The sequence below is a fragment of the Paenibacillus sp. O199 genome (genome assembly GCF_001636635.1).
Lineage (GTDB): Bacteria > Bacillota > Bacilli > Paenibacillales > Paenibacillaceae > Paenibacillus > Paenibacillus marchantiae.
Genome location: NZ_LGRP01000011.1, coordinates 1 through 175,698 on the forward strand (window position 1 = coordinate 1; position 175,698 = coordinate 175,698).

The 175,698-nt window shown below is 45.3% G+C and carries 148 protein-coding genes; 42 read left to right on the forward strand and 106 right to left on the reverse strand.

Annotated features, from left to right (window positions below; genetic code table 11):
* The 6 genes from A6049_RS17610 to A6049_RS17635 all read right to left on the reverse strand — a co-directional run.
* The coding region (locus A6049_RS17610) for an amino acid ABC transporter ATP-binding protein (protein ID WP_145921937.1) at positions 1–477 on the reverse strand (477 nt) is incomplete at its 3' end.
* Between the two features lie 62 nt (positions 478–539).
* Positions 540–1,199, reverse strand: a complete 660-nt coding sequence (locus A6049_RS17615) for an amino acid ABC transporter permease (RefSeq protein WP_063565931.1) — start codon at positions 1,197–1,199, stop codon at positions 540–542.
* A gap of 109 nt (positions 1,200–1,308) precedes the next feature.
* The gene (locus tag A6049_RS17620; RefSeq protein ID WP_063565932.1) at positions 1,309–2,079 is read right to left on the reverse strand and encodes an amino acid ABC transporter substrate-binding protein; all 771 of its coding nucleotides are present in this window, start codon (positions 2,077–2,079) and stop codon (positions 1,309–1,311) included.
* A 103-nt stretch (positions 2,080–2,182) separates the two neighbouring features.
* A complete protein-coding gene (locus A6049_RS17625; protein ID WP_063565933.1) occupies positions 2,183–2,767 on the reverse strand; it encodes a DUF4825 domain-containing protein in 585 nt (194 codons plus the stop codon).
* Positions 2,764–3,456 carry a permease prefix domain 1-containing protein gene (locus tag A6049_RS17630; protein WP_063565934.1) on the reverse strand — a complete coding sequence of 231 codons (693 nt, stop codon included), beginning with the start codon at positions 3,454–3,456 and terminating at the stop codon, positions 2,764–2,766. The genes A6049_RS17625 and A6049_RS17630 overlap by 4 nt, the downstream gene beginning before the upstream one ends.
* A complete protein-coding gene (locus A6049_RS17635) occupies positions 3,453–3,812 on the reverse strand; it encodes a PadR family transcriptional regulator (protein ID WP_063565935.1) in 360 nt (119 codons plus the stop codon). The genes A6049_RS17630 and A6049_RS17635 overlap by 4 nt, the downstream gene beginning before the upstream one ends.
* Positions 3,813–3,958: 146 nt before the next feature.
* Between A6049_RS17635 and A6049_RS17640 the strand changes: the two genes are divergently transcribed.
* Positions 3,959–4,546, forward strand: a complete 588-nt coding sequence (locus A6049_RS17640) for a hypothetical protein (protein WP_143021550.1) — start codon at positions 3,959–3,961, stop codon at positions 4,544–4,546.
* 48 nt (positions 4,547–4,594) lie between these two features.
* On the opposite strand, the gene melA is transcribed toward A6049_RS17640, so the two are convergent.
* Together melA and A6049_RS17650 are read right to left on the reverse strand one after the other, a co-directional pair.
* A complete protein-coding gene (melA, locus tag A6049_RS17645; protein WP_063565937.1) occupies positions 4,595–6,100 on the reverse strand; it encodes an alpha-glucosidase/alpha-galactosidase in 1,506 nt (501 codons plus the stop codon).
* A 232-nt stretch (positions 6,101–6,332) separates the two neighbouring features.
* The gene (locus tag A6049_RS17650; protein WP_063566056.1) at positions 6,333–7,292 is read right to left on the reverse strand and encodes an AraC family transcriptional regulator; all 960 of its coding nucleotides are present in this window, start codon (positions 7,290–7,292) and stop codon (positions 6,333–6,335) included.
* Positions 7,293–7,523: 231 nt separating this feature from the next.
* On the opposite strand from A6049_RS17650, the gene A6049_RS17655 reads away from it, so the two are divergent.
* The gene (locus A6049_RS17655; RefSeq protein ID WP_063565938.1) at positions 7,524–8,126 is read left to right on the forward strand and encodes a histidine phosphatase family protein; all 603 of its coding nucleotides are present in this window, start codon (positions 7,524–7,526) and stop codon (positions 8,124–8,126) included.
* Positions 8,127–8,377: 251 nt separating this feature from the next.
* On the opposite strand, the gene A6049_RS17660 is transcribed toward A6049_RS17655, so the two are convergent.
* From A6049_RS17660 to A6049_RS17695, 8 genes are all read right to left on the reverse strand, one after another.
* Positions 8,378–10,720, reverse strand: coding sequence for a rhamnogalacturonan lyase (locus tag A6049_RS17660; RefSeq protein WP_063566057.1), 2,343 nt, complete (start codon positions 10,718–10,720; stop codon positions 8,378–8,380).
* A 633-nt stretch (positions 10,721–11,353) separates the two neighbouring features.
* Entirely contained in the window at positions 11,354–13,786 is a 2,433-nt protein-coding gene (locus A6049_RS17665; protein WP_063565939.1) for a glycoside hydrolase family 6 protein, read from the reverse strand.
* A 550-nt stretch (positions 13,787–14,336) separates the two neighbouring features.
* Complete coding sequence (locus A6049_RS17670; RefSeq protein ID WP_161490609.1) at positions 14,337–15,428, reverse strand: efflux RND transporter periplasmic adaptor subunit; 1,092 nt, start codon at positions 15,426–15,428, stop codon at positions 14,337–14,339.
* A gap of 93 nt (positions 15,429–15,521) precedes the next feature.
* Positions 15,522–16,886: an ABC transporter permease gene (locus tag A6049_RS17675; protein WP_063565940.1), complete on the reverse strand. Its 1,365-nt coding sequence runs from the start codon at positions 16,884–16,886 to the stop codon at positions 15,522–15,524.
* The gene (locus A6049_RS17680; protein ID WP_063565941.1) at positions 16,883–17,587 is read right to left on the reverse strand and encodes an ABC transporter ATP-binding protein; all 705 of its coding nucleotides are present in this window, start codon (positions 17,585–17,587) and stop codon (positions 16,883–16,885) included. The genes A6049_RS17675 and A6049_RS17680 overlap by 4 nt, the downstream gene beginning before the upstream one ends.
* 234 nt (positions 17,588–17,821) lie before the next feature.
* Positions 17,822–18,979 (reverse strand): hypothetical protein, encoded by a 1,158-nt coding sequence (locus A6049_RS17685; RefSeq protein WP_063565942.1) that lies wholly within the window; start codon positions 18,977–18,979, stop codon positions 17,822–17,824.
* Complete coding sequence (locus tag A6049_RS17690; RefSeq protein WP_063565943.1) at positions 18,976–20,439, reverse strand: sensor histidine kinase; 1,464 nt, start codon at positions 20,437–20,439, stop codon at positions 18,976–18,978. The genes A6049_RS17685 and A6049_RS17690 overlap by 4 nt, the downstream gene beginning before the upstream one ends.
* Complete coding sequence (locus A6049_RS17695; RefSeq protein WP_024628875.1) at positions 20,436–21,149, reverse strand: response regulator transcription factor; 714 nt, start codon at positions 21,147–21,149, stop codon at positions 20,436–20,438. The genes A6049_RS17690 and A6049_RS17695 overlap by 4 nt, the downstream gene beginning before the upstream one ends.
* Positions 21,150–21,355: 206 nt before the next feature.
* On the opposite strand from A6049_RS17695, the gene A6049_RS17700 reads away from it, so the two are divergent.
* Both A6049_RS17700 and A6049_RS17705 read left to right on the forward strand, forming a co-directional pair.
* A complete protein-coding gene (locus A6049_RS17700) occupies positions 21,356–21,832 on the forward strand; it encodes an RNA polymerase sigma factor (RefSeq protein ID WP_063565944.1) in 477 nt (158 codons plus the stop codon).
* Between the two features lie 206 nt (positions 21,833–22,038).
* Positions 22,039–24,849 (forward strand): chitinase N-terminal domain-containing protein, encoded by a 2,811-nt coding sequence (locus tag A6049_RS17705; protein WP_481853018.1) that lies wholly within the window; start codon positions 22,039–22,041, stop codon positions 24,847–24,849.
* 93 nt (positions 24,850–24,942) lie between these two features.
* Here A6049_RS17705 and A6049_RS17710 read toward each other — a convergent pair whose 3' ends face one another.
* From A6049_RS17710 to A6049_RS17730, 5 genes are all read right to left on the reverse strand, one after another.
* Positions 24,943–25,356: a hypothetical protein gene (locus tag A6049_RS17710; protein ID WP_063565945.1), complete on the reverse strand. Its 414-nt coding sequence runs from the start codon at positions 25,354–25,356 to the stop codon at positions 24,943–24,945.
* 233 nt (positions 25,357–25,589) lie between these two features.
* Positions 25,590–26,396 (reverse strand): phosphonate ABC transporter, permease protein PhnE, encoded by an 807-nt coding sequence (gene phnE / locus A6049_RS17715; RefSeq protein WP_063565946.1) that lies wholly within the window; start codon positions 26,394–26,396, stop codon positions 25,590–25,592.
* On the reverse strand, positions 26,393–27,256 hold the full coding sequence (phnE, locus tag A6049_RS17720; RefSeq protein WP_090807798.1) for a phosphonate ABC transporter, permease protein PhnE: 864 nt from the start codon (positions 27,254–27,256) through the stop codon (positions 26,393–26,395). Before phnE (A6049_RS17720) ends, phnE (A6049_RS17715) begins: the two co-directional genes overlap by 4 nt.
* Positions 27,253–28,053 (reverse strand): phosphonate ABC transporter ATP-binding protein, encoded by an 801-nt coding sequence (phnC, locus tag A6049_RS17725; protein WP_063565947.1) that lies wholly within the window; start codon positions 28,051–28,053, stop codon positions 27,253–27,255. The genes phnE (A6049_RS17720) and phnC overlap by 4 nt, the downstream gene beginning before the upstream one ends.
* Before the next feature lie 181 nt (positions 28,054–28,234).
* Positions 28,235–29,185, reverse strand: a complete 951-nt coding sequence (locus A6049_RS17730) for a phosphate/phosphite/phosphonate ABC transporter substrate-binding protein (protein WP_400347545.1) — start codon at positions 29,183–29,185, stop codon at positions 28,235–28,237.
* A gap of 284 nt (positions 29,186–29,469) precedes the next feature.
* On the opposite strand from A6049_RS17730, the gene A6049_RS17735 reads away from it, so the two are divergent.
* A complete protein-coding gene (locus A6049_RS17735; RefSeq protein WP_063565949.1) occupies positions 29,470–31,116 on the forward strand; it encodes a bifunctional metallophosphatase/5'-nucleotidase in 1,647 nt (548 codons plus the stop codon).
* Positions 31,117–31,487: 371 nt separating this feature from the next.
* On the opposite strand, the gene A6049_RS17740 is transcribed toward A6049_RS17735, so the two are convergent.
* The 3 genes from A6049_RS17740 to A6049_RS17750 all read right to left on the reverse strand — a co-directional run bounded on the left by A6049_RS17740 (position 31,488) and on the right by A6049_RS17750 (position 34,095).
* The gene (locus A6049_RS17740; RefSeq protein WP_063565950.1) at positions 31,488–32,498 is read right to left on the reverse strand and encodes a Gfo/Idh/MocA family protein; all 1,011 of its coding nucleotides are present in this window, start codon (positions 32,496–32,498) and stop codon (positions 31,488–31,490) included.
* A gap of 62 nt (positions 32,499–32,560) precedes the next feature.
* Entirely contained in the window at positions 32,561–33,403 is an 843-nt protein-coding gene (locus A6049_RS17745; RefSeq protein ID WP_063565951.1) for a sugar phosphate isomerase/epimerase family protein, read from the reverse strand.
* A gap of 50 nt (positions 33,404–33,453) precedes the next feature.
* A complete protein-coding gene (locus tag A6049_RS17750; RefSeq protein ID WP_063565952.1) occupies positions 33,454–34,095 on the reverse strand; it encodes a carbohydrate-binding family 9-like protein in 642 nt (213 codons plus the stop codon).
* 187 nt (positions 34,096–34,282) lie between these two features.
* Between A6049_RS17750 and A6049_RS17755 the strand changes: the two genes are divergently transcribed.
* On the forward strand, positions 34,283–35,188 hold the full coding sequence (locus A6049_RS17755) for a helix-turn-helix transcriptional regulator (RefSeq protein WP_063565953.1): 906 nt from the start codon (positions 34,283–34,285) through the stop codon (positions 35,186–35,188).
* A 242-nt stretch (positions 35,189–35,430) separates the two neighbouring features.
* Positions 35,431–35,847, forward strand: a complete 417-nt coding sequence (gene arr, locus A6049_RS17760; RefSeq protein ID WP_063565954.1) for an NAD(+)--rifampin ADP-ribosyltransferase — start codon at positions 35,431–35,433, stop codon at positions 35,845–35,847.
* A 59-nt stretch (positions 35,848–35,906) separates the two neighbouring features.
* On the opposite strand, the gene A6049_RS17765 is transcribed toward arr, so the two are convergent.
* From A6049_RS17765 to A6049_RS17785, 5 genes are all read right to left on the reverse strand, one after another.
* Entirely contained in the window at positions 35,907–36,935 is a 1,029-nt protein-coding gene (locus A6049_RS17765; RefSeq protein ID WP_063565955.1) for a LacI family DNA-binding transcriptional regulator, read from the reverse strand.
* Positions 36,936–37,188: 253 nt separating this feature from the next.
* Complete coding sequence (locus A6049_RS17770) at positions 37,189–38,532, reverse strand: ABC transporter substrate-binding protein (RefSeq protein ID WP_063565956.1); 1,344 nt, start codon at positions 38,530–38,532, stop codon at positions 37,189–37,191.
* 70 nt (positions 38,533–38,602) lie between these two features.
* Positions 38,603–39,436 (reverse strand): carbohydrate ABC transporter permease, encoded by an 834-nt coding sequence (locus A6049_RS17775; protein ID WP_053784043.1) that lies wholly within the window; start codon positions 39,434–39,436, stop codon positions 38,603–38,605.
* 12 nt (positions 39,437–39,448) lie between these two features.
* A complete protein-coding gene (locus tag A6049_RS17780; protein ID WP_063565957.1) occupies positions 39,449–40,339 on the reverse strand; it encodes a carbohydrate ABC transporter permease in 891 nt (296 codons plus the stop codon).
* Between the two features lie 11 nt (positions 40,340–40,350).
* Positions 40,351–41,451, reverse strand: a complete 1,101-nt coding sequence (locus A6049_RS17785; protein ID WP_063565958.1) for a Gfo/Idh/MocA family protein — start codon at positions 41,449–41,451, stop codon at positions 40,351–40,353.
* 643 nt (positions 41,452–42,094) lie between these two features.
* Between A6049_RS17785 and A6049_RS17790 the strand changes: the two genes are divergently transcribed.
* Entirely contained in the window at positions 42,095–44,086 is a 1,992-nt protein-coding gene (locus A6049_RS17790; protein WP_063565959.1) for a DUF4832 domain-containing protein, read from the forward strand.
* Between the two features lie 132 nt (positions 44,087–44,218).
* Here A6049_RS17790 and A6049_RS17795 read toward each other — a convergent pair whose 3' ends face one another.
* From A6049_RS17795 to A6049_RS17815, 5 genes are all read right to left on the reverse strand, one after another.
* The gene (locus A6049_RS17795; RefSeq protein ID WP_063565960.1) at positions 44,219–46,060 is read right to left on the reverse strand and encodes an ABC transporter ATP-binding protein; all 1,842 of its coding nucleotides are present in this window, start codon (positions 46,058–46,060) and stop codon (positions 44,219–44,221) included.
* A complete protein-coding gene (locus A6049_RS17800) occupies positions 46,041–47,804 on the reverse strand; it encodes an ABC transporter ATP-binding protein (RefSeq protein WP_063565961.1) in 1,764 nt (587 codons plus the stop codon). The genes A6049_RS17795 and A6049_RS17800 overlap by 20 nt, the downstream gene beginning before the upstream one ends.
* Before the next feature lie 305 nt (positions 47,805–48,109).
* Positions 48,110–49,009 (reverse strand): hypothetical protein, encoded by a 900-nt coding sequence (locus A6049_RS17805; protein WP_063565962.1) that lies wholly within the window; start codon positions 49,007–49,009, stop codon positions 48,110–48,112.
* 344 nt (positions 49,010–49,353) lie between these two features.
* Entirely contained in the window at positions 49,354–50,088 is a 735-nt protein-coding gene (locus tag A6049_RS17810) for a nuclease-related domain-containing protein (protein WP_063565963.1), read from the reverse strand.
* A 247-nt stretch (positions 50,089–50,335) separates the two neighbouring features.
* Positions 50,336–51,229, reverse strand: coding sequence for an NAD(P)-dependent oxidoreductase (locus tag A6049_RS17815; protein ID WP_063565964.1), 894 nt, complete (start codon positions 51,227–51,229; stop codon positions 50,336–50,338).
* A 196-nt stretch (positions 51,230–51,425) separates the two neighbouring features.
* Between A6049_RS17815 and A6049_RS17820 the strand changes: the two genes are divergently transcribed.
* Genes A6049_RS17820 through A6049_RS17830 form a run of 3 tightly spaced genes read left to right on the forward strand, consistent with a single transcriptional unit; the run spans position 51,426 to position 55,184 of the window.
* Positions 51,426–52,562, forward strand: a complete 1,137-nt coding sequence (locus A6049_RS17820; RefSeq protein ID WP_063565965.1) for a GerAB/ArcD/ProY family transporter — start codon at positions 51,426–51,428, stop codon at positions 52,560–52,562.
* Positions 52,519–54,024 carry a spore germination protein gene (locus tag A6049_RS17825; RefSeq protein ID WP_095206145.1) on the forward strand — a complete coding sequence of 502 codons (1,506 nt, stop codon included), beginning with the start codon at positions 52,519–52,521 and terminating at the stop codon, positions 54,022–54,024. Before A6049_RS17820 ends, A6049_RS17825 begins: the two co-directional genes overlap by 44 nt.
* Complete coding sequence (locus A6049_RS17830) at positions 54,021–55,184, forward strand: Ger(x)C family spore germination protein (protein ID WP_063565966.1); 1,164 nt, start codon at positions 54,021–54,023, stop codon at positions 55,182–55,184. Before A6049_RS17825 ends, A6049_RS17830 begins: the two co-directional genes overlap by 4 nt.
* A 683-nt stretch (positions 55,185–55,867) precedes the next feature.
* Here A6049_RS17830 and A6049_RS17840 read toward each other — a convergent pair.
* A complete protein-coding gene (locus A6049_RS17840; RefSeq protein WP_063565968.1) occupies positions 55,868–56,239 on the reverse strand; it encodes a hypothetical protein in 372 nt (123 codons plus the stop codon).
* Between the two features lie 29 nt (positions 56,240–56,268).
* Entirely contained in the window at positions 56,269–56,421 is a 153-nt protein-coding gene (locus A6049_RS17845) for a hypothetical protein (protein WP_205412027.1), read from the reverse strand.
* 91 nt (positions 56,422–56,512) lie between these two features.
* Here A6049_RS17845 and A6049_RS17850 point away from each other — a divergent pair, with 91 nt between their 5' ends.
* Both A6049_RS17850 and A6049_RS17855 read left to right on the forward strand, forming a co-directional pair.
* Positions 56,513–56,857 (forward strand): hypothetical protein, encoded by a 345-nt coding sequence (locus A6049_RS17850; RefSeq protein WP_063565969.1) that lies wholly within the window; start codon positions 56,513–56,515, stop codon positions 56,855–56,857.
* Positions 56,858–57,094: 237 nt separating this feature from the next.
* Positions 57,095–57,625, forward strand: a complete 531-nt coding sequence (locus A6049_RS17855) for a hypothetical protein (protein WP_063565970.1) — start codon at positions 57,095–57,097, stop codon at positions 57,623–57,625.
* 107 nt (positions 57,626–57,732) lie between these two features.
* On the opposite strand, the gene A6049_RS17860 is transcribed toward A6049_RS17855, so the two are convergent.
* Both A6049_RS17860 and A6049_RS17865 read right to left on the reverse strand, forming a co-directional pair.
* On the reverse strand, positions 57,733–58,029 hold the full coding sequence (locus tag A6049_RS17860) for a WXG100 family type VII secretion target (protein ID WP_063565971.1): 297 nt from the start codon (positions 58,027–58,029) through the stop codon (positions 57,733–57,735).
* A 40-nt stretch (positions 58,030–58,069) separates the two neighbouring features.
* Positions 58,070–59,425, reverse strand: coding sequence for a Tle-like phospholipase domain-containing protein (locus A6049_RS17865; protein ID WP_161490610.1), 1,356 nt, complete (start codon positions 59,423–59,425; stop codon positions 58,070–58,072).
* A gap of 160 nt (positions 59,426–59,585) precedes the next feature.
* On the opposite strand from A6049_RS17865, the gene A6049_RS17870 reads away from it, so the two are divergent.
* The gene (locus A6049_RS17870; protein ID WP_090807756.1) at positions 59,586–59,834 is read left to right on the forward strand and encodes a hypothetical protein; all 249 of its coding nucleotides are present in this window, start codon (positions 59,586–59,588) and stop codon (positions 59,832–59,834) included.
* Positions 59,835–60,247: 413 nt separating this feature from the next.
* Here A6049_RS17870 and A6049_RS17875 read toward each other — a convergent pair whose 3' ends face one another.
* From A6049_RS17875 to A6049_RS17895, 5 genes are all read right to left on the reverse strand, one after another.
* The gene (locus tag A6049_RS17875; protein ID WP_063565973.1) at positions 60,248–60,529 is read right to left on the reverse strand and encodes a hypothetical protein; all 282 of its coding nucleotides are present in this window, start codon (positions 60,527–60,529) and stop codon (positions 60,248–60,250) included.
* Positions 60,530–60,825: 296 nt separating this feature from the next.
* Complete coding sequence (locus A6049_RS17880; protein WP_063565974.1) at positions 60,826–62,124, reverse strand: galactokinase; 1,299 nt, start codon at positions 62,122–62,124, stop codon at positions 60,826–60,828.
* Positions 62,125–62,287: 163 nt separating this feature from the next.
* A complete protein-coding gene (locus A6049_RS17885) occupies positions 62,288–63,055 on the reverse strand; it encodes a hypothetical protein (RefSeq protein ID WP_240321481.1) in 768 nt (255 codons plus the stop codon).
* A gap of 25 nt (positions 63,056–63,080) precedes the next feature.
* Positions 63,081–63,251 carry a hypothetical protein gene (locus A6049_RS33310; RefSeq protein WP_161490611.1) on the reverse strand — a complete coding sequence of 57 codons (171 nt, stop codon included), beginning with the start codon at positions 63,249–63,251 and terminating at the stop codon, positions 63,081–63,083.
* 113 nt (positions 63,252–63,364) lie between these two features.
* On the reverse strand, positions 63,365–63,820 hold the full coding sequence (locus A6049_RS17895; protein WP_063565976.1) for a hypothetical protein: 456 nt from the start codon (positions 63,818–63,820) through the stop codon (positions 63,365–63,367).
* A 135-nt stretch (positions 63,821–63,955) separates the two neighbouring features.
* On the opposite strand from A6049_RS17895, the gene A6049_RS17900 reads away from it, so the two are divergent.
* The 4 genes from A6049_RS17900 to A6049_RS17915 all read left to right on the forward strand — a co-directional run bounded on the left by A6049_RS17900 (position 63,956) and on the right by A6049_RS17915 (position 67,031).
* Complete coding sequence (locus tag A6049_RS17900) at positions 63,956–64,420, forward strand: hypothetical protein (protein ID WP_063565977.1); 465 nt, start codon at positions 63,956–63,958, stop codon at positions 64,418–64,420.
* A gap of 202 nt (positions 64,421–64,622) precedes the next feature.
* Positions 64,623–65,549, forward strand: coding sequence for a DUF2268 domain-containing putative Zn-dependent protease (locus tag A6049_RS17905; protein WP_063565978.1), 927 nt, complete (start codon positions 64,623–64,625; stop codon positions 65,547–65,549).
* Positions 65,524–66,291 (forward strand): MerR family transcriptional regulator, encoded by a 768-nt coding sequence (locus tag A6049_RS17910; RefSeq protein ID WP_063565979.1) that lies wholly within the window; start codon positions 65,524–65,526, stop codon positions 66,289–66,291. The genes A6049_RS17905 and A6049_RS17910 overlap by 26 nt, the downstream gene beginning before the upstream one ends.
* Before the next feature lie 68 nt (positions 66,292–66,359).
* Positions 66,360–67,031: a metal-dependent hydrolase gene (locus A6049_RS17915; RefSeq protein ID WP_063565980.1), complete on the forward strand. Its 672-nt coding sequence runs from the start codon at positions 66,360–66,362 to the stop codon at positions 67,029–67,031.
* Between the two features lie 65 nt (positions 67,032–67,096).
* On the opposite strand, the gene A6049_RS17920 is transcribed toward A6049_RS17915, so the two are convergent.
* From A6049_RS17920 to A6049_RS17940, 5 genes are all read right to left on the reverse strand, one after another.
* Positions 67,097–67,423, reverse strand: coding sequence for a nucleoside triphosphate pyrophosphohydrolase (locus tag A6049_RS17920; RefSeq protein ID WP_063565981.1), 327 nt, complete (start codon positions 67,421–67,423; stop codon positions 67,097–67,099).
* 382 nt (positions 67,424–67,805) lie between these two features.
* Entirely contained in the window at positions 67,806–69,095 is a 1,290-nt protein-coding gene (locus A6049_RS17925) for a restriction endonuclease subunit S (protein ID WP_063565982.1), read from the reverse strand.
* Entirely contained in the window at positions 69,085–70,728 is a 1,644-nt protein-coding gene (locus tag A6049_RS17930; protein WP_063565983.1) for an HsdM family class I SAM-dependent methyltransferase, read from the reverse strand. Before A6049_RS17930 ends, A6049_RS17925 begins: the two co-directional genes overlap by 11 nt.
* Positions 70,728–73,772 carry a DEAD/DEAH box helicase family protein gene (locus tag A6049_RS17935; RefSeq protein WP_063565984.1) on the reverse strand — a complete coding sequence of 1,015 codons (3,045 nt, stop codon included), beginning with the start codon at positions 73,770–73,772 and terminating at the stop codon, positions 70,728–70,730. Before A6049_RS17935 ends, A6049_RS17930 begins: the two co-directional genes overlap by 1 nt.
* A gap of 709 nt (positions 73,773–74,481) precedes the next feature.
* Positions 74,482–75,003: a hypothetical protein gene (locus A6049_RS17940; protein ID WP_063565985.1), complete on the reverse strand. Its 522-nt coding sequence runs from the start codon at positions 75,001–75,003 to the stop codon at positions 74,482–74,484.
* A 144-nt stretch (positions 75,004–75,147) separates the two neighbouring features.
* Between A6049_RS17940 and A6049_RS17945 the strand changes: the two genes are divergently transcribed.
* Positions 75,148–75,507, forward strand: a complete 360-nt coding sequence (locus A6049_RS17945; protein WP_063565986.1) for a helix-turn-helix domain-containing protein — start codon at positions 75,148–75,150, stop codon at positions 75,505–75,507.
* 59 nt (positions 75,508–75,566) lie between these two features.
* On the opposite strand, the gene A6049_RS17950 is transcribed toward A6049_RS17945, so the two are convergent.
* From A6049_RS17950 to A6049_RS18015, 13 genes are all read right to left on the reverse strand, one after another.
* Positions 75,567–76,301: a restriction endonuclease gene (locus tag A6049_RS17950; RefSeq protein WP_063565987.1), complete on the reverse strand. Its 735-nt coding sequence runs from the start codon at positions 76,299–76,301 to the stop codon at positions 75,567–75,569.
* A gap of 11 nt (positions 76,302–76,312) precedes the next feature.
* Positions 76,313–76,774 (reverse strand): hypothetical protein, encoded by a 462-nt coding sequence (locus A6049_RS17955; protein WP_063565988.1) that lies wholly within the window; start codon positions 76,772–76,774, stop codon positions 76,313–76,315.
* Positions 76,775–76,793: 19 nt separating this feature from the next.
* Positions 76,794–79,361 (reverse strand): hypothetical protein, encoded by a 2,568-nt coding sequence (locus A6049_RS17960; protein WP_063565989.1) that lies wholly within the window; start codon positions 79,359–79,361, stop codon positions 76,794–76,796.
* Between the two features lie 161 nt (positions 79,362–79,522).
* Positions 79,523–82,660 (reverse strand): DUF3427 domain-containing protein, encoded by a 3,138-nt coding sequence (locus A6049_RS17965; RefSeq protein WP_063565990.1) that lies wholly within the window; start codon positions 82,658–82,660, stop codon positions 79,523–79,525.
* A 198-nt stretch (positions 82,661–82,858) separates the two neighbouring features.
* Complete coding sequence (locus tag A6049_RS17970) at positions 82,859–83,458, reverse strand: hypothetical protein (protein ID WP_063565991.1); 600 nt, start codon at positions 83,456–83,458, stop codon at positions 82,859–82,861.
* A 123-nt stretch (positions 83,459–83,581) separates the two neighbouring features.
* The gene (locus A6049_RS17975; RefSeq protein ID WP_063565992.1) at positions 83,582–84,055 is read right to left on the reverse strand and encodes a hypothetical protein; all 474 of its coding nucleotides are present in this window, start codon (positions 84,053–84,055) and stop codon (positions 83,582–83,584) included.
* 65 nt (positions 84,056–84,120) lie between these two features.
* Positions 84,121–84,417: a hypothetical protein gene (locus A6049_RS17980; RefSeq protein WP_063565993.1), complete on the reverse strand. Its 297-nt coding sequence runs from the start codon at positions 84,415–84,417 to the stop codon at positions 84,121–84,123.
* Positions 84,396–84,602, reverse strand: a complete 207-nt coding sequence (locus A6049_RS33315) for a hypothetical protein (protein ID WP_063565994.1) — start codon at positions 84,600–84,602, stop codon at positions 84,396–84,398. The genes A6049_RS17980 and A6049_RS33315 overlap by 22 nt, the downstream gene beginning before the upstream one ends.
* Positions 84,603–84,697: 95 nt before the next feature.
* Entirely contained in the window at positions 84,698–84,850 is a 153-nt protein-coding gene (locus tag A6049_RS34130; protein WP_240321482.1) for a hypothetical protein, read from the reverse strand.
* Positions 84,851–85,324: 474 nt separating this feature from the next.
* Positions 85,325–85,765, reverse strand: coding sequence for a hypothetical protein (locus tag A6049_RS18000; RefSeq protein WP_063566064.1), 441 nt, complete (start codon positions 85,763–85,765; stop codon positions 85,325–85,327).
* A 49-nt stretch (positions 85,766–85,814) separates the two neighbouring features.
* Entirely contained in the window at positions 85,815–86,096 is a 282-nt protein-coding gene (locus A6049_RS18005; RefSeq protein ID WP_063565996.1) for an EndoU domain-containing protein, read from the reverse strand.
* 490 nt (positions 86,097–86,586) lie between these two features.
* Positions 86,587–86,832, reverse strand: coding sequence for a hypothetical protein (locus A6049_RS18010; protein ID WP_063565997.1), 246 nt, complete (start codon positions 86,830–86,832; stop codon positions 86,587–86,589).
* Positions 86,833–86,850: 18 nt separating this feature from the next.
* Positions 86,851–87,990, reverse strand: coding sequence for a WXG100 family type VII secretion target (locus A6049_RS18015; RefSeq protein WP_063565998.1), 1,140 nt, complete (start codon positions 87,988–87,990; stop codon positions 86,851–86,853).
* A 224-nt stretch (positions 87,991–88,214) separates the two neighbouring features.
* Here A6049_RS18015 and A6049_RS34420 point away from each other — a divergent pair, with 224 nt between their 5' ends.
* Both A6049_RS34420 and A6049_RS18020 read left to right on the forward strand, forming a co-directional pair.
* Positions 88,215–88,349, forward strand: a complete 135-nt coding sequence (locus A6049_RS34420; RefSeq protein ID WP_256716861.1) for a hypothetical protein — start codon at positions 88,215–88,217, stop codon at positions 88,347–88,349.
* Positions 88,350–88,408: 59 nt separating this feature from the next.
* Entirely contained in the window at positions 88,409–88,795 is a 387-nt protein-coding gene (locus A6049_RS18020; RefSeq protein WP_063565999.1) for a VOC family protein, read from the forward strand.
* Between the two features lie 127 nt (positions 88,796–88,922).
* Here A6049_RS18020 and A6049_RS18025 read toward each other — a convergent pair whose 3' ends face one another.
* Positions 88,923–89,393, reverse strand: a complete 471-nt coding sequence (locus tag A6049_RS18025) for a DUF4362 domain-containing protein (protein WP_063566000.1) — start codon at positions 89,391–89,393, stop codon at positions 88,923–88,925.
* Positions 89,394–89,592: 199 nt separating this feature from the next.
* On the opposite strand from A6049_RS18025, the gene A6049_RS18030 reads away from it, so the two are divergent.
* On the forward strand, positions 89,593–91,161 hold the full coding sequence (locus A6049_RS18030; RefSeq protein WP_063566001.1) for a stalk domain-containing protein: 1,569 nt from the start codon (positions 89,593–89,595) through the stop codon (positions 91,159–91,161).
* Between the two features lie 122 nt (positions 91,162–91,283).
* Here the strand turns inward: A6049_RS18030 and A6049_RS18035 are convergent, their stop codons facing one another.
* Positions 91,284–94,763 (reverse strand): glycoside hydrolase family 2 TIM barrel-domain containing protein, encoded by a 3,480-nt coding sequence (locus A6049_RS18035; RefSeq protein ID WP_063566002.1) that lies wholly within the window; start codon positions 94,761–94,763, stop codon positions 91,284–91,286.
* A gap of 344 nt (positions 94,764–95,107) precedes the next feature.
* On the opposite strand from A6049_RS18035, the gene A6049_RS18040 reads away from it, so the two are divergent.
* Complete coding sequence (locus A6049_RS18040; RefSeq protein ID WP_063566003.1) at positions 95,108–96,505, forward strand: hypothetical protein; 1,398 nt, start codon at positions 95,108–95,110, stop codon at positions 96,503–96,505.
* Between the two features lie 15 nt (positions 96,506–96,520).
* Entirely contained in the window at positions 96,521–97,066 is a 546-nt protein-coding gene (locus A6049_RS18045) for a TIR domain-containing protein (protein WP_063566004.1), read from the forward strand.
* Positions 97,067–97,099: 33 nt separating this feature from the next.
* On the opposite strand, the gene A6049_RS18050 is transcribed toward A6049_RS18045, so the two are convergent.
* From A6049_RS18050 to A6049_RS34425, 3 genes are all read right to left on the reverse strand, one after another.
* The gene (locus tag A6049_RS18050; RefSeq protein WP_063566005.1) at positions 97,100–98,965 is read right to left on the reverse strand and encodes an SLOG domain-containing protein; all 1,866 of its coding nucleotides are present in this window, start codon (positions 98,963–98,965) and stop codon (positions 97,100–97,102) included.
* Between the two features lie 36 nt (positions 98,966–99,001).
* Positions 99,002–100,012: a restriction endonuclease gene (locus A6049_RS18055; RefSeq protein ID WP_063566006.1), complete on the reverse strand. Its 1,011-nt coding sequence runs from the start codon at positions 100,010–100,012 to the stop codon at positions 99,002–99,004.
* Between the two features lie 290 nt (positions 100,013–100,302).
* Positions 100,303–102,387 (reverse strand): pectate lyase family protein, encoded by a 2,085-nt coding sequence (locus A6049_RS34425; RefSeq protein WP_063566007.1) that lies wholly within the window; start codon positions 102,385–102,387, stop codon positions 100,303–100,305.
* A gap of 386 nt (positions 102,388–102,773) precedes the next feature.
* On the opposite strand from A6049_RS34425, the gene A6049_RS18065 reads away from it, so the two are divergent.
* Entirely contained in the window at positions 102,774–103,352 is a 579-nt protein-coding gene (locus A6049_RS18065) for a hypothetical protein (protein WP_063566008.1), read from the forward strand.
* Positions 103,353–103,607: 255 nt separating this feature from the next.
* Positions 103,608–105,377 (forward strand): glycoside hydrolase family 13 protein, encoded by a 1,770-nt coding sequence (locus A6049_RS18070; protein WP_063566009.1) that lies wholly within the window; start codon positions 103,608–103,610, stop codon positions 105,375–105,377.
* 193 nt (positions 105,378–105,570) lie between these two features.
* Here the strand turns inward: A6049_RS18070 and A6049_RS18075 are convergent, their stop codons facing one another.
* Genes A6049_RS18075 through A6049_RS18085 form a run of 3 tightly spaced genes read right to left on the reverse strand, consistent with a single transcriptional unit; the run spans position 105,571 to position 109,777 of the window.
* Positions 105,571–106,983 carry an ANL family adenylate-forming protein gene (locus tag A6049_RS18075; RefSeq protein WP_095206146.1) on the reverse strand — a complete coding sequence of 471 codons (1,413 nt, stop codon included), beginning with the start codon at positions 106,981–106,983 and terminating at the stop codon, positions 105,571–105,573.
* Entirely contained in the window at positions 106,980–108,401 is a 1,422-nt protein-coding gene (locus tag A6049_RS18080) for a cysteine peptidase family C39 domain-containing protein (protein ID WP_063566010.1), read from the reverse strand. The genes A6049_RS18075 and A6049_RS18080 overlap by 4 nt, the downstream gene beginning before the upstream one ends.
* 2 nt (positions 108,402–108,403) lie before the next feature.
* Positions 108,404–109,777, reverse strand: coding sequence for an alpha/beta hydrolase (locus A6049_RS18085; RefSeq protein WP_063566011.1), 1,374 nt, complete (start codon positions 109,775–109,777; stop codon positions 108,404–108,406).
* Positions 109,778–110,452: 675 nt separating this feature from the next.
* Here A6049_RS18085 and A6049_RS18090 point away from each other — a divergent pair.
* Positions 110,453–112,612 (forward strand): alpha-amylase family glycosyl hydrolase, encoded by a 2,160-nt coding sequence (locus A6049_RS18090; RefSeq protein WP_063566012.1) that lies wholly within the window; start codon positions 110,453–110,455, stop codon positions 112,610–112,612.
* Between the two features lie 99 nt (positions 112,613–112,711).
* Here A6049_RS18090 and A6049_RS18095 read toward each other — a convergent pair whose 3' ends face one another.
* The 4 genes from A6049_RS18095 to A6049_RS18110 form a co-directional block, all read right to left on the reverse strand.
* Positions 112,712–113,998: an MFS transporter gene (locus A6049_RS18095; protein ID WP_063566013.1), complete on the reverse strand. Its 1,287-nt coding sequence runs from the start codon at positions 113,996–113,998 to the stop codon at positions 112,712–112,714.
* Positions 113,999–114,157: 159 nt separating this feature from the next.
* Positions 114,158–114,994, reverse strand: a complete 837-nt coding sequence (locus A6049_RS18100; RefSeq protein WP_024628944.1) for a sugar ABC transporter permease — start codon at positions 114,992–114,994, stop codon at positions 114,158–114,160.
* Complete coding sequence (locus A6049_RS18105) at positions 114,991–116,346, reverse strand: carbohydrate ABC transporter permease (RefSeq protein ID WP_063566014.1); 1,356 nt, start codon at positions 116,344–116,346, stop codon at positions 114,991–114,993. Before A6049_RS18105 ends, A6049_RS18100 begins: the two co-directional genes overlap by 4 nt.
* Positions 116,347–116,440: 94 nt before the next feature.
* Positions 116,441–117,727 carry a sugar ABC transporter substrate-binding protein gene (locus tag A6049_RS18110; RefSeq protein ID WP_063566015.1) on the reverse strand — a complete coding sequence of 429 codons (1,287 nt, stop codon included), beginning with the start codon at positions 117,725–117,727 and terminating at the stop codon, positions 116,441–116,443.
* Positions 117,728–118,184: 457 nt separating this feature from the next.
* On the opposite strand from A6049_RS18110, the gene A6049_RS18115 reads away from it, so the two are divergent.
* Complete coding sequence (locus tag A6049_RS18115; RefSeq protein WP_063566016.1) at positions 118,185–119,213, forward strand: LacI family DNA-binding transcriptional regulator; 1,029 nt, start codon at positions 118,185–118,187, stop codon at positions 119,211–119,213.
* Positions 119,214–119,337: 124 nt separating this feature from the next.
* Here A6049_RS18115 and A6049_RS18120 read toward each other — a convergent pair whose 3' ends face one another.
* Positions 119,338–120,096 (reverse strand): SDR family oxidoreductase, encoded by a 759-nt coding sequence (locus tag A6049_RS18120; protein WP_063566017.1) that lies wholly within the window; start codon positions 120,094–120,096, stop codon positions 119,338–119,340.
* Positions 120,097–120,286: 190 nt separating this feature from the next.
* Between A6049_RS18120 and A6049_RS18125 the strand changes: the two genes are divergently transcribed.
* The 3 genes from A6049_RS18125 (at position 120,287) to A6049_RS18135 (ending at position 122,913) form a co-directional block, all read left to right on the forward strand.
* The gene (locus A6049_RS18125) at positions 120,287–120,895 is read left to right on the forward strand and encodes a TetR/AcrR family transcriptional regulator (protein ID WP_063566018.1); all 609 of its coding nucleotides are present in this window, start codon (positions 120,287–120,289) and stop codon (positions 120,893–120,895) included.
* A gap of 164 nt (positions 120,896–121,059) precedes the next feature.
* The gene (locus tag A6049_RS18130; RefSeq protein ID WP_231952700.1) at positions 121,060–122,103 is read left to right on the forward strand and encodes a cupin domain-containing protein; all 1,044 of its coding nucleotides are present in this window, start codon (positions 121,060–121,062) and stop codon (positions 122,101–122,103) included.
* Between the two features lie 102 nt (positions 122,104–122,205).
* Positions 122,206–122,913 carry a YoaK family protein gene (locus A6049_RS18135; protein ID WP_205412028.1) on the forward strand — a complete coding sequence of 236 codons (708 nt, stop codon included), beginning with the start codon at positions 122,206–122,208 and terminating at the stop codon, positions 122,911–122,913.
* Positions 122,914–123,021: 108 nt separating this feature from the next.
* Here A6049_RS18135 and A6049_RS18140 read toward each other — a convergent pair whose 3' ends face one another.
* The 5 genes from A6049_RS18140 to A6049_RS18160 all read right to left on the reverse strand — a co-directional run bounded on the left by A6049_RS18140 (position 123,022) and on the right by A6049_RS18160 (position 130,006).
* Positions 123,022–124,161 (reverse strand): toxic anion resistance protein, encoded by a 1,140-nt coding sequence (locus A6049_RS18140; protein WP_063566020.1) that lies wholly within the window; start codon positions 124,159–124,161, stop codon positions 123,022–123,024.
* A gap of 81 nt (positions 124,162–124,242) precedes the next feature.
* Complete coding sequence (locus A6049_RS18145; RefSeq protein WP_063566021.1) at positions 124,243–125,931, reverse strand: vWA domain-containing protein; 1,689 nt, start codon at positions 125,929–125,931, stop codon at positions 124,243–124,245.
* Between the two features lie 12 nt (positions 125,932–125,943).
* Positions 125,944–126,675 carry a hypothetical protein gene (locus tag A6049_RS18150; RefSeq protein WP_063566066.1) on the reverse strand — a complete coding sequence of 244 codons (732 nt, stop codon included), beginning with the start codon at positions 126,673–126,675 and terminating at the stop codon, positions 125,944–125,946.
* A gap of 360 nt (positions 126,676–127,035) precedes the next feature.
* Positions 127,036–127,602, reverse strand: a complete 567-nt coding sequence (locus A6049_RS18155) for a Uma2 family endonuclease (protein ID WP_063566022.1) — start codon at positions 127,600–127,602, stop codon at positions 127,036–127,038.
* Positions 127,603–127,684: 82 nt separating this feature from the next.
* Entirely contained in the window at positions 127,685–130,006 is a 2,322-nt protein-coding gene (locus A6049_RS18160; RefSeq protein WP_063566023.1) for a glycoside hydrolase family 127 protein, read from the reverse strand.
* Between the two features lie 194 nt (positions 130,007–130,200).
* Between A6049_RS18160 and A6049_RS18165 the strand changes: the two genes are divergently transcribed.
* Together A6049_RS18165 and A6049_RS18170 are read left to right on the forward strand one after the other, a co-directional pair.
* The gene (locus A6049_RS18165; protein ID WP_143038109.1) at positions 130,201–130,968 is read left to right on the forward strand and encodes an AraC family transcriptional regulator; all 768 of its coding nucleotides are present in this window, start codon (positions 130,201–130,203) and stop codon (positions 130,966–130,968) included.
* A 167-nt stretch (positions 130,969–131,135) separates the two neighbouring features.
* Positions 131,136–131,645 (forward strand): GNAT family N-acetyltransferase, encoded by a 510-nt coding sequence (locus A6049_RS18170; RefSeq protein WP_063566024.1) that lies wholly within the window; start codon positions 131,136–131,138, stop codon positions 131,643–131,645.
* A 191-nt stretch (positions 131,646–131,836) separates the two neighbouring features.
* On the opposite strand, the gene A6049_RS18175 is transcribed toward A6049_RS18170, so the two are convergent.
* The 5 genes from A6049_RS18175 to A6049_RS18195 all read right to left on the reverse strand — a co-directional run bounded on the left by A6049_RS18175 (position 131,837) and on the right by A6049_RS18195 (position 137,805).
* Positions 131,837–133,591: a methyl-accepting chemotaxis protein gene (locus A6049_RS18175; RefSeq protein WP_063566025.1), complete on the reverse strand. Its 1,755-nt coding sequence runs from the start codon at positions 133,589–133,591 to the stop codon at positions 131,837–131,839.
* Between the two features lie 279 nt (positions 133,592–133,870).
* The gene (locus A6049_RS18180; RefSeq protein WP_063566026.1) at positions 133,871–134,131 is read right to left on the reverse strand and encodes a hypothetical protein; all 261 of its coding nucleotides are present in this window, start codon (positions 134,129–134,131) and stop codon (positions 133,871–133,873) included.
* Positions 134,131–135,348 carry a WXG100 family type VII secretion target gene (locus tag A6049_RS34145; protein ID WP_063566027.1) on the reverse strand — a complete coding sequence of 406 codons (1,218 nt, stop codon included), beginning with the start codon at positions 135,346–135,348 and terminating at the stop codon, positions 134,131–134,133. The genes A6049_RS18180 and A6049_RS34145 overlap by 1 nt, the downstream gene beginning before the upstream one ends.
* A 290-nt stretch (positions 135,349–135,638) precedes the next feature.
* Complete coding sequence (locus tag A6049_RS18190; RefSeq protein WP_145921938.1) at positions 135,639–136,991, reverse strand: amino acid permease; 1,353 nt, start codon at positions 136,989–136,991, stop codon at positions 135,639–135,641.
* A 358-nt stretch (positions 136,992–137,349) separates the two neighbouring features.
* Positions 137,350–137,805, reverse strand: coding sequence for a GNAT family N-acetyltransferase (locus A6049_RS18195; protein WP_063566028.1), 456 nt, complete (start codon positions 137,803–137,805; stop codon positions 137,350–137,352).
* A gap of 256 nt (positions 137,806–138,061) precedes the next feature.
* On the opposite strand from A6049_RS18195, the gene A6049_RS18200 reads away from it, so the two are divergent.
* Both A6049_RS18200 and A6049_RS18205 read left to right on the forward strand, forming a co-directional pair.
* Positions 138,062–138,637 (forward strand): GNAT family N-acetyltransferase, encoded by a 576-nt coding sequence (locus tag A6049_RS18200; protein ID WP_082935215.1) that lies wholly within the window; start codon positions 138,062–138,064, stop codon positions 138,635–138,637.
* Positions 138,638–138,639: 2 nt separating this feature from the next.
* Positions 138,640–138,981, forward strand: coding sequence for a DUF1801 domain-containing protein (locus tag A6049_RS18205; RefSeq protein ID WP_063566069.1), 342 nt, complete (start codon positions 138,640–138,642; stop codon positions 138,979–138,981).
* Positions 138,982–139,188: 207 nt separating this feature from the next.
* Here the strand turns inward: A6049_RS18205 and A6049_RS18210 are convergent, their stop codons facing one another.
* The 4 genes from A6049_RS18210 to A6049_RS18225 form a co-directional block, all read right to left on the reverse strand.
* Positions 139,189–140,493 carry a hypothetical protein gene (locus A6049_RS18210; protein WP_063566029.1) on the reverse strand — a complete coding sequence of 435 codons (1,305 nt, stop codon included), beginning with the start codon at positions 140,491–140,493 and terminating at the stop codon, positions 139,189–139,191.
* A 76-nt stretch (positions 140,494–140,569) separates the two neighbouring features.
* Positions 140,570–141,748 (reverse strand): alanyl-tRNA editing protein, encoded by a 1,179-nt coding sequence (locus tag A6049_RS18215; protein WP_063566030.1) that lies wholly within the window; start codon positions 141,746–141,748, stop codon positions 140,570–140,572.
* Between the two features lie 450 nt (positions 141,749–142,198).
* Positions 142,199–143,968 carry a dihydroxyacetone kinase subunit DhaK gene (gene dhaK, locus A6049_RS18220; RefSeq protein ID WP_063566031.1) on the reverse strand — a complete coding sequence of 590 codons (1,770 nt, stop codon included), beginning with the start codon at positions 143,966–143,968 and terminating at the stop codon, positions 142,199–142,201.
* Positions 143,969–145,111, reverse strand: coding sequence for a glycerol dehydrogenase (locus tag A6049_RS18225; protein WP_063566032.1), 1,143 nt, complete (start codon positions 145,109–145,111; stop codon positions 143,969–143,971).
* Between the two features lie 370 nt (positions 145,112–145,481).
* Here A6049_RS18225 and A6049_RS18230 point away from each other — a divergent pair, with 370 nt between their 5' ends.
* Together A6049_RS18230 and A6049_RS18235 are read left to right on the forward strand one after the other, a co-directional pair.
* Entirely contained in the window at positions 145,482–146,513 is a 1,032-nt protein-coding gene (locus tag A6049_RS18230; RefSeq protein WP_063566033.1) for a PocR ligand-binding domain-containing protein, read from the forward strand.
* A gap of 140 nt (positions 146,514–146,653) precedes the next feature.
* Complete coding sequence (locus A6049_RS18235) at positions 146,654–147,643, forward strand: aldo/keto reductase family protein (RefSeq protein ID WP_063566034.1); 990 nt, start codon at positions 146,654–146,656, stop codon at positions 147,641–147,643.
* Positions 147,644–147,695: 52 nt separating this feature from the next.
* On the opposite strand, the gene A6049_RS18240 is transcribed toward A6049_RS18235, so the two are convergent.
* From A6049_RS18240 to A6049_RS18255, 4 genes are all read right to left on the reverse strand, one after another.
* Positions 147,696–148,586, reverse strand: a complete 891-nt coding sequence (locus A6049_RS18240; protein ID WP_063566035.1) for a LysR substrate-binding domain-containing protein — start codon at positions 148,584–148,586, stop codon at positions 147,696–147,698.
* Positions 148,587–148,618: 32 nt separating this feature from the next.
* Positions 148,619–149,089: an SMI1/KNR4 family protein gene (locus tag A6049_RS18245; RefSeq protein ID WP_063566036.1), complete on the reverse strand. Its 471-nt coding sequence runs from the start codon at positions 149,087–149,089 to the stop codon at positions 148,619–148,621.
* Between the two features lie 200 nt (positions 149,090–149,289).
* The gene (locus A6049_RS18250; protein WP_063566037.1) at positions 149,290–150,390 is read right to left on the reverse strand and encodes a threonine aldolase family protein; all 1,101 of its coding nucleotides are present in this window, start codon (positions 150,388–150,390) and stop codon (positions 149,290–149,292) included.
* Between the two features lie 6 nt (positions 150,391–150,396).
* A complete protein-coding gene (locus tag A6049_RS18255; RefSeq protein WP_063566038.1) occupies positions 150,397–151,272 on the reverse strand; it encodes a LysR family transcriptional regulator in 876 nt (291 codons plus the stop codon).
* 137 nt (positions 151,273–151,409) lie between these two features.
* On the opposite strand from A6049_RS18255, the gene A6049_RS18260 reads away from it, so the two are divergent.
* The 3 genes from A6049_RS18260 (at position 151,410) to A6049_RS18270 (ending at position 153,905) form a co-directional block, all read left to right on the forward strand.
* Entirely contained in the window at positions 151,410–152,399 is a 990-nt protein-coding gene (locus A6049_RS18260) for a quinone oxidoreductase family protein (RefSeq protein WP_063566039.1), read from the forward strand.
* A 394-nt stretch (positions 152,400–152,793) separates the two neighbouring features.
* Entirely contained in the window at positions 152,794–153,012 is a 219-nt protein-coding gene (locus tag A6049_RS18265; RefSeq protein WP_162842447.1) for a hypothetical protein, read from the forward strand.
* A 104-nt stretch (positions 153,013–153,116) separates the two neighbouring features.
* Positions 153,117–153,905 carry a formate/nitrite transporter family protein gene (locus A6049_RS18270; RefSeq protein ID WP_053784134.1) on the forward strand — a complete coding sequence of 263 codons (789 nt, stop codon included), beginning with the start codon at positions 153,117–153,119 and terminating at the stop codon, positions 153,903–153,905.
* Between the two features lie 203 nt (positions 153,906–154,108).
* On the opposite strand, the gene A6049_RS18275 is transcribed toward A6049_RS18270, so the two are convergent.
* The 5 genes from A6049_RS18275 to fabF all read right to left on the reverse strand — a co-directional run bounded on the left by A6049_RS18275 (position 154,109) and on the right by fabF (position 162,893).
* Positions 154,109–155,095 carry a WXG100 family type VII secretion target gene (locus A6049_RS18275; protein WP_063566041.1) on the reverse strand — a complete coding sequence of 329 codons (987 nt, stop codon included), beginning with the start codon at positions 155,093–155,095 and terminating at the stop codon, positions 154,109–154,111.
* 51 nt (positions 155,096–155,146) lie between these two features.
* Positions 155,147–155,605 carry an acetyltransferase gene (locus A6049_RS18280; RefSeq protein ID WP_063566042.1) on the reverse strand — a complete coding sequence of 153 codons (459 nt, stop codon included), beginning with the start codon at positions 155,603–155,605 and terminating at the stop codon, positions 155,147–155,149.
* 313 nt (positions 155,606–155,918) lie between these two features.
* Positions 155,919–160,904: a DUF4132 domain-containing protein gene (locus A6049_RS18285; RefSeq protein ID WP_063566043.1), complete on the reverse strand. Its 4,986-nt coding sequence runs from the start codon at positions 160,902–160,904 to the stop codon at positions 155,919–155,921.
* A 23-nt stretch (positions 160,905–160,927) separates the two neighbouring features.
* Positions 160,928–161,347, reverse strand: coding sequence for a hypothetical protein (locus A6049_RS18290; protein WP_063566044.1), 420 nt, complete (start codon positions 161,345–161,347; stop codon positions 160,928–160,930).
* A 307-nt stretch (positions 161,348–161,654) separates the two neighbouring features.
* Entirely contained in the window at positions 161,655–162,893 is a 1,239-nt protein-coding gene (gene fabF, locus A6049_RS18295) for a beta-ketoacyl-ACP synthase II (RefSeq protein WP_063566045.1), read from the reverse strand.
* A 142-nt stretch (positions 162,894–163,035) separates the two neighbouring features.
* Between fabF and A6049_RS18300 the strand changes: the two genes are divergently transcribed.
* Positions 163,036–163,899 carry a helix-turn-helix transcriptional regulator gene (locus tag A6049_RS18300; protein ID WP_063566046.1) on the forward strand — a complete coding sequence of 288 codons (864 nt, stop codon included), beginning with the start codon at positions 163,036–163,038 and terminating at the stop codon, positions 163,897–163,899.
* Between the two features lie 125 nt (positions 163,900–164,024).
* Here A6049_RS18300 and A6049_RS18305 read toward each other — a convergent pair whose 3' ends face one another.
* From A6049_RS18305 to A6049_RS18345, 9 genes are all read right to left on the reverse strand, one after another.
* On the reverse strand, positions 164,025–164,864 hold the full coding sequence (locus tag A6049_RS18305) for a MetQ/NlpA family ABC transporter substrate-binding protein (protein ID WP_063566047.1): 840 nt from the start codon (positions 164,862–164,864) through the stop codon (positions 164,025–164,027).
* A gap of 76 nt (positions 164,865–164,940) precedes the next feature.
* Complete coding sequence (locus tag A6049_RS18310; protein ID WP_079694970.1) at positions 164,941–165,612, reverse strand: methionine ABC transporter permease; 672 nt, start codon at positions 165,610–165,612, stop codon at positions 164,941–164,943.
* Positions 165,599–166,417, reverse strand: a complete 819-nt coding sequence (locus A6049_RS18315) for a methionine ABC transporter ATP-binding protein (RefSeq protein ID WP_063566048.1) — start codon at positions 166,415–166,417, stop codon at positions 165,599–165,601. Before A6049_RS18315 ends, A6049_RS18310 begins: the two co-directional genes overlap by 14 nt.
* Positions 166,418–166,548: 131 nt before the next feature.
* Positions 166,549–168,831, reverse strand: a complete 2,283-nt coding sequence (locus tag A6049_RS18320) for an outer membrane protein assembly factor BamB family protein (RefSeq protein ID WP_063566049.1) — start codon at positions 168,829–168,831, stop codon at positions 166,549–166,551.
* Between the two features lie 109 nt (positions 168,832–168,940).
* Entirely contained in the window at positions 168,941–169,735 is a 795-nt protein-coding gene (locus A6049_RS18325) for an energy-coupling factor transporter transmembrane component T family protein (protein ID WP_063566050.1), read from the reverse strand.
* Positions 169,710–171,218 (reverse strand): ABC transporter ATP-binding protein, encoded by a 1,509-nt coding sequence (locus A6049_RS18330; protein WP_063566051.1) that lies wholly within the window; start codon positions 171,216–171,218, stop codon positions 169,710–169,712. The genes A6049_RS18325 and A6049_RS18330 overlap by 26 nt, the downstream gene beginning before the upstream one ends.
* Positions 171,219–171,812 carry an ECF transporter S component gene (locus A6049_RS18335; RefSeq protein ID WP_063566052.1) on the reverse strand — a complete coding sequence of 198 codons (594 nt, stop codon included), beginning with the start codon at positions 171,810–171,812 and terminating at the stop codon, positions 171,219–171,221. It abuts the gene before it with no gap.
* 672 nt (positions 171,813–172,484) lie between these two features.
* Positions 172,485–173,153: a pectate lyase gene (locus tag A6049_RS18340; RefSeq protein ID WP_063566053.1), complete on the reverse strand. Its 669-nt coding sequence runs from the start codon at positions 173,151–173,153 to the stop codon at positions 172,485–172,487.
* Positions 173,154–173,518: 365 nt separating this feature from the next.
* Positions 173,519–174,394: a radical SAM/SPASM domain-containing protein gene (locus A6049_RS18345; protein ID WP_063566054.1), complete on the reverse strand. Its 876-nt coding sequence runs from the start codon at positions 174,392–174,394 to the stop codon at positions 173,519–173,521.
* Between the two features lie 295 nt (positions 174,395–174,689).
* Between A6049_RS18345 and A6049_RS18350 the strand changes: the two genes are divergently transcribed.
* Positions 174,690–175,698 (forward strand): iron-containing alcohol dehydrogenase family protein (locus tag A6049_RS18350; protein ID WP_063566055.1); only part of this gene is annotated, 1,009 nt, incomplete at its 3' end.

Genomic DNA, 175,698 nt, shown 5'->3' on the forward strand with positions numbered 1-175,698 from the left:
TAGTGCGCGGGCAATCGCTACGCGCTGTTTCTGTCCACCGGACAGGTTGGCGGGATACGCATCCGCCTTGTCGGAGAGCCCTACTTTACCGAGCAACTCCAGACTTCGCTGCCGGATGATCGCTGAGCTTTCTTTTTTCAACGTCTTCGGTGCCAGTTCCAGATTCGCCTGTACCGTCAGATGCGGAAACAGGTTGAAATGCTGAAAGACCATGCCCATGCGATCCGTAATCTTCCGAATATCCGCGGCACCTGCATACGATCCGTTCTCAGCCAGCGCCTGGCCTTGGATACGAATGGTGCCACCCGAAATATCCTCAAGATGAATCAGGCTGCGCAGCATCGTACTTTTACCCGAACCCGAAGGCCCGATTACGGCAATGACCTCACCCGGCTCCACGTTGAACGTTACCTGCTTCAGCACATCAAGTGTGCCGAATGATTTTCTTAATTGATTCACTTCTATAATATGTGTCATATGCAGACAGTCCTTTAATTGATGAGATTGGATAACTTCATAAACTTCTGTTCCGTTCGTTTTTACTCAAATGTATAACGTTTCTCCAGTGCCTTGAAGAACAAGGTGAGTACCATGGTCAGCAACAAATAAATAATACCTGCAACCAGGAACGGCGTCAGACGGAAATCCCGGTTTACTGCGGCCTGTGCATAATGGAGCAACTCGGGTACGGCAACTGCATACAGCAACGCCGTATCTTTAATTAACGTAATGGACTCGTTCGCCGTCGCAGGCAGTACAACCCGGATCATCTGCGGGATGATGACTTTCGTCATCGTCTGCCATTTGCTTAGGCCCAGTACCTGTGCGGCTTCATGTTGTCCTTTATCAATCGAGAGCAATCCACCTCTGAAAATCTCGGCAAAATAGGCACCATAATTCAAAATAAAAGCTAGTGCTGCCGCCGTGAAACGGTCAAATACAAGATACTCCCCTACGCCTGGAAGCAGCGGCAGACCGAAGCAAAAGAACAACAGCTGAAGCATCAGCGGCGTTCCTCGCATCACATATACGTACGTATGAGCGATCCATGCCAACGGCTTGAATCGGCTTTTCATCAATAAGGTTACTCCAAATCCAAGTGGTACAGACACTATAATAGCCAGCAAAAATAAAAAGATCGTGGTCTGTGCCCCTTCAAGCATGGGCTTCATGATGCCCAATAAATACTCCCAGCTCATCGCAATCGGCTCCTCTAATCTGTTAACCCCGCATTCCGCAGGAGACTTGCTCCTTTTTGGAATCCGGGGTCATGTTGTTTACTACATATGTCAGGCAAGTGGCCTAATCCTATTTCAAAACTTCATCTTCACCAAACCATTTGGTGGAAATCTCGGCTGCTGTGCCATCGGCATTCAGCTCATCCAACGCTTTTTGCAGCTGATTCAGCAGTTCTTCATTGCCTTTTTTCACACCAATGCCGTATTGTTCCGGAGCAAGGGATTCATCCAGCAGTTTGAACGTTCCCTCTTCCTTGGACATGTAATATCTCGCGACCACTTCGTCGATGATGACAGCATCCAAACGTTTCGTCTTGAGATCGGTAAGGGCCAGTACGTTGTCCGGGAATTCGGAAGCATTCACTTTATCCTTCAGAGGACTTGCCGCGAGTGCATCTGCCGCAGAGGACAAGGCCTGCAATCCTACATTTTTGCCATCCAGTTCATCCAGCTTCGTAATCGGTGAGTCCGCGAGTGTGACTGCAACCTGGCTGTTCTCCAGATACGGCTTCGTGAACAGCACTTTATCTTTCCGCTCATCCGTAATCGTGTACCCGTTCCAGATCAGGTCGATTCGGCCGCTGTTCAGCTCCGATTCTTTGGAAGACCAATCAATGGGCTGAAACGTAATTTCTTTACCCATTTTCTCCGCTGCCGCTCTTGCATAGTCAATATCAAAACCAACAATTTCATTCTTGTCATCCCGGAAGCCCATTGGAGCAAATTTATCATCTATCCCCACAATAATGGCATGTTCATCTTTGCTTCCCGAGCTGGAACATCCCGCAACAACAATCATGCATATGCTGATCAATAATAGAAATATCGCTTGTTTTCTCATCTCTCTAACCCCTCCATGTCTATAACCAAACCCAAACGCTTTAGTTCGTTACCACGTTATCAGAGTCTTATAATAACATAGCATAGGAGAAGAGTCGAGCCTCTTACCTTTTCCTTATCTTTGAACCAGCTGAATTGTCAACAATTTGTGAAAAAGCTTCGTTCACTTGCGCGGGCTCCACTAGCTTCTTACGCACCAATGTATCCCACTCCTCAGGTTCCTGAAGGGTTTTCAGTTCCGTTCCGGCCCATTGCTGGGCGGCTTCACGGCTCAAAGTATATTGAACATCCTCAAATGAATAAAGCACATGCTCCAAATTATCAATCCATACAAAATTGGCAGCAGCATTATATACAAGTATTCGTTCCAACTCTTCGGACTTCATCTCGCTGGTATTCATCCTGTAATTGATCTGAGCCGTAAATGTCTCTGGAACCAACTGATACCCATTCAATTGGCCGTTTAGAGGCAAGGCTTGATTCAAATGGCTGAGATTAGAGAAGTCTCCCATATAAGCACTGCGATATTTCGCTAATGTCGCAAAATCATGGACCAAAGGGTCTTGCTGCTCTGCTTCATACTGCGACTGCTTCGCCTCTATTCTCGGATTAACGACGCCCTCAACCACAATAACACCAAAGATACCGAGCATGACCAATGCAATAATCCATTTATTCTTTCCCGTCATATGACATCACCTACCTCATACTTGCCCACGATCCGATACGCCCTTTGCACAATCAAAGGAATAATAATACTTAATAAAGGTATGGCAAAAGCAATTGCGATTACCGTAAATTGATAGGGTCCCTCTACCTGAATCGGTCGACTATACCAGATGTTGCTTCCAAATCGCAGCGCCGCCTGTGTACCCCATAACACAACGATGAGCCCTGCCCATAACCACCACACTCTGCGCGTCCATTGTAAGAACACAGGTGTACGAATAACGGCAGTGTCCTCTGGATCAGTCGAAGTATTTTTATTTTTCATCATGTAAAATACATACGCTCCACCAACAATCACACTCATGATCATAAGCAAATTGTTAATGTTTGCGCCCTGAACCATGACTCTCATTGGAATGGTAATGATCCAGGCCATAAGACTATAGATCAAGGCAGACTGCAACACTGCAGTCCAATAAGGAACGCGATGCACCCTGCGATGATCACTCATGATCTGCTCCATGCCAGCCACATGTTGAATGGCTGTCTGAAAAGCCTGCTCCTCGTCCATACCCTGCTCCATATAATCTTCAATTCGTGCAGCGAGATTACTGTGAATCTCTTCTTTTAACTCCTGATTGGCCAATGTATCCTGTGCATGAATGAATAGATGATCCACATGGCGGGTAATACGAGCTTCCAATGTCATATCCCTTCAACTCCCTTTTCCCCGGAAATAATCATGCAGTCAATCAATGTTTTGGCTGCGTTCCAAGCGTGAACTTGCTGGGTATAAGCTTCCTGCCCCTGCGTTGTAATTCGGTAATATTTGCGTCGTCCTCCCTGGCTCTCTTCCCCCCAGTAGGATTCCACATATCCGCTCTTCTCCAGCCTTTTCAGACTGGAATAGAGTGTCGGTTCCTTTAATTCAAACCGGTCTCCACTCTTGCGATAAATTTCCTTAATAATGCTATAGCCGTAGTTATCCTTCGGTATAAGTACACTCAGAATAATGGGGTCAATGTTGCCTCGAATGAGGTCACTGTTAATCGCTTGTTCATCCATCTGCCAGATTCACCGACTTTCTTCAATCCTGGGTATACTATAAGACATATTACTATGTTTGTAAAGGTAATATGTATCGCATGGTACATATGCGTCGCAATGAGCAACATTCTTCTCTTTTTCTTCGTCTGGAAGATATTAGGGGGGTGGCTAAAATAAATTTTCTCATTACTATAAGAACATTGGCTTCACTCGTGTTCCTTACAACTTTGCTGATATTATCCGGCTGTAATCCTACTCCAAGTAACGGCACAAACGAACCTCCCTCTCTCCCATCGCCAGATACAAAGGAAGCTGAATTGGGTTCACTAGAGGAGAACGCTAAGGAATCTGGACCCAACTTACCCCAGGAACTGCCTACGCCAACTATCCAGAGCGAAAGCGGCATCTCTATTCCAGCTGTACAGGGCAGTTATTGCTGGGGGGGTATGTGTGCTGACTATGCAGGTGATGTGGAATTGCTGGAAGGTAAAGTACCTGTCTCGGTGTTGGTGGGCGAGAACATATCTATTAACTTGAGTACGGATGTACCGCCTAACGAATTCACTCTGGTTGAATATGTGAACGGGGAGGCACGTCCCATCTCTTTCCGAGAAGGATCATTCCAGTTTGCACAGGAAAAAGGTACTCATTATTATGGAGCCTTTATCGGCTGGTCTTCCCCAAAAAATTCGCAGGTTTCCTTGGGTGATACCTCTTTTGCCTTTGTAATCCGTGGTGTCGAAAAAAAATAGAACCAAACAAGGCCCCTCCAATTTTGGAGAAGCCCTACTCATTTTTATCTATTGTTGCACTTTCTCCCGATCTTTCCCTTTATCCGATTCACCCGCATTTTTGTTGGCGGCATCGCGATCCTGCTGCATCTCCTCAACGGTTTTCACTTTGAGACGTGCAGCACCTTCATATTCCTTCGTAGGAATCAGGTTGCCTGCAGCAAGTCTTGCTTCTGCCGCAGCAATGGCCTCACCATATTGAGGCAACCATTCGGCTTGAGCGACCAGCATCTCGTCAACCATTTGCCAGATTTCTTTTGGATTACATACCGCACCTACGAGTGGGTCCATCATGAACGCTTGACGCAATAGTTTGTCGTCACCATGTACCGCAGCTTCCACCGCAAGTCGTTGTACGGAAATGCTCACATTACACACGGCAGCCGGGCCGAGTGGCAGGTCGCCTACATGTGGCATCGAAATACCATTACGATCCACATATCCCGGTGCTTCGATGATCGCATCATCAGGCAGGTTGGAGATCACACCGTTATTGACGGTATTGAAGTGTCCGCGGTATACGCGTCCCGTTTCCAGCCCTTCTATAATGTAGGAACCATGTTCTCCGCCTCGTTTTTCCGGGGCGAATTGCATTGGCTCATCCTTCATCCAGTTCGGGAAATCAGTCTCAAACCAATTTCTTCCCTCTGTACATACACGCAGGTACCCGCCCGTCTCGCCGTTAATCCAGCTGTCCAGATCAATCCAGTCCTTGATCTCTTCCGGACGTTTGCGGTACCAAGGCACATATTCGCTAAGGTGACCATTCGATTCCGTACTGTAATAACCAAATCGGCGCAGCATATCAATCCGCACTTTCTCGGTACGGCTATACTCTGGATGTTTCTCGAAAGCTTCGAGCAAATCACCCGTAAGGTCTTTACCTTCATGGGAAGCCTTGACGTACCAGGTCTGATGATTAATTCCGGCACATACGATATCCACTTCATTCATTTTCAGTCCAAACGCTTCCGCAATCTGGTGATGCCCATGCTGTACCCCGTGACATAATCCAATCGTGCGAACACCGCCATACTTGTTGCAGGCCCATGTCAGCATAGCCATCGGGTTGGAATAATTGAGGAGCAGCACATCCGGTGTGCTTTGTTCACGAATATCTTTACAGATGTCGAGCATTTCGGCAATTCCACGCTGTCCGTACATAATCCCACCTGCACACAATGTATCGCCGACACATTGATCTACCCCATATTTGAGCGGAATATCTACATCGGTTGCAAAAGCTTCCAACCCTCCCACACGGATTGTACACAGTACATACTTCGCATCCTTGAGCGCTTCTCTCCGGTCTGTTGTCGGCTGAATCTGAATATTCAGTCCATTCTCGCGAATATCGCGCTGACACAGCTCGGTAACCATGTCCAGATTGTGCTGATTGATATCACAGAACGCAATCTCAATATTGTTGAATTCCGGTACCGCGAGCAAATCCCGCAGCAACCCCCGCGTAAATCCGATACTGCCTGCCCCGATAAATGCCACTTTAAACGACATGCACAGTTCCTCCCGTAATCCGAAACGATTGGCTTCGGTTAATGACTTCATTCAGTAACACTTGCAATTGAATTGAAGTTGCCTGATGAAATCATTGTAACAACGGTACATAAGGAAGCGTTATCAAAATCATGACCAGTTCACGAAGTAGCTGTCAAAAATCCTCACTTTTGTGTCCGAAGATCATTCTGCCTATCCTGCTCAGATAAAAACAGAGTACCTATTCCCCCTATTATTCCAGTGGATAATGACTGACATGTCGCTCCATCGAGGAACGGAATTCAACCGGAGTTCGGCCTGTATATTTCTTGAACAACATATGAAAATACTGTCTGCTCCCCACGCCAACGTAATCGGAAATTTCGGAGATTGGAATATCGGTCTGTTGCAGCAGCATCTTCGCCTTTTCCATTCGGAGCATCGTGAGGTAATCGGTAGGCGTGCGCTGCGTGTGCTGGCGAAAAATACGGTGCAAATAGCCTGGATGCAGATTCACTGCTGCTGCGATATCCTTCATTTGAATATTACGATCCATATTGTGATGCATGAATTCAATCGTACGTTTCACGTACAGCTCCGTCTGATCCAACGCACTTCGGTTGAATTCCCCGCGCAGTCTTGCGACCCGAACCAGCAGTTGGATAAACAACGTGCGTACCAGCGTACCTTGCTCAGGCGACTTCAGATCACGGGATTCGCGATGATGCGAGCGTTCCTCCGGCGGAATAATCCGCATAGGTGCAGAAGATCGACCCTGCTCCATCAGTCCACGCTGATCCAGCTCCAGCACTAGGCTTTTCATTATGTGGTACACCTCTTCCGGGTCAGGCAAAACCACATAAGGCGTGGCTTGTACTAGAAAAGCATGGACTTCCTCCTCTTCCAGTGCGAGCTGGCGAATGGAAGGCTGGCCTGGCTGCGATCTGGAAACTCCAAATTCCACATTGAGCATACGGCACGGGACGCCATCCTCTACCAGCAGACGGTGTGGAACCCCCGCGTCCAGCAGAATGAACTGCCCTTTTTTCAATACTGCCTGTTCCGAGCTGCCATCCGGCATCTGTACATCGACCCGGCACATTCCCGAAATAATGTACATGATCTCCGTGGAATCATGATCGTGATAGGACATCTGGTAGTTGTCCCATTGCTTGTAATAATACGCGTAGAAACGCGGTCCATAATCCTCCATGCGCAGTTTCTCCTGAAACAGACTGCCTGTCCAATGTTTTGCTTCCAATGCCTGCACCTCCGTTGCTGCAACGATCCTCACTTTTCTCCATTGTAGCAAGTCTCGGCGATGTATTTCACCATGTAATTGAAAAATCATTGCGATTATAAATTAGATAAACATATAATTAGTTATAAATCTAATCAATTTTATTTTATCTAATCTAATCTATAACGAGGAGGTAGTGAGGCTATGAAAACTACATTTTTTCTGGTGAGGCATGCATTAAAAGAAAAGCGCATCGGTGATGTTCCCATCACATCCGAGGGAGTTGTACAAGCTAAGTCGACAGCACATCATTTGGCTAACGTACCTGTCACCAAAATCATTACAAGCCCACTTCAAAGAGCGATCAACACTGCGGCACATATTGCTCTCCAAACAAACATTACAGTGACTGAAAACTCGCGTCTGCGGGAACGCGCCAACTGGGGTGACCTGCCTGAACAAACCTTTGAGGAATTCATCGCGATGTGGGACCGATGCACAAATGATCCAGACTATCTCCCACCCGTAGGTGATTCCTCTAAGCAAGCAGGCGAACGTTTGGCCTTTTTCCTAACGGAATTGACGAGTGTAGAGCCACCAGACAGCTATATCGTTCTCGTTACTCATGGAGGGTTAATTACAGATTTTCTCGTAAACACATTCCCAGAGCATGAACTTAACGTCTGGCATCCTGATTTTATCGCGATGCAAAGTCAACTGATTCCCGAATGCTCCATCACCACATTGATTCATGAAAACGGGAAGTATACTATTCAAGATTTTGCATCCGTAACACATTTGAAATGATGATGCCGTCTGTTGTTTCGGTTTGACCATATCAAAAAAACTCCGGGTAACCTCCCGTACGCCTAAACGCACCGAGGTTACTCCAGAGCCTCTTAATACAACAGTAAACACTTTTTATAACAAAATAATACTGTTGGAAACACTTGGATTTAGGTTTTCCAAATACGTTCAACAGTATCAACATACTGGTATTACGTCCTCAAACCCCAACCATCATATGATCATCTGAGGATTGGGACACTTCTCAAATCTCACTTTTCACCCTTACCCGACTTGGGCGTGTGGAACTTCGGCAGCGTAACCTTCGACCAGTCGATATCCGATGCCATGTAGAAGGATGGGTAGGACGGCTGATTGTATCCACTGTTCTGTCCAGCAATGCCGACACGATACATCGCATCGTGCATCAGCGTGTACAGTTTACGGTCAGTCTTCTCGGTGCTCAGGTAGATGCGGATCGCCGAGCTGTCCTCGGTTCTCACCAGCATCTCTTCCCGCCAGTCCCCGAAGATATCCGCTACGAGAGATGGCGTACCCTTGGTATAATTGTTGGTCAACGTGCCGTTCGCGGTCAGCAGCGTGCCCCGATTCCAATCCTTAATCGTAGGCGTGACATTAATGGCACCATCCACGATTTGAGTTGTCATATCAGCGGCCCAGCGAATATTCATATTGGTACCAGGGGCTTTATCGGTTATTTTCTCACCGCTGGCTGTCCACAATCCCACAGCCCATGTCTCCAATCCACGACGAGTCGGGTCCACATCACCGATCATGCCACGTCCGGTATCTTTGCCCGTGTACCCGCCATAGATCACTTCCCCAGTCTTCGCATCCCGCAGGGAATATCCGTATGGTGCCCAAGGGCCACCCTCATGCACCATGAAGATCTCCAGCCCCGGACGATCCGGATCAATATCCGCTACATGAAGCGCATCCCCATGCCCCAGACGTGCAATCGTTCCCGGAGCAGCACTCTCCGCTGGCATCAGGTCCTTGGAGCTGTACAACACACTGCCATCATGATCAATCGTGGCCGAGCCGTACACAATCTCCTGTTTACCGTCTCCATCCACATCAGCGACACTGAAATAGTGCGCGCCTTGCGTTGTAATTGAGCCATACACCGGATCTGTACCGTCCACTCCATGCGGACCGTCATTGAACGGGTTCTTCATTGGCGTCCAGCCACTGTCCACTTTCCATTCACGCTTGAGCTTTTTGCCATCCCAGTTGTAGGCGACCATGGTCGAACGTGTGTAGTACCCGCGTGCAAAGATCGCAGACGGTTTCTTTCCATCTAGATATGCCACGCCTGCCAGGAAACGATCTACCCGGTTCGCTGGTTCAATACGCGCCATTGCGTAATCGCCCCACATCAACCCATCGTCCTGCCGTCCCGGCTCATAAGGAATGGTCTCCAGCTCTTTGCCCGACTCTCCTTCGAACACCGTTACATACTCAGGTCCATCGACGATAAAACCTTCGAACTTGCGCAGCTCATTCTTGTCACTGCGGCTTGGTGCATACACATCAATGAAGTAATCGGCCAAGCTCTCAGCATCCTTCTGAGACAATGGATAACTATACTTTTTCTCAATCCCAAAAGCTTCCTCCAACGTAGCAGGCCAGTTGCCCTTCACAACCTCTTCATGTTTATGCCAGTTTTTGAACATATCCACGACATGATCATAGTAGCCATCTGCACTTAAACGGTAATCATCTTCGTTGGAGTATCCTGCCTTGCTATCCTGCTTCGGAAGGGTGATGTATTTCTCGGAAGTGACCTTTCCTTTTTTGTTATATTGGATGATCTTGGTTCCCGGTGCAGTCTTGAACATCATCTCAGCCTTGCCATCCCCGTCAAAATCATAAACGAGCATCTGTGTATAATGAGCACCCGAACGGATGTTAACCCCGAGATCGATCCGGTACAACAATTGTCCGTCCAGCGTGTAACAATCCACGTACGTTTTACCGGTGTAGCCTTTTTGCGAGACATCCTTGGAGTTAGAAGGGTCCCATTTTACAAAAAACTCATACTGACCGTCCCCGTCCACATCGCCCACACTCATGTCATTCGCAGAATACGAGTAGGCTTCTCCCACTGGCGTCACACCATCGGCCGGTTTTTGCAAAGGAATATCGACGTAGCCGTTCGCCCAAGGTTTGACGGATGCACTGTGTTTACTCTCCTTGCCCTTCTTGCTTACCGCTGCCAATTCATAACGGGACGACGATTTGCCTGCGGCATCAACATAGTTGGTGCTGTCGGTGACCGTAGCAATCTTCTTGCCATCACGATATACGTTGAAATCCGTGCCTGTCAGACCTTTATCGCTATACCCTGTGGCCTCGTCACCAAGCAACCTCCAACTGAGAAAAACACCCTCGGAAGTAGACGCCGCAACCAGACCGCGATCAAGATACTCAAGCTGAATGTCTTTCAAAGAACTCCCCCCCTTATGTGACTGCACGCTGGCCTCTGCCGCGCTGTTCTCACTGGAAGCTGCTGCTCCGCTCGCACCTGCTGTTCCCGCAACGAGCAAAGCAACGCTTAGTGCCGAAGACAGCATTTTGGCTGCAAGTGGCATACGCACCTTCCTGCGATTGGAGTACATACCTGAAACCGATCCTTTATGTATCGGCGCTAATGTTTTGGATTTCATCGACCTTCACTCTCCTTGAGACAGAATGGGTGATGCTTATGGCTGTGCTTGGATCGTTGCGACATCCGTCAATCCATACAGACGTTCATATCCTTCAAATTTTACTGAATGCGCTTACAAAAATATAAATGAATAGCTCTCCTGAACAGACTTCTTTGACTCCGTCCCCCTTCCATTCCCTCTCCATTAGAGCAGCTTCATCCTGCCCATCGGGTATTATTATAGACATCCCACCTGCTGTGACATAGGCAAATATCCGTCCAAAACGATCAATATTCAGTGTTGTTCAGGTCTCTAACGATACGAGCACACCTTATTCAGAAGATTAACGGGCTATAGAAAGTCTAACGAACTCCAGTAACGTTATCTGGTAAAAACCATCGAAACAGAGTGAACACAGGGTGAAAACCTGGTAATAACGTGTATACGATTCGTTAAAACACTGCACCAGCTCCATTACACGAAATAAGACGCACTCCATTCGTTAAAATTGAAAAAAGGGACGTTCCCCAGTCATGTTCATGACTGGGAAACGCCCCTGTTTTGTATTCGCTCCTTTTAAGGCTCAATGCCCCAGACCAGGGTACCGCCTTTGTAGAGGGTCACCTTGTTCCAGTCCTGATAGGATGTTTTGGTTGGATCGTAGGAATAATCATTGGTTTCATCTAAGTTGCTCCAGTCCGTTTTGTACATGCGGAGCTGGATATCCCCCGACTGTCCACCTGCCTGGATCGCACCTGCTCCAGAAGTGAAGCTCAGCTCCACATAGGAATCGGTGAACGTGCGCTGGATGTTGGCTCCGCCAACTTGAGCGTAATCGACAGCAGAGTCCATCGCTGCGGTACCTTCTTTGGAGAAGTAATAACGGATTTTCAGATCACTCAGATTTACAGCCGTGTTACCTACGTTTTTGATGTTGAAATACGGTTTAATTTGGTTATCTGCCGCGTTGGTATCTCCCGCACGATATTGCAGAACCAGGTCACTGGTCGGAACAACTACACTTTGCGGTGTTGCGGAAGCTGCGGCAGAATTGACACTTTCCCCGGCAGCGTTCACGGCACTAACCACATAATGATAGGTCGTTCCATTGGTCAGACCCGTATTGGTGTAGGATGTGCCGATCACATTGGCAGCAACCGTAGTGAATGGACCCGATGCACTCAACGCCCGTTTCACGTTATAACCTGTCGCTCCTGCCGAAGCCGCCCAGGTCAAGCTGATTTGAGCATTGCCTGCCGTAGCTGTCAGCGCTGTTGGTGTAGCAGGGGCAGTCACACCTGCTACTGGTACCGCACTTTTTACAGCCGAATTCACACTCTCACCCGCAGCATTCACGGCACTAACCACATAATAGTAGGTTGTACCATTGATCAGACCTGTGTTGGCATACGATGTGCCTGTCACGCCCGCAGCAACCGTAGTGAATGGACCCGACGCACTCAACGCCCGTTTCACGTTATAACTAGTCGCACCTGTAGAGGCTGTCCAGCTCAGGGAAACCTGTGCGTTGCCTGCTGTCGCAGACAGTGTTGCCGGAGCTGCTGGAGCTGTCGTTCCACCCCCTCCACCATTGCTGGCTGGAAGAACAGGGAATGAGTTTTGCACCAGCATGACGAATTGGTCATGGAACCAGTGACCCGACACTGGTGCGTTAGGCAGTGCACCCGTCAATACACCATCACGAGTTGTAAAGGTTGGATCACACATCCGGTCGAAGCCTTTTCCTTCGTTGTTCGGAATTTCCGAGCTGGAGCCATCAGACTCCCCTGGAGGTTTGACCCATACATAGGCATCCAGATGGGCTGGTCCTGGTGCTGCTTTAGGTGCTTCACCTATGCCTGCTCCACTGTTATTACACCAGTTCCCCCGGTGATCGCGCTTATCCACACGCCCGGAGTTCACGTACGTGTTAATATCACTGCCTGTGGCAGACGTTGGACGATTCACCCCGCCCCATCCATTACGGCTGGTATCAATGAGGAAGCCCGTGCTGGCCGGCCAGCCTGCTTGTACAAATCCGCTATACAGTGCCGCAGTGAAATCGGTTTCGTCAAAGTAAGGGTTCCACTCATAAAACTTGGAAGACTTGATCGGTTGTCCGCCAATATTCAGATCCGGATTAGGCAGATTCGGTTCATTCAGCGGTGTGCTGTTCGCTGTGTTCGTAATGAAGCCATCGGCGCTATTCAGACCTGCTGCTGTTCCTTGGACAACACTGGTATACAGCGAAATTGCACCTGTACGGTTGTTATCCCAACCAAGCCAGCCGGAGTGACCAATATCCAGGTAGTTGTACACATTCGGAATGGCATGCAGCTTTTCCAAGGCGTATTTCACACCAGCTTCATAGATGCCTGTTGAACTCGCCTGGGCACAAGCTGGTGTACTGAGATTGGTTACCAGATTGGGCAGACTGTCCGGCTCAATGATAGCGATGATGCGAATGTCCTGATACTTGGGCTTTGCAAAAATATCGGCAATTACATTGATATAATCATTTTTATAAGTCTGCAGTGCCGCCTGTGTTAGTGGAAGTTCACCATTGGATGCAAGGGCATGACAATCCCGCCCAGGTAAGTTGTAGATAACGAATGAAGCGGTAATTGGAGTACCTGACTTCTTTTGTGCCAAGGCGGCATCCAGATGCTGCTCCACACTTTTGCGTCCGGCATTGTCTGTTCCACCATTAATGGCAGCAATACGGTCGATCCAGACTGCCGTTGGATAGGATTTCACCGTTTCCATCTTGGCTTTTAACGCTGCATCACTGGTGAGAGCAATGGACGTATCCACGAGAGCGGAATAATCCTGGTTTAAATACGACGTAGCTCCGACAAACGGATTATCCACATGCGCTTCAGCCGCCTGACTCACTCCTGGAGCCATGCCCGGGAAAATGCCCGCCGCGAGCAGCGTTGCTGCCAGCATTTGTTTTACACTTCTGCGAAGCACCTTTCCGCCTTTCGATAAGGTTTTCGATTTAGTCATTAGGGTTCCACCTTTCCTGTACTTGGATTGGGTATATACTCATGTCTGATCCTCTGTGTCGGCAAGATGCTATGCACGGTAGAGAACGTATGGATGAGCTGTAGGGACTTCACCTCCATGAATGTAGTTCAATTGGGACAAGCCAGGTCAACAACAATAAGGTGTGAAACAAGAAACAGAAATGGTGTCTTACACTGAGGTTAAGGGACAAAGCAAGGGGGATAACATCTGTAGGTGTGTGCGGGTGATTTTTGGTGAACGGCTTTCAAGGCATTGCTCTGACTTAATTAAAGTAAGCGCTTACTTTTAGAGGTTTTAAAAAAAGGCTTACCCTCGATACAAACCTCACATCGCGTGTCCACCTCCTTATGAATCGATTATACTCCATGTAAATATTACTGTAAATTGAATTTATTAAATTTTATTATATTTAATTCCATAAATCAGGCAGGAATTCTGAGATGTGCCTCCCCAAGCCATAAAAAAGGCTCATCACGGGCTTTTCTCCCGTGATGAGCTAATTGACATAGCATATTCTCATGCTCTTTTTTTATGGAAGCACAACAATATCTCCTGGTTTCAAGCCGTTCAATACTTCAGTCTTGTCATCTGTCTCGATGCCTGTTTGAATCGTCTGCTGTACATATTGCCCGTTGCCCTGATCCAGCATCACATATGCCGTATCCTGATCTCGCATGACCGCCAGCGTGGGAACGACCGTCGCTTTCTCCTTGCGCAGCGTTTCAATCTTGCCCTCCAGACTTAATCCACCGATCAGCTTGGCGTTTGGCTTCAAATCAATGACAATATCGAATTGGGAAGGCTGTTTCAGATCTGTTTCCGTTCCCTTTTTGGCAAACTTGGAGATTTTGATGACCTTTCCGGTTAACGGAACCTCCTTGTTTCCCGTCATATGTACACTTACAGGCATGCCTGTTTGGATTTTGAATAGCTCCTGCTCGCTAATGGCCGCCACAAATTGTAATTTGCCTGTGTCCACAATGGTACCCACATACTGACCTTCGCTCACCATACGTGTCTTGGTCTCCGTATCGTTCATCAGAAACACACCGGATACCGGCGCGTACACGGTGGATAAACCCATGACCGCTTTCTTGGCCTGAACCTCCTGCTCCTTCACAGCGATGGATTCCTTGTTCATTTCGTTGGTCAGTCGTTTTGTTTCCCGCTCGGCGAAGGCTTTCTTCCGTTCTTCTTCAGTAACCCCCAATTGCTCGGGACCCTCTCCCTGAGTAAGACCAATCTCATTCAATTGAGCTTCCAGCCTCGATTTCTCAATATCGGTCTCCAACTGCTGCACTTCCGTCTGCAATGCTTTCGAATCAAGCGAGAACATGACGGCTCCCTTGTGAATGGGCTCCCCATTCTCCACATTCCACTGCTTTATCTTCGAGGCAAAAGGAGCGTACACATCCGTCTGTTTGGCATAAGCCGACTTGCCTTTGACCTGAATTTCCTGCGTGATCGTCTCCTGTGTGACTCCAAATGTAATGGGCTGCGGAGCCTCGATGGGCGCTTCGGGTACCGGTTTATATTGCTGGTACAGAAAATATCCAGCGCCTGCGAGCAGTCCGATCATGATGATTCTCTTTATCCATTTGCCTATTGCCGAATTCTTCATTGCCGTATGTCCCTTCATTGAATCTGTCTGTTGATTCTGTCTGTTAAATCCTTAAATCCCTAAACTGTGCTTTCCTGTATCTCTGCTTTATATTTATGCCGATTTAATTACCTGCAACGCATTTGTACGCGAGGCGCTAATCGCCGGATAGATTCCCGAGAGTACTCCGGTCAACACCGCAAACGCTATACCAGCAGGCAGGGCCGACGTCTCAATAACCACTTGGAGAGGTGTGCTTGCCTCCATCGAGATTTGTCCTTGGAGTAGTCCATTTACTCCCTGAATGGCTCCGTAAGCGATGAAGACACCAACAATGCCGCCCAACACTCCAAGTACAGCAGCTTCAGTAATGAACATCTGCCTGATCTGCCACAGATTGGCTCCCAGCACCTTCATGACGCCAATCTGTTTGCGGCGCTGATGCGTGGACATGATCATCGCTACAATAATAGACAGCGAAGCCAGCAGCATGACGAATATCCCAATGCCCATAGCGGCCTTCTGGTACATGCCAAGCTGTTCCTTCATCGCCTGCTCCTGATACAGATTGCTGTCTGTCATCAGCGTCAGCTTCTGAATCTGCTCCTGCACCTGTGCCACATACTTCTTGTCCTCTACCTTCACGAGCGCCGAGTTCAACCGTCCTGCTGCCGCGGCCTGTGCCTGACTGCTCTGGAACTGTTCAGCGAGCATCCGGGCGGTTTCGAGGGAAACATAGACCTTTTTGTCATACATGGCATTGTTCTCACTCATGCCGCCAGGCACCTTCAGTACACCCGTCACTCGCAAAGGGGAGCTTGTTTTGGCTTTGGACAAATCATTCATGTCCTGATATTTCAGGTTAAACTGTGCCTGAAACAGCTCGGTTTGGGTAGACATCAACGCCATGTATTGCTGTAGAAACTCGTCATTAAACGAATCCTCCATGAGCTTGTTGTTCAGTTCGCGGATCACCTCGGCGTCCACAAGTCCGAAGGTTGCACCGTAATTCACAATAGCGGCTCCGCTGATCCCCGATGCCCCGCCTTTGTCAAAACGGTAGCCGAAACGGCTCAATGATCCAAGCTCTGTACCGATAACTTCCACATTGGAGCTTTTGCCATCCAATGTAGCCATCTCCAGCATATCCAGCTTCAGCATCGGAGCAACGGCGACGACATGCGGAAGGCTGGAAATAATATCGATTTTCCGAGCCGTCAGCGCTCCTCGTTCGAAGGTGGACGTCTGCCCATTGCTTCCGCCCGAACCGATTCCCTCATTGGGGGATACTGTAATCTCATCCATTTTGTAATTCTCGTTTAACGTTTTCTCACCATAGACCTGTACCGACTGCCCCACGCTTAACGCGATAATCATGGCCGCACAGCCGATGGACAGGCCAATCATGCACAGAAGAGTAACCACCTTTCTGCGCACAATCTGTCCCCATGACATTCGCAACACATCCAGAACTCTCACAACCGCTCTCCTTGCTCTACTGCCTTGGACTGGCCGCTCTCCACCAAGCATCCGTCCTGCAATGTAATGACAACCTGCATCTGCTCCGCCACTTCAGCCTCATGCGTGACAATAACGAATGTTGTATGCATCTCCCGATTCAGCTGTTGCAAAATGGAAATAATCTCTTCCTCCGTTCGGGTATCCAGGTTCCCGGTAGGCTCGTCCGCGAATATGACGGACGGCTCCGTAATCAGTGAACGCGCAATGCTGACGCGCTGCTGCTGCCCTCCTGATAGCTGGGAAGGGAATAATTCGGACTTGCCGACAAGGCCAACCTGTTCTAGCAGGTGCATCGCCTTTTGCTTACGCCGTGATGGGCGAATGCCCTGAAACACGAGCGGCAGCTCCACATTTTCCCGAATTGTCAGGTTCGCAAGCAGCTCATACGCCTGAAAAATAAAGCCAATATGTGTCCGGCGGAATTCCGCCAGTCGGTTCTCACTCATACGCACAATATCCTGATCTGCAATAAGGATCTTGCCTGTGTCCGGCTTCATCAGACCTGCCATCAGATGCAATAACGTCGATTTGCCTGAACCGGAGCTTCCCAGCAGTGCAACCATCTCACCCTTACCCACGGATATGTTAATGTCCTGCAATACGGGAACAATCCCTTGTGCATTGCGGAACGTGTGTGATACCTGTTCAACTCGCAGCATGAATCCGGCTTCCTCTCATCGATGTAATAGAGGTAATTATAGCCATCAGATGTATCGGTCCAATCTGGACTTGTATCCAATTTGTAAAATCAGCCTTTAGCTGCATTGGATTGAAAGGCCTTCTTTGGATTTATGCAACATGTTCAAATCACAAAAAGACCCTATGGGTTCAGTCCTTAACATAGCGACTTCATTCCATAGGGCCTAATTTCTGAGCATTCCATATTCACATCTTTACCAAGCTCGGAAGCTAAACCGATATAACTCGCTTTTTTCCATAGAGCTCCCGACAACAAAGAGATTGCTGTCATTCCATTTCAACTTGATAAAGTAATCAATATTCCGGTAGATAACCGTATCGGACCCCAGCTTCCGGTCATTCAGATAGGCAATGTGCACCTCATTCTTCTGTCCTTCGAGTGTCAAAAAATAGGCAATGCGGGACTCCTCCTCATCCAGATCGAAGCTCCAGATGGGCCCTTTGACCAGCAGCTCAAACTTCTTGGTATCCGCTCGATATCTGTACAATCCCTGTTCGTTGTTGATCATGCCCTGAATCAGCATGTCCCCATTCTTCAAAACCTTAAACTGCTGTATATCCTGGGCAGGGGTGTATGCAGTGATATCATTTTTGTCGTTCAGAGAGAAGCTATAGACCGCGTAATTTTCTTTCAGTTTAACCAGCACATACACCCGTGATAAATCCCGGCTAATCTCATATGAATCCAGCATAATCAGGGTATCATCCGGACTGGAAATATTGCTCGTCTGTGCAACCTTGGCAACTAACTCATCATAACTGTACAATTCATGTTTCTTTCCTGTCTTTAGCTCCACCATGTTGAACACCAGGTCATCATATCCGATGTAGGATTCATTACCTACAAAGACGCGTGAATAGGAGTTGTCATTCTTCAGCTTGAGATGTTCTCCTGTTTTCAAATCATATTCATAGGTTGTCTTCTGCGCCTGAGTCGATCGGTACTGTGAATAAATCAGCTTGCTCTGATCCGGACTCAAAGTAATCCCATACTCTGTATTCGTGGCGATGTCCTTCAAGAGATTATCATCCATATGCAGCTGCGACAGCTTGATCCCGGTATAGGAACGATCCGGCCGATTCAATATGACCGTGTTGGGATCTGCTACCTCAAAATCATAAATGGCAAAGTCATTGGGCAGCTTGGTAGCCGACTCAATCTGAATGGTGTTGCTTGGCGGTGGTGCGAGGCGGCTGTTGAACTGTTTATCCGGCAGAATGACGGTTCTGGGCTTCCCATGTCCAATGCTGAACAGGCTACCAATGCCAAAGATACCTCCGACAAATACAATCAGCAAACCGGATAACATAAGCATATCGCGATATCTGCTCCAAAATCCTCGTTTCTTCATACGTCCGATTCTCCAGGCAGACTGATATTCACCTGTGTTCCCTTGTTTAATATACTCTTCATCTCCACCGTTCCCCCATGCTGCTCCACCGTGTTTTTCACAATTGACAAGCCCAGCCCAGCGCTTCCCTTCTCTGTCCTGTTCATCCCGTTATCCCTGTAAAAGGGTTCAAATACATGCTTCAACGCTTCCTCCGGAATGCCTTCTCCTTCATCACGAATCAGTATGGCTACCGAATTCCCCAGCCGAAACGATTGGACCTGAATGATGGAATTCACATTCCCGTATTTGACCGAGTTATCCAGCACATTCAAAAAAACTTCCTTGAGCTTATTCCAGTCCCCCTGGACATACAGCAATTCTTCCAGCTCATAGCGAATGCCAATATTGTACTTGCCCGCCTTGATGGACATGTCTTCGCAGGCTTCCCGAATAATATTCGATACATTCACCCGCTCAAAACGGAAGGTCTGAATCGGTGTGGACGATACGGTCACTTCAAGGATATCCGCAACCATGACGTTGAGGCGTTGGCTCTCGTTGATAATATATTTCAACCCTTTGTCGAAGAACACTTGATCCGTAAATCCATTATCCCGTAGAATCTGGGCATACCCCAGTATCGTGGTCAGTGGTGTCTTTAATTCATGCGTCACATTGTCAAAAAAAACCTTGTTGCGTGCTTGTAAATGCTTGACCTCATCCCGTTCTCTCTCAATCACGTCAATCTGCTCCTTTACCCGAGCAATCATGACGGTAAAGCTGGAAGCCAGCTCTCCAATCTCATCCTTCGTTGAGATGTGGATGTCTGCATTCAGGCTGCCTTGTGCAACTTCGGCTGAACGTTTTGTCAGCACACGAATCGGCTTCGTAATCTGGCGTGAAATAAAGACAGATCCAATGAAAACAAACACAAAAATGACGGCTGCAAAGCCCTTGATGGTGTTCTGAAATCGCAGATGCCGTTTGAACAGATCCGTATAATCCCTTTCCAGCTGGATAATGCCAAGGATGCTCCCCTCCGACAGCACAGGAAAGGACAGATTCCCTGTTACTCTGCCTTTGGCCACCACGGTTGTATAGGCGATCTTTGATTTCATGGCAGCCTGTAGATCAGAGGTTTGAGCAGCAGCCAGCTTCGCCTCCGCACCCACGTTGCTAAACGGAGTGCCATCAGACCGATAGACTATGACCTTGCCGCCTACTGCGGAGCCGATCTGTTCTGCGAGGTCCCGATTCCCTGTTCCCAGGGAGTCCTCACTAATCCGTTTATTATGAATCAGGAAGTATTGATTGAGCGCGATATCCAGATTTTTTTTGGATTGCACCATGTCCTCCTGCACTTCCCTGTACATGTTCTCCTCACCCACTTTATTCGAAATAATGAGCAAGGCCGAAAAACCAATAAATACGATGACCGAGAAAAGAACGACCATTTTGAACTGGATCGTCCACTTCATGTATGCACCTGAATATTCAGTTTGTAACCCACGCCAAAGACCGTCTCAATAAGTGAAATCCCCTGCTCCCCGCTATCCAGCTTCTTGCGGATACGCTGAATATGAATGTCTACCGTCCGGGTATCTCCGGGAAAATCAAATCCCCACACTTTATCCAGCAACTCGGACCTTGTATGTACTTTGCGGTGATGGTTGACCAAATATAAGAGCAGATCATACTCCTTATTGGTCAGTCCGGCGCGTTCCCCATCTTTCCAGACTTCACGCTCATCCTTGCGGATCTCAATGTGTCTACCAAGCCGTACCACTTCATAGGACTGATTCTCCAGCGTCTCGCTGATTAGATCAATCCGGCGGAAAATGGCCCGAATGCGCACAACTACCTCACGAATGTCGAATGGCTTGGTAATATAATCGTCCGCCCCCAGCTCCATGCCGAGCACCTTGTCCAGCATATCGGACTTCGCCGTAATCATAATTACGGGAATCTTCGAATTCACGGAAAGTTGTCTGCATACATCGAACCCGCTCATGTCCGGCAGCATCAGGTCGAGCAGGATCAAGTCTGGTCTGGACTCCCTGAGCAGATCCAAGCCCTCTCTGCCTGTTGCTGCTTCAGTCATCTCAAATCCTTCCTTACGCAACGAATAGGATAGGATGTCGCGAATGGACTCTTCGTCTTCAATAATCAAAATCTGTTTCGGTCTCATGATGAATCTTAATCTCCCTGCTCTATGAATTTCATCTGCCTTATATTCTGTATCTCTGCTCTTGGATTGAACAGAGGTTCACCGGAAATGTTACAACTCGGATACAAGTCTGGCGTCTTTGGAAACATCATCCCGATATACTTGGAACACAGAGAACAAACCAGACCGGACAAAGCCAGATCGGTATCCAAAGGGGAAAACATCACGTGAACAAAACAACCATTCATGATGCTTATGTAAACTATAAATCAGAAGTGACACGGTATCTATCTCAGATCGTCAAAAATCAACAGGATGCAGAGGATCTCACGCAGGAGTGTTTCATTCGAATGATGAATGTATCGGCAGACATTCCGGAAGAACGACTTCTCTACTACCTCAAAAGAATTGCCCGTAACCTCGCCATGGATACATTCCGCAAGCGGACCCGTACACTGAAGCGGGACAGTAAGTTGGAGATGCAGACGTATCACTGTGATACATCCGAATTGGAGATCTCTGAAGGTGTTAACGACCTTGTTTCGATCATTAACAATACAGAGCATCGCAAAATTCTTGAATTACGCGTGATTCACGGGTACAGCATCAAAGAAACCGCCCAGCTCGTTAACCGTAGTGAAGGCATGATCAAATCCTCGGTATTCCATGCTGTCAATCGGATTCGGGCCAAAGTCATCTCATAAGAGATGGCTTTTTTTCATGAGCAGAAATGACGTGAAATCAACATCTGATGTTAGAAAGTATCAAAATTTGTTAGATGGAGCATGACAAAGGACTCATTTTTACAAAAGTCGAGTTCGTTTTTACAAATTGTTATGACTATGTGAGATTTTGGTGTGTTAGAATATGGACGAACTCATGTTTCAACTAATATTTGGGAGGGATTTGGTTGGGTAAATTGACACGTATGCGAGGAGTATGGGTAAAATCACTCCTGGCATTGTCCATGGCATTGCCGCTTCAGATTGGATTGTGGAATGGAGATGCATCGGTTCAGGCCGAATGGGCAACAGACCCTGCACCGTTCATTCAGGCAAAGGTTGTTAACGGAAATGCAGGCAAGAAAGTATTGTTCGACAATACTCATGCACAGACAGCTGGAGCAGCTGACTGGGTCATTGACGGAGGCTTCTCAGACTTCGGCAATGCACTCGCGAATGATGGATATTATGTAAAGGAACTGCGCAAGACGACTCCTTTTACCTATGACGATCTGAAAGAATATAACGTGTTTGTCATTGCTGAACCCAATGTTCCCTTCAAAACGACAGAACAGGCAGCCTTGAAAGAGTATGTAGAAAAAGGCGGCAGCATCTTCTTCATTGGAGATCACTACAATGCTGACCGTAACAAAAACCGCTGGGACGGTTCTGAAGCGATTAACGGCTATCGTCGTGGCGCATTCGAAGATCCAGCCAAAGGCATGAGCACAGAGGAGCGTAACTCTGAGGCTATGCAAAATGTAACTAGCAGCGACTGGCTGTCCGATAATTTCGGCGTACGCTTCCGTTACAACGCATTAGGCGATATTAATGCTACTAACATTGTGCCTGCTGGACAGGCATTTGGCATTACAGAAGGTGTATCTGCGGTAGCCATGCACGCAGGGTCCACTCTTGCGATCACCGATCCAACAAAGGCTAAAGGTATTGTATACCTGCCGAAAACGAATGACGCTTGGCCGAACGCTGTTGACCAGGGCGTATACAATGGCGGTGGAGTTGAGGAAGGTCCTTACGTAGCCGTTTCCAAGCTGGGTGCAGGTAAAGCAGCATTTATCGGCGATTCCTCTCCGGTTGAAGATGCTTCACCGAAGTATCTTCGCGAAGAGACTGGCGCTCGCAAAACAACGTATGACGGCTTCAAAGAAGTTGATGACGGCAAATTGCTGGTCAATACCGTTAACTGGCTTGCTAATCAAGAAAATTACACTAGCTTGACTCAAGTGAACGGACTTCAACTGGATAATGCAACAGCATTGCTTCCGTTCGAACAACCTGCTGCTTCCACAGAACCACAGGCTGAACCTTGGGCTGCACCAGCTGCAGGATACAAGTGGTATGATCGTTCCACGTTCAAAGCAGGTTCTTATGGTGGACCAGCTTCAAGCGCGAACGCTTCCTACAGCATCGTGAAGCAGGAAACCCTGCCTAATGCGGAGGATTTCCAGATCCGTGTGGTTGTAGAGAACATGCCTGCTAACACAACCGTTTCCGGTTACAGTGCAGGAATTTACCTGACTGGCGGAACACAGGTCGCCATGATTCAGAATGAAGGTGGTACATGGCCGACTTCGTACGGTTATAGCTCCAACTTTAGCGTAACTTCCGACAGCAAAGGTCGCGCAATCAAAGACCTGAATGTCCGCATTAAATCAGGTACAACGGGCGCTGCCAGCTTGCGTCTGCGTCTGAACGGCAGCAACCTGATCACGACTGCAGTTACCGTCGGCAATGTTCCGGCTGAGCAGCTTCCGGAAGAAGAAGGACCAATCCCGGCAACGATCAGCATTGCTGATGCACGCACCAAAGCAGCTGGTTCAACGGTTACAGTTGAGGGTGTAGTTACTACAGAGCCAGGTGCTTTTGGTGGACAATCCTTCTATCTTCAAGACACCACAGGTGGCCTTTATGTTTTCCAAAGTACTGCCGGCTTCCACGCTGGAGATGTGGTTAAAGTAACCGCAGCAACGGCGCTATACAACAGTGAATTTGAGCTTACGGATATCGTAGCGATCGAGAAAACGGGTACAGCCTCCATCCCTGCTGCCATTGAAGTGCCAGCAGTTACGGCTGCAAACCAGGGTCAACTCGTTCAATTGAAAGAAGTAACTGTTCAGAACATCATCAGTGCAACACCGGTAGGTTCGTTTGAATTCGATGCAGTTGCAGCGGACGGAACAAGCACGCATGTACGTGTGGATACACGCACAGGTGTAACGCAAACGACCTTCCCTTATGCAGCAGGCGATAAAATCAGCGTGACAGGTGTTGCCGCTATTTTCAAAGATGTATTTCAACTGAAGCCTAGAAGCTTGAACGATTTCGTAGCCGTTGAAGAAGGCGGCGAAGAAGGACCTTCGACTCCAGCTGTTGGCGCACCAGGTAAGCCGGCGCTTACATCCAACAATGGTTACAGCAACGGTCTCTCTGAAGGGTCTTATACCGTTACTATGAACCTCTGGTGGGGTGACAATGGCACGAGCTATAAGCTGTATGAAGATGGCGTGCTGATTGACACACAAAAGCTGACAGACGCTACACCAGCGGCGCAATCGGCCCAAACAACGATCAATGGTAAAGCTAACGGTACTTATACCTACGTAGCTGAGCTGTCGAACTCCAAGGGTACAACTCGCAGTGAAGTACTCACGGTGCAAGTTGCGAATGCTGCCCCTGGCAAAGCAGTTCTCTCCCAAGACAATTGGGATGGGGACGGCAACTACAAAGTGACGATGAATCTGTGGTGGGGAACAAACGCATCAGAATACCGTCTCTATGAGAATGGTCAACTGATCGATACCAAAGCACTGAACGCAGTAACACCTAATGCACAAAGCGCTGTGACAGATGTATCCGGTCACGCGAATGGAACGTACACGTATCGTGCTGAGCTGATCAATGCAGCGGGTGTGACAAGCACTGAAACGATTACGGTACAAGTAACGAAATCCGCTGTATCTTTGCCAGCAGCAAGCTAAGTCTCAATAAGGAATGCCTAACGTTTAACCAAGCATTGAAAAACCGAAGCAAGTTTGCCGGGACTCCAGGCACTCGCTTCGGTTTTTTTTCGGTTATTTTTCTGATAAGATCAGTTTCTCTTCAAAATTGTTACCATTCATATCTGTCCACTCAATGACAATAGTTTGGTCTTCATTCCTACTAACCATTGAACCTTTTGTACTCGTTATAGGGAACTCTATAGATTTCGAAGTTAAATCGCTCTCCTTTCTAATTATTCTTCCTTCATTAATGTTAATTTTATATTCTTTAATATCTTCCAAATTATCTTTTTTATAAAATATAGTATATTCTCCATTTTCCGCTCTTTCATTTGTTACTGTCGTATCTAGCTCGCCTCTCCAATGTTCACTCTCTCCCATGAGATTAATTCTTGTTTGCATTTTGGAACAACCAGTGAGAGACATGGCGACTATTAAAATAAGTATAGAAATAGACACCCATAATACATTATTGTTTTTTCTCACAATTTACCTCAATTACTAAATTTATAACTATACAGTATCATAGTATGAGTCTACTTCTAAAACAGTAATTTCATATAGGGCTCAACATTTTGCTGATATTAACTTCCTATAAAATACAAAAAGCAGCACCTGCTATTGCATGGGCTGCTCTTCCGATAGATCAATAATGGATCGAAACTTATCCATCATGTTCTTTATTTTATTCGTCTTTAGCAAACTTTACCTTTACTTCTCTATACCAGCTTCTTGCGAATGTAGCCAGAGATCAGATCAATGATCGTGATCATTACGATAATACCCAGCAAGATAATCCCTACTCGCGGCCAGTTCCGAGTACTGAGTGCAAAGATCAGCGGTGTACCGATCCCTCCTGCCCCGATAACCCCCAGAATGGTTGCGGAACGCACATTAATCTCGAACCTATACAACGTGTAGTTAAGGAATCCAGGCAAAACCTGTGGCAGTACAGCAAACCACAGCTGCTGCATGCGAGTCGCCCCAGAAGCGAGCAACGCTTCAGAAGGACCATAATCAATATTTTCCACTTCATCAGCGAACAGTTTACCAAGCATCCCGATGGAATGCAGCCCAAGGGCGAGTACACCCGCGAAGGAACCCGGACCCACCGCCTTGATGAACAGCAAAGCCATAATAATCTCCGGGAACGTACGGATAAAGCTGAGCACCATTTTGCCCGTACCCGATACAGGACGGAAGCTGCTCATATTTCGGGCAGACCAGAACGCAAACGGGATACACAGTACAGCGGAAATGACGGTACCCAGCACCGAGATCGCCAGTGTATCCAGCAATCCTCGCAGCAAATCTTCACCCTCAGGCAGATAAACAAAGTCCCAATCCGGGGAGAAAATCCCGGCGACAATTGCCTTCATGATCTGACCAGCCGTTTCCTTCAAACCGGTAAACGGTACACCGGCAAGTGCCCAAGCGTACACAAGTATAAGCAAGATTACAATGACCCAGCGAAGCGGGTTCTTCCGTGGTTTGCGCCGGATTACGCTTGTTTCATTTTTCATCATAACAATTTCTCCCGCAGCTTAGTACTTACATAATCAATGATCAGAACAATGACAAGGGTAAACAGAATGATTACACTCGTTTTGTCATATTCCAGGAATCCAAGTGTTGCTTCATAATACAGTCCGATGCCCCCAGCTCCAACCAATCCGAGAATCGCAGCGGCACGTACATTAATCTCAAAGGCATACAGTACATAGGAAGTAAACTGGGCGGCCAGTTGTGGCACCACGCCATAAACAATCAGTTGAATCCGGTTCATGCCGACAGCCGTCATCGCTTCGAGCGGTCCCTGATCAATCGTTTCCAGCGTTTCGTAGGTCAGCTTGGAAATCAGTCCCACCGAGAAGACGGCGAGTGCCAATATACCAGGAATCGGTCCCAGTCCAAACACAGCAACGAACAGTGCCGCAAGTAGCAGGTCAGGCACGGTACGGATCAGGTTCAGCACAAAGCGGGCTGGATAATAGATCCAACGGCTAGGCATTAAGTTGCCTGCACAGATAATCGAGACCGGAATTGCGATGATCGCACCAATCGTTGTACCGATCAGAGCCATACGGATCGTCTCCAGCATGCCCTGAATGATGTTGTCAAAGTAAGTCCACCGCGGCGGGAACATCTCACGCAGCAGATCCAGCATGTTGGGTAAACCTTCAAACAGCTCACTGAAGCTGGCATCGGTCTGTCTGGCACTTGCCCACAAAAGCAACAGAATGATCACTAGCGTGAGCAGATGTTTGGTACGCCCTGGTGGTTTGGGACGGTGGACAGCCGAGCCTGAACCTGTTCCAGGACGCTTTCCCTTTCCTGATTCGTTCTGCAATGATCCATCTATCGATACGTTTACGGGTTGCTTCATACCAGAACTTCTCCCCGCTGTTCCTGTACAGCCTGTTTATCCAGCAGCTCGTCTGCCAGAATAGGTCTGCCATAAATTTCTGCAAAACGCTCATCCGTTGCTTCGGATACCGGACCATCAAACACCACTTCGCCAGCACGCAATCCAACAATACGGGTCGCATACTCTCTGGCTAGGTCGATAAAGTGAAGGTTCACGATCGTTGTAATGCCAAGATCCTGGTTGATGCGTTTCAGATCATCCATTACCTGCTTCGTTGTTAGTGGATCGAGTGAAGCGACAGGCTCGTCTGCCAGAATGATTTTGGCTTCCTGTGCAAGTACTCGCGCTATGGCCACACGTTGCTGTTGCCCACCGGACAGCTGATCAGCACGGGAATAGGCTTTTTCTGCGATATTTACCCGTTCCAGTGCTCCAAATGCGAGTTCTGTATCTTCTTTGGGAAAACGGCCCAGAATGGTACGCATCGTGGAATGATATCCCACGCGTCCAGCAAGCACGTTACGAAGCACACTGGAACGTTTCACAAGATTGAAGCTCTGGAAGATCATACCGATATCCCGGCGAATCATGCGAAGTGACTTGCCATGAGCTTTCGTGATCGACTTGCCATTGATCAAAATCTCACCGTCACTGATATCATGAAGTCGGTTAATGGAACGCAGAAGCGTCGATTTTCCCGCACCAGACAAACCAACTACGGCAATGAATTCCCCTTGTTTAAATTTCAGATTAATATTATTCAGGCCCTTGGTGCCGTTAGCATATGTTTTCGTTACGTTGTGAAGCTCAATCATGGCTGTAATCCTTCTTTCATTAATATGGTATTTCGCAGGGTCACGCTGTAATGGGACAAGCCAGCGCAGCGTGTATCACGCTGAACTGGCCTGCCCGCTGAACCGATGAAGTTATCCAATGAAAAGATAATCAATGCAATACAATGCGATCAATCCATTACGATATTTCTTGAACAGAGAACTACTCGGTTTTTACTTTCTCCCCGTACTCACGAACGATATCAAACTTGCTGTCATCAGACTCTACATAACCTTCGTGTGTGTAGATTTCTTTGATAATTTCGTGACCTTGTGGATCTTTACCGATGTCGATGAATGCTTGTTTGATCTTCGCTGTCCAATCTGCATTCATGTCTGTACGTACTGTGATGGTATCGTTAGGAATCGGCTCAGTGAACGCCAGTACACGCGTATCTTCAAATACAGTCGGGTAGTCTTTCACTACAGTGTTACGAGCATCCTGGAAAATCGCTGCGGCATCAACGTCGCCGTTCAGCACTGCCAGCACACCTTGGTCATGGCCTTTAACCGTGATTGCCTGTACATCTTTCAAAGGATTAATGCCTCTGTCGAGCAACAGGGCTGCCGGCCATACATAACCTGCAGAAGAAGTTACGTTCTGGTAAGCGATTTTTTTGCCTTTCAGATCCTCAACGGATTGGATCGGCGAGTCTTTTTTCACAATAATCATGGATTTATACGAATCTGCCAGTTCCTCAGTTGGAGCGCCAGTCTCATCATTTACACCAAAACGTTGTGCCTGAAGAATAACTTCAGCTGCGCCTTTTTCTTTGGCAAGTACATAAGCCGTCGGAGGCAGGAAACCTACGTCCACTTTATTGGAAGCCATTGCTTCAATAATTGTGTTGTAGTCTGTGGATACGCTGACCTTCACCGGGATACCCAATTTGTCACCCAGCAGCTTCTCGAGCGGTTTTGCTTTGGCTTCGAGTGTATCTGCATTTTGTGATGGAACGAATTGTACAGTCAGCTCAGTCGGCACATAACCTTCAGCGGCTTTGTCTGTCTCTGCCGTGTCAGTACTGGATGAATTCGAGCTCGTATCAGCCCCGTTAGCCGAACCTGTTGTACTACTGTTAGACCCACAAGCACTTAGAAACAGAACCAAAATCAACAATGGTAAAAATAAAGCAGACTTCTTCAAGCGAACACCCTCCAAAGAGTTTCTATTTTTCATTACTTGTCTACTATAGTCGTCAATTATTTGCGCGATGTGAAACGAAATTTGGAGTTTTGTAAAGTTTCCTGTCAGGCTGTCAGAGCGGCTTTGATCTGTTAGAATAGCCTCATTACGGTTGATAATCCAAGTAGAAATGGTGATTCCCTTGTACTCTGCCGCTAGAATGACCTGTGATTTGATATGTTTAAACTTATATATTTAGAGGAGATTGTAAAATGACATCCATAACAACTACGGCAAACTTCGACATCATGGTAACCAGTGACCTTCATGGGGCCATTCGTCCCATACATTACAACACCAATGCCTATCGTCCAGCCGGACTTGCTTTGCTTGCTTCGCTGATCCGGCGTGAACGGGATCGTTCACCCGAACTGCTGCTCGTGGATAACGGTGATCTGTTGCAAGGCTCTCCTTTGGCCTCATATGCTGCTTCCTTTGTTTCGAATCACGAAGTGCATCCCTTCATTAATGTTCTGAATGAACTGGGCTATGATGCTGCCGTAATGGGCAACCATGAATTCAACTACGGCCAGGACTTGCTGCGTAAAGCAATTGAAGATTCCCATTTCCCTTGGCTATCCGCAAATATTGTTAATGAAGGAAAGCCTGACGAAGAGGTACTACACACTGCACCTACTGGAGCAGCCATTCCCGCTTTCGGTCCTCCCTATCTGATCAAAACCTTGTCTTCAGGCGTTAAAATTGCTTTGCTGGGCGCAACGACGCACTATATTCCGAATTGGGAGCATCCGAAAAACATAGAAGGTTTACAGTTCCTTGATGCTATGGAGACTATTCGTGCATGGGTTGGCTATATTCGTGAACATGAACAGCCGGATGTGCTCGTGGTCAGTTATCATGGTGGTTTTGAGAGTGATCTGGAGACAGGCGAACCTGCTGAGCGGTTAACCGGGGAAAATCAGGCGTACGCGATCTGCCGTGACATTGAAGGGATTGACGTTCTGCTTACCGGACATCAACACCGTCAGCTTACCGCTGAAATACATGGTGTGACCGTGGTTCAGCCTGGATTTAGTGGGAACGGTGTAGGTCATGTATCCACCCAGTTGGACCGGTTATCGAATGGAAAGTGGCAGATTGCCGGAAAACAGGCTCGCTTGTTGCTCTTGGATGAAAATAGTGATGTACAGCCCGATGCGGCTGTTATGAAACTGACGGATGAGTTGGAAGCAAAAGCACAGGCATGGCTGGACCAGCCGATTGGCGAGGTGGCCGGAGACTTATCCATCACCGATCCTGCCGCATTGCGGCTTGCGGCGCATCCCTTTATTGCTTTTGTACATCAGGTGCAGATGGAAGCAACGGGAGCACAAATATCGAATACCGCATTACTCAGTGAAGAGGCCCGCGGTTTCGGTTCCCTCATTAACGTTCGGGATGTGCTGTCTAACTTTATCTATCCTAATACACTGACGGTGCTGGAGCTTCGTGGTCAGGACATTCGGGATGCATTAGAACAAACGGCGCGTTACTTTGAAGTGGAGACATCAGGCGAAGTTGTCGTTAATCCTGCTTACATGCAGCCGAAACCACAGCATTATAATTACGACATGTGGGCGGGCGTCGAATATGAGCTGGATATCTCCAAACCTGTGGGAAGTCGTGTGGTGAAGCTGGAACGTGAGGGCATACCTGTTGCTATGGACGCGACGTACTCTGTAGTGATGAACAGTTATCGCGCAGCAGGTGGCGGTGATTATGCGATGTATCCAGGCAAAAAGGTACTTCATGAAGGCGCCACGGATATGGCGGCACTGGTGGAGGATTATATTCGCAGACATCAACCACTAACAGTGGAGCAGGCGAATAACTGGCGGGTTGTTGGTCGTACTGAGTAATTACTCTAATTGAAAGAGTAAAATCATTACCACAAGATCATAAAATTAATTTTCTCATCGTACGCCTCCCAAATTATGTATAATTATAGTTAATCAACAGAAATTCGGGAGGTGTACGAATGAGCTTTATATGGTCTGCAACTATAATTCAATTCGTTTTTATTATAGGCATTATATCTCTAGTTTACTTTTTGATTACTATGAATAATAAGATCAAGAGAATTAATAGTAGACTTGCCGAAATTGAACGCGCAATGAATAACGAAAGTTTAAAAGAATATAAATAAATTCATAAATCCTCTCTTTTCAAAGACCGTACTACTTCAGAAATGCAAAGAGCAGAACCTGCATCACAGGTTCTGCTCTTTCTATTATAATGAAACCAATGCCCCCCGCTCATCCGCCGAGCGCATCTCCGCTTCAATTAACTCAAGTGTACCTGTTGCACTTTCCGGTGTACATACAGATACAGGCGTACCTGCTTGAACAGATTGGATAAAATATTTGAGTTGGTGGTAATATCCCGAGTCGGGTGACAGCTCAGCGACGAAACCGGGAGCATCGTTCGGATTTACTTTCAGCTCACCATTCTCAAAGACCAGATTGCCCTGCTCCAAATTAACGCGATAGGTCATCGAGAAACCGTAGTCTCCCCCCAGCGTCCAGTCAGCTTGGGCATTCAGTACTTTTCCGTCAGGGTATACATAATTGGTCGACACGGTATCATAGCCGCTTCCCGGAATGACGTTGCGAGCCAGCGTGGATACTTGATCCGGTTTGCCAAACACCCAGTGAATAATATCCGCATCATGGATGTGCATATCTAATATGCAGCCACCGCTTTTCTCCCCATCCAAAAACCACTCTTGAGGCAAACCTGAACCCCTGAAGAAATAACCTGCGTTGACCGCTCCATAACGCCCGTCTTCTACTACGGATTTCAGATACGCATAGGCTGGCCAGAAGCGTAAACATTGACCAATCATCAGTGTTTTCCCGGTCGCTTTGGCCGTCTGTGCCATCTTCCAGCCTTCCGCCGAATGGCGTGCAACCGGCTTCTCACACAGCACATGGATGCCTTTCTCCAGCAAGGAACAAGTTAGTTCAGCATGCAGTGGCGTAGGCAGCGTAATATCAATGATATCCAGTTCTTCTTGCTCCAGCATCGCGTCGATGTTGTCGTACAAACGATAAGGTGTGAGATCATATACCTCTTGCTCTGTCGCCATATTGCCGGCTGCTTTACCGTTCTTCAGTTCCTCTATTCTCAGATCGCAGATGGCTACCAATTCCACGGGTTCCCCTTCTGAGGCAAGGCGTACATAGTTATCAAAATGCATACGTCCCATAAACCCAAATCCGATCAATCCCACTTTCAACATGTTTTTACCTCCCACAAAAAATAGATTATATATCGTATAAACGTTGTTATCTGTACTTACTCCTAAGAACGTCCAAGAATGGCATCCATCGCTTTGGATGTATTGAATATGATCTGCTTCGAATGATGAGTGTATGGCGGAATCATCTCGGCAGTCACGTAGTTGTCGTAACCAATGGCCTGTAATGCCTGCATCACCGCCGGATAATTCACATCTCCAGCCAGCAGATCCACAAATCCATGAAGCCCTCCCGCTTGACGCCGGTAATCCTTGAAGTGCACTTTCTTGATACGGTGACCAAGAATGCGAACCCACTGCTCTGGGTAACCATTCTGCACCACATTGCCCACATCGAAATACGAACCTATATAATCTGAGCTAAAAGAATCAATAAAGGTACGCAGCTCTAGCGGTGACACCAAGAATTTGTTCCATACGTTCTCAATACCAATCGATACTCCGGCACTTTTCGCATACGGCAGCAGATGCGCAAGGGCTTCTTGCGCTCGTTCGTAAGCAACTTCATAATCCGTTACTTCGCTGTCTGGAATAAAGTCCACACCCACCGCACCTGGAATGACCAGAATGGTATCCACACCAAATGCCGCGGCAAGCTCCAGCTGTTTTTTACACACATCCAGTGCTTTCGTACGGATCTCTGGACGAGCGCTCGTCATCGGGTAATCCCAGTACAATCCGGTTGCAAGTCCCGCGATTCCGAGTTCGGCCTCTTCGAGACGTCCCTGAATATCACGAACCTCCTGATCTGTGGCAGACAGACTCAGCTCGCCTTCTCCATTAAGCGAAAGTTCAATCCCCTCAAAGCCAGCTTGCTTCGCCGTCTGAATACAATCCGCAATAGAGGCATCTCCTGGAAACGACCATATGTTAATCCCTTTTTCCATCCGAATACCCTCCTTCAAAATATGAATACCTGTTCTTCAGCATCGCATCGCTATCCTAATTGAAAATGACCAAATCGGGCAGGCAAATGAAAGTTTACAGCCCCCGTGGGCTGCCATGCCTGATACTCCCGATCTCCCTGCATATTCTCATCAATGCGGTAAACATTGACCCTCCAGCATACGCCTTTAGTCAGGGGCGACTTGAAGTTACTCGCTGGAATATGGATCAAATACACCCGATGGCCCTGACGATCCACTTCTACAGCCGTTTGCAACCCCTCCAGCTGCCAGGTTACATCTGCCTTCAATTCGGAACCTTCGCTGTTATTGTGAATGAGTGCATCAAATATTACGTTGTGCGGACTGACCTCCAGTTCGATATAATTCCTGCCATCGCCCTGTTCATCGATGAACAGTTCAACCACATCCTGCTCATACAATGGCTGATCCCTTTCCGTGAAATCAGATACAACGTGATCATCCTGGCATATAAAGCGAATATGCAAATATTCGGGACTCCAGCCAAAACGGACTTCTGTGGATTGATGAGGTGGCCTGCCTGTTACCGTGTCCACCAGCTCCACTGGAACACATCGTTCCCAATCCGCAGTCGAGGGGAATCCACTCTGTGCAACTGACCTGAGTGATTCGCAGCAATAACTCGTGCTCCGTTCCACAGGGAGAGAGCGCATCTGAATCCTCTCCTTTTTTAGCTTAATCCGTGATGTTGTCTCTCTCGTAAGAACATGTGATAATACATATATTATAAATATTTTACGTAATCATTTATTTAGGAGATAAAGAGATTATTTGCACAATTCCGTTCAGTTTTAATTAAATCTGTTTGTGCCAATCTCATTGAAAAAGGAGATGGAATTTATGTCTCTCCAGCAAGCGGTATATCCTCTGCAACGAACCGTCACTTACAAGGACTGGTCTCCAAACGTGCATTATGCTCAGTTCCAGAGCCTTCCTCCCGGCAAGCTGGCAAAGCGGCGTTTGTATGATTTTGAACTTCTGTACGTCTCTCAAGGTGAAGCTGCAACTTATATGAAGGATAAACACCATATTTTGAAGGCAGGTCAGCTAATCTTGCTATCTGCCGGTGTCTATCATCAGAATGAGGTGGTTTCCAGCCCGGAAGCACGTTTCATTGGCATTCATTTTGATTTCTTCAACGAATTGACCATTCAGACCGAGGCAGATATGGTTGTTAACGAAGAGACTGTTCTGCACCACAAATTCGCAGTGGAGGCGTGCGCAGAGGGCATGACGCCGCTATCTATTAACCCGGTGTATACCCCTTCTCCAGCTGCCGTGCAGCTTATGGAGCAATTGGTACATGAATTTACGATGCGCCCACCGGGATATGAACTGGTGTGCAAAGCCTTGATGCTGCAAATATTGACCCATCTGCTGCGTTCATCATGGCGAAGTTCGTCACGCCATGATTCGGTACACGGAGATAAGCTGCTCGAAATCATGAAACGTATAGAGGCCGCCCCTTCCGACCCGTGGACCAATTCGAGTATCGCCAAACAATTGAACCTGAGTGTGGATCACATGGCCAAATTGTTCAAACAGGTTGCGGGCATGCCTCCCAACGAATATATTCAATCCATACGCCTAAGCCAGGCACGCAAACTGCTGCGGGAAACGGATTATTCCATTGAGGCTGTGGGTGTGCAAAGCGGTTACCCAGATATTCATTATTTCAGCCGCATGTTCCGCAAATATGAAGGCATTTCACCCAGGGAATACCGGAAGTTGTCCAAAATGTTATAAAAAAAGAGCAGCCTGCAAAATTTCCAGTCTGCTCCATGCTTTTTGAAATAACGTTAAGACATCTGGTTCATTTCCCCATGTCAAACCATAACCTTTAATTCAGCCTATATAGGTAATTTCCGCTCAATATCATTCTCTCTACTTATATTGTACCGTTATTTATATGTTTTTTATAGACTGTTTTTTTGGCGATTCCTACACTATACTGCTTAATACAAATCTAAAAAAAGAGGTGCATCAGTATGGATGACCAAAAAAATGTCTTAGATAATGGACCCTTTTTTCATGGTACTAAAGCAGAACTGAACATTGGAGATTTATTAGAACCGCAATACTTATCCAATTACCAAGATAAAAAATCTAACCATATTTACTTTACGGGAACATTAAATGCTGCCAAGTGGGGTGCTGAATTAGCCAAAACGAATGCCAAAGAAAGAATCTACATTGTAGAACCATTAGGAGATTTTGAAAATGATCCTAACTTGACTGATAAAAAATTTCCCGGCAACCCAACACGCTCATACAGATCTAAATCACCTCTAAAAATAGTAGCTGAATTAGCTTTATGGGAGAGACACTCCGATGAAGAGATAAATCATATGCTTACATCTTTAAAAAAATTAAGTGAAGAAGGGAAAAATGTGATCTACGATTAATTTTCAACCAAAAAGTTCCCTCCGCCCAAAACTGGACAAGGGAACTCTTTGGTTGAAAGCTACTCTATTTTGCCATTGGAAGACTGGCGGAATATGCAGCGGTACGGGACGATCATTTTGACAGCCACTTCATATGGATGATCCAGATAATCGAGCAGCTGTTTAACCGCGAACATACCCATCTCCAGCTTGGGTACATGAATGGTCGACAACGGGGGAGAGGTGAATTCGGATATTTCAATATTATCTACCCCAAAAAAGGCGATATCCTCCGGAATGCGGAGCCCTTGTTCGGTTGCAGCACGCATGGCCGCAATTGCCATCATATCACTGGCTGCAAAGATGGCTGTAGGTCTGTTCGCATTGTTGGTAAATGCCTGCTTGGTCAATTCATAACTCAGAGAAACATCCCATTTCACATCGATCACCCAATCATGATCAATAGGTAATCCCGCATCCGTCATGGCACGCCGGTAACCAAGAAATCGTTTTTCCTCCAGAAAATCATTCTTGAATTCTGCTCCGCCAATGTAAGCAATGATCCGATGACCTTGGGCAATCAGATGATTCGTTGCCTCCCTCGCAGCCTCTTCACGATCATAACCGACGACCGGAATGTCGGGGTCCGTAATATCCACACCCACAACAGTCCTTACATTGGTCTTAAGCCAGCGATAGGCTTCCGGATCAATCCGTTCCACCACAATCATGCCATCAATCTGATGTTCCTTCACCAGAGACTGCAACTGAACAATATCCCCATCGTTTTCGATGCTATACACAAATTCCAGGCGCATGCCTGCTTCAGCAAGCTGCTTCTCAATCCCTTCCATAATGACTGAAAAATAAGGACTGTTGTATTTATTTTGGGGAATAGCCACCACACAGCCGATCGCATATGCCGTTTTGGGCTGGACCTTCTTCTTCTTGGCCGGACGCTGTGAACGATAGCCCAGTTCCTCAGCGGTGTCCCATATTTTTTTGCGGGTTTCATCGCTGACTGATCGATTGACATCGTTCTTCATCACACGTGAAACGGTAGAGATCGATACACCAACGCGGTCTGCAATATCCTTCAATTTTGCCATGTGAAGTCCCCCACCTTTCCTCAACCTATGTATTTAAACCCCATTCGTATTGGGGCAATTTCATCTCTGCAAACACAAATTTGCGGCAAATATAATTCTATATTTCTACTGGACAGAAGTCAATGAAATGGTGCACAGGCACAGTCTTTTATAAAATAATAGCGGCAGTCAGGGAGCTTGCTGTCCCCCATAACTGCCGCGATTTTAATTCTTTTTAAGAAAACGTATGAAGCATTGCCACCTCTTTATCTGCTTATTGCATCTTGGAGGCCAAATCCTTAAGCGCTGCGTTCAGATCACCATCTCCGGCAAGTGGAAGTTTGAGTGATTGCTCACCATACGTCCAGACCAGATCGGTTTTCTTGGTTGTAAAGGGAGATACAATGCCATACTGCTGCGCATCCAGGAAGATTTTATTATCTTCACCTACAGTGGCAATATAAGCATCCGCTGCGGCCTTGTTCGCGGGAATCGAGTATCCCTGCTTCGCCAGTTCTGTCTGTCCTTCCGGACCTGCTAGCCAAGCCAACAGCTTGTAAGCTGCCTCTTCATACTTTGTATTGGAGCTGATGGCAAGACCTGCTGGCTGAACAACGGTTTGGTTGGTTTTGAATTTCGGCAGATAGGAGATACCGTAATCCACGCCCGCCTCCTGGTAGTTGGTTGTATTCCAGCTGCCACCCGGATTCATCGCTACTTTGGATGTAGTGATCGCAAGATTCACCTGTCCACCTAAACCTTCAATCTGTGCAGGTGTGGTGTTAATCTTTTTGTTTTTGGTCATATCGATAAAATAGTTTAGCACTTCCATCGCTTCAGGTGTCTCAAGCGCAAGGGAACCATCGTCATTCACCAGCTTCGCTCCGTTGGACCACAGCTCTGGCTCCAGAAACCAATCCATCGTTGATCCCGGTGAAATGGACAAGCCCCACTGCACAATGTTTCCGGCATCAAAACCCGCTTCGTCTGCGCTTTTCCCGTTCTTATCCAGCGTCAGCTTGGTTGCAATGTCGGTAATTTCATCCCAAGTTGGCTCAAGCGATGGAACGGGAGCTTTATGAGGGTTCGTGGCTTCATTCTCAAAGATCGCTTTGTTGTAATACCATACGATGACGTTGGCATCGATAGGCAAGGATACTTGTTTGCCCTGATATTGGTGAAGACCGAGCAGACTTTTGTCCACATTGTTCAGATCAAACTGATTTTCCGCGAGCAAGCCGTCCAATTCCTTGAAAATGCCCAGCTCGGCGTATTTCTCCACGTATGCATAACTCGTTTTGAACACGTCCGGAAGTGTGCCCCCTGCTGCATTCGCTGTCAGTCCGTCCCAGTAGCTGCCCCAATCCTTGCCTTCGAGTTTGACCTTAATATCGGTATTGGCCTTCATGAACTGATCCAACAGTTCCTGTGTACGATGAAGCTCTTCTGCCGTCCCCCACTGGGAGTATGTGATTGTTACAGGTTCACTCTGGCTGCCGCCGGAACCAGAAGAGTCGGCGTTTTCGGACGATCCCCCGTTTCCACATCCACTGATCACCACCATTGTAGCAAGTACAAGTGCCCAAACATTGAATAGCCGTTTACTCTTCGCTCTCATATACACAGCTCCCCTTTAAGTCATATCAATAAGTCCTGTTCACCTGAAAACCGGAAAGCAGGCAGCCACTCTACCCTTTGGTGCCCGTAAGCACCACCCCCTCGACGATATAACGTTGTGCAAACAGATACAGCAGACCGATAGGTACAATACTGATAAATGCACCCGCAGCGAGCGCCGGTAAATCCTGGCTCGTCTGACCAATCAGCAGCTGCAAGCCCACACTCAGCGTGAACATTTCTGGGTTTTTGATATACAGGAACGGCCCCAGAAAATCGAGCCAAGAGTTCACAAAGGCAAAAATAATGGTCGTCATAATAATCGGTTTGGACAGCGGCATAATGACTCGTGCATATACCGTCCAGCGATTGCCGCCGTCCAGATATGTAGCCTCGTCCAGCTCCTGGGGAATGGTCATGAAAAACTGTCGGAACAGGAAGATATAATAGGCGCCTCCGAGCCAGGCTGGCACAATGAGAGGCAACCAGGTATCAATCCAGTTCAGTTTGGAAAAAAGAACGTACGAGGGAATCATCATAATGGATGGAGGGATCATTAAGGTAACAAGTACAACCGGGAACAGAATATTCCGATACTTGGTTGCAAAACGGGAGAAACCATAAGCGACAAGTGAACTGGACACCACCGCTCCCGCCGCAACAAAAAAGGAAATGATAAATGAGTTCTGAATCCACTGCCACATCATCGGCTGCACAGCGAACAACCGTTCAAAGGCTTCCAGACTGAATGTGTCTGGCAGGATGGTTGGAGGTACCTTGTAGGTTTCCGCTTTGGTTTTCAGCATGGTCGAGAGCATCCATACAAGAGGCCCTGCGAACAGCATTAATGCTACAATCAGCATGGTATATTGGGACGCTTTTACCGCTATTTTTCGGCTGTTCATGTAACTCTCCTCCTATCGTTCTCCCTCGTAATACACAAAGCGGTTTGATACTTTCATCAGGATCAGGGTGACAAGCGAGATCACGGCGAACAGGAAAATCGACTGCGTCATCGCCATGCTGAATTTCAGATCGGTAAAGGCCGACTTGTAAATATTGTAGACAAACGTATAAGCAGAGTAGTTCGGACCACCCTTAGATAGCAGCAGCGCTTCCGTAAACATCTGAAAGTTATACATCGTCTGAATAATGATGACAAACAGGATGGAAGGACTGATCATCGGCAGTGTAATCTGGAAAAATCGGCGAATCCCGCTTGCACCGTCAATGGCAGCAGCTTCATACAAATGTCTGGGTACATTTTTCAGTGCAGCCAGGAAGATCAGAACCCCACTGCCCGAGATCCAGACTTGAAGCATGATGATGACCGGCTTGATCGTATGCTCCCCGCCAATCCAGTCCACTTTGCCTATACCCAGCGCGCCAAGTCCGGCGTTCAGGATGCCGAATTCGGAGTTGAACACCAGCCGCCAGATAATAACTGTTGCCACAATGGGCACTAGGGTCGGTAAATAGAAGAAAGTGCGGAACAAGGCAATACCTTTGACATTGAAATTAAGCAGCATCGCCAGAGCCAGCATACCTGCCGTTACGATCGGAACACCGAATACAACGAAATACATCGTGTTCATCAAGCTTTTCAAGAAGATGGGATCATCCATCATGTGCGTAAAATTATCAATGCCGACAAAGTTGAAGTTGGTCGCTCCCGGAAGTCTCGCATCCGTAAAGGCGTAGAAAACCGAAGTCCCAAAAGGAAATAGGAAAAAGGTGATAAATCCGATAATCCAAGGCAAAATGAAGAGAAAAAACAGCAGTGTGTCATATTTCCTCAACCTGTTCATGATGACACCCCTCAGCCTGAAATTTCTTCTAAATAGACGTACCGTTCTTCCAAAATGGATTTCTCTGCCGCCAGGGCAATAAGCAACGCGTTACGACCAACCTGCGCACTAGCAAAAGGCTTTCTGCCTTCCTTTACACATTTCAGAAAATCAATGCGTTGGGTCTGTCCACCCGTGTGTCCACCCATAATGGAATCCGAGGTCACATCAATCTCCAGATGGTCCTTCGTCCAGTCCTGCCCGCCAACGATGTCAATCGTCTTGTCATTACGGGCAACCATCTGGCCACCGTTCTCTCCGATCAGGCCAATCTCAAGCCCTTCTCCCATCAGATTGCGCGGTTTCAAATACATGCACAAGCCCAGATTGGCCTTACTACCGTTATCATAATCAATGGTGATAAATGCATGGTCGACGATGGAGGTATCCGAAATTTCTTTCGTCGGATAGTGACTGTATGAATTCTGAATCCGATTGGGCTCTCCTTGCTTCATGACATGCTGGCCTCCAGAGGCAAACACGCGGACAGGCTTCGCCTGGATCATCCAGTTGAAAATATCGAAGTGATGACAATCCTTCTCTACAATCGCTCCCCCAGACTTGGTCTTGTCATAGAACCAATCCGCAGGCGGGAACGGGTCACGGAATTCCTTGCACCACATCAATTTCACGTCACCAAGACGTCCGTTCTCCAATTCCTTCTCCATTCGGCGATACAGATTCGAATATCGATAAACCAATCCGATCTGCAATACCCGTCCCGAGGCTTCCGCCGCTTCTATAATGGCATCACAGTCCTCAATGGTATGGGCAACCGGTTTCTCCAGAAATACATGCTTACCAGCTTCCAGAAAAGCGACTGCCACTTCGCGATGCAAATAGTTCGGAACACTGATAACCACCGCATCCAAATCTTCCTTAGCAAGCAGTTCACGATAATCGCTAACTATGGTGGGGTTGCTATTCTTGAGTTCAGCCAGCGTACGTGCCACATTGGCTTCATTCATATCACAGATATAACGAACCTCACTCTCCTCGAGCAAATCAAAACCAATGCAATGATGTGACCCCATGTCTCCTACACCGATAAAAGCCATTTTTATCTTCCCCATGCTTACACTCTCCGTTGCTCGTAAATTTGCGGCAAATGCCATGAAGCCAATTCGATGTTAATAAATCTAACAGGACTGTGACTATGTAACGATAGTAAAATAGTTTTTATTCCTTGTCAATTGATTTTGGCTAAATTTTAAATAATTTTGCGGCAACATATTTGCGCTGTATTTTATATACTACTAAACAGTATAACTCTTTATTCATCATAAATTAAGCGTTTACATTTTTGTTGTATTATCATATACTTTAATTTGAATTCATTTTTATTTGCGGCAAATATTTTATTCCAGTTATGAATACTCATGTTCAAAATTCAATGAAACACGCCTATTCTCAATAGAAAACACAATAAATCCTGGAAAAATATCTATTGAATCTCCTGTATTCATCCCCTATAATGCAATTTAGACACGGAATCCAAGAACCAAAAACACATTTTATATTTGCCGCAAACCAAATTCACACCTTTTTAGTTGTTTATTCCCCGATTACTACCATGACTCTTACATAAAACGTTACTATTCCGCTACTTCATGTGGATCAGAAAGGAGTTGAGCTCTCCTAACTCTCCTCTCATAACGAAATTCGGGGTGGGCAGAACGAGTCATCATTCAAAATCCATTATTCAGGAGGTATACCATGACAAGATTATTTGATAGAAGCAAGCGGAGCTTTGGATTGTTTTTGGCTTTTGTCCTCATGATTACCCTGCTATTGCCTGCAGCAGCCTTACCCAAAGCCTCTGCTGCAACCATCACCATTGATGGCAATGTCAGCGACTGGAGCAGCGTTAGTGCTCTCACCACCAATAGCGGCACTGCCCAGACGCTCAAAGTAACCAATGATGGAACTAACCTCTATCTGCTTATTCAAGGCTCAGGCCTGAGTACAACGATGGGCAACTTCTGGATCAACACCGATAACAATACTTCAACCGGTTACCAGGCTGCGGGCTGGGGAGTTACAGGTGTGGAGTGGCTGCTTGAAAATACGGGTTTATATCGCTATGGCGGCAGCGGAACCGACTGGGTCTGGAACTTCAACAGCACGTTGACCCGCTCCCAATTCTACCGCAGCTCCACCGTCATTGAGATCGCTATTCCTCTCGCCACTCTGCAAATCAGTGCAGGCAGCACAGTGCGAATCGGGTATATCGACAACAGCTCGGATACATCGAGATTGCCCGCGTCTGGACAAACACTGCCAGCTTACCTTCTGACCTCGGCTGGATCAGGTGGTGGTACGGGGAACAATACCGTGGTGAATCCCGTAGAACTGGACAGCCCACTCAACAATCCATTCAAAGGCTGGGCGCCTTCGGCCAAGAGTACAACTTATGCACAGCCACACAGGCTCGTATATGCAGGAGTGACTTGGAAGGAGCTTGAGTCCACCAAAGGCACATTTGATTTTAGTGCGATTGAAGCCGCCAACAATTTTGCCTACTGGAAAAGTAAAGGCGTCAAAGTGGTGTTCCGCTTCATTCTGGACAGCCCGACAGGACAGGCTCACAGAGATATTCCCGACTGGCTCTACAATGACATGATTGCCCGCGGAGAATCACCTGGAACCGTATATAACGATACAACCGGAGGCATGGGTACTGGGAACAACATGGGCTTCTCTCCCAACTACAACTCCACCTATCTGCAAGAAAGGCACAAATTAGCCATCGAAGCCATTGCGGCAAGATACAACACCAATGATCGTCCGGTCGCCTTTGTCCAGATCGGTTCCCTCGGGCACTGGGGCGAGTTCCATACATGGCCTTATGTCGGACCAAATGGTGAAACCAATTACACAGGCGCTTTCCCTACCAATGACATCTCGAACAAATACGTTCAGCATTATATTGATGCCTTTGCTGGCAAAGAGGACAAAATGCAGGTTCTGATCCGGCGCAGTATCGCCCTCGCCAAAACCAATAATAAAGGCATGGTCATGGGCATGTTCAACGATGTGTTTGGACATAAAGACAGCTTCGATGCGGATTGGGGCTGGTACACAGGCACCCAGAATGGCTATTGGGATGACATTGGTCAACAGCAGCCTGCACATGCGAACTTCTGGGAGACACGTATCTCAGGCGGCGAATTTTACGGGGGAGCTTCCGGCATGCTTGCAGCATTAACTACCGGTAGCGGATTTACGGAAACGTTGCGTCAAACGGAGCTAAGTAAACCAAGCTGGCTGGGACCAAATTCCCCTGCCTCGCTTCCTCTGAATCATGCCTTACAGGCCAATATCGATGCACTCAAGAAACGAATGGGTTACCACTTTGTAGTGAAGGAGATTTCGCATCCATCCACCATTAGCGGAAGCACGTTTACAACAATGATTAAGGTGGAGAATAAAGGCGTACAGCACTTCCCGTTTGCCTGGCCGGTTGAAATTCAACTGCGCAGCGGCAATACCGTGGTCGCTAAGAAAACAACAACCGTTAATCTGACTACGTGGAAAACGGGTACCTTCACCCTGACCGATTCCATTCCGGTCTCCGGTCTTGCTGCCGGAACCTATGATATCGCGATTGCGATCATTGACCCGGAAACGAATAAACCTGGTGTAGACTTTGCCAATACAAATAAATTGACCGACGGCTCGTTCAAACTAAGCAGTGTAACGAAGTAATCTCAAATTACTTCGACTAGTTAAAATGCAAAGAGCAGGAATGGGGGCACTATGCTCTCATTCCTGCTCTTTTTCGAGTGAATCATCATTGCCAACTTACCGAACAACCGTCATTATGATTTTCTCCAATAACTATTGCGCCTTATTCCGCAGCTGACTGTAATACAGTTCGCTGTAGAAGCCACCTTGTTCCAGCAATGCGTCATGCGAACCCTGCTCCAGGAGCTGACCATCCTTCAGTACAAGAATACGATCGGCTTGGCGGATCGTGTTCAGTCTGTGAGCGATAACAAAGCTGGTGCGGCCTTGCATCAGGCGCTGCAACCCTTCCTGGATCTTGATCTCCGTGACGGTATCGATACTGCTGGTCGCCTCGTCCAATACAAGGATGGACGGATCGGCCAGAATTGCCCGGGCAATCGCAAGCAGCTGCTTCTGTCCCTGACTGATGCCACTTCCGTCGGCCTGAAGCACTTTGTCGTATCCGTCCTTCATCCGTATGATGAACGAATGGGCATTCGCCAGCCTTGAAGCAGCTTCCACCTCTTCGTCAGTCGCATCCAGTCGGCCGAAACGGATATTTTCCCGGATCGTACCCTGGAACAGGAATGAATCTTGAAGAACAAATGCCATATGCGAGCGCAAATTCTCGCGCCGAATGGTCGTAATGTCACGTCCATCCACCGTTAGTGTACCGGATGTAGGATCATAGAAGCGGGATAACAGCTGAATCAATGTTGTTTTCCCTGCCCCGGTCGGACCTACAAGAGCAATCATCTCGCCCGGCTTCGCTTCAAAGTTAATTTCATGCAAAATATTGCGTCCTTCATCGTATCCAAAGGATACCTTGTCGAAGCGAACGGCTCCCTCCACCTTTTCGAGAGATACTGCTGCGCCTTCATCCTTCGCTTCCTCATCCTCATCCAGCACCTCGAACACACGCTCTGCCCCGGCAATCGCAGATAGCAACGTATTCCACTGGTTCGCCAGATCGTTGAGCGGCCGGGTAAACTGACGGGCATATTCTACGAAGATGATAATTACGCCGACGGTAACGGAACCTTGGATCGCCAAGATCCCGCCAATGCCTGCAACAATCGCAAAGCTCAGGTTGTTCAGGCCATTCATCAGCTTTGGAATAAAACCGGAGATGGTCTGCGCCCAGAAACCGGACAACCGAATCTTCGTATTTCGTTCCTCAAACCCGCGAATGACCCGCTCCTCCTGAGAGAACGCCTTGATAATCTTCTGTCCAGACAATGTTTCCTCAATGTACCCATTGAGTTCGCCGAGATTACGCTGACGTTGTTTGAACAAGGGCCCGGTTCTGCGCGTAATCCAGCGCATGCCAATAGCCATCAGCGGTACCACGATAAATGTAAGCAAGGTCAGCAGCGGACTTAACCAAAGCATTACGCCAAACGTTCCAATCAGTGTTAACACACTGGAGAAAATCTGGATCGCTGAGCTGTTCAGCGTACCGCTGACATTCTCAATGTCGTTGGTAACCCGGCTCATGATCTCCCCCTGCTGACGCTTGCCGAAGAATGGAATCGGCAGTTTGTGCAGATGGGAGAACAGATCATACCGCATGCGGAATACGGTCTCCTGTGCAATTTCAATCATCCAGATATTTTGAAGCCATGACGACAAGGAGAAGAGAACATAGACTGCCAACAGGCCCAATAAAAATGTCGTCCAGCTGGAACTCGTTGCTTCTCCATCAATGAATTTATCCACAGCTACACCGACCATATAAGGTCCAAGCAAAGCGAGCGCGGAACTGGCAAATACCATCAACAGCACCATCGTCAGCTTGACCTTGCGACGGGCCAGATACGCCCAGATCCGGCCTAACGTACCGGACCAGTTCTTCGCCCGTACCTTCGGCTTACGACCTCCACCTGCCTTCAGCGTCTCGGGATCAATCGGCGGTGGGGGCTGACGGAAAGGTTCAATGAATGCTTTGAACATGTGGTGTACCCTCCCCGTATTGTGATTCATAGATTCGGCGATACAGTTCGGATGAATCCATCAGATCCTCATGTTTCCCCTGTCCAATCAGACGCCCATCGTCCAACAACAGAATCAGATCGGCAGAGGTGGTTGAACTGATCTTCTGCGTGATAATAAACGTAGTACACGATAACTCTTCCAGTGCACCCAGCAGCCTTGCTTCCGTGGCTACATCAAGAGCACTTGTACTGTCATCCAGAATCAAGATGCTTGGACGACGAATCAATGCACGAGCAATCGAGAGCCGCTGCTTCTGTCCACCTGACAGATTAACTCCCCGCTGACCTAGCTGTGTATCGTAGCCATTCGGCAGCTTCTCAATGGTCTCGTGAATCTGGGCACGCCGCGCTGCTTCCTTAATCTCTTCGAGCGTTGCGTCCTCCCGGCCCCAGGCAATGTTATCGCGTACTGATCCGGTAAAGAGGACCACTTCCTGCGGCACATAACCGATAGCTCCGCGCAATGTGGAAATGTCCAACCGTTCTGCATCGTTACCATCTATACGAACCTCGCCTTGATCTTCGGTATAAAGCCTTGGAATGAGCTGTACCAGTGAGGATTTACCAGAGCCTGTCGCTCCCATGATGGCGATACGCTCGCCTCGTTTGGCTGAGAACGTAATGTCTTCCAGCACGGTAATTTCACTGCCTGGATAGCTGAATCCTACACCCTGAAAATCAACTGCACCCTGGATAACAGGATTCCCTTTCATAGCTTGTGCAGAACGATCTGTATTCAATGTTTGTGCTGATTCCGAAACTTCCTCCGTGTCAAAAACTTCGTTAAGCCGCTGTGCCGAAGCACTCGCTCTGGAGAAGGTAACCAGAATCCAGGACAGTGCAGACATGGCGCCAATGGTGCGAAGCAGATAGTTAATAACTGCGACGACTTCACCCACGGTTGCACTTCCGGTAGTGATGTCACGTCGTCCAAACCATAGTACGGCGATGATACAACCATTCATCATGAGCAGCATGAATGGCATCGTCGTCTCCGTCAAGCGCAGCGCGGAGATCGTGCCCTTCATCAGCTTGCCGCTATATCCGGCAAAGCGTTCAATCTCGTGGCCCATCCGGACGAAGACACGGATTAGCCGAATGCCTGTCAGATTTTCCTGGATGACTCCGTTGACGGCATCCAGTCTGCGCTGCACATTGCGGAACAGCAGCGCTGCCTTTTTGATCATCCAGATGACAAACACGAGCAGCACAGGCACCATCACAACGAGCAGCAGACCCAGCTTCGGATTCACCACAACCGCCATAATCATGCTCCCAATCACCACCAGCGGCACACGTGTCATGAATCGCAGACTCATAAACACCGTATCCTGCACCTGTGTAACGTCCCCGGTCAATCGGGTAATCAGGGATGATGTGGCAAAACGGTTAAACACCGCATAAGAGAACGCTTGCACTTTATCATACAGCTTCTCCCGCAGATCGTAACCGAAGCCGAGACTCGCATGTGACGCAAAAAAAGAACTCGCAATACCCGCGACAAACGCCACGACGGCACTGCCCACAAGCACCCCACCCCATAGCCAAACCACTGACAGATCTCCTTGCTGGATACCGTTATCAATGATCTTCGAGATCAAATAGGGTTGAGCCAATTCAACCGTCAATTCAATCAGCATCATGACCAGTGCTGCGATGGCGGCGACTCGATACTTCTTCAAGTAGTACAACAGCTTGATCATAACCATTCCTCCGGCCCAGAGCGTAATCTTCGTGATGATTAGGTATGTTCACGCAGCCAGCTCCATTAGTCTCTTTTCATAACTCTATGTAAAATTTCACGTATCCAATACGCTTATTATATCGCATTTTGAACCTTCAAATCGCTAATATCTTCTTTCCTTCTGATTATTAACCTGAAATAGGCGGTGAGAGAACATGCATCTGCAACAAAAAAACCTGGGCAGACTGCCCAGGTGCGATGATTTTGTTTTCGATTGAAATGTTCCAGTTACAGCAAACTTACTCTTACAACGACAGATCACATTTATTTGCCGTACGTCTGTTCCAAACGTTCTTCTTCATTGGTGGACAGCAAAATGTTCAGCAGCCCCATCACGTTATTCGCTTCTGTTCTGGCTTCCGTATACTTCTCGGCAAATGCAGCTTCGTCCTGTTCCGGATCTATTGCAGCCAGTTTGGCCCACGACTCGCGGGCTTTATCGTAAAGTTTCGTTAAAGTGATGTCATACGTATGCTGCGCGACAGGTGCCATGGAGTCAAACTCCGCTGCATTCTTGAAAAATTCCATCGAGTCCGTAAAGGACTGACTGGTGTAATCCTTGTTCTTCATGGCATCCTCCGTGAGTAACAGCGCCTGACGAGAGATAAACAATGTCTTCACCATGGCACGCTCCAGATTGGTTGCTTCTTCCCATGACACATAGGACACTTCCGGTGCCTGAACGATTGTGAAAAAAGGAAAGGCATCATCGATCAAACGCTGTGAATCGGAATGGATCGGAATACCTGTGTTCATATTCACTACCGCATCACTATAGTTGGCGATATTAATATTTTTAGTGCCTTCTTCACTTACCCTGCGCACCGGATGATCATTAAGCGGCACACGGATATAGCCAAGCTTGTCCGCATACTTCTGCTTCAATTCCTCCAGTGTAGAGTCCACTCCAATCTTGCCTTCTTCAGATGAAGCCCCTGTTGTATCGGAAGTTGAGGAGGTGTCCGCAGAGTCTTCTGCATTCGTATCTGCAGCCGACGAGTCAGCCGTCGATGTGTCCGAGCTATTGGTCGCTGTTGCTACTGTACCAGCATCCTGGAATGGCTCCTTCGTTGTTGCTTCCTTCGCCCCACCGCCACATGCGGTCAGAACGGCAACCAAGCTGAAAATGGCCGTAAACATTTTGATTCTATGATTCCATCTCATATCGTATAATCTTCCCCTTATCTTCTGTATGTACCTGTATTACATCCACCTCTACTTCAATCCATGAACAGTTCACTCCATAAATATCCTTTCGGATAACATAGATAGATCACTATGAAATCTGGTCTTTATTTTATCATAAGTTAAATACTGGGTGTATAAGACAATGTGCCTGCATGCTCATGCTCATGCTACATTTCTGCCTGTCCTATTCTCACTTACGGAGAGAACAAAAAAACACGGTCATCCATGAAGGACAACCGTGTTGATAAGTCTGACTGGCTATGTTGCATTATTCGTTTCAATTCATCGCGCATGGATGTTGCCACAGATTCAGATTCCTCTTATTTAATGCCTTTCGCCTTCTCCATATGATCAGCCCGAATCTGGGGATCCGTGGAATTGACTGCGGACAGCATGTTGTAGATCGCCTGAATATCCTGTTCTTTATACAACGTTTCGGGGACTTCGGTCTCAAGCCTTTCCGTTTTGCGCAGAATGGTCTCCACCAATTCATGATCATAGATAATCAGTTCATCCGAATTGACATATCTCACAGCGGGATCAACACTGATCCGGCAGCGATTGGTGAAGGTCACCATGGAGACGAGACGAACCCTTTTATAATCGCCGAGGTGTGCCTGAATGGCCTCCACATGCCCTCGGTGCTGCATCAATGGGTTGTACATCTTGATTCGGCTGCTGCTGACTGTCCAGTTGGCCTCTCTTCGACCACCACGAATCTCACCCGTCGTCAGGTTTCGTGTCTCAATCACGAAGATACCCCGCGGACCGATGACGACATGATCAATCGATGAGTAACCCGAGCGGGACTTGGTATTGGCAACAAGCAAGTCGTTCAGCACTTTGTATTCACCCGGAAGAGCATGCAGCTGCTGGGCAGTGCTTGGTTCCTCTGGCTGACGGGTCCAATCTCCATCTGATTTCGTTTTTTTGCGTCTACTGCGTACCATACGCGTGGGAATGGGAGCCGTTGACGGTAAAGATGAAGCGGAAGCTGTGATCTGGTTCGCGAGCTCTGGCTGTGACTTGAACAGAGACAGGATTTTTTTGAACATGGGCAAGCTCCGTTCTATGTAGTGTGGGTTTCGCACATCCATTATGTATACTTCTATTACTTATGTCGGATAAAGAGGGGCAAAAATAAAGGGAAGAGGACCAAAAATCCATTGTTCAACTAAAGTATATACCAATATTTAACCAATACTGTGACTTTAGACGCATACGGGAAGGAGAATTTTTATAAAAACAGCGCATTCCTTTCTATTGAAGAAAAAGAACACGCTGTTGTCTTGTTTGTTAGGATTAAGCCTGTAAATAATATGTGTAAAGCACCTGTGTACCCTTCTCATCCAGACCGTTGCTGGATATTTCCTGATACAAGGATTCAGCCAAGGCCAGCCCTGGCGTCTTCATACCCATGGCTTTGGCAGATTCGAGAGCGATACCCATGTCTTTGATAAAATGTTTCACATAGAATCCAGGCTCATAATCGCCTGCGATCATGCGCGGACCGAGATTGCTAAGTGACCAGCTTCCGGCTGCACCGGTAGCGATGCTCTTCAGCACATTCTCCGCGTCCAGACCGGATGTCTTGGCATAAGCGAGTGCCTCGCAAACACCCATCATGCCTGAAGCAATGGCGATCTGGTTGCACATTTTGGTATGCTGTCCTGCTCCGGCCTTGCCTTGCAGCACAATATTGGTGCCCATTTGCTCGAACAACGGACGAACCACTTCAAAGGCCTCCGTACTACCACCTACCATAATGGACAGTTTGGCATCCCGTGCTCCGATATCCCCACCGGAAACCGGTGCATCCAATGTATGCAGTCCATTAGCCTCCGCGGCTTCATAGATCCGTTCAGCCAGCAGTGGACTGGATGTGGTCATGTCAATCAGGTACGAGCCCAGTTTGGCGTTTGCCACGAGACCATCCTCACCAAGATAAATCTCCTCGACATCCTTCGGATACCCCACCATCGTGATGATGACATCACACTCGGCTGCCAGTTTGCCTGGTGTGTCATGCCATACGGCACCTTCCTTCACCAACGCTTCCGCTTTGGCGGCCGTGCGCGTATAGACATGCAGCGGATAGCCTGCCTGCTGGATATGCCCTGCCATGCTTTTGCCCATAACGCCTGTACCGATAAAGCCAACTTTCGTCTCTCCAGGTGCCTTCGTTGTATTTGTCATCGTAGGTTTCCTCCTATTTCTCTATACTTCGCTTGGAGCTTGTCTTCTAAACTTGCTATATCTGTATGTTAATGCTTTCTGTCTCTTCCGTCTATCTTGTTTCGTCTTCTATTGTTCAAAAAAATAAAATAGGAATCGAAAATCCATTTCCTGTACAACCTAACGGAAACTTCCTTGAACGGAAAGGAGGATTCCCATGAGCCGTGAAAAGGGAGAAATCACGATATGGCTGTCCTTTTCCATCATTTTGTTAAGTGCAGGCCTCGTGTGCCATGTTCTGTCCATTCCAGCAATTCTGGATTATGCAGGCAGAGATGGCTGGCTATCGGTAGTCGCTGCTGCTCCCTTCTTTTTGTTATTTCTATGTATGATGTTCGTTATTATCCGACGGGTACGCGGACAGCGCTTAACTGACTGGATCACGCGGGAATTTGGCGCAATTCCTTCATGGATATTCCGTATTACTGCCTCACTCATGCTGCTTGCACTCGGCTCACATACCTTATATGAAACAACGAACTGGACGGTATCTACCTATCTTCAATTCACCCCACCCTATGTGCTCGCAGGCGTGGGTGCTCTGGTTGCTGCCTGGGCGGCTGCCAAAGGTATTCGTTCCATTGCCATGACTTCAAGTCTGCTACTTCCATTCGTGATCCTGCTTGGATATTTCGTGATGTCAGCCAACATGAAATACAAGGACTATGGTCAGTTGTTTCCCATCATGGAATACGGTGCCGGTCCTGTCCTGAGGGGCATGATCTATTCGCTTGCCGGACTGATGGAAATCTGGATATTGATGCTGTTCCAACACGATATCAAAAGTAAAATTCGCTGGTGGCATCTTCTGCTGCTCGGGTTATTCATGCTCAGTATGGCGATTGGTCCAACGCTGGGAGCCATCGTTGAGTTCGGTCCGGAGGAAGCTGCGAAACAACGAAATAGCCCCTATGAGCAATGGAAGCTGGTGAATATAGGGAAATTGCTCCAGCACGTGGACTTCTTGTCCATCTATCAATGGCTAAGTGGTTCATTTGCCAGAGTGGCGATCTCCATCTATCTTATTGTGGACCTGCTCGATTTTCGCAGACCTAAGAAAAGGTACGTTGCCGTTCTAATTGTCACCTTCATCATGTGCGCCATAGCTGTACAGTGGTGGAGAATTGATTACATTGACTATTATGTAAACCATATTCAATTTCCCGTGATGCTCGCCTATGTATCCACGGTAACAGTCCTGTTGACCCTCGCCGCATTCATACACAAAAAAGATAAGGAGGCTCCCGCTCATGCCGCTCACAACCACACCAAAGAAGAACCCCCATCTGGCTGAACCATTCCGAATCAATGAGCATAATCTGACGACGTTTTTTGCAGGTTCAGACGATGTGATCATCAGCAGCCATATGATTGGGGAGTCTCCGCAGCAGATTGTCATTGTGTATTGCAGCGGTATGGTCGACAGCAAATCCATCTATGATATTATTCTTCCCGAATTGACGCGAACGTACGAGAGCACTCACTTTGTTCGTGCATCGGATATCGAGAAGTCCATTACTCTGCAATGGACAAGTATAGACATACAGAACAACCCACTGGGAAAGGAACTCATGTCCCTGCGGGTGTTTGAGGGACATATGCTCATCTGCATTCCTTCTATCCAGAAGATGTGGAGCATGGATATATCCAACATACCTACACGATCGCCGGATGAATCCACTACAGAAGTATCGATCCGCGGGTCACGAGATGGCTTTATCGAACGTCTGTCAGTCAATATTGCCTTAGTTCGTACACGCCTGCGTACAGCTGAATTAGCCTGTAACATTGAATTAATCGGTTCTCGCTCCGTGACCAAAGTCGCCCTGATGTATATTAAGGACATTGCCAATCCCGAACTGATTGATGATGTCAAGAATCAGCTGCGCAAAATCGACATCGAGCGCATTATGACCGCTAATGAACTGGAGGAATTATTGTCCCCTTCCAAAGTCACATTGTTTCCGGTAACCCATTACACGGGCAGACCTGATTTTGCGGCGGAATGTCTGCTGAACGGACGTTTTGTCATTATCGTGGATGGTAATCCCAGTGTCATCATCGGACCCGTTAATTTGTTTCTGCTTCTCAAATCACCCGAGGATGCCAGCTTCCCGTTTCTTCCGGTGAATGTGGGCCGCATGCTGCGTTTTATCGGGCTATTAATAACCGTATTCTTGCCTGGTTTCTATATTGCGCTGACTTCTTTTCACATGGACCAGCTACCCTTTCCGCTTGTAGCTACGATCTCAGTTGGGCGCATGGGTCTTCCTATGGAGTCTGGTGTGGAAATGTTTCTCATTATGCTTCTGATGGAGCTGTTCCGGGAAGCAGGTGTAAGGCTTCCCAGCGCCATTGGTCAGACGCTGACTGTTGTTGGCGGATTGATTATTGGGGATTCGGCCATACGTGCAGGCATGGTTTCCCCGCTCATGATTGTTGTCATTGCCGTAACCGTAGTGGCCGGCGCAACGATTGTGAATCAGGTCATGACCAGTTCTGTTCTGATTCTGCGTTTTTTCTGTTTTGTATTGGGGGCATCCCTTGGCATATACGGGTTCATTCTGTCCATTATCCTGTTCCTGATCTATCTTACCGATCTGAAATCGTTCGGTATTCCTTATCTGACCCCGCTCAGTCCGCTTAATTTCAAACAGGCGCTGGCCTCCTTGTTCAAACTTCCGAAAGGATGGATGAAACGTAGACCTGTCTATCTGGAAACGCAGGAGCCACGTAAAGAAGGGAATGAGCGATGAAGCGGCTTATACAACGATGGTTGCTAGGGCTGCTAAGTCTCTCTCTTTGTTTCGTGACCAGCGGGTGCTGGAGTGCATATGAGATCCAACAGGTGGATTATGCCAAAGCGATCGGGATTGATTACAAAGACGGTTTGTACCATATGTATGTTCAGAGCATGGACTTTACCAGTGTAGCCAAAAGCGAAAGTTCAACCAAAACTGCGGAAGCTCCACCTGTATGGGTTGGACATGCGTCGGGGAAAACATTGAATCTGGCGGTAAACGAACTGTTCCGAAGTTCCCAGCTGCATATGGCCTGGGGCCATGTGACGGCCATTGTCATGGCCGAAAGTATCCTGACAAGCAAGCATATTAAGGAAGTGTTTGACATGCTTGGACGTTTCCCGGAATCACGTTACACAACCTGGGTATACGGCACTCGCGATCCACTGGAAAATATTCTGAGTGCCACGTCCATATACAATTTGTCGCCGCTGGATAGCATTCTGCATAACCCTCTTCCCTCGTTCCTGGAAGAATCGCTGTTTCCTCCAGTGCTCAGTTTCAAACTCATTGCCACCCATAACAATGCGTCCACGACAACTTATCTGCCTTGCATCACCTTGAACAAGGAGCACTGGTCGCAGAACAAAAAGAATTATGAGCTGTTTATGATTGACGGTGCTTTTTTTGAAAGAACCGGGGATGACTTTGAATATTTGCCCCATAGCAAGCTTCCTGGATTTCACTGGTTACTTAAGGATATGCGGCGTGCGCCATTGATCATTGAAAACGAAGGAACCATCTATGGCGCGCTCAGCGTTGGTTTGCCCAACGTCAAAATTGTACCCGTCATTCGTGGGAATGAGGTTCATTTCAACATCGATGCCAAATACCTGACCGCCTTGTATGAATATCTCACCCCTGTTTCCTATGACGAGATGGTCCGATTCAGCGAGAAGACATTGCGGGAGCAAATCTTGCAAACGTATCGTGAAGGTCTGAAACGTGGGGTCGATGTCTATGGACTTCAGGAGAAGGTTTATCGCAAAAATCCAAGCCTATGGCGCAAGCTGTCCAACAACGGCTCAAAGATGATCCTGACGGAAGATTCCATCCATAAGTTAGACATTCATATTACCATTCCATATACGGGTAAATTCCGTAGGAAGGTGTAGCCACAGAAAATCCCCTACCGTATGAAACGGATAAGGGGATTTTTTGGTTGATGCTGCAATTATTTTGTGTAGGGGTTGAAACGTTTCATAACATTCGTCAGATCATCTAATCTTCGTTGTCCAGGGATGTATGCAAATGCAACCTTTCTTTTCTTTAAAAGCTAAATTTTAATCCTAAATATTCAACTACGATCCATGAAACAGGCCAAAGTAATGGAACATGAACGACCCAGTAAGGGGCTTTATATCGCCCGTTCTCGTAACTAATCCCACAATAAAAAATCGCGAATAATACACCCAAAGGATAGGTGAAAAGAATTTTACCCATTAGATCACGGGAAGTATCATATGTGTGTGGATACGGTGCCGATAAGGACATACCAAGTCCAAAAAGAGCCATAGGCCAAATGAACAAAGTAACTCCATACAAAATCAAAAATAATAATAAATAATTGTATAACTTCTCATTCTTCCTCTTGCTCATATGCCCTCCTGATTGCCTAAACGTAATCGCCCAACGTGAATAACCTTATCAGAAGATTTTACAGGATGGATATGGAAATATAAATAGTTTATTCCTTGCTGATTAATAAAAAGACCTCCAACCATTCAGGTTAAGAGGTCATTAGTGATTCTAATTTATCGTAATCTTCACCAGGCAACGACAACGACCGTCTATCAGACTATTTTCCATTCTGCCTATAGTACTCCATTATTCGCATACGTGTGGTCAAAATCAGGGTCTGTGGCAGTAGCACCACAAATATAAAAAGCGGCACGATCATCACCAGATGAGCGGCAAAATTCTCTGCGCCAAACGATGGTTTGGGAAGCTCAATGAAGTACCACCAGCACGGGATGGCAACAAACCAGGTCAGTCCGGTAGAGATGAATAAATCCTTCACCCCACTCCACAGAAAGCAGAACAATGCGACAAATACAATTGGAACAGCCCAGGAATCCAATATTGGTCCCCAGCTCTGGAAGACAAAGATAATGGCAGGATATAAAAGATTAATGGTCCAGCGCCAGATCGGATTGTGGTAGATAAACATAATACCTCCTTGCTCGGCAAGTAAACTGATTAATAAGGAGACGGCGCTTTACGCCGATCTTCGCGGTCTGCCTCTTCCATCTTTCTTATATATCGTTTTAATTGCTCTTTGTGTTCTTCTAACTCTGCTAATTTGGATGTAGTCCCTTCAAGAAAAGTCGACATTTTTGCAGACAACTTCACTGCAGACTCTCCCTTCCAATCTTGCAGCCTTCCATAATATGCACTAAAGTGTCTTTAGAGTTTATTTCCATAAAAGGAGAATTAATGCCCTATGAAAATAAAACCTGTAGCTCTGATCTTACTTATTTTTTTATTTTTATTAGGAGGATGTTCAAGTATGTCTACCTCAGATAAGCAAAATATTTTAGAAACAGCTACACCAATAAGTGTTCAGTACATAAAGAAGTACTACAATGCGGACTTTATTGTAACAAGTCATGATATTGACGACCCTTCCATCCATTCACGCCTATACCTTTACGGTCATGTTCCAGGACATGAGGATGAACGTATTACCGTTTCCTATAATTATGATACAAAGGAGGTTCTCAGTGTAGAAGGACCAGGCTGGTTTATAGATAGCCGAAATCCGAAAAAGGAAGTACCTTCTTCCTGAGAAAAATCTGCAAAGAAATACACCGATATATTTACACTTCGTTATATAAGATTGGGAGAAAACCTCCCAATCTTTTTTTTCAATCTCAATGAGCTAAATATATGGAGTGCTTATAAGACGTTCTTACCAGTCTGATCAGAGATATGCTTATTTCTGGGAAAGAAATGAAGAATATAAGCATGATTATGGATATTATAGCTCATACTACCTTCAGGAAATTATTGAAGGAGTGACAACATGAGGTTAAAAAGCATTATCGCCGTTGGAACGGTGTTAACTTGCTCGACTCTGTTATGGGGATGTGGCAATGCCAATATGAACCATGCTTCGGAGCAGAAGGAGACCGTTCAAACCGAGAGCTGGAACGATCCCAAACGACTGGAGGCTTCCCACCTGGAAGCGTTGGAACGGATGGAAAAGGATCATATTCATCGTATGGTTTCGCTGAATGCGAGCATGGATGAAGACAAAGTAATGACCACCCTTGAACGATCCACCCAGAAGCTGGAGGAAATGAGACCGCTCGCTGAAATGCTGCAACATGAGGGCCATCCAACGCTGTTACAACGAATTCAGGAGATGGCTGGAGATATTCAAGGCTCGAAGGAAGTGGTTGCTGAGATGAAAAAACTGCCTCAGGACGGTAAAATTAAGATCCAGTCTGAAAATTCCGATTCCTTGCACCACATCAGCAGTTTTCGCGATTACCACCAGTACATGCAAGAAAAGATTCAGACTTTAAACAAGGCTAAGTCTGCCACACATTAATCTGTATCGGCTACTCGGATAGCATTGCTCCACTGTATAAAAAAACAAAGCATAATAGTTAGGTGGGAAGGTTCATTCCTATCTAACTATTTTCTTGTAAAGAGGTATTACTGTACCCTGCTGCGATCCCTGCGATCTTCTCTGTCCGCTTCCTCCATTTTACGAATATATCGCATCAGTTCTTCTTTATGAGCTTCGAGTTCATTCAGCTTTGCAGATGCCCCATCCATAAATGACTGCATCTTATGTGTCAGCTCTGTTGCAGATGTACCGATCCAGTCTTGCTTCAATCGGCCATGAATGGAGCGCATTTTCTGTTCCTGCTGCATGAGCCGTTGCTGCAACTGCTCACATTGCTGAACAGCCCTTCTTAAATCAGACAAGGATACGGATATTCTGCCCATTTCTCATTTCCTCCTGTTAGTCCTTCTATGTAGAAATGCATTAGTGTTGGTCTGCGATTACAAAATCTTCTCTTTTACGTTCAATATATTCCGCAATTTCGCTGATGGATTCCTGATACCAACGATTGATTGCTTGTAACGTTGCTGTTGCGTTATAGGCGATGGGTGTAAAGGACTGACTTTCGCTGGTAGATATATGTGTCTGAAACATCTGAATCGAAGCCTGGGCATCATTCGAGAAGCCACTTAAACTTAGCCTCATCTCCCTAGCAGCCTGCGCTAACTCTTCCGGTGTTAATTGAATCTTGCCCCCGCCTTTACCACTAACAATTCCTGTAGCTGCTGCGATCAACGGAGGAACAATACCTGCCATCAAATTGGAGAAGGTGGCTAATGCCTCCTGATGGGCCATCCACCTAGGAGAAATATCAATGGTTTCACCAGTGTTCCGGTCTATTAGTGGTCCTTTTAGATTTCCATTCTCATCAAACTCATATTGATCCATGGAATGATACCCTTTGCCTTCGTCCTTCGAGAATGAATCAAAAAATCTTATAATATCACCAACATGAAGCTTGTCCAGATCCACACCTATTCTTACGTCATGAACTAACATGGGCGAGCCTGCACCCAGAGGCTGAAAAGGAACCTTTAACTGAAACTGAAATTTCCAATTCTGATACATCGCATTAGCGGTGTCAAAGTCCTGACCCTTATACACGGTACTTCCTACGTGCCTGTCATATTCACTTATTCCCCCAGCCCCTACAGAATCATTGGGATGAACCACGTTAACCATTTTGTTATCAAAATGACCCTCATTCACCTTGGACAAACTGACATCATCCAGGAGATTCGTTACACTAGGAGCACTATACGTCATCCCAGACACATCCTGACGAGCAGCTACATATTGAGCTAAACCGCCACCCAGGGAATGACCCGTCAATGAAATGTCTGAATCAGGGTACGCCTCCTTCACCGCCTCATACAATTCCTCAGCTTGGTGAAACTGATTATTTTCCCAATCCATGTTATCCTTCATAAGCTTGAAGGGACTATTTTTAAATATATTATGACGTTCTGGATCGGTTATCGCATCTTCAAGCCTTCTGGTTCTGCCACCTACGACATCGAAGGCATCTGTCTCAATATCAGCTGCTTTTCCAATAATACCTTCAGGTTCAGTACCTCTATAACCGATGATAACTTGATTTGTTTTGGGATTCTCAAGAACTATAGCATCAAATCCTGAATACGCACTATGCAGACTTGCACCCTTTGGTTCAACCGTTCTCCAATCCTTGTACTCATCCTTGTCCAAAATATCACTACGACCTGCAGGAACATCCGTATATGCAAGCTCAGATATTTTTAAATATAATTCGTCAGTCATGTATTTATCCATCCTATTCACCCTTTCTTCTAGTTAACGGAAGTTGTATAATGCACATTATCAAACGACAACATTAGGAATATGAGGTGATTACTTGAAAAAATCAGGATTACTTTTTATATTAATGATCTGCGCCATATCATTCACTTTAGGAGGATGTATGTCAAACGAGAAAAAAGAGATTATTCAAAAAGCTCAGGTAGCAAGCCAAGCCTATTTTAAAGAAAAGTATGGAATTGATGTTGAATTCACAGACCATAAGTTTATTCCCGCTGATTTATCCCATACCGTTTCTTTAACTGGATATGTGAAAGGAAACAAAGATCAGGAAATATTCACTATGGTCGATTATGATACCTATGAAGTCAAGACGGGTTCAGTGCCAGATGAAATCAAGCCTCTTCAATAAATGAATTCTACTTAACTCAAACAAACATATACGATTTTATTATCTGAGAGCCTTGTAGATATACTCGGCTCTTTAATTATGTAATAAGGAACCACTTCACTAGATTCCATCCTCTTTTTCCAAAAGAAGTAGAATCATTATAGTGCATCTTCGGCGTGACGTGTACATAAAAACTGAAAAATGAGTACAAAGTCTTTATCCTTTTGGGTAGTAGACAGTAGGTACATTCAAGTACTTAGGAAGTTGTTACCAGTAATAAGCTCACACTTTTGCGTGTATACGTGAGGAAATAAATCTAGCTTTATCCTAATAAAGTTAGTAGGCAGTAACTGTCCACATAATTTCTAGATATGCCACTGCCCTCACTTTAACATGCTATTCATTCAAAGGTATTTACCCTAATCAATCATGATTCATTCCACCCACAAGGATACCCATATAAAAATGCTGAACAATGCAACTGGCATAAGCGCCCCAGTGGCTAACATGATCCAAAGTGTTACTGGCCTTACATTCTGGAAGTATTGATCAAACCAGTGAAATCGATCTTTCCGCCATTTGGCAAACTTGAGTTGCCTGATCATACGCTTCAACATTTTCTGCCGCTGCTTTCCTTCTTCCACTTCTTCCAGCGTACGTCGCAACTCGTCATACAAACGCGCCTCTTCCTGCTCAGCCAGTGTGGTTGTCGTCATTCTGCATCCCCTCCTTTACCTAATTAACACGGAAACGCGTCCAAAGTTTGGAATTATATAGAGAACTGAACTTAAGATTGCTCACGTTCCTCAATCATCTTCGCCAACTCCTGATCTGAAGTTTTTAATAACGGACCGTTCCCTCAAAAAAAAGTCCGGAGCGAGCTATCTCTCCTAATGTAGACAGCAAAAAGCGATCCTCTTCCATGACCAGTGTCAAGTTGGAGAACCGCTATAATGTACTGTTTAATACTACCTATACAGGTTAAACATCGCAGTGTGTTACACCGACAAGATTAACCCACGTTTTCGATTAATGTGTTCAAACAAACCGCACCCTGCGCACGTACATTAACCACAATAATTGGCGTATCCAACATGCCGTGCATCCAGGACATATAATCCTCAACCTTTTCGTTGGGAAGAATCGTCAGAATGACCCCTGCAAATCCACCGCCGTGTATACGGCAAGCGCCATCCCCCAGCTTTTGCAGATAATTTTCAGTTAACGCCAGTGCGATACCAATCTCCTGTTCCTTCACCGAGCCGCTCTGGTATACATTCTGGAGCCACTTCCAGGAAGAATTCCCGGATGCCGTAATCAGATTCAGGAAATCAGCAAAACGCCCATCCCGTAAGGCCTGTACCTGACCGTCCACCCGATTGTTTTCCTCCAAGAAATGCAGCGCACGCAGTACCGCACGATCCCCCGCTGCTTCACGTACCTGTTTGAGATTGGCATACATCGCCTCGGCCGTAATTTCTCGGACATACTCGCTGCCCAGCGCTTTAGCAACCGCTCTCATCTCATAAGGAACTGCAGCATAGTCCTCAGTCAGATCCGCGTGATTCCCACCTGTGTTTACAATGACCAATGAGTAGCCGTTTTGTTGGAAATCCCATTGTACAGGCTCAATTACAGGCTCGGCCGGATTCTCAAAATCAATCGCAATCAGCCCACCGTAGGCACAAGCCATCTGATCCAGCAGACCGGATGGTTTATTCCAATAGTTGTTCTCCGCATACTGACCAATCTTGGACATAACCACCACATCCAGTGATCCATCATTGTAGAAATGATTCAGAATCGTACAAATCAGCATCTCGAACGATGCCGACGAGCTCAGCCCGGACGCCGAGAACACGTTACTGGAGATGTACGCCTGGAAGCCGCCCACTTTGTATCCGAACTGCCCAAATCCCGCAGCCATACCACGGATCAACGCCGTAGTGCCGTCGTCCTCAGCCTTCGGTGCCAAATCTGTGAGATCGATTACATATTTCTGTTCATAGCCTTCTGAATAAAAGGTAATTACCGAATCCGTCGTTGGCGCAGCCACCGCTATCGTATCCAGCGTAATACTTCCCGCGAGCACCTTGCCATGATTATGATCCGTGTGGTTGCCACCAATTTCGCTACGTCCAGCCGCGCTGAACAATTTGCTGCCCTCTTGTACGCCAAAATACTGTTCGAATGATTCATTGAGCTTTGTATAACGTGCTGTCTGTTCTTCTAGTTGCTGCTGACCATACATTTGGGCAAGCAGCGCTTGGCCTGAAGTGGACTGGATCAGTTCCAGTGGTTGTGTAGTCATTGATAATCCTCCTATGGATATGCAGCATTTATTTTTTTGACGTAGATGATGAACAATATGGGAAACGACTCATGCCCGTTTACTCTCCCATTATCTCAGCTTCATTTCGGAAAAGGTAGGGTAGAATTGAAAGTTTGTAAGCGTTTTTTGAAGACATTTTATCTTATTTAACAGGTTTAACTTCAATCTGATCAACAATAAATTCATTGTCGGCTTTATCGAAGGTATACGTGATATTGAAGTCACACACATATGTAGGAGATATACCAATAGAGCCTGGAAGACTTAATTTAATTTTGTGATTATACAATGTATAAATAACTACACCGCCGAAAGAAAGCTCATCTTGATGGTAGTCTGGTGCTGGATCAAAATCATAATTGAAGTTACCTACTTGCCCTTGTGAATTCACTGTAATCGCTAATGTACCATCATCATTTTTAGATATACGCGATTCAATATGCTCAGCAACAATATCCTCATAACGCTGTACTTTAATTTCAGATAAGTTATCGGAGTTAACGACATGAATTTCATAGTTATCCAAGCCTGTCCCTCGACCAGTCTGAATGATTATTACAGCCTCTTCCTTACCATCACCGGTAAGATCGGTATAAAATAACTGCGGCTCCGTTCCCGAATGTTGAGAAATGCTCCAATCAAAATCTTTTGCGCGCCCATTTATATCTAGAGTTACTCTTTCAATTGCATCTTTCGTTTCTTTAATTGCATAAAGTTTTACTTGTTCATCCTTAGAAGATCCGATTAATTTCAATTTTGAATTTGTTTCTTGTTTCGGCTTCTTAGTTACCTGCATGATGGGAGACACAACCCGTTCCTGCTGTATAGAAACTAACGAATCTGATTGGCATCCTCCAAAAAGAACTGCACTCAACAATATCAATGAAGCTATTTCTTTTTTCAAATCCATGCCCCTCTCATCTAAATAGCTAAAATTAATCCAATGAATTTAACCGAATGGTTACCTTCCTCGTTTCACGATCATTGGAATCAAACCAGTCTTTAAGTACGTTATATTCACTTGTTTCTAATGCTGCTGTTTCAATCGTGAAATGGTTATTGTCTATCCATTCATAAGAGATGATGGGCCAAGTCGGTTTCAACATGAATGCTTCTTCCAAATCAGTTGATGCATATGGGATGATTTCTAATTTTTTGAGATCCACGGCAACAAGGATTTGTCTCTTAACCAGACCGCCTTCATCATAAGCATATCGAATTAACACCTGCTGATAGTCAGAGGAAGTTTATAATCTTGTAAAATGCCCTCAGGCATCGGCAAGCTATGGGTCTCTCTACCATCAATTTTCACCAAAAGGGTAGAGCAGGCTTTGGTTCCACAGCCATACTTCAGCATCGAATATGTTTCCGAAGAAGGCACCTCCAATACCTCCAATTGTGTACGATCTATTTCAGTTTGGAAGTCCTGTTCGTTCATCAGGTAGCGCTTATACTCTGGGACGTCGTTAAGAGGTAATTGTAGGGTTGCTTCTTCATTCATGATTTCAATGATATTGGGTAATGAAGATGCCTTGTTATACAAGCCTGAAGAGTTGGTATCGTTATCATTTTCCACCTGATATGCGGAAGGTTCTAACCCAGAAAACCATATCATAATTACCGCTGAAGTAACGAGTACTATAACTAGTAGCAAAAAGAACATTTTCTTTTTCATAGCACTCCTCCTTCGTGCATGGTTTCGATCCAGAACCAAATGGATTATACTACAAAGATATCCATTTTTGGTGTCAGATCGGTTTCAATGTTATTTTCATGAGATAACCCACTATTCAGGTTAAGAGGTGAATCTATGAACGTTATTTTAAACAAAGAACCAGATAAACGTCGTATAAACGTAGCGATGCTTATGTATCTCGTACTAATGATTTTATTTTATGGCATTTATGTTTCCTTGGAATCGGATCGGATAGCTCAATCACAACAGTGGACTTCCGGTGGTTCCATAAGCGACCAAGCGATCGAGTCAATGAGTCAGCTGGGAAAAGGGACGTCTATCACTGAATCGCTGTTCCTCGTTCTCTTCACACTGGTGATGATCACGATGATTACCCGGTACCGAAGAAATGTAGAAAGATTACTCCCTTTTGCCTTATGGAATGTCGCTTTGTTTGTTGGGGTTGGCGCGGTCAGTTTGGTTGGTTCACAGGTCACGTCAATGTCCGTTGGCAACCTGGCACAACCTATCTTCGTACCTGCATTTCTATTGGTAGCGTTGTTCATATATGTGGTTTGGGGATTAATGAAACGTGGATAATAACGTGTGTGAGGCGATTATAAACGTTCAAAAACTTTGGTTGTTTTCTCCATAGATATCTGGATTGCAGCCAAAGTTTTTTACATCTTATCTCAGAATCGGATCGATTAATGCACTTAAACGTATCGCAACTTCCTCCTTGACTGTTACGTAAGGTCATACTTGATAATGGGCTCAAGTTCACCTAAAGGAGAGATTAATGATGAAGATTACCGCGTTACGCTCAGATAAAATCTATAAAGAGATCATCAAGGCTGCACCTGATGACAAATTGGAGTTATACCGCGAGCGAATGATGAGTCCATTCATGAACAAATGGAACATTCAACAGATTCCGTTTCGCTCTCATGAGCCTCACGGCTTCGACGTGATCATGATGAATAACTTTATGAATATCGCTCCCGCAGATATCACACCTGAGATTAAAGAATCGTTAGCAGCGATCTCGTCTGAAGCATTTTGGCAACAGTGTCATGAAGCTGTTTGTACGAGTCTATCTACGTTTACAGATCATGGAATTGAACTATCGGTCTCCGAATATCTATATACGATTTTATTAGGCGATAAGAACAGCCCTTCACTCACCATGAACGAAGGCATCAGCGGAGATGGTGGAATTCCGGGTTATATTATTGCGAATCTGATCCCCAATAGATATACTCTACCTCGTATCCAATCCGTGTTAGCCCATGAATGCAATCATAATGTGAGGTATCAATATATCCAGTGGAATCCACAGATTACGCTTGGGGAAATGGTTGTTAGCGAGGGGTTGGCCGAGAGCTTTGCGACATCCCTGTATGGAGAAGAGTTGCTAGGCCCCTGGGTAGCCAAAACGGATATGGAGACTTTGAATAAAGTTATCAAACCAAAATTAAAAGACCAACTGCATGTCACCGGTTTTGACCAGATTAATCCCTATCTATACGGCGATGAACTTTCCATCATGCAAAACTTCACGCCCGTAGGTATGCCCTATGCGGCTGGCTATGCCTGCGGTTATCACCTAATCCAATATTATCTGAACAAAACAGGTACACCGATTACCGAAGCAACCATCACTCCGGCAAGTGTCATCCTTGCTGAAACAAAGGACTTTTGGAATGAAGACACCCTATTTCACCGTTAAAGATATCATTCAGATTACCGGCATCACCAAACGCGCATTACATTATTACGATAAAACGGATCTATTGAAACCGAGTAAAGTCGAGGACAATGGCTATCGGTATTACGATCAAGAGGCACTGGGGAATCTGCAGATGATTCTATTGTTTAAAGAAATGAATTTCTCATTAAAAGACATTGCAGCCATGATGCAACTCTCCAAAGAAGAACAGAAAGATATCCTAAAAAAGCACCGCAGCACACTCTTTCAACGCAAACAAAAGCTCGAAACCATCATCGATCAGTTGGACGAGTATGTGGATGGGACGATTATCTCTCATCTTCATCTGTTTGACGACTCTTCCATTCTGTCCATTCAAGAACAATATGAATCCGAGGCGAAGTTTGTATATGGAGACACCGAGAAATATCAGGAATTTGAAGCCAATGTGAACCAACTGTCTGCGGAAGAGCAAGAAAAAGCCTACCAGCAGTTCTCGGTCAACATGGAGCAGGTATTTCGGGAGTTGGCGAAGCACCAGGATCTGTCCCCTGCTTCTGGTGAGGTGCAAGTGTTAGTGGGAGAATGGAAGAGTTGTCTGGAGCAGTTTATGAGTTGTGATGCTGAGATTTTGAGATGTATTGCGGAGACCTATACGACGGATCGTCGCTATGCGGGTTATTTTGATCAATTTGGCGATGAGGGGTTTTTGAGGTTTTTGTATCAAGCGATTATGGTTTATGTGGAGGGTGGGGAAAAGTGATTTTGTGTGAAGTGAGAAAACATCACTAAAAGAATTAAATGTATGAACTAGGCTCAGGAGGTAACTTGATGCAAATGTTTCTTCATATGGCTATACACTTGATTACAGGCGGAACGATTCTATTACTTTTTCTAAATAAGCGGTTATTTCTTACTAAAGACTATATAATTACTATTGTTTTGGGTTGTATTATTGCTATCACTCCTGACATCACTAAGTACTTTGGTGATATATTGTTACATTCTCTTGCTATGGTTCCCTTAATTGGAGCTGCATATGGCTGGATCATCTATAAAACCTTAAACGTTCGATTCTTCTGGGCATGGATAAGTACGATGGCCACATTATTCATCGGGCATCTTCTTATAGACCTTCTTGGTAATGGAATTAATTTGTTCTATCCTTTTACGAACCAAGAACAGAATTTCGCGATCTTGGGATCAAATAATGAACTCATCATTTCTGCTTTGTTAACCATCGCCACTACAATCACATTAATTTATAAAAAGGTTAAACCCATTGCAATAGTTTCAATAGTACTAGCGGCTTCATTTGTTGTAGGCTTAGGAATTTCTAATGCAATAATAAGTTACTCTTTGCAACAACGTTACTCCTTCAATGATCCACAATATATTATTGTTTATCCAGATAACACCCCATATCACTGGAACTATTATGTAAGAATTGATGAATTCACTATTATTTCCGGCAAGGGAATTTATTTCACAGTGACAAAATAATCCCGGACGCATGATGCATCCGGGTGATCAATTCATCGGTAAAGTTATCTGTAATGAGTTTAACGTTAAGCTTCGTCGACATCGATCAGATACACCCGTTCCTGGAATCCACCGCGCGCCTCGGCTTTGTCCGCCCGAAGCTTATCCAGCTGGGCCGCATTCGCATCATGAACCTCCGCCAGCGCCCGGATGACCTCCAGCATGTCGGCTAGTTCTTCCAAAGCTTCCTGATCACTCGCTGCATTTACGTACTCACCCGATTCTTCTTGCAACTTCGTTCTTAACTCTTGCTTATACTCCTCCGGGTCCAGAATACGTGTGCGGCATTCCTTACCACTGGATGTGATAATATGCGGAATCTTGTCCCGCACCAATTTGTTATATGTAGGCATGTGGTATAACATCCTTTCTGCTGTTAAATCCTTTGAGCCTCGATCTAAAATTTCCCTTTTGCTATTATACAAATTGCTATGGGGAGGGGAGGGTTGATTTTGTAAAAGTGACTGAGAAAATAAGCGGATTATTGTATCTACTATGTATTAATGAACTTAAGAGAAACATTAATTTTTCATAACGGAAGTACCTTCTCTTCATCAAAAAAAGCCACACTAACAATAAAAGCAAAGTTCTCAATGCTTTATTTGCTGTGCAGCTGTGTTACTTCGACTTCATTATTTGTATACTTGTTAACTTTTGAAAAAATTCACTAGGTGTACCGTCTTTCAAAAAATGGCATAGGTACTTCGCCTTCCTCACAGATATTTTCGGATTTTTTTATTTCACGGTAATTTGCCCGTTCATCAGCATAGGTAATAGCCAGTCACGAAGTTTTACGAGTTCTTGGTTTTCATTAGCACATAATTCTATTTTGTTTCTAAAAGGAGATACAAGTTCTTCAAATTTTGTTAAGATCCATCGTTTGTTATCAGGCGGCAGTGTAACACAGAGTTCTTTGATTCCACGTACATTAAGACTTCCAAAGAACGAGCCTGAATCAGTATTTGTTTTTATTTGTGCCGCCACATCACTACCATTAATAAAGTAATTCAAAAATAAGGGCGGGATTTTTCGTGGACGTATTGCGGTCATATTTCTGCCTATTCCTGCCTTTAGGTTCGCAGGAATGCGAGCAACTGAACCTACACGCCCAGCATTGGTGATAACTAAATCCCCTTCACTGACTTCGATGCGAGATGTCCATAATTTGTACTTTTCTTTGGAAACATAATACTTGTTGCTTAAATCAATAAGCCCATGTTCAACAAGATTTTCTAACTGTAACAAATAGTATTGATCTGCTTCAAACTCTAGTGGGGGTTTCGCCGAATGTAAACAATCGATTACTTCACAATGCTCTGGTAAGTGGCTAATTTCCCACCCTACCGGTATTTTCCTTTTCAGCTTCTCCTTCCAGACCATTTCTCCACCTGAAGAACGATATGGTTTACCTTTTTCATCTGGAAAATCGAACTGTACAAACCAATAATCATAAATAGTCTTAGACATTTCTTCCAATTCAGCAATTATGCGGTTGTTAAGTTCGATTTTACTATCTATAGACCTTAATAGATTTACAGCTTTCTTTTGCACATCTTTATCTGGAATAAAAACTTTAACATCATAAATACGTTCTGGTGAAGTGTGTTTAACTTTTGTTCCAGAAGCTGTGTCTCGTATTTGTTTTCTCACAGAATAGGTCATAAATAAGTAGTATACATACAACTTATCTACAATATTCTCGTCACAAGTAATGAGTCCTATTCGCTGATTGTGAAGATAATTACCACTCTCAGGAATGAGAGCTGTGCTACCAAGCAAGCCTTCCGCTTGCTCAGTCATGGCTACTATAAGGTCACCCGCAGAGCACAAATATTCATTTGGAAAATTAGAGGTGAAATATTTTTCCTTACCTAAAGATTTCTTAAAGCTCCCTTTCTCAAAAAAATTGCCTGGCGTTAAAATAACATACTTCCCACTTGAAGCGAAAAATTCACCTGAAAATGGGAACCCGTGCTTAACAGCTAAAAATTCACCCATCTTATACTGTTTTAATTTAGTATTCATACTTAACCCGCCCTAGTTGCTCCTTTATCTCCTCTTTCAACTCCTGCTCATCAGAAAACAAAGTTTCAAGTCTCGACTTGAAACTTTCCATCTTATTCTCAAATTCTTTCTGCGTTATTTCCACGTAATCTATTTTCACATCAAAATACTGACCTGCTGAAAAGGAAAACTTCTTCTCTTCAATATCCTTATATTCCACCGCTACACAGAAATTCTCTTTACCCTTAGCTGAGTTAAAGGTATCAATGATTTTACTGATTTCATCCGCACTTAAAACAGTCTTTTGGTTTTTTCCATCTTCTTTTATTTTTGTTCCCATTTTGGAAGCATCCATCAAAACAACCTTGCCCTCTTTGTTCTCACGGTCCATAAATAGGATAGATACATTTGTACCTGTTGTTGCAAATATATTAGAAGGCATGGATATTACACCACGCAACATTTTTTCCTTCACAAGTTTTTCACGAATTTTCTTTTGTATGCCCGACCCAGCAGTTAAAAATCCTGTTGGTACAACAACTGCTGCTTTACCCTTATTTTTATCCAACGAATAGATGATATGCTGTAGAAACATAAGATAAATTGCCATTCCACTTTTGTTCTTATTAGGAATATTAGGCACTCCGGCAAAAAAGCGTTTAAGATACTTTTCCCCTGCAAATGTATCCCGGTTCTCAGAAAAATCGGTATTGAAAGGTGGATTAGAGACAATATAATCAAACGTCATTAGGCCATCTTTTCTCTCGTTCAAATGCCTTGGATTAAGCAGAGTATCCTCATGTACCACATTAGGTAAGGAGTGAACAAGATTATTAAGAATCAAGTTTAACCTTAGAAATTCATTGGATTTTTGGGATATATCCTGAGTGTAAATAGCACAGTTGTCTTCTCCAATTTCATGAGCTAGTGCCAATACCAGTGTTCCTGATCCTGCTGCCGGGTCATAAACTGTTATGTTCCTAGTCTCTTTTAGAACCATGATCTTGGCTATAATGCTTGCAATAGAATACGGTGTATAATATTCTGCGTACTTGCCAAAATCCTTATTATAGTCCTTAATAAGATACTCAAAAATTGTGGCAAAGAAATCATATTTCTGATCAAAAACACTATCAAAGCTACAATCCACAAGCTTATCAATCAAAGCACGGCAGAAGCTGTCTTTCTTTTCCTGTTCGATAACAAACTGCGATAATGCGTCAAACAGACGTATTTTGGATTGGCCACCAGTCTGCACTGAAAATATATCTATGTTAAAATTTGCTATATCAATGAGAGTTTCATCAAACAATGTATGAAAATCATTTTGATTCTTTCTGTTGAATAAATAAGAGATATAATGCTCCTTTTTCAGTTTTGCCGTACCCCCGCCAAAATCCATAAGCATTAATTCATAATCTTCATCTGACATCTCGTTCATAGCAGCTTCTGCTTCTACGGTTGTCATCATTGATAACCGTGGAACAACCTGTCTTGCTTCATAGATAAACTTATCATTGAGAAATTTATACAGAAAAACTTCTGTAATAATTTTATACTCACTACTTGCATTCCCAAGACCGAAGTTTGTACAAATAGCCTTGAGGTCATCGATCATTTTTTTGGTTTGTGTTGATATATCTGATACCTGCATTAGCTTGCCCAGTTCCTCTCGGTGAAGTATTCATTTAATATGCAGCTTCCAACATATTTAATCAGTGAAGCATTAAAAGATACGCCGTGTGCACTAAATTCTTGTTTTATTAATGGGAACAAATCTTGCCTGAAATAAGGTTCATTGTTTAACAGCCTCTCATTGGCAAGGATACGTTCATCTATTTGATGTTTAAGTGAGAGCAACATTTTGTGTAGAACAATATCAGATGCAAGAGGAGGTGATGTTTCTTTTAATCTTTTATGTGTCCTCATAAATTTTGGGTCATTTTTATACTTTGCAGTAAGCATCTGATCTGCTAGATTTTTCTGTGCTGCTACCTTTCGGACACGGTCGAATTCAGCTATATTTCCCGTCATTTCTTCAGCACTAAGTTCTTCTATGTGCTTTTTACTCAGCAGTCTTTGGAGTTCCTTCAACAACGTAACATACTCCGGGTCTTTAGGATCAAGATTACGCTGCATTTCACGACGTGTACGTTCAAGAGTATCTTTAAATTTATCTGCAATTACAAGTTCATTTTCTGAGATCTTTTTGAACTGAAAGTCAATCTCGTCCAATGCCACATTCAGAATGGCACTCATATCTTCCGCATTTTGATAATTCTGCTTGAGATTAATCATATTTATACGGTTGTTTACCTCATTATAGAGGGAACTGATATTATATAATTCAAATTTGTCAGAAAGCTCCTCATAATCAAACAGTTTGGCTATATTATATAGTTCCTTATATAGTTCTAATGTATAACGAATATCAATCAGAACCGCCTTGTCATCGAGAGCAGATATCTGCTGTGAAAAAACTTCTGCATTTGATGTATCAAAAAGAAATAATTTATCTGCAATCATCTGTAAATCCATCTGAATCTCTTCTTGAGATTTAAATATATTATCATACTGTTTGAACTCATCGCCGAGTTCTGCCTGTAATTCATCAAAGTATGCCTTGTTGGTCTTATCAAATTCTGCACGTATATCTGCAAAATCTACCACATACCCATAGCGAAAATTCTGATATGGACGATTGACACGGGTCAGTGCCTGCAACAAAGAATGGTCTTTAATAACACGTCCAAGGTACAACTTTTTCAAACGTGGTGCGTCAAAGCCCGTTAGAAGCATATTGTATACAATAAGAAAATTAATTTTCCCTTTTTTAAAATCGTTGCGATATTGTTTACGCGTATCTTTATCATCCTCATCATGAAGAATAAGTGCTGATGTAAATATAGAATTCTTCATCTCTTCAAATACAGCTCTTGCCTGCTCAGATGAGTCACAAATAATCATACCACCAATTGTATCATCGTTATACGAAATTTTACTCATGGTGAAATCTGTAACTATATATTCCACAAGGGCAGATACATACTTCGGATGAGCATATAAATTTTCCTTTGAAATTGAACCTTTTATAGTTTCAATTTCATCTAATGCTAGCTGCAATTTCTTCCTGTATGTTGTAGCTACACCCTCTCGAATTAGTCTTAGAGTATATCGGTCTGCGATGGAACGGTTATAATAGTATTTATGGATGTACGCACCAAAGACATCTTTTGAATCGTAACTCTTTCCTTTAATTGGCATACCTATTTCATCATAAATTGTACCTATTAACGGAGTGCCTGTAAGAGCGATCATAACAGAATCGCGATCTGAAGCAATTAAATTAGTTAGAAAAGAGCCTGTTGGTTTATAACTTCTGTGTGCTTCATCAAGGAAGTAAATTCTTTGAACATTCACATTGTAATGTGATGCTTCTGCTATTGATTCCTTCGAAAACTTTTGTATATTTAGTACCGTTATGGTATCTAGACCTTTATTGTTCTTTGTTCCTATTGTACTGATATTTTTGATAAAATTCGCTTTGGAATCAACTTCTTCTACAAAAAGTCCTCTAGCACGAAATTCATCTGCTGCTTGAGCAAGCAAATCAAGTCTGTCAACTACAAAATAAAACTTAGCTATGATACCCTTACTTTGATAATAATCTTTTATATATCGGACATTATAATAAGCCAGTGCAGTTTTACCACTCCCTTGGGTATGCCAAATGATACCATTCTTCACACCGGAATTCAGCTTTTCTTCAATTGCCATGGTTGCAAAAATCTGTGGATATCGCATCAAATGTTTCTCAAGTGTTGTTATGCCTGCTTCATTTGTTTTTTCCACATAGGCTACGGCATATTTTAATATCATCGAAATTCGCACATGTGAAAACAGAGACGTAATAATTCTATTAGTTGGTGAAACAAAGGAAAGGTTAGTTGCATATTCCGGCGTATGCTTGATTGATATGAGATTTGTATCCTTAAGTATGAAGGTTTCCTTCATAGAATCTATGGGTTTAATTTTTTTAAAGATATCCTCATCTTCTTCTCTAAAATGACTAAAAAACAGCCTTTTATAGCTACTTGCGGCATAAAACGCGCCTTCTAAAGGTACTTCCTCATTATCGTCATATTCGCTGTTATTGGAAAAAACCATGAGTTGAGTGATATTTACAAAGCGTTTGAACTTTTTATTTCTGAAGCGATTGTTAATACGAGTGTATTCTGCTTGAATACCATTCTTATTATTTGGTTTCTTAACTTCGACAAAAGCTAGAGGCATTCCATTTATTAATACAGTTATATCGGGGCGAAATTCCTCGCTTCCATTTTTGTATGTAAGCTCTGTTACTATTTGATAGGTATTGCCTATACCATTAGCTGAGTCAAAATCCACCAGTTTTAATCCATTATATCCGGAAAGAAGCATAGAATAGAACCCTCTGCCAAGATCGTCATTAGATAGAGAGATTTTTATATCCTCAATAATCTTGTTTACATCCGAAACAGAAAGAGTGGTTCCATTAATCCGATTAAGTGCATCACAAAAAGTATCAACAAAAATATTGGTATCTACATCAATCTTACCGATATAGTTCTTAAGAGATATATAATCATATCCAAGCCGAGTAAAATGAACTAAAGCAGGAATTTTCACGCGCGAGTCTTCATTATGTAGATTTCCCATTCACATTGCTCCTTTCGCTCGATGGTAACATATTACTAAGATATCATCTACGTCGCAGGAAAGACACAACATATTTCCTCAGTATTCCTAATAAGTATTTTTAATTCGGCTTGTTTCATCATTTTCAGTATTACTATAAAATCCCTAAAAGGCGGCCTAATGATATCCTCAACAATTATTCGACATCTGCCGTACAAGATGGGCTAATTAAGTAGTATTGGTTGAAACAACTCACTTCATAAACGAGATTATTCTTATTATAAGAAATATCATGTTTCACGGAGAGCTTTTCCGTCACCATCAGATTCAATTCCATACCACTGGTGAGCGCAGAGTTGCATAGGCTGACGAGCAGACATATGCCACTGTGAAGCCTGTAAGATAAGCCTTCGAATGAAACTACTTGCTCGATGTGCCTGGACACATGCAAAAATTGCCTGGTGTCACTTTAATTGTACTCTTAACATTCTCCGCGATTTGAAATAGGATTTTACCATGTTAGCAAAAGCTTGATGTACACACACCCTTCCAATCTCCTACTTTTTCCTTTATCAAAATAACTATATTCCTATCAACGTACTCCCCAGGTCCCATATGCTGTGGAAAGAACCTCCCGATCGAAAGGTTCGCAGCGCCTAAAGGGAATGAGATCATTTCCCTATACGGCTCGGTTCCATATCCGTATTCGTCATACTTTTGACAATTAGGATCAAAGTAACTTGCGGGACTCATTCATCAAACGTGCGGATAACTCGTCCAATATCTCTTCCGTTCGTTGAATAAGCTTTTCGATGTTTTTCAGTTTTAGTGGCTGATCATATGGACAATCCTCTAAAGATGACATATGCTGCATCGTCCCGATAAACAAGGCAATATCCAATCCGGGTTCAGTGTCCGTATGCACTAGAGGCAAGATTTCGTTCATGGTGAGTTCCTTGGGTGGGTGCGTTGAATGATACTTATGGATATAAAGCGCCTTAATCATTGAAGCTAGAGCCAAATCGCAAAGAATAAGGCAGACTTTGAACTGATTGTGACTACACATGATAGCAGCAAGTTTGATGTGATACTGAGCATGTTGGTGATAGTCCATAATTGTAGTCTGTAACTTATGGTAAGCAAGCGTGTACCTGCACTGAGGTTGTATGGAGATATCGCGGTCTTGCGAACTTGAGGTAAAGTCTACTGGTTGATTACAATGCGCTTCGGTAATGGACCAGTTTCTTGTCATTGTCATCCCTCCAAAGAGTTAATACCAGTATTATACAGCAAATTAAATACTCAAAGATATAATTTTCTAATATTATAATACCCAAATGGTCGTGTTTAACCCCTAAAATCTTGTCTACACTTTTACATATAGGGGGTGCATAGTGTGGAAGATAGAAAAATTCTAAAACTAGTCGGTGCTCGAATTAAAGTTTTAAGGAAAGATAAAGGACTATCACAGGAGGCACTTGGAGAAAAAGGTGGATTCCATTTTACATACATTGGACAAGTTGAACGCGGAGAGAAAAACGTTTCATTAATTAATCTTGGTAAAATTGCAGAGGCGTTGGATGTAAACGTTTCTCAACTTTTTGCTTATGTGAATGATGAAATTGAATTGACCGACACGGATATTATGATTCAAGAAATAGTGGACATGTTGAGAGATGCATCTTTAGATAATATTCAATTATCCAGGAACATTCTAAAAGAGATACTAAAGAGTTACGGAACAAATCAAAAATAAGGCAAAGCAACTGTTTAACTAGTTGCTTTGCCTTTGTTTTTTTCGTCATTTTTAATTACTCAGATAGCTTTCGTTTTTCTACAAGTAGGGTAGCTGCTACATCCCCAAAATTCCGCCCCAGCTTTATTCTTACGTTTAACCATTGCAGCACCACAACTGCACTTGATATTAGATACAGTTTTAGATAAAGATTGCTCTTTCTTGGTCGTAGTAGTTTTTACTTTTCTATTGATAGGCTTCCATTTCCCCCAACTGCGTAGCTTACTGTCTACTAAACCACCATGCCAATAATCCACTTTGAATTGATCAGCTTCTTTTCTTGCTGGACCCGTAAGATCAGATGTCGTCACGATCAGAGACAAAATACAGTCATGATTCCTTTTCGCACCTACCAGCTCACGAACAGTCATTACCTGCACCTTATTATGATCAGCATAGCATTTTGCCTGAACCGCGGTTTTTTCGCCATGCTTATCAGTGATAACCAAATCTACTCCACCATCCCTACCTCCAACGCCAACTTCTTTTACCGTGTAGCCATTGTCTCTAAAATAAAGTGTCAATAGTCGCTCGAACTCTGCTCCCGTCATTTTATCTAATGGTAAAGTTAGAATTATTTCGTCAGATCTGCATGTAGAAAAGGGACGATTAAATCCAGTACTCGCAGATTTCTTAATAGCTGGATTCTTAGTTCTTTTAGATCTTCTAGTTTTTTTCTTTTTAGAAGGTTGTAATAACCCAGCAATAACTGCTAGACAGAATATTCCTACAATAAAAAATATTATTGAATTCATGTATGTTGCTTCTACTCCTTCTGAAGTAACTGTAGTGAATCACCTATCACAAATTCTATTCCATAATCTAACCATAGAGCTGTGCATGTTTTTTCGTTTTGCTGTATCCTTTGATACATCAAATTGTCTTTAATTTCATTTCTGAATCTCTCATGTCCAAGTTTTTTTAAACGCTCCAGCCTGACTGGTAAATTCTTTAATTCCTTGAAGTTCTCAAATAATATTATAGGTATGAAATCATTATAATTAGTAATGCTTATATTTGTAATATTACCACTATTATTCTCTAAAATAATTATATTTGCATCATGAAATACATAACTATAATAAGTATCATATTTAAAGATTTCAAACTCAGGGTTATATAAACTTAAAATATTTCTCTTTAGATCATTCATAAAAATATCAACATAAGAGCTGACTGCACTATTTTCAACTGTATTTAATGATTCGGAGTAACCCCTATTAAACATAAGCTCCTCCCTCGCAATCTTAGATATCTAAAATTTCCTCTCTTACTAGATCCGTTGACAAAACATTAATTTCAGCCTGTTCTCTTTTTAATATTTTATTAAAACTTTTGTTTATATCATCAACCGTTAACTGACAACCGTCAGAAGTAAACAGTTTAAACAGATTCTTTTTAAAAACATTAGGTGAATCACGTATTACTTCAAAATTTTCTAAATACAGATTATACATGTGCACAAGCGTTTCTGAATCTAAAAAGATAGGTCTTGTGTCATAGTCATTACCTAGCATTTTATAAAAATGCTCTTGCATAGTGCTAAAATTATTTTCGTCAAATCTATTAGAAATAAAAATATGAGCTGATAGCTGATTTCTTCTACTAAAACGATTAACAAAACTGTTTCTATTTAAATCTACAACATAATCTAGCGCTTTTCTTTGCTCATCCTTCCCTAAATCGTAGCCCTTCTCTTTTTTAGTTAGTTTACAATCGTAGGAGAAAACATAACTTTCAACATCAGTATTATTACCATCGGTTCTCGTCCAGGACATTGCAAAAATCCCTTCCGGAACCGCCTTTCCACTCATCTCTTTTCCCCATTTTTCACAATTTGAGAACATATCTTTAAGGATAGCAAATACATCATCTTCAAACTCTTTATCCTTATATTTTTTGTCGATATCAACTGTTCCTGCTGTCTTCATAATAGATTCAAGGGCTTTATTTGCAGCATCAGATAGAAAAGTCTTTGTTCTACGATCTAACAAATCATGAATTTTATCAACTAAAAAAGAGAACTCACGTTCCTGTTTTATATATATATTACCAAATGTTACTGGATAAATGCAATTAGTATTATAATTTTCGATATTTTTTTCTTGTTCCCCTATAAAAATAATAATAGTAGGAGTAAGCATTTTTTCGATTCTACGAATGACCCGACTAGGTAAACTATTTTCTGCAACAATCACTTGGAGCTTCTTATTACTCGTTTGATTAGAAAGGTTTATAAACTTATATTTTTCGTCATAAAGACTGAGTTCGCTATCTTGAAGTACACTCCAATCAGTTAAAGATTTCAAAGTCCTCTTTATATAACTGTAGACCTCTTTCTTATTGACAGAATAGTTCTCTAACATTTTTTCTCTCAAGGCAGTGCCACATTCCTCAGGACATTCTGTTGGGATACTACTCGATTGTTCAAAAACCTCTTTATACCCGCAAGTCCCACATGAAATCTCTCTTCTGTTGACTGAATTTAAAATATTTTCATCTATGAGATGTCTGTATAACTGTTTGGTTTCATCCGTATAAAAATCATCTGTACTGATCTTACTCATGATCAAATCCACTTTATCTACTTTTCCATCGTCAAATTTCTCATTAGAGATTACCGTGTTAAGTGGAAAGCCAAATCTATATTTAAATTCTGAATCGATTGACAATTTTGTATGATTAGCAATTCCGCTATCATCCATTAAAAAAATGATATTCCCATCATCTTTCATTACGGTTCTAATTGTTCTATTAACGTCACCATACGTTAGATGCAGAGAAGAAATGTCTTTCAAGCTCTCCATCTCAATTATTCCTTTTTCATAAGCATGCTGTACAGAAGGCCATATTTCGATATTTTTTAAACCTAACGTCAAATTAGGAGAATTCTTTAATTGACTCCCTCGAAAACTTATTTTATGAATCTTTATGATAGAATCAACATCAGAAACAGGAGTACCGTGAATTATCGCTGCCTTAATCTTCTCAGGGCTATACTCAGTAAATAATTCGTTGGAAACTAATGTGAGTTTGCAATCAAATGCATCTGACACATACTCTTTTATTGCTTCCTTTTCCAACTTAGTACTTGATTTAACCTGAATAGTCCCATCTGAAATATTAATTGTAAATAGAACTGGTGCCACTTCTTTGTTCCGAATAGCTTCCTCAAAATCTGGTCTTGGTGCATCATTTATTTGCCTATACAGAACTACTAACAAATTTTCATTTCGTAGCGTTGCGTAAGAATGCACCTTGTAATTATTTTTGCGACCAGTTTTCTTATACAATGAATCAACTAATTTATCTTTCCCCTCTCTAGGTACCTTGAGAGCTTGCTCCATTGTTATCTTTCCACTCATCGTAAATTGTTCATCTGATCCTTTGTTGTCCCATAAATGCCATGCTAAAACTTCAATAAGATTAGTCTGACTCTCATTAAAAAGATGAATAACTTGAGAAATTGTATGAATGAATTTAGTTTCCGACTTATGAAACCTATCATCATAAAAGTTTCTTAATGTTTTCTTTTTTCTCAACTGAAAATCTCGGCATAATAATATTTGCAACTTCTGTTCTTTAGTAATAGATTTAAAAGAATCTTGAATTTCACCCTTTCCATTTAAATCATTATCTATTTTGAAAAGCGTACCAAGCTCAATTAAAGCCTCTAAACTTAATGTGCTCAGAATCACTAATAATTCGTTATCTAATCTGGCATCAGTCAGCTCATTAAAAGCATCAAATTTGACTCCAATCTCACGCCAAAATTTTGAATCAGTCTTATCTATATACTCCCTATTTAAAGTCATAAGGTCACTCCTTCTAAAATAAGTAGTTCAAATTGATTATTTTACATTATAAAAATAGGCTTATAGAATCATTATCCAATAAAAAACCACTTAATTCCACAATTAAATACATAATTAAACAAATAAACCTGCTTTACATAGCAGGTCCAATGATTTCATACTCAAACAATACACTTATTCGCCACCGTCACCATCTTCGCAGGCATCTCTTCCCTTAACCGCCAAACAAAACTCATCGGTTTGTTCCCCTCATTACTCACATAGTCCGCTTCGCCCAGAAAGACAAATGGAGACGTATAGCCATGCTCCTCCTTATACTCCCGCACGAACAGTACGATCCGGTTGCCCGTCTCCCGATGATGGATATACCGCTGCGCGGTAGCCGTATGCTCCGACACCCGGCTCTGTGTCTGCCAGTGGAATAGAAGCTCGTTAATTGCATAGTCCTCATACAGCGTAGATGGTGAGAAGTCTTTGTCCGATTTGTTCAGTGTAATGAAGAAAATATCCGTCTGTTCGTCTGCAAAATACTTAACCCCTTCACGGAAGGTGGGTGAATGCTGGGCATTCCAGTAACCGAAGGCGGCCAGCACTTGGTCGATGGAGTACATACAGTGGATATCCAGTGGACAAGTGTACGGGAACGAATTACTTTTATCCACAAATCGCAGATGAGCCAAATTATATTTAAAAATATCCACAAGCTCTGCTCGGAATGCCTCACAAGACAGCACACGCTGCACCCCCTCTTTGATGCTGCTCAACCCTAATTTCTCAGGTGCAGCCCGATGGAAGGTGTAGTAGAACATGATCAACATGCGCCGTTCATCAGTGGTAGTCGCTTCTTTACCTTTATCAATATAGTCGATCAGGAAAGTCAGCCAGCATCGAGAATTAATCGTCAGCACGGACGGCAGTCTGCGGATGTACTCCTCGTGTTCATCTTCAATGGGTTCAGTTAATCCAGCTTCGGCTAACATACCGCGGAAATACCTTCTCCCCGTACGTCCACCATAGAATTCATAGAGTGTCATCCCGTGATGCTCTACAAAATGAGCCAAGGTCAGCGGCAGTCCGGTGTCTTGCTGGAACGTTTGCAGCTTCTGGATCAACGCTCTGCGATTACGACTCATCTGCTTGAGGTTGCGCATGATGTATTCCTTCGCTTGCTTTTCCAACTGAATGAACGTGCCGCGAGGCAGGTTCGAAAAGCCGTTCTCGACGTAGTACGAGATGGAATGTTTGGTGGCGCCGATCAGGGCGCGGAATTTATCTTGGAACCTGTACTCCTGGTGCGCTTGCCCAATGAAGTCGAGCACGGTCAGGCACTCTTTGCCCTCCGCCATCCGCAGTCCACGTCCCAACTGTTGCAAGAATACGGTCAGACTCTCGGTAGGACGCAGGAACAGGATGGTGTTCACCTCAGGGATATCCACGCCCTCATTGTACAGATCAACGACAAAGATCATGCGCAGTTCCCCGTTCACCAGCTGTCCTTTCGCAGAATGACGTTCCTGTTCGCTCGACCCGCCATGCAGGGCTATGGATGGAATGCCGACTTCGTTAAATATTTTTGCCATATACATCGCATGATCCACCCCAACACAGAACCCAAGCCCCTTCACATCGTCCAGATCAGTTACGTATTTGTTCAGACTTTGGATGATCTGGTTGGCACGGATTTTGTTATGGGTATAGAGCTTCTCCAGTTCGTTCAGGTCATAGCCTTTACGCGACCACTTCACCTGAGATAGATCGACAGTATCGGTAACGCCAAAATATTGAAAAGGACTCAGCAGCTTCCGGTCAATTGCATCGGTTAGACGGATCTCGGCGGCAATCGTATGATCGAAGTAGGCGGTAATGTCTTTGCCATCCATCCGTTCCGGCGTTGCAGTGAGTCCTAGCAAAATCTTAGGTTCATAATGGGATAACAGCTTCTGGTACGAAGGAGCAGCGGCATGGTGGAATTCATCCACAATGATGTAATCGTAATAATCAGGGCTGGTGATCTCCGTCAGCTTCATAGCGTTAAGGCTCTGTATGCTGACAAACAAGTGATCCAGCGCCTCTGCTCGGTGATTCCCGACATGCAGCTCGCCAAAATTCATATTCTTCAGGATATACCGGAACGTGTCACGGCTTTGCTTTAAGATTTCTTCCCGATGGGCGACAAAAAGCAACTTGGCTCCCGCATGGCTCGCACGGAATCTCTTATAGTCGAAGGCAGAGATGACCGTTTTGCCAACGCCTGTGGCGGCAACGATCAGGTTGCGGGTTCGTCCATACAGCGTACGCTCGGCGTCCAGCTGCTCCAGCACTTCTTTCTGATAATCATAAGGCTGGATGTCGAGGTGAAAGTAGTTGGACTGATCTTTTTTACGATTCAGAGCCGCCTTCAGCTGTGCCTCATGTCCTTCATCCTCAGCCATATACCGCGTAAATTCGCGGTCATTCCAGTAACTCTCGAAGGTCGCTTCAATCTTGCGCAGCACATCGAGTGAATCCTTCTCCGTCACCTTGAGGTTCCACTCCATACCACTGGTCAGCGCCGGGTTGGACAGGTTAGAGGAGCCGACATAGGCTGTCGTGAATCCAGTATCACGGTGGAAAATGTACGTTTTGGCGTGCAGCCGAGTCACTTTGGTATCATAGGAAATCTGGATTTCGGTGTTAGATAATTTGCTAAGTTCGGTAATAGCCTTGAGGTCGGTTGCCTCCATATAGGTGGTTGTGATGATCCGCAGCTTCCCGCCGCCAGCTGTAAATTGCTGAAGCTGTTCCAGAAGCAGGCGAAGCCCGCTGAATTTGATAAATGATACCAGCCAATCGATCCGATCGGCGGTCACGATCTCCTTTTGCAGCTCCAGTAACATACTCGGTTCGGACTTCGCGCCTGTGAATAATGAACTTTGGGAGATTGGCGTATCAGGACGAACGATTTTGCTATCCCGAACCGCTCGAATGCTGTTCAGCTTGGAGTACACATGGGTCAGCACTTCCCCCTGCTCATCCAGTTGTAATTCGTTGTATTCTTCTTCCCCCAGTGTGCCTTTCAGGGTAGCAATAATCTCATTACACGTTCGAATCTGCGCCAACACTGCTGTCTTATCTTCTGTCTGTTCCCGTACAATCTTGAGCGCTCGCCGGGTCACGGCCGCCAAATATGTAGCCAGCAGCTTACGTGCTTCCTCTGCATCCAGCTTCTCGGTCCCAATGTTATACACAGCCGGGTCCAGCGCCGAAATCTCCTGTCTGGTGATGGTGTTGATAAGCTGTTCATATATGCCTTGTTTCATGAATGTACCTCGTGTGGGTGTAGGATGGTTGTGGATAGTTCTCTATGTATATCGTTAGCTAAATAATTGGTGTAACTAAGTATTCCTTCTACTATATTATCGTCCAGCATGGGGAAAATTCCATTAGTTGTTTTGATACAAAAAAGGAGTTCTCCCTATGACAGGAGCGCCCCTTTTTGAATATCATCGTATTATGCCTTACAAACCATCTGAATACATCAACTTATCAATGTCTAAGTTATTTGTTCGATCTGAGTACAAGATGCGCAAACGTGGTTGTCCTTGGTATCGATCTAGATAAAGTGCAACTTCTGTTCTCTTATTATTGATTACCCACCGTGATTTAAACATAATGTTCCCCATACTAAGGTCCAATGCGTCATTGTTCGTTAGACTAGACTCTGCACCAATGATGTATTTATCAGTCGAATTGGTAGGTTTACCGTATTTGTCTTCCAAGGCATCTTTGATGCCATAGTATGTGTTCATTTTATCTCCAGAAGTCGAAAGCGAGTTACCCTTCACTTCGTAGATAGTACGAACCAGTTTGTTCTTGTAGAACAAGTAAGATAACTCTGCAGATGTTGAGGAGACCGACGAACTGTATGTAAGGTATGAAAAATGGTTAACACTTCCTGAATCAATCAGTTTGTCCTTTTCTAGTTTCTTGATTTGTTTAGTGTTCATGCCCCACTTTACATTGCGAAAGTCTGCTTTCGAAGCAGCAGATGCGGAAAGTGGTAAGATCGCGATCGCTACCATGAACAAAGCAATGACCATTAGAGAAATTTTCCTCATACGTCAACTCCTTATCGTATTTTTTATAATCATACCACGGAATTATTTGTTTGGATAAAACAGCAAATAGCACCTCTACTTACGATCTGGTAGAAGTGCCTGAATCTTATTTATGTGTTTCACTCAAATATTGTTTGGACCTATATAACACCAATCATTGTTGTAGGATGCCTTTATCTGTTTCATATCTTCCAGATTGTAAAACCAATCTTCTTCAATCCATACTCTTGCATCGGGGAATTCGTTCAGAAAAGCAAAAAGGAATTTAAATAATAAATCCTCATTATCATCAAAGTCATCAGAAACTACTGCTTTAAAATATTTATTTTGCGTATCATCCCAGTCATAAGTAACGGTTTGAAATTCATAAGGTTCATCAAATACACTAAAGCTAAGCGTCCTTGCGTAATTTCCCTTGAAAGTTGTGTCGCTTATATATAGTCGAGTGTATTTTAATGTACCTTCGCTATTGTAAGTTTCTTCATCATTATCAAATAAAAGTTTCTCTTTTATACATATATTATTTATAGTACTCAATAAATCACTTGCTGACGTGCTTTCTCCACGTTTAAATAATACAAAAGATGACATTCCCATTATTTCAATACTCCTCGACTATGTCTAATATCTAGTAAAACCTCGTTATTTTCAAATGTATAAAACTAGACAATCTTTTCACTGCACCAGTTCGGATCATACGGCATCTGACTTAATTTTAAAATATCATCAGCTGTGTAATACCACTCGGCATCATCAAACCATAAATAATCCTCGCCATTATCTTTAAAATACTCTACAAGAAATCTAAAGATAAACTTGTACTCATGATTTATATTTTCAATATCAAAAGCCCAGAAATAATTTTCGCTTTGAGTAAGCCAAGTGAAACTATCAATTGAGTCTTCCTCTACTTGATTAACATTAAATGTGAAGTACTTTAAGTTGTCCTTATTATCCATGTTTTTAAAAGTAAATTCATCAACTTCTGATAGTGTCCCTTCGCAGATATGAAGAGATCATCACGGTATTTATCTTTTATTAAAATACAAAACATGTTCGCTTTTTGCGCTGCTTTCTTAAAATCCTCAATGGCTTTTTCAGGAACATAATTTTCTATCTTTTTTAGGAAAATGACAGAACTCATCTCAAACAGCCCACTTTCAATTCTTCTCGATTAGATTTCCCGCTCTCATAATCCGTCTCCGAAGTTGATTTTGCAACTCCTAAAATTTAGATCCTCTACCCTATAAAAACAATTACGTCCTGTCTTTGAAATGCAAGTGGCAACTTTTCTCGAAGTCCCTCTATTCTTTCGACTATTTTATCCCTTTGCTCACCTTTTAAATTCTTTATAGCCCAATCCTTTACCAGAAGTAGTTCCTCAATAATCATCGGCACATCTTCCCCTTCTATATCAACACCAGTTGAGAAGAGATCTATCCATTTTAAATCTAATACTTCAACTGCGGGTGACCAGCAATCCTTAAAAAAAGTTTCTGTTGCAACTGGAACAAAAAACTCTTTTCAAAATCATTTTGTGGTTCATGTATCACAGCACTAATAGACATTCCTTAATTCCCTCCGAAATTTGCGAATTATCCCAGGCCTAACGTCCACAATTTTGCCCACTGTCATAGCATATGTAAGACTGGTTACACTATTGTAAGTTTCTTCATCCTTATCAAAGAAAAGTTTCTCTTTTCTACATATGTTCCGAGCAGCACTCGATAAAAGATAAGTCGTCATGCTCTTTCCAAGTCTAAATAGTATAAAAGATGATATCCCCATGAATTAAATCTCCCAATAATAAGATGATACAACTTTTCACTGCTTGTCGGCCATGATCAGGGATGAGCTTTATATCAGCTATTGTATAGATTCATTTTCTATACTCTCAACTTCTAACATCTTTTGTTCAACCCATTGTGTAACCATTTCTGCCTCCTTTAAAGCAATCACTCCCTTTTTACTTTTAAATTTGTAAGTTTCGTAAGCCCATAGTAATATTATTTTTACGAATTCAACTGTCTCTAACTTACAAATCGGTTCAATTTCATCTTCTTCCTCATCACAAAATGGATCTTCAATTATTGTGTAATCTTTATGTGATATGACGCTGGATGCATTTCCTCCATGTCTATATTCGGGGATTCCCCCCCTTAATAAATCAAAATAATTCTCAATATCTTTTCTCAAATCTTCAAATCTCCAAGGTATATCAGATCCTAAAGGATCACTTATCATAGTGGCGAACTCAAGTGATTTTTCCTCGTCAAAATCCATTACAACCATATTAAATTCATCCATGTATTTCAATTTATAATTATATTTTATCTTCACTAATGTACCCTCCAATTCAGTATATTGGGTATGCTGAGATTATCTTATCATTTCTCAAAATAAGCTCTATTTCCATACCTGTGCTTGTTTTCCCTATATATTTATTGTTTTTTATATTTACTTTACTATTAAAAGCTTCATTTACTGAATCAATTACCTGTTGTGGTGTCCATTCCTTTGGAAAAAATGTTGATTTGGGTCCTTTTGGTACTCCATTAATTTCAACATTGGCTTGATAGACACCAAACTCATTAGGTGTATCAACTTTCCCGACAATTTTGCCGTTACTATCTGGCATCCCGGACCACACGAATACTGTTCAACTTGGAATACACATTGGTCAGTACTTCCCCCTGCTCATCCAGTTGCAATTCGTTGTACTCTTCTTCCCCAAGCGTGCCTTTCAGAGTAGCAATAATCTCATTACACGTTCGAATCTGCTCTAATCTGGGTTCAGCGCCGAAATCTCCTGTCTGGTGATAGTGTTAATAAGCTGTTCATATATGCCTTGGTTCATGAATATACCTCGCGAGAGTTAGGATGGTTGTGGATATGTAAGTGATATCATTTTATATGCATTAGTTGTTTGTATATAAAAAAAGAGCGCTCTTTATTGCCTATGAATGGCAGGACACTCCTCTTTTCTATAAAAAAGGCTTATTCCTCCTTCGAAAAAGTTGGAATAAGCTTTTAAATTTCTCTAATCAAAAAGTTTGGATTTTTTAGAGTACACGATTGTTGGTAAATTGTAAAAACATGCTGTTTGAAGTGTAAATGAACTTAGACCCTTAAGAGGCGTAGGATGTTCTATCTGGGAAAATACCATCATTCTCTTTTAAGATTCTAATTAATTTTGAAGCTGCGCGTAAGAAATAGAAATTTGTGGTTGAACCCGGAACCTTTTCGATTTCTTCACATTCCCCATCCGACTTACTTAACTTAATTTTCCCTAATGAATTTTCATCCGGGCCAAATTTATATACTACAAAATCCCTTGTCTCTTCTTCTTTAACTAACAGAACATAAGTAGCCAATGTTCTACCTCCCTAATATTATTCATATACGCTATCTGACCAATTATAATGTTTTTGTGATTCAGAGTGTGCTTTTTCGTAGGTTACTCCATATTTTTTTATATAATTGGATTCAAATAATTCATGATTGAGTAATAAGATGTCATTTTTATTATAGCTTCCTTTCATTAATCGCTCCCAAGCTAAAGCCTGCTGATAATTCGGGTCAAAAGACTTGATTTCTCCACTATCAAATTTATGCTTTTCGAAAAATAAATGATCCTTAATTTGTTGAATATCAGATTCCTTCCACCCTGTATTTCTAGCAATATCGCTTGTATCATTTTTCAGTTTTTTGAATGCCCCATACATATCAAATGCTAAATCCTCCTGCCTCATAAACTCAGAGACTGAAGAAGGCTCTTTTACTTTTGAAACCTCAGCATTATCAATTCTATCTCCATTAGCGTTATGTGTAGGACTTGGAGTTCCATTAGTATGCAGCTTACCCCCACCCGATCCGCCCAGATCGCTATGCTTATTCTCCACCGAACGAAGCGCCTTGCCAACAAATGCATAGGCCAACACCTGACCCATCACAGAACCACTATAGTACCCGGCCCCACTCTCATCCACCTGTTTCTTCTGCTCATCCACAAATTGACCTACATCAGACCTGGCTGTTCCGTTTCCCCAGGCTGCATCCCAAGCAAACTTAATACCTCGCCCAACATCGACCACTCTGCCCAAGGTCATAGCATAAGCCACACTGGTCACCGTACCGAATGGATCGTAGAAAAGCGCCTCTGCTGTCTGTCCAATTCCAGTTACGGTCTCTCCAACTGACTTGTCGAGCAACCCAACACCGAAATTTCGTTTCAGTTCTTCAGGTATATATAGAGCAACCTCACCCGAACCATCGGCTGTTCTGAAATTCTTCGCTATAAAAATAAATTCGTTCTGAATTTTATCTAAAAGACCCAGTGTAGCAGGAAAAACTTCTTTCACCTGCATAAAATCCCAGAAGAACCGCTCTCCAGTGACACCAGACCATTCGGACTGCAACAGGTAAATTGATTTTTCAAGTTCCCGTACCATTCGCTCCAGTTCCAGCTTCTTTTGCTGAACTAATCGGGCTTTTTCCTCTAATACATCGGGATGTACCTGAATACGCTGCATCTATCTTCACCGCCAACCTGACCGTAGTAGTTATACCTAAATTTTAACAAGTTAGAAAGTAGATTGGAATCAAACGGAGGATTCATTTTCACATAGTCTAACTGGAAGTTGGTAAAGATCCTTAGGCAGATATATTGCGCATTCGTGCATGTTCGATCAATTGGTTAATATATAGGTTATATACCCATTGTGCTAGAATATATTTTTCCGAAAGGAGCTATAAATTGAACAAAAAGAGTATCATCGTCGCCGTGATCATCGGTCTAATCTTGCTCGCTCTCCCCTTCATATTCTACTTTTCCACTAAAATATCCGAAGGCTCGGCGTTGCCTAAACCGATTACCCACACCAATCTCTAAGGTATAATACTAATATCGTCTCACAGGAGCTAATATTCCATTTCAAAGGAGGCTTATCCATGGAAATAGAACGACTTGATCATCTCGTGTTAACCGTGGAAAATCTGGAAGCAACGATTGCATTTTATACGAATGTTTTAGGTATGCAGGTAGTCGAATTCGGCCAAGGCCGAAAAGCATTACAGTTTGGACAGCAAAAAATCAATCTGCATGAACGTGGCAAAGAGTTTGAACCCAAAGCCCATATCCCCACACCGGGTTCAGCAGATCTTTGTTTTTTGGTCAGCACACCGTTGGAGGAAGTCATTGCACATTTAACACACCAGAACATCAAAATAGAAGAAGGACCAGTAAAGCGGACAGGTGCACTGGGGCCAATCTGTTCGGTGTATATACGTGATCCTGACGGTAATCTGATCGAACTATCCAATGCTTTGTATGCATAAACCATCAGCTCTCGCTCTCCATATGGCAGCAAAAAGATCCTGAAAAGCCTCGGCTTCGCAGGATCTTTTTTGGTTAACATCATGAATAATTACTTAGCTCAACTATTTACGGTTAATATCGCTCTCATCACTTGGGAATCGAAAAGGTACTGCCTTCCTTCTCACAACCGGTTAACACGTAAAAAACACGTCCCTGCTCACTCTTCATCGTACCGATCTCTTTGCAGATGTTGGTCGTAACCCCCTGTTTGGAGCCATAGGCATCCCTTGAGTTATCATAAGTCGATTGAATGGAGTTACCATCGTATATCAACTCATAGATGATGGCCCTACCTTCGATGGTAAACATCGTCACACGAACCTGATCCTGCTGTTTGTTCCTCACATTCTTCACAAATGTTTTCCACTTATCCTTGTTCCGCATGCCTTCGAGAAGCACAACGACATCCCCGCTTTGCTCCGCTTGCTCAGGATTATGGGGCTCAATAATTTCTGGAAATGAATTCAAAACCACTGGAGAATCCACTGTTGGATCATTTGCCTCACAGGCTGTTAACATCATTAACGCTAACAAAAGCGTGAGCAGTACTCTTTTCATCCAATCCCCTCATGAATTAAGACGCTAAATTCTCTGTACATGTTACCTATGTGCTGTTAGAAATAACGTAAACACACTCAGCACGGATCTTCAATATAAAGGATTTTTTATCATTTGTATGTAACTCCAACCCACCATAAAGTGTTTATATAGCAATGCATCATTTACGTCCATCTCATCTGAAAAAGAGGCGATACACATGCGTTCGATTAACCCATTCGATGACATAGCAAAAGAAAAACGACGTCCCACTTCACGCTTGAATCATAGACCTAATAGTAAAAGTAAATCGTCCCGACGATTCGCCATTGCAATGGCTGCCGCATTAGTTGCATCAAGCTTGTTGATGGAGCTGACAGCTGAGCCAACTACTCATGCAGCCCCTAACGTACAGCATTCCGCCAGTAACACTTTTGTTCAATCGAATGCAGCAAACACAGAGAAGAAACTTCACTATACCGCTGTAGAAGGAGCTTATTATTACACAGTCGCCTTGAGAAGTGATGGTTCGGTCTGGACCTGGGGCCGCAATCTGTTGGGAGAGCTGGGTGTGAGCGAGAACATTCGATATCGTCATACATTTAGTCCCATCCGCGTACCGGAACTATCTAATGTAATAGCTATTTCAGCCGCCGGTGGTGGAATCAACGCAGCCGTTCAGGCAGATGGAACGGTCTGGGAGTGGGGTGCTGGCAAACTACCAAGCAAAGTCGAAAGCATCAACTTTGCGAAGGATGTGGTCACAGGTTTTTTCACTGTCGCCCTTCTCCAGAACGGGACAGTCTGGTCATGGCAGCGCCCTACCGCTCAAGGAAGCGATTCTGATCTCGTACGTAAACCGCATGCAATTAGCGGACTGAAAGATGTCATCCAGGTTGGTTCCGCAGGTCTGCACGGTTATGCTTTGAAGAAAGATGGCTCCGTATGGACGTGGAACGAGCCCGAAGAACCCGATAAAGTCCTGTCCAAACCTACCAAGATAAAAGGTCTGACCAACATATCTTCGATCACTAGAACAGATACGTCCCTGCTTGCACTGGATAAGAACGGGAAAGTCTGGGGTGTGGACGAGACAGGGAAAGCATTCGCCTTTCATTACAACTTCAAGGTGAAGAAGATGGATGGAAATACGCAATATATGTTATTACTTACGACATCCGGTGAGGTGTACAGCTACGGAAGGAGCGTGAACGGTAAAGAAGGAAAAGTAAACCATTTATCCGGTATTACCGATATTTCAGCAGGATATTACCATAGTCTTGCCTTATCCTCGGATGGAACCGTCTGGGGCTGGGGAAGTGATAAATACGAGGAAGCGGGTGCACCTGCAACGTCATCTGGAGGAATGGTCTACAAACCCGTTCAAGCCAAGATTGGCACAGATGTATATCTGAACGGTGAGCTGTTCCAGTCAATGTATGCCGCTGTTGAAACGCCTAAGACCGTGCAACTGCCCATCAAAGCCATCGCAACAGCACTTGGAGCAAAATTTGAGATTCATCAGGTGGAAGGTAGCCCGAACCACTATACGTTGAATTATGACAATCGGACAATCACAATCCGACCTAACGAGACAAAGTATGTTATAACCTCCGCCGATTCCTCTGGGGAGCGAGTCGTGCAGATACCTGAACCCATAAATAACTACTCGGGAGCAACTACAGTTCCTTTTGAGGTATTGCGTGGTTTGGGATTGAACGTGTCCTGGGATTCAGAGAAAGTGATGCTGACCATTGACGATGCTGATAAGAAAGATTCAGGAAGCTAAACGAATCGTTTAACATACAAAAAAATCCTCTTCAGGTAAACGTCTTGTTCTTAACAAATACCGTTTACTTGAAGTGGATTGATATAAATCATCTCTATCCCTGAACTACTATATCTGGCGTCCTATTTCTCGAACCGGAACCAGCCAAAGTCAAACTGACTACCCGGCAAGAAAATAAAGGTTACCTTTTGCACACCTTTAACCTGCTCAAGCTCAAACACTCGCTCCTCATATCCATCGGACTGTGTGAATTCGACCAGCTGATTGCTCTGTCCGTCCTCACCTGCAAAGCGGATATGAATCGTGTTTTTATCGATTGTTGAACGTCCATAGATCACAAGCTTGGACGTGCCTTCTGCCGTGAAGTCCATATTTTCAAACTCCAACGACACATTGTTTCCGATCCCCTCAACATGATCACCCTCGATCTTGAACGTATCCCCGTAGAGATGATCGCATGATGCAGCCGTATTCTGTTCAAATGCCCTGCTTTGGCGCTCGAATGAGAAGCCTTTGATATGAATCTTCTGCTTCAGTACAAAACAGATCGACGTAATCCCGCTCAGCCGCTTGGACAGATGATACGTCTCTTCCTGATACACATTCCATCTGGATTCTTTGTCATATACCACATCTGCCAGCAGTGTGCTTCCCTCTTCATCCGGCATACCTTCCCAGATCTGAATGAAGTACTCTTCACTGGACAACGCAAAGATTGGAATCGTAATGGTATCGGAGCCGTACGGCCCGAAGTCGATATTGCGGAAGCCCACATGCGTCTCCCCGTCCCGGCTTGTCGCTACCCCTCGTTCATTGCCGTTACCGACATCCCCTTTGGTGTAATCGTACAGCCCGCCAGTAATAAAGCCGTATGGATCTTTGTAAGCCGTACCCAGACCTGTTGCTTTGAACTCCAGTTGAGAAATCAGTTTCGTTTTATCGGTACCGTTACTGCTCGTCGCACGAAGACGGAATTCCCCATCGCCCAGAGCGGATACGATGACTTCCAGACCGTTGGCTTCGACCTTGGCAATGTTGGATTCGATACCTGCGTCGTTCACAACTGCCCACTCAATATCCCGATAGGATGTGTTCTCCGGATACAGCTTGGCGCTCACCGTCATCTGCTTTTTCGATGGATCGAATAGCTGTCCACCTTCGCTGATAATCTCGATTTTCCGCAAAGGAATCTCCTGCGCGCGTCCCGTCAGAACCGGACGTTCCGTATTACTCAAGAGTACGGTTTGCTTCTGACCTGCAGCGGCCCCGAAATCACCTAAGGTACGATCTCCTGCGCCTGCAACAGCTCGTGATTCGAACTCGGCAGCTGCACTTTCCAATCCTTCCGAGGTCACCTCGATCCGTACCGTTCCCGATTCGTTCGTTGCCCCGATGATTGCCATCAGCTTGCCGCTGAACAGCCTTCTGCTGAGACCTTTGTATGGATCATAGTCCGTGCTATCTCCATTATCCAGACCCAATAGACGACCTGCACCTGTCACTTGGACCTGCACACGGTTGTTTGCATTTTGCACGGGATTACCAGCTTCATCTTCCACTTGAATTTCCACGAAAATAAGATCCGTACCGTCCGCTTGCAGCTGCTCCCGATCGGCTTGCAGACGAATCTTCTTCGCATCTGTATAGGATCTTTGCACATCCGTTGCAATAACGTTGCCGTGTTCATCATAAGCGATGGCTTTGAGCTCGCCTTCTTCATATGGCACTTTCCACCAGCCTGCCAACTGGGTTCCCTTTGCATGGTCGATATCATACGTGCCGAATGTCTTGCCATTCAGCTGCAATTCAATCTTCGGCGCATTACTGCACACGCGTACATCGATCAGCTGACCAGGACTGAAATCCCAGTAAGGGAACAGGTGAACCATCGGACTTTTCTTGTAATCCGTCCAGGCTGCTTGGTAGATATAGTAGGAATCTTTCGGGAACGTTGCTGTATCCAGCTGTCCAAAATACGAATTCTTCGTATGATACGGTGTCGGCTCTCCAATATAATCGAATCCCGTCCACAGGAACTGCCCCAAGGAATACGGCGTATCTCGTTCCGCCAAAATGCAATATTCTGCTGACTTTGCGCCCCAGCTTGTTGTACTGTTACCCAAAGCCGAACACTGCTCATCATCATCTGCCAGTATGGATTGCTCGAACGGGAAGTGATAGATCCCACGGCTCTGCACCACAGACGACGTTTCACTACCATAGATAATCCAGTCCGGATGTTCTTCGTGATGTTTGTCGTAGTATTTTTCCGCGTAGTTATAACCTGCGAGCTTCACGATGTCTGCACATTTTTGTGCGTTTTCCCATGGCATGTAGTTCGAACCAATGGTCACGCCTGCATTCCCTTTTGGATCAAATTCCAATACATAATCCATCAGCATGCGGGTTACTTCCTGCCCCCGCTCATCCGCATGAGTGTCGTAAATCTCGTTACCGATACTCCACATAATCAGACTTGCATGGTTACGGTCACGCTTCACCCAGCTCTTCACATCAGTATGTGCCCATTCCGGGAAAAATCTCGCATAGTCGTAAGGGGTCTTGGCTCTCTCCCACATATCGAACGCTTCCGAAACGATCAGCATACCCATCTCATCCGCAAGTTCCATGAACTCTTTGGCAGGCATGTTATGAGCGGTCCGGATAGCGTTAACGCCCATTTCCTTCAACAGCACAAATCTTCTGCGCAGCGCCGTTAGGTTAAAAGCAGCCCCCAGCGCCCCAAGATCATGGTGTTCACACACGCCGTTCAGCTTCATCTTGACCCCATTCAGGTGGAATCCTTCGTTTGCATCCAACTTGATATCCCTGAAACCAATCCGCTGTGTGGCGGTCTCGATCGTCTCATAGCCCTGCTCACCTGTAGCTACTTGCAGTTCCGTTACCAGATCATACAGATTCGGTTCATCCGGGCTCCATAACTTCGGAAGATCGACCGTCAGCTGTTGGCTGTTCGATTGTATCTCTCCATGTCCGGTGTCTTTACCCGCTGTAGCTATAACGTCCGCTTTGCTGGATACGATCTGATTACCCTGATACCAAATCGTGTGCACAAGTTGTGCGTTCTGATTGAGACTCAGCTCCGTATCCACCTCAACCTGCCAGCCTTCTGGCTGCTGCTGAATCGAAACATAGGTACCGTCTGTGACGATATGATTCCGATCTCTCGTTTTGAGCCACACATTGCGGTAAATTCCGGCCCCGGAATACCATCTGCTGTTGGGACTCTGATGCACAACTTTGACTACAATTTCGTTGTCACCTTCCACCAAAGCACTCGTGATCTCATGCTCAAAAGCCGAATAACCGTACTTCCATTCTCCAACAAGCTGACCGTTCACATATACGGAAGAATCCATATACACCCCGTCAAAGCAAAGCAGAAGCTGCTGCTCATCCTTCGTATATGGGAATGTCTTGCGATACCATCCGATGCTGTCCTCATACAGTTCAAGCGTATTATAGATCAGCCAATCATGAGGAAGCTCAACCGGTTCAAACGTTAACCCCGCAGGCTCCGTAACCTCCAGCTTACTTTTCGCAAATTGCCATCCATCCGTAAAAATCTTTTTCTGATTCATCTCAGCTCTCACTTTCTGTGTGTATTATGATTGCGGTTACAAACAAAAACAGACCATTCCCGAAAACCTTTTCGAAAATAACTTGGTGAGACAATAACACTTCACCCAATTATACCATCTGACCGCCTCTGTACATCACTTCTCAGAGAATTTATATCGAATATTATCTCGCAATTTTTGCTGGAATTTATTATTTAGGTGTCATTAATCTTAAAATAATAAGATCAAATTATATAAAAAACAGTTCTTCTATCTCATAACAAATTGACAATATATTACTTTTGTATCATTATTATAATAGTTCTTTTATCACAAAATAGTTTATTGGAGGTATCAATGTTTACATGGAAGAAAAAGGACTGACACGATATTTATGTGCAGCAGCAGAATTAGACAGAAAGTTTAGGAAGGAGTTATTGAATCAAATTGTTTATAACAATTATAAATTTACTCCGCCTTGTTTTGGAGTAGATTTAACAAAGATCGCCTCTCATAGTTTGCAGGCAAGATCCAGAGATTTAATTTACGACGGAATACTCTCGGTATCTATCCTATGGTGCTTTCTATCATCTATTGAGCGCTTCGGACTATTTGGGATTTTTTACGGAATTATATCTATGTTATTTTGGCCATTATTTTTTTCGTATTCTCTTCAAGTATTTCAAAGGATTTACTCCATGTGGCTGGTAAAAAACAAATTTTCCAAAGATAATTTCAATAATGAAAATGCAAGTTATTCCAATCTAAGTCCTTCCTTGTTAAAACGAATACAAGAACTGGAACAAGTCAAGGAAAGTAACGTTATATATTACGCAGATTACTCTCCTTTTGTTGGATCAGGCAACCGTATTTCTGGCTGGTCCTTCTCAGCTGAAACAAAACTTAGAGATACTGATGGGGATGAATACATCCATTTAAAAAGCACAGATTTATACACATACATAGATAGTAAAATGACAGACTTAAACCTATCATCAATGAAACTACACAATGGACTTTATGTTGATGGAAGTAGAATCCGTAATGACAAACGTTTTTTGGAGAACGAAATGAGTTCACCAAAAAATAAAGTAGATGCTATCCATTTACAGGATTTTGAGGCCATGCAGGATGACCATATTCGTTTTTATAAGTCTGTACAAGTTGCAGGCTGGGAGAGCAATTTTATATTTACAACTTTTTATAGAATTAGTTGTTCAGAGCAAAATCTTTATTTAGAAGTCCAAAATTATCTTCTAAATCCACTAAAAAAAGATTTTTACGAAATCGATAAACAAAACAAACAGATACCAGTTACTTTCATTTTCCAATCCTTGTTTAAATCAATTATCCCTGCTTTCATTTCTTTAGTTAAATCACCTGCTAATATAGTTACGTGGCTGATAAATTTGTATATCTCTTCAAAATCTAAAGATGTGAAAAACCAAATTAAAGAAAATCAGCTTTTCAATTATGGCGCTGAAAAGAGTATAAGGGAAATGGCATCTGCGAATGACTTACAAAACTTCTTTCAAAAGTCTGATGTTGAAATGTATCGTAAAAAGATTGAACAGCGTTTATTTCAAAGTATTATTCAGTACTTAGATGAAGTTAATGTAGATACAAGTGAATTTAAAGCTCGCCAAGAAACTATTATAAACAATGGTGTTATGATGACGGGTGGCACGATGAATGCACATAATGTGGCCGGTAAAATGGGGAAAATCAATCACATTTTCAAAGAAGCAGTAAGTAGTAGTTAGAGGAGGAACACTAAAATGAAAAATAATAGTGGTGTCGTTATTTCAGGCGGGAAAGTCCATGCAACTAATATAGCTGGAACTATATCAAAAATTGAAAACTTTTCATCTCCGCATCAACAGTCTAATAATCTGTCTGACCATTTTCAATTTGATATTGGATTATCTTTTGCTGGTGAAGATAGATCATTTGTAGAGATGCTCTTTAAATTATTAGAGAAAGCTGATATTAAAGTTTTCTATGATCTGGACCAGTCTAGTCAACTTATTGGAAAAAACTTATATTCACATTTAGCTGAAGTCTATTTCAACAAATCTCGCTATTGTGTTATTGTAATCTCGGAATATTATATGAAAAAGAAATGGACTCTTCACGAATTTCAAAGCATACAGGTACGCAACTTTTTAAAACAGGACAACAGTATCATTCCAATTATATTGGATGATACTGTTGTCCCTGGTATTACAGACAGCATTGCATACTTAGATGCAAGGGCCCTGAGCCCAAAACAAATTGCAGACCAATTAGAACAGAGATTGAAAGAAACTACAACATCAATATAAAAATAGTAGAAAACATCCTTTAAGGGTGTTTTTTTACTTTATTTTCAAATGATTTATTATCATCTTAGTAAGCACACGAAAATCTAAACTAACAAGTAATTTCTCATTTTCCGCATTAGATAGCTCGTTGTTACTTCTATTCCAATCTGTTTTTTTATATTCTGAAGCTATTTGGGAACCTCTCCCTCCCACTGAACCGATAAGAAATACTGGTAAATTTACTTCTTGGGCGATACTAATTTCCTCATCTATACCTGGCTCCGGATTATTCTTCGTAGTTTTCCCGCCCAATACAATCATCCCTACAGCTTTTGAATCTGTTATCATCTCTTTCCTCATTCTAGATAAACTTGTGTTTTGGTCATTTTCAGCCTCTATAATATGAAGGGTAGATTGTTTACTGAATTCCTCTTCCATTTGTTTAGAGACAAACCATCTTGATTGATATAGTTTAACCATAGTTTTAGGATCCGCAATTCTCTGTCTCTCTGCAATACTAAAAATAATATGTCTAAACGTAGGATGTCCTCCAAAAATAATCCCGATTCCATTACTCAGTAATGTTTGAACAATTGCATGGAGCGCTGTTAGCAAATGTTGTTGATATTCCGGCTCGCAATCAGGGAAGGCACCTGAGATCACCATGAATTTATTCATGTTTTCTCTAGTCCCTATTGTATTGCAACTTTCAATATAATTTAAAAACTCATCGAAAGAATCCACAAAACTATCCTCATTTTCAAGCACTGTTGCTGTTTCGTATCCTAATATCGGAGCCACTAGTAAGGAGGAATCATAAAAAGCACCTATTGCAGGGTCCTCGGTTGTTTTTATAAGTTGTTTAATGTTCTCTATGTCTCTAGTCTCAGGTCTTCTTCCATACAACTGAACAAGATGCGTTATCGGTTTTTGAACATATCTAGATGCCATTCTAGGTATTCGGATACGCATAAACATATTTCTACGATCAATCTCTTCTATATGTATATTATTTATTTTAGCAATTGACTTAAGTTCATTGTAATGATCAAATACTGTTATAGCATGATCACGAGACAAACTAAAAGCTCTATGGATAAATGCTTCAATTTCTTCTGGAGTGAACTCACCATTTAAAGGATCCATTTGTTCATACACAAAATGAGGAGTATCATACGGTAAGATATCAAAATTCCCTCTGTTCAATTCACTACCAACACGAATCCAAACAATTGGAATATTTATGGATAACGCAATCTTAATTTCTTTCTGAATCCAACAAGACTCCGACGCATCAGGTGTATCGATAAAAATTACCGCATCCGATTCAAGTAAACGTTTTTCAATGACTTCTTGTGCATTCTCTCCAACACTTATATCAATAAGATCTCGAAAACTTTCAACCTCTGCTCCCTTCTTCAATTGTTGACAGATCCTCGCAGCAATGTTTTCTCCATCTTTTCTTCGGTGACTTATAAATAAAGCCATTCGCTCTTTAGTTAGTGTAGGTTGTAGTTTGGTAATGATTTTTCTTGCTAATGATAGGGCCAACGTCGGTATATTATCTTCTGTTAATGAACGATTTCTGAGATTCTCAAGGAAATCAAATGCCTGTTTTTTTTCGAAAATATAGGGAGGGTAACGTGTTTCTTTAGAAGTAGCTATAGATATAACCTGACACTTTACTTCCAATGCTTCTTTGAAAAAGTTTTCTACCTGCTTATCATAAATTCTATCCTGATTGTTAAAGAAAACGATTGCATCTTCCGGGTACAATTTAGTAGAAGATAGAGAACTCACTGTTTTTATAGGGGCAGTATTAATATGTTCTGTTAACTCTTTCAGGCATTCTTTGAATAGAATACTATCTTGCAAATGTTGACCTGTAGTAATCGTGGGATGTAAAAAAAATACTGTCATATTCTTTTCTCCTTGATAGTTAATAAAGTATTGGATTTATAGCGGCCAATAAATCTTCTTAAGCGGCAAAAGTGACTTAGCTTCTGAATCAAAAGCATCGTAGTGTTGATTAATCAATTCCACCAACAAATCAGCATCTACCAAAGTTACAGGAATATTAGAACGTTCTGCCTCGTACTTCGCCTCGCGAGTGAAGCCACCAGTTGATACATAGACCCCTTGGTCTCCAGGTCTCATGCCCCCAACAAAACTCCGAACTTCATTGGAACCCATTGAACCTTTTCTATGTTTTACTTCCACCATTATTCGAGGCTGTTGTAGTCCTAAACCGTCTGGAGATGCAATAATATCCCTCCCCCGATCAGGACCTTTTGGAGAGATTCTTGTTTTGTAACCCATCCCTCTGAGTATTCCTGCCACAAGACTCTGCATTTCTTCCCAGTCTAAATCGTTAAATTTATCTTTTATAAACTCATGGGCTTTTTCAATGACGTCATCTTTTATCGTATCTAGTTCTGCTTGTTCTTTATCTGTATCTTCGTCTGTATGTTGAAAAGTAATATTATCTTCTTTCTGATTTGAGACTTGTTTTAATTCATTGATTGTTTCGACTTGAAGTGCAAAAAGTGTCATTATTGAACCTAAGGAATTTCGCGTATTCGCAGATAAAACATCCCGATGAACGTTGCTCTGCCATAAAACTTGACGACAATGATACTTGTCTGAAATGATTCCTTCGCTAAATTTATATTCTGAGACAATGACACCAATAAGATATTCCCTTTTTTCAGGATTATAAGTGACTACATGATCATCCTCCCGCATCTCATGGGCGAATCTGTATAACTGCCCTGCAGTAATATTTATTTTCCCATCCTTATAATCAGGATACTCATTACGCAGTTGTGATTTTATGTCATTTAGATTCTTTGACTGTTTCAAAGATCCCACTTTATTCCATCCAATAGCAATCATTTGTTTAGTTTTAAACTCATCAAACAAATATGCACTCTCACCGGCTCTAATAAACCAGCTCTTTTTGCTCATGTAGATCCCCCCAAAAAATAGTATTTCTCCTAATGAGAGATTTCGACAAATATTTGAAGTTCCCTGCATGTAATATACTTTATTAAGTTTGAACAATTTGTTCCGGATTTTCACAAAAATTAAGTATATTAGATGCCTCTTTATTTATTATAATAACGAGCCTATTCCTAGAGATGCAGCAATAAAACAAATCATTTCTGATCAAGAAAGTATTAGAAAAGAACTGCCTCATCCGTAGAAAAATCTACTTCAAGGCAGCCCCTGGTCTGTTACTATTTTAATTGGTGAACTTAATTATAACTCGTTGCCAGCCACTGGGCTGGAGTCCAAGACAGTTGTCCTGCCCCTGCGCCGGGTGTAGACTTCAGTCTAGCCTGAAGTCCGGCAGGATCTTCTGCCATGTAGCTGTATGGCAGCGCAGTTAATCCATTCCAGGAGAACGGCTTCAAGGATGCCGGTACTGGTGAAAGTGGACTTTTGGCATCGTCGCTGTTGCCTCTAAAGATGCTTCCATCCAGTGAATAGATCGTATCTATCGCTGCAATCTTCCCCGTGTAATTACTTTTCGACTCATCGGCCTGGTTATTGCGCAGCGGATATTGCACGCCAATGATGACCGAATTCTCTAACAGCACCGCACCACTTTCCGTAGAAATTGCACCATTGCTGGTAATCCCAAAATGATACCCTTTGGCCGAGATGGCTTTAGACATACTGGACGTGATGTTTTTCTTCAAATCCCAGGTAGAGGCATTGTCCATGACGATATTGTATGCATGCACATTCCCTCCACGCAGGCGTGGCATACGATCCTGGATATCCTTGTAGTAATTGTGGTGTAGGGTGACTTCCAGATCAGCATTGTCACTTGCGAACTCAGTAGCACCAATTAGATGTCCCTTCTTCTGGCTCGCCGCCACTGCGATGATTTGCTCCTTACTCATACCGACAGCATTGCTTCTCAGATAGGCATACATCGGGTAGGCCGATTTATTGGCTTCCAGTGCATTGATCTGCTGGGTGACCCAGCTATTAGGGCCTTGATCGTCCCCTACAAAGGATGACCAGGAAATAGTGACGCCTGTACTGCCCTTTTTCACATCAACAAGTCCATCGTATGCTTTGTGGAATGTGGCATGATCAATCCAGACGTTGCTGCTATTCTCAACGGTAATGTAGTCCCAATCGTTTTTATCATAATTGCCCTTGGTAGCCTCATCCCACTCCCAAAGTTCATCGAATGCCAGGTTGCGAATAATTACGTTGTTGCTCCGTTTGAACGTGAACGCTGCATGCTTGATTGTTGCTCCATTAGCCGAGAAAATGGTCAGGCCATCGAAGTTATCAATGCTCACTCTGCTAACCCCTGTCTTCATCAGAACAGGATGTGTCAGCGCATTATTATGTGCGCTAAAAGGAGCAGCCTGAGCTGCCGCAGGAAGCTCGTTCCATCCCAGATCCAGATCATTCATGATCTCAATTACTTTGGTTTTGGAGCCTTTCTTCAAGGCCAGAGCCAGATCACTGGCGGTATATACCCGCATATAACGTAAATCAGTATCCGAGATGATACCACCACCGGTCGTATTCGCTGCGGCAAAACCAGTCAAATTATACGCAGCCCATTCTGTTGTCTGATCTGGCTCCGTAGGTTCAGTTCCAGGATCGGTCGGTGGTGTTTCTGTTGACGGATCGCTTGGTGTACCCGTGGATGGTTCCGTTGTTGGATCGGTCGGTGGTGTGACTGGTGTTGGATCTCCGATATTCGAGATATTCACATTATCGTACATGACAAGAGACTTCAAGGTCACCAACCCTGCACTCCCCTTGGTCATGTCGGTATCTGTAGCAGACAGCTCCAGTACACCATTCACGTACATGTTAATGGATGAACCGTTCATTTCAAGTTTGACGTTATACCATCTATCCACATCCAGCTTATAATCGGATTTTGTGGCGAGCGTTGTGGTAGAACCATTCACTTTTTTCCGAATTTCAAGTTTCCCGCCACTGCTGTTGTACAAGGACGCTGCATAATAATTGTTGGCATCCGCATATCGGCCTGCTACATACGTGCGAGTCGATCCGTTGAAATCGACGACTTTCACATCCGCTGCAATGGCATAGTTACTCCACTCCGCATCTCCCGCCGAACTTCTGCCCTCGCTCTTGCCCGATTGATAATATACTGCGTTTCCCTGATCCTGAACGACAGACCAACTGCCACTCGTGGACGTCCATTGGGCATCCCCATTCTCAAAGGAATCCTGCGTCCATCCACCCGCTTGAACGGGATGAATTAGCCCAAGCGAGAGCACAAGACTTATGCTTAACGCCAGGATTATCATTTTGGTAAATCGTTTGTTTCTACTCATGAATTATTCCTCCAATATGTATGAATCAACTCCAATGCTATTTATCGGGCGTACCGTTATAAACGGAAATAGGTTTAAAGTATTAATAAATAAACCCAAAATTCATTATGATTTTTCATATATATCCTTTCTGAAAATATTCTGAAAGAACCAGATGCCTCATTTTTCCCGAACAAATGTACACGTTTAAACATCGAGATATCTCTTTATACCTACTTAATCACCCCCGTCATTACAGCTTTCTATGATGGTGTACCAATATGAAAATGCATGAAACAATATAAAACAACCAATTTACTGTCAATCGATTCCTGTAATTTCTTGCCGCGCTATGTTAGATTATCCATTGGAATAATATCACATATATAGATAGGGGAAATTAGAACGTGAAGAAATCATGGGTACTATCCATCATTATGAGTTTTGTTTTGCTTGGCGGGGTATTTGCACCTGCAGGGTCCTATGCCGCTGCTGCGGATGACTCAACTACTACATATTCGGAAGACGCATACTCCGAAGTTGACACAACAGAAGAAGAGCCGGAACTTACAGCCGACGAAGCAGATTTCTTGAACTACATGGATCAACTGGATAGCGCATCCGTATATGAGGAGAAAGCTTTCGATGCTTTGGGCGGGGGATTTTACATTACATCTTCCAATCGCAAGTCCGTTTTCCTCAAATTGACCAACACAGCGATTCCTAACTACACCAAATATGTATCCAAGCTGAAATTGATTAAACCACAAAATACGGAGCTGCAAAAAATTCATGCCAACTTGATCAAAGGAAGCTATACTCAGTTGGAAGGATTCCAACTCGCGAAAAAAGCGGTCTCCAAAACAACGGTAAACAGCGCTGTCCTGAAACAAGCCAACGCCAAAATTGATACTGGCAAGAAAAATATCGAGAAGTTCCAAAAAGAATTGTCTGCCTATGCCAATAAACTCGGGTATGAGTTTTAAAAAATAGTACCTAAATTTAAACGGTGAATTCAAGTCACCTTTACCTCATATATGAAGCGAAAAGCACCCTGCGTTTCGAATTCGATATATTGAGATTCCAGGAAAAAAAAGTGTTTTCTTTTTCCAATTTAGTTCGTATAATAGCACTATAATCAAAAGGCTATGCTGCCGAAAGGTACAACCTCGTGAACATTGGGGTTGTGCCTTTTTTGCGTTTATAGCCATATGATCCATCCCAGATAAGGAGTGAATGCTATGTTATTTGAAGCTATTTATCATCGTCCCAAAATGAATTGGTCCTACGTATATGACCGTTCCACCATGCACCTGAGGCTCCGTTCCAAGCGGGGCGACCTGGATGCTGTTATCGCCATCATCGGGGATAAATATGCATGGGATCGTACGGTTCTCCACCTTCCGATGCGAATCTTTGCCCGTGATGCCCTGTTCGATTATTGGGAAGTGGAAGCGCAACCACCCTACCGCAGATTACGCTACGGCTTCCAACTGATCGAGGGAGAGAAATCGGTCTGGATGACGGAACGGGGATTCGAACAGGCTCTGCCTGATCATCCGTTGGAATTTTTCGATTTTCCATTTATGAATCCGGTGGATTTCTTCGAGGCACCTGCTTGGGTTAAGGATGCTGTATTCTATCAGATCTTCCCTGAACGTTTTGCCAATGGTGATCCGTCGATCAGTCCAAAGAATGCTGAACCCTGGGGCGGTGAACCGACGCCTGTCAATTTTTTCGGAGGTGACTTGCAAGGTGTTCTGGACCACCTCGATCATCTGAGCGCACTTGGCATTAACGCCATTTATTTCTGCCCGGTGTTCCAGGCTACAACCAACCATAAGTACAATACCGCAGACTATATGAGGGTCGATCCGCACTTTGGCACCAATGAGAAATTGAAGGAACTTGTGGATGCATGCCATGAACGCGGCATACGGGTAGTTCTGGACGCAGTGTTTAACCATTCAGGCAGAGAGTTCCTTCCATTCGCGGATGTGCTTGAAAAAGGGGCTGCTTCCCGTTATGCGGACTGGTTCCATGTCAGAGAATGGCCGGCACGTATCGAAGAAGGTATCCCCACATATGATACCTTTGCCTTTGAACCCCTTATGCCTAAACTGAACACGGAGCATCCCGAGGTTAAGGAATATTTGCTGGAGGTGGCCCGTTACTGGATTCAGGATATGGGTATCGACGGTTGGAGACTGGATGTTGCCAATGAGGTAGACCATCAATTCTGGCGTGAATTCCGGCAAACGGTCAAATCACTTAACCCGGATGCCTATCTTCTCGGCGAAATCTGGCATGATTCCATTATGTGGCTGCAGGGGGATCAATTTGATGCAGTCATGAACTACCCTTTCACGAATTCAGTCATGGATTACGCTGTGCTTGGCAAGCTGGACGGCCTCGGATTTGCCAACGAGGTTGGCAAACTGCTTGCTGCTTATTCACAGCCTGTAACCGAAGCAGCTTTCAACCTGCTCGGCAGTCATGACACGCCAAGACTGCTCACCCTATGTGAAGGGGATGTACGCAAGATGAAGCTAGCTGTCATTCTGCTGCTTACGTACCCAGGTGCTCCTTGTATTTACTATGGTGACGAGGTAGGGCTGGATGGTGGCTATGATCCAGGTTGTCGCAAATGTATGGAGTGGGACGAACAGAAGCAGAACAAGGATCTGCTCGATTTCTTCACCCAAGCCATTGCCCTGCGTAAACAACACGCTGCATTGCGCAGTGCGGACATCACCATGATTTACGCGGAAGCCGGAGACCCGTGCATTGCCATTGGACGCAAGGATCAGGAGACCGGGGAACAATTCGTGCTTGTCCTGAATGCAAGTGAAGAAACGCGCAGTATGGAGTTGCCAATACACCAAGGAACTTGGCGTAATGTATTCTCAGCCACAGCAAGGGAAACTCAGCAGAACAAGCTGAAGCTGGACTTGGAAGCGTACGGTTTCTCCCTGTTGCAGTTGGATGTCAAATCACACGTTAAGGCATAACAATTACATTAATGAACAGCCCTTCTCGATGCTATCCCAGATCATTCGCAAGAATACTGTGTATGTTTAACTCTCAAAGTGAAAAAAGGGGAACCATCGGTGCGTCATGCATCCGAAGGTTCCCCTCTCCTATTACACTCATGATGTCCCCTGCTGCATTGGCATTCATGAGTCACTTTATTCATTCGTTCAATCAGTATTGTGTCCCTTCCATATCCTCCTCCAGGCTTGCCGCAACCTCATCCCGAACGGAGAGAATTTGACCGGAATTTCTTATTTTCTTCATTCTTGGACTTGTTAATGTCTCCTGAGTAATCACAATCTTTTGTGGAATTTTGTACTGGGGCAGCTTGTCTCGGCAAAAATCCCACATTTGTCTGCGCAGTTCCGTAAGAGGCTGCTCACCTGTAAGTCTGACCGTGGCCTTTACCATCTGTCCCATGATCCCACTTGACTCGCCACTCACGACTGCTGTTTCAATGAATTCCATTTGTTCCAGAATACTCTCCACTTCCGCAGGATAAACCTTACGTCCGCCTACATTAATGATCTCGGAGCGGCGACCCAAAATGCGAATGTAACCATCCTCCATCTCCGCTTCATCTCCGGTCTGGAGCCAACCATCTTCCGTGAACGGAGAAGGGGCGTTCAGATACCCGATCATGGCCGTTTTTGTTTGGATCTCAAGCAACCCGTCCACAATCCGATAACGGACTTCTCCGTCACGAACCGTAAATAGCAATGAACCGGAATTTTTGGAGCGTGTCGGCAGAATACCAAGCTCCGACATACCATAAGCCTGCACCGTACGTACATTCGGAAATTGTCTATTCCATGCGGTAAGCAGCGCCTCTGGCATAACCTCTGAACCATAGGAGACCACTTCGAGACTGGATAGATCGAACTCCTGATAGACCCCACTAAGGAGCAGCAAATTCATGAACGTTGGTGAGACTGGCAAGGCCTGAACACGGTACTTTTCAATGGCTTTGCATACTTCCAGGGGGGAGCGATCCGGTATGACGCATAAACAGCCTCCGCTAGACAGGGATTGCAGCATCGTATTCAATCCGCCAATGTGATCAAACATCATGAACGGAATGGTACAGAGCGGCCGAACTTGCCGCCTGAACCCGTGCAACAGACGATCCGCGCTGTGAACAGCGGCTTTGCTTTGCCCTGTCGATCCGGATGAGAAGATTACCAGACCTGCGTTCTTTTCCTGACTCAGCCTATCCAAAATCGGGGACCGAGAGCCTTGCACGGAGCAACGTCTGGCTATAGCTTCCCCTTCCCCAACACTCATGCGCCATTCTGCCTGAGCGAGCGCTGTATACTCATTCCTTTTAGCCTCGACCAAGTGTCGATCCATCGGAACCACAATACAATTCCGCTCCAGTAGAGCGATCAATGCCGCTGCCGCATAAGGAGAATAATCCTCTTCAAGCGCAACGGTTGTCCCTTCAATCCCTTCTCTGGAAATCCACTGGCTAAAGGTGTGAACCTGATCCAATAACCAGTTATAACTATACTGCTCGTCCTTCCATATCAACGCAGGGAGATGGTCATACGCGGCGAACCGTTCCAGAAGAAAAGTGATATTCATCCCTCATCATCCTTTGGGCAAGGTTTCAATTGCGCCTCCAGATATTCAACCAGTGATTCCACCGTTCGATAAGGACTTTCTGGCATGGAAGCTGCCGCCATTTCCGCGAGGGTTATCCCTACACCGAACGCATCTTCAACACTTTGCTCGACAACGGCAAGTAAAGTTACAAGTTCAAGGGAGTCCAGTCTTCCCCGACTTCCATATAGGGGCGCCTGCAAGCCATGCTCTAGAGGAATGGGCGCGTTATGGTACCGATTAAGCTCATCGCAGCTGTCCAGCACAATCCGCTCAATGACTTCCCGATGTGAAGGCGTAGGCGCGGGATTTTCCACAGTCGATGGGATCTGTCTGAAGCGATCGGCATGCTGATGGGTCGTCATTAGCGCTTCGTACCAGCGTAATTCGTCCGCCGCCAATTGTTCGATAATATTCGTTAACTGCTCCCGCCATTCAGGGCTTCGTTTCATTCTGGCGATCTGCAACAGCTTATGCGCCTGTTCCCATCGGGCAATCATTGCACCGAATTCTGCAACATATTGATCATGAGGAGAATCGAGCCATTGGGCGGCCTCTTCCAGCAAATCGCGGAAAAAGTAGCGGCTCCAGCGCATGTCGAACAGGAACGCGGAGATAGCTTTCTCCTGTTCCCGATCCACCTCGGCATCCGGGTGCAATCTTTGTAACAATTGTGATGTGACAGCCTGTCCAAAATAATAGCTTCGATTGCCCTCCCAGATCGTTCTGCCCGCGATGAATTCATGGGCCTGTGTCGCCAGCGCAGAGCGCAGCATGTTCCGATAGCCTGCGGAGTCGAGTGTTTCCACAGCACGGATCTCCATCGTGCCATATGTTCGTAATGTTTCTTTGCGCCGGGCTATTTCGAGCTCGGAGATATTTTTGTTTCCTTTCCAGAACTCTTGGAAATCAGGTGATGACACAGCTCCCATGTATTTGGAGGGAACGGGGTCATAGACATAGAACTGCTCCTCATCCATTCCGTACACAGCCAGCCAATGATCGACCAGATGCAGGCGTGAGTCTTGTTTAACGAGTTTATGAATATACTCGGGATTTCGATAATCATCCCCATAAGGCAAGCAGTAACTTGTGCCTGTAACGACCAAAGGCCCCTCATTTTCAAGCCGTTCCCGAATATATGCCTTTCCTTGTTCGAAGCTGTCAAACTCCCGTTCTCCAAACACTTCCCACATCGGCTCCTCATAATCCAGCTTATGAAAGTAAGGCTTAATTAGGCCACGATCTGAACAGGAAGTCAGACTATATAAGCGGCTGGAAGCTAACAGACCGAGACTGCTTATCGAGCCCTGACGCTGAAGGATTTCGTGAATCAAAGGAAAATTACAGGGATAATAATACGGAATATCCATCGTTGGTTGGAACGGTTGACTAATCATGGCTACCTCCTATTCCCGGCTTTGGCAGCCGTGCTGCCCCAAGACTGGATTTTGTAATGAAGAGACAGATTAGCATGGGCACGAAACACCCGATTGGGCAGTGCCTTGCCATCTGCATCGGTTTCAAACTGCCGGAAGCCTCGCGTGAACCTGAACCGAAATCCGCTGTCACGTGGAACATCGAAACAGCCTTCATAATGACCACCTCCGGTTTGCAGAAGCTTCATGCCCATGCCTCCGTAGATCGAGTCATCATACATGTCCTGGAAGGGTACCTCGGCACTCATGCAGACAGTCACGTGACCCGATAATTCTTCCACAACCGTGTACATGCGTGATGCCGACAACTCTCCCACCGTCAGGCTAACCACTGCATGACCTATCTTGACAGGAAACAGTTCCCCATTGGGTCGAACCTCAAGAACATCAGGGTGATCGGACCTATAATCCCCTTCAAGCACACTCATGGTGAACCCGCTGTCGTAATGAAGCAGCGCATTGATGTACCCGCTCATGCCGCCCTTCAATCCAATAACGTCCCTTCCCATCAGCTCCAGAGAGACTGGATTGCCGATTCGGCCAAACATGTACAGAAGCGGAAGGTGAACCCGCTCTCCCCAATCCGCTTCCTGATGACCTGCATCCTGCTGTTCCAGAAATGCGATATCCTTGCCAGGCTTATATCCCAGTTCGAACATCTGATGGACGACATTCCTTACCTGGGAAGGCAGAAACAATCCTTCTGCGTCCCCAATATCCATCCACATTTGAATGGGAGCACTGCCCTCAGGCATGAAGTACATATCCTCTTCCTGTAACCTGCTCTCCGACGTTTCATCCAGCTGCACATCCACGAAAAAGGGAGAGAGCATGATCAGTTTGCCAAAAATATCAGGATGACGTGTTCCTATATGGAAGGTGCTGAGTGCCGCTGCGGAAGAACCAAGCAGTCCCGTATTGTCCTTGTCTGGAAGTGTGCGGTAATGCTCGTCAATGAATGGTTTCAGTTCATGAATGATAAAGTGTTCATAATCCAGGCCTGAGCAGCCCACACTCACCGCTTCTCTTGCAGGCGCAATGAAATGATAGAATTCATTGTGTGTAACTGGACGAACATGGGCAATTCCGACAATGATCAGCCCATCCATCAAGCCTTGATCAATCAGTTGGTCTGCCGCCTGATCTACGTGCCACGTTTCATTTCCCGCAGTCGAAGAGCCGAAGGCCCTCTGACCCGCATGCATGTATAACACCGGATAGCGTTGATCCACATGCTCCTTATAGCCTGGTGGCAAATAGACAAAAATCTTTCTTGTGTTGTCCAGCCTGGATGCCTTGAAACCTTCCACACATTCGATGACAGAATGAGTGTTCACTGATCCATCAACCGCCTCTCCTATAGATTTCCCTTTTAAACTACCGGGATTTACTTGTTAGTCCTGCTTCGTTCTTCCCTTGGCTACATCGACAAACAACCCCGTCTCTGAAGAGACGGGGTTGTTTTAAAACACCGAAATGTTCTAAAATGCATAGCCCTTATATTGGTGGGTCTGCGAATAGTTTAAATCTGTTGAGCCTGATTTGTAAATATAGAAATAGAAAAAAAATGCTCAGGAAAAAGTTATTGACAACCAAACCATTATTTAATTATCATAACGTTGTGATTATAACTAGAGGGCCATGCTTTTAAACCCAATCGGTTTAGGACAACCCCGGTAACTCCAGCAGGAGGTGCCGGGGTTGTTGGCGTTCATAAAGGGGGGATAACGTTAAGAATAACCTACCAACGTCCAATGTTGAAAGCGCTTTTCTAATCAAAAAAAGAGACCACAAATCTATATAAATTGAACTACACATTTGCACGAGAACGGAGAGGACAGAAATAACCTGAAGAAGTGAAACGTTCGCCTTTATCCCCGGATTTCCCCCTTTGAAAAGGGCATCAAAAAAATCTGGGGATAACAGCGATCGGAAGGTTGTTCCGTCATCGGAGTGGTAAGTGTAAATATTCTTTAGTTCAATCTATATAATAAACGAAGGGTGGATTACCAATGTTCAAATGGACCAAGCGAATCATCCTCAGTACCACGCTGAGCTTCAGCTTGCTGGCCGGAAGTGCACTGCCATTATTCCCGGCGGCCTCCGTATTTGCAGATGCTGATACGGCTGTAACCAACAAGCAGAACTTCAGCACCGATGTTATTTATCAAGTATTTACCGACCGTTTTCTGGACGGAAATCCCTCCAACAACCCTACTGGGGCTGCCTATGACGCCTCCTGTTCTAACCTGAAGCTCTATTGCGGGGGCGACTGGCAAGGACTGATCAACAAGATTAATGACAACTACTTTTCCGATCTGGGTATTACGGCACTCTGGATTTCCCAGCCTGTGGAGAACATATACTCACTGATTAACTATTCCGGTGTCAACAATACGGCTTATCACGGCTATTGGGCACGTGACTTCAAGAAGACCAATCCTGCTTTCGGTACGATGACCGATTTTCAGAACCTGATCAATACGGCACATGCCAAAGGCATTAAAGTCATCATTGATTTTGCTCCTAACCATACCTCTCCTGCCATGGAAACCGACACCTCGTTCGCAGAGAATGGAAAGTTATACAATAACGGCACTCTGCTTGGTGGCTACACCAATGATACGAACAAATTATTCCACCACAATGGCGGCTCCGACTTCTCCACACTGGAGAACGGTATCTACAAAAATCTCTATGATCTCGCTGACCTGAACCACAATAACAGCACCATTGACACCTACTTCAAGGATGCGATCAAGCTCTGGCTGGATATGGGTATTGACGGAATCCGGGTGGATGCGGTGAAGCATATGCCGATGGGATGGCAAAAAAACTGGATGTCCTCCATCTATGGCTACAAACCGGTATTCACGTTTGGTGAATGGTTCCTGGGTTCATCTGCATCCGATGCGGACAATACCAACTTCGCCAACCAATCCGGTATGAGTCTGCTCGACTTCCGTTTCAACAATGAAGTACGTAACGTGTTCCGTGATAACACATCCACGATGGTTGCCCTGGATTCCATGATCACCAGCACAGCCGCTGATTATGCCCAGGTGAATGACCAAGTGACCTTCATTGATAACCATGACATGGATCGCTTCAAAACAAGTGCTGTCAATAACCGTCGCTTGGAACAAGCTCTTGCATTTACACTTACCTCGCGGGGCGTACCAGCCATCTATTATGGCACTGAGCAGTATTTGACAGGTAACGGCGACCCTAACAACCGTGCCAAAATGCCTTCGTTCTCCAAAACAACAACTGCTTTTAACGTCATCAGCAAGCTGGCTCCATTGCGCAAAACCAATCCAGCCATCGCCTATGGAACAACTCAGCAGCGCTGGATTAACAACGATGTGTATGTGTATGAACGTAAATTCGGCAACAACGTGGCTGTCGTAGCGGTTAACCGTAATCTTTCGACGTCCACATCCATCAGTGGTCTGACCACTTCACTCCCTTCGGGTACATACAACGATGTTCTTGCAGGTGCATTAAGCGGTAATAACATTACCTCTACAGGAGGTAACGTCGCTAACTTCACTTTGGCAGCAGGAGCTACAGCGGTCTGGCAGTATACAGCCAATACCACTACACCAACTATCGGGCATGTGGGCCCTGTAATGGGTAAAGCGGGTAATACTGTTACCATTGATGGTCGTGGATTTGGTACTACCAAAGGCACTGTCTATTTCGGTACAACCGCTGTTACCGGTTCAGCCATCACATCATGGGAAGATACTCAGATCAAAGTGACCATCCCTGCTGTTGCCGCCGGCAACTATGCAGTTAAAGTCGCAGCGAGCGGAGTCAACAGCAACACTTATAACAATTTCACGATTCTTAGTGGCAACCAGGTTTCCGTCCGTTTTGTCATCAACAATGCATCTACTACACTCGGTCAGAATCTCTATCTGACAGGCAATGTTGCGGAGCTGGGGAACTGGTCTACAGGCCCTCTCGCCATTGGTCCGGTCTTCAATCAGGTCATCTATTCTTATCCAACCTGGTATTATGACGTCAGCGTGCCTGCCGGAACGAATCTGGAATTCAAGTTTTTCAAAAAGAACGGCTCAACGATTACGTGGGAAAATGGCAATAATCATACCTTCACCACACCAACCAGTGGAACCGCAACCGTTACAGTGGACTGGCAGCCTTAATTCCTTCACCGTCCTATCATTCAACCCGGAGTCAGACGCGACAAGCGCCTGCTTCCGGGTTCTTTGATTAGGCTCGTCCTTATCTATGGCATGCATTTACTATCGATAGTTCCGAATGGATTTTAATCCTGCTGCCGCAATAATTCCTACCACCAACAGCAATGCTCCGAGGCTCTCCAGCACGGTTTGAGCACCCCACTGATCAGCCAAAACGGAAACCACCGTTAATCCCAGGATCGGGGCTGTACTTGTTATGGTTCCGAGCACCCCGTAGATTCTACCCTGCAGCTCATCGGGAACCTCGGCACGCATCATGATCTGGGTTAACATCGTACAGCACGCAAACATGGCTCCCCCGGCAATGATCAGCGGCAAGGCCACCAAAGGAGAAGATATATTGGCTAACAGCATATACAGTGGGCCGAGAACCAGCAGACCGATGAACACCCATCGTCCCCTTCGTTTCAACCGATTGCCTGAGGCAATCAGAATTCCGGAACCCAACATGTACCCCAGTGGAATACATGTCTCAATCAGTCCGAACTGGACAGGATTCGCCTGCCATACTTTGACGGCCATGACTTGAACAAGCATGATGGCTGACATGAAGAAGAGAATCAGCAGCGGATTAAGAATAACGATTGAACGAATCAGGGGATGTGCGAAGATGTAGGAAAATGAACCGCCCCACTCCATTACGAACGATCCTCTATGCATGGAAGAGCGTTGGACATCCGGAAAACGCCCAGCCAACATCACACATATCGCAGACAGCAGAAAGGTCGCACCTGTAATCATAATAGCCGTAAATCCTCCAAATGCAGAAACTGCAATGCCCGCTGCGGCCAGTCCGCTGATCCGGGCAATATTATCGACCAGATGGATGGTTCCTGTAGCTTGTTGCAGATGCTCCCTCCCCACCAGACTGGTTACCGAAGCATGAAATGCTGGCGCCTGAAACAGACTGGAAAACATCGAAAGGGAAAGCATGAGCAGTACGATTGGAAAAGGAGCGTGCAGCACAAACAGACTCACCGCGATGATAAACGCCATAGCCCCACGAAACAAATCCGACGACAGCATCAATGTTCTGCGATCCAGTCTGTCGGCAAACGTACCTGCGAATGATCCGAACAGAAAACTGACGACCATGTTACATACTTGTACAGCTGCCATGCTCTTCGCACTTCCTGTGGTCTGCAACACCCACAGACTGATGGCAATGCCGTTGAAACAATCACCAAATACGGAGATGCCATAGCCACACAAAATTCTGCGATAAGCAACATTACGCCAAAGCGCCCTATTGGCCATTTTCTGACTCTCCGCAGCAGTAAGAGCCCCGTTCGGTCCCAATTCCGGTTCTGGGGACTGTAGCGTTCCCATCGATCTTTTCCTCCTCTTGTCATTCGGATCTCAAACAGCAGGCAGGCGCTTCCGGAGCAGTTCCAGCGATGAATGGAACCTCTCAGAAGCGCCTGATTGGTGGCCTGGATATGTTCTACAGGCTGTCTATGCGATTTGGGTGTTTATCCTCTTATCCTTTTATCCTTTGGAGGCGCCAGAGGTCAGCCCCTGCACCAGGAAGCGTTGCAAGAATACAAACAACAACGTAATCGGAATAGCGATCAGTACCGCCCCGGCAGCAAACATCGTAAAGTTACTGTCCTGATAACGACTAACCAGATCCCACATGCCAACCGCAAGTGTCCAGTTCTCTTTTGTCCGAAGTACCAGCCGGGCAAAGATAAAGTCCATCCATGCACCAGTGAAGCTGGTTAAGGCTACATAGGTCAGCATCGGCCGGGACAACGGCAGAATGATGCTGGTGAACACACGCAGATGACTGGCACCATCAATTCGTGCTGCTTCATCCAAACTGCGCGGGATGGTATCAAAGAACCCTTTGACAATAAATCCACCCAGCACGGCCCCAGACGAATAGACCAGAATCAACGCGGCATGAGTGTCCAGCAATTTGATCTGAAGCAAAATAATATAAATGGCAATCATGCTCATGAAGCTCGGGAACATCCCGAGGATCAGCATGGTGGATAGAATGGTCTTGCGACCGCGAAACCGGAACCGGGATAAGGCATACATGCCTAAAGTGACCATGAGCGTTGAGAAAATCATGGTGAAAAAGGCGATCTTCAACGTGTTCAGATACCATGTTCCATACATGAACGACGGGTTATTAAACAGTTCCCCATAATGTGCCAGCGTGAACGCTTCAGGCCACAGACGTTCACTGAACAGAGCCGCACCTGGACGCAGTGACGAGAGAAATATCCACAAGACGGGATACACCGATACGATGGCAATGATGACCAGCAGCACATAGCTGATCGTCAGACGCATGGGATTGTTGCGCTTTTTCATTGAATCATGTCCTCCTCCTTGAACGATTTGGAACGACGGAAATTCCAGATGGAGAACGACGCAATAATCAGGAAAATAATGATACCGACCGCCGAAGCCATATTGAACTTGTTGTTATCCAACGTCAGTTTGTACAACCAGGTCACGAGAAGATCGGTTGATCCCGCATACTGATAATCCCCACGCAGCGGATTACCGTTCGTCAACAGGAAGATGACATTGAAGTTGTTGAAATTCCCGGCAAATTGCATAATGAGCACCGGTGTCGTAGCGAACATGATAAAAGGAAGCGTAATGATGCGGAACTTCTGAAAGCCAGACGCACCGTCTACCTCAGCCGCTTCATACAAATCCCGTGGAATCGCTGTTAGCACGCCCAGTATGAGCACCATGCTGACCGGGATTCCGATCCACATGTTTACAATGACGACTGTAACTTTTGCCCAGAATGGATCGGTTAACCATGGCAACCCCTCAAGGCCAAAAGCCTTCATATACGTATTAATGGGACCAAACTGTCCGTTGAACAGGTTACGCATCAGAAGCAGTGAGATAATCTGCGGAATGGCATACGGAAGAATGAAGATCGTCCGCCACAGCTTTTTGAAACGAATACCCTTCTGCTCGATGAGAAGTGCAACCAGCACCCCACCAAAATACGTAGTCACCGTTGCCAGAATGGCCCAGATCACGGTCCATGTTAATACTCCAAAGAAGGTATGGCTCCACGATTTAAGCTGAATTAGATCCGTAAAAGTCTTGAAACCGACCCAGTCCACCAGCTTGGCGGGCGGAATATGATCCGGTGCCGAGTAATTGGTGAAGGCCAGGGTAATCGTAAATAAAATCGGCATAATGGTGAAAAACAGGATTCCGAGCGCAGGGATGGATAGGAAAAGATACGGAAATTGTTTATCGAGCAGATATCTCAGGGAAGCAGAAGCTCCAGTGGCCTGCTTGCCTTCCTCTCTTAATTTTCCCGTGATGTACGCATCCCGAATATTGAAAATATATAGAAGAAGAAAAACGAAAAATACCAAAAGTACTATGATTCCGTTGAGCAGCAAAAAGATGGAGTGGTCGCCCTGTTGCAGCACCGTTGATCCATTGACCTTGACGAAACGCTGCGTTTGCTCGCCCAGCGTCCATACTCCCCATACAGCCTGATTCAAACGGGGAATCAGATAAGCGAGTCCTACTCCCTCTAGGATCAGAAAACAAATTCCCTTAATCCATTGACGGTTATACAACTGTCCAAGTCCTTGCAGGACAAGGGACAACACAGCCGCTGTCATGCGATGCTGTCTTTCTCGATTCGGTTTAACAGTGACTGGAACATGCTGTTGTTTCATTCATTCCTACTCCTTCCCGGCAAGCGAAGTTACCGATCAGTTATAGCAGAGTGCAGAGGACATGTTGACTTCCTCTGCACCTGCTCTTTCTTTTTTATTGGACAGTTGCAAGGCTCTCCTTGACTTGTTTGACTGCGTTATCCAGAGAGGTTTTCACATCCTTGCCTCCATCCCATATGTCGGTAATTGCTGCACTGATGGGACCCCATACGCTATCCATGGCAGGAAGCGAAGGCATTGGGGTAGAGTTGTTGAATTGCTCAAGGAATGCCTTCGTGATTTCATCCCCTTGAATTTTCGGATCTGCCGCCACGTCTTTATTGGCTGGGAGAGTGCCGTTCATCTCAAAGTTGACCATCTGGGATTCGGCACTGGAGAGATAAGCTGCAAACAACTTGGCAGCATTCGGATAGGTTGTAAATGCATTGACGTAATAGGCCTTGACTCCAGAGAAGGAGGTCATCGGTTTGCCTTCAATCGCCGGAAGTGGCGCAACACCGAAGTCAATGCCAGCATTGCGATAATCGGCGATGGACCAAGGTCCGTTAATATCCATGGCCAGTTTCCCGCTTGAGAAGAGACCTTTCTTGATGTCATAGTTCACATCGCCCATCTTCACAGGCAGTACTTCCGATTTCAGCGTTTGCAAGAACTGACCGCCCTTGATGGCTCCCTCATTGTTGAGGCCAATATCCTCGCTGTTCATGCCTTCATCACCGAAGATATATCCGCCCTGGGAAGCCAGATAAGCAAAGTTGTAATAGAACTGCTGTAGCTCCCACATCAGAGTGTACTTATTGTTTTTGGTGTCATTAAAGGTTTTGGCAAAGCTGATAATGTCATCAAATGATTTCGGTGCTTCGGGATAAAGCTTTTTGTTGTAGAACAACGCATAGGTTTCTACGCTGTAGGGATAGCCGTATAAGATGTCTTTGAAGGTTACGGCTTTAACCGCATTGTCACTAGTGGATTGTGTAGTCTGTTGCTCAAAAATATCGTTCGGCAAAATCAGTCCAGCTTCTGAAGCGCTACCAATCTTGTCATGTGGGAAAACGACCACATCCGCAGCCAATCCCGCGGGTCCGTCCGTAGTGAGCTTGGTCACTTGATCCGTCGGCGGCAATTCCTCGATTTTTACAGAAACGCCGTATTTCTCTTCAAATTTCTTCGCCCGTTCTTCGATAAAGCTGCGCTGATTTTTATCCTCCCATATGACAAGGCTTGCGCCCTCTTCTGGCTGAATATTTTCCGCGGTTACTGTGGTTTCTCCAGTCTCACCGCTGTCTGTTGTGGTTGGCGCAGCGCCTCCACCTCCGCTTGAACACGCGGTAAGTGTGAGTGCCATGAATCCTGCAAGTGCTGCTTGCTGCCATTTTCTCATTGAATTTCCCCCTTTTCGTAGTCATGATCGATGCTGTACTCGCGCTTTTCACCCGTTTTTCTGTGTACTGTTCCTGTATTCCGAAGTTCGGCTTATATCCGTTTGAACGTAATACAAACGTTTGCTCATATTAACCTCAGATGGGTACAATCCTTATGTAATCGGGATGAATTTTCTAGGAAGTATGTTGATTCAAGTCATGTAAGCGCTATAATAACAATCACATCATACAATAGCGAACTTTATTTGCACAAACGTTTGCACAAGTCATTTTCGTCCATTTTCCTTCACTTTTATGGCTTATGTTCCTGTAATTTCCGATTTGCTTGATCTCCCGCCGTCTTCCTTTGTTTTGCTTTCCCCTCTTCACCATGATGCAGTTAGCAATTGATTTATCGAAGTCTTTGAATTAACATAGGAGACATGTTGAAATGCTTGTACAGAAGGGATTTTTCACATGATTACAATCAAAGATATTGCCAAATTGGCGGGTGTATCCCCTTCTACGGTCTCACGGGTTATTTCCAACCATCCCAGAATCAGTTCGGAAACGTCACTCAAAGTGAAGCAAATCATGAAAGAAATGAATTATCATCCAAATATGATGGCCAAAAGCCTTGTTTCCAAAACGACTCAAACCCTGGGTATCATGCTGCCCCGACCTGCTGAAGAGCTGTTTCAGAACTACTTTTTCGGAGAATTGCTTCGGGGAATCATTACGCATGCCACCCGCATGAATTATGAACTTCTTCTCTCCACCGAAACGTCTTCCAGCGATGAGTTGAATGCTATATCCCGCCTGGTACATGGGCGACGCGTGGATGGTATTTTGCTGCTTGGCTCCAAAAGGGAAGATCCGATTATTTCGTTTTTGGAGGCGGAAAAGTTTCCTTTTGTGCTGATTGGCCGCAGTGAAACGCATCCCGATGCACCGATGGTGGACAATAACAATGTACAGACAGCATTCGATGCAACCACACATCTGATTGCCCAAGGGCATAAACGAGTGGGATTTGTTAGCGGACCACCAGATTTGACGTTGTCTCATGATCGCCTGCTCGGATACAAAAATGCGCTTGAAAAAGCCGGTCTTAATGCTAACAATGACTGGATCGTGGAAGGAGAATTCCTACAGGAAAGCGGCTTCCGGGCGATGTCCCTGTTCATGTCGCTACCCGACAGACCAACCGCCCTCGTTGTCATCGACGACAATGTTGCCTTTGGCGTGCTTCGTGCTCTGGCCGAGCTGGGATATAACGTTCCTGAAGATATAAGTGTTGTGAGCTTTAACAATATTGCTTTATCGGAACTTGCTTCGCCGCCGCTTAGTTCCATTGATATCGGAACTTATCAGCTGGGCTATACTGCGGTTCAGGTATTGTTAAAAATTCTAAACGGTGAACACCTGCCTCAGAATCCAGTGATTATTCCGCACCGCTTGATTGTTCGGGATTCTTCCCTATTTACGTTATCCGGGAACGCGTAGACATGTTTGTGCAAACGTTTGTCCTATTGCCTAATGCTCCACATTCTCGCCTATTACGGACATGCAAAAAGAAGCCCATACACTGGTATGAGCTTCTTTGCATATTTCAGTTATGGACGACGGATTAGTATGAACTCCATCCTGCATCTGCCGTTACGACTGTTCCGTTCACGAAGCTGGATTCGTCCGAACCAAGGAACAGGGCCACCTGTGCAATTTCTTCACTTTTACCTGCACGCGGATTGATCGCCATTCCCAGCTGTTGTCTGCTGGCACCGAAGTGATTAATGTTTGTCATTGTGGAAGCAATATTGGTTTCAACCCCACCCGGAGCAATTGCGTTACAGCGAATACCTTGTTGAGCATACATGAAGCCTGTATTTTTGGTGAATCCCACAACTGCATGTTTGGAAGCCGTGTAAGCCGCGCCTGCACGTGCACCATGCAATCCGCCGGCTGAAGCGATGTTGACGATAACGCCTTTTTGTTTTTCCAGGAAGATTGGCAGCACTTTGCGGGTAGCACGCATGACACTTGTTGTGTTGATTGCAAAGATACGCTCCCACTTGTCATCCACAATGTCACCAGCTGGTTCCATACTGTCCATAATGCCTGCATTATTGACCAGAATGTCCACTGTTCCATATGTGTTAACTGTCGTATCGATCAGGTTCTGAATATCTTCTTCCTTCGCCACATTCGCAACCACAAACGTCGCTTCTCCACCATTTGCCTTGATATCCTCTGCAACCGCCTTCGCTGAAGCTTCATTGATATCCGATACAACCACCTTAGCACCTTCTTGCGCGTACAGTGTTGCAATTGCTTTGCCCATGCCAGAACCCGCACCTGTTACTACAGCCACTTTATCTTGAAGTCTCATGTTGTATCATCCTCCATGTATTCGTTTACAATAAGTTAACAAACAAATGTTCATTAACTCTTATCCTTAGTATAATAAGTCATAGCATTCCTGTTCAATCAGTAAAAGCTTGCCCAATTGTACGTTAATCAACACTTCTAATACCGAATGTACTTTATCTTAAAATACCTATTTACGAGGAGTACTGCATATGACCGAACTTCCGAGTTCCATGGATCGAAGAATTAAGAAATCCAAAGCGGCGCTGAAGGATGCCCTCATTCAATTAATGCAAAAGCAGTCATTCAAAGAAATATCCATTACGGATATTGTGCAGCTGGCAGATCTGAATCGGGGAACCTTTTACAGACACTATCAATACAAAGAAGACCTGTTCAATGAGATCATCGATGACATTATTAAGGATCTGGTCTTATCCTATCGTGAGCCCTATCTGGATAAAGAAATATTTGAAGTAAGTCATATGCCCTCTTCTGCAATCAAAATTTTCGAACATGTGCATCAGCATGCGCAATTCTACACCCTTGTCGTTAAATCGGAGGCATCGTCCAATTTTCAGCAAATGATCTGCGATGTTCTGCGTGACCTTGCTCTTCAGGACCTCAACGAAATATTTCCGTCCCATATCAATCGCGAGCTGCTGGCAAGTTATCAATCCCATGCGATCTTTGGCATGATTATTGAATGGATTCGGCAGGAATTCAAGCATAGTCCCACTTATATGGCAGATGAGTTATTTAAAATCATTAATTACAAACCTGGAAATGTAGCGTATCACACCTCGTATAAGGCACCCTAAGTACAATATGTACACACAAATCAGCATAAAGTTTGAATGAAAGTCTCTCTTTTGCCTCATATTAATCAGGAATCAATTGAATAGTTTCGCAAAATATGGGTAAAAGATATGAACGCCATATTTAACTATTTACATGTGTACCTAATATAATATGAGGAGGAATCATGATGACATCTTTCAAATATCGGCTTGAACAAAAAGAACCCCGTACGGGCCCAGGCGGTATTACCCGCGGTGCTTCCGTTCGGGATTTTCCTGCGTCCATTGGAATAGCGGGCGTATCCATGCGCCTCGAACCGGGAGGCATGCGTGAATTGCACTGGCATGCCAATGCGGCAGAATGGGCTTATGTGATCAGCGGCTCCTGTCGCACCACTGTCATTCACCCGGACGGACATGCGTACACCGATACATTTGAGCCAGGAGATGTATGGTATTTTCCACGTGGTTACGGACACTCCATTCAGGGATTGGGACCGGACGAATGCCATTTTATTCTGATATTTGATAATGGTGATTTCTCGGAAGATCATACGTTCAGCATTACCGATTTCCTGTCTCATACACCGAACAACATTGTTGCCCAGAATCTTGGAATTACCCCAGAGCGTGCAGCGAAATTGCCTCAGGGAGAAGCCTATTTCGTCAAAGGGCCTGTCCCTAATGACAGCTCCTCTTCCGGAACTTATCGCCGCAATTCGGAGCTGACGACTCCCCACCGATACCCGCTGCATGCCAAGCAGCCCAGACGTGCACCAGGCGGCGGAACCCAACGCACGGTTACTGTCGAAGATTTCCCCATCTCCACCACGATGGCCGGATCATTGATCGAGCTGCAACCAGGCGCATTACGAGAGATGCATTGGCATCCCAACGCCGACGAATGGCAGTATTACATTAGCGGCACTGCCGAAATGACGGTATTTCTGGCAGAAGGTCATGCGGTGACAGAGCAATTCGAAGCAGGCGATGTGGGTTATGCCCCGATGGGTGCAGGTCACTATATCAAAAATACGGGAGATGAGGTCTGTCGTGTGTTAATTGGGTTCAACAGCGGACACTATGAAGCTATTGATCTGAGCGAGTGGCTAGCAGGCAACCCGGATGATGTGCTGTCCACTAATCTGGAAATGTCCAAAGAGGAAGCCGAACAGCTTCCGAATGATACTCTTTTTATCGCACCGGACCCGAATAAATCGAAGTCATAGTCCAACCACTACCGGTACCTATTGAATATAGGTTTGGAAAAATGATCCTTCTGTCATTTATCACTAAACCACTCGAGTATCATGGAAAAGGGGTTGGACATCATGGCTTCTGCTTCCGATTCGACCAGTGATCGCAAACGTGTGGGACATACCGTAGAACGACTGGAGCCGGGTCTTTCCCGGCTTCTACTGTCATGTGCACTTGTGCTGATCTCCGGTTTCATTGATGCCGTCGGCTATCTGCAGCTGGGGAAAATCTATCTTTCTTTCATGAGTGGTAACAGTACCAAGCTTGGCATCGCGCTATTTGAAGGAGACTCCGCTGTATTAACGAATATAGGCCTGGTCATTTTTTTATTCGTTGTAGGCGCCTTTATCGGTACGTTGATCACAGATCGATTGGGAAAATGGCGACTGGCGGGCATCTTGGGCTTTGAATCCCTGCTGTTTGCCGGCGCCATTGTATTCTTGCTGTTCCTCCATACACAGAGCGTGCTTTTCCCGATTGCAGTTGCCATGGGTATGCAAAACACCATGCACCAGATGGTTGCTCATGCTGATGTGGGCAAAGGATTTGTGACAGGCACATTATTCGGTATTGGACAGGCACTGGCCAAAGCCGTTCGGGGTAAGGCTCCTGCTTCCGAATGGGCAGTACTCGCCCTGTCCTGGGTTATTTTTGTGTTCGGTGCAGCTCTGGGAGCATTACTATTAACCCAAGGAAGCCTGCTGCTTGCCCTGATAGCTTCACTGGCTCTACTTCTTCTGCTGATCCCCTACGTCCTCCATGTTCACCGTGATTTGACCTAAGCAGCAGAAAGGCAAAAAAAAACGGTTGAACCAGAGCTTATCTGAGTTCAACCGTTTTTTGATCTCATGTACGATACTTCCACTATACCCCTCTAACTACCTTTCAAACTACAGCCCCAGCTTCTGCCCTTTCTCCAACCGCTGAATCTGCTGCTCTCCGGTATCCGCCAGTTCACGGAACTGATTAATGGTCTCCCGCATCCGTGGCAAAGCCTCCTGCTTATAGAGACTGATGGAGTCGAGCGCGGAAAGCACATCTGTGAAGGCCTGCTTCATCGTATCCACGGAAATGCTGGCCTCATAAGCTTGCTTCTGGATGGCAATGCCCTGATCTTTCAGCATTTTGGACGTACCTGCGATCAGGTCGTTGGTCGTCCGGTTAAGCAGTTCAATTTTCTGCAATACAATCTTCTGATTGTACAGTGCACTCGCAACAGTGACGGCAATTTTCAATGCCGAGATCGTTACATTTTTGGCCCGATCCACACCGCGGATCAATTCCTTGTTGTTGCGAATGACAACTTCAATCGCCATGATGCCCTGCTGGTTCACCACCAGCATTTGCTGTAAATCCATGACCCGCTGACGTAGCGGGAACAGCACTTCTTCGGTAATGAAGCGAACTTTCTCCGGGTCCTCATTACGCACCTTGGCGGCTTCGATCTGTGCGTCAATCGACTCATCCATCAGCACCCCAAGCTGAATTTCCTTTTGCAGTCGTTTGGTGAGCTCCCGAAGATTTTGCTGTTCAATTTCCAGTGTTGTATTGTCGTTTCTCAAGGTCGCTCTGCCTTTATCCAGCGAGGTCACAATATCGGCGATGACCGCGTCAGCCTTCTGGTATTTGAGAAAATAAGCCCGTAGCGGATTGAACAATTTGCCAAGGAATCCGGTCTTGGCGAAATCGACCACGCTGGGGTCTAGATCCTTCAGTTGCATATGCAGCTCGGTCAAGCCTTTGGCGACCTGACCGCCCTCGTCTCCCGTCTTGGACAGATGTCCAACGGAGACTTGAAGCAACGCGTTTTTCTCGGAAGAGGATCTCATCGTATTCATGCCAAAGCCATCAATGGATTGCAGAATCTCCTTTCGTTTCTCCAACGATTCGAGATCCAGTGTCATGATCATCTCCACATTGGCATTTGCGACTTGCTGCAGTTCCGCCACCTCGGCAGGTACGGGCTTTATTTCCTCCTCTATTACCTTCTGAATTTCCTTCTGGCTAGGTATCTCCATCGAAAACGACATCCAAGTTCCCCCTTCAATTACGTGCTATATAAAATGGAATAATGAACCTTACATTAGGTCACTTCAAGTGCAGTCCCCGTGCTACATCTGCACGTTGAACAGGTTACCGATTTTGTACACCACATCGTCTGTATCGGCGTTAATGCTTGCCGCTTCGTTAATGCTGGAGATACTCTCCAAAGCTTTGATGTCCGCGTTATAACCGATCGTGTAGATTGGCACTTTGTACGTCTCAACCAGATCACGAATATCCTTCAGTGTATGACCCTCATTGGTCTCTCCATCACTTAGGACAAAGATCAGTGGTTTCACATTTGGATTGGTAGCCATATAATCTTCAAGCATCTTCATCGCCACGACGATCCCATCAAAGGTTGCCGTACCTCCACCCGCTTGCAGGCTATCCACCGTACCAACAAACATCGACTGCTGATTCGTATCATACTTGGCAATTGGCAGATTCACCGTTACTCCACTAGAGTAGGAGACGAGGCCGATGCTGTTATCTGTGCCAAGGAACTTCTGGCCTTTGCGCAATGATTCCTTGAGTCGGTTCAGCGGTTCGCCGTCCATACTCCCGGATACGTCGGTTACAAATACGGCGGCAATCGGTTTACTGCCGTTCTTTTTCTCTTTCCATACTTTCTGAGCGGACAACAAGGTGCCACCATCCACTGTGTTCAATTCAGACTTGTAGTCTTGCAAGCCGTTGAAGCCGAATTCCTCAGCCGATTGCTGATACTTCGCTTGGGTTACGAATTCCGCATACTTCTTAATGATCTCTTGCTTGTTCTGCGGCAGTTGCCCCAGTGCATACAGCGGGCTGTCATGTCTTACGCCAAAAGGGGTAAAGACATATCCACTTTTCAGATCTGCGGTGTTTACGTAAGTCTGGTACTCCAGTACAAATGCGTCCAGTCGCCCTGACTTGGCTGCCTCACGCATCTGAATGGTTGTGGACGCCGTAAACGGTACGTTCGCTTGGAACTTCTCAAAACCCTCAATCGCTTTCTCACCAAGCGGATTGGAGCTGTCGTATGTGTTGAGTGCCGTCACGAGAAAGTTTAGGCCCGTGGAACTGGCGAACGGATCGGTGTACCCCATCGCGAGCTCATTGTTGGCAATCGCTTCGGTCACGGTTTTTACATTAACCGATCCGTACGTGTCGACCAGCGCATCATATTTGGCTTTCGAGATGACGATACCAGGAACGTTCCCCACCAGTCTTTTGGATACCAGGTCTGTCTTTACTCCGCTTGCAGCTACCATCTCGCCCCATAACTCATTCGAGGGAGTGTACGCATCAGGCACATATTTACCAGACTTAATATAATCAGCAGCCGTACCGGATGCGATATTACGTAATTTCACTGAAACCTGTTTGCCGCCAACGGTAATGTTAGCCTTGTTGAACTCTTCGGTGACCTCGGTCAACCAGCCATCTGCTCCGGTTCCCGCCTTTTCAATGGAAGAAAAGATCTCTATATAATCATTCGTTGTATTCTCGACCGTGATCGGAAATTTGGAGATGTCCGGCAGTGATTCAGCCACATCCACCGGATCGAGATCAATCTGTCCCTTCACAGGTTCAGCCGTTGCCGGCGCAATGTCCGCATACAACTTCCCTAACTCTTTGCCTGCATTCTCTGTCGTTACCTGTGTACTGGATTTACCAACGTTCGACGTCAGCGTAATCCCTGCATATACGAGGCCAAACACGAGTACCAGCATCACGATCGATATGAAAAAAAACTTTCCCTTCTTAGCCATACGTACAACCCCTCACTGTCTGTATAATTTAGTGTGCTTGATTAATTGGTCAATTTCTTGCATACATGGCATTTGTTCAATATCTCCTGCTTCAAAGCTGTCCAAGCGGGAGATTTCCAGCATCAATTGGTCAAGCTTCAAAAGAATTTCCTCATTGGTATGAAGCGAGTTTTTCACATAGCTCAGATAGTCGTTATATACTTTGGTCTTTTCCTGAAAGAGCTTTTGGGGAAGTGTAGCGGATTTGGACTTCATCAGGCTGGCGTACTCCGCTTCATCGAACACATTGAGTCGGTTAAGTACACTTCGGATGTTGAGGTATAACAGCTTCTCCACCTCGAGGGTGACCGAAGCAAATTTCTTGTAACTCAGTTCCCCCGGATCAAATCGCTGATTCAAAACGTTCAGGAGGGTTTCTTTCTTTTTCTTCATGCGGCTTAGTTGAGATAATCCCAATGTGATATCTTCCTCAAGCACTTTAATGCGTCGATAAAAGGATAACGCTTCCACATAATCTTCATGGGTTTCGATATTCTTCACAGGCAAGACTACCGGCTGTCTGAACAATAAAGTGTAGCTTCCATAGAAGAGAGCCATCACGCTGCCGAACAGAAATGTCACCGAGAGCGCTGTTGTAAATGCTCCCCCGCCAAACTCCAGTCCGATGAATCCTGGTGAGAACAATAGAACATTCATGACCACAACGCCGAAGATCAGCCCCAGCAGTTTTATGTACTTTATCATGTAAATCATCAGACCTCCTTTCGCGCTATGTGTTGAAGCTTTATGTCGATATTTACCATTGGAACTTTATTTCATTGTACATGATGTTGCCGCATTCGGGTGGATTAATATGGATATTCATAATATACGTGGCTTGGGCTTATCCCATTTCATCTTTAGAGGGACAACGTGGATAAGATTTTGTAACCTTTGTGAACCGAACTTGATGCCCTTGGACAATCGGTGGCGGAAAAAGAAATGTTATCAGGTAATACGTGGAAATTTGCAGTGCGTGTCATTTTTTATATAGGGCTTGTTCGATACGATAAAAAGAAAAAACACCCCGACGCCTGCGCCGGAGTGATGATGTTGTTGTCTAATCTAATTCAGCTTGAATAAATTCCGAAGCGGAATTTCCAGTTCCGGATATAACACCGATTGAATCATTTCTTGCTCCGTGTACAGATGACGGTTCTGGTAACTGCCTTCTTCCAATGTGTACACATGAACGGTCTGATTGCCAGGGTCAACAATCCAGTATTCATTCACACCGTATTTCTGATACAGATTAAACTTCTCGTTAAAATCCTTCAGCGCAGTTGAAGGAGAAAGTACTTCTATGATTAGAGACGGCGCACCTTGACAGCCGTTTTTGGTTATTTGGTCTTTGGAACAAACCACCGATAAATCCGGTTGGACAACATGATCAGGTACGTCATACTGTTCATTCTCGCTGAAATACACGTCAAAGGGAGCAACAAAGACGATACATTTCCGATTCTGAAAAAAAGTACGCAAGGAGAAGTGCAGTTCACCTACAATAAACTGGTGTAATGAGGTGGGGGCTGGAGACATATTGAACGCTTTGCCGTTAATTAACTCCCAAGTCCCCTCCCAAGTTAACCAATCCTGAAAACTATAGATGCCTTTATTATCCGGTTTTGCCACACTTCCATCCTCCTCTTTTACCTAATCAGCATTTTACTATTATTATACCATTGTGTTTGCCCAATTTCATACAATGCCTCTTTTACGAAAAGATAGATTCCGGTTTGCTGCGCGTTGTACGTACCTCCACCACTTTTCCAGCACATCCGTTGTCGTCCAACGCTTGGAATGCAACTCGCACACTGTCTTTACCTGACGTAACCGTCTGAGGGATATCATAGGTAACGAAGAACACTTCACCGATCTTGTTCATATGAATCCGCTGTTCACCGACCACATTTCCATCGACGGCGATACTAAATATTCTTTCATGCCGTGTTCCTTCCCGTTCAAAAGGAGAATGATCCCCGCCCCAGTATGCCACGCATACATAGTTCGGTGCAGAACCATCCACCGCCAGCTGGTAGCTGAAGTAAGCCCCGCTGACACCATATGCTTCTCGCCACATATGCAGCTTGTTGCGGCTGTCTGTATATGAACCGTTATGCTGTTCTGCACGGCAATTGCTATCCAGATGATGTCCAATCTCATCCTGCTGACCGTCAGGCTGCACCCTGTCGATGGTGATATCATTCAATTCCTTCTCCAGTGCATCCCCTTCATCGTTAAACGGCCAATAGACCGTATAGAACTCATGATGCACATCATAGAACGGAATCAGTTTCACCGGGTTGCCGTCCGAGGTGACGTCCTTGCTGATCTCAAACGTCAACGTACTCACGTCTACAACCTTGATCCACTCTTGCACATCCTCCTGCTCTGTCCAGATCACAGGTACAGGTGCGGTTTTGGGATTCAGTGCCGTTTCGTCCACGATGGTATCCTCGGGCAGCCCTTCGCTTCCCAAAGCCCCTGCCAGCACAATCGGACCGTACAGGAATGACACTTTGTGTGCATCGTCCCTGGACGTGTATTGGTGGAGCGACATCGGCAGCGTGATGATGATGACATCGCCAGCGGTCCATGTGCGCTCGATGTCGAGGTATCCGGGTTCCATCCGGGTATGCGGATGGGCCGTATCCCCGTTGACCGTTGCCGTCATTGGCTCCTGTAGCCATGAGGGCACACGTAGTCTAAGATTGGCCGAGGCGCTGCCTTCGGTGATCGTAAGGGTTACCTTTTCCGAATAAGGAAAGTCAGTTTCGAGCTTCAGCGACATGCCTTGGGATCTCCAGTCCAACTGGGAAGCAATATACAGGTTAACGTACAGATCCTGCTCATCCTCGAAATAGATCGCCTCGGCGTATTTGCCCGGGTTCTCCATGCCAGATCCTGTACAGCACCACCAGGCGGTATCGTGAGTACCGTAGATTTTGTAGTGACCTTGCAGTGTTGATGCAAAATACGTTTTGTTGCCTGTGTCCGGGTCCTGTGTGCCCAGGATATGGTTGTAGATCGCATTTTCATAATAGTCCATGTATGCGCTGTCGGGATTCCAGGTGTAGAGCTGCTTCGTCAGATGCATCATGTTGTGGGTACAGCAACTCTCTCCGGTTTTAATGCCCAGACTCTCCATGCCTTTCGCTTCATAATGCTCCGAAATGCTCGTTGCACCAAATACATAAGACCGATGATGGATCGTGGTATCCCAGAAAAACTCCGCCGCTGTCCGGTAGCTCTCGTGATTATGATCCTGATTGTATATTTCGGCTGCACCGATGACTTTCGGAATCTGCGTATTCGCATGTTTGCCCTGAAGATCGTCCTGCTTGTGCTCCAACGGTTCGAGGATTAATTGATGTGTGAATTTGTTGGCTATCTCAAGGTATACAGACTTCCCGGTGATTCCATACAAATGTGCAAACACTTCGTTCATACCGCCGTGTTCACATAGAAGCATGACCTGCATCTGTTCTTCTGTCATCGGGCTTAGACCTTCTACCGCCCAATCCGCAAACCGTGTTACCACCTCAAGAGCCTGTTGATTGCCCGTTAATTTGTAAGCGTCAATCAGACCACGATAGATTTTGTGCACACTGTACCAAGGCACCCAGTATTCGCCGATGTTAAAACCACCAATATGCTCTGCCCGAAATGCAATACGGAAAGCTTCTTCGGACAGGCCGCCGACATACCCGCTGCCTGTATGCTGTTGAATGGATGCAAGCTCGCTGACCGCGTAGTCCAGCGTTTGCTTTAACGTTTCATTACCTGTCGCCTGATAGGTCACTGCCAAGGCAGACAGATAGTGTCCAAGGGAATGCCCACTAATCGAGCGCGCCTCCCAACCCGCGTATCGATCCTTTTTCACCGGTAGCCCATGGGCCTCAAAACATGGTGCCAGAAAACGATCAATGTCCAGTGATAACAAATACTTTTCTCCAACTTCCTGTGACGTTTGAAAAACGCCATTTAACAGATCTACATGCTCCGGTCCCAGAAAACCCTTTTTGGTTTCAATCATTCTGCTCGCTCCTCCTCGGTATGTAGTGGATATTTAGAAGTACTTATATAATTGTACAAAGGGTAAAATCCGTGTTGAAATTCATGTGTCCTTTACGAACTTTCTTCATATAGGCCTTGAATATCCTCATATTATCAAATAAAATACAACTACATCAGACTCATAATCCAAGAAAAGGTGGAGAAATCCGTCCTATGCAAAAGCCATTGGAACATTACCTGTGCGGCAAGTTCATAACCGAAGGTAATTGGAGCCACATGAAGCGCAGCATGCCTGTTCACGAGGTCATTTTGATGTTGGAAGGCGAGATGTACATTGCGGAGGAGGACGAGCAGTTCGTGGTTCGTGCAAATGATCTGCTATTTCTGAGAGCTGGACGCACCCATTACGGCTATCAGGTTAGCGATGCTCCCGTCAGCTTTTACTGGGTTCATTATGATTCGATTGAGAAAGAGTTCGACCAGTATCCCACCCATGCGACTATTCAGGTTCCGTCCACCGCCAATCAGCTGTTCAAGCAATTACTGCATAGTTCATCGTTCTCACCAGAAGAAGCAGACGCGGCCTTGCTGCTGCTGCTCAAAGAACTGGAACGCAACACACAGGCGGGTTATCGGCCGCACAATGCGATCGTTGACCACATCTGCAAGTGGGTGGATATTCATCTGCATACCGACATTACGGTTGGTAAGATTGCCGAGACTTTTAATTTTAACAAGGACTATATCTCCAAAATGGTGAAACGTGAGAAAGGCATTGGGCTCAAAACCTATATCCTCACGGAACGGATTCGCCGGGCCAAGCAGATGCTGCTCAATACCAATGCCAGTGTGAAAGAAATCGCGGGGCAATGCGGTTTTTCGGATTACAAACTTTTCCTGCGCATGTTCAAACAATACGAAGGCAATACACCCACCGAATATCGCAATAATTTGTATTCCACACAGCTCAATCGCCTATAATGAACCTTATACGTGCGAACCTTAGATGTGCTTGTGCGGATTATACCAACTCATAGAATTTCATGAGTCATATATAGAAAATTTGAATTAATCCAGTACCATTGGGTGTGATACAATTCAAGTCAACTATATCTCTTATCAAACCAAGATCAGAAGGAGAACTTGAGATGACAACGGCAGTAACGATTCATCCCGCTACAGAAGCTGACCATGAAGAAATTGTACATATTCTCATTGAAAGTTACTCCGAGTACCGGGACACGTTCCAAACACAGGAACAATGGGAACATTATTTGAAGGACATTCGGGAATCGCCGAGCAATCCTTATATTAAGCAATTATGGATTGCCAAAATTGATAATCAGATTGTCGGAACGGTGCAATTGTTTGAGACAGCGCATAAGGCTTATCCGAGCTTCGAGTTGCCTATTGATTATCCGTTTATTCGACTGCTGGGCGTTGATCCCAAGTGGAGAGGTCACGGTATTGCCAGAGAATTGCTTCAACAATGTGTTGAGTCTGCTAAAGACATGGGCAAAAATACGGTGTATTTATATACGGGCGGCCAGATGGTCAACGCGATCCGATTATACGAACGTTTCGGTTTTGTAGAAGACCCGGAATTCAGTTCCGAGAGTGGTGGAGGCAAAGCAATTTGCTACCGTTATGATTCATAATTCTCGCAAATGGTAATAAGCGTGGATAACACAAAAAGGGATGCCCATAAGTCATTAATACGACCGAGGGTATCCCTTTTTAGCGTTATTCTAATCTAAAGAATCGGAATCGAGCAGCAAATGCTATTCGCTCCATTTTCCACACTATTAACAGCCGATTTCCACCAGAATTTTTGCATGGCTCTTGTCGGTCATACCTTTACTTTTCTTACAGCTTCGCTCATCTCAATCGTTTGCTGCCTCAGCAGCGTGGACGTTTGTGCCACCTTCCGGAACATGCTCGACTGCTCCCCTGTTAAGCGATAAATGTCATCTGAATGATCTGAAACGCCGGATGAAATTTGCGAGATGGTGTTGACCGATGCTGCCGCTTCCTCGGAACCCGCCGATATCTCTTCCGCTGCTGCGGAAACCTCCTGGATACGACGTGTCACCACACGAAACGCCTCAACCATATGCGTGAAGGCAAGCTCTGCTTCTGCTGTGCTCGTCACCCCCTGGCCGATCTCTTGGGAGGTAACATCCATCTGTGTTCCAATATGCTCTGACTCCTGTTGAATGCTGAGCAACAAATCCGATATCGTCTGCACAGATGTGCTTGAAGCCTCCGCCAATTTTCGTACTTCATCCGCTACAACGGCAAATCCCTTTCCATGTTCTCCTGCATGAGCGGCTTCAATTGAAGCATTCAGCGCCAGCAGCTTAGTCTGACTCGCAAAATCCCGCACCGTATGAAGCGCACCGCCGATTTGCTGCGAGAAGTTGTTAAGCACTTGGACCATGGCTACAACTTCAGCAGATACAGCCGAAATGCTCTCCATCTGTTTCTTCATTTGCGTCATGCTCTGCTTACCTGATTGTGCCGTAGCAAGTGCAGTTGTTGCAGCGTCGGACACGGCTGTAGAGGACTCTGAAATATCGGTAATGCCTTTTGCGATCTCTTCCATCGCATTAGCGCTGTCGCTAGCACCTTGCTTCTGGGTATGTGCTCCCTGTCTGATCTGCTGCACGGACTGGTCAACGCTCTTATTCATCTCAAGCATGTCTTCTGCATCACGATTGAATTGCTCCGTTGATTCCGCGAGAATATCAGTGGTTACCGAAACACCCTCGACCATGTCGCCGATCATTTTATTTAAGTCCCCAGACATATGAATCATCGCCTTGAATGTGCTGCCAATCTCATCCTCACTCTGCAGCTGATAGGCTGTCAGGATTCGGTTAGCTTCCGCCAGCTCACCTTGCGCCATTTGTTCGACGCTTGCCTTCAACGGTTTCAGCGGTCGCAGCCCTCTTACGATGAACCACAATACAACCGCGATGCCTGCAATCGTGATGAACAACAACAGGGCATATAATGGAATGCTGGACTTCATAATATCTGACTCAATACTTCCAATGACCGACACAGCCGTATCAATTCCAATCACACCCGTCAAAACTCCATTACTGTCCAAAATCGGAGCGTATGAGGAAATATATTCGCCATACTCCTCATTATTAATGATAGGGGAACTGGCTGTTTTCCCTTGCAGGAGCTTTTGGACTGCATCACCTGGGATATCCGTCACTTCATTGATCGGTGATGCTTTATCTGCATCTTTCATGCCGTCCACCATAATGAGAGGTGTGCCTGTATCGTCTATTTTTACAAAATACACATACATCGCACCGATGCTCACACGAAAATCATCCAGCTCATCACGAATCTTCAAGAACACGTCATTTTCCTTGGGGTCTTTGGCAAATTCCACATACGATCCTGTATCCAGCTGTTTCACATAACTCTCGGCAATTTGAATATTATAACTCGATATGGCCTCCTGCGCGGCTAGCTTCATATTCGCCAGCTGAAGCAGCATGCTTCCCGCAGATATAATCACAATGACCAATGTAACAATGGCAACAATGCGAACAACCAAACGTTTCTTGAAAAAACCGACCATCCAATCCTCTTCCTCTCACACCTGTATGTAAGCCTTTTCGACTACGACTACCCAAAAACTACATGCTTGAAGCACTATGTAATGTGAAAATAGTATATGAAGTTGTCGAATTAGGCAAGAAAATATTGGATACGGATTAAAACGCTATCATGACTGTGTTAGCTACTTTAAAAGCACAATAAAAAAACACCGTCAGCTCTTAACTGACGATGTTTTGAACTACAATTTACCGATAACTCAAGCTTAAATCGGTCTACCACTACTTCCAAAATACGAATATCAGTTATCTTTATTGGCCAAGTGAGCTTCGACGGCCTCATCTAAACTCATTGCTTTTTCTAATTCATCATCTATAAGTATTAGTAAAGGACCTTCTAAAATATGCCCTTCTGAAGTTCTAACCTCGAAAGTAGCGGCCCAATATTGGGGAGAAATTTCGGAGACTTCTACACCAAGGAGAACTAATTTGAAGTTTTCATTTTTATCTTTATTTACATATTCAAGCGCTAGTTGTTCTGCTCTTTCTCTCGATAACTTCATTAACGAACACCTCCATATTGTGTAATATACCAGTTAGCATGTAGTTGCTCAGCTTCATTTAACGAGTTCCATTTTTTAGGGCTATTTGATAACATGTCATAGACAAATTGCTCAGGAGCATTGAATTTGGATAAATCGTTCATTGGAACTGGTCCGCTAGTCCGAGGCAAATTTGAATAAGCCTCTTTTCCGATTTGTTTATATTGGACATAGTGCGACAATTCATGCCAAACTTCATATTGTGTTGGGTTGCTCTTCAGTATAAGTTCACCAGTATTGTAGTTAAAGCCTCCTCCTTTTCCAGGTGGCAAAAACTCATCTCCAACTTTCAGATTTACCCCTCTTTTATCAAGATAATTACCTAACAGATTCAAATCCTTTTCACCATACAGTTTACCACCGAGACGACCAGTCTCATCCACAAAATCAATTTTCTCCGTCCCCTTACTAATCTCCTTCGTCATATCCCCTGTTCCAGGAGGGGAAGAGGAATTGATTCTCACACCCCCTCCTTTAGAGGTTAATAGATTATGTGGCTTAATCATCGTAGAGGCATATCCGCCACCCAGCATCAATCCACCTACGCCAAATATGTTCGCCCAATGTTCACTAGACCAGGTATTCGTTGGAAACGTCGCTTCACGGATCGTACCATGAATACCGAATGTAAGCCAATTAGCTGTATCATTGGGCGAGTTGAATGCTTTATCTGCACGGTCCACATAGCCCTGAACCAGACCACTCGGAATTCCGAACGTCCAGTAATCCAAAAATCCACCTACACTATCATAACGCTTTTGATACCGAGCATCCGCAGATTGCATAAAGTCACGGCCCAATTCAGCCAAACTGTCAGCCGATTTTTGAAACGCATTGCGTGTATCCGTATTAGGGGCCCTGCATTCATCCGGTGGCGGTGGTGCGCACCTTGGATCATAGGATTGCAGAGCTTGCTGATCTGCAAGTCTGAATTTCTCGGAATACCTCTGTAATTCCTCCGCAATGGACAGAGACAAGGAAACAAAGTTATCCATGACCTTCTGCGCCACTGTAAAATCATAATAAAACTTCTCCTTCGTGCTGCCATCCCACTGTCTTTCGATCTCGAATAAGTGTTGTTTCAGGATACTGTTCATCTGAAAAACCTGGCTTTGGGCTACTTCAAACTGTCTGGAGACTGATAACAGCTGTTCCGGTGTTACTTTTATCGTCGTCATGTGGTACCTCGTTCGAAATATATTCGTTGTTATATGAATCCAAGGGAGGAGTATGATTTATGTAAGATTCAAACGTACTTCTGGTCCTTTATTATAAAAGCAGCTCATGTCATTTCGTAGCTACTGGCGATTTATTTTATCTAGTTCGTATTACCCCTATTTTTCTACAATATAACATTACAACTTCAAATCAGTCCCCATTAAAACTTTCTTTCTCAAAAAAAACACCCCAGCGTGAACGCTGAGATGTCTTGTTACTGCATATAGCTATTATGTTTCTTCTACAAACACTAAACTTCTTGCCCACGGTTCTTCCGGAATCGAATCAGAGACCAGAGAATCAGTAATACGAGTACAGTTAGACAGATGCTAATACTGAAACGGTTGCCTTCATCAAACACGAACATGACTGCAATAATGCCGAGACACAGCACAGCAGCTCCAGTTACGTAAGGAAATCCCCAAACTTTAAATGTCGGTTGCACCGGATATTTTTTCCGCAGCTTCAGCTGTGAGGTGGCAATACAGATCCATACGAGCATCACGACAAACCCCGGAACCGCCAGCAGCACGCGGAAGAGCTGATCTTGTGCGAATAGCCCCAGCATGGAGCCCCCAAGCAGAATCACAGCACATACCAGCAGTGTATTTACCGGACTGCCGTTGCGATTCGTATGTGATAATGCCTTGGGAGCTTCACCACCTACCGCCAAGGAATGCATCATACGGGATGCGCCGTAAATGCCCGAATTCGCAGCAGACAGAACGGCGGTCACCAGAATAAAGTTCATAATATGTGCTGCTCCCGGAAGCCCCGTGGAAGCCAGCACCTGTACAAACGGACTGCTTTCAGGCCCCAACTCATTCCACGGAATGAGCCCACAGATGATGAGAATCGGCAGCGTGAAAAATAAAATAATTCTCAGCATGAAGTTCCCTACAATTTTGGGCATCACCTCGTCCGCATTTTCCGTCTCCGTTAAGGTTAAGCCAATCAGCTCAGATCCTCCATACGAGAACATGACGACCAATAATGCCGAGAAGATCGATGACCATCCATTAGGGAAGAAACCGCCTGCTTTCGTGTAATTATGCAGATAAGGCGTATTGTCACTTGGAATGATCCCGAAGATCAGACCCGCCCCAAGGATAATAAAAATAATAATCATGGCGATTTTAATACCAGCCAACCAAAATTCAAATTCCCCAAATACCCCTACACTCAGCAGATTAATCAGTATAATAAACACCGCACATGCCAAGCTCAGCATCCACAGCGGCACTTCCGAGAACCAGTACTGCAAAAAGCTCCCTGCTGCGATGACCTCAATTACACAAACCGACAACCAGAGGAAACAATACATCCATCCCATGATAAAGGAGACTCTGCTGCCGAACGCTTCCTGCACAAAGTCTTTCATATTTTTGTTCTTGTACACTGTAGCCATTTCCGCCATCGCAGCCATGACAACCAGTAACAATAAGCCTGCAAAAATGTACGTTACAATGACTCCTGGACCTGCAAGTCCAATCGTTTCGGCGCTTCCTTTGAAAATTCCGGTTCCAATGACACCGCCCATAGCCATAAAGCTAATATGCCTTGGTTTAAGTTTCTTCTGCAATGTTCCTTCTGTCTGAGCCAATTCAAGTCCTCCTGATGTAAAAAACGTTCTGTAATCTTCTGTTATGTTTTCTGAAACATAACTTCCAGTATACCCTATTGTTCATGGATCAGCCCAGCAGATCCGTACGGCCAATTCATCCCAAACGAATGCTGACATGACCTATGTTTTATACCCCACAATGATACAAAGCAATCTGTATGCCATTCAATCCGTTCATTTGAATACATTCTACTCTTCTTACGATCTCCAATATGTATGATTTGTTGCAGTCTAGTACTTCGCAAAACAATCATTAACCGCAATAAAACCAGCGGTCTGTATGCAACAGAATGCTGGTTTCCAATGTTCCTGCTATGTTTAATGACTATCGTGTAATTTATAATTCCTTCGTCATAAAAGCGCTGTTCGGATCCAAACTATAATCTGCAAATGGCTCACAGTATATAAACCCAAAGTCTTCATACAGCTTGCGCGCCGGAACAAAAGAATCCATCGAACCCGTCTCCAGACTGATCCGTTTGTAACCCCGATCCTTGGCAACCTCGATAATATGAGCAAGAATTTGTCTTGCTACGCCTTTTCTCAGGTGAGCCGATGCTGTACGCATCGATTTCAATTCTGCATGCTCCGAATTCAATTCCTTCATGGCACCGCAGCCCAGCAGCTCTTCCGCTTCCCATGCGCACCAGAATGTAATCTCAGGTTTCTTTAACCCATCCAGATCCAGAGCGTGAATGCTTTCCGGCGGCGAATCTGCTGCCATGCCCTGCAAATGTTCTGCAATTAATCCAATGACTTGATAGCCGCTCAAATCGTCTACTTTGATCTCCATATCTACCACTCCTGACGACAATTTTGTTGTGTGTTGTTTACACTGAATACATGTCCAATGATTATATAGTACTACCATGGCAGGTTTTCTGACAACAGCTTCAAAAACACAAATGAAATGTCTATTGTTATACCCTTAAATTTCCATTATAGTGAGGCTATCTGATTACAAAGGAGCGAGGAATATTGCGTAGAAACCATATAGCTAATTGTCGTACTGAGGTGAAGCAAACTTAATTTGTGAAAAGGAGACCATCATGACACTATCGACTGAAAATCTGTTTTATAGCAAACGATTGAAAATGACTCCGCCCCGCGCAGAAGATGTGCAGACCATGCTGCAATGGAATGAAGATCCCGAATATTTGCGAAATGTGGATACGGATATTGCCATTCCATTTTCGGAAAAGCAGCTTGAGGATGAAGGCGAGACGAAGGACAAGGAAGTTTACTTTCGGCTTCGAACGCTAAAGGGTGAACAACTGATCGGATTCGTTGTCATTCACAGCATTGAATGGAACAACCGATGCGGACAACTTGCCATTGGCATTGGACTCGCAGAGCATCGCAACAAGGGGTACGGAACAGAAGCTTTGAATCTTATTTTGCGGTATGCCTTCCATGAATTGAATCTGGATCGGGTAGGTCTGGATGTCATCGCCTATAATGCAAAGGGCATTCGTGCCTATGAGAAGGTCGGCTTTCAGCTGGAAGGTCGTGCTAGATCAGCCGTGTATCGTGATGGAAAACGCTATGATCGCTTATTGATGGGAATTCTAAGACCTGAATGGGAAGCACACAATCAGATCAATGTGGAGGGTGGACAAGCATGAATATGAATGCGGAAGTCACTGAATTTATCGAACAGATCCCGGTTCCCTGGCAAGCCCAGGTTGCAAGTAAACTGCGGGAGTTGGTACATGAGTCCATTCCTGAAGTAGACGAACGTGTGCAATACAAGAAACCTCATTTCCTGAAAAACGGTAAATATGCAGCAGTTATCTCCCCTTCCAAGCCGGCAGTATCCTTCACGATCTTCAATGCAATTGGACTTGAGCTGCCAGATGGGATATTCGAAGGCCCAGCGGAACGTAAAACAATTAAGATCAAGGAAAAAGATACGCCCGACTATGAGTGGCTGGCTGCACTTCTGACACAGGCATCGGCAGAACTCTAGCTGGAATTGAGGATATAAGGTGTCTCAGTTTCTTTCAACCGGCTCTAGCGACCATTAAAAAGGCCAACCAGCATATCTGGTTGACCTAGTCATACAAAGGGGCTTCCTATAATGTTGAAAACATATGGGATAGCCCCTTTTGGGTATACAGCTATCAATACAATTTAAATCGCATCTATGCAATAACAGATCATTAGAGCTCCCTCATCAGGATTGTTGATAAGATACCGCAGTCATCTGACACGGCTCGCAAATGAACATGTAATACACGCCATCCCCGTATTCCTCAACCTCGCTCCAGTCCAATTGTCCAACGGCCCTCATCCTAGAAGAGCAGCATGGACAGTTCGGATAATCCGCGTCCTGAACCCATCCGGGATGGCCCCCAATCTGGGATGTAGAAGGCTCCATCGTCCACTCACTGGCATGGAACGCATGACGTGGTGCAGTCGCAATCCGAAATTGCCGGCCTGCATCCGGTGCAAGCTGAACATTGTCGTCCGGGTCAAGATCATCCGCTCCCATCGGCATCACATTATGCGCACTCCAGCACGGTTCACCTGCTGAATCCATCTCCATATAAACGACGCCATAACAACTGCAACTAACGCAAGTCTGCACTTGAAGTCGCTCACTTTTCCAAGCAACATCCTGCAATGCTGGATGCCGTACATCCAGATCCATTAAGGTTGTTAACTGACTGCCGCACCACTCACAGATATCGGTACTGGTCAGCAGCATGGTGATCGAATTGCCAATAGATGTGTCGTCAGCCCCTTCATTCTCTTTTACTTTATAGAGTGAATAACTTGGAATGATAAATAAATCCCTGCGCTGGCCTTCATTCGTTAACTCCCAACCGGCTTCGGTTGTATATTGCTCTGGTGCGACATGCAGCTGATCCGCCCAACGAGGTGGCGACTGCATCCATTGCTGGAACTGACGTACAACCACTTCATCTCCAATATAGGCGAGCATGAGCAACAGATTATTCCGATTCTCATCATCGGTGTTCACCCGCTGCAACAATTGATCACGTACTTGAGTCGAGGCGCTCTTATACAAAATGACAGGGTAGTAGATTTCGTGCTCCAACAGCACAGGAATCTGTGTAGACAACGACGTATCATGGTAACAGACCAGATACACCAAAATATCTTTACCTGTATCGTCATCCCCCGTACGAATCAGTTGCATCGCATAATCGGTCATGAGGGCTTGCTGCTCCGTAGACAAGGACAAATACACCTGTTCTTTGGAGTGCTCGTATGCCACATAACGGATTAGTGGATCATGATCCTGACGTGTATGCATGATTTTCAAAATCTCCACAGGGTCCGTGATTCCCTCATACAAGTCCACGTCGCGCCGATTGGCTTCAATGTATCTCTGATGTGCCTCGCGCTCCATCTCCTGCTTGCAAGGCATGCAGTACCCACCTGTTCTGGCAGCCGTTGCTGGCAAAATCGTATTTGGGCACCCCTCTCGTATGCACGGAATGCGTTCTGTCATCTATGGGTACCCCCTATGCTTTTGATCCTTCTTCACGTTCTACAAGCTCAATCATGTCGATCAGTGGGATGGTAGATTAGTGATGTCCCAGTTGGTCCTTCGTAAATTCATAAAATGCGAGCGCATCTTCGCTGCTGGCAAAACCCGCCTGAGCCATTTTTTCGCTGCCGCCACCTTTGCCCTGGTAGGCTCCGAGATTGCCTTTGAAGAAAGGTCCACAAGCCCACTCCGGCGGCTGCCCGTTCTGTGCTAATACAACTTTGGCCTCCGAGATGCTCGCAAAGAGTACAAGTCCCTCATGTTCTGATGTCAGCTTGGTCGCCAGACTCTGCATATCCTTGAGCGATTTGTCTTCAAAGATTTGGGCAATGACAAGCCCTTCCCGTGCAGATAAAAGCTCTTGTGCATAATAAGCGTCATTGGAAGATTTCACAGCGTTCAGCTCTGCTTGCAGCTGCTTTTGCTCTGCTTCCATTTTGTCGATCCGATCCGCAAGCTCTTCCCGGCTGGTCTTCAATTTGGCTGTAATTCCGGTCAGCACGCTTTGCGCGGCGTTGAACTCATTCAGTGCTCGGTATCCGCATTTAAAATAAATCCGGGTGCCGCCCTTCACTTTCTCGGTTTTCAACAGTTTAATAATTCCGATCTCTCCTGTGGCTGACACATGTGTTCCACCACAAGCGTTATATTCCACGCCCTCGATCTCCACGATGCGAATATCTTCGGTTACGGAAGGCTGCTTCACCAGCGGCAGACGTGCCGCCTCTTCCGCAGTGACCCATGAACTGCTGATTTTGGCATTCCGGTATATCTGCTGATTAACTTCCATTTCAATTGCAGCCAGTTGATTCGCTCCCAGTTCGGCTGCAGCCACATCAATCGAGATATAATCTGTCCCCAGATGAAAACTGAGCGTCATCGCATCTGCCAGCTTCAGCGTAATAGCCGACAGCAAATGCTGCCCGCTATGCTGCTGCATATGATCGAATCTGCGCTGCCAGTCGATATGGCAATCCACGTCATTCTGCTCCGTCGCACGCTCCAGTTTGTGCAGCACCTCACCATCTTCACTAATCACATCCAACACATCAATGCCGCCGATCTGCCCCAGATCACAAGGCTGTCCACCCCCATGCGGATAAAAAGCCGTCTCCGCCAGCGTGACATATATACCATCTTCTTTGTCCACTCTGCCTGTAATTTGTGTATGCCACTCCCGTGTGTACGCGGAGTCATAATAGATTTTTTGCGTCATCGAATCATCCCGATCCCTTCTCGTTCAAATGGCTGTCCATACTCTCCAGATTACACTATCTGGAACCTCCAAGCCAAATTTTCCGACTCACATCTTCGCTTTTCCATATCAAAAAAGACCGCTCTGTAAGCCAAGCTACAGATCGGTCTCCATACTTATATCCACTATCCACGTTAATGAAACGTTGGATATGGATTGAACCTTATAATTACACAAAAACGAGATGCAGTCATATTAATTTGGTATAGACACAAGAGCGAAACAGACAGAAAGGACCTGAAGAAGCGGAGCGTACTCCTTTATCACCGGATTTCTCCCTTCAGGGGAAAATCATTGAAATCCGGGGGTAAGAGAGATCGAAAGGTTTTCTGTCTGTGTAGTTCCTGAGTGTCTAAATCAAGTATGGTCTGCAATCGGAGTGACCAAGTGTAATCTCGTTGCACTCCATATTTATTTCATTGCCTGGGATAGCTCTGTGAAAATAACCCCCAGCGCATATGCGCCAGCATCTGGGTAGCCCAGACTGCGATCGCCAACAGCACCCGCGCGGCCCATACGTGCCACGATGTCTTCTGTTTTCTTCGCACCTTCTACTGCCGCTTCTGCACCTTTGGCAAACGCCGTTTGGAAGTCATCTCCAGACTTCGAACTTTGCGTCCATGAGTCTGCACAAGGGACAAGTGCGTCAATTAATGTCTTGTCACCTACAACGGCACCACGTCCGAAGGAACGTTCACCTGTAGACTGAATCCCCTGCACTGCCGCCTGCATCATGTCAGCGAACTCTGCAACGTTCAATTGCTGCTTGTCACCAACGGCTTTGCCTGCTGCCCGGAATGCCGAACCCCAGATTGGGCCGGATGCACCGCCGCAGTATTCCATAATGACAAGAGAGCATGCATCGAGGAATGAACCGATATTCTTTTTCTCTTCGTTCACGATATGGTTCCATTCGCGCTTGAGCTGTCTGAAGCCCTTCGCTACGCTCATACCAAAGTCGCCGTCACCCGCATGGGAATCCAGTTCACAGAACGGCACTTCGTTCTTGATAATGATCTCACTCATCTTATCGATCAGGTAGACGATATTATCCAGGGAGAATTGATTGTTGTTGATCACCGCAGACGTTGCAGGTGACTCCACTTCATAGGATACTGGCGCATCTTCAGTTACGACGGCTTCCAACGCTTCGGAATATGCCACTTGCGCTACTGGAGGACCAGACACTTTGAAAGCAAGTGTATCACTTTCCTTGAACAACAACGTTTTCAGTTCATCGTCCAGTTTCAGGATGGTTACCGATGCACCTGCCATATCGATGCTCGTCATGTAATTGCCAACAAACGTAGTGGCTACACCCAGTCCTGAACGCTGTGCCAGCTCACGTTGAACCGAGTTGTTGAGCAGATAGAGCTCCTGTAAAGGTGTCGCACCAAAGCCATTGACAAGCACAGCAATCTCAGCGGAAGCATCGTTGTCCAGCTTCATGTCTGCAAGCAGTGCTTCAACCATGCGTCCTGCAAGCTCATCCGCAGATACCAATTTCTCGCGGCGAATGCCTGGCTCACCATGAATGCCTACACCGAATTCCATCTCATCTTCAGCGATTTCAAATGTCGGTGTTCCTTTGGCAGGCACGGTACAGGATGTGAATCCAAATCCGATGCTGCGAACGTTCTGGGCTGCTTTCTCAGCAACAGTTTTCACCTCTGCCAGACTGCGGCCTTCTTCGGCTGCGGCTCCAGCTATTTTGTGCACCAGTACAGTTCCGGCAACGCCGCGGCGTCCTACCGTATACAGACTGTCTTGAACAGCAATGTCATCCTCAACCCGTACATATTGCACGTCAATGCCATCTTCCTCGGCAAGATGCGCTGCGTTTTTGAAGTTCATCATGTCGCCACTGTAGTTTTTGATGATTAGCAGCGTACCCTTATTGCTGGCTGTGGCCTTGATCGCCTGGTATACCTGAATCTGGGAAGGGGATGCGAATACATCTCCACAGACCGCAGCATCCAGCATGCCTTTGCCAACGTAACCTGCATGGGCAGGTTCATGACCACTACCACCGCCACTGATGAGGCTAACTTTATCCCCATTAATCTCTCTGCGTTTAATGACTTTATATTTTTTCAAAAATTCAAGCTCCGGGTGCGCCAGCGCAATGCCGTTGCACATTTCCATGACAACATTTTCAGCCTGATTGATGATTTTCTTCATTTATTTCGCCTCCCGGCGAGCTGCTTTGTAGTCCCGTCCCATACGGTCAGCCGCCGCAATGGCAGCAGCCACTTCAGGAACAGTAATCGGGAACGGCATAGCGTGAATGGATTCTTCAGGAATACATGCGATCTCGGCCACCTTCAACAACTCTTCCTGATTAATGGTATCTACACCGATATCCGCCAAGCTTACAGGCAGTCCTACTGCGAGACAGAAGTCCATGACTTCATGCAGCTCTTCGGTTGGTGCATTTTCAAGGACGAGTTGTGCAATCGTACCGAATGATACTTTTTCACCGTGGAAGAAGTGATGTGTACCCTCCAGAACAGTCAAACCGTTGTGGATCGCATGGGCTGCAGCCAGACCGCCACTTTCAAATCCAAGTCCAGACAAGAGAATGTTTGTCTCAACGATGTTTTCCAGCGCTTGAGTCACGACGTTGCTGTCACTGGCTACTTTTGCTTTCAATCCATCCGTCAGCAGCATTTCATAACAAAGTTTTGCGAGAGCAAGTGCTGCATTCGTACCTACTGCGGATGGCGTGTATCCTTCACGGGAACCCATCGGCAGACTTGCGTTAACACGAGAGTACGACTTTGCTGTAGCTCTTGCTTCGAAGTACGTAGACAACGCGTCACCCATACCCGATACAAGGAAACGTGTTGGTGCGTTTGCAATAACCGTTGTGTCCACGAGAACAACACTAGGGCTTTGTTTGAAATACGCATAGTCATCAAAAGCACCTTCCGGCGTATACAACACAGCAGAGTGACTTGTTGGCGCATCCGTTGCTGCGATGGTAGGACAGATGATTAGCGCTTCGCCTTCTGCCACACATTTGGCTGCATCGATCGCTTTACCGCCACCGAGGCCAATTGTACATGTGCATCCTTTTTCTTTCGCAATTTCCTGGAGACGAGCAACTTCCTCGCGGGAACATTCCCCTCTAAAACCGCTTTCAACAAACGTAATATTGAATTTTTGTGCCGTTGCATCGAGCTTCGCCTTTACACGCTGTACATCATCCGGATGTGCGATCAGCAATGCAGATTCACCAAAGGATTTCACAAAGTAACCGAGGTTCAACAATTCGTCTTCGCCTTGCACATATTTCGTTGGACTAATAAATGCTTTTCTCATAATGATATAAACCTCCTATGGATGATATAAGTTCGTTTTCGTTTACTGCATAAATGTCCTGCAAACCTTCAACAAGGCTATCTGATGTAATTCTTAGATGAACTTAAACATTAAATTTTAAATACTCACAATTAACCTAAATATATACCATGCATGTGAGGTTTACAGTGGATTTTGATAACAAATTATTATAATTTGCAATCGTAATTTTTTGCTTTTCAATGGAATCATGGTATCTTATTGTCATGCGATAGGTTAATTTTTGACATCATCTATACATTACCCGTCATTAACTCATCTTAATATGTACAACTTGCTAACTTTTAACGAACGAAATCATTCATCAGGTTAGCTATGGAGGGTTCCACCCATGATTAAAGAATATCTGCACATCAATAAAATCCTCGACCTGAATAAATGGAAGCGTCTACAGGATTCTCTTGCCACTGTGACCAAGCTGGCTATTCTAACCGTTGATTATAAAGGCATTCCCGTAACCAGCCATAGCAGCTGTCAGGCCTTTTGCCAAAATGTTCGCAAAGATCCCGAACTGCTCCCCTACTGCCAGAAATGTGATTCTCGTGGTGGTCTGGAAGCCGTTCGATTGAACGAACCTTATGTATATCTGTGTCATTTTAATATCGTGGATATCGCGATTCCAATCACCATTGATGGAAAATATATCGGTGCGGTAATGGCAGGACAGGTGAAGCTCGCTGACCCGGAGAAAGGGACGGAACTGGAACAGATCGTCACGTCCAAGAACGTGCCTATGCATGCTGCAAAGCTAAAGGAATTACAGGACGATTATGACCAGTTGCCTGTCATGACCTATGAAGAGGTTGTGAAAATTTCCAACATGCTTTCTTTACTCTGTAATTACATCGTGGAGGAAGCACTGAACAAAAATTTGCTGGTGGAAATGTTCGAGAAAGCTTCGGGTCATCAGGAGTCTCTGAATCTGTCCACTATTTTGCCTGGATACTCCATCCGTAATATTGAGTCGATCAAAAAAGAAATGACCAATGCGATTGCAGATGCCTATCTTAAAAACAGTCCAAGTGATACAGAGAGCTCCAGCCCGGTGCTCCAACCTGCCTTTGAATATATCCACAGTCACAAGAGTGAGCAAGTCTCGCTTAAACAAATGGCCGATCTGTGCCACCTGAGTCCAAGTTATTTCAGCAGGCTGTTTGCTAAGGAAACAGGTGAGAACTTCACGACTTATATTGCACGACTCAAAATCAAATGGGCCAAGCAATTGCTGGAAGTTACGGACATGCCCGTGTCACAGATCAGTGATGAACTGGGGTTCAATGAATCGGGTTATTTCATCAAAATATTTAAGAAATTCGAGGAGATTACGCCAGCCTTATATCGCAAATACATGCAAGAACAATGAGCGCGTTTAACCATACGTTTTCGTTACAAGAGAAAACTCAGTGATATCTTTTTCATATTAAAGATGGGGTTAAAAGATATTTCACCTATTAATCTGCCATTGCTACAATGGAGTCCAGATTACTTAGGGAGGCGTCACGAATGGAATATCGCAAATTGGGAAACAGCGGTCTAACCGTCAGTGAGATTTCACTGGGCAACTGGATTACACATGGAGCACAAGTGGATGATGGAACCGCAAAAGCTTGTGTCCGAGCTGCTTTGGAGGCAGGCATCACGACATTTGATACGGCAGACGTCTATTCCAACACCAAGGCAGAAACGGTGTTAGGACATGCTCTAAAGGAGACTCGAAGAGAAAGTATCGAGCTGTGTACCAAAGTCTGTCATCCAACTGGCTCAGGTCGCAACGACAGAGGACTTTCCCGCAAACATATCATGGAGGCCTGCAACGCTTCATTGCAAAGATTGCAAACCGATTATATCGATGTCTATTATGCTCATCGTTATGATCCAAATACGCCACTGGAGGAAACATTCCTTGCGTTTGCCGATCTGGTTCGTCAGGGCAAGGTTCACTATATTGGAGTTAGCGAATGGACTGCTGCTCAGATTGAAGAAGGTTCCGCATTAGCTAAGGAGCTTCGCGTGCCTTTTATTGCAAGCCAGCCACAGTATTCGATGTTATGGCGTGTTATTGAGCAGGAAGTTGTGCCAGCAAGTACACAAGCAGGTCTTGGCCACATTACATGGTCTCCCCTGGCTCAGGGCATACTATCTGGTAAATATATTCCGCACGAAGCGCTGCCAGCCGGATCACGTGCAGCGGCCGAGGCTGGAGCACCCTTTTTCAATAATCATGCTGGTCGGTGGTTACGTGACGACGTTCTAACAGCTGTGCAGCAGCTTATTCCACTCGCGAAAGAGATCGGGCTGACGCTCCCTCAACTTGCCGTCGCCTGGGTTCTTCAGCATCCGTATGTGTCATCCGTCATTATTGGGGCATCCCGTCCAGAGCAAGTCCTTGAGAATGTGAAAGCCTCTGGTGTTCAACTGGATCGGGACATCCTGTCCCGCATTGATGAAATATTAGGTGAATGGATTGAGAGAAACCCTGCCAAGACGGGTTAGTAGCTCTTCTTAAACTACTCTAACCATACTATATAAGTTGAACTAATCATTTTCACGACAACCCTTCAACAATTTCATCTACAATATTCATAAAACGGGAAATCACTTCCTGATTCATGTCCGTCCGCCATGCCGTGTATAACGGTACGGAGGGCGGACTTTCTACTAGTGGTAGAAATACCACACCCCTCCGCTCGAACACATCTACTGAAGAAGGAACGATGGATATCCCCATGCCCGCTGCAACGAGATTCACAATCGTGTACATCTGAATGGCTTCCTGTGTAATACGAGGATCTACACCATGCTCCCTGCAATAATCCAGGATAAGACGATGGAACGGAGAGCCCAGATGCCGCGGGAATAAAATAAAATCTTCGTCCTCCAGCTCGGTGATTGACACCTGAGTCTGTGCAGCTAAAGGGTGATGGTCTGGCAGCACTGCGAGTAATGTTTCCGTCTGACAGACCCGGAACGACAAATCTCCGTTGTGATCCTGATACCGCAAAAATCCAATATGGATCTGTCCATCTGCTAGTGCCTGCAATTGTTGGGACGAGGTCATCTCACGCAACGTAAGTTCAATCTGCGGGTACGCCGCACGGAATTTTCTCAACACATCGACCATAATACTCCCTGAAGCCGAATCCACAAAAGCAACCGTTAAATGTCCAATGATGCCCTGGTCAGCCTTCTGCGTAAGCTGGATGGATCGCTCAAGTTGGGCCATGATCAGCCTCGCCTGTTCCAGAAATACGGCACCGGCTGCCGTGAGACGAACCATTTTTTTCGTGCGTTCCAGCAGCTTCACCCCGAGCTCTTCTTCCAGATTCTGAATCTGCTGGCTCAGCGGCGGCTGCGTCATATTTAATTTCTCAGCCGCACGGTGGAAATGAAGCTCCTCCGCCACGGTGATAAAGTATCGTAGTTTTCGAATATCCATACGTCTGGTGTACTTCCCTTCCGACTAGCCTGTTACTTCATCTGTTCCTGAACCCAAACAGCTGATTCAGCCAGCATCGTCATTAATTCATTAAAGTCCACGGCAATCTCACGAAGAGGCAGTTCTCCCGCATCGTGGATTAACATCAGGACCTTGCCAGAATTTTGATCCAGTATAGCAATGCTTCCTTCGCCAAACCCACCAATTGGAAATGGTTGCAGATCAGCGGGCAACTCGTATTCCTTCTCATATTCACGATATACATCCAGGAACTCGGGATATGCCCAATTCAATTCTTTCACCGAATACAAGGCAGGATCGCCGAAGTTGCATGCACCAAATTCAAGCAAGAGCTCACGATACACTGCGGGCAATTTCACGTTATACTTTTGCTCAAAATCCTCAATGCTCTGTTGCGTTTCAGGAGTACACCCTTCTCCCATTGTTGTATTGTAAGCTTCAATCAAAAGATCACGAATGGGTTCCAAACCTATCGACTCCACTTGAACTCCTCCTCTATAAATGAAAATCAATGAAATTTTGGTCCACAAATATGTTCACTATTAACGACACGATGATACCAGAAGCTACATTATTACTGTTATTGCTGCATTAAAGTACCTTTCGTCACCTATCTTTCTTTTCCTGCAACAAAAATGCCCTATCCAGCAAGTGGATAAGGCAGAATAAGCATAGCTTTATTTTAGTTCACATGTTTCCGCAGTTCTTCATCCAGCCATTGCAGCGCTGAATGCAGCTTGTCCTTGGGTACATTCTGATAACGATCCCCCGTTGACAATTCAAAGGCACAGCTATGAGCACTGGTCTGCTGCAAGTATGAAGTAATCCCTATCCCGAATTGCTGGGTCATGGATGCTAGAATACGCTCCACCTCGGCTTGGGCCCAGGGAAAATGTACGTGAAACATATTGGAGACGGGTACTTCTGGCAATGTACGTATACCGTGACACGCATTTAACAAGGAAGCAAGTTCCTTCGCCTGCTCATAATAAAGCCCCATTTTGCCAATCCGTTCATTGAAATAATATTGAGAACTAAGAATATATGGATATAGGCCGATCAGATCGCCGCCGTGCCGACGCTTCCATATTTTCGATTCTTGCATAACATCCGTATCTCCTGCCAATATGGCCCCAGCAATTCCTCCAATGCCTTTGTAAAAAGACACGTAGACACTATCGAACAGACTGCAAATCTCGGCGGGTGTCTTCTGATAATAAGGCGTGATTTCGAACAAACGTGCCCCGTCCAGATGAAGCTTGATTCCACGTTCACGGCAATAGGCCGAGATTGCCTCCAACTCTTCATAGGCAGGCAATTGTCCACCAATCTCGCGTTGGGGCAGTTCAAGCAGCAGGCAGGAAATCTCTTCATTCATCCCCTCCACATCTTCCAATCGAATCAAACGGTCCTTATCCGCCAGCAAAATGGATTCAATGTGATGTAGTTCCTTCAGTCCGTCCTCTTCATGAATTTCCAGATGAGATAAAGGATGATAAGCTACCCGCTTGATGCCTCTGCGGTCACACCAGATACGTAGCGCAATTTGCTGCGCCATCGTACCACTGGGGAAAAATACAGCTGATTCCTTACCCAGAACGTCAGCCATCTGCTGCTGGAATTGATCAATGATTTTGCCGTTGCCATAATGATCACTATATTGTTCCCCATCCACCTGCTCCAGCGCTTCCTGAAGTACTTTGACTTTACGACTTCCGTGACCGCCTATAATAAACTCTGCCTGATTAAAAGCTTCCGCTAATGTTAACTCTGTATTCTTCAAGGTTATTTACTCCTTTATTGTTCTGGTTTTTTGGTTCGTTATCATCTGCACCAGTGCACCCAGCGCTCCGTATTGATGCTCACTCCGGGAATGCACAAATCCTACTTCCAACCTGCGATACGGATCAGGCAAAGATAACACTGTAACCTCGCCTCTCCTTTCGGCTTTCGTAACCGAGGATCGTGGGAGCAATGACACACCTATTCCCGCAGATACGCCATTCATAATGGTGTCCAGTGTTCCATATTCCGTAACGTTGAGGGTGTGCACGCCTTGATCTTTCAAAAAGGCTTCTGCCTGCGCGCGATGGGTACAGCCTACTTCAAAAAACAACATCGGTTTGCACAATAGAGCATGCATTTCATGGGTTCCGGGTTCTGCAATCAGTACCAACTCTTCGTCGTACACTTTCATATAGTTCAGCTCAGGGTGGTCGATCGGGCCATATACCAAAGCTCCATGCAGCTCATGTTGAATGACCTTCTGATTGAGTTCATGTGTCCCCCCTGTAATTAACGAATGCTGAACCTCGGGGTAACATAAACGATATTCAGCGAGCAGCGGCGTCAGATAACTGGAGGCAGCGGTCTCAATCGCACCAAGACGAAGCATCCCTGCAGGTGGATTTCCGATCTGCGTTGCCTGCTCCGCTTCATATAACAAATGTAATATTTTATCCGCATATCCCAGTAAATTCTCACCCGCTGGTGTGAGCGACATGCCCCGGTTGGAGCGATGAAACAGCGGTACTTGCAGCTGATCTTCCAACTGTTTAATTCGTGTTGTTACATTGGATTGCACATAATTCAGCGCTAATGCTGCTTTGCTGATACTGCCTTCGCGGGCAACCGTCTGAAATATTTTCAAATCTCCTGCATCCATGCACTGATCACCTGCTTGTTATCTATTATCTGAATTGATACTGACATTCATTTTTGTTCATTTTACGTGAATCTGCCCCATCTGTACAATGAGGCTCAGTAGTGAAGTTTTTGTATACACAAGGAGGAATTTTGAAAATGAAAGCTATTATACATTCCGGCCAAAGCGGCCTTGAAGGTCTTCAATATACAGAGTCAACATCTCGGGCACCCGAAGCCGGTGAAGTACAGATCCAACTGAAATCTGCTGGAATTAATCATCGTGATCTGTTCATCATGGCAGGACGTACATTCCAAGACTCACCACTCATTCTTGGTTCCGATGGAGCAGGTGTAATCATAGCAATTGGAGATGATGTAGAGAACTTATTTGTAGGTGATGAGGTCATTATTCACCCTACTCTCGGTTGGGACCACGCTGTTGAAGTACCCATTGTGCCCGATATTGTAGGAGGCCCTACGGATGGAACTCTCGCACAATATATTACGCTGCCTGCTAGAAATGCCTTGCCCAAACCCTCTCATCTATCATGGGTGGAAGCAGGGGTGTTGTCCCTTTCGGCTTTGACAGCATACCGCGCCTTATTCACTCGTGGCGGACTTAAGCAGGGTGAACATATCCTCATTCCCGGTATTGGCGGCGGTGTAGCGACCTATGCCCTGCTCATGGCCGTAGCTGCGGGTGCCAAGGTAACCGTTACATCCAGAAGTGAAGCCAAGAGACATGAGGCCCTGCGTCTGGGCGCTTTCCAAGCTCTGGACAGTCATGCAGACTGGAGTCTGCAGAATGATCTTGATCCTGTTGACTTCATCTTGGATAGCATCGGACAAGCCATGTTCCCCAAATATTTTGATATAATCAGACCAGGTGGCCGTATCGTGATGTATGGCGCAAGCTCGGGAGATGATCTGGCTGTTCCAATCCGCTCGATCTTTTTCCCGCAAGTTAGCCTGATTGGCACCTCCATGGGCAGCCGTGAAGAGTTTATTCAGATGCTGCAATGGGTAGAGAAACATGATATACATCCTGTGATCGATGGTATATATCCGCTACAGGACACAGTGAAAGCATTCGAACGTATGGAAAAGGGAGAGCAGTTTGGCAATCTTGCTATACTCGTGGAGTGACATCTGGTTTTAGATGGACCTTCATTAATTAGGTAAAAATCATTTTTACGATAATGGGGGAATCCATCTGACCCGTCTCGCTAAACGTACAGCAATTGTTCTTGTCGCGATTATACTTTTGGCCCAAATTCCGATGTTGAAAGCAACCTTTGCCCGCGGGGTAACTACGCTATATGTGAACATAAAGTACCCCGAACGATCCTTTCAATACAGGGATTTCATCTATGAATCTCATTTTGGAAGCTATCTCGTTTCTTATGCTGATCAAAACGGACAACTCATTAGCCTGATGCTTGAGCCCAAATTTTTACCGGTGATCGTTACGTATGATCCATTGGATCAACCCATGAAAGACTAGTTTGTTCACTCTATGAATCATTCAGGAGGTATCGATATGGCTAACCATTTGCATTTGGTCGAAAGGGTTCGCAAACTGATGAATGCCGAAGGAACAGAAAATGAACTGGATGAGATGCTAACCGAGTTAGAGCAAGAGATGCCTTACGCGGAGATCAGCAATCTGATTTTCTGGGATGATCGAGACCTGACACCCGAACAGATTGTGGAGGAGGCGCTAGCTGCTCGTCCAATCATTCTTCCGCCCAGCCCTTAGTTCTTATCCTATTAAATAAACATCACAAATCCAGGCCACCCCTCCCCAACTTCCATATTTTCGTTATAATGTAAACAAGACATCAGGAAAACGGGAGGAGAATTATGGAAACGGAAGGTTTACGCAACGTTGAGAAGCTGGCGCTGAAGAAACACAAGATTTACAAACAAAGCTTGATCAGGTACCTTGCACGCTCCATGCTCGCCAGCATGTTTATCGGGTTTGGCGTCATCGTGGCGTTCAAGACGGGTAACTTCTTTTATATGGAGGATTCCCCTTTTACATACCCTATGGCGGCTCTCACGTTCGGCGCAGCAATTATTCTGATCGCCTATGGTGGCGGTGATTTGTTCACAGGAAATACGTTCTATTACACCTATGCCGCCTTACGCAAGAAACTGAAATGGTTCGAAGTGGTGAAGCTGTGGATCGCGAGTTACAGTGGGAATCTGATGGGTGCAGCGGTATTTGCCCTGTTAATCTACCTGACGGGTCTGTTCGATTCATCTCAGGTGAATGGTTTTCTGCTGAGTGTCGTAGAGCACAAGATGGAGGCACCAGCCATGCAGCTCTTCTTCCGGGGCATTCTGTGTAACTGGCTCGTATGTTTGGCGTTCTTTGTGCCAATGTTCATGAAGGAGAATGGTGCGAAAATGTTCGCCATGATGCTCTTTGTCTTCTGTTTCTTCATCTCGGGATATGAGCACAGCGTCGCCAATATGTGTACGTTTGCGATTGCGCTGGTACTGAACCATCCAGGGACGATCTCATTCGGCGGGGTTATTCATAACCTGATTCCGGTCACGCTCGGCAATCTGGTGGGCGGCGTGCTGTTGATGGGCTTCATGTATTATGCGGTGAACAAACCGTTTCTGGACGAAGAGACACACTAATCTTTGGGCAAAAAAAGCCCCCTTACTGGCCCGGTCACCTGACCTTGGCTGGACGGTAAGCCAGACCACAAACACCCGCGCAACCTTTCCATCCTGTGATGAAGGTTGCGCGGGTGTTTGTTTATGGGCAGGTTCCCTATATATCTGCCCTCGGTTCTACCCGCCTTGTACCCGAATGGGGCTACAAGGCTTGGCTCCGTAGCTTAGTTATACTCACGCCACGGAATATATTCAATATCGTTGTCGCCACGCGTGACCACAATCATATTCTCGATTTTGCCTGTATCCTTGTTGGTTCGGTAGATCATCGTACGCGTCTCGCCTTCTTCCGGCACGGAGAACAGGAACTTGTCCGCAACAAAGGAGGAACCGAGCCCTGTCGCATGTTCTGTAAAGGCAGATCCGCTCTTGCTGGTCAACAGCAGGCCGATTCCATAAGCTGTAGCCGTTTGTGCTCCTTTGCCAAAGAGATGCTCCCCTTGACTGGTCGTATGGGTTTGTTCCCAATACTCGTATTTTTTCGTATCCTTGTTGTAATCCACGACGTTACCCTGTTTATCCAAGCTGATGCTGGTCGTTTCACCCTTTTCGCTTTTAACCTGATACGTACCTACAATCGAATCCTCGGTAATTTTCACCGTCTTGCCTGTGTTCGGATCGGTTTGATAGATTTCGTCCTCATATTGAAGCCGAATAACGTTCATGCTGGCCTGAAGCTGCTGCGCCAGTTTCTCGTCACCCATTTCCTCGGCTTTCTTCAACATTTCCTCATAGTTTTTGTAATCCTCGGCGTCCTTCTTATCCCAATCCTCCATATTCTCCGGAGGACCTGACGTTTTGCCCGAGCCATCACCTTTATGTTTACCGAGGGACGTAAGAGTCTGTGCCGCAGCCAAAGCCACCATAAGAGCCTTGTTCACAACATCTTCATCCGTGGTGCGGAAACGCTCGGCAATTTTCTTGAGTTCGGATTGGATGGACAAGACCAGCTCAAGAACAGACTTCATTGTAGCTTGGGCCGTTGCATAATCGTTATAAAAGCGCTCCCGCTCCATTCCGTCCCAATTGCTGCGCATGACACGGATCTGGCTATCCAATGTGGACATAAACCCCGACAATTGCTGATGTGCCTGGGCGAATTGCCCACTGACTGTATCCAGTTGTTCCGGTGTTACCTTAATCTGTGTCATCCTGCACGCTCCTCTTCGTCATATTCCTCCTATTTCGTGGTCCACCGTTCTTTATCTTGCAGCCTGATCTGCCTTGATCTCCAGATGCAGCAGCGGAAACGGATTACCGGAACCATCCAACTCGGAACGACCCATTTGTACAAATCCCATTTTCTCGTAGAATCGGGCTGCTCCAGCATTCTGCTCATTGACATCCACCTTGAGGTGACGACCTTTGATGTTAAGGGTATGGTTGATCAGAAGACGCCCCAGGCCCTGCCCGTGCTGACTGACATCTACAAACAACATCTCAATAAAGTTATCATCCAAACCGATAAAACCAACGGGTTCATTGTCAGCATCCAGCGCTTCCCATACCTCGACTTGCCTTTGCTGCAACACGTCGCTCACTACTTTTTTATAGAACTGGATGTGATGTTCTTCCAAAAACGTATGTGTTGCCCGAACGGCTCTCTCCCAAATCTCTACCAACTTGTTATGATCCTGTTCACGATATGAAGTGATTAACATGTCCAACGTATTCTCCTTTTCCTAGAAAACAATTATGTAAACATTCGATCCTGCGATTGGACTTGGTTAATACATCAAATTTTATATAACTCTACGTATATTTTACCATGCCCAATACTCAATCTGTACCCACCATTACCAATCTTGAGACAGCTTTTTACTGCTATTTAAGGATTCCTTACCAAAAAAACAGAAAATAAAAGGCAGCTAAAGTCACCTTGACCCTGGTGCTCTAGCTGCCTGATATTCGATAAGTTCACTCGGCATCGTCAATCTAATGCCGCTTGGCTGCAGCATCATTCAACATTACTAATCAATGCTGCAATTGTGCAAGGATTTGCGGGTCCTTGATCTTCTTGTCTTCAGCCAATAACATCACTTTGGATAAAATTTCTGCCGTTCTCGGATCTTCATCAAGGAATGGCAGGAATATTCTGCCTCGATGCTGACTGTGCACAGGAACGATATGAAGCGCGCCCGTCGCCTGTTTGAACACATTGCCGCTGCCAAGATGAACGGCATACTCGCCCAGTTCACCATCAATTCGAGCGTAATTTCCATCGAGACGTACGTTATCGACCTTCAACAGACGCAGTGACTCATTCACAATCACATGACGCATCACAATCGTGGTCAAGCTGGCTTCCGGATCTACTCCGCCAACATGCGCAACGCTAACCACCAAATCAATATCACGCATGACTTCCGAGAAGAAGACCGGCGGTACATCCTTCAACGCAACAGGTTTATACGTTTTTCGATCATAGAACTGCACCGTCTCCAGAGTAGGCGCTTCTGTATCTGCGGGCGAGAACCAGTCTGCCATGGCATAGAGATTTGCAATCAGATTATGCTCATAGCTTACCTTTTGTAGCCCTTCCTCATAGCTGACGGTCCATTGACGTCCTTTAAGCAGAGCAACTGCTTTTTTCGGCTGAATCTGATAACCTGCATACCGACGGGATACCGTTCCATTAGCCAGCTCATCCTCATTTGGAAGATAGAGTTCACGGAACACCTGCTTGAATGGCTGACGTTCCTGACGGTTGAACAGATCCCGTTGGAATTCACTCCAGCTTCCACTCTGGAACAGATGCAATGGATGCGCAATCAGTAGGCGATCATGTGCCGCCAAGGTTTGTATCGTGCTTGTCGAATCATCCGAAGCCGGAGTAACCAACCCACCGGACGTTACATCGAATCTTCCAAGCTTGTCATCTGCTTGGAACACAAGCGTGCGAACCAGTGGACGAAGAACCGGATTCTGCAGCAGACTTGAAACTTCCTCACTCGTAAAGGATGTTCCTGCCGTCATGGAACGCTCCAATTCCTGTCTTGCCCGGCGATACTGATCAACCAGATCCGTTTTTAATTCCTTCAATTCGGCGATGTATCCATCTTTCTTGAACCGAGCAGGTACAGATTTGAGTGTTTTCCCTTTGCTTACGATGAGCAGTTCCGGCTGGCCTTCTTCATCAATGACCAATTGGGCTGTAGTAGCCTCATCCAGTTCATGCGGCTCAAAATAGGATTTCATCTCATCCAGCTTGCGAGCTTCCATATCCCACATCAGCCGGGTAACATCGGCATATCCTGCATTACGGGCAAGGTTGCCCAGCGCTATCTGGGATACCAGACCTTCACTGGCACGGCGCTGTGCACCAAACTGTTTGCTCTGCATCAGAAATTTCTGAATGAAGTCGTACCGCTCACGCAGATCCTGTTCCCGTTCTTCTGCAAATGGAATCAGGCTGTAGGTCAACAAATGATCTTTATTGCGCTTATCTTCCACGGACTCACGCATATCTTCAAGTTTCAGCTTCCCAAGTGCCGCATCCGCGAACAACTGTGATCTGCGGTGATTGGCTCCCCCGGAGATATATTTGGCACAATCGTACAACAGGCTGAACCGCTCTTCACCGACGGCCTCGTATGCCTCCTCGAACCAGGCGATATCAAATGCGCCTTCGTTAAAGTCCTGAGGTGAAATTGGAGAATAATGAGCCACAATGGTTTCCTTTTCAGCAGTGAACCGTTCATTAATATGGGCATGGAAGTACCAGGCTGCACTTCGCAGTCCTTCCCATCCGAGATGCTTCGCAACAATCTCCATCCATTGCGGCGCGTACATTGCAGCTTCCAGGAGTTTCTTCTCCTGAATGGGATGCTTCGCCAGCAATTGTCCCAGCAGTACTTCGTCCTCTCCATCACGCGGATGGCAAACCTGGATCAGATGGCTGAACGTTTCTTTACGTGTCGTATTGTCACCGTAGCTGTAGATATATCCACGGACAAAGGTATCCTGATCCATGGCAGCAACGAGATGCACCCAATGCTCCATACCTTCAATGCGTTCAAGCTTCATGGCCAGCGTACTTACTTCTGTTGAAAGCTCTCCTCGGGTCAACTCAATCTCCAAAATTCGTTCAACAACGGTTCTTCGCAGTTCTGCCAATACCGGTTTCTCCGTAATCCAGTCGGACCGACTGGATGTCAATTCCCGAATAAACAGGGCACGAGACTCTCCCACAAGCAGCTGCTTGTAGACTTCCTGTACATCAATGAAGTCCAATTCATAGGCACGCAGGTAATCGTTCAGAGTGAGGAAGGAACCTCGGTTACTTTCCTTATTTAATCGGTCGAATTGGCTTAGCGTCTGGAAGTATCGCATGAAACTGTTATCGTCATATACACGATCCCGGACAATATAGAACCATGGGCCAGACAAAAGAGCGAGCATACCCGATTCCTTTTCCATTTGTTCCTCAGGCATCATTTTCATCAGCGCATAGAGTGTCCGCTCAGCTATTTCAAATGTATCTGACTTATCACTGTCCTCATAAACGGCCTCCATCAGCGTTTTCACCTGATCTGCGTACCGAAGCTCACTGACCATCTTTTTCATGTCCTGGATATATTGAACCGGATAGACCTCTTCGGCAAATTCCTTGCGCCATCCTTCCAGCAGCCAGTGTTTCTCCAACTCACTATATTCGTATATGGTGGAGTAGTAACGGTAATAACTATCCAACTTCTTGTTCAAATCCTCCAAACGGATCGCAAACAAAATTTGCAGCAGTTCTTTACTATCCAGACCACTCTTCTGAACATATTCTCCCCATATGTTATGGAGAGGGAACTGCTCCAATAATTTTATATCTTGCCGCTGATCATAAGGAATGAAGACCATAGCACGCAATGTCGCACCTACAAGCAAGGTTTCTTTGTAGCCCGCATAATATTCTGCCTCATATTCATATTCCCTGTGCTCATGTAGCAACGCATCCAACCCTTCAAGAAACTGCTTCGCTTTTTCCAGGGAAAGGGTAAACATGTCCTTCGGCTTGAAGCCCCCGAGATCACGTTCTTCCTGAAGCAGTGGATTTTCCCATGAAGGATCATACAGGCCGAATCCATTAGCCGCCGTATACCTGCTGCTCTGCTCTGTAAGCTTGTCCAGCAGCTTCTGCTCCTTGGCTGTTGGAGTCTTGATTAACGCTATGATTGGCTGCATCTGCTCCTGCTGCTCCGTGCGTTGTGGATCTGCGGAGATCTCGGTCAACAGTTCCAGCGCACCCAATCGTTGCAGTTCAGTTTTGGATTGTACAAGTCGTTTCAGGGATACCATCAGCTGATCGGTTGGCTGAAGCAATAACACCTGAATGGTCTTCTGACGCAACGATCCCGTTTTCAGTTTGAGCAACGCCTCCATTTGCAGCATCTCTTCGAGCGTAAGCGTCAGCAGCTTGGCTTTGAGCAGAGCATTCTCACGGTTGTTCATGCTCTTATCCGACAGACTGTCAAAAATAAACTGTCTTTGTACTTCATTCTCGGGATGATGGACAAACTGGGACAACAATTCTCCTCGCAAATCCGGGCTTAGCTTGTCTTTGAGCGCAATGACCTCGCCAATCCATTCCGGGTCCATGTCATACGCAGCAAGGTATAGCATTTTTTTCACTATATCATCCGGATCGATCCGATATTGAACAAATTCAAGAACACCGGATGGCCCACCTGCACCTCCCTGCGGAATGTAGGCCAGCATTTGTTTAAACAGATCAAAGTCACGCCGACGCACGGCTTTATCTTCAAAAACAGACAGCGGCCAGACATGAACACTACGTTGATTCTCCCCATTTTCAAAGCTCCAGTTAAACATGTACATGGCATCATAATTCTCAATCACCCAATGCAGCAACTCCAGATCCTGTACTTCAAGATACTGACGTGCCATGTTTAAGCGCAGTCCTCTGTTCTGACTGTTAGCAAGTACGTATTGTACAACAATCTGCTGATATACTTGCCCGTGATCCATGATCTGGATGACTTTTCGCTCCAACTCATTCTCTTCGATGACTGCCGTTGCCCAGAGACTGATAAATAATTGGTTTGCATTGGCACTTTCCTGCCATTCCTCTCGCACCGCAGGATCAGTTAATGCTTGATGTGCTTGTGTAATTAGTTGCGCAGCAACACGCTGATTCGCCGCTTCAATTCCGATCCCTGTCCATACGGCGAGCGCTCTCACTACCGAACTGAACCGAATCAGGTTGTTGTCGATGATTATTTTTAATATGTATATATACGCCTCAAGCGTTCCTTCATCCATCCGTTCCACAATGCTCTGGCGCAAACCCTCCTGCAGTCTGGCTGCTACCAGCAATTCTCCAACCATCTGGTAAGCATCCACCTGATCGCTCATGAAGATACCTTTGATCATTTCAGTGGTCAGCAATGCATTCTGATTGTCGCCATAAATAATATCATGCAGCGCCTGCTTCATATCCCCGGTTTCATGATCCAGTTCATAGGCAATGCAATCCGGTATAACGGCTCTAACCTCATGAAGATAATCAAACTTGTACTCCCGAATGGATACATATTCGTTCAGAGAGAAGCCATGCATCTCCATACGGAACAAGGCAATCATTTTACGAAGAACCTGTCCAATATGCTGTTCGGGATCGGTCGTACGAAATGGTCTGCGCTCATAATTTTTACTATATGGAAAATTGGCGGCACGTTCTACAATGTAACGGAACCGAGCCAAGAAGGATTCACTGACCAGTTGCTCCAAAACATCCAATAATGGACGGAACAATGGAGTTTTCGTCTCAGCATACATACGTTGCAATTGCTGCCCTGCATCCAAATAGGCCTTTTCGTCTTCGCGCAAATAGGTAAATCCAGCCATCTCTGCAACATAGCCCGCGAGTTCCTGCTCCACACCCTTCAGCGATTTTACTTTTTCCTGCAACTCTTGTTGATACTGTTGAACTTTATCTTCCTGATTCATTCCATTCTCCTCCTCGTCACTCTCTACCACAGACGCCCGGCAAGCATTGTAAAGCGAATAAATACCACGTTATCGTCTTCCTTTAAAATCAACGGCTCATCCAGTGCCTGCAACTCTTCCTCATTGAGAAACACTTTAAATAACCCATCTTCATATGCGGTTACAGCTGTATCCATGGCGCCTTCTACATCGGGAACCCCTTCGTTATATATCGTGCCAAAGCCTACTTTTCCTGCTGCTCCCTGCTCTTGAATGTCCTCGGGCATCAGGTAGGCAAGCCATTCTGCTTCATTCTTCTTGTCCTGAAGAGCCTTGAGCTGTTGAGCCACCATGTTCTTAATAAGCTGTCTCAACGTATCGGTTGTTTCCGGAAGTTCGGCAGCCTGTTTGGCAAGTGCCGGCTTGCGTTTACCCAGACTTTTCACCGTAATCCATACATTCACTGCTTACCCTCCTATGTATAGCTTTATGTTATAAGAAGCCTCTATCAGCCCTTATATCTATACCACCATGGAAAACGGACCAAACTTAAACTTCGGCCTATTTCGTTATCCATTCAATTATGCGTACATATGTGCCCCTATTGAACATTTTAACGAATATCCCGACCATATTCATGGGCCATTTCTCATGTTTACATGCAACCAGCGAACTAATGGCCTATATTGCACTTTCGCAGTCGGAACAGTCTTCCCACAGCAAATAAAAAGAGAACAGTGCGCCTTTGGGCAGTCACTGCTCTCTGTAAGCTTACGATGAATATTTCTGCAAAATAATGACCGCATTATGGCCACCGAAGCCAAATGAGTTGGACATGCCAATCTTCAGGTCAGCTTCTCTTGCAACGTTGGGTACATAATCGAGATCACATTCCGGATCGCTCTGCTCTTGATTGATTGTCGGGGGAATGATACCGCTACGCAAGCTTTGAATGAGCGATATGGCTTCCGCCCCACCAGCCGCACCCAGCATATGTCCGGTCATCGATTTGTTTGCTGTTACCGGAATATGATAGGCTTCCGCACCAAACAGCTGCTTAATTGCTCGTGTCTCGGAAAGATCACCCGCTTCCGTACTGGTAGCATGAGCATTAATGACATCAATTTCATGTGGCTGAAGCTGTGCATCCGCCAGAGCGGCTTTCATGGCCAAGTATGCACCACGTCCTTCCGGATGGGTTGCTACCATATGATACGCGTCTGAACTGGCACCATAACCTACGATCTCTGCAAGGATGTTTGCACCTCTCGCAAGGGCGTGGGACAAAGACTCCACAACCAAGACCCCGGCACCCTCAGCCATAACAAAACCATCTCTGCCTGCATCAAATGGTCGACTCGCTCCTTCGTACGCTTCGTTTCGTGTAGATAGTGCCGTCGCATTGCCGAAGCTTGCCAGTGATACTTCGGTGACAGCTGCCTCCGTCCCTCCAGCAAAAATTACATCTGCTCCACCGTGACGGATCAGCCGGAAAGCCTCACCTATCGCGGTGTTGCCGATCGAACAAGCTGTCACTGGCGAGAGAGTGGGTCCCCAACAGCCAAATCTCATGCTCACCATAGCCGCCGCCATATTGGATATCATCATGGGTACCAGTGTTGGACTGACTCTTGCAGGCCCGCGTTCAGACAGGAGTTTACCTTGTTCCATCAGGGTCTGGATTCCGCCGATGCCGGAACCGATATACACGCCAACGCGCTCCCTGTCCACATGCTCCATATCGAGACCGGAGTCAGATAAAGCCTGATCTGCTGCCGCAACAGCAAATTGCACGAACCGGTCCATACGCCGTGCTTCCTTCCGTCCAAACCGTTCTTCTCCGTCAAAATCACGGACCACCCCTGCTATCTTCGTTTTATAGGACATTGTATCAAACGCTTCAATTGGCGAAACTCCTGATTGGCCTTCCACCAATCCATTCCAAAATGTATGCACATCATTCCCCAAAGGAGAGATAATCCCCATTCCTGTAATAACAACACGCTCCATAATGCATCCTCCTTTAGTGCTCTTTCCATACTTGTTTAGTTAAGTTATGCACTTATATTGCCATTCGTATTATCCTATTACAAGTTGTCAATTATAATAGTATAATGACTACCATGATAAACTCAGGAACGAAGGTGATGGAATGAACCATGATGTCAGGCTGCAGGCACTGTCCGCTTTTCTAAAAAACCAGCGCTCCAAAATCTCGCCAGAATCTGTCGGATTACCCGCGGGCTCCCGGAGAAGAACGCCTGGATTAAGAAGAGAAGAAGTATCCCAATTGGCAGGTGTGAGCACAACGTGGTACACCTGGCTTGAACAGGGCCGAGATATTCAGGTATCTCATTCCGTATTGGATAACATCGCCTCAGCTCTCAGGCTGACAGCAGATGAACGGAAGTATTTGTTTTCCCTTGGCTTGGATTACCATTCGGAACTTCATATCCTGGATGAGAAGCCACTCCAAATTCATCCCTCTTTGCAGAAAATATTGCAGGAACTTCGCAATTGTCCCACAATCATCTCAGACCGACGCTGTCACATTGTGGGCTGGAATGACGCAGCACGGCATGTGTTTATGGACTTTGAACAGATTCCGGCTGAACAGCGGAACATGATCAGTTTGTTGTTTGAACGAAAGGAATTTCGGAGGCTGGCCGTCAATTGGGAGGATTTTGTCAGCGGATTCCTAGCTATTTTCCGTGCTTATTATGGTCAATATGTCGATGATGAATGGTACAACTTGTTTTTGGATGACATGATGGACAGATATCCCGATTTTCAACCCCTTTGGAAACAAAGCAGTGTTAGCAGCGCCCCGGATGTGTTGATTGAATTCAGACATTCCAGAGCTGGCAAAATGCTTTTTGATCTTACCTCACTCCAGGTTCAGGGAAATGCCGATTTGCGGTGCAGCATCTACACACCTGCAACAGACACGGCTACAGAGCGGAAACTGATTCGCCTCATGGAACCAAAGGTAGAACACGACTCTGACAAAAGCTGATGTTGCTTTTTCTTCTTTACTCCGTAATACAAGTTAACAAAAAAAGACCCAGGCGATGAGGCCTGGGTCTTCATGTTTGTCTTGAACCTATCTGTACAATCATTTCAGTTGCAGATTAACGGATGTTATTTAAAAGCCGGGATCGCAATATCTGCATACTTCTCTTCAAAGAAGGCTTTCACTTCAGGACCCGCCATACGCTTCGCCAGCTTCTGAATGGCTTCCGAATCCTTGTTATCTTCCCGGGCAACCAAGGTAATGGCAAAATGGGAATCATCCTTCTCAGTGAACAGCGCATCCTTCTTCGGTGTAAGTCCAAGCGGACTCGCATAGGCTGGCGTCATGGCAACCAGATCCGCATCATCCAACATACGGGCCAACATCAACAGATCCACTTCTTTGAACTTGAAGTTCTTCGTGTTTTCCGTGATGTCTGCTTGCGTTGCATTAAAACCGACGCCTTCTTTCAGCTTGATCAGGCCGTTCTGTTCCATCATCACCAGTGAACGCCCAATGTTGGACGGATCGTTGGCAATCGCTACTGTGGCACCTTCAGGCAATTCTTCAATGGACTTAACCTTTTTGGAATATGCTCCATAGATGGCGTTGTAGATCGGCTGAACAGCCACAAGGTTAGCGTTATTTGCTTCATTATACTGATTCATGTAAGGGACGTGCTGGAAGAAGTTTGCGTCTACTTCCTTGTTCGCAAGCGCAGTATTCGGTTGAACGTTATCGGAAAGTACTACAACTTCCAGATTAACGCCATCTTCTTTCAGCAAGGGTTTTACAATATCCAGCACATCCGTCATTGGCGGAATCAAAGTAGCTACTTTCAGCGTCACTTCTTGTCCGGCTTGAGCGCCTTCCTTATTACCTTCCGCCGCAGGTGTTTCTTCTTTTTTGCCGCATCCGGCTGCTACCAGCGTCACTGCCAGCAGCATGAGCATTAGTTTTGCTTTCATCTGATATAAACCCCTTCATCATGTAATCTGTATTGTTCATGCTGTAATTCAATCTTTCTGCACTGCTTGTCCTTCTTCAGGATCTGCGATCGAGCCAGCGGGACAGCCTGCTGCCAGTAAATTGGATCATCTGTACCAGGATAATCATAATGATAATTGTAAATACCATGATCTCCGTCTCGAATCGCTGATAACCGTAACGAATCGCAAAATCACCAACGCCGCCACCACCGACAATACCCATGACCGTAGAGTAAGAGATAAAACTGATGGTTGCCGTTGTTAAGCCGAGTACAAGACTTGAGCGAGCCTCCACATACAGGAATTTCACCACAAGCTGTATGGTCGATGCACCCATGGAAGAAGCAGCTTCAACCACACCCTTCGGGACATCAAGCAAGGCCTGTTCTACCAGTCTGGCGTAATACGCAATGGCGATGACCGAGAGCGGCACGGTTGCTGCGAGCGTCCCGATGGATGTTCCAACGATCAGACGTGTGAACGGAATCATAAATACGACTAGCAGCAGAAACGGGAAGGAACGAATGATGTTGACGAGACTTCCCAGAATCGTGAACAGAGGTCGATTCTGATAACGTTGCCCTTTTCTGAACAAATACAGCAGTGTGCCCAGAGGCAGCCCGATTAACACGGCTGCCGTGATAGAGATCCCCACCATGACAAACGTCTCTCCGATGGCCTGCCAAATTTCATGCTGATACTTCACAACGGACTCAGGTATCATCATTATGGTCCTCCTGATCGCCATGATTAGAGGTATTTCGTCCGCTCATGGATACATCTTCGCCCATCAACAAGGATGTTAAAAGATCAGGCTTCGGTGCCGGTATGCTTCTTACTTCCGCTTCCGACAGCGTTTTGATGATCCGTCCCTCTTTCATCACCGATATCCGGTCGCAGAGCTTTCGGGCAACCTCCATCTCATGTGTAACGAGTACAATAGTTACCCCCAGCGTTTCATTGACATGACGCAGCACATCCAGAATTCCACTCGTGGTCTGCGGATCAAGGGAAGATGTTGGTTCATCACAGAGCAGCACATCCGGGCGGCTGGCAAGTGCTCTGGCGATGGCAACACGTTGCTTTTGCCCTCCGCTTAACTGCGCAGGATACTGGTTGGCCTTATCTTCAAGTCCGACAAATCTCAATACCTCAAGTCCTCGTGCAACCCGCTCGGTCCGAGAGACACCCGCAAGTTCCAGAGGCATGCAGACATTGCCACTTACGGTCCGATTGCTGACCAGATTGAAGTGCTGAAAAATCATGCCAATGGACCTCCGTGCCTGACGCAGACCACTCTCACTCATCCGGGTCAGATGCTGCCCATTCACAATGACTTCGCCGTCATCCGGCTTTTCCAATCCATTGAGCATGCGCAGAAGTGTGGATTTCCCTGCACCACTAGAACCGATAATGCCGTGGATCTCTCCCTGGCCTACTTCCAGGGAAACCGAGCTTAATGCTTCGAATCCCTGATCTTCACGGGACCCACGCTCGTTGTAACGCTTGCTTACCCCGTATAATGAAATCATGGGAGATTCCTCCTGCGATTGATCGTACATGGTCCTTCAAGAACACATGAAGAAAGCCCGCACAGCCGATAACCGGAGCGCGAGCAATCCTGTTTATTCATAATAAATCATCATTCGACATGAAACAAGCTTTAACGTGAGATATCTGTGTGCAAATCATTAGCATCATATATACTAAACCGTCCGTTGGATGACCCAACATAGACTTCATTTCCAAGCCGGTTCATGGTTCCATTCTTCGCATCCCGATCACGATGTTCTGGGCTTCCCATCACAACGTCATGCACACGGCCGATCAAGGTACCGTCATTTTTATCCATGATCAGGAGATCCTCACCCATTGGCAGCAAAAGCTGATCTTCAATCACCACGTAACTCCCCTGATTGGTAGGGTATTGAAAGGCAGCAATCGTGTTTTGTGCAGTCCAGCGGGTCTCCCCTGTTTCATAGGCAAGGGCTGCCGGATAACCGTTCTTGATTACATATAATTGATCGCCCTCCACAAGTGCGCGTTCGATCTTGTTATTCTGCGTCCACCATTTTTTTTCGGTCTTGGGATCATACAAGGTGGTTATGTAATCCTCGTATTCACCATACATTTCCCCGTTGTTGTTCTCTCGAATGAGCACCATGCCGTCATTCAGCACCTCAATTTGCTGTCCAACCCGGGCCGGAAAATGTGCAAGCTTCTGTCCGTTGTTCAGATCAACCAGCACCCACTGGTCATCCAGCAGCATCCAGCGTTCTGGCTGTGCGGGCACAAACGGATCGATACGAGCAATTCCGTCAAAATAAGGATTCCGTTCGGGATGCTCTATCGTTGACTTCCCTGCTGCAATGCTCCACACGGTGCGGCCTGATCGCGGATCAGCTGCAATCAGTTTATCCTTTTCCCAATACATGACATAAGGATCTTCCGCGCTCTTATTCAATAATTCATAACCGGTCGTCAGTTTTCGCTTCCATAATGTTTTTCCGTTTGCACTGTCCAGCACCGTTAACCAGCTATTGCTTGAGCCTTCAACAACCGCGCTGTCCACAATGACGACATTCTTCGCTGCCGTGATCCCATTCAATCTGAAATTTTGCTTGGGGATATACTCCCACTCGACCTTTCCGTTCTTCAAGCCCAGATGGCGTATACGATCCACGTATTTTTTCTTGTCAGGGTCATAATCGGTGTAGATTGTAACGTATTGGCGTCCCGCATCCACCTCTGCCTGCTGTCTTCCAAACCCACCATTGATCGCCCATAATTTCTGGCCGGAATGTCGGTCAAGAGCATATATGGAACCTTCGTAGTACCCCCCGCTAAATCCACCGTCATCCCCTTTCATCAGGAGCACATCCTCCGTTGCTGCTTGTAGAAAGGTGTAATTAATATCCCCCTGATTGGTCCATACCGATTTCCAGGGTAAGGTGGCAGGCAGCATTGTGCCATAGATTTTAGTCGTGAACTGATATTCATCTGAACCACCAAATTCCCAATTAGACACTACACCGTTTCGATCGTCCTGGGGTATATTCCAGCGTGTTCGAACCAGCTTGCCGTTCTTGTTAAATGTCACGAGAAAATGAGCATCTGCTCGCTCGTACCGCCAGGTCTTCCCTATGCTCATGGCATAACCCGTATCGTTTAAATTGCCGGAATGCTCTTGCCAATCCGGTTCGCCAAGCCACTGCGCCACCTGTTTTGAGGTCGTTTTTGAATTCAGCACAATATCTATCAAATGACGTATAGTGGACGTGGGCATCGCCAATTGTCTACTGAACCAGCCATCCGCTACCTTGGTATGCTGTGCTACATCCTTTGCCTTAACCCAAAGCAATGCTGGACGATAAGTGGACGATTCCTTGTTCCAGACGCGCGGGGCAATGGACACGCCATACCAGTCCTTCGTCGCTGCAACAATGAACGCCTGCTCTTTCAGGAATGCCCCTGAAGACCATGTTGCCTGACTTCCGGGAAACAGGTACAGCTTGCTGCCCGATTGAAGCTTGAACGTTTGTGGAATGGATTTCGTCAGGCTTCGGCTTTCTTTGGAGGTATACCAGCCAGGTATCCAGAATTCAGTGTAATCGCTACCTTTTAGTTTGACCCATTCCCCGCGAACAGCGTCGATTTGCAAGCTCCCTTGAGCGGAGCTATACCCGTCTATGTCCATCCGATCAGGGGAAACACTGCTCTCGACCACTTGGCTGTAAATAGGTACTCCCTTTGCAACTGTGACCTTATCCCCCTTTTTATAATTAAGCTTCACCGATAGCACTTGCGTTACTGAACCCGAACCTTGCCCCTCCAGCCCCCTGGCATGGTTGTACAACAGCAGTCCCCCCGTAACCAGCACAACTAAGACACCAGCAACGATATTCCACGGGTAGCCCGTCCATTGCCTTTTACGCCCCGTCTTCACGTCAGTCCACTCCAATCATTTGAAGTTATTTCCATTTAAGACGTTTTGAACTAGGAAAAGTTACTGTTACTCCCAAATATATTTACAAGGTACGAAATAATTACAGGTCTCACCTTACATCCACTAGGGTTGAATTATAAGGGAATGTGGTTCCCAATATATAAGCAGCCGTTAACATGATGATAAAATACCCCATAAACCATACATCCGCTCGGGAATACCCGATCTGAATGTAATAGGTCCGGCTCCCGCCTTCCTTGAATCCTTTTGCTTCCATCGCCACCGCCATACGTTGCGCACGGCGAATACTCTGGGCAAGTAGTGGAATTGCATATCGTTTCAGTATGCCGTATACATTCCAGCGGGAACCATGCTGCCTCGTTCCCCGAATGCGGATGGCATAACGCAGCGTCTGGAATTCATCCAGCAAAATCGGAATCATACGCATAGCCGCCAGAAAGCTATAAGCATACTTGGGTGGGAGCCTCCACTGCTGCATGAGGGAATAAAAGAGACGGACAGGCTTGGTCGTCAGGCCGAACAACAATCCAGCTGCCGCCATACTTAGGGAACGAAATCCCAGATGCAACCCGCGATAGAAGCTCTCTTCGGTAATATGAATCAATCCCCACTGAAACCAGGTGGTCTCGCCTTTACCAAACATGATCATACCTGTTGAAGTTGATATAAATACCAAAATGAACGGAGACGCATACAGCAATAATCTGGGCCATGGGTGACCCGTCCAACCAAGCAGTAAAAGCATGACAACTGCCACATTAGCCATTACATTCAGATTGTGAACAAGGATGACGAAGATAAACAGCAATGTCAGGAAAATCATTTTCAACCCCGGATTCACCGCGTGAAGCCAAGTCTCACGATGAGGAAACGAGAGCTGCATCCGTTAACCTCCCCTCATGCACCGTCCAGATCCGGGTGCAATAACGCTTCACGATTTCACGGTCATGTGTAACCATCACAATGGCGGTCCCTTCACGCCGCAGCCGTTCCAGCTGTGATAACATGGCAAAAGTATTCCGCGCATCCTGTCCAAAGGTAGGTTCATCCAGTAACAAAATACGCTGTTCCCGTACCAGAGCTGATGCTACACTCAGTCGTCGTTTCTGTCCCATCGACAATTGGTATGGATGCCTACCGGACAGCTCACTCAGTCCGAATTGCTCCAGCATATTATCGGTTTTGATACCTCTTTCTGCGGCAGTTAACTTGCCGCTCAGCAAGGAGAATCCCACTTCATCCCGGACTGTATTGGTCACGAATTGAAATTCAGGATTCTGGAATACAAAGGCAATGTGATCTGCAAGCTGCTCGGTTTTTCCGGCCGATTGTCCTTCCACAACATAATGACCTGTCGTTTTTAGAATATTCATCATGGATAGCAATAATGAACTTTTACCTGCCCCGTTAGCCCCGACAATCCCCACCCAATCTCCGTGCAATACCTTGGCCTGCTCCACCTGAATGAATGGCGTTTTCCCGCGCCATCCGGTGAATTGCTGCATTTCCAGTGCTGGTTGGGGCTGCGCAGAAGCTCGCTCCTCCTTGTTATCCATACTTTCAGTTTCTGTTGCCCCATAACGAATAAACTCTCCTGTGACCAACGTCTGTGCTTTCGTCTGCCCTCGCTCTTCCCAAACTCCTGGATACCAGATTCCGTATTCCCTGAGCATATTCCGCTCATCTGTAAATACCTGATTCGCCGGGCCATCTGCCACAATCTTTCCTTCAGGCGACAATACGATGATTCGGTCTACCCACTCGACAATTTCATTAATTTTATGTTCTACGATAATGAGTGTTTTGTCCTGTGCAATCTGTTTCACCGTTTCCCATACTTGAGAGGTTCCTTCATCATCCAGCAGTGCCGTTGGTTCATCCAAAAAGAGTACGTCTGGCTCCATAGCCAGAATCGAAGCCATCGCAAGACGCTGCTTCATGCCCTGTGACATGGATTGAATGAGTGTTCGGTTATGTTCAAAGCATAACCCCACCTGTTCCAGATATCGATGGATAAGAGCAGGCATCTGCTCGCGTGGAATATTCCGGTTTTCCAGTACAAATGCAATCTCTTCATCCGTATATGACATACAGAACTGGGTATCCGGATCTTGAAAAACAATACCGGGCTGCTCAGGCACCTGAATGTCATCACATTTCATCGGAATCTCCACAGATCGCGGAATCAGACCACTCAGAATTTGCAACAAGGTTGATTTGCCAGAGCCGCTTGGTCCAAGCAACAACACTTTCTCCCCTTGACGCACAGAGAGAGACAAGCCTTGGAACACCAAGGCCTTCTCTCCCGGGAACTTACATCTTAGATTCGTAACACCTACCGCTTGCACATTCTCCACTTCATTCATCTAGTCCAGCGCCTCATAATCCTGCTTCGACACCGGTCTAAGGGATCGTGTTACACCTGTAAGCTCCAGCGCTTTGGCGAGATAATAGGTGAATACACCCGCAATCAGAATACTTCCAATGAAGCGGAATCCGATAAACAGCGTGTAGTTCCAAGCCGTGAGGGAATCAATGTACCCATACTGATAATCGAGTACAAGCGAAGCCGCTGCTGCACCAATAGCCGCAAGGCAGGTAACGAACAGATTGCTTTTCCGATACAGAAATGCGGCAAAGAAAATCTCCGCTCCCAGCCCTTGCAGCAGCCCGTATACCAGTGTGGACATGCCCCACTCACTTCCGAGAAAAGCACTCACCGTTGATGCCGCAACTTCGGCCAGAATGGCTACCCCCGGCTTACGAATGATTACAAAGGCAAAGGTGCCCGCCATGAACCACATGCCGTAAATCATCTGCTCCGCATGAACGCCAAATGGCTTCATCAGATCATATGTAGGTCCCCATATTTTATAGATCACCCCGAAGACCACCGCAATCACAATCGTTACCAAAATATCGGTTAACTTCAATCTGTTGCTGCCTACTGCTGTTGACATGTTCTCTACTTCCTTTCTCTGTTTCCCTTGATTTATTAAAATAAACAATAAAACAAACAAAAAAAGCCTCCCAGGTTCACAGGCAGGCCATACGCACAGTTTACAATTCTCACGATGCAACGCATTAGGCAGATATAGAGAAAGAAGAAAACAAACGACACCATCCCCGTCACATCAGAGAAATCCCGTTGCAACCAAGAAACGCTGACATTTATGTTCTATCCCTTATCGCTTACCATTGCTCATCGCAAATTCATATTCTCTACGCTGGCATTACCCAGATCAGATATACGGTCAGCAGCACAAGGCCGCTCTCTCAGCCCAACTTCATTGAGCACCCGGTTCACTTATTTCATTGCTTCTACTGTACAACACATGGGTATTTGTGACAATCCCGATAAGAAAAAATCAGTTTAAACTAGAAGAAAGAGTGATTAACTATATGTTTCATTTATGCGCCATATACCTCTGCTTCAAGAAATAACGTCTCTGTAATTCGTTACATCTAAGAAAGGTGCAAATGAGAGCGAATAACGGGTGCCAGGTTCATTAGACCAAGATAACGCGAACAAGGGATGTCCCCGTCATATTCATGACTTATAGGACATCCCCTTTAATTGTTATGCTTCATATCCTTTAGAGGAAAATTATTGAGAACCGGTATGCTCTGTTTTAATATTGTGTATTCCCGGATTGACTTGTTTTGCCCGATGCAAAGCCTTTAAACAAGGTCGGTACTTTGGAGTAACGCGTATTTGTAATTTTCCCTTGCGATGTACTGCTGTCCGTACGCATAATAGAATCTTTGACATTGGAAATGTCTGAGTTGTCGAGCGTCATGTTCACTGCGAAGGTTGTTCCGCCATTCTGACGTACCAGCTTGCCAATATCGTCTGCACGGAAATTTTTAATGTTAATCGTTCCGGCTGCATTCATTTGAAATACTTTATCATAGGCCTTGTAAGCTGCACCACCAGTGATGTTAACCGTTCCGGCTGATTTCAGAGTCAGAGCGTCCTCACCGACATCCTCCCAAATCACATTTGATATCGTGCAGTTACCATAACAATGAACACCGTCAGCTGCAGGTGAACCGATAATCACATTTTTGAGCGTGGCGCCTGCCTCCAACCGAAATACCGGCTTCTGATCTTCCGCTTGAGATCCATCTCCCAGGGTAGAAGGGTTGGCTACATACGTTTGGCCTTTGCCATCAAAAGTTTCTCCCTTGGCTACAATAATCGTTGAGTTTACAACAGTAGGTGCCGCAAAAGCTGGAATTGCACCGAATAATGAAGCGACCAGACCCGCAGACAGCAGCAACGTCAACATTTTTTTCATAATTTAAATCCTCCCTTATTCTGATGAATTGGCGTACAAGCATAAGCTTGTCCTCAAGGAACCGATCAGAGGTGCACCTCCGGCTCGGAACCTACCCTGATCCTACCAAAAAAGGGATGTTACGATAATAATCATTAGCTTAGATATAGAAACGACAGCAGTATGCCTGTGTTCTCGGCATTTTTTGCATCGTACTCCATTGTGTAATGTGCCGATCTCAACTTCGGGTATGCTTCTTTTACAACTTGTAATCTATGGCGATATGCTCCTTTATCGTTCTAGAAAAAACGAAAGACCACCTCATCTGTTTCCAGACAACGTGATCTCTATTATTTTGAATCTCATTTTATTTATTAAATTTCGCTTTAAGCGCCGAACCGCTGACGATATCCGCACTTCCGACATAATTCCTCCACTGCTTCCCGTTTGGAGAAACCATAGAACAGATTGTTGGCTCGTTCACCATCCACAATCTCCGAGAACGATTTTTCATGAACGTTGCCCAAGTTAATGACACCCTCACCATCGAGACAGCATGGTACCACAGTTCCATCGACTAGCACAGCCGCCTGACTGCGAAGCGCATGACAGAAACCTTTACCATCATCTTCGGGTGCATCCAGACTCGGCCACTGGAATTCATGATCCTGATTCAGATACACATTCGGAGCAATTTTGACACCGCTCCCCGGCACCACTTTCTCCTCAATACGGAAATCTAGCTTGAACTCCCGTTCAAGAACCTCCAGCGTCTCCCTGTTTCGGTTCATCTGAGCATTCGTGAAGTTATCCTGTGTCAGATTCCAGAGTCGAAATGAAATAATGACATTATGCTTCACTGCTTCCCGGACAAATGACAACACATTGCCCAGATAGCCCTCACGGTCTGTGGAACCCTCGTGACCATCAAAGCTGTGCAGGGAGAAATTCATCTGACGCAGTGCCGGTTTGCCGAGCAGTTTGTGCTGGGTCTTGGGCAGCAGCGTACCGTTCGTCGTAATGTTGACCTTGAATCCCTTCTCATGCGCTGAATCCAGTAACAGATCAATTTTGGGATGAAGCAGCGGCTCACCTTTGACATGTAAATAAATATGTTTGGTATGGGGTTTGATCTGATCCAATATATTGTTGAAGACTTCAGGGTCAATGAAATTTTTGGCACGTTTGGTCTGTGGACAGAAGCTGCATGCCAGATTACATATACTTGTGATCTCAATATATACTTTCTTGAACGTTTTCAACTCGGGGTCCCCATTCTGCTTAGAGGGAGAACAGTCCCACCCTCATTTGTGATCCGGCCCATGTGTGCCACCACTATTATATCGGGTTCAAGGGACAAGGTAAATCGACTAGGATGTTAATTCCCTTTTTCTCATCGAATTTGTTAACTACGTTCACCTATAGATTCTTTCAATCGAAGTATAGGATGTATTGATTGTCCAGGTCATTGTAGTTGCCAAGACCCGATGCTAGAATCTAAACAATTTAAAACCAAGTTAAAACGTAAGAATAATAAGTTATAAGGGGAGTGTATTCATGATTACTGTTAAGGCACCCGCAGTATATGTACACGAGGCTAACATTCTTGAGCAAAGTGGTTCGCGGATTGCACAGCTTGGGCAGCATGTTCTCATCATCGCCGGTGAGTCTGCATTAAAAGCCGTACAGCCTTACCTTCTTCCTTCATTGGAGGAGCATAAGATCAAGTTCCATGTGCAATTGTTTCACGGTGAGGTTACAACAGGCCAGATTGATACTTTTACGCAGCAAGCTTTCGATCTGGATGTTGATCTGATTATCGGCGTCGGTGGTGGTAAAGTACTCGATCTGTCCAAAGCGGTGGCCGAGCAAGCCCAATTGCCCATTGTAACGGTCCCAACGATTGCCGCAACCTGCGCTGCCTGGTCCGCCTTAACCGTGCTCTATGATGAACAGGGGAAATCTGCAGGATATCGTCCCCTGCGTCGTTCGCCTGATCTCGTTCTGGCTGATCCTCATATTCTGGCGAGTGCACCAAGGCGATATTTGGCCGCAGGGATCGGTGACACACTCGTAAAATGGCATGAGTTCGCCGTTAATCTAAGTGGCAACGCCACCAGCCTCACTCTCCGAAACAGTGTCAGCACCGCCAAGCTTGCACTCGATATTCTTGAAGCGCACGCCATCGATGTCTATGAATCCACCGATACAACCGGTAGTACACCTCAATTCCGTGATGTTGCCGATGCCATTATTGTGCTCGCAGGCCTTGTAGGCAGCATTAGCGATGGATCACTTCATGCCGCGATTGCTCATGGGCTACATGATAGCCTCACCAAATTACCCGAAACACACGCTTCACTACATGGAGAAAAGGTAGCCTTTGGACTCTTCACCCAGTGGATTCTTGAAGGCAAAGCAGGGGATGAGCTTCATGAGCTGATCACTCTGTTAAATAAGCTGAATCTGCCTATCACTCTTGCCGAGCTTGGCATACAACAACAGCCTAAGGAAGCTGCTGCGCGCATTGCAGCAGGACTACAGCTGCGGGAAGGCAGTGCGGCGC

What these genes read in the sequence shown, in the direction of transcription:
- A6049_RS17615 (WP_063565931.1), bottom strand. Translation starts at nt 1,199, where the DNA reads ATGAGCTGGGAGTATTTATTGGGCATCATGAAGCCCATGCTTGAAGGG.
- A6049_RS17620 (WP_063565932.1), bottom strand. Translation starts at nt 2,079, where the DNA reads ATGAGAAAACAAGCGATATTTCTATTATTGATCAGCATATGCATGATT.
- A6049_RS17625 (WP_063565933.1), bottom strand. Translation starts at nt 2,767, where the DNA reads ATGACGGGAAAGAATAAATGGATTATTGCATTGGTCATGCTCGGTATC.
- A6049_RS17630 (WP_063565934.1), bottom strand. Translation starts at nt 3,456, where the DNA reads ATGACATTGGAAGCTCGTATTACCCGCCATGTGGATCATCTATTCATT.
- A6049_RS17635 (WP_063565935.1), bottom strand. Translation starts at nt 3,812, where the DNA reads ATGGATGAACAAGCGATTAACAGTGACCTCATTCGAGGCAACATTGAC.
- melA (WP_063565937.1), bottom strand. Translation starts at nt 6,100, where the DNA reads ATGTCGTTTAAAGTGGCATTTATCGGGGCAGGCAGTATCGGATTTACG.
- A6049_RS17650 (WP_063566056.1), bottom strand. Translation starts at nt 7,292, where the DNA reads ATGGAGGATTATGGACCGCGTTTCTACGCGTATTATTACAAGCAATGG.
- A6049_RS17655 (WP_063565938.1), top strand. Translation starts at nt 7,524, where the DNA reads ATGAAAACTACATTTTTTCTGGTGAGGCATGCATTAAAAGAAAAGCGC.
- A6049_RS17660 (WP_063566057.1), bottom strand. Translation starts at nt 10,720, where the DNA reads ATGCCACTTGCAGCCAAAATGCTGTCTTCGGCACTAAGCGTTGCTTTG.
- A6049_RS17665 (WP_063565939.1), bottom strand. Translation starts at nt 13,786, where the DNA reads ATGACTAAATCGAAAACCTTATCGAAAGGCGGAAAGGTGCTTCGCAGA.
- A6049_RS17670 (WP_161490609.1), bottom strand. Translation starts at nt 15,428, where the DNA reads ATGAAGAATTCGGCAATAGGCAAATGGATAAAGAGAATCATCATGATC.
- A6049_RS17680 (WP_063565941.1), bottom strand. Translation starts at nt 17,587, where the DNA reads ATGCTGCGAGTTGAACAGGTATCACACACGTTCCGCAATGCACAAGGG.
- A6049_RS17685 (WP_063565942.1), bottom strand. Translation starts at nt 18,979, where the DNA reads ATGAAGAAACGAGGATTTTGGAGCAGATATCGCGATATGCTTATGTTA.
- A6049_RS17690 (WP_063565943.1), bottom strand. Translation starts at nt 20,439, where the DNA reads ATGAAGTGGACGATCCAGTTCAAAATGGTCGTTCTTTTCTCGGTCATC.
- A6049_RS17695 (WP_024628875.1), bottom strand. Translation starts at nt 21,149, where the DNA reads ATGAGACCGAAACAGATTTTGATTATTGAAGACGAAGAGTCCATTCGC.
- phnE (WP_063565946.1), bottom strand. Translation starts at nt 26,396, where the DNA reads ATGATGAAAAATGAAACAAGCGTAATCCGGCGCAAACCACGGAAGAAC.
- phnE (WP_090807798.1), bottom strand. Translation starts at nt 27,256, where the DNA reads ATGAAGCAACCCGTAAACGTATCGATAGATGGATCATTGCAGAACGAA.
- phnC (WP_063565947.1), bottom strand. Translation starts at nt 28,053, where the DNA reads ATGATTGAGCTTCACAACGTAACGAAAACATATGCTAACGGCACCAAG.
- A6049_RS17735 (WP_063565949.1), top strand. Translation starts at nt 29,470, where the DNA reads ATGACATCCATAACAACTACGGCAAACTTCGACATCATGGTAACCAGT.
- A6049_RS17740 (WP_063565950.1), bottom strand. Translation starts at nt 32,498, where the DNA reads ATGTTGAAAGTGGGATTGATCGGATTTGGGTTTATGGGACGTATGCAT.
- A6049_RS17745 (WP_063565951.1), bottom strand. Translation starts at nt 33,403, where the DNA reads ATGGAAAAAGGGATTAACATATGGTCGTTTCCAGGAGATGCCTCTATT.
- A6049_RS17750 (WP_063565952.1), bottom strand. Translation starts at nt 34,095, where the DNA reads ATGCGCTCTCTCCCTGTGGAACGGAGCACGAGTTATTGCTGCGAATCA.
- A6049_RS17755 (WP_063565953.1), top strand. Translation starts at nt 34,283, where the DNA reads ATGTCTCTCCAGCAAGCGGTATATCCTCTGCAACGAACCGTCACTTAC.
- arr (WP_063565954.1), top strand. Translation starts at nt 35,431, where the DNA reads ATGGATGACCAAAAAAATGTCTTAGATAATGGACCCTTTTTTCATGGT.
- A6049_RS17765 (WP_063565955.1), bottom strand. Translation starts at nt 36,935, where the DNA reads ATGGCAAAATTGAAGGATATTGCAGACCGCGTTGGTGTATCGATCTCT.
- A6049_RS17770 (WP_063565956.1), bottom strand. Translation starts at nt 38,532, where the DNA reads ATGAGAGCGAAGAGTAAACGGCTATTCAATGTTTGGGCACTTGTACTT.
- A6049_RS17775 (WP_053784043.1), bottom strand. Translation starts at nt 39,436, where the DNA reads ATGAACAGCCGAAAAATAGCGGTAAAAGCGTCCCAATATACCATGCTG.
- A6049_RS17780 (WP_063565957.1), bottom strand. Translation starts at nt 40,339, where the DNA reads ATGAACAGGTTGAGGAAATATGACACACTGCTGTTTTTTCTCTTCATT.
- A6049_RS17785 (WP_063565958.1), bottom strand. Translation starts at nt 41,451, where the DNA reads ATGGGGAAGATAAAAATGGCTTTTATCGGTGTAGGAGACATGGGGTCA.
- A6049_RS17790 (WP_063565959.1), top strand. Translation starts at nt 42,095, where the DNA reads ATGACAAGATTATTTGATAGAAGCAAGCGGAGCTTTGGATTGTTTTTG.
- A6049_RS17795 (WP_063565960.1), bottom strand. Translation starts at nt 46,060, where the DNA reads ATGTTCAAAGCATTCATTGAACCTTTCCGTCAGCCCCCACCGCCGATT.
- A6049_RS17800 (WP_063565961.1), bottom strand. Translation starts at nt 47,804, where the DNA reads ATGATCAAGCTGTTGTACTACTTGAAGAAGTATCGAGTCGCCGCCATC.
- A6049_RS17805 (WP_063565962.1), bottom strand. Translation starts at nt 49,009, where the DNA reads ATGAGATGGAATCATAGAATCAAAATGTTTACGGCCATTTTCAGCTTG.
- A6049_RS17810 (WP_063565963.1), bottom strand. Translation starts at nt 50,088, where the DNA reads ATGTTCAAAAAAATCCTGTCTCTGTTCAAGTCACAGCCAGAGCTCGCG.
- A6049_RS17815 (WP_063565964.1), bottom strand. Translation starts at nt 51,229, where the DNA reads ATGACAAATACAACGAAGGCACCTGGAGAGACGAAAGTTGGCTTTATC.
- A6049_RS17820 (WP_063565965.1), top strand. Translation starts at nt 51,426, where the DNA reads ATGAGCCGTGAAAAGGGAGAAATCACGATATGGCTGTCCTTTTCCATC.
- A6049_RS17825 (WP_095206145.1), top strand. Translation starts at nt 52,519, where the DNA reads ATGCCGCTCACAACCACACCAAAGAAGAACCCCCATCTGGCTGAACCA.
- A6049_RS17830 (WP_063565966.1), top strand. Translation starts at nt 54,021, where the DNA reads ATGAAGCGGCTTATACAACGATGGTTGCTAGGGCTGCTAAGTCTCTCT.
- A6049_RS17840 (WP_063565968.1), bottom strand. Translation starts at nt 56,239, where the DNA reads ATGTTTATCTACCACAATCCGATCTGGCGCTGGACCATTAATCTTTTA.
- A6049_RS17850 (WP_063565969.1), top strand. Translation starts at nt 56,513, where the DNA reads ATGAAAATAAAACCTGTAGCTCTGATCTTACTTATTTTTTTATTTTTA.
- A6049_RS17855 (WP_063565970.1), top strand. Translation starts at nt 57,095, where the DNA reads ATGAGGTTAAAAAGCATTATCGCCGTTGGAACGGTGTTAACTTGCTCG.
- A6049_RS17860 (WP_063565971.1), bottom strand. Translation starts at nt 58,029, where the DNA reads ATGGGCAGAATATCCGTATCCTTGTCTGATTTAAGAAGGGCTGTTCAG.
- A6049_RS17865 (WP_161490610.1), bottom strand. Translation starts at nt 59,425, where the DNA reads ATGACTGACGAATTATATTTAAAAATATCTGAGCTTGCATATACGGAT.
- A6049_RS17870 (WP_090807756.1), top strand. Translation starts at nt 59,586, where the DNA reads ATGTCAAACGAGAAAAAAGAGATTATTCAAAAAGCTCAGGTAGCAAGC.
- A6049_RS17875 (WP_063565973.1), bottom strand. Translation starts at nt 60,529, where the DNA reads ATGACGACAACCACACTGGCTGAGCAGGAAGAGGCGCGTTTGTATGAC.
- A6049_RS17880 (WP_063565974.1), bottom strand. Translation starts at nt 62,124, where the DNA reads ATGACTACACAACCACTGGAACTGATCCAGTCCACTTCAGGCCAAGCG.
- A6049_RS17885 (WP_240321481.1), bottom strand. Translation starts at nt 63,055, where the DNA reads ATGGATTTGAAAAAAGAAATAGCTTCATTGATATTGTTGAGTGCAGTT.
- A6049_RS33310 (WP_161490611.1), bottom strand. Translation starts at nt 63,251, where the DNA reads ATGTTGAAACCGACTTGGCCCATCATCTCTTATGAATGGATAGACAAT.
- A6049_RS17895 (WP_063565976.1), bottom strand. Translation starts at nt 63,820, where the DNA reads ATGAAAAAGAAAATGTTCTTTTTGCTACTAGTTATAGTACTCGTTACT.
- A6049_RS17900 (WP_063565977.1), top strand. Translation starts at nt 63,956, where the DNA reads ATGAACGTTATTTTAAACAAAGAACCAGATAAACGTCGTATAAACGTA.
- A6049_RS17905 (WP_063565978.1), top strand. Translation starts at nt 64,623, where the DNA reads ATGAAGATTACCGCGTTACGCTCAGATAAAATCTATAAAGAGATCATC.
- A6049_RS17910 (WP_063565979.1), top strand. Translation starts at nt 65,524, where the DNA reads ATGAAGACACCCTATTTCACCGTTAAAGATATCATTCAGATTACCGGC.
- A6049_RS17915 (WP_063565980.1), top strand. Translation starts at nt 66,360, where the DNA reads ATGCAAATGTTTCTTCATATGGCTATACACTTGATTACAGGCGGAACG.
- A6049_RS17920 (WP_063565981.1), bottom strand. Translation starts at nt 67,423, where the DNA reads ATGCCTACATATAACAAATTGGTGCGGGACAAGATTCCGCATATTATC.
- A6049_RS17925 (WP_063565982.1), bottom strand. Translation starts at nt 69,095, where the DNA reads ATGAATACTAAATTAAAACAGTATAAGATGGGTGAATTTTTAGCTGTT.
- A6049_RS17930 (WP_063565983.1), bottom strand. Translation starts at nt 70,728, where the DNA reads ATGCAGGTATCAGATATATCAACACAAACCAAAAAAATGATCGATGAC.
- A6049_RS17935 (WP_063565984.1), bottom strand. Translation starts at nt 73,772, where the DNA reads ATGGGAAATCTACATAATGAAGACTCGCGCGTGAAAATTCCTGCTTTA.
- A6049_RS17940 (WP_063565985.1), bottom strand. Translation starts at nt 75,003, where the DNA reads ATGACAAGAAACTGGTCCATTACCGAAGCGCATTGTAATCAACCAGTA.
- A6049_RS17950 (WP_063565987.1), bottom strand. Translation starts at nt 76,301, where the DNA reads ATGAATTCAATAATATTTTTTATTGTAGGAATATTCTGTCTAGCAGTT.
- A6049_RS17955 (WP_063565988.1), bottom strand. Translation starts at nt 76,774, where the DNA reads ATGTTTAATAGGGGTTACTCCGAATCATTAAATACAGTTGAAAATAGT.
- A6049_RS17960 (WP_063565989.1), bottom strand. Translation starts at nt 79,361, where the DNA reads ATGACTTTAAATAGGGAGTATATAGATAAGACTGATTCAAAATTTTGG.
- A6049_RS17965 (WP_063565990.1), bottom strand. Translation starts at nt 82,660, where the DNA reads ATGAAACAAGGCATATATGAACAGCTTATCAACACCATCACCAGACAG.
- A6049_RS17970 (WP_063565991.1), bottom strand. Translation starts at nt 83,458, where the DNA reads ATGAGGAAAATTTCTCTAATGGTCATTGCTTTGTTCATGGTAGCGATC.
- A6049_RS17975 (WP_063565992.1), bottom strand. Translation starts at nt 84,055, where the DNA reads ATGGGAATGTCATCTTTTGTATTATTTAAACGTGGAGAAAGCACGTCA.
- A6049_RS17980 (WP_063565993.1), bottom strand. Translation starts at nt 84,417, where the DNA reads ATGGATAATAAGGACAACTTAAAGTACTTCACATTTAATGTTAATCAA.
- A6049_RS33315 (WP_063565994.1), bottom strand. Translation starts at nt 84,602, where the DNA reads ATGAGTTCTGTCATTTTCCTAAAAAAGATAGAAAATTATGTTCCTGAA.
- A6049_RS34130 (WP_240321482.1), bottom strand. Translation starts at nt 84,850, where the DNA reads ATGATTATTGAGGAACTACTTCTGGTAAAGGATTGGGCTATAAAGAAT.
- A6049_RS18000 (WP_063566064.1), bottom strand. Translation starts at nt 85,765, where the DNA reads ATGGATGAATTTAATATGGTTGTAATGGATTTTGACGAGGAAAAATCA.
- A6049_RS18005 (WP_063565996.1), bottom strand. Translation starts at nt 86,096, where the DNA reads ATGCCAGATAGTAACGGCAAAATTGTCGGGAAAGTTGATACACCTAAT.
- A6049_RS18015 (WP_063565998.1), bottom strand. Translation starts at nt 87,990, where the DNA reads ATGCAGCGTATTCAGGTACATCCCGATGTATTAGAGGAAAAAGCCCGA.
- A6049_RS18020 (WP_063565999.1), top strand. Translation starts at nt 88,409, where the DNA reads ATGGAAATAGAACGACTTGATCATCTCGTGTTAACCGTGGAAAATCTG.
- A6049_RS18025 (WP_063566000.1), bottom strand. Translation starts at nt 89,393, where the DNA reads ATGAAAAGAGTACTGCTCACGCTTTTGTTAGCGTTAATGATGTTAACA.
- A6049_RS18030 (WP_063566001.1), top strand. Translation starts at nt 89,593, where the DNA reads ATGCGTTCGATTAACCCATTCGATGACATAGCAAAAGAAAAACGACGT.
- A6049_RS18035 (WP_063566002.1), bottom strand. Translation starts at nt 94,763, where the DNA reads ATGAATCAGAAAAAGATTTTTACGGATGGATGGCAATTTGCGAAAAGT.
- A6049_RS18040 (WP_063566003.1), top strand. Translation starts at nt 95,108, where the DNA reads ATGGAAGAAAAAGGACTGACACGATATTTATGTGCAGCAGCAGAATTA.
- A6049_RS18045 (WP_063566004.1), top strand. Translation starts at nt 96,521, where the DNA reads ATGAAAAATAATAGTGGTGTCGTTATTTCAGGCGGGAAAGTCCATGCA.
- A6049_RS18050 (WP_063566005.1), bottom strand. Translation starts at nt 98,965, where the DNA reads ATGACAGTATTTTTTTTACATCCCACGATTACTACAGGTCAACATTTG.
- A6049_RS18055 (WP_063566006.1), bottom strand. Translation starts at nt 100,012, where the DNA reads ATGAGCAAAAAGAGCTGGTTTATTAGAGCCGGTGAGAGTGCATATTTG.
- A6049_RS34425 (WP_063566007.1), bottom strand. Translation starts at nt 102,387, where the DNA reads ATGAGTAGAAACAAACGATTTACCAAAATGATAATCCTGGCGTTAAGC.
- A6049_RS18070 (WP_063566009.1), top strand. Translation starts at nt 103,608, where the DNA reads ATGTTATTTGAAGCTATTTATCATCGTCCCAAAATGAATTGGTCCTAC.
- A6049_RS18075 (WP_095206146.1), bottom strand. Translation starts at nt 106,983, where the DNA reads ATGAATATCACTTTTCTTCTGGAACGGTTCGCCGCGTATGACCATCTC.
- A6049_RS18080 (WP_063566010.1), bottom strand. Translation starts at nt 108,401, where the DNA reads ATGATTAGTCAACCGTTCCAACCAACGATGGATATTCCGTATTATTAT.
- A6049_RS18090 (WP_063566012.1), top strand. Translation starts at nt 110,453, where the DNA reads ATGTTCAAATGGACCAAGCGAATCATCCTCAGTACCACGCTGAGCTTC.
- A6049_RS18095 (WP_063566013.1), bottom strand. Translation starts at nt 113,998, where the DNA reads ATGGGAACGCTACAGTCCCCAGAACCGGAATTGGGACCGAACGGGGCT.
- A6049_RS18100 (WP_024628944.1), bottom strand. Translation starts at nt 114,994, where the DNA reads ATGAAAAAGCGCAACAATCCCATGCGTCTGACGATCAGCTATGTGCTG.
- A6049_RS18105 (WP_063566014.1), bottom strand. Translation starts at nt 116,346, where the DNA reads ATGAAACAACAGCATGTTCCAGTCACTGTTAAACCGAATCGAGAAAGA.
- A6049_RS18110 (WP_063566015.1), bottom strand. Translation starts at nt 117,727, where the DNA reads ATGAGAAAATGGCAGCAAGCAGCACTTGCAGGATTCATGGCACTCACA.
- A6049_RS18115 (WP_063566016.1), top strand. Translation starts at nt 118,185, where the DNA reads ATGATTACAATCAAAGATATTGCCAAATTGGCGGGTGTATCCCCTTCT.
- A6049_RS18120 (WP_063566017.1), bottom strand. Translation starts at nt 120,096, where the DNA reads ATGAGACTTCAAGATAAAGTGGCTGTAGTAACAGGTGCGGGTTCTGGC.
- A6049_RS18125 (WP_063566018.1), top strand. Translation starts at nt 120,287, where the DNA reads ATGACCGAACTTCCGAGTTCCATGGATCGAAGAATTAAGAAATCCAAA.
- A6049_RS18130 (WP_231952700.1), top strand. Translation starts at nt 121,060, where the DNA reads ATGATGACATCTTTCAAATATCGGCTTGAACAAAAAGAACCCCGTACG.
- A6049_RS18135 (WP_205412028.1), top strand. Translation starts at nt 122,206, where the DNA reads ATGGCTTCTGCTTCCGATTCGACCAGTGATCGCAAACGTGTGGGACAT.
- A6049_RS18140 (WP_063566020.1), bottom strand. Translation starts at nt 124,161, where the DNA reads ATGTCGTTTTCGATGGAGATACCTAGCCAGAAGGAAATTCAGAAGGTA.
- A6049_RS18145 (WP_063566021.1), bottom strand. Translation starts at nt 125,931, where the DNA reads ATGGCTAAGAAGGGAAAGTTTTTTTTCATATCGATCGTGATGCTGGTA.
- A6049_RS18150 (WP_063566066.1), bottom strand. Translation starts at nt 126,675, where the DNA reads ATGATAAAGTACATAAAACTGCTGGGGCTGATCTTCGGCGTTGTGGTC.
- A6049_RS18160 (WP_063566023.1), bottom strand. Translation starts at nt 130,006, where the DNA reads ATGATTGAAACCAAAAAGGGTTTTCTGGGACCGGAGCATGTAGATCTG.
- A6049_RS18165 (WP_143038109.1), top strand. Translation starts at nt 130,201, where the DNA reads ATGCAAAAGCCATTGGAACATTACCTGTGCGGCAAGTTCATAACCGAA.
- A6049_RS18170 (WP_063566024.1), top strand. Translation starts at nt 131,136, where the DNA reads ATGACAACGGCAGTAACGATTCATCCCGCTACAGAAGCTGACCATGAA.
- A6049_RS18175 (WP_063566025.1), bottom strand. Translation starts at nt 133,591, where the DNA reads ATGGTCGGTTTTTTCAAGAAACGTTTGGTTGTTCGCATTGTTGCCATT.
- A6049_RS18180 (WP_063566026.1), bottom strand. Translation starts at nt 134,131, where the DNA reads ATGAAGTTATCGAGAGAAAGAGCAGAACAACTAGCGCTTGAATATGTA.
- A6049_RS34145 (WP_063566027.1), bottom strand. Translation starts at nt 135,348, where the DNA reads ATGACGACGATAAAAGTAACACCGGAACAGCTGTTATCAGTCTCCAGA.
- A6049_RS18195 (WP_063566028.1), bottom strand. Translation starts at nt 137,805, where the DNA reads ATGGAGATCAAAGTAGACGATTTGAGCGGCTATCAAGTCATTGGATTA.
- A6049_RS18200 (WP_082935215.1), top strand. Translation starts at nt 138,062, where the DNA reads ATGACACTATCGACTGAAAATCTGTTTTATAGCAAACGATTGAAAATG.
- A6049_RS18205 (WP_063566069.1), top strand. Translation starts at nt 138,640, where the DNA reads ATGAATGCGGAAGTCACTGAATTTATCGAACAGATCCCGGTTCCCTGG.
- A6049_RS18210 (WP_063566029.1), bottom strand. Translation starts at nt 140,493, where the DNA reads ATGACAGAACGCATTCCGTGCATACGAGAGGGGTGCCCAAATACGATT.
- A6049_RS18215 (WP_063566030.1), bottom strand. Translation starts at nt 141,748, where the DNA reads ATGACGCAAAAAATCTATTATGACTCCGCGTACACACGGGAGTGGCAT.
- dhaK (WP_063566031.1), bottom strand. Translation starts at nt 143,968, where the DNA reads ATGAAGAAAATCATCAATCAGGCTGAAAATGTTGTCATGGAAATGTGC.
- A6049_RS18225 (WP_063566032.1), bottom strand. Translation starts at nt 145,111, where the DNA reads ATGAGAAAAGCATTTATTAGTCCAACGAAATATGTGCAAGGCGAAGAC.
- A6049_RS18230 (WP_063566033.1), top strand. Translation starts at nt 145,482, where the DNA reads ATGATTAAAGAATATCTGCACATCAATAAAATCCTCGACCTGAATAAA.
- A6049_RS18235 (WP_063566034.1), top strand. Translation starts at nt 146,654, where the DNA reads ATGGAATATCGCAAATTGGGAAACAGCGGTCTAACCGTCAGTGAGATT.
- A6049_RS18240 (WP_063566035.1), bottom strand. Translation starts at nt 148,586, where the DNA reads ATGGATATTCGAAAACTACGATACTTTATCACCGTGGCGGAGGAGCTT.
- A6049_RS18255 (WP_063566038.1), bottom strand. Translation starts at nt 151,272, where the DNA reads ATGGATGCAGGAGATTTGAAAATATTTCAGACGGTTGCCCGCGAAGGC.
- A6049_RS18260 (WP_063566039.1), top strand. Translation starts at nt 151,410, where the DNA reads ATGAAAGCTATTATACATTCCGGCCAAAGCGGCCTTGAAGGTCTTCAA.
- A6049_RS18265 (WP_162842447.1), top strand. Translation starts at nt 152,794, where the DNA reads ATGGCTAACCATTTGCATTTGGTCGAAAGGGTTCGCAAACTGATGAAT.
- A6049_RS18270 (WP_053784134.1), top strand. Translation starts at nt 153,117, where the DNA reads ATGGAAACGGAAGGTTTACGCAACGTTGAGAAGCTGGCGCTGAAGAAA.
- A6049_RS18275 (WP_063566041.1), bottom strand. Translation starts at nt 155,095, where the DNA reads ATGACACAGATTAAGGTAACACCGGAACAACTGGATACAGTCAGTGGG.
- A6049_RS18280 (WP_063566042.1), bottom strand. Translation starts at nt 155,605, where the DNA reads ATGTTAATCACTTCATATCGTGAACAGGATCATAACAAGTTGGTAGAG.
- A6049_RS18285 (WP_063566043.1), bottom strand. Translation starts at nt 160,904, where the DNA reads ATGAATCAGGAAGATAAAGTTCAACAGTATCAACAAGAGTTGCAGGAA.
- fabF (WP_063566045.1), bottom strand. Translation starts at nt 162,893, where the DNA reads ATGGAGCGTGTTGTTATTACAGGAATGGGGATTATCTCTCCTTTGGGG.
- A6049_RS18300 (WP_063566046.1), top strand. Translation starts at nt 163,036, where the DNA reads ATGAACCATGATGTCAGGCTGCAGGCACTGTCCGCTTTTCTAAAAAAC.
- A6049_RS18305 (WP_063566047.1), bottom strand. Translation starts at nt 164,864, where the DNA reads ATGAAAGCAAAACTAATGCTCATGCTGCTGGCAGTGACGCTGGTAGCA.
- A6049_RS18310 (WP_079694970.1), bottom strand. Translation starts at nt 165,612, where the DNA reads ATGATGATACCTGAGTCCGTTGTGAAGTATCAGCATGAAATTTGGCAG.
- A6049_RS18315 (WP_063566048.1), bottom strand. Translation starts at nt 166,417, where the DNA reads ATGATTTCATTATACGGGGTAAGCAAGCGTTACAACGAGCGTGGGTCC.
- A6049_RS18325 (WP_063566050.1), bottom strand. Translation starts at nt 169,735, where the DNA reads ATGCAGCTCTCGTTTCCTCATCGTGAGACTTGGCTTCACGCGGTGAAT.
- A6049_RS18330 (WP_063566051.1), bottom strand. Translation starts at nt 171,218, where the DNA reads ATGAATGAAGTGGAGAATGTGCAAGCGGTAGGTGTTACGAATCTAAGA.
- A6049_RS18335 (WP_063566052.1), bottom strand. Translation starts at nt 171,812, where the DNA reads ATGTCAACAGCAGTAGGCAGCAACAGATTGAAGTTAACCGATATTTTG.
- A6049_RS18340 (WP_063566053.1), bottom strand. Translation starts at nt 173,153, where the DNA reads ATGAAAAAAATGTTGACGTTGCTGCTGTCTGCGGGTCTGGTCGCTTCA.